Here is a 230,686-nt window from a genome sequence, read left to right as displayed (position 1 = left end):
GACGGCCCGACACCGGAGGCTGCCTCGCCCGCAGCCCCCCGTCGTCGGCGACGCCCCCGTACCGCCGACGGAGCCGAGGGTCGTCCCCGCACCTCCGGGACGGACGGCCGCCGATCCGGGACCGACGGATCCCGCCCGCGTACACCGGCACAGGGCACCGCACGCCCCGGCAGCACACGGCCGCGTACCTCTCGGAAGGCCGATTCGCGGCGCTACGACACCTGCCCGGAGGCACCCCAGCCGGGGAGCAACGGCATTGAGGGGGACGGGTGATCAAGGGTTGGGGGAGTGGCAGGCAACCCCGCCGGTCGAGTGGTCGGCCCGGTGTGTTCGGAGCCTGGTTCCACGCTTGGTTCCACCGGGGCGTCCGGTTGCCGACGGTGACTCCTCAAGCGGTCAGCGTCCCCAGCGCGCGGGCTGACCGCGAACTCGCTGCTGGACTTGCCGAGGTGCACGCGGCGCGAGAATCGGGCGCATGCGGCCGACGGGCCGTGCGCCGGTTCGGCGGCCACCGGGATCGGGTGACCGGCGCCGGCTGTCCGCCCCCTCCGCCGCGCCGCCATTCGGTCGGCTTCCCAGGCCGCAGGCGTGACCACGGGGAGTCCGGCTCCGTTCACCTGAGTGGCGGAACGCCTGAACGGGTCGTGTCGCCGGACAGCCCTTGTCCTCCCGGAACCGTCCATCCGGCGCCGCACACGTCTGAGGCGCACAGAGCGCAGAAGAAGCCGCCCATGCACCAGCCGACTCCGCCCTCCGCCGCCGGCGACCACCCTGCCTCCGGTGTCCCCGAGCCGGGCCCGAGCCGGGGTACCGACTCATCGCCGCCGTACGGGAGTACGAGCCCGTCACAGCCGTACCGCGGCACCAGTTCCGCACCGCCATACACAGGCACCGCCGATCCCGAGCATCCGCCGCAACCGTCCCATCCGCCGGCAGAAGGGTGGGCGCCCGGCCAGATCCGCCGCCCACCCCCACCCCCGCCCGCATCCCCACGCCAGTCTCCTCCCATCTCCCCACGCCGCTCGTCTTCCATCTCCCCGCCTCAAAGCCCTCCACCACACGCGTCACCCCCGTCCCGCCCGACGCCCCGCCGCTCCCTCGAACTGCCCCCCACCCACACCACCCTGATCTGCGTAGCCCTCCCGGGCCTTGTCGTCTCCACCGAGCAAGGGCAGCTGAACGGCCGGGGGTTGGAGGGGTTCTACCGCGCGGGGCGACGCGTGCTCTCCCGCTGTCAGCTGCGGGTGGCCGGACGGGAACCACTGGCGGTGCAGGCCAGGATGACGGCGGCCGACCGTGCCCGTTTCGTGGGGACCATGCGGGTCTCCCTGGACTGCGGCCCGGACCCGGACCTCGTCGTCGAGCGGACCCGGCACGCCGACGGCACGGAGCGCATCACCCTGCGCAGCGTCTCCTGGCGCCCGCTGCGCCTGCCGGTCGAGGTGGCGCTCGGCACCGACATGGCCGATCTGGGCGCGATCGCCGGAGGCAGCTCAGGACCCGAACTGCCCGCCAGCGTCCACGACTCGGGCCTGCGCTGGTCCGGCCCCACCGGCAACTCGGCGGTCACGGCCGACCCACCGCCCACCGACGCCCTGGCTTCCGCGGGGCTCCTGCGCTGGGAGTTCGAACTGCCACCGGGCGGCACGGTGAGCGTGGAACTCCGGGTACGGCCGGACGGCGCGGGACCGATCCGGGCGGTGGGCCACGGCGCGACGAGTCCCCTGGCCTCCGCACGGGCCACCGGCGACGACCCCCGAGTCCACGTACTCCTGCGGACCAGCGTCGAGGACCTTCAGGCACTCCTGCTGCGCGACCCCACCCACCCCTCCGACACCCATCTCGCGGCCGGGGCACCCTGGCGCTGCGGCCTGGCGCCGGCGGAGTCGCTCACGGCGGCACGGATGACGCTGCCTCTCGGTACGCGGCTCGCCGCGGGCACACTGCGGATCCTCGCGCGCAGCCAACGCCAGCGCGCCGGAGCGCAGTTGGGCCTGATTCCCGGACCGCGGCGGGACGCCGGCGCCCATCTGCCGCCGAGCTGCACGGGGACCGAGGCGACCCTGCTCTTCCCGGTGCTGCTCGCGGAGGCCCGCCGCTGGGGGCTCCCGGAACAGGAGACACGGGAGTTACTCCCGGCCGCCGAGCGCTGTCTGACCTGGCTGCGGACCACCGTGGGCGACGGCACGTACCTGCGCGACCCGCACCCGGGCGGCCCCGTCCGCTGCGAGACACAGGCCCACGCCCACCGGGCGGCGCTGCTCGGTGCCGATCTGCTCGACGCGTTCGGCAGACCCGGCGGCGCGGAACTGCGGCAGTGGGCCCAGGAGTTGCGCACCGCCTTCCGCGCGGACTTCTGGATCGGGGACCTGGGCGGCGGCCGCCCGGCAGCGGCCCGGTCTCCGGACGGACGTCTCGTACCGCACCTCGGCGCGACCGCGGCCCACCTCCTGGACACCGGTCTCTTGGGTGGCGGCGAGTACGCGCCCGGCCTGCTCGACAGAGTGCGGGCCGAACAACTCGCGCGGCTGCTCGGCGCCCCGGCCATGGACTCGGGCTGGGGACTGCGCGGCCTGGGCGTGAAGGAACCGGGATACAGCCCGTTCAGTCACCGGGGCGGAGCCGTGCGAGTGGCGGAGACGGCGATCGCGGTCGCAGGCCTGGCCGCCGCCGCGTACGAGCAGGAGGCGACCGCCCTGCTGAAGGGCGTCCTCGCCGCGGCCGAGGCGTTCGGGCACCGGCTCCCCGAGATGTATGCGGGCGAGCAGCGCATGGGCGGGAGCGCTCCCCTTCCGCACCCTGCGGCCTGCCGCCCGGCGGCCACGGCGGCGGCCGCCGGAGTACTGCTGCTGACCACCCTCGCGGGCATCCGCCCCGACGCCCCCGCCCGCACGGTCACCCTCCGCCCGGTCCGCAGCGCGCCCCTGGGCGAGATCGGCCTCACCGGGCTGCGGATCGCGGGCGCCCCCTTCTCCGTACGGGTCGGCCGTCTCGGCGTCGCCATGGTCGAAGAGGCGGCCGACGGCCTGCAATTGGGAGCGTGACCTCGGGGGAGGCCGTATCGAGGGACGGCCGGAGGCGGTGGGCGGGCCGCACATCGCACCGGAGTGGATCAGTCACGGCGGTACCGACGAAGGGAGTGTTTATCGTCAGGCAGACGACTATGATCGCCGCATGTCCTACGACCCGTCAGCGTATCCGCCCTTCGCCGTCACCGTGGACCTGGTCGTGCTGACCGTGCGCCGCCATGCTCTGTGCGGGCTGGCGGTACGCAGGGGCGAGCCGCCGTTCCAGGGGCGCTGGGCGCTGCCAGGCGGCTTCGTGCGGGCCGACGAGGATCTGTCGCAGGCCGCCGCACGCGAACTGGCCGAGGAGACGGGACTGCGCGCCCACGACCCCGGCGTTCCCGCCCAGGACAACGGAGCACATCTGGAGCAGCTCGCCACCTACGGCGACCCCAAGCGCGACCCGCGGATGCGCGTCGTCAGCGTCGCCCACCTCGCGCTCGCTCCCGACCTGCCCGCACCCCGCGCCGGTGGCGACGCCAGCAATGCGCGCTGGGCGCCCGTCGAAGAGCTGCTGCAGCAGGGCGGGTTCGGCCGCGACGGCGACCCGGTGGCACCGCTCGCCTTCGACCACACCCAGATCCTGTCCGACGGGGTGGAGCGCGCCCGTTCGAAGATCGAGTACTCGTCCCTGGCCACGGCGTTCTGCCCCACCGAGTTCACCGTCGGTGAGCTGCGCCGCGTCTACGAGGCGGTGTGGGGCGTGGCGCTCGACCCGCGCAACTTCCATCGCAAGGTGACCGGCACGCCCGGCTTCCTCGTCCCGACGGGCGGTACGACGACCCGTCAGGGCGGCCGCCCGGCGCAGTTGTTCCGGGCCGGCGGGGCCACGCTGCTCAACCCGCCGATGCTGCGCCCCGAGGTGTGACGCCGTAGCACTCCGACCGAGGCGATCAACCGTTGCCGAGCGGGCCGTTCGGTGCCCGGAAAAACGGACATAGCGCGCTATCTTGCTGTGGGTGATCCAGGCCTTCGGACTGACCAGCAACGCCCGCAAGGAGCATCCGCCCGCCGTCGACGACGTCTCCTTCGAGGCACGTGCGGGCCGTGTCACCGCACTCCTCGGAGCACCGGGCGCGGGAAAGACGGCCGCGCTCAGACTCATGCTCGAACTCCAACAGGGGCGTGGAATCACCTACTTCAGGGGCCGCCCCCTGCACCGCATCGCCCACCCGTCGCGCGAGGTCGGCGTGCTCCTGGGCGATGTGCCGGGTCATCCGGCCCGATCGGTCCGCGGCCACCTCCGGATGCTGTGCGCCGCGGCGGGCGTCCCAGCCCGGCGCGCCGACGAGGTCCTCGAAGTGGTCGGCATCGTCAGCCTGCGTGACGAACGCCTCGACAGCCTCGCGCGCGGCATGGACCGCCGCCTCGGCCTCGCCTGCGCCCTGCTGTCCGACCCGCACACACTCGTGCTGGACGAACCCGCGGACGCCCTCTCCGCCCGCGAAAGTCGTTGGCTGTACGGCATGCTGCGCGCGCACGCGGCCCAGGGCGGCACGGTCCTGTTCACCACCGCCGACCCCAAGGAGGCAGCCCGCAGCGCCGACCGGGTCGTCACCCTGGAGCAGGGCAGACTCGTCGCCGACCAGGAGGCCGGAGACTTCGCCCGCACCCGGCTGCGCCCCCGCGTCGCCGTCCGCAGCCCCCACGCCAACCGCCTCGCAGCCCTCCTCACCAAGGAGGCCCGCACCGCACACCGCTCCGTGGAAGTCGTACGGGAGGACGGCAACCGCCTTTCCGTGTACGGCAGTACATGCGCCGACGTCGGCGAGACGGCGTTCCGGCACGACATCCTCGTCCACCAACTCGCGGACGAGATCGGGGACATGGGACCGGGCGCCGGAACGACCCTCCGAGATGAGATGGATCCCGTCGGCGAGCCGCGCGTGTCGGACGGCCCGTCGACAGCCGAGATGCCATCGCCCCGCACGGACATGCCACTTGCCGAGCCGCCGACGCGACTCACAGATACGCCGCCCGCCGAACCGCCGACGCCTCCCACTGCCGTGCTGCCTGCCGATACCCCACAGCCCCGCACCGCCGCGCCGCTCGCTCACAGTCTCCAGCCGCCCACCGCTGAGCCGCCGGCCGTCGCCGAAGAACCGGAATCCGCCGCCGAACCCGACCCGCCGCACGTGGCCCCCGCAACCGCTGCAAGCACCCCCACCACAAACTCCCGCCTGGTCCCCCTCACCGACCCCGAGGAGTCGGCCGGCACCCGTCCACGCGCGCGTGCCCCACGCCCCTCCCAAGCACTCACGCCGGACGCCCTGTCCCCGCTCCCGCCCCCCATCTCCGTCCGCTCCGCCCCCAGCCCGCTGCGCCCGCTCCGCTACGAGCTGCGTCGGGCCGCCGGTATCGGCACCGGGTTCCTCACCGGAGCCGCCGTACTCGTCGTGTCCGCTCTCACCGCGCTGCTGTTGGCCCGCATCGGGCACACCCCGCAGCCGCGTCTCCTGGCCGCGTGGCCGCGGGAGTTGCCCCTGCCGCCCGCGGCGCTCGGTGCGGGGCTGCTCGGCGCGTTCGCGTTCGGTGACGAGTTCCGCCACCCCGCCCTGGCGGCGGACCGCGGCACCGTGCCCCGGCGGATGGGGCTGCTCCTCGCGAAGCTCCTCGTCTCCGCCGCCACCGCGCTGCTGCTGGCGTTCCTCACGGTGGGCTGCGACGCCGAAGTGCTCTATCTCGTCTACGGACGGGAGCTAGCGCAAGTTCCCGCTGACTGGCTTTCGACGGGCGCGAGTTGGATCGGCCTGGTCGTCGGCTGCGCCTGGGCCGGTGTGCTGGCCGCGGGCATCTTCCGGTCCACCACGGCCGGGCTCGCCGCGGTGGTCGCCGTACCGATCCTCGTCGTACCCCTCGTGCACAAGGCGTTGGAAGGGCCGGCCGTGCGGACCGCGGAAGGTTTCCCGATGCGGATGCGGAAGGTGTTGCTGCTGCAGTGGCCCTTCGGGGGAGAGCGTTACCTGTCCGCGGCGGCGCGGGTGATCGCCCAACCCGTGGGCGGGGCACTGGCGTTGTCGCTGACCGGTCTGCTCTGCGCGTATCTGCTCACGACTCTGCGGAGCAGGGTCCGATGACGACCGTCCTCAACCCTGAGGGTGCCGCTCTGCGCACAACTCCCCGTAGAAAGCCCATTTCTTTCCGATAAGGCGTCAATTGCGACGGTGTGAGCGATCACCCTTTCGTGTGCTTTTCACCAAAGACCTCAAGGGAGTTGGAGACAGCGCCGACAAAGGATCCGTGAGTACCCTTGCGCACACCATGATGACCGCCGCCCGCTCCGCAGACTCCGGTCTCGCCGGCCCGGGCGAACTCGACCGCTACCCCTATGCCGAGGCGCCCGTCACCGAGCGCCTCGGAGCCCCTTCCTGGGACGGTTCCGACCCCGAGCTGGGGCGCGTGGGCCGGCGTGCCGCGGGCAGCCGCGGACGCGGGCTGCACGGCCAACTCGTCCAGCAGCTGGGTCAGATGATCGTCTCCGGGGACCTGGGCGCCGACCGCCCGCTGGTGCCCGAGGAGATCGGCCAGCGTTTCGAGGTCTCCCGCACCGTCGTCCGCGAATCGCTCCGCGTCCTGGAGGCCAAGGGCCTGGTCAGTGCCCGCCCGAACGTCGGCACGCGCGTGCGTCCCGTCAGCGACTGGAACCTCCTCGACCCGGACATCATCGAATGGCGCGCCTTCGGCCCGCAGCGCGACAACCAGCGCCGTGAGCTGAGCGAGCTGCGCTGGACGATCGAGCCGCTCGCCGCGCGCCTCGCCGCCGGCCACGGGCGCGAGGATGTCCAGCAGCGCCTCTCCGACATGGTCGAGATCATGAGCCACGCCATGGGGCAGGGTGACGCGCTGACCTTCTCCCGCGCGGACGCCGAGTTCCACTCGCTGCTCATCCAGGTCGCGGGCAACCGGATGCTGGAGCACCTTTCCGGGATCGTCTCCTCGGCCCTCCAGGTCTCCGGCGGCCCGGTCACGGGCTGTGACCGCCCGACCGACGCATCCCTGGGGCACCACGCCCGGATCGTCGACGCCCTCGCCGCTGGCGACGGTGCGGCGGCCGAGGCGGCCATGCGGCAGCTGCTCATCGTGCACCCCGAGGTGGAGCGCGTGGTGCCCGCCCCGCGCGAACACTGACGCGCACGGGACGGTCCGTGCGGTCGAGGTGTGCCGCATTCTCGTGGCGGCGCCCGGCCGGGGCGCCCGTCTTCCGCCGGACCCCGCAGGATCCTCCAGGGAATCCGGCGGGGTCCGGCGGTGCGACGGGGTGTTGAATCTCCCTGAGGGGCGCCCGTCACGGCCGTGGGTGCCCTCCTCTGCCCGTGTCTGACCGTTTTTGAACGCTTACGGGGTGTGACTCGGGCCACGCAGATTGGGCGTAACGCTCGCGGGCACTGTGCGATGACCTAAGAGGTGACAGCCGCGGAAGGGAATACGGACGCCGTTCAAGGCGCTGTGTTTCTTCCCGGCCCCAGCCCGCGCCGTCGGCCCATCCCCAAGTCGGCGGTCGTCGGCTCCTGTCCGTACCGGACGGGGCCGGAAGCCGTTTTCCATCGTTCCGAGAGGTTGTTCGTGTCGGCCAGCACATCCCGTACGCTCCCGCCGGAGATCGCCGAGTCCGTCTCTGTCATGGCGCTCATCGAGCGGGGAAAGGCTGAGGGGCAGATCGCCGGCGATGACGTGCGTCGGGCCTTCGAAGCTGACCAGATTCCGGCCACTCAGTGGAAGAACGTACTGCGCAGCCTCAACCAGATCCTCGAGGAAGAGGGTGTGACGCTGATGGTCAGTGCCGCGGAGCCCAAGCGCACCCGAAAGAGCGTCGCAGCGAAGAGTCCGGCCAAGCGCACCGCCACCAAGACGGTCGCCGCGAAGACGGTGACCGCCAAGAAGGCCACTGCCACCGCCACTCCGGCGGCACCCGTCGCCGACGCTTCCGTCGAGGACGACGCCCAGAAGGTCGCTGCCAAGAAGACCGCGCCCGCCAAGAAGGCGGTCGCCAAGAAAGTCGCCGCCAAGAAGACGACGGCGGCGGCCAAGAAGACCAGTGCCAAGAAGGACGACGCCGAGGTAGTCGACGAAGAGGCGACCGAGGAGACCCCCGGCAAGACCGGGGACGAGCCCGAGGGCGCCGAGAGCGCCGGGTTCGTACTCTCCGACGAGGACGAGGACGACGCGCCCGCGCAGCAGGTCGCCGCCGCCGGTGCCACCGCCGACCCCGTCAAGGACTACCTCAAGCAGATCGGCAAGGTCCCCCTCCTCAACGCCGAGCAGGAGGTCGAGCTCGCCAAGCGCATCGAGGCCGGTCTGTTCGCCGAGGACAAGCTGGCCAACGCCGACAAGCTCGCCCCCAAGCTCAAGCGCGAGCTGGAGATCATCGCCGAGGACGGCCGCCGCGCCAAGAACCACCTCCTGGAGGCCAACCTCCGTCTGGTGGTCTCCCTGGCCAAGCGCTACACCGGCCGCGGCATGCTCTTCCTGGACCTCATCCAGGAGGGCAACCTCGGTCTCATCCGCGCGGTCGAGAAGTTCGACTACACCAAGGGCTACAAGTTCTCCACGTACGCCACCTGGTGGATCCGTCAGGCCATCACGCGCGCGATGGCCGACCAGGCCCGCACCATCCGTATCCCGGTGCACATGGTCGAGGTCATCAACAAGCTCGCGCGCGTGCAGCGCCAGATGCTCCAGGACCTGGGCCGCGAGCCCACCCCGGAGGAGCTGGCCAAGGAACTCGACATGACCCCCGAGAAGGTCATCGAGGTCCAGAAGTACGGCCGCGAGCCCATCTCGCTGCACACCCCCCTGGGTGAGGACGGCGACAGCGAGTTCGGTGACCTCATCGAGGACTCCGAAGCCGTCGTCCCGGCCGACGCGGTCAGCTTCACCCTCCTCCAGGAGCAGCTGCACTCCGTCCTGGACACCCTGTCCGAGCGCGAGGCCGGCGTGGTCTCGATGCGCTTCGGTCTCACCGACGGTCAGCCGAAGACCCTCGACGAGATCGGCAAGGTGTACGGGGTCACCCGTGAGCGCATCCGCCAGATCGAGTCCAAGACCATGTCGAAGCTGCGCCACCCATCGCGTTCGCAGGTGCTGCGCGACTACCTCGACTAGGTCGTAGTCGTACGACACGGAAGGCCCGGTTTCCCCTCAGGGGGCCGGGCCTTCGTGCTGGCCGCAGGTGCGGGGCGCGGCGCGCTGGATCACTGTGGGTCTTCAATGACCATCCCAGAGTGAGGAACGTGCATGCGTCGTCCCCTTGCCCGGGCGCTGACCCGGCCGCTGGTCCTGGCGGCTGCCGCGTCCGCCATACCGCTGGTCTCCGCGTCCCCCGTGGCCGCCGACAGCATCGTCGTAGGCGGGTTCCCGGTCGATGTCTCCGTGAGCCCGTGGACGGTGGCGCTGTCCAGTCGTGACCGATTCGGGGGTACCCGGGCGGGGCAGTTCTGCGGCGGTGTGGCCGTGGGCCGGACCACCGTGCTGACCGCTGCCCACTGCATGGGCGACGAGGTCCTGGGGGCGCCGCCGCACCGCGCGGCCGACCTCAAGGCCGTCGCGGGCCGTACGGACCTGCTGTCGGACCGGGGCCAGGAGATCGCCGTACGCGATGTGTGGGTCAATCCGGACTACGACCCCGTCAGCAACGCCGGCGACTTCGCCGTGCTCACGCTCGCCGATCCGCTGCCCCAGAGCTCGGTCATCACGATGGCGGCCGCGGGCGACACCGCCTACCGGGCGGGCACGGCGGCCACGGTCTACGGCTGGGGTGATCTCACCGGTAGCGGCGACTATGCGGGCAGCCTGCACGCGGCACGCCTGCACGTGCTGTCCGACGCGCAATGCGAGGAGGCCTATCCGGCCGGTGCCGACGGCACCTACCTCCCCGAGTCCATGCTCTGTGCCGGAGAGGCTCAGGGAGGCCGTGACGCCTGTCAGGGGGACAGCGGGGGGCCGCTGGTCGCCCAGGGTCGGCTGATCGGGCTCGTGTCGTGGGGCAGCGGGTGCGGGCGGGCGGGGAGCCCAGGCGTCTACACCAGGGTGTCGGACGTCCTGCGGACACTGGGCCGCCACCGCGGCTCGCCAGGGCCGCACAAGGGCGCCTGACGGCGCCTGGGAGGCATCCGCGAGTCTCCCGCGGGTACAAAGACGGGCGGCCCCGCTCCTGTGGTTCAGGAGCGGGGCCGCCCGTCGCCGGCCTGGGCCGGTGCTGGCTCGTCGTGGACGCGATGTGTCAGCGGTCTTCTTCAGGAACGCTTGCTGCTGGAGCGGAGGTCAGCCGCTCCGACTCGTCCTGTATCTCAGCGGCGATCTTCTTGAGTTCCGGCTCGAACTTGCGGCCGTGGTGGGCGCAGAAGAGCAGTTCTCCGCCGCTCAGCAGGACGACGCGCAGGTATGCCTGGGCGCCGCAGCGGTCGCAGCGATCGGCGGCCGTCAGTGGGCTCGCGGGGGTCAGAACAGTAGTCACGTCGCCTCTTCTCTAGCTCGACGAGCTGTCGTACCAGGGTCAACATCCAACCAGGCCGAAAACGTTCCCGCTCGTGGCCTTTTCTCGAAAAATTCTTCCGGGGCGGCTGTCTGCTGCCGGTTGGCGGCGAATGTGCCGTATTGCGTGTCTATGTGTCTGTACGGGTTCGCGCTGTGGGGTCAGGGTCGGGTCCACCCGGCTGGATTGCCGGTTGTTCATGAGGACGTGCCCGGAGCCTAAATGGTTCATGCCCCGAAGGGAACGTGATATGTACTTCACTCCATCGAGGGATCGAACAGGTATACGACCCTGGACTAGTGTGAGGAGGAGACGAGGGTGGCGTTACAACGGCTCTACCAGGCGTCGGTACCCTCTGAGCGGCAACCGAAGCCGGGCCCTTACCCAAAAGGGCCTCATCTGAAATTCAGCGAGGAGCGAACCGCGTGACCGCCGAAACGTCCGTGCCGTCGACAGCGCTGCTGGCAGGAGCAGACCGGGACGGTTCCAACTACACCGCGCGGCACCTGCTCGTCCTCGAGGGGCTCGAGGCCGTACGCAAGCGCCCGGGGATGTACATCGGGTCGACCGACAGCCGTGGCCTGATGCACTGTCTGTGGGAGATCATCGACAACTCCGTGGACGAGGCCCTCGGGGGCTACTGCGACCACATCGAGGTGATCCTGCACGACGACGCCTCGGTGGAGGTCCGGGACAACGGCCGGGGCATCCCGGTCGATGTCGAGCCCAAGACCGGCCTCTCCGGTGTCGAGGTCGTCATGACCAAACTGCACGCCGGCGGCAAGTTCGGCGGCGGCTCGTACGCCGCCTCCGGTGGTCTGCACGGCGTGGGCGCCTCCGTGGTGAACGCCCTGTCCGCGCGGCTGGACGTCGAGGTGGACCGCAGCGGCAACACCCACGCCATCAGCTTCCGGCGCGGCGTGCCGGGCTCCTTCACGACCGCCGGCCCGGACGCCGCGTTCGAGCCCGGTGGCCTGCGCAAGACCAAGCGGATTCCCAAGACCCGCACCGGCACGCGCGTGCGCTACTGGGCCGACCGCCAGATCTTCCTCAAGGACGCCAAACTCTCGCTGGACGGCCTGCACCAGCGGGCCCGGCAGACCGCGTTCCTGGTGCCCGGGCTGACCATCGTCGTCCGCGACGAGTACGGCCTAGGTGAGGGCGGCAGCAAGGGGGAGGAGTCCTTCCGCTTCGACGGCGGCATCAGCGAGTTCTGCGAGTACCTGGCGAGCGACAAGCCGGTCTGCGACGTCCTGCGCCTGTCGGGTCAGGGCACCTTCAAGGAGACGGTGCCCGTCCTGGACGACCACGGCCAGATGACGCCCACCGAGGTCACCCGCGAACTCGGCGTGGACATCGCGATGCGCTGGGGGACCGGTTACGACACGACGCTCAGGTCGTACGTGAACATCATCGCCACCCCCAAGGGCGGTACCCATGTCGCCGGTTTCGAGCAGGCCGTCGTCAAGACGATGAACGAGGTGGCGCGCGCCAAGAAGCTGCTGCGCGTCGCCGAGGACGACGTCGTCAAGGACGACGCCCTGGAGGGCCTCACCGCGGTCGTCACCGTCCGGCTCGCCGAGCCGCAGTTCGAGGGTCAGACCAAGGAGGTGCTCGGTACGTCGGCGGCCCGCCGCATCGTCGCCAACGTGGTCGCCAAGGAGCTCAAGGACTTCCTGACCTCGACGAAGCGTGACGCGGCGGCCCAGGCCCGCGTGGTCATGGAGAAGGCCGTCGCGGCCGCACGCACGCGTATCGCGGCCCGGCAGCACAAGGACGCGCAGCGCCGCAAGACGGCACTGGAGTCCTCCTCGCTGCCGGCCAAGCTCGCCGACTGCCGCAGCGACGACGTCGAGCGCAGCGAGCTGTTCATCGTCGAGGGAGACTCCGCGCTCGGTACGGCCAAGCTCGCCCGGAACTCCGAGTTCCAGGCGCTGCTGCCGATCCGCGGCAAGATCCTCAACGTCCAGAAGTCGTCCGTCACCGACATGCTGAAGAACGTCGAGTGCGGGGCGATCATCCAGGTCATAGGAGCGGGGTCGGGCCGTACCTTCGACATCGACGCGGCCCGCTACGGCAAGATCATCATGATGACCGACGCCGATGTGGACGGGTCCCACATCCGGTGTCTGCTCCTGACCCTGTTCCAGCGCTACATGCGGCCCATGGTGGAGGCCGGCCGGGTGTTCGCCGCGGTGCCGCCGCTGCACCGCATCGAGCTGGTCCAGCCCAAGAAGGGCCAGGACAAGTACGTCTACACGTACTCGGATCGTGAGCTGCGCGAGAAGATGCTGGAGTTCCAGAGCAAGGGGGTCCGGTTCAAGGACTCCATCCAGCGCTACAAGGGTCTCGGCGAGATGGACGCCGACCAGCTGGCCGAGACGACGATGGACCCCCGTCACCGCACCCTGCGCCGGATCAACCTCTCCGACCTGGACGCGGCCGAGCAGGTCTTCGATCTGCTCATGGGCAACGACGTGGCCCCGCGCAAGGAGTTCATCTCCAGCTCGGCCGCGACGCTGGACCGGTCGCGGATCGACGCCTGACCACCGAGTCCGGGCCCAGGTGTGACCTGGGCCCGGACTCGCGTCCGGCCTTGGCCCCGGCCGCCTCTCGGAGGCCTGGACCCGGCGTCGGCGTGATCGCTCCGTTCCTGACCCGACCTCGGCGTCACCACTCTGTTCCTGCCCCGGCGTGACCGCTCAGTTCTTGCCCCGGCTCCTCGTCACCCGGCTCGGCCTCGGAACGCCGCCGCCGGTCGGCTCCACCCGTGGGTGGAGGTCGGGGCGGTGCGGAGATCCACCCACGATCCACCCTGGCGCCGATCTGCCCACCTGCGGATTTCCGTAGCGTCGAAGGCGTCGGCAGCGCTCGCCGCCGGCATCCTCTTCCGCTCACGGAGGCTCTGATGTCCGGGCTGGTCAACGCGTTGGTGATCGTGGCCGTCGTCGCGGTGGTGATCGTGCGGCAGTTCCGCGCCCGTCAGATCGACACCGACCGGCGCTGGTGGCTCCTCCCCGTGATCCTCGCCGTCGTGGCGCTGCGCGACCCCGGCATACTCGACGCCCACCGCCACACCGGGTCGGCCCTCCTGCTCGCCGTCGAGCTGGTCATCGGGCTGGCCACCGGAGCCGGCTGGGCCTGGACCACGCGCCTGTGGGTCGAGACGGACGGTTCCGTGTGGAGCAAGAGCACCAAGGCGAGCGGTGGCGTCTGGATCGTCGGCATAGCCCTGCGCGTCGGCCTCGTCGCCCTGGGCGCGGTAGTGGGCGTGCACCAGAACAGCTCGGCCCTGATGCTCGGCCTCGCGGCGACGCTGCTGGTCCGCTCCGGGGTCCTGGCCTGGCGGGCCCAGTCCGTCACCGGGTCGGCGGGGTCGGCCTCGGCGTACGGTTTCGGCATGGCGAGGCCCGCCCGGAAGGAGCGCGTGTGACGGAGAACGCCTGGACGCGCTGGCCCTCGCGGGAGGCGCTGGGCCGAGAGGGAGTCTCACGGCCCCGGCGGGTGCTCGCCTGGGCCGTCCGGCTGCTGGTGGTCGGCGTGCTTCTGGGGGGCGCGCTCACCGGCAGTCACGTCCACGGCTGGGCCCTGGCCGGAGGCGCGGCCGGCATCGTGCTGGCAGCGGTCCTCGCCTGGACCTTCTGGCGTACGACTCTCGCCCACAGACTCTGGCCGTCGGTGGGACTCATCGCCGTGCTTCTCGGGATCGCGATCGTGGGACAGGCCGTCGGTTTCACGGTCCCGGCCCTCGTCATCTGGTGCGGTTGCGCGGTGAGTTCGCTGGAGCGGCTGCCCATCGCGGTCGCGATGCCGGTGACCTCGGTGTCCCTCGCGATCTTCGCCGCGGTCAACAACGACGTATGGCTGACCACCGCGGTCACGACGGCCGGGCTGGCCCTCGCCGGATACACGCTCCGCCTCGACGCCGAGGCGCGGGGCAGCGCCCAGCGGCTGCTCACCCAGGAACGCATGGCGAGAGCGGCCGAGGCGGAGTCCGCCGCGCTGGCGGAACGGGCCCGTATCGCCAGGGAGATCCACGACGTGCTGGCCCACAGCCTCTCCGCGCAGCTCGTGCACCTGGAGGCGGCCAGGCTGCTGATCGAGCGGGGCGCCGACCGGGAGACGATCCTGGAACGGGTCGTGGCAGCACGGGGGATGGCCCGCGACGGCCTGGTGGAGACCCGGCAGGCCCTGTCCGCGCTGCGGGGCGAGATGAGCCCGCTGGAGGACTTCCTGACCGAGATCGTCGGTACGACGGGCCGTGCCGAGGTCACCGTTACGGGTGACCGGAGACAGCTGCCCGCCGAGGCCTCGCAGGCCGTGCGCCGGGTCGCCCAGGAGGCCCTGACGAACGTCCGCAAGCACGCCCCGGGCGCCAAGGTGCTGCTCACGCTGGACTACGGCGAGCACGAAGTGACGCTGGACGTACGGGACTCGGGCGGTTCGCCGGGCGAACTCACCGGGGCGGGAGGTGGATACGGTCTGCTGGGCATGCGGGAACGCGCCGAGCTGCTGGGCGGTTCGCTGCGGGCCGGGCCGGACGAGGAGGGATTCGTGGTGACGCTGAAGGTGCCTGCATGACGGATGAGGCCGTGAGGAAACCCGCGCGGGTCGTGGTCGCGGACGACCAGACCGTCGTACGGGAAGGCATCGTGATGCTGCTGGGGCTGCTGCCCGGGATCGAGGTCGTCGGCGCCGCCGCCGACGGGGACGAGGCGGTGCGGCTCGTGGCCGAACTCGCCCCGGACGTCGTCCTGATGGACCTGCGCATGCCGCGCTGCGACGGCGTCGAGGCGACCCGGCGGATCCGTGCGGAGCATCCCGGGACGCAGGTCGTGGTGCTCACGACGTTCGCGGACGACGCGTCGCTGTTCCCGGCACTGCGCGCGGGGGCGCGTGGCTACCTCACCAAGGACGCGGGCGGCGACGAGATCGTACGGGCCGTGGAGAGCGTGCTGTCGGGGGACGCAGGGCTGTCGCCGAGCATCCAACGGCGGTTGCTGGAGCGCCTGTCGGAGCCCGACTCGCAGCCGTCGCCGGAGCCCGCCGAGCCGCCGGACGGGCTCACCGCGCGGGAGACCGAGGTGCTGCTGCTGATCGCCGAGGGTCTGAGCAATCAGGAGATCGCCCGCACGCTGCATGTCTCCACGGCGACCGTGAAGACCCACATCAACAACCTGTTCGCCAAGACGGGGCTCAAGGACCGTGCGCAGGCGGTGCGTTACGCCTACGGCAGGGGACTGGTGCGGCCACCAGCGGGTTGAGTCACCTGATGGGGTGAAGACAGCGGAGAAGAAGAGTCGGGGATCTTCCCGTTCTGTCCATCCTTGGGCATGCAGTCAAGCAACGGTCGTCCCCGCGGTGGCGGGAGCGGTCACGAGAGTCCCGCCGAGAACCATGAAGGTCATGACCTGACCCCCGCCGAGGCAACCGGAAAGGTGAGGTACCACGACCCTTGGTACGACGCGCTCGCGTCCGGCTGGGGTGAGATGGACGGCACGGGCGGGCCCGCGCCCGAGGTGCCCGCCGCGCGCCGGGAGGACGCGGACCACGCCGTCCGGGCGGGCGACGTGTATCGGGAGGTGCAGCGCAGCGCGGCCTTCCAGGAGGTGCGCGGCCGGTATCTGCGGTTCGTGGTGCCGGCCACCGTCGTCTTCTTCACCTGGTACGTGGCCTACGTGGTGACGGCGACGACGGCACCCGGATTCATGGCCCGGCCGGTGGCCGGCGCGGTGAACGTGGGGATGGTCGCGGGACTGGGGCAGTTCCTCACCACCTTCCTGCTCACCTGGGCCTACGCCCGGCACGCGCGGCTGCGCAGGGACCGGGCCGCGCTCGAACTGCGCTGGGACACACAGGAACTGACACGAGGCATTCGAGGCGGTACGTCGTGACCGGGAACCATCAGACGCTGGCGCTGCTGCTGTTCAGCGCGTTCATCGCGGTCACCCTCGGGATCACCACCTGGGTGAGCCGCAACCGGCACGGTTCGGAGGAGGAGTTCTACGCGGGCGGGCGGCTCTTCTCCCCGATGGAGAATGGTTTTGCCATCTCGGGTGATTATCTGTCCGCGGCCTCGTTCCTCGGGGTCACCGGGCTCATCGCGCTGTTCGGCTACGACGGCCTGCTGTACGTGGTGGGCTTCTTCGTCGCCTGGCTCATGGTGCTGTTCCTCGTCGCCGAACTGGTGCGCAACTGCGGGCGGTTCACGCTCGCCGACGTGGTCGCCGCCCGGATGAGCGAGCGGCCGGTGCGGATCGCGGCGGGAACTTCCTCGGTCACCGTGTCCGTTCTGTATCTGGTGGCGCAGATGGTGGGCGCGGGCAGCCTGGTGTCGCTGCTGCTGGGCGGGACGGGTGCGGCCGCGCGGGCGTGGACCGTCATCGGCGTCGGGGCGCTCATGGTGATCTATGTGTCGATGGGAGGGATGCGGGCCACCACCTGGATCCAGATCGTCAAGGCGGTCCTGATGATGAGCGGCACCATCGCGCTGACGGTGCTGACCCTGGTGCGCTTCCACGGGAACCTGAACCACCTGCTGCTCACGGCCGCCGCGCGCAGCGGTCACGGCGCCGCCTTCCTGGCGCCGGGGCTCAAGTACGGCGGTGACTGGACCGCGCGGTTCGATTTCATCAGCCTGGGTCTCGCGCTGGTGCTGGGTACGGCCGGATTGCCGCACATCCTGTCCCGCTTCTACACCGTGCCGACCGCACGGGCCGCGCGTCGTTCGGTGGTGTGGTCGATCGGGCTCATCGGAGCGTTCTACCTGATGACGATCATCCTCGGCTTCGCCGCCGCGGCCGTCGTGGGACCGGACACCCTTCGGAAGTCGAACGAGGCGGGGAACACGGCGGTCCCGCTGCTCGCCCTCGACCTCGGCGGAGGAGCCGATTCCACCGGAGGCACCGTCCTGTTCGCGATCGTCGCGGCCGTGGCCTTCGCCACGATCCTCGCGGTGGTCGCCGGGATCACCCTGGCCTCCTCGGCATCCGTGGCGCACGACCTGTACGCGTCGCTGCGGCGCCCGAACGCCAAGCCGCGCAGTGAGGTGGCTGTGGCGCGGGTCGCCGCGGTCGGCATCGGTGTCGCGGCGATCGGGCTCGGTCTCATCGCCAGGAACCTCAACGTCGCCTTCCTGGTGGGCCTCGCCTTCGCCGTCGCCGCCTCCGCGAACCTCCCGGTGCTGCTCTACTCGCTGTTCTGGCGCGGCTTCACGACCCGCGGCGCCGTGTGGGCCGTATACGGCGGACTGATCCCGGCACTGGTGCTCGTGCTGCTGTCGCCGGTCGTGTCCGGCAGCCCCGAATCGCTGTTCCCGGGCGTCGACTTCCAGTTCTTCCCGCTGCAGAACCCCGGCCTCGTCTCGATCCCACTCGGCTTCCTGGCCGGCTGGCTCGGCACGGTCACCTCGACGGAGGTCCCGGACGAGGCCAAGCACGCGGAGACCGAGGTACGGGCGCTGACGGGGGCGGGGGCCGTGTAGCGGCCCCTGTGGGCCGTAGCCACGCGCGAAGTTGTGCGGCTGTCGCGTGGCTACGGCGCCACCCAGGCGTAGCGGTGCTCCGGGCGGCCCGTGTCGCCGTACTTCAGAGAGAGGCGGAGGCGGCCGGCCTGTTCCAGGTGGCGGAGGTAGCGCTGGGCCGTGGAGCGGCTCAGGCCGGTCTCGGCGGCGACCTCGTGGGCCGAGAGCGGGTGGCCGGCGCTGTGCAGGACGCCGCAGATCAGGTCGGTGGTCGGTTCCGAGTGGCCGCTGGGCAGGCCGGGGGAGGCCGGCACGGTGGTCGTGCGCAGGGCGCCGAAGATGCGGTCGACCTGCTCCTGGCCGGCGATGCCGCGGCCGCCGACGCGGTCGACGGTGCGGCGCAGGGCGGCGTACGAGTCGAGGCGGGTGCGCAGCGCGGCGAAGGTGAACGGCTTGACCAGGTAGTGCAGGGCGCCCAGGCGCATCGCCCGCTGCACGGTCGTCACATCGCTGGCCGCCGTGATCATGATGACGTCGGTCGTGTGGCCCTGTTGCCGCATGCGGTGGACGAGTTCGAGACCCGTTTGGTCGGGCAGGTAGTGGTCGAGCAGCACCAGGTCGATCGTCCCGCGCTCGACGGTGGCCAGCGCCTGGGCGGCGCTGTGCGCGCGGGCGGCGACCCGGAAACCGGGAACCTTCCCCACGTACTTGGCGTTGATCTCGGCGACGCGGAAGTCGTCGTCCACGACCATGACGTCAATCATTGGGCCTCTTTCCTCAAGGCCAGGCGAGCGTTAAGCCCGTGTTTCGGCTCCGCAGTTGTAGCGCGAGCAAAACGAGCACAACAGGCTCTTGCGAGCAAAAGAACGGCTTGCGCCCAGAAGACTGCTGCTGTGGTCCGCGCCACATCTACGGTCCCGGCCATGAGCGCAGACACCAGCCCCGCCATCGAGCTGCGGGGCGCGAGCAAGACCTTCAGGACCCCGTCGGGGGGTCTGCACACGGCCGTCAAGGGGCTCGATCTCACCGTCGGACGTGGCGAGTTCGTGGCGGTCGTCGGGCCCACGGGCTGCGGCAAGTCGACCACGCTGACCCTCGTCAGTGGGCTGGTAGAGCCCTCCGAGGGCGATGTGCTGGTGGCCGGTACGCCGGTCTCCGGCGTCGGCGACAAGGTCGGCTTCGTCTTCCAGCAGGACGCCACCTTCCCCTGGCGCACGGTGCTGTCCAACGTCATGGCGGGCCCGCGCTTCCGCGGCGTACCGAAGGCGGAGGCCAAGGCGAAGGCGCGTGAGTGGCTGGCCCGGGTCGGGCTCTCCGCCTTCGAGGACCGCTATCCGCACCAGCTCTCCGGCGGGATGCGCAAGCGCGTCGCGCTCGCCGCGACCTTCGTCAACGACCCCGAGATCCTTCTGATGGACGAGCCGTTCTCGGCGCTCGACGTGCAGACCAGGGCCCTGATGTCGGACGAACTCCTGGAGCTGTGGGAGGGCACCGGTACCTCGGTCGTCTTCGTCACCCACGACCTGGAGGAGTCCATCGCGCTGGCCGACAGGGTCGTCGTGATGACTGCCGGGCCGGCCACCGTGAAGCAGGTCTTCGACATCGACCTGCCGCGCCCCCGCAAGGTCGAATCCGTGCGCCTGGAGCCGCGGTTCATCGAGATCTACCGCGAGATCTGGGAGTCGCTGGGCGAAGAGGTCCGCATCACGCGCGAGAGGGGTGCGGCCAATGTCGCCTGACGTCATGCCCGAGGACAAGATCGCGGCACCCACCACCGAACCCGGCACCAAGACGGACCGCGCCCATTCACGCGCGCGTGCCGCCCGTAAACGCAGAGTCGGCGTCGGGGCGGCCCGCGTGCTGCTCCTGGTCGCCGTGCTCGGCCTGTGGGAATGGCTCTCCCGGGCCAAGGTCATCGATCCGTTCAACTTCTCGATGCCCTCGAAGATCTGGGACCAGATCTACACCTGGGTGATGCACGGGACCGCGCTCGGGTCCCTGGGGGAGCAGATCTGGGCCACGCTGCAGGAAGCGCTGCTCGGCTGGGTGATCGGTGTGATCGCCGGTGTCGTGTTCGGTATTGCTCTGGGGCGGATCACCTTGCTCGCCGACATACTTGGTCCATACATCAAGGTGCTCAACTCCATACCGAGGATCGTCCTCGCGCCCATCTTCGTGATCTGGTTCGGACTCGGGCCGTCCTCCAAGGTCGCCTCGGCCGTCGTGCTCGTCTTCTTCCCGGTGTTCTTCAACGCCTTCCAGGGCGCCCGCGAGGTCGACCGCAACCTGGTCGCCAACGCCCGCATCCTCGGCGCCAGCGACCGCAGGGTGACTCTCCAGGTGGTCATCCCGTCCGCCACCTCCTGGATCTTCACCAGCCTCCATGTCAGCTTCGGCTTCGCCCTCATCGGTGCGATCGTCGGCGAGTACATCGGCGCGACCAAGGGCATCGGCCTGCTCGTCGCGCAGTCCCAGGGCACCTTCAACGCGGCCGGTGTGTACGCCGCGATGGTGATCCTCGCGGTCGTCGCCCTCGTCGCCGAAGGGCTCCTCACCTTCGCCGAGAACCGCATCTTCCGCTGGAAGCCGTCGGGCTCCGACAGCTGAACGGCCCCTCGCCGCAAGCCCGTTGAAGAGCCCCCTTCCTTCCCGTACCGCACCCTCACAAGGACGTGAACCGCCATGCGCAAGACCGCCAGATACGCCGCCCTGGCCGCCTCGGGCCTGCTCGCCCTCACCTCGCTCACCGCCTGCGCCAACGACGCGGCCAGCACCGCCTCCACCGGCTCCGGAGGCAAGGGCGACGGCAGGGGCGAGAAGGTCAAGATCATGGTCGGTGGCCTGGACAAGGTCATCTACCTGCCCGCGATGCTCACCCAGCGCCTCGGCTACTTCGACGCCGAGGGCCTCGATGTGGAACTGCTGAGCGAACCTGCCGGCGTCCAGGCCGAGACCGCGCTCGTCTCCGGGCAGGTCCAGGGAGCCGTCGGCTTCTACGACCACACGCTCGACCTGCAGGTCAAGGGCAAGTCGGTCGAGTCCGTGGTGCAGTTCTCGCAGGCGCCCGGCGAAGTGGAGGTCGTCTCCACCAAGGCGGAGGGGAAGGTCAGGTCGGCCAAGGACTTCAAGGGCAAGAAGCTCGGCGTGACCGGCCTCGGCTCCTCCACCGACTTCCTCACCAAGTACCTCGCCGTCAAGAACGGCGTCAACGTCAGCGAGTTCACCCCGGTCGCCGTGGGCGCGGGACCGACCTTCGTCGCGGCGCTCCAACAGGGCTCCATAGACGCCGGGATGACGACCGACCCGACCGTCGCCACGATCCTCGACAAGAAGGCCGGCAAGATCCTCGTCGACATGCGCACGCCCGAGGGATCGCAGGCGGCGCTGGGTGGACCGTATCCCTCGTCAAGTCTGTACATGCAGACGGACTGGGTGAACGGCCACAAATCAACTGTGCAGAAGATGGTCAATGCATTCGTCAAGACGCTCGCGTGGATGTCCACGCACAGCGCGACGGCGATCGCCGACAAGATGCCCGCCGACTACTCCCAGGGCGACAAGTCCCTCTACGCCGAGGCGATCAAGAGCACGCTGCCGATGTTCACCAAGGACGGCGTGATGCCGACGAACGGCCCGGAGACCGTCGAGAAGGTGCTCAAGGCGTTCAACCCCACCATCAAGAACGCCGATGTGGACCTCGACAAGACGTACACGACCGAGTTCGTCAAGAACGCGACAGGCTGACGGCCGTGCGGTCGGCATCCGTATAGGAGGAAGGGGTACGGCCCCTTCCCCCGCCCCCACAGGCCGTGCCCTCAGGCGCGGGTCGCCCACACGTAACGGTGTTCCGGGCGGCCCGCGTCGCCGTACTTGAGCGTCAGCCTGGCCCGTCCGGTGCGCTCCAGGAGCTTCAGATAGCGCTGGGCGGTCTGCCGGCTCACCCCTGTGCGGTCGGCGATCTCCTGGGCGGACAGGGGGCTTTGGGCGTTCATCAGGGACTGGCGCACGAGTTCCGCCGTGGTGGGGGAGTGCCCTTTGGGCAGCCCGGGCTCCGAAGGCGCCGACAGGGCACCGAAGATGCGGTCCACCTCGGCCTGTTCGGCCTCGCCGCCGCCGTCGAGCGTGCGGCGCAGTTCCGCGTACGCCTCCAACTTGGCCCGCAGGCCCGCGAACGCGAACGGCTTGACCAGGTACTGCAGCGCGCCCTGCCGCATCGCCGCCTGTACGGTCGTCACGTCCCGGGCCGCCGTCACCATGATCACGTCCGTCTGGAGGCCGCGTCGGCGCATCTCCTGGACGACCGCCAGGCCCGTCTCGTCGGGCAGGTAGTGGTCCAGGAGGACCAGGTCGAGGCGGGGCAACGTCTCCAACTGGCGCAGCGCCTCAGCCGCGTTGTGAGCCTCGCCGGCCACGTGGAAGCCCGGCACCTTCTCCACGTAGGCGGCGTTGACCTGGGCGACCCGGGTGTCGTCGTCCACGACCAGGACCTCGATCATCGCGACTCCTCCTCGACGGTCTCCCCGGGGGCGGTGAGAGCGGGTTCCAGACCCGGCTCGGTCAGCGCCTCGGGCAGGACGACCACGAACTCCGCGCCCCCGCCGAACGCCTCCGTCACCACCGCGCTGCCGCCCTGCCGTTCGGCGAGCCGACGTACCAAGGAGAGGCCGATCCCGCGCTTGCCGTGGGCCGGCGGCTTCTTCGTGGACCAGCCGTCGGTGAAGATCAACTCCCTTTGTTCCTCCGGGATTCCGGGGCCCGTGTCGCGCACCCGGAGTACGGCCGTACGCCCCTCCGTCCGCAATTCGACCTCCACGCGTGCGTGCGGTGTGCCCGCTACGGCGTCGAGCGCGTTGTCGACCAGGTTGCCGACGACCGTGACCAGCCCGCGCGGGTCGATCAACCGGTCGGGCAGCCAGGTCCGGTCGGAGATCCACAGGGCGACGCCCCGCTCGGCCGCGACGGTCGCCTTGCCCACCAACAGGGCGGCGAGCAGCGGGTCCTGGATCTTCTCGGTGACCTGTTCGGCGGTGGCCCGGTGATCACCGACCACCTCCCCGACGAAGTCCACGGCGTCGTCGTACATCTCCAGTTCGAGCAGCCCCAGGAGCGTGTGCATACGGTTGGCGTGCTCGTGGTCCTGGGCGCGCAGGGCGTCGATCAGACCGTGCGTCGAGTCCAACTCCCGGCCGAGCTGCTCCAGTTCGGTGCGGTCGCGCAGGGTGGCCACGGCGCCGCCGTCGTCGGTGGGCATCCGGTTGGTGACCAGGACCCGCTGGCCGCGCACGGCGAGCAGGTCGGTGCCGGTCACCCGGCCGGCCAGGACGTCGGTCGTGCGTCCCTCCCCGAGCGCCTCGTCCAGGGAGCGGCCGACCGCCTCGTCGCCGATGCCCAGTAGGCGTCGTGCCTCGTCGTTCAGGAGCCGTATGCGGCCGGTGCGGTCCAGGGCGACGACGCCCTCCCGGATGCCGTGCAGCATCGCCTCGCGCTCCGAGAGCAGTGCCGAGATGTCCGAGAAGGCCAGGTCCCGGGTCTGCCGCTGGACCCGCCGGGAGATCAGCCAGGCCGCCAGCGCACCGACGGCGAGAGCGCCCCCGGCGTACGCCAGCAGCCCCGGGATCGCGCTGATCAACTGCGCGCGGACGCTGTCGTACTTGATGCCCACCGAGACGGCCCCGACGACCGTGCCGTCGGCGTCCCGCAGGGGCACCTTGCCGCGCGCGGAGCGCCCCAGGGTGCCCTTGTCGATCTCCTTGACCTCCTGACCCGCCAGGGGCTGGCCGGGAGAGGTCGAGACGAAACGGCCGATCTCGCTCGGAGTCGTGTGCGACCACCGCATGCCCCGCCAGTCCATCACCACCACGTACTCGGCCTTGGTGGCCTTCCGGATCCGCTCCGCCTCCCGCTGCACGGGTCCGCCCACGGTCGGAGGAGTGTTCTGGATGTCCTTGACGATCTGCGGCTGCTGCGCGGTCGTCTGGGCGATGGCCAGGGCGCGGTTCATCGCCTCCTGGTCCAGCTGCTTGCTCAGCGGCGCGAGGAACAGCCCGGTCGCCAGGACCGCGACTCCCGCGGCGATCGCCAGCTGCATCAGCAGCACCTGAGAGAACACCCGCCGCGGCAGCCCGAGGCGACGGCGGCGTGCGGGGGGAGTGGGGCTCATACCCCTGACGGTACGTGGCGGGGCGGGGGCTGCCCCAGGGGTGTGGCGTGGATCTCTTGACCAGTTCTTGGGGAAAGCGGCCTCCAGTAGAGGGTGATTTCCCACGGAAGCCGGTCGGGCTCCCCGGTGCCGGGCGGGTCAGCCCGCCAGCGCCGTCGTCAGCTCGCGCACCGCCACCACGTCCATCCGCGCCGGTGCGCCGAGGACCGACGCCCCGCAGCTCTCCGGGCGGGGCGGAAGCGATGCTCCCTGGGCGACGATCACGCGCCAGTGGCGTCCGTCGGTGTGCGCGACGGTCACCTCCCAGCGTGGTGCGCCGCCGTCCGTCCGTACGACGCTCAGAGCGTCCATCGCGTACTCGCCCGCCGCCGTCCGCACGGCCAGCTCCGCCGCCTGTGCGGGCCGTTCCCAGGCCGAGGCACCCCGGCAGCCCTCGACGACCACACGGCCTTCCTGGACGCCCTGGAGGATCTCCTTGACGCCGTGCGCCTGGACCCGCCCGTACGCGTAGCCGTACGGCAGGACGAGCACCGTCGGCGAGAAGCGGTGACCGCCCAGATGGGTGACCTCCCAGGCGCCCTCGACCCCGGAGGCTGCCAGTTCGGCGGCGAGGGGGCGGCCCAGGAGCGCGCAGCAGCGGTCGCGCTTGCCGTTGGTGCAGACGAGCGCGAGCGGGTCACCGGTGTGGGCCCGCCCGCCGAGCGCCGTACCGAAGGAGCGCGGATCGCCCGCGCCGAGGGCGGCGAAGTCGAGGGCGAGCAGGTCCCGCGGTTCGGTGGTCATGGCGCTGTGCAGCCATGCGTTTCCGGGAACGGTGTGGGCCGCGTACACCTGGCGCACCCGTGACGGCGCGGGGTCGGCGTGCCGTCCGGGGCGCCGGATGAGGGCGATCCGTACGCCCGTGTCCGCGGCGGCCGCTTCCAGGGCACGCCCCAGCGCGGGGTCCAGGTGGCTCGAAGTGAGCGCTTTGGCACCCCAAGGGCCGGGCTGTTCCAGCAGCAGCCACGTCGTCGCTGTGGCCGCGGTTCCGGAAATGGGCTCGTCGAGGTCCCGAGAGACGGTCGCGCACGTACTCACAGAGGTGAGCCTAACCTGACTTGCCTGAGGGCGACTTCCGGCCCGCTCGTGTCCTACTCCGGTAGTGGTTGGGGCGGCCTCGGGCCTACGTAGTGACCGCTGGGCCGCATGCGCAGCGGGCGCTCCCCGTACTCCTCCAGGGCGTGCGCGATCCACCCCGCCGTACGGGCGACGGCGAAGACCGTCTCACCCGCCGTGGAGGGCATCCCGGAGGAGACGGTGAGCACGGCGAGCGCCAGGTCGACGTTGGCGTGCAGCGGGGTGTGGCGGGCGGTGGTGGCGACGATGTCGCGGGCCGCGGCGAGGGCCGGCGCGGCGCCCGGGATCTCCTTCAGGAGGGCGAAGAGGGCACGCGCGCGTGGATCTTCGCCCGGGTAGAGCCGGTGGCCGAGCCCGGGGATACGGCGGCCGGCGCGCAGTTCGTCCGCCACCACCGGGGCCGCGGTGCCCTGGTCGAGCACGTCGAGCAGCAGCCGGTGCGCCAGGCCGCTGGCGGCGCCGTGCAAGGGGCCTTCGAGGACTCCCAGGCCGGCGGAGACGGCCGCGTAGGGGTGCGCGCGGGCCGAGGCGGCTACGCGCACCGCGAGCGTCGACGCGGCCAGGTCGTGGTCGACGAGCAGCCCAAGTGCCGTGTCCAGGACGCGCAGTGACGCCTCGTCAGCCGGATGTCCGCTCAGCCGTGCCCACAGGCGGTGGGCCAGCGGTCCCCCGTCGCGATGGGCACGCCGTACCGGTGGGAGGGCCGCGACAAGGGTGGGGATGAGGATGCGCGCGGTGCCGAGCACGGCGTCCTCGGACAGGTCGAAGCGCAGCGGGTCGGCGGTCGCCGCCGCGATGGCCGCGACCCTCAACCGGTCGGTGGGGCCGGTGTGTTCGGGCAGCGCGTCCACGGCGCGGCGGGCGACGGCTACGGCCGCCTTGGGCGCGGTGAACGTGATCCCGGGGCGCAACTCCCCGGTCCACAGCCACTCCGCGATCTCCTCGTAGGAGTGGCGGGCGGCCAGCTCGGTCGCGTCGACGCCCCGGAAGTAGTACCGGTCCTTGTCGATGAGCGTGATCCGGGTCCGTACGGACAGCTCGCCCCCGGAACCCGAACTCCCGCTGCTCTCCCGTCTGTTGCGCCGGGCGAGCGCCTCCACCTCCTTGGCGTCGAAGGTGCTGCCCCGCCCGCCGGGCTCGCGCCTGCTGCTCAGCTGCCCGCGACTCACGTACGCGTACACGGTGTCGGGCTTCACGCCGAGCAGTTCGGCGGTCTCCTTGGTGCTCAGCCGTCGCTCGGGGTGGCCGGGAGCGGGTTCTTGATCGCGCATGGAGGCCACGGTATCCATTCCTTGCATGTATTGATTCAATCAATATTGACAGAGATTGAGTCAACCATGGACATTTGAATCAAGTCCAGGGAGGAAACATGTCCATCAACAGGGCCGCTGCCACGCGTATCGAGGTTCCGCGGGGACTCGCGGGCGTCGTTGTCACCGACACCCGAATCGGTGACGTCCGGGGGATCGAGGGCTTCTACCACTACCGCCAGTACTCCGCCGTCGAACTCGCGCAGACCCGCGGCTTCGAGGACGTCTGGCATCTCCTCGCTTACGGCGAACTGCCGGACGCGGACCGGAGCGCCGCCTTCGCCGCCGAGACCGCCGCGCTGCGCCGGCTGCCGGACGAGGTGCGGGCCGCGCTGCCCGCGGTGGCGGCGGCGAGCGGGACGTCCGGACCGCTGTCCGGGATGCGTACGGCGCTGTCGCTGCTCGGCGCCGCGAAGGGCTTCCGGCCGGTGTACGACATCGACGCGGACGCGCGCCGCCGGGACACCCTCGTGGCCTCCGCGGCCGTACCGACACTGCTGACCGCGCTGTACCGGCTGGGGCAGGGGCTCGAACCTGTGGAGCCGCGCGAGGATCTCTCCTATGCGGCCAACTACCTCTACATGCTGACGGGTTCGGAACCGGACAAGCAGCAGGCCAGGGCGATCGAGCAATACTTGATCTCAACCATTGACCACGGATTCAATGCGTCAACCTTCACCGCGCGGGTCATCGCGTCGACGGGGGCGGATGTGGCGGCCTGTCTGGTCGGGGCCGTAGGGGCGCTCTCGGGTCCGCTGCACGGCGGTGCGCCCAGCCGCGCCCTGGACACCCTGGACGCGATCGGGACCCCGGACCGTATCGACCCCTGGATCCGCGAACGCGTCCTCGCCGGCGACCGCATCATGGGCTTCGGCCACGCGATCTACCGCACGGAGGACCCCCGTTCACGGATGCTGCGCGAGGTCGCCCAGCAGTTCGGCGGGCCTCGGGTCGACTTCGCCGTCGAGGTGGAGCGCCAGGTCGAGAGGATCCTCGCGGAGCTGAAGCCGGGGCGCGAACTCCACACGAACGTCGAGTTCTACGCGGGGCTGGTCATGGAACTCTGCGGGCTGCCGCGGGAGATGTTCACGCCTACGTTCGCGGCCGCGCGGGTGGTGGGGTGGAGCGCGAACGTGGTGGAGCAGGCGGAGGACTCGAAGATCATTCGGCCTGTGGCTCGGTATGTGGGGGTGGAGGCGCCGGTGGCGGTGCCAAGGTGATGCGGAGGGGCGGGTTCAGCGCCACGGTCGGTGCCGAACCCGCCCCCTGTGCCGACCTGTGCCGGACGGCGGTCCGCGGCGTCAGGCGCGAGGAATGTCCATAGGGGCGCGGATCAGTGTCTCCCGGCTGACGCGTGCTGACTGAATGCTCAGGAGTGCGGAGTGAATCGTCCGCGTCGGCTACAAGTCAGGAATGTCGCCCTTGGCCTTGATGAGTGTGTCCCGAGTGATGACAACGATCCGTTCATAGGAGGCTCTCGACGCGTCGGGCGGCAGCTGACCGTCGAGCTTGTCCGTCTGGTCCGTGCCGATCACTGCGAAGTTTCCGTCGGCCAATTCGAAGATGTCAGGGCAGTTGCCCCCGCCCGCGCTCCCTCGGGCGCTGGGAGGTACACCGATCCGACGGATGATCTGACTCACTGTTGATTCCCTCTGGTTCTCACGTCTGAAGAATCTGCGCACAACGACTGCGGGGTGAAGGCGGTGCCCTGTGGGGTGCGCTCGTCATCCGGCGGCGTGAGCGACGTCTTGTGGAGTCGTTCTACGCGATCAGGCGTGAGTCAACCCCAGTGACGTCTGGGACAACTGGGGACTTGATCCGTTCGTTATGGCCCGAGGGTGTGATTCGGAGGGGCGCGCCCCTGAAGGTGAGCCGTCGCTCAGTCGCTCGGCGGATCTCCTACGACCCACCACTCGTCGCCGTCGGCCTCTTCGAGCTGTCGTAGCAGTTCGTCGACCATTCGTCCGAGTTCCGCCTCGTCCGAGCCCTCGGCGAGCGTCGCCCGCTGTCCTTGAGTCGCGTTCCAGTACTCCCTGACGACGGGATTCTGCACAAGACCGCGGATGAACCCGAAGAACTCGTCGCGGCTGATGTTGCCGATGCGGTAGTAGAACAGCAGATTTGTGTACAGCGCGTTCGCGAAGAGGTATTGGCGTCGTTTCTGCTGGGACGCGGGTACCTCGAAGATGTCCAGGACCTCGGCCAGTTCCGGGCTGTCGATCGCCTTGCTCAGCAGTTGCCAGTGCAGATGCTGCTGGGTGGCCAGATTGGCGTGGTGGTGGCTGTTGGCGACCTGTTTCTCCAGGTGGTCGAGCCGGATGCGCAGTGCGCGGAGCGTGCGGTGTTGCGCGGCCATGACGGCGAGAGCTCCCGTCACCAGGCCGAGACCGGCTGCCAGGGGCGTGGTGAACCCCCGTGTGCCGCGCTTCCGTGTGGCCATGTCAACCCCCGAATCAGGCGGCCGTCCGCCGGTCGTCGGGTGCGGGTCGACTGATGGGGACCGGCGAGCGATGGGCGGCGCTTGCCGTCTCCCAGAGTGCCGAGCGGCTCTGATCGGCAGGGAGGCGGAGAGGAGGCGCACGGAGGGAAGCGAGGGTCGCACGAACCGGCGCCTTCCCCAACGTCTGCCCCGCAAGTGCTGCTAACAATCGTTCACTTCGCGGCGATTCTTCCGGCTCGTATCCTGGGGCGGCATTCAACCTCCGTACGTGTGCCGGACCGCGAGCCGGTGCACGCGTCGGCGTGAAAGAGGTCGCACGTTGAGCCAGCAGAGCCCGAGCGCAAGCCCGAGCCCGAGCACCGATCCGGCGTCGGTTCCGAGTACGGATCCGAGCCTGCCCACGACCTCGGTTCCGAGCCGAAATCCACCCCTGGCTCCGGCCCTGGCCTCAACCCTGGCTCCGGCCCCAACCGCAACCCCGGCCCCGGCTCTGGCCCCCGTCCCTGCTCCGGCCCCAACCCCGACGCCGAACCCCCACCAGATCCCCGTCCTCGTCCTCGCCGGATTCCTCGGCTCCGGCAAGACCACCCTCCTCAACCACCTCCTGCACCGCAGCGGAGGCAGCCGTATCGGAGCGATCGTCAACGACTTCGGGGCGATCGAGATCGACGCGCTGGCCGTGGCCGGGGCGCTAGGTGACTCGACCGTGTCGCTCGGCAACGGGTGCCTGTGCTGTGCCGTCGACGCCAGCGAACTGGACACCTACCTGGAGCGACTCGCCCGGCCCTCCGCCGGCATCGACGTCATCGTCATCGAGGCCAGCGGACTCGCCGAACCGGAGGAACTGGTGCGCATGTTGCTGGCCAGCGAGCACCCGGCGATCGTCTACGGCGGGCTCGTCGAGGTTGTCGACGCCGCCGAGTTCGACGACACGCGCGCGAAGCACCCCGAGATCGACCGGCATCTCGCCCTCGCGGACCTCGTCGTCGTCAACAAGCTGGACCGGGCGGCCGACGCCCCGCGCGTCCTCGACCTCGTCCGCTCGCTCACCGACCGCGCCGCCGTCGTGCCCGCCACCTACGGCCGTGTCGACCCGGAGTTCCTCTTCGACTGTCGGCCGAACGAGGAGCGCGTCGGGCAGTTGACCTTCGACGACCTTCATGAACACACCGGTGACGGCCATGGCGGTGGTGACGCGCACGCCGACCACCTGCACGCCGCCTATGACAGCCTCTCCTTCGCCTCCGACGTGCCCATGGACCCGCGCAAGTCGATGGGGTTTCTGGACAGTCGGCCCGAGGGGCTCTACCGCATCAAGGGGTACGTCGATTTCGGTGCCCACGATTCACGTAATCGGTACGCCGTTCACGCCGTAGGACGGTTCCTGCGGTTCTATCCCGAGCCCTGGGGCAGCGGTGACGCCCGGCTGACCCAGCTCGTGCTCATCGGGACCGGCCTCGACATGCCCGCCCTCGGCAAGGAGTTGGAGGCGTGCAAGAACGAAGACGCCCCGCACGCCGACGAGCGCGGCATGTGGGGCGTCCTCCGTTACGTACAGGAAGCGGAGTCGGACCAGGAGATGGACCAACAACCCGGATCCGAGCCCGAGTTGGATCCGGATCCGGATCCGGAACTGGACGACTGACGGTCGGCGCTACACCGGGCCAGCCACCACCGACACCGTCTTCGCCAGCGACACGCCCGAGCCGTCACGCCGCGGGTCCATCTCCGGGAGCTCCGCCGGGGTGCCGTCCCGCTGTGCCGCCTTGGCCGGTACGGGGCCCGCCCAGGCCAGGGAGAGGCAGTCCTCGCCCTTCAGGAAGCGCTGGCAGCGGACGCCGCCGGTGGCGCGGCCCTTGCGGGGGTACTGGTCGAACGGGGTCAGCTTGGCCGTCGTCTGGACGGAGTCGTCGAGCGTGCCGCGCGAGCCGGCGACCGTGAAGACGACCGCGTCCACCGCCGGGTCGACCGCCGTGAAGGAGATGACCTTGGCGCCCTCGGTGAGCTTGATGCCCGCCATGCCGCCGGCCGCGCGGCCCTGGGGGCGCACCTGGGAGGCCTGGTAGCGCAGGAGTTGGGCGTCGTCCGCGATGAAGACCAGGTCCTCCTCGCCGGTGCGCAACTCGACGGCGCCGACGATCCGGTCGCCGTCCTTGAGCGTGATGACCTCCAACTCCTCCTTGTTCGTGGGGTAGTCGGGGACCACGCGCTTGACGACGCCCTGCTCCGTGCCGATGGCGAGGCCGGGGGACGACTCGTCGAGGGTCGTCAGGCAGATGACCGTCTCGCCCTCGTCCAGGGAGACGAACTCCGAGATCGGGGCGCCACCGGAGAGGTTCGGCGCGGCGGCCGTCTCCGGGAGCTGCGGGAGGTCCACGACGTTGATCCGCAGGAGGCGGCCGGCCGAGGTGACCGCGCCCAGCTCGCCGCGGGCCGTCGCCGGGACCGCCGAGACGATCACGTCGTGCTTGGTGCGCCGGGCCTCGGAGTCCTCCGGGAAGGGCTCGCCGTTCGCCGTACGGGCCAGCAGACCCGTCGAGGAGAGCAGCACCCGGCACGGGTCGTCGGCGACCTGGAGCGGCACGGTGGTGGCGGGGGCGCCCGCCGACTCCAGCAGGACCGTACGCCGGTCGGTGCCGAACTTCTTTGCCACCGCGGCCAGTTCGGTCGAGACCAGCTTGCGCAGCTCGGTGTCCGACTCCAGGATGCGGGTCAACTCCGCGATCTCCGCGTTGAGTCGCTCCATCTCCGACTCCAGCTCGATCCGGTCGAACCGGGTCAGGCGGCGCAGCGGCGTGTCCAGGATGTACTGCGTCTGGATGTCGCTCAGCGAGAAGCGGTCCATCAGGCTCTGCTTCGCCTGCGCGGAGTTGTCGCTGGAACGGATGATCCGGATGACCTCATCGATGTCGATGAGCGCGGTGAGCAGACCCTCCACCAGGTGGAGGCGGTCGCGTCGCTTGGTGCGGCGGAACTCGCTGCGTCGCCGTACGACGTCGAAGCGGTGGTCGAGATAGACCTCCAGGAGTTCCTTGAGGCCCAGCGTGAGGGGCTGGCCGTCGACCAGGGCAACGTTGTTGATGCCGAAGGACTCCTCCATCGGCGTCAGTTTGTAGAGCTGCTCCAGGACCGCTTCCGGTACGAAGCCGTTCTTGACCTCGATGACCAGGCGCAGGCCGTGCGCGCGGTCGGTGAGGTCCTTGACGTCGGCGATGCCCTGCAGCTTCTTCGCGCCGACCAGGTCCTTGATCTTGGCGATCACCTTCTCGGGGCCTACGGAGAAGGGCAGTTCGGTGACGACGATGCCCTTGCGGCGTGCCGTCACGTTGTCCACGGCGACCGTGGCGCGGATCTTGAAGGTGCCGCGGCCCGTCTCGTACGCGTCCCGGATGCCGGTGAGGCCGACGATCCGGCCGCCCGTCGGCAGGTCGGGGCCGGGGACGTGCCGCATCAGGGTGTCCAGGTCCGCGTTCGGATAGCGGATCAAGTGGCGGGCGGCGGCGATGACTTCGCCCAGGTTGTGCGGCGGCATGTTGGTGGCCATGCCGACGGCGATGCCCGACGAGCCGTTCACCAGGAGGTTGGGGAAGGCGGCGGGCAGGGCCACCGGCTCCCGCTCCTGGCCGTCGTAGTTCGGGGTGAAGTCGACCGTGTCCTCGTCGATCGACTCGGTCATCAGGTTGGCGGCCTCGGACGGCCGGCACTCGGTGTACCGCATGGCGGCCGGCGGGTCGTCGTTGCCCAGCGAGCCGAAGTTGCCGTGGCCGTCGGCCAGCGGCACGCGCATGGAGAAGGGCTGCGCCATGCGCACCAGGGCGTCGTAGATCGACGCGTCCCCGTGCGGGTGCAGCTTGCCCATGACCTCGCCGACGACACGCGCGCACTTCACGTAGCCGCGGTCGGGGCGCAGGCCCATCTCGTCCATCTGGTAGACGATCCTGCGGTGAACCGGCTTCAGGCCGTCCCGGGCGTCAGGCAGGGCTCGGGAGTAGATGACCGAGTACGCGTACTCAAGGTAGGAGCCCTGCATCTCGTCGACGACGTCGATGTCGAGGATCCGCTCCTCGAACGAGTCGTCGGGCGGCGGGGTCTTCGTGCTGCGGCGGGCCATCGCTGCCGGCTCCTCTTTTCTGGTCGCTCGCCTGGGGGTCGCTCCCCTTCGGCTCACTCTTGCTGAAGCGTGAACGGGGTCTTGACGTGAACCATTGTGGACCGCGGCACTGACAACGCGGACCAGGACCCGGCGTTGCCCGCTCGGGTCCGTCGCCGGCGGCTGCCGCGTGAGTCCACGTGTGCGACTGCCCGCAGGCTACGCGATCTCGCTCTCGGCGTACGTCCGCCGGGAACTTCGCCGACGGTCCGCACGCTTGCATACAGTGGCGGGACGAGCAGGATTTCTGCGGTTCCAGCCAGAGAATCCGCGATCGAAGGGACGTACATGCCCATGGGTCACACGGCCACCGCCGAGGCAGGGTCCGGCGGTCTGACAGCGACCGAACACCGCTTGGCCAACGGTCTGCGCGTGGTCCTCTCCGAGGACCACCTGACCCCGGTCGCGGCGGTGTGCCTCTGGTACGACGTCGGCTCCCGCCACGAGGTCAAGGGACGTACCGGCCTGGCTCACCTCTTCGAGCACCTGATGTTCCAGGGCTCCGGACAGGTGAAGGGCAACGGACACTTCGAACTGGTGCAGGGCGCGGGCGGTTCGCTCAACGGCACCACCAGCTTCGAGCGCACGAACTACTTCGAGACCATGCCCACCCACCAGTTGGAGCTCGCGCTCTGGCTGGAGGCCGACCGCATGGGCTCCTTGCTGGCCGCCCTGGACGAGGAGTCCATGGAGAACCAGCGGGACGTCGTCAAGAACGAACGCCGCCAGCGCTACGACAACGTGCCCTACGGGACAGCGTTCGAGAAGCTGACCGCCCTCGCCTACCCGGAGGGCCACCCCTACCACCACACGCCCATCGGCTCGATGGCGGACCTGGACGCGGCCACCCTGGAGGACGCGCGCGCGTTCTTCCGCACCTACTACGCGCCCAACAACGCGGTCCTGTCCGTGGTCGGCGACATCGACCCCGAGCAGACGCTCGCCTGGATCGAGAAGTACTTCGGGTCCATCGCGTCGCACGACGGCAAGCCGGCACCTCGTGACGGCGCGCTGCCCGACACGATGGGCGGGGAGCTGCGCGAGGTCGTCGTCGAGGAGGTCCCGGCCCGCGCCCTGATGTGCGCCTACCGGCTCCCGGAGGACGGCACGCGCGCGTCCGACGCGGCCGACCTCGCCCTCACCATCCTCGGCGGCGGCGAGTCCTCACTCCTCTACAACCGCCTTGTACGGCGCGACCGTACGGCGGTCGCGGCCGGCTTCGGCCTGCTGCGGCTCGCCGGAGCGCCCTCCCTGGGGTGGCTGGACGTCAAGACATCCGGTGACGTCGAGGTGCCGGTCATCGAGGCCGCCATCGACGAGGAGCTCGCCCGGTTCGCCGAGGAGGGCCCCACGGCCGAGGAAATGGAGCGCGCCCAGGCCCAGTTGGAGCGCGAGTGGCTCGACCGGCTGGGCACGGTCGCGGGCCGCGCCGACGAACTGTGCCGTTACGCCGTCCTGTTCGGCGACCCGCAGCTCGCCCTGACCGCCGTACAGCGCGTCCTGGACGTGACGGCGGAGGAGGTGCAGGAGGTCGCCAAGGCCCGCCTGCGCCCCGACAACCGCGCGGTGCTCGTCTACGAGCCCGTCGCGGACGAGGATGACGAAGCAGAGGCCGGCGACGAGAACGAGGAGGCGGCCAAGTGACCGAGCTCGCCACGATGGAATTCCACCCGCAGCCCCAGGCCGGCGAGGCCAGGCCGTGGGCCTTCCCGGCGCCGGAGCGCGGGACGCTCGGCAACGGCCTGACCGTGCTGCGCTGCCACCGCCCCGGCCAGCAGGTCGTCGCCGTCGAGGTGCTCCTGGACGCGCCCCTGGACGCCGAACCGGCCGGCCTGGACGGTGTCGCCACGATCACCGCGCGGGCCTTCTCCGAGGGCACCGACAAGCACTCCGCCGAGGAGTTCGCCGCCGAGCTGGAGCGCTCCGGCGCCACCCTCGACGCGCACGCCGACCACCCCGGGCTGCGCCTGAGCCTGGAGGTCCCGGCCTCGCGCCTGGCCAAGGGCCTCGGTCTGCTGTCGGACGCGCTCAGGGCACCCGCGTTCGCGGACAGCGAGGTCGAGCGGCTGGTCCGCAACCGCCTCGACGAGATCCCGCACGAGACGGCCAACCCGTCCCGCCGCGCAGCCAAGGAGCTCTCCAAGGAGCTGTTCCCGGCGACCTCGCGCATGTCGCGCCCGCGCCAGGGCACCGAGGAGACCGTCCAGAAGATCGACTCCGGGGCCGTACGCGCCTTCTACGACCGGCACGTCCGTCCCGCGACGGCCACCGTCGTGGTCGTCGGCGACCTCACCGGCATCGACCTGGACGCGCTCCTGGCCGAGACCCTGGGTTCGTGGACGGGTTCCACCGCGCAGCCGCGTCCCGTGCCGCCGGTGACCGCCGACGACACCGGGCGCGTCGTGATCGTGCACCGGCCCGGCGCCGTCCAGACGCAGCTGCTCATCGGCCGCGTCGGATCCGACCGGCACGACCGCGTGTGGCCCGCGCAGGTGCTCGGCACGTACTGCCTCGGCGGCACCCTCACCTCCCGCCTGGACCGTGTCCTGCGCGAGGAGAAGGGCTACACCTACGGTGTGCGGGCGTTCGGCCAGGTGCTGCGTTCGGCACCCGACGGCACGGGCGCCTCGATGCTCGCCATCAGCGGCTCCGTGGACACCCCGAACACCGGTCCCGCGCTGGACGACCTGTGGACGGTGCTCCGCAAGCTCGCCGAGGGCGGACTCACCGACGCCGAGCGGGACATCGCCGTACAGAACCTCGTCGGGGTGGCGCCGCTCAAGTACGAGACCGCCGCGGCCGTCGCGAGCACGCTGGCCGACCAGGTCGAGCAGCACCTGCCCGACGACTACCAGGCGACGCTGTACCAGCAGCTCGCCGCGACCGGCACCGTGGAGGCCACCGCGGCGGTCGTGAACGCCTTCCCGGTGGACCGTCTGGTGACGATCCTGGTCGGCGACGCGGAGCAGATCAAGGAGCCCGTCGAGGCGCTCGGCATCGGCGAAGTGACCGTCGTCGCGGCCGAGTAGACGACCCGTAGCGAGCCGACGAGCGGCACGCGCGCGTGGGGGCCCTGGTGACTGAAGCGTCACCAGGGCCCCCTAATGTCCGAATTGGGGGAGAGGTTGCCCGTCTGCCCTGTGGCATGTGCAACAAAACCCGTGATCCGTTTGGGGATTGAAAGTCGTCCCCCTTAGCGTCGGTCCGGCTGTCCGTCAGGCACCGCGCCGCACTCGCGGCACCGGACAGTCATCGCCGAGTCCCCGTACGGCGCGAGCCAGGGGAGCCGGGGACCCACGTCCCTGGGGTGAATCGGACGCCCGTCGAGGGGGTCCGTAGGAGACCTTCCTGCTCCGAACCCGTCAGCTAACCCGGTAGGCGAGAAGGAAGGAAAGGACCAGCCACTCCATGGCGTTCACCCGCGCCACCGGGAAGCACCGTCGCCCGAGCCGGACCCACCGCACCACCGTTCGTGTCGCGAGTGTCGCGGCCCTCACCACCACCGGCGTCGTAGGCACCCTGGCCGCCGCCCCGGCGTTCGCCGCGGAGCCCGCCCCTGAACAGACCGGCCTCACCCCCGTCATCGCCATGGGCGACGCCGTCGCCGAGAAGATCGACGCCCAGGCCGCCGCCCAGCAGCAGGCCGCGGACGAAACGCTGGCCAAGGAGGTCGCCCGCGCCAAGGCCGCCGCACTGGCCAAGGCGGAGCGCGAGGCCGAGGTGCGCGCCGCCCGCGCCGCCGAGCGCAAGAGGCTCAACACCTTCGTCGCGCCGGTCACCGGCTCGTACGTCTCCACCGGCTACAAGACCGGCGGTTCCCTCTGGTCCTCCGGTGCCCACACCGGCATCGACTTCCACGCCTCGACCGGCACCTCCGTGCACGCGGTCGGCTCCGGCACCGTCGTCGAGGCCGGCTGGGGCGGCTCGTACGGCAATCAAGTGGTGATCAAGATGGCCGACGGCATGTACACCATGTACGGGCACCTGTCGTCCATCGGTGTCTCCGTCGGCCAGACGGTCACTCCTGGCGAGCAGATCGGCCTCTCCGGGGCGACCGGCAACGTCACCGGACCGCACCTCCACTTCGAGGCCCGCACGACCGCCGAGTACGGCTCGGACGTCGACCCTGTCGCGTACCTCCGCAAGCACGGTGTGAACGTCTGACGACGTAGCGCCGCACTTCCCGAAGCCCTGGCCCGCCCGGCCGGGGCTTTCGGCGTTTCCGGAGCCCTCCTGTCCAAAAAATATCCATGGATTCCGGCCCGCCATCGGAAATTCCCGCTCATTGCAATAGAGTCACGGAACACACGTCAATCGTCGACGTTTCACGGGGATTAAGGCGGAGGTCGGACATGCGTATTCCGGCGCACTCGGTATGCACGGCGATCCGGGACGACATCGTCGCCGGTGTCTACGAGCGCGGCAGCCGGCTCACGGAGGAACTCCTCGCGCGCCGGTACGGGGTCTCGCGCGTCCCCGTCCGGGAGGCTCTGCGCACGCTGGAGGCCGAGGGGTTCGTGGTGACCCGGCGGCACGCGGGCGCGTGCGTCGCGGAACCGACCGAGCAGGAGGCCGCCGACCTGCTGGAGATGCGGATGCTGCTGGAGCCGCTCGGCGCCTCGCGGGCCGCCCAGCGCCGCACCGAGGCCCACCTCAAGGTGCTGCGCGGCCTCGTCAGACTGGGCCAGGAGCGCGCCAGGCGCGGCAACAGCGAGGATCTGCGCTCCCTGGGCAGCTGGTTCCACGAGACGCTGGCGCAGGCCTCCGGGAGCCCCGCGCTGACCTCGATGCTGACTCAGCTGCGGCACAAGATCGCCTGGATGTACGCGGTGGACGCACCGGCCAACCCCGTCGAGTCCTGGGCCGAACACGGGGCCATCGTGGACGCCGTGGCCCGCGGGGACAGCGAGCGCGCCCGGGCGATCACCGCCCTGCACACCGAGCGCGCGGGCACCGCGCACCGGCTGCGCTTTCCCGGCGGGGCGAACGGCGCGAACGGCACGGACCGTGTGAGGACTTCGCAACCTCCCGTAAACATGTCGGGTCTGCGGCATTAACACGGGCGCCGTATACAAAGAGAAGCTAATTCGCGGGGGATTATTTATGCTGCCCGCAAGTGGAATTGCGAAGGGCTCGCCCGGTAATTCGGACGAGCCCTTCGAGGTTGTGGTGCATCGGTTTTTGGGCGAAAAGCACCGCAACCCTCAATTGGGTGGTGCTCAGACAGTCTCGGGGAGTTCCTCAAGACCTTCCGCGACCAGCTTCGCCAGCCGGTCGAGGGCCGCGTCCGCGCCCTCGGCGTCCGACGCGAGGACGATCTCCTCGCCGCCCTGGGCGCCCAGGCCCAGGACCGCGAGCATGGAGGCCGCGTTGACGGGGTTGCCGTCGGCCTTGGCGATCGTCACGGGGATACCCGCGGCCGTGGTGGCCCGGACGAAGATGGAGGCGGGGCGGGCGTGAAGGCCCTCCGCCCAGCCGACGTTGACGCGGCGCTCAGCCATGTGATGCTGCCCTTCAGAGTCTCAGGGTTGTCTAGACCAGTTTCCCACACGTGAAGCGAGCCCGGACCGGTCCTGCGAACCGTCCGGAACGAGTGGTCGGACCGCGGCCTCGGCCCGACTTCCCGTGCTCTGTTGTTGCCCACAGACTGCCTCGCGCCGTTGTCGGACGCGAGCCGTACGCTGGGCCCCATGCAGACCTCGTCGGACCGGCACGAGTACCCCGCCCACTGGGAAGCCGACGTGGTGCTGCGCGACGGGGGTACCGCGCGCATCAGGCCCATCACCGTCGACGACGCCGATCGCCTGGTCAGCTTCTACGAGCAGGTCTCCGACGAGTCGAAGTACTACCGCTTCTTCGCGCCGTATCCGCGCCTGTCCGCCAAGGATGTCCACCGCTTCACGCACCACGACTTTGTGGACCGGGTGGGACTCGCGGCCACCGTCGGCGGCGAGTTCATCGCCACCGTACGCTATGACCGCATTAGTGCCGACGGGCGTGCCGCCTCCGCCCCGGCGGACGAGGCCGAGGTCGCCTTCCTGGTGCAGGACGCCCACCAGGGGAGGGGCGTCGCCTCCGCCCTCCTGGAGCACATCGCGGCCGTCGCCCGCGAGCGCGGCATCCGTCGCTTCGCCGCCGAGGTGCTGCCCGCCAACAACAAGATGATCAAGGTGTTCACGGACGCCGGCTACACCCAGAAGCGCAGCTTCGAGGACGGCGTCGTACGCCTGGAGTTCGACCTCGAACCCACGGACCGGTCCCTCGCCGTGCAGCGCGCGCGGGAGCAGCGCGCCGAAGCGCGGTCCGTACGGCGGCTGTTGGTGCCCGGCTCGGTCGCCGTCGTCGGTGTCGGCCGTTCCCCCGGAGGGGTGGGCCGCAGCGTTCTCGACAACATCAGGGACGCCGGTTTCACCGGCGGCCTGTACGCCGTGAACAAGGCCTTCCCCGAGGAGCAGAAGGACCTCGACGGAGTGCCGGCCTACCGTTCCGTGCGCGACATCGAAGGCCCCGTGGACCTCGCGGTCGTCGCCGTCCCGGTCGAGCACGTTCCCGAAGTCGTCACCGAGTGCGGCGAACACGGGGTGCAGGGGCTCGTCGTGGTCACCGCCGGATACGCCGAGAGCGGCCCCGAGGGACGCGAGCGTCAGCGCGAACTCGTGCGCCACGCGCGCACGTACGGCATGCGCATCATCGGACCGAACGCCTTCGGGGTCATCAACACCGCAGCCGACGTACGCCTGAACGCGTCCCTCGCGCCCGAGATGCCCCGCCCCGGACGCATCGGCCTCTTCGCCCAGTCCGGCGCCATCGGCATCGCCCTGCTCTCCCGCCTGCACCGGCGCGGCGGCGGGGTCACCGGAGTCACCGGCGTCTCCACCTTCGTGTCGTCCGGCAACCGCGCGGACGTCTCCGGCAACGACGTCCTTCAGTACTGGTACGACGACCCCGACACCGATGTCGCCCTCATGTACCTGGAGTCCATCGGCAACCCGCGCAAGTTCACCCGCCTCGCCCGGCGCACCGCGGCGGCGAAACCGCTGGTCGTCGTCCAGGGCGCCGGATCGGCCCCCCAGGGACACGCGGTACGGGCGACGCGGCTGCCGCACGCGACCGTGTCCGCGCTGCTCCGCCAGGCCGGCGTGATCCGCGTCGAGACGATCACCGAACTGGTCGACACGGGACTGCTCCTCGCGCGCCAGCCGTTGCCCGCCGGGCCGCGGGTGGCGATCGTCGGGAACTCCGAGTCGCTCGGGCTGCTGACCTACGACGCCTGCCTCTCCGAGGGGTTGCGGCCGTCGCCGCCGGTGGACCTGACGACCGCGGCGACGGCGACGGACTTCCACCGGGCGCTGTCGGGTGCGCTGGCCGACGACTCGTGCGACGCGGTGGTCGTGACCGCGATACCCGCGGTGGGGGAGGGGCCGGCGGAAGACGCGGCGTTGGCGGAGGCGCTGCGCTCCGCCGCGGCGGCCGTTCCCGGGAAGCCGGTGCTGGTGGTGCACGTGGAACTCGGCGGCCTGGCCGAAGCGTTGTCCGCCGCGATGAGCACGGCACCACAGGTCGCCTCCAAGGCGCCCGGCACCGAGGGCGGCGCCGACCGGTCCCGCCCCGCGGAGGGACCTCCCCGACGGAGCGCCGCGGAACCGGAGCAGGCCGTCCCCGCGATGCCGGCCCCCGAAGGGGGCGGCCTCATCCCCGCCTTCCCCGCCGCCGAGCGCGCCGTCCGCGCCCTCGCCGAAGCCGTGAAGTACGCCCAGTGGCGGCGCGAGGCCACCGATCCCGGCCGGGTCCCCGAGTTCGAGGACATCGACGAGAAGGGGTCCGCCGAGCTGATCGGCGGCCTCCTCGCGCGCGGGCAGGGCCTCACCCTCGGCGTCGACGACACCTGCGAGCTGCTCGGGAAGTACGGCGTCGACGTCCACCGCGCGCTCCCCGCGCCCACTCCCGACACCGCCGCCGAGGCCGCCCGCACCCTTGGCTACCCGGTCGCCCTCAAGGCCACCGCCCCGCACCTGCGGCACCGCGCGGACCTGGGCGGCGTACGGCTGGATCTCGCGGACGAGGACCAACTGCGGCGGGCGTACGCCGAGTTGGGCGAGTTGTTCGGGGCGCCGGAGGAGCTGCGACCGGTGGTGCAGCGGATGGCGCCGCGCGGGGTCGACACCGTCGTACGGGCCGTCATCGATCCGGCGGCGGGGGCCGTGCTGTCGTTCGGGCTCGCCGGAGCCGCCTCGCAGCTGCTCGGGGACACCGCGCACCGGCTGATTCCGGTCACGGACCGGGAGGCCGGTTCGCTGGTCAGGTCGATCCGGACGGCGCCGCTCCTGTTCGGCTGGCGCGGCTCCACACCGGTCGACACGCCTGCCCTGGAGGAGCTGATGCTGCGGGTGTCGCGGCTGGTCGACGATCACCCCGAGGTCGTCGCCGTGACCCTGGAGCCGGTCGTCGTGGCCGCGCACGGCCTGAGCGTGCTCGGTGCCTCCGTCCGCCTGGCCCCGCCGCCCGCCCGCGACGACCTCGGCCCGAGGACGCTTCCCGTGTACTGACGGACGTGCTGACGGAGGCTTCCCGCGCGCGGGTCACGCGTCCCCTCGTACCGGTCCCGTGTACTGAGACGGCTGTGACAAGACAGTGCTCGGCGGTGCCTCGCAGTCAGTGCGCCACCGTAGGATGGACGTCATGGCCAAGACCAGTACGACGACCCAGGGGCTGCGTGCGGCGATCGAGCGCAGCGGCTACTACCCGGCCCTCGTGGCCGAGGCGGTGGAGGCCGCCGTGGGCGGCGAGCCGATCCGGTCGTTCCTGGTCCACCAGGAGACCACGTTCGACCAGAACGAGGTGCGCCGGCACGTGACCGTGCTCGTCCTCACCGGCAACCGTTTCATCGTCAGCCACACCGACGAGCAGGCCGCCGACAGCACCTCCCCGACGCCGTACGCGACGACGTCCACGGAGTCCGTGAAGCTCGGCCGGATCTCGTCCGTGGTGCTCAGCCGCGTGGTCGCCAACCCGGAGTCGTACACGCCGGGCACGCTGCCCCGCGAGGTCGTGCTGACCATCGGCTGGGGTGCCGTCGCCCGGATCGACCTGGAGCCGGCCGCCTGCGGCGACCCCAACTGCGAGGCGGACCACGGCTACACGGGCAACTCGACGGCGGACGATCTGAGTCTGCGCGTCAGCGAGGCCGGCGACGGCCCGGAGACCGTGCAGCAGACCCTCGCCTTCGCGCAGGCCCTCTCCGAGGCGACCGCGGACGTCCCCCGCTGATGTCCCACCCGTCTCCCCCCGCCGCCCATGATCGAGGGCGCTCCGCGTCCACCCCTCCTGATTCCGCCACCTGGGACCACCCCGAACCCCTCGCCGTCGAGTCCGCACCCGTTCCCGAGTACGGCTCCGGCTCCCTCGCCGACCTGCTGCCCACGCTGGCCGCGGGCATGGGCGTACCCGGTACGACCGCGGCGATCCCGGAGCTGACCCCGGCCGACCGCAACTGCGTCTTCCTGATCGACGGCCTCGGCTGGGAGCAGATCAAGGACCACGCCGACGAGGCCCCGTACCTGCACGCGCTCCTCGGCAGTTCGCGCGGCGGCACCGGACGTCCGCTCACCGCCGGCTACCCGGCGACCACCGCGACCTCCCTCGCCTCCGTCGGCACCGGCCTGCCGCCCGGCGCCCACGGCCTGCCCGGCTACACCGTGCGCAACCCGGCCACCGGCGAGCTGATGAACCAGCTGCGCTGGCAGCCGTGGACCAAGCCGGGGGTCTGGCAGCCGTACCCCACGATCTTCCAACTGGCCCACGACGCGGGCGTGCACGCCGCGCAGGTCTCCTCGCCCACCTTCCAGAACACCCCGCTGACGAAGGTCGCGCTCAGCGGCGGGACGTTCCACGGACGGCTCACCGGCGAGGAGCGCATGGACCTCGCGGCCGAGCAACTCGCCGCCGGGGACCGCTCCTTGGTGTACACGTACTATGCCGAACTCGACGGCGCCGGCCACCGCCACGGCATCGCCTCCGACACCTGGCGCGGCCAACTCATGTACGTCGACCGGCTCGTCCAGCGCCTGGCCGAGCAACTCCCGCCGCGCAGCGCGCTGTACGTCACCGCCGACCACGGCATGATCGACGTGCCCTTCGACGAGGAGCACCGCATCGATTTCGACGCGGACTGGGAGCTGCGGGCCGGCGTCGCCCTCCTCGGCGGCGAGGGCCGCGCCCGCCACGTCTACGCGGTGCGGGGCGCCGAGAACGACGTACTGACCTGCTGGCGCGAGGTACTCGGCGAGCAGTTCTGGGTGGCCTCGCGGGACGAGGCGATCGCGGCGGGCTGGTTCGGCCCGCACATCGACGAGCGGGTGTACGACCGCCTCGGCGACGTGATCGCGGCGGCCCGGGACGACGTCCTGATCATCGCGTCCGAGCGGGAGCCGAAGGAGTCGGCGATGGTCGGCAACCACGGTTCGATGACCCCTGCCGAGCAGCTGGTCCCCCTGCTCGAAGTACGCTCCTGAAGTCCCTCCGTCCTCCGTCTTGCCGAAAGGTGCTCAACTTCCCATGCCCGAGCTGGTGTTCTTCTCCGGAACGATGGACTGCGGGAAGTCGACCCTGGCGCTCCAGATCGAGCACAACCGCTCCGCGCGCGGACTGGCGGGGATGATCTTCACCCGGGACGACCGCGCGGGCGAGGGAAAGCTTTCCTCACGCCTCGGCCTGGTCACCGACGCGGTGGAGGTCGAGGACGAGCGGGACCTCTACGCGTACGTCGTCGACCACCTCTCCCAGGGCGGCCGCGCGGACTACGTCATCGCCGACGAGGCACAGTTCCTGGCGCCGGTGCAGATCGACCAACTCGCGCGCGTGGTCGACGACCTGAGCCTCGACGTCTACGCCTTCGGCATCACGACCGACTTCCGCTCCAAGCTCTTCCCCGGCTCCCAGCGCCTGGTCGAACTCGCCGACCGCGTGGAGGTCCTCCAGGTGGAGGCCCTGTGCTGGTGCGGCGCCCGCGCCACCCACAACGCCCGCACGATAGGCGGCGAGATGGTCGTCGAGGGCGCCCAGGTCGTCGTGGGCGACGTCAACCAGGCGGAAGCGGTCGGCTACGAGGTCCTGTGCCGCCGCCACCACCGCCGCCGCATGACAGCGGCTACGGCTCGGGCGGCGGCCCTGTCACCGGACGTACTGCCGATGACGTCGGCCTAGCGCGGCCCCTCGATCACCGAGAACATCGCGCCCTCGGGGTCGGCCACCGTCGCCACGCGCCCGTGGGGGCTGTCGTGGGGCGGCTTGAGGGTGTGGCCGCCCAGGTCCGTGACGCGGCGGAGTGCCTCGTCCGTGTCGGCGACCTCGAAGTACGTCATCCAGTGCGGGCCCCGGTCGCGGGGCAGGGCGGTGCCGACACCGTGGATGCCGGCGACCGGGTGGCCGTCCAGGTGCAGGGTGACGTAGTCGAAGTCGGCGGAGACCACCGGGACTTCCTCGTAGCCGAAGACCGCCTCGTAGAACTTGGCGACGCTCGCGGTCTCGGAGGTCAGCAGTTCGTTCCAGGCGGGTGTGCCGGGGACGCCGGTGAGGATCGTGCCGAGGTGGTCGGAGGCCTGCCAGATGCCGAACACCGCCCCCGACGGGTCGGAGCCGATCGCCAGCCGGCCGGCCTCGGCCGCGTCCAGGGGACCCACCCCGACCGTGCCGCCGCACATCCGTACCGTCTCGGCCGTCTGGTCGACGTCGTCCGAGGCGAGATACGGCGTCCACGCGATGGGCAGATGCCGGTCGGGCGGCAGCTGCCCGATGCCGGCCACCTCCTGCCCGTCGAGCAGGGCCCGCGCGTAGGGGCCGAGCTGCTGCGGACCGGGCTGGAACTCCCAGCCGAACAGCTCTCCGTAGAACTCCTGAGTCGCGGCCATCCCGTGCACCATCAGACTCACCCAGCAGGGCGCGCCCTGCGTACGCCGAGTGTGCGTGTCGCCGTTCAGGCCGGCCGACCCCCGTGCCTCGGTCATCGTCACCTTCTCCTAGGCCCCTCGCGGTGGCCGTGTCGCTTCCGCTTCCGCGGATCCGCGTGCCGCAGCCGCGTGCACGCCCCGTGCCGATGCTCGCACCCCCCGTGACGCACCGCGCCCCGGCCGCGCCGTCGGCGGGCGGCTCACATGGAGAGGATGACCGATCTGCGGCCACTCGTCCGTTTCCGGATGATTGCCGAGGGGTGTCCATCGGCTGTACAGCATGTGCTCGTTCCCGTACGCCTCGTGATCGAGGCTGTCCGGCCGAGCAGATTAGTCGGCCCTGGACGTGACGGCCACCCCTTGCGCAAGGATGGTGGTCATGAACGCCATCATCTCCGCATCCGAACTGGCGAGCGATCTGGCCGGGACGAACCCGCCGGTCCTGCTCGACGTCCGCTGGCAGCTCAGTGTCGCGAAGGCCGCAGGTGAGCCGCCCTTCGACGGCCGCGCCGAGTACGCGGCCGGGCACATCCCAAGCGCCGTCTACGTAGACCTCGATCAGGAACTCGCCTCGGCCCCCGGAGCCCACGGCCGGCACCCCCTGCCCGACACCGCGCGCTTCGGCGCCGCGATGCGCCACGCGGGCGTGTCGGCCGGCCGGCCGGTCGTTGTGTACGACGGCGGCCAGGGCTGGGCAGCGGCACGCGCGTGGTGGCTGCTGCGCTGGACGGGTCACCCGGACGTGCGGGTCCTCGACGGCGGGCTTCCCTCCTGGGAGGGGTCTGTGGAGACGGCAGCCCCGACACCGGCCGAGGGCGATTTCACCCCGGAACCGGGCGCCGTGGAACTCCTGGACGCGGACGGAGCCGCCGCACTCGCCCGCACCGGCGTCCTGTTCGACGCCCGCGCGGGGGAGCGTTACCGGGGAGAGGTGGAACCGATCGACCGCGTCGGCGGCCACATCCCCGGCACCCTGTCCGCCCCGACCAACGAGAACGTGGGCCCGGACGGCCGCTTCCTCCCGGCGGAGCAACTGGCCGCCCGCTTCAAGTCCCTTGGCGCCACGGAGGGTTCGGGCGTCGGCGTGTACTGCGGTTCCGGCGTCTCGGGCGCCCACGAGGTACTGGCCCTGGCGGTCGCCGGGATCCCGGCCGCGCTCTACGTAGGCTCCTGGTCGGAGTGGTCCGCGGACCCGGAGCGCCCGGTCGCCGTGGGGCCCGATCCCCAGTAGCGCCTGCATGACGAGAGGGCCCGCAGCCGAACCGGCTGCGGGCCCTCTCGTACGAGCAACTGTCCTGCTACTCCTGCTTCTTCCTACGCGTCCCGAAGACGATCTCGTCCCAGCTCGGAACTGCCGCTCTACGGCCCGGACGGACGCCGTCCGCCTCGGCCTGGCGGTCGGTGGAGCCGATGAGCCGGTCGCGATGGGCTCCTACGGAGCGGGGCATCAGGACGTCCGCGTACGCCGAACCGGCCGAGGCCGCGGGAGCCGGGGGCTCCTCCTCTTCCGGCTCTACGGCGGGCTCCTCCGGGGGATCCGAGGGGCGCTCGGGGACCACCATGTCGCCGCGGAAGCTCGGTACCGCCTCCAGGAGGCTGGTCAGCGAGTCGCGCTCGCTCTCCTCGACCACCGGCTCGGGCGACGGCAGCGCGGGACGCTCCGGGCGCTCCAGGGCACGGTCCAGCGGGCGGTCCCGGGGCAGTCGGGCGATCCGTGGCACGAACGGGAAGCTGGGCTCGGGTGCGGCGGAGAGATCGTCGGACTCGCCGATCAGCGAGCGCGCCTCGTCGTCGACGGCCTGGACGAGCCGCCGGGGCGGGTCGTACGTCCAGCTCGCCGAGTGCGGTTCGCCCGCGACCCGGTAGACCAGCAGGACCTCCCAGGTGCCGTCGTCGCGGCGCCAGGAGTCCCACTGGACGGTGTCCTTCTCGGCACCGCGCAGCGTCAGTCGCTCCTGGACGGCCTCGCCGAGCTGGGGTCCCGCGTTCTCGCCGGGGCGGCGGACGGGGGTCTTCCGGGCGCGCTCGGCCATGAAGGCGCGCTCGGCGAGGACGGGGCCCTCGAAGCGGCGCACCCGGTCGACGGGGATACCGGCTAGTTGGGCGACTTCCTCCGCGGAGGCGCCGGCACGTATACGTGCCTGAATGTCTCGGGGGCGGAGATGGCTCTCCACCTCGATCTCGATCTGGCCGAGGCGGGGACGGTCGCCGCGTACAGCGGCGCGCAGACGCTCGTCAATCGGAAGCGTGTACTCCGTGCTGTCCGCAGCCTTCAGCACCAGCCGTGTGCCGTCGTTAGAGACGGCCACGACACGCAGTTCGGGCATGGGGACCTCCCGGGTGGTGCCTGCCGACGTCACGTGCGTCGCTGCTTCCGCTAGTCGAGTGTGGCCTGCCCGGGTGCAGCCTGCCACAACCTTGCCGAGTTGCCCGGCGTGTCGGGCACGGGCCCTGACTCGCCGTTATGGCACGGTTACCTATTCGCAACGCTAAGTGACCAACTACGTCACCCTGTGCAACTGGCCCCCTCTGGGCGGTCCATTGAGGCCGCGGACGCCCTGGCAGGAGACCGCACCCAGGGCTCGCAACAGTACTCCATTTGGACCACGTGCGTGGATTGGCACGCCGCCCAACTTCTTGTGGGGGGCGGGACTTGGCGGCCCGGGGCGGGGTTCGGGCGATCTTGAAAGTGGCGTACTTCACGCAATAGCCGGAAACGGAACTATTAGTTTCGGCCGTACGTCCCTTTGTCGTACAGATAGTTGATCAGGTACGAGAAAGTGCGAGAAAGCGAGGCAAGGTCCCGGAATGCGTGCAAGGCCCGATGTCAGCAAGAAGCGGATCGATCTGAGCGTCCCTCAAGTCGCGGGAAGTGCGGTGGCGGCGGTGGTGGCCGCCAAGCTCGCCTCCTACTTCGGGGTCTACGGCACGATCCTCGGCGCCGGCGTCGTGAGCGCGATAGCCACCTCCGGAGGCACCGTCTTCCAGCACTTCTTCAGCCGGACCGGCGCACAGCTCCGGGAGGCGACCGTCACCTCCAAGGTGGCGGAGCAGATCCCCGCGCGGCCGGGGGAGTTCACGGAGGGCACCGTCTACCGCGCGCGGGTGAGCAGTTGGAAGCGCCCGGTGCTCGCCGCGGCCCTCGTCTTCGGGGTCACGATGACCGGGATCACCGTCTACGAGCTGGTGTCCGGCGACAGCTTCAGCGGCGGCAAGGGCACCACGGTCAGCGCCGCCGTCACCGGCCACGACACGTCGTCGTCCCCGAAGTCCGGTGACGACGAGCCGAGTCCGGCCGATTCCCCGTCCGGCTCCTCTGACGGTTCGTCGGCCGCCCCGGAGGCGTCGTCCGGCGCGACCGACGACGGCACACCGTCCAACAGCGGTGGTACGACGTCGAGTCCGACGCCGACGCCCAGTGCTTCGGACGGCGGCGGTACGCCGACCCCCACGCCGAGTGCGTCGGCTACTGACCCAGCACCCTCCGCAAGTAGTCGTTCTGGAACCGGCGATCAGGATCCAGCCGATCCCGCAACGCCGTGAACTCGCCGAAGCGCGGATAGACCCCGGCGAAGTACTCGGCGTCCCGGGTGTGCACCTTGCCCCAGTGCGGCCGGCCCTCGTGCGCGGTGAGGATGCTCTCGGCGGCGGTGAAGTACGCCTGGTAGGGCGTGCCCTTGAACATGTGCACGGCGATGTAGGCGCTGTCCCGGCCGGAGGCGGTGGACAGGGCGATGTCGTCCGCGGGGGCGGTGCGGACCTCCACCGGGTAGCTGATCCTGAAGTCCGAACGGTCGACCATCGCCTTGAGTTCCCGCAGCGTGTCCACCAGGGCCGCGCGCGGAACGGCGTACTCCATCTCCACGAACCGCACCCGGCGGGGCGATGTGTAGACCTTGTAAGGGATGTCCGTGTAGGTCCGCGTGGACCAGGCCCGGGTGGAGATCTGGGCGATGGTCGGGATGGTCGCGGGCGCCGCGCGGCCGACCATGTTGGCCACCTGCCAGAGGCCGTTGGAGACGAACTCGTCCTCGAACCAGCCGGCCACCTTGCCCACCGGCTGCTCCGGGCCCGCACTGCGGTTGTTGCGCTTGGTGTTGGTGCTGGCGGTGTGCGGGAACCAGTAGAACTCGAAGTGCTCGTTCTCGGCCCAGAGTTCGTCGAAGCGTCCGGTGACCTCGTCGAAGGTCATCGGCTCCTCGCGGGCCGTGAGCAGGAAGACGGGCTCCACGGCGAAGGTGATCGCGGTGACGACGCCCAGGGCGCCGAGGCCTATGCGGGCGGCCGCGAAGACCTCGGGGTTCTCCTTCTCGGAGCAGGTGAGTACGGAGCCGTCCGCCGTGACCAGCTCAAGTCCCTTGATCTGGGCGGCTATCGAGGCCGACTCGCGGCCCGTGCCGTGCGTGCCGGTGCTGGTCGCCCCGGACACCGTCTGCTCCATGATGTCGCCCATGTTCGTGAGCGACAGACCCTCGCGCGCGAGAGCCATGTTGAGTCTCTTGAGCGGGGTGCCCGCCTCGACCGTGACCGTCAAGGCATCACGATCAATGTTGCGGATGCCGGTCAACAGTTGAGGGCGGATCAACACGCCGTCCGTGGCGGCGATCGACGTGAAGGAGTGCCCGCTGCCGACGGCCTTCACCGTCAGACCGTCCTCACCGGCCCTCCGTACGGCCGCGGCCAGTTCCTCGACGGAGGCGGGCGTGACCTCCCGCGCGGGCCGCGACGCGACCGTTCCGCCCCAGTTACGCCACGTGCCGTTCTTCGCGCTCGCTGTGGTGCTCAACGGTGCCTCCCCGACCCGGTGCCGGTCTGCTGAGCCGGCGGTACCCGAGGAAACCGACCGCGACCGCGACGGCACCGGCGACGACCGGAACCCCGTACCCGGCACGCGCGCCGGCTGCGTCTATCACCCAGCCGGCGACGGAGGAGCCGAGCGCGACCCCGACCGCCAGGCCGGTGCTCACCCAGGTCATGCCCTCGGTGAGCTTCGCGCGAGGTACGTGCTCTTCTATGAGGGACATCGTCGTGATCATCGTGGGTGCGATGGACAGACCCGCAAGGAACAGCGCCACGGCCAGAAGCGGCAAGTTTCCGACCAGTAGGAGGGGGATCATACTCACGGCCATCGTGCATATGCCCAGCAGCCATCGACGTTCCGGGGCTCCCTGGAAGCGCAGCAGCCCGAAGACGACGCCCGCCGCGCAGGAGCCCGCCGCGTACAGCGCGAGGACCACGCTGGCGCCGCCCTTGTGGCCCTGCTCGTCGGCGAACGCGACGGTGACCACGTCGACCGCCCCGAAGATCGCACCGGTCGCCACGAAGGTGGCCACCAGCACCTGGAGACCGGCCGCCCGCAGCGCCGAACCACCGCCCTTGTCGCCACGCGCGCGTGGATGCGGCGCGGGCTCGGTGGCGCGCTGAGAGGTCAGCCAGAAGACACCGACCGCCAGGAAGCAGGCGGCGAGCAGAGGACCGGCCTCCGGGAACCACGCCGTGGACAGCCCGATGGAGATGATCGGCCCGAAGATGAAGCACACCTCGTCGACCACGGACTCCAGGGAGTACGCGGTGTGGAGTTGCGGGGTGCCCCGGTAGACGGCCGCCCAGCGCGCGCGGACCATCGCGCCCAGGCTCGGCACCGATCCGATCCCGGCCGCGGACACGAAGAGCACCCAGTCCGGCCACTCGAAGCGGGCGGCGAGCAGCAACACGGCCGCCGCGGTCAGCGCGACGAGCGTCGCCGGACGCAGCACCCGCCGCTGCCCGTACTGGTCGACCCAGCGCGAGATCCGCGGCCCGATCGCGGCGGCGGCCAGCGCGATGGTGGCCGACAGGGCGCCCGCGAGCCCGTAGCGCCCGTTGATCTGCGAGATCATCGTGACCACGCCGATGCCCATCATCGACAAGGGCATACGGCCGAGGAACCCCGCGGCGGAGAAGCCCCTGGAGCCGGGTGCGGCGAACAGGGCGCGATAGGGGCTGGGCACGGTGTCTCCGGTCGGAAAGGAGCAGGGGCGGCTCGGTGGTGATGCGGTGGCGGCTCGGTAAGGTGCGAACGCGGCTGATACAGCTTACGAGCAGGTCGCCCCCGATGCACCCGCCCGTAAGGCGCCTGGATCTCCGTCCGGATTCCCATCGGGATCCCCGCCTCGACCCCCGTCCGGCACCCCGCCGTTTCCCGGCTGTCAGTGGCGGGTGGCAGGATCGGAGGCATGCCAGACGTGCTCGATGCCACCCCCTACGACGCCCTCCTCCTGCTCTCGTTCGGCGGCCCCGAAGGCCCGGACGACGTGGTTCCGTTCCTGGAGAACGTGACGCGTGGGCGAGGCATCCCCAAGGAACGCCTCAAGGAAGTGGGCCAGCACTACTTCCTGTTCGGCGGGGTCAGCCCGATCAACGACCAGAACCGCGCCCTCCTGGACGCCCTCCGCAAGGACTTCGCGGACCACGGCCTGGACCTGCCGGTCTACTGGGGCAACCGCAACTGGGCGCCGTACCTCACGGACACCCTGCGCGAGATGGTCGCCGACGGCCGCCGCCGCATCCTGGTCCTCGCCACCAGCGCCTACGCCTCGTACTCGGGCTGCCGGCAGTACCGCGAGAACCTCGCCGACTCCCTGGCCGCCCTTGAGGCCGAGGGCCTCGACCTCCCCGAGGTCGACAAGCTGCGCCACTACTTCAACCACCCCGGCTTCCTGGAGCCGATGATCGACGGGGTGATCGAGTCCCTCGCCGACCTCCCCGAGGACGTCCGGGACGGCGCGCACCTCGCCTTCTCGACCCACTCCATCCCGACCGCCGCCGCGGACAGCTCCGGCCCGGCCGAGGACCACGGGGACGGCGGGGCGTACGTCGAGGAGCATCTGGACGTGGCCCGGCTGGTCGCCGACGCCGTCCGCGAGCGCACCGGCGTCGACCACCCTTGGCAGCTCGTCTACCAGTCCCGCTCCGGCGCCCCCCACATCCCATGGCTGGAGCCCGACATCTGCGACCACCTGGAGGAGCGCCACGCGGCCGGCGTCCCCGCGGTCGTCATGGCACCCATCGGCTTCGTCTCCGACCACATGGAGGTCCTCTACGACCTCGACACGGAGGCCACGGCCAAGGCCGCCGAACTGGGCCTGCCCGTACGCCGGTCGGCCACCGTGGGCGCCGACCCGCGTTTCGCCGCCGCGATCCGCGAGCTGGTCCTGGAGCGCGCCGCCGTGGAGAGCGGGCAGCAGGTCACACCTTGCGCCCTGGGCGCGCTCGGCGCCGGCCACAACCTCTGCCCGGTGGGCTGCTGCCCGGCCCGCGCCCCCCGCCCCGCCGCCGCGGGCGCCGACAGCCCCTACGCCTGAGGAGTGCCGTGACCGACCCCCTGCACCAGGAACTGCTCGCACTCGCCCAGGAAGCCGCCCACAAGGCCGGCGCCCTGCTGCGGGACGGCCGCCCGGCCGACCTCGCGGTCGCCGCCACCAAGTCCAGCCCGATCGACGTCGTCACCGAGATGGACATCGCGGCCGAGAAGCTGATCACCGACCTGATCTCCGAACAGCGCCCCGACGACGGCTTCCTGGGCGAGGAGGGCGCCTCCGTCGAGGGCACCAGCGGCGTCCGCTGGGTCATCGACCCGCTCGACGGCACGGTCAACTACCTGTACGGACTGCCCACTTGGTCCGTCTCCATCGCCGCCGAGCTGCACGACGAGACCGTCGCCGGGGTCGTCGCGGCCCCGATGCGCGGCGAGACGTTCCACGCGGTGCTCGGCGGCGGGGCGTGGGCCACGGGCGCGTGGGAAGGCGAACGCAGGCTCGCCTGCCGCCCGGCGGCACCCCTGGAGCAGGCGCTGGTCTCGACCGGCTTCAACTACGTCACCGAGGTCCGCACCCACCAGGCCGACGTGGCCCAGAAGTTGATCCCGTTGCTGCGTGACATCCGGCGGGGCGGCTCGGCGGCGGTCGACCTGTGCGACGTGGCCGCGGGCCGGCTGGACGGTTACTACGAGCGGGGGTTGAACCCGTGGGACCTCGCGGCGGGTGACCTGATCGCCCGGGAGGCAGGCGCCCTGACCGGTGGACGCCCCGGAGAGCGCCCCGCACGCGATCTGGCGATCGCGGGCACCCCGGGCGTCTTCGAGCCCCTCCAGCGGCTGTTGGAGGAGTTCGGCGCCTGGCACGACTGACGTGAGTGGTCGGGAGGTTGAGCCGGTGTTGAGTTGGTGCCGCGATGCTGGGCCGGTGTTGGGTGGTGTCGCGTAGGTGGGCCTGTGTTTATCAGGCACCGTCGCGCGCACCTCTTTTGGTTCGGTCGCCTTCGGGGCGCTGGAAGCCGGTGTCGAGAGCCCCAGCGCGCGGAGGCGCGCAGCGCCGAGCACGGTGGGGCTCTCGACACCGGCGCGCCCCTACGGCTCCCTCTCGGCCGTCCACGTTGGCACAGTTGGACTTGGTGGGCCCTCACCGTTTGTTTTGGTGGGCGAAAAGCAGCAGGACCCCGGCGCTGGATTCGCCGGGGTCCCGCTGTCCTGCTGGCCGCACTGATCAGACGCTCGTCGCGCCGACCTCCACACCGTGGTCGGCGGCGAGGCGGCGCAGGTCGTCGAGCTCGGCCTGTTCCACCTCGACGAGGAAGTCGTCGCCCTCGTCACGAGCCCGCGTCAGGTCGGTCTCGGTCGCCCTTATGCGCTGCAGAAGTCCTGCGGTGAATGCGTCCATGCTGCGCCCCCTCGTCCTGGGTCGTGGGTCGTTTGGCACGGGGGTGTGCCGTCCGGAAGGGGCGATCACGTCTGCGGTATGGGGTGCCCAGCGCTGCCCTGGCTGGGCGGCGACGGTGCCGGACACCCACGCCCGCTCTGCGGAAGCGGTTGGACGTACCACAAGGTGGCTTGCCACGTGCAGAGCGTGATCGCGGGGTGTAAAGCCGTCCTCCCCCCGCTCCCTTCCGTGGAAACCTCAACCCACCGAGAAAATCCCGCATTCCCGGGCCTCACACCGGACCTTCATCTTGCGCCGAGCCGCCTTACAGCCGACTTATGGCCGAAAAGGGCAGGATGGAGGTCACACAGCCACGAAGACCCTGCCCGCGTGCGCCGAGGCGCGCTACGCGGGTGGACAGAGGAAGGACAAGCGACGTGCGCGTACTCGTCGTCGAGGACGAGCAGCTGCTCGCCGATGCGGTGGCCACCGGACTGCGCCGGGAGGCCATGGCCGTCGACGTCGTGTACGACGGTGCGGCCGCCCTGGAGCGCATCGGCGTCAACGACTACGACGTGGTCGTCCTCGACCGCGACCTCCCGCTCGTGCACGGCGACGACGTCTGCCGCAAGATCGTCGAGCTCGGCATGCCCACCCGCGTGCTGATGCTCACCGCGTCGGGCGACGTCAGCGACCGTGTCGAGGGCCTGGAGATCGGCGCCGACGACTATCTGCCCAAGCCCTTCGCGTTCAGCGAGCTGACGGCACGCGTGCGTGCCCTCGGCCGGCGCACCAGCGTGCCGCTGCCGCCGGTCCTGGAGCGCGCCGGCATCAAGCTCGACCCGAACCGCCGCGAGGTGTTCCGCGACGGCAAGGAAGTCCAGCTCGCGCCCAAGGAGTTCGCCGTCCTGGAGGTGCTGCTCCGCAGCGAGGGCGCCGTCGTCTCCGCGGAGCAGCTCCTGGAGAAGGCGTGGGACGAGAACACGGACCCGTTCACCAACGTCGTGCGCGTCACCGTGATGACCCTGCGCCGCAAGCTCGGCGAGCCCCCGGTCATCGTCACCGTCCCCGGCTCCGGATACCGGATCTGATCCACTGTGGCCACGACCCCCGCGCCTCCCCAGGCGCCCCCGAAGCCCACGTGGGACCCCAGAAGGCCCGAACCGCCGTTCCCCTGGCTGCGCCCCACCATCCGCATAAGGCTCACGCTGCTGTACGGCGGCATGTTCCTGATCGCCGGCATCCTGCTGCTGTCGATCATCTACCTGCTCGCCGCGCAGGCACTGAACACGGGCAACGAACCGCTGTTCAAGATCGTCGACGGCGATTCGATCAAGGTCACCAGCGACAGCTGCACCGCGGTGAACAACGCGAGCAACATCCCGCTGACCCAGTTCAACGCCGCGATCAGCGAGTGCATCGACCACCAGCGCCAGGCGGCCCTGGACAACCTCCTCAGCCGCTCCCTGCTGGCTCTGCTCGGCCTCGCGATCATCGCCTTCGCCTTCGGGTACGCGATGGCCGGCCGGGTGCTGTCCCCGCTCGGCCGGATCACCCGCACCGCCCGCGCGGTGGCCGGCTCGGACCTGTCCCGCCGGATCGAGCTGGACGGCCCGGACGACGAACTCAAGGAACTCGCGGACACCTTCGACGAGATGCTGGAGCGGCTGCAGAGAGCCTTCACCGCACAGCAGCGCTTCGTCGGGAACGCCTCGCACGAGCTGAGAACACCCCTCGCGATCAACCGCACGCTCCTGGAAGTGCATCTGTCCGATCCCGGCGCCCCCATGGAGCTGCAACAGCTGGGCAAGACGCTGCTCGCCACCAACGAGCGCAGCGAGCAGCTCGTCGAGGGCCTGCTGCTGCTCGCCCGCAGCGACAACCAGATCGTCGAGCGCAAACCCGTGGACCTCGCCGAGGTCGCCGAGCAGGCCGTCGACCAGGTGCACGGCGAGGCGGCGGCCAAGGGCGTGGTGATCCGTGGGGAACAGAAACCCGCGGTGGTCCAGGGCAACGGCGTCCTGCTGGAGCGCATCGCCCTGAACCTGGTGCAGAACGCGGTGCGCTACAACGTGCCGGAGGACGGCTGGGTCGAGGTCACCACCGAGGTGCAGCACGGCCATGCGGTGCTGGTCGTCTCGAACACGGGTCCGGTGGTCCCGGCGTACGAGATCGACAACCTCTTCGAGCCCTTCAGACGGCTGCGTACGGAGCGAACGGGGAGCGACAAGGGTGTGGGCCTCGGTCTGTCCATCGCGCGGTCCGTGGCGCGCGCACACGGCGGCCACATCGCGGCCCAGCCGCGTGAGGGGGGTGGGCTCGTGATGCGAGTCACCCTGCCCATCTGAGATCATGTCGCCGACACACGAGGATGTTCGCTTTGCGCGGAATTTTCTGGCCGCTCCTCCGTCAACCCCGTGTGTGATCGATCACAAGCGCGATTTTCAGGCCATCTACTCTCCGTGATCATGCACCCTGTCGGAAAGCCGGGAAAATCCGGGTTTTCGGGGGTCTTGATCACGGGAAGTACACGATGAGGTGCCTTTGAAGAGCGGCACGAGGACCGTGTACGGTCCCCTTCGCCATCCAAGCCGATCACTCTTGAGGGGTCCGGTTGGGTGTCGATTGAGTAACAGACCTTGATGTGAGGCAAAATCTCCGCCTCAGGTCGGGCACAAGTCCGGCCTCTCACGCGTTACGTGCGCTGGAGACACCGCAGACACCCAGAGGGGGAGAGCGCGACATGGCAACGGATTACGACACCCCACGCAAGACCGACGACGACGTCGACTCGGACAGCCTTGAAGAACTCAAGGCGCGTAGGAACGACAAGTCGACTTCCGCAGTGGACGTCGACGAATTCGAGGCCGCCGAGGGCCTCGAGCTGCCCGGAGCGGACCTCTCGAACGAAGAGCTGGCCGTCCGGGTGCTGCCCAAGCAGCAGGACGAGTTCACTTGCATGAGCTGCTTCCTGGTGCACCACCGCAGCCAGCTGGCCCGCGAGAAGAACGGCCAGCCGATCTGCCGCGACTGCGACTGAGGAGGGGTCGGCCGTGACTGGCTCGACCCCACCCTGGAAGCGCCGCTCCCCCCAGCCGGGAGCGGACGAAGGGCCGACAGACGGTCCTCATGGCGCGCGTGACGACGAGCGGGGCTCATCCGAACCTGGATCAGCCTCGCTCGAACCGGCGGCCGACCGGGCTGACCTCCCGGTGCCGGCGGACGTTCCCGCAGCCGCCCCCGTCGCCAAACGACGGGCGGCGGTGATCCGGGACAAGGCCAGGGAAGGCGTCCGTAAGGGCGGCAGCCGGGCCAGGGCCGGTCTGGCGTACCTCGCCGACCGGATCATCGACATAGCCCCGCGGATCCCCGTACGGGACCTTCAGGCGCTTCGACGGCAGTTCCCGGGCCTCGGCCCCGAACAGCTCGCCGACAAACTGGTGGCGGGCGCGGCCAACGCGACGTCCACCGTCGGCGCGGGCATCGGTGCCGCGGCGATGCTGCCGGTGCCGCCCGCCATGCCCACCGAACTGGCCGCCGAGATCACCGGCGTCGCCGCGATCGAGCTGAAGCTGATCGCCGAGCTCTACGAGGTCTACGGGGCCCGTCCGCCCGGCGACCTCCGGCAGCGCAGCACCACGTATCTGAACTCCTGGTCCGGGGAGCGCGGTATCGACGTGACCAAGCCGTCGACCATGAGCGCCGCGCTGAACGGCCACATGAAGCGCGAGCTGCGCCAGCAGATCATGAAACGCATGGTCCGCGACCTGCCGAACCTGATGCCCTTCATGGTCGGCGCCGCCGTCGGAGCGGTCATGAACCGCCGGGACACCAAGAAACTCGCCGAACGCATCCGCAAGGACCTGCGCAAGGCCCAGGTCCCGTGGGACGCGCTGCCCGAACTGCCGCCCCTGGAGACCCCACCGGACCCGCTCCGGATGGGTGAGATCCCGAAGGAACTCGGGCGGTGATCGGGCCCCGCGTATCCTCGCGGGGCCCGATGAGCGACCGTCAGCAGTCGGCTGTCGTGCCCCCGTCCCACGAGACGTCGTAGTTGTAGACCCAGCCCTTGGTCTGGGTGCCGTCGATGCGCCCGTAGATCCAGGTGTTGCCGTAGCTGTTCTCTACGGTGCACCAGTAGTAGAACTTCGTACCGGAGACGAAGGTGCCCACGGAGCCACATGCCGAGTACGGCCTGACCCGCATGGTGGTGGCGCCCTCGAAGCGGCCGTACCCGCTGGCCTTGTTGCTCACGATGTACGACACGTCGCACACACCGGCTGCGCCGGCGGCCGGGGCGCTCAGGCCGACGAAGGACGCTCCCAGGAGCCCTCCGACGCCGAGTAGCGATGCCACGCGTTTCTTGAGCCCCATGTAGTTTCCCCCTCAATCGAAAATGAACTGCGCATGACAGGCAACTACTTTGCCGCGCATGATCCATTTTCGTGGTAACTCGTTGGGGGCGTTATCAAGGCGAGATGTTGGACGCGATGGACTACGCCGAGGCCGCCCGTGCCGCTTTGATCGCCTCCGCAAGCCGCTCCGGCTCGCGGGTCGACAGATACAGGTACGGCGTCGGGTCGTCGGGGTCGGTGACCTCGACGCGCAGTGCCCTGGGGATGTACGAGCGCAGCAGCAGGAAGGCGCGGGTGTCGGCCTTGTAGGTCCGCCAGGCGCGGGCCTCCTCCGGGTCCAGGATCTCCGCCTCGCCCAGAGCCGTCACCGGGATCTTCGCCTCGCCCGCGACCAGCTGGTCGCCCACGATCCGGATGCGGAGCGAGCCGTAGGAACTGGCCATGACGGAGGCGACGGCGGTGCCGCCGACCAGGCCGCCGAGCAGCGGCAGGGTGCCGAAGGGCAGCAGGATCAGGGCGAAGGAGACGCCCACCAGGAACGAGATGAACCACCACGAACGGGGGGCGGTGAGGCGCTCGTCGTAGGGGGAGGCGGAAAGCTGCATGGAGCCAAGCTTGGCACGGTGTCCGGAACCTACCGACGCGCGGGTAAGGTCTGCGGCTGTGAGTGGTACTTCTCCAGCTCTTGAGCCTCCGTCCGACGCCGTGAAACCGGTGCGGCACCCTGATGCGCCCGCGCCGGGCGAGCTGCTCGGTGCGCACTACGAACAGTGTTTCGGGTGTGGCGGCGACCAGCCGCACGGGCTGCATCTGGAGGCGCGGGCCGGTGAGGGCGTCACCATCACCGCCGAGTTCACCGTGCGGGCCGCCCACCAGGGCGCCCCGGGCCTCGCGCACGGCGGGGTGCTCGCCAGCGCGCTGGACGAGACCCTCGGTTCGCTGAACTGGCTGCTGCGGACGATCGCGGTGACCGGCCGCCTGGAGACCGACTTCGTCCGGCCGGTGCCCGTGGACACCGTGCTGTACCTGGAGGCCGAGGTGACGGCCGTGGCCGGCCGGAAGATCTACTCGACCGCCACCGGACGCATCGGCGGCCCCGACGGGCCCCTCGCGGTGCGCGCCGACGCCCTCTTCGTCGAGGTGAAGGTCGACCACTTCATCGACAACGGCCGCCCGCAGGAGATCCGGGCCGCCATGGACGACCCGGACCAGGTCCGGCGTACCCGTGCCTTCGAGGTGAACCCGTGAGCCGTAGTTCTCTGGACGTGTCGATCCGCCGTGTCGACCCGGACGTACCGCTTCCGTCGTACGAGCATCCCGGCGACGCGGGAGCCGATCTGCGGACCACCGAGAGCCGGGAACTGAAGCCGGGTGAACGGGCCGTACTGCCCACGGGGGTGTCTATCGCTCTCCCGGAGGGGTACGCGGCCTTCGTACACCCTCGTTCGGGGCTCGCCGCCCGCTGCGGTGTTGCCCTGGTGAATGCCCCGGGGACGGTTGATGCCGGGTACCGTGGGGAGATCAAGGTGATCGTGGTGAATCTCGACCCGTACGAGTCGGTTCGGTTCGAGCGCTTCGACCGGATCGCCCAGCTGGTCGTCCAGCAGGTCGAGAGGGTCCGCTTCCAGGAGGTCGCGGAGCTTCCCGAATCGGCGCGGGCCGAGGGGGGCTTCGGGTCCACCGGCGGTCATGCCGCCGTGGGCGGCACCACGGGTGGGAATCGATACGCTTCGGTCGTATCCGACCGGGAAGGACAGTGACGTGTTCGGACGTCGCAAGAAGGGCACTGCCGCCGAGGACGCGGCGAGCGAGGCCGAGCAGGTCGTCGACGACGTCGACACTGAGGCGGACGAGTCGGTCGAGCGCGTGAAGCTCGAGCCGGAACCCCGCCCCGACGGACCCTGGGACGACTCGGAGATCGGCGACCCCGCCGAGGGCCGGGTGGACCTGGGCGGTCTGTTCGTGCCGGGAGTCGACGGCATGGAGCTGCGGGTCGAGGTCGCGGGTGACGCGATCGTCGCCGCCACCGTGGTCCTCAAGGACAGTGCCATCCAGTTGCAGGCCTTCGCCGCCCCCAAGCGCGAGGGCATCTGGGGTGAGGTCCGCGAGGAGATCGCCAGCGGCATCACCCAGCAGGGCGGCATCGTCGACGAGGTCGAGGGGCCGCTGGGCTGGGAGCTGCGCGCGCAGGTTCCGGTGCAGCTGCCGGACGGCACGGGCGGTTTCCAGGTCGTGCGGTTCGTCGGCGTGGACGGTTCGCGCTGGTTCCTGCGCGGGGTGATCTCCGGGCAGGGCGCGGTGCAGCCGCAGGCGGCCGGGCTGCTCGAGCAGATCTTCCGGGACACGGTCGTCGTGCGCGGCGAGGGCCCGATGGCGCCCCGCGACCCGATCGTCCTGAAGCTGCCGAACGACGCCCAGATGGTTCCCGAGGGCGTCCAGCAGGAGGAGGCGGGTTCCCGCTTCTCCGGCGGCATGGGCCAGCTTCAGCGCGGACCGGAGATCACCGAGGTCCGCTAGCCGGAACAGAACACCGGAACAGGCGAAAAAGGGCCGCACCCCGTCAGGGTGCGGCCCTTCGTCGTGCGCGCACTCTTGACGGCTCATTGGTCCGTACCTATGGTCTCGGCTCAACGCCCAAGTTCATGAGGGTGCTCTGTGTTCACATACGAGAACGGAGTCACCGTGCGCCGCGCTGCCCTGCTCTCCGTCGTCACCGCCCTGGTCCTGGGCTTCTTCGCCCAGCCCGGCACCGCCGCCCAGGCGGCCCCCGCCACCTTCGTCCACCCCGGAGTCGACGTCTCCCGGAGCCAGTTGGACTTCGCCCGCACCGAGGTCCTCGCCGGCGCCCAGCCCTGGAAGGGCGCCTACGACCAGATGATGGCCAGCTCCTACGCGAGTCTGACCCGGACCCCGAAGCCCAGGGCCGTCGTCGAGTGCGGCTCGTACTCCAACCCCAACTACGGCTGCACCGACGAGCGCGAGGACGCGATAGCGGCCTACACCGACGCGCTCGCCTGGTACATCACCAAGGACGCGCGCTACGCCCAGAAGGCCATCGAGATCATGGACGCCTGGTCGGCCACGATCACCAGCCACACCAACAGCAACGCGCCCCTGCAGACCGGCTGGGCCGGCGCCTCCTGGCCAAAGGCCGCCGAGATCATCAAGTACACGTACACCGGGACGTGGACCAACTCGGCCCGCTTCGCGACCATGCTGCGCAACGTGTACCTGCCCGAGATCATCAACGGCTCCAATTCCAACGGGAACTGGGAGCTGACGATGATGGACGCCGCCGTCGGCATCTCCGTCTTCCTGGAGGACAAGACGTCGTACGACAAGGCGATGGCGCTCTTCCGGACCCGTACCGCCGCGTACATCTACCTCGCCTCGGACGGTTCCGTGCCGAAGACTGTGCCGAGCCAGAACCTCAACACCACGGCGAAGATCGTCAGTTACTGGCAGGGCCAGTCGACCTTCGTCACCGGCCTCACCCAGGAGACGTGCCGCGACTTCACGCACACCGGGTACGGCCTCTCGTCGATCTCGCACGTCGCCGAGACCAGCCGCATCCAGGGCACCGACCTCTACGGCACCGACGTGGGGGAGCGGCTGCGGCAGGCGCTCGGGTTCCAGGCCAAGTACCAGCTGGGCACGGCCGTACCCAGCTGGCTGTGCGGCGGCTCGCTGACCCTCGGGCTCGGGCCGGTCACCGAGGTCGGCTACAACGCCCTGCACAACCGCCTGGGCATCGCCATGACCAACACCCAGACGCTCACCCTGAACAACCGCCCGGCCGGCAGCAACAACCTCTTCGTGGCCTGGGAGACCCTCACCCACGGCGACAACCCCAACTGAACAGCGCCGGACCCTGATGCCCGTACGGTGCCGTACGGGCATCAGGGTTGTGTCAAAGACGTCCCTGAGCGCACTCGTCACCCCATTTGTCGGACTTATTGGACGTAAAGTCGACGCTGCGTACAGAGCTGTGACGGGAAGACAATGGGGCCATGGGACGCGGCAAGCTTCGGATCTACCTCGGTGCGGCACCGGGCGTCGGCAAGACGTACGCCATGCTGTCCGAGGCCCACCGCAGGGTGGAGCGGGGCACCGACTGCGTGGTCGCCTTCGTGGAGCACCACGGGAGGGCCCGCACCGAGGTGATGCTCCACGGCCTGGAGCAGGTCCCGCGCGCGGAGCTGGCCTACCGGGGGACCGTCTTCACCGAGATGGACGTCGACGCCGTGCTGCGCCGGGCCCCCGCCGTCGCCCTGGTGGACGAACTCGCCCACACCAACATCCCGGGCTCCCGCAACACCAAGCGCTGGCAGGACATCGAGGAGCTGCTCGCGGCCGGCATCGACGTCGTGTCCACCGTCAACATCCAGCACCTGGAGTCCCTCGGCGACGTCGTCGAGTCGATCACCGGGGTGCGGCAGCAGGAGACCGTGCCGGACGAGGTCGTCCGCCGGGCCGACCAGATCGAACTCGTCGACATGTCGCCCCAGGCGCTCCGCCGCCGCATGGCGCACGGCAACATCTACAAACCCGACAAGGTCGACGCGGCCCTGTCGAACTACTTCCGGCCCGGAAACCTCACCGCCCTGCGGGAGTTGGCGCTGCTCTGGGTGGCCGACCGGGTCGACGAGTACCTCCAGGAGTACCGCAGCGAGCACCAGGTCTCGGCGATCTGGGGTTCCCGCGAGCGGATCGTCGTAGGACTGACCGGCGGCCCCGAAGGGCGGACGCTGATACGGCGGGCCGCGCGGCTCGCCGAGAAGGGGGCCGGCGGCGAGGTGCTGGCCGTCTACATCTCGCGCAGCGACGGGCTGACCTCGGCCTCCCCGAAGGAACTCGCCCTCCAGCGCACCCTCGCCGAGGACCTCGGCGGCACCTTCCACCACGTCGTCGGCGACGACATCCCGGCCGCGCTGCTCGACTTCGCGCGCGGGGTGAACGCCACGCAGATCGTCCTCGGGTCCTCGCGCCGCAAGACCTGGCAGTACGTCTTCGGGCCGGGGGTGGGGGCCACGGTCGCACGCGAGTCCGGGCCCGACCTGGACGTCCACATCGTCACCCACGAAGAGGTCGCCAAGGGGCGCGGGCTGCCCGTGTCCCGGGGCGCGCGGCTCGGGCGGGCCCGGATCGTCTCGGGGTGGCTGGTCGGGGTGGTCGGGCCGGTGGGGCTCGCGCTGCTGCTGAACGCCGTGCATCTCGGGCTCGCCAACGACATGCTGCTCTTCCTGTCGCTGACCGTGGCGGCGGCACTGCTCGGCGGGCTGCTGCCGGCGCTGGTCTCGGCGGCCGTCGGATCGTTCCTGCTGAACTACTACTACACGCCCCCGCTGCACCGGCTGACGATCGCCGACCCCAAGAACATCGTCGCCATCGCGATCTTCGTCGGCGTCGCCGTGTCCGTGGCCTCCGTGGTCGACCTTGCCGCGAGACGCACCCAGCAGGCCGCCAGACTGCGCGCCGAGTCGGAGATCCTGTCGTTCCTCGCGGGCAGCGTGCTGCGCGGCGAGACCAGCCTCGAGGCGCTCCTGGAGCGGGTCCGGGAGACCTTCGGCATGGAGTCGGTGGCCCTGCTGGAGCGCAAGAGCGACGTGGACCCCTGGACCTGTGCGGGCCGGGTCGGCGTGGGAGCGCCGCTGGAGCGGCCCGAGGACGGCGATGTGGACATGCCCGTCGGCGACCACATGGCCCTCGCGCTGACCGGCCGCGTGCTGCCCGCCTCCGACCGCCGGGTGCTGGCCGCCTTCGCCGCGCAGGCCGCCGTAGTCCTGGACCGCAGGCGTCTACGGGAGGAAGCCGACCAGGCCCGCGCGCTCGCCGAGGGCAACCGCATCCGTACGGCCCTCCTGGCGGCCGTGAGCCACGATCTGCGGACCCCGCTCGCCGGTATCAAGGCGGCCGTGTCCTCCCTGCGCTCCGACGACGTGGCGTGGTCCGAGGAGGACCAGGCCGAGCTCCTGGAGGGCATCGAGGACGGTGCCGACCGGCTCGACCACCTCGTGGGGAACCTGCTCGACATGTCCCGCCTGCAGACCGGCACGGTCACGCCGATCATCCGCGAAATCGACCTCGACGAGGTCGTGCCGATGGCCCTGGGAGGGGTCCCCGAAGGCAGCGCCGAACTCGACATCCCGGAGACGCTGCCCATGGTGGCCGTCGACCCCGGGCTGCTGGAGCGGGCGGTGGCCAACCTGGTGGAGAACGCGGTCAAGTACAGCCCGCCCGGCGAAACCGTCCTGGTGTCCGCCAGCGCCATCGCCGACCGCGTCGAGGTACGGGTGGTCGACCGGGGCCCGGGAGTCCCGGACGAGGCCAAGGACCGCATCTTCGAGCCCTTCCAGCGCTACGGCGACGCCCCGCGCGGCGCCGGAGTCGGACTCGGTCTCGCCGTGGCGCGCGGCTTCACCGAGGCGATGAACGGCACCCTCAACGCCGAGGACACGCCCGGCGGAGGCCTCACCATGGTGCTCACGCTCCGCGCGGCGGACGGCATCGTAGAAGACGCGCACGACGTGTTTGACGTACAACCGGAAAGGCAGGCCTCATGACCAGGGTCCTCGTGGTCGAGGATGAGCCGCAGATCGTGCGGGCCCTCGTGATCAACCTCAAGGCGCGGAAGTACGAGGTCGACGCGGCCGCCGACGGCAAGACCGCCCTCGATCTCGCCGCCTCCAAGCACCCGGACGTGGTCGTCCTCGACCTGGGGCTGCCCGACATGGACGGCGTCGAGGTGATCCGGGGGCTGCGCGGCTGGACCCGGGTGCCGATCCTGGTGCTGTCCGCGCGGCACTCCTCCGACGAGAAGGTCGAGGCGCTGGACGCGGGTGCCGACGACTACGTCACCAAGCCGTTCGGCATGGACGAGCTGCTGGCCCGGCTGCGGGCGGCCGTGCGCCGGGCCGAGCCCACCGGGGGCGGTGAGGACGACGTCCTGGTCGAGACCGAGGAGTTCACGGTCGACCTGGCCGCCAAGAAGGTCCAGCGGGACGGGCGGGACGTACGGCTCACCCCCACGGAGTGGCATCTGCTGGAGGTGCTCGTGCGCAACACCGGGCGGCTGGTCAGCCAGAAGCAGCTGCTCCAGGAGGTGTGGGGGCCGTCGTACGGGACCGAGACGAACTATCTGCGCGTGTACATGGCACAGCTGCGGCGGAAGCTGGAGACGGACCCCGCGCATCCCAAGCACTTCATCACGGAGCCCGGTATGGGCTACCGGTTCGAGCGCTAGGGCCGTGGGTACGTTGCTGTCAGTGGACCCCGGTACGCTTCAGATATGAGCGCTGTCCCTCGTTCCGAAAAGCCGGCCGGACGGTTCCGGCGCATGCTCGACCGGCTCTCCACCTCGCAGGAGGACCTGGAGTCGGAGGAGCTGCGTGAGGACGCCGAGACCGAGGGCTGTGTCCGGATCGGCGACTGCCACGACCGACAGATCGTGACGGTTACTGGTACGTTGCGCACGGTCACGCTGCGCCCCCGGGCGGGAGTTCCGGCCCTGGAGGCCGAGCTGTTCGACGGTTCGGCCGCCCTGGACGTCGTGTGGCTCGGCAGGCGCTCCATCGTGGGGATAGAACCGGGGCGCAAGCTGATCGCGTCCGGCCGGATCTCGATGAGCCGGGGCCGCCGGGTGCTCTTCAACCCCAAATACGAACTGAAACCCCTCGGACGGGAGTAGCCGGTGACGTCGCTCGACAAGCCGACCGCGGACACCGTGGACGCCGAAGACAGCGAGCAGGATGTCCGGGCGGTGACCGAGGCAGCCCTCTTCGAGGCGTTCGGCGGACTGCGCGGCATGATCGAAACGGTCCTGCCCGGCCTGCTCTTCGTCAGCATCTTCACCGTCAACAAGAACCTGCACTGGTCGGCGATCGCCGCCCTGGCCGTCGCGCTGGCCCTGGTCGTGGTCCGGCTGGCCACCCGGGACACCGTCAAGCACGCCTTCAGCGGTGTCTTCGGCGTCGCCTTCGGTGTGGTCTTCGCGATGATGACGGGCAACGCCAAGAACTTCTATCTCCCCGGCATGCTCTACACGCTGGGCCTGGCGCTCGCGTACATCATCACCACCCTCGCGGGCGTCCCGCTGATCGGCCTCATCCTCGGCCCGGTCTTCAAGGAGAACCTCTCCTGGCGGACCCGCAACCCCGGCCGCAAGAAGGCCTACGCGAAGGCCAGTTGGGCCTGGGGCCTGATCCTGCTCGCCAAGTGCGCGATCCTCTTCCCGCTCTACTGGTGGGCCAACACCGCCCAACTCGGCTGGGTCCTGGTCGCGTTGAAGATCCCGCCCTTCCTCCTCGCCGTCTGGCTCACCTGGGTCTTCCTCGCGAAGGCACCCGCGCCGATCGACGTGTTCGCGGAGATGGAGGCGGAGGAACAGGCCGAGAAGGAACGCAAGGCCGCGGCCGAGGCCTCGGGCGAGGCCCAGGACGCCACGGCGGGACGGCACCGTCGCGACGCATAGCGTCCGCTGCTTTCGCGACTTTCGCTACGACGAGGAGGGGCGCCCTGAGATCTCAGGGCGCCCCTCCTCGTCGTATCCCCGAAGGGGTCAGCTCGCCGCGTCCTCCCGGCGTACCGACAACAGGTCCTCCAACTGCTCCTCACGCGCCTGAGCCGCCACGAACAGCAGCTCGTCGCCCGCCTCCAGAGAGTCCTCGCGGGACGGGGTCAGCACGCGCGTGCCGCGGATGATCGTGACCAGGGACGTGTCCTCCGGCCACTCCACGTCGCCGACCTGGGTGCCCGCGAGGGCGGACTCCTCGGGGAGGGTCAGCTCGACGAGGTTGGCGTCGCCGTGGCTGAAGCGGAGGAGGCGGACGAGGTCGCCGACCGACACCGCCTCCTCGACCAGGGCCGACATCAGGCGGGGGGTGGAGACGGCCACGTCGACGCCCCAGGACTCGTTGAAGAGCCATTCGTTCTTGGGGTTGTTGACGCGGGCGACGACGCGCGGGACGCCGTACTCCGTCTTCGCGAGGAGGGAGACGACGAGGTTGACCTTGTCGTCGCCGGTCGCGGCGATCACGACGTTGCAGCGCTGCAGCGCCGCCTCGTCCAGGGACGTGATCTCGCAGGCGTCGGCCAGCAGCCACTCCGCCTGGGGGACCCGCTCGACCGAGATCGCGGTCGGGGCCTTGTCGATGAGAAGGATCTCGTGACCGTTCTCCAGCAGCTCTCCGGCGATCGAACGTCCGACCGCGCCGGCACCGGCAATGGCGACCCTCATCAGTGACCGCCCTCCTCTTCGGGACCCTTGGCGAACGCCGCCTCGACCTTGTCGACCTCGTCCGTACGCATCATCACGTGCACGAGGTCGCCCTCCTGCAACACGGTCTGCGAAGAGGGCAGCATCGCCTCGCCGAGCCGGGTGAGGAACGCCACGCGGACGCCCGTCTCCTCCTGCAGCTTGCTGATCCGCTGGCCGACCCAGGCGGCCGAGGCGTGCACCTCGGCGAGCTGGACACCGCCGGTGGGGTCCCGCCACAGCGGCTCCGCGCCCGAGGGCAGCAGCCGGCGCAGCATCTGGTCGGCAGTCCAGCGGACCGTCGCGACCGTGGGGATGCCCAGGCGCTGGTAGACCTCGGCACGGCGGGGGTCGTAGATACGGGCCGCGACGTTCTCGACGCCGAACATCTCGCGGGCGACGCGCGCGGAGATGATGTTCGAGTTGTCACCGCTGGAGACGGCCGCGAACGCGCCCGCCTCCTCGATGCCGGCCTCGCGCAGGGTGTCCTGGTCGAAGCCGACCCCGGTGACCCGGCGGCCGCCGAATCCGGGGCCCAGCCGACGGAAGGCGGTGGGGTCCTGGTCGATCACGGCGACCGTGTGCCCCTGTTGCTCCAGGGTCTGGGCGAGAGCGGAACCCACTCTGCCGCAGCCCATGATGACGATGTGCACGACCGTCCTTCCGGTGTCCTGAAATCAATGCTCAGCCCCATCAGGGTCTCAGACCGAGGCCCAAGCTACACACGCCCGGTCCCTCCACGGCACCCCTGTGCGTCAGCGGCGTCCGATGCTGCGCACGCTGGCCAGGGTGAGGATTCCGAGGCCGACGAGGGCGGCCAGGCCACCGATCAGCTCTGCGGTCGCGGGCATGGAACCTCCAGGAGGCGGCGGGAGCGGGGTTTTGTCATATAGACACGGTGTCGGCGATCTTGACGGAATCCGCAACTCCACTCGTCCCTTATTTCACTCGTGAGGCAGATGACAGGGGGTAAGACGGCGGAAAGTAGAGGATCGCCTGTTCGAAGGCCTACGATCCTCTGTTGTGTCCAAACTGACCGACGTGCCCAAGCGCATCCTCATCGGGCGCGCACTGCGCAGCGACCGGTTGGGCGAAACGCTCCTGCCGAAGCGCATCGCACTCCCCGTCTTCGCCTCCGACCCGCTGTCCTCCGTGGCGTACGCGCCCGGCGAGGTGCTGCTGGTCCTCTCCATCGCGGGCGTGTCGGCGTACCACTTCAGCCCCTGGATCGCGGTCGCGGTCGTGGTGCTGATGTTCACCGTGGTCGCCTCCTACCGGCAGAACGTGCACGCCTACCCCAGCGGTGGCGGCGACTACGAGGTGGCCACCACCAACCTCGGCCCCAAGGCCGGCCTCACCGTCGCCAGCGCCCTGCTCGTCGACTACGTCCTCACCGTCGCCGTCTCGATCGCCTCCGGCATCGAGAACCTCGGCTCCGCGATCCCGTTCGTGATCGAGCACAAGGTGATCTGCGCGGTCGCCGTCGTGGTGCTGCTCACGCTGATGAACCTGCGCGGGGTGAAGGAGTCCGGCTCGCTGTTCGCGATCCCGACGTACGTCTTCGTCGCGGGTGTCTTCGTCATGATCGCGTGGGGCGCCTTCCGCGGCCTGGTCCTCGGCGACACCATGCGCGCGCCGACCGCCGCCTACCACATCAGGGCCGAACACCAGGGCCTGGCGGGCTTCGCCCTGGTCTTCCTGCTCCTGCGCGCCTTCTCCTCCGGCTGTGCGGCGCTCACCGGTGTCGAGGCGATCTCCAACGGCGTCCCGGCCTTCCGCAAGCCCAAGTCGAAGAACGCGGCGACCACCCTCGCGGCGATGGGCATCCTGGCCGTCACGATGTTCTGCGGGATCATCGCGCTGGCCATGACGACCAAGGTCCGCATGGCCGAGAACCCGGGCACCGACCTGATCCACAACGGCGTCGCGATCGGCTCCGGCTATGTCCAGAACCCGGTGATCTCGCAGGTCGCCGAGGCCGTGTTCGGCAAGGGCAGCTTCCTGTTCATCGTGCTCGCCGCGGCCACCGCGCTGGTGCTGTTCCTGGCCGCCAACACGGCGTACAACGGCTTCCCCCTGCTGGGCTCGATCCTCGCCCAGGACCGCTACCTCCCGCGCCAGCTGCACACCCGCGGCGACCGCCTGGCCTTCTCCAACGGCATCGTGCTGCTCGCCGGCACGGCCGCCTTGCTGTTGGCGATCTACGGCGCGGATTCGACCCGCCTGATCCAGCTCTACATCGTGGGCGTGTTCGTGTCGTTCACCCTGAGCCAGACCGGCATGGTCCGGCACTGGAACCGTCACCTGGCCACCGAGAAGGACCTGGCCAAGCGCCGCCACATGGTCCGCTCGCGCGCGATCAACACCTTCGGCGCGTTCTTCACCGGCCTGGTGCTGGTCGTCGTCCTGGTCACGAAGTTCACCCACGGCGCCTGGGTGGCGCTGCTCGGCATGTGCATCTTCTACGCCACGATGACCGCGATCCGTAAGCACTACGACCGGGTCGCCGAGGAGATCGCGGCCCCCGAGGGCCCGAGCGACGACAGCCTCCGCCCGTCCCGCGTCCACTCCGTCGTCCTGATCTCCAAGATCCACCGCCCGGCTCTACGGGCCCTGGCCTACGCCAAGTTGATGCGCTCGGACACGCTGGAGGCGCTCAGCGTCAACGTGGACCCGGCGGAGACCAAGGCGCTGCGCGAGGAGTGGGAGCGGCGCGGGATCGACGTACCGCTGAAGGTGCTCGACTCGCCGTACCGGGAGATCACGCGGCCGATCATCGAGTACGTGAAGGGGCTGCGGAAGGAGTCGCCGCGGGACGCGGTGTCCGTGATCATCCCCGAGTACGTGGTCGGCCACTGGTACGAGCACCTCCTCCACAACCAGAGCGCGCTGCGGCTCAAGGGGCGGCTGCTGTTCACGCCGGGCGTGATGGTGACGTCGGTGCCGTACCAGCTGGAGTCCTCCGAGGCGGCGAAGATCCGGGCGCGGAAGCGGAGCGAGTGGAGTGCGCCGGGTGCGGTACGGCGGGGTCCTGCGGAGGAGCGGCACCGGGAGTCTTCGACCAAGCTTTAGGGTCGGCCGCTTTGTGGTGAGCGGCCGGGCGGGGTCCACGTAGACTGGTGGGCTGTTGTCCGGCCGTACCCCCTTTGACGTTGTGGAGTCACCCCGCCATGCAGGCAGAACCGAAGAAATCGCTGGTGGGGGAGGAGTACGAGGTCGAGGTGGGGCCCGTCGCCCATGGCGGGCACTGCATCGCCCGTACGTCCGAGGGGCAGGTGCTGTTCGTCCGGCACGCGCTGCCCGGTGAGCGGGTCGTCGCGCGGGTCACCGACGGCGAGGAGGGCGCGCGGTTCCTGCGTGCCGACGCGGTGACGATCCTGGACGAGTCCAAGGACCGGGTCGAAGCCCCTTGTCCGTACGCCGGCCCCGGCCGCTGCGGCGGCTGCGACTGGCAGCACGCCAAACCCGGCGCCCAGCGTCGCCTCAAGGGCGAGGTCATCACCGAGCAGCTGCAGCGGCTCGCGGGGCTCACGCCCGAGGAGGCCGGCTGGGACGGCACGGTGATGCCGGCCGAGGGCGACAAGCTGCCCGCGGGCCAGGTGCCGCGGTGGCGCACGCGCGTGCAGTACGCGGTCGACGTCGACGGCAACGCCGGTCTGCGCAAGCACCGTTCGCACGAGGTCGAGCCCGTCGAGCACTGCATGATCGCCGCGTCGGGCGTCAGCGAGTTGGGCATCGAGGAGCGCGACTGGTCCGGCATGGCCTCGGTCGAGGCGATCGCGGCGACGGGTTCCCAGGACCGCATGGTCATCCTGGAGCCCCGCCCCGGCGCGCGGCTCCCCCTGGTCGAGCTGGAACGCCCCGTCTCGGTCATGCGCGTCGAGGAGCACGACGGAGGCATCCACCGCGTGCACGGCCGCGCGTTCGTCCGCGAGCGCGCCGACGGCCGTACGTACCGGGTCGGCAGCGGCGGCTTCTGGCAGGTCCACCCGATGGCCGCGGACACCCTCGTCAAGGCGGTCATGCAGGGCCTGCTGCCGCGCAAGGGCGACATGGCCCTCGACCTGTACTGCGGCGTCGGCCTCTTCGCCGGCGCGCTGGCCGACCGCCTCGGCGACAAGGGCGCGGTGCTCGGCATCGAGTCGGGCAAGCGCGCGGTCGAGGACGCCCGGCACAACCTCGCGGGCTTCGAACGCGTCCGCATCGAGCAGGGCAAGGTCGAGAGCGTGCTGCCGCGGACCGGGATCAGCGAGGTCGACCTGATCGTCCTCGATCCGCCGCGGGCGGGGGCGGGCAAGAAGACCGTGGAACACCTGTCGTCCCTCGGGGCGCGGAAGATCGCCTATGTGGCTTGCGATCCTGCTGCGTTGGCTCGGGACATCGCTTATTTCCGGGACGGGGGGTATCGGGTGCGGACGTTGCGGGCGTTCGATCTGTTTCCGATGACCCACCACGTCGAGTGTGTCGCCATCCTCGAACCCGTGGAAAAGGGCAACTGACCCGCGGTTGCCCCAGCCCGCGCTACCTCTGCTGGCCCTGCTCGCCCAACGGCTTCGGCCAGCTGTCCAACAGTTGCTCGTCCGTCAACGCCGCCATACCGTCCGCCGCCGCTCCTTCCAGCCCGAACCCCACCATCAGCACCTCCGCGTACCGCCGCCAGGCATCCGGCGCGACCTCGTGCGTGCGGTCCGCGACCGCGCCGATCATGTTCAGGAAGGCGTACACGTCGGCGCTGGCGAAGTCCTTGCGGACGGCGCCGGCGGTCACCGCTCGTTCCGCGAGGCCGTCGACGAGGCGGCCCAGTTGGTCGCGGGTGCGGGCGACCGGGCCCGTGTCGACGCTCGCGTTGGCCAGGATGACCTCCAGGGCGCGGTCCTCGGAGCGCCACTGTGCCGCCGCCAGCAGGTAGTGCCGTAGGGACTGGGCCGGGTCCGGGAGTTGCGCGGCCCTGGTCGCCAGGTCCAGGAACATCGTGAAGCGTTCCGTGAACAGGGCGTCCACCAGGGACTGGAGGTCCGGGAAGCGGCGGTAGACCGTGCCTACGCCGATTCCGGCCTCGCGGGCGATCTCGTTCAGGGGGACCGTCGTCCCCCGCCGGGCGAACAGGCGGTCGGCCGTCGTCATGATCAGGCGGCGGTTGCGTTCCGCGTCCGCTCGCAGCGGGCGTTGGTGCGGGGTATCCGGGCTCACGCCGGGACATTCTCCGGCATCTTCGCCCCGGTGGTCCGGCGTGCCTGCCTGACCAGGAGCGATACGCCGGTCACGACGCTCCACAGCAGCCATGAGTAGACACCGCCCCGCTCGAAGATGCCGGCCGTGCTCGTCGAGACGCCCACACCCGCCTCGCTCAGCAGGCCCAGGACGCCGACCGCGATGCTGAACACACGGTACGCGCGCGGCAGTTGGAGGCTCTTCAGTGAGCCCGCCATGATCACGATCGTGTTCGCGCACAGGATGGCGACCGAGGCGCCCCCGACGTGCAGCCCCAGGCTGTAGCTCGCGCCGTTCGCGGAGCCGTGGAACAGGCCGACCAGCAGGAAGCCCACCGCGTGCGCGCCCGCCAGGGCGATGACCACGCGGCGTACGCGGCCCGTGAGCAGGGGCACCGCCAGCAGGATCACTCCGGCGGCGAACAGGATCCCCTGGACGATGAACGACGTGTTCATCAGCGCGTGATCCGGCGAACAGAGGGTGCGGTCCTGGAATTTGGTGCCGCAGTCCGTGACGCCCAGGTCGCTGATGTAGTTCGTGGCGTAGCTGTAGACCGGGGTGGTCCAGGCGGCCGCGGCGACCGCCTCGGACACCACCCACTGCACCGCGTTCAGCACCAGGACGGCGGCCCCCAAGGGAAGCCAGATCTTGCGTGACATCGGAACTCCCATCACGACTCCTCTCGACAGGTCATGCTCACCACCCTACATTAAGTGGATAGTTCTATCCGGTTAGCCGTCGTGCGTGCACGCAGTCATGTGACCGGCATCACATTGCAAGGTTCGAACTTCGAGGGCCGCCGTGCATCTAGTCGGCGTCCACTCCACTCCACCGAGGAAACAATCAATGTTGGCTTATCTGCCCGGATTCGCCCCCTGGATCGTCGCCGGCGTCCTCTCGTCCTTCGACTGGCGCTGGGGCGCGCTCGGCGGTCTCGTCACGGGGCTGCTCATGATGCTGAACGACCGTCGCCGCGGGGTCGGCTTCGACGCGCTCGTGCTGGAGATCAGCACCCTCGCCTACTTCGTCGTGATCGGCGCCGTCTCCGTCGTCAGGCCGGACTCGTCGCTGGCCGACCACACCGACGTCATCTCCTTCGTGTGGCTGGCCGGCACCGCCTGGGGGAGTCTCGTGGTGCGAAGCCCCTTCACGCTGGGCATCGCCAAGCGGCAGACCCCGCGTGAGTACTGGGACATGCCGGAGTTCGTCCAGGTCAACAACTACATCACCAGCGCCTGGGGAGCCGGCTTCACCTTCATCGCCGTCAGCCTGGCCATCGCAGGCGCGGTGGACGCCCCGGCCTGGGTCGGCATCACCGCCCACGTCGTCGGACTGGTCGCCCCCGCCGTCTTCACGAAGGTCTACCCCGCCCGCGCCCAGGCCCGCCTCATGGCGCTCGCCCAGGCGCCGGGGCAGACCCAGACGTCGGTGAGGGTCGTTCGGTAACGGCCGTCACCGTCCCGCGCCCTGTCTGACCTCTCAGCACCAAAGCTCAGCACCAAAGCTCAGCACCAAAGCCCAGCACCAAAGCCCAGCACCAAAGCCCAGCACCAAAGCCCAGCACCAAAACACTTACCCCACGAAGGAGTTGGCGCATCGTGAGCATCGCAAAGAACGTCGTCCTCGTGCACGGCGGATTCGTCGACGGATCGGGCTGGCGGGGCGTCTACGACGCGCTCCGCGCCGACGGTCACCACGTGAGCGTCGTCCAGCACCCCACGCTGTCCCTCGAGGGCGACGTCGCCACGACCAAACGGGTCCTCGACGCCCAGGACGGCCCGGCCGTACTCGTCGGACACTCCTACGGCGGCGCGGTGATCACCGAGGCCGGCACCCACGAGAAGGTCTCGGCGCTCGTCTACATCGCGGCGTTCGCGCCCGACAAGGGCGAGTCCGTGAACACCCTCATCGCCGACCCGCCGCCCGGTGCTCCCGTTCCGCCGATCCTGCCGCCCGTCGACGGGTTCCTCTTCCTCGACCGGGAGAAGTTCGCCGCGTCCTTCGCCGGGGACCTGCCCGCCGACGACGCCCGGTTCCTCGCGGACTCCCAAGTGCCGTGGGGTGTAGAGGCGTTGGCTGGCGCGGTCACCGAGCCCGCCTGGCGGACCAGGCCGAGCTACTACCTCGTCGCCACCGACGACCACATGATCCCGCCGGCCGCCCAGCGCCTCATGGCCGAGCGGGCCGGCGCGACCGTCACCGAGACCGGCGGCAGCCACGCCGTGTACGTGTCCAAGCCCGCCGAGGTCGCCGCGTTCATCAAGCAGGCGGCAACGGGCACCACAGCGTGAGCCTTCTCCACTGACAGCCGACAGCCGACAGCCGACAGCCGACAGCCGTGGCGGCCGCGGTGCTCAGCACGGCCGCCACCACCGCGGCGGCGGACGCGCGCCATCAGTGTCCGCCGCCGCGGCCAACTCCGGCCCGGGCAATGGCGGTTCGCCCGTACGGCGGACTCGCCGACCCGTCCGACTCCCCTGACCCCTATGACTTCTGACGTCTTGAAGGAAAGCAGCATGACGACCGAGAACGAGACACCCGCACCCCTCTACCTCCAGGGCCGCTTCGCGCCGGTCCCCGAGGAGTACACCGCTGCCGAGCTCACCGTACGAGGCACCCTGCCGCCCGACCTGGACGGCCGCTATCTGCGCAACGGCCCCAACCCGCTGCCCGGCGAGGACCGGGGCCACTGGTTCACCGGACCCGGCATGCTGCACGGCATCCGGCTGCGGGGCGGCCGCGCCGAGTGGTACCGCAACAGGTGGGTCAAGACACGGGAGTTGGAGGGCCACCCCTTCGTCCGCGAGGACTTCAGCGTCGACCTCGCCGCGGTGCCCGCCAACACGCACGTCATCCGGCACGCCGACACTGTCCTCGCCCTGTGCGAGGTGGGCCTGCCCTACTGGGTCACCCCGGAGCTGGAGACCGTCGGGCCGTACGACTTCGGCGGGAAGCTGACCACCGCGATGACCGCGCATCCCAAGGAGGACCCGGTCACCGGTGAACTGCACCTGTTCGGGACCGGGTTCGCGCCGCCCTACCTCACCTATCACCGGGTCACCCCGGAGGGCGAGTTGCTCGACAGCCGGCCGATCGACGTGCCCGGGCCGACGATGATGCACGACTTCGCGATCACCGAGAACCACATCGTGTGGATGGACCTGCCCGTCGTCTTCGACCACACCCTGGCCGGGCGCGGCGGTATGCCGTACCGGTGGGCCGAGGCGTACGGCGCGCGGATCGGGATCATGTCCCGCGAACACGGGTCCACCGATGTGCAGTGGTTCGACGTCGACCCCTGCTACGTCTTCCACGTGGGCAACGCCTACGAGGACGCGCAGGGCCGTGTGGTGCTGGACGCGGTGCGCTACGACGACGCCGGGTTCCGGAAGGTCTGGGGCGACATCGGCGGGCCCACCGGTCCGGGCACGCCGAGCGTCCCCGGTGTGGCGAACGGTCAGGTCGGGGTGCGGGAACCGGGGCACACCCAAGCCCCCTCCGTCCTGTACCGGTGGACCCTGGACCCGGTGGCCGGCCGGGTCACCGAGACCCAACTGGACGACCGCGAGGCCGAGTTCCCCACCCACAACGAGACCCTCACCGGGCGCCGGAACCGCTACCTCTACACGGTCAACGGCGACGGCATCGCCAAGCACGACCTGGAGCGCCAGACCGGCGACGTCCACAAGACGCCCGGCAGCCGCTACTCCGGCGAGGCCGTCTTCGTACCGGCGTCGGACGGCACCGACGAGGACGCGGGCTGGCTCATGTCGCTCGTCTCGGACGACAACGGGGCGGCCGGTGAACTCCTCGTCCTCGACGCCGGCGACCTCTCCGTGCAGGCGGTCGTGGAACTGCCGTACCCGGTCCCGTCCGGCTTCCACGGCAGCTGGCTGCCCGAGCCCGGGACGGCCGAACAGGCCTGACACGAGGGCGGGTTGACCAACAGGTCGACCGACCTGGGCGAGGGGGCCCGACGGGGAGCCGGAGCGGCGTATCTTCCTCGACAAGGGTCCCCTCGGTCCGACACGCGGGGTCCATCTCCTGTTCACCGGCGGGTGGGAGAAGTGGGGTCCCCGGAGCATGAGTCCAACTCGCCGCGCTGGCACAGGGCTTGTGATGTGTGCGCATGGAGGCTTCATGGTGCCCCTCGACCACCCCACGGACGAGGAACTCGCCCGCAGGGCCCAGGCAGGCGAGTCCGATGCCCTGGGTCTGTTGCTGACGCGTCATCAGGCGCCCATGCGTGCCGTCGCGTTGAGCCTGCTCGGCTACGGGCCCGACGCCGAGGACGCCGTACAGGATGCAGCGTTGACCGCGCTGCGGCGCATCGGTGACGTGCGCGAACCCGCCGCCGTAGGGGCGTGGTTGCGGGCGATCGTGCGGAACGCGGCCCGGATGCGGCTGCGGGCCGTGCGGGAGTTGCCCGGGCTCGACGCGCTGGAGCAGGTGTACGTGCGGGACGACGAGCCCTCGCACCCGGAGCGGGTCGTCGAGCAGCACGCGATGCGGGACTGGATCTGGGACGCGGTGGAGGAACTGCCGCAGCAGCAGCGGCTGGTGCTGATGCTGCGGCACTTCAGCGGGATCACCTCGTACCAGGAGATCGCCGAGGTCTGCGAGGTGCCGGTCGGCACCGTGCGCAGCCGGCTCAATCAGGCCCGGGCGAAGATGGCCAAGGTCCTGCTGTCGACCGCGGCCGGGGGCCACGACGACGCCTCCGCGCTCACCGAGGACAGCAGGCAGGAGGCCGAGGTCACGCTGGACGGCGCCATGCGCGGCCAACTGCCCCCGGAGATCCTGGAGTTGTGGCCCGAGGAGACCGAACTGGTCGGTGTCCTCAACAAGGACGGCGGACGCCTCCATCCCTTCCCGGCGATGCGGAGCACCCGGGACAAGGGCGTGACCCAGCATCTGCGCCATGTCGTGGCCAGCCGGGACATCGCCATCTGGGAGATGGAGGCCGTCAACCCCGCCGGGATCCCCAACCCCTGCCCGCCCACCCTGGCATGGCTGATGTTCCGCCAGGGCGGGCGGGTGCGGAAGCTCCGGGTGGTCTTCCCCGGGACGCCGCCCGGGACACCGGCGTGAGCGCCGTGTCAGACGGAGCGCAGCAGCTGTCGTAGATCCGTGGTGTCGATGACGTGGGCCCGGGACGGGAACACCTTCTCGACCAGCACCCGGTGGGTCTCGGCGTCGGGGTCGGCGACGCCGTCGGAGAGGACGAAGACGCGGTAGTCACGGTCGGCCGCGTCGATGACGGTGGACAGGACCACGCCGCTGGTGCTGATGCCGGCGAGGACCAGGGTGTCGATGCCGCGGTCGCTCAACTGCTCGTGGAGATCGGTGGTCGAGCCCGAGCCGTAGCGGATCTTGCGGACGACGATGTCGCCGTCCTCGGGCGTGATCCGCGCGTCGATCTGCGTGGCGTCGTCCTCGTGGTGCAGCATCTTCGCCGCGGCGACCGCGCTGAAGGACTTGTTGGTCTCGGGGACCGCCGACCAGTCGTCCTCGGTGAAGGCGACGCGGACGTAGCCGATGGCGCCGCCGACCGCGCGGACCTCGGCGATGGTGTCCTTGACCCGCTCGACGAGGGCGTCGGAGTCGGGGGCGATGGGGACGATCCCGTTCTGGAAGTCCATGACCAGCAGGGCCGTGCGCTCGGGGGTGATCGTGGGGAGGGAGGGGGTGCTCACGCGAGGTTCTCCTTGGTGGGGTTCTTACTGAGGTGCGGTCAGGTGGTCTTGGTGCGGCCCATCAGGCGGCGGTCCAGGACGGTCAGCAGGAGGACCGTGAGGCCCGCGCCGACCAGGACGAGGCCGAGGACGTGCAGGCCGTGGTCGGTCACGCCGGTGCGGAAGACGATGCCGCCGATCACGGCCGATGTGATCGTCCCGAGGTAGCCGAAGGTCCTGAACAGGCCGGAGGCGGTGCCGATCTGGTCCGGCGGCGCCTCCAGGTAGAGGGCGGTCTGGTTGCCGACGGTGGTGGTCGCCGAGGCGACGCCGAAGATCAGGGACACCAGCACGATCGCGATCGCCGGGCTGTGCGAGGTCAGCAGCATGATCGCGGCCGAGCCGATCAGCATGGACACCGCCGAGACGACCAGCGGGCCACGGATCAGGTTGCGGCTTGCGAGCGGGCGCGAGAGGAGCGCGGAGACGGCGCCCATCGGCAGCAGCAGGAGTCCCGCCGTCACGGTGGACAGCCCGTGCGCGGCCTCCATCCACTGCGTCACGCCGTACATCACGGTGTACGTGCCGAGCAGGGAGAGCGCCTGGCGCAGATAGGTGCGGGTGAGGGCGCCGTTGGCGGCCAGGCCGCGGAAGTCGAAGAACGGGCCCGGCTTGCGCAGCTCCCACCAGACCGTGGGCACGGCGGCCAGGACGAAGACGGCGAGCGCGGTCCACCCGAGGCGGGGGAGACCCGTCAGGAAGACGACCAGCGCGGTCATCGTCACGGCGAAACCGAGGATGCCGGGCAGGTCGATCCGGTCGGCGACCCTGCGGAAACCGTTGTCCGCGCGGTCGAGCGCCGGGTCCTTCGGCAGCCAGCGCACGGCCATCACCATCGCGGCCAGGGTCACCGGGATGTTGATCAGGAACGCCCAGCGCCAGCCCGCGGCGCCGACCAGCAGTCCGCCGATGGGCGGGCCGATGGCCGCGGTGGCCATGCCGGCGATCGCGATGCCGCCGAGGACTCCGCCCGGCGGGGCGTCGAGACCGGCGTCCTGGGCGCGGCGCCGGATCAGCACCATCGCGCAGGGGAACGCGGCCGAGGTGCCGATGCCGACCAGGACCCGGGCCACGGTCAGCATCGCGAGGTTCTGGCCGAGGCCGCCGACGACCCCGCCGAGCAGTACCAGGACGATGCCGACGAGGAAGATCCGGCGCGCCCCGAGCACCTCCGCCAGCTTGCCGGCGGTGGGCTGCGCCACGGCGCTGGCCAGATAGAGCGAGGAGACGAGGACGGCGGTGCTGCCGACCGCGACATGCAGTTCGGTGGCGATCGGCACCAGCGCGGTCGCGATGATGGAGCTGTTGACCGGGTTGAGCCCGGCGCCCACATAGAGCGGGGTGGTGAAGGTCCAGGCGAAGGGCTTGCGCACGAGGTCGCGCGCCGGTCCGGCTGCCTTGCCGGTGTCGGTGCTCATATCCCGCCGTTGTTCAGCTCTGTCGTGGCGAGGCGCTCCAGCAGCTCGATGGCCTTCTCCACGTCCTTGCGCTCGTCCGGGGCGACCAGCTGGTCGATGGCCCGCGCCAGGAAGGAGGCGCGGCCCGCGAGCAGCTTCTCGACCAGCTCGGTCGCGGACGGGTCGGCGCTCATCAGCTTCTTGCGGCCGTCCTGCGCGTCGGGCTCGCTGCGGACCAGCCCGGCGGCCTTGAGCACGGCCAGGCTCTGCGCGATGGACTGCGCGCTGACCCGCTCCAGCGTGGCCAGCCGCGCGGCGGTGACAGGCCCCTCTCGCACGACGCTCGCCAGCACACCGAGCTGCGTGAGGGTCAGGCCGGTCGAATGCTGCCCCGACTCCGTGCGCAGCCGCGCGCGCAGCCGGGTCATCGCGTCGTTGAGCCGCTGAGCGGTCACGACGGACTGCTGCGGCGGGGGGTTCGTGGTCATGGATCCAAGGTAAAACTACACAAGTAACTTTGCCAAGTTACTTGTGTAGTTTTCGCTGTCTGCTGGATCACACGACCGGATCCACACGGCAGGTTCAGGCGGCTGGATCACGCCGTCAGGTGGTCGGCGAAGAAGCCGCTCAGCCTCTCCACGGCGGGCGTCACGTACTCGTCCTTGTCATAGAGGTCGACGTGCGAAGCGCCTTCGATCCACGCCAACTGCTTCGGCCCGGAAGCCTTTTGGAACGCCTCCACGCTCATCCAGGACGTCACCGCGGCCCGTCCGACGATCAGCAGCAGCGGCCGCGGCGCGATCATGGCGACGGCTGCGAACGTGTCGAAGGCGGCGATGCGATCCACGCTCGTCCAGGTCAGCGCCTTGGCCGAGCGGGGGTGCTGGGCGCGCGGAGAGCAGTAGTACTCCCAGCCCTCGTAGACATGCGGGCCGCCCGCGCGCGCCTCCTCCTCGGTGGCGGGGAAGACCGGGAAACGCTGGACGTCCGCACCACCGGCTTCGGCGGTACGGGCCGCGGAGGCGGCGGCCAGCATGCCCGCTACGACGGCCGGGTCCTGGGCGCCGTCCGCGCCGAGCCGGAACTGACGTGACATGTCTACGGCGCTTACCGTGCCCACGGCCCGGATGCGCGGGTCGGTCGCGGTCGCCGCCAGGGCGTAGCCGCCGGAGGCGCAGATGCCCAGCGCCCCGATGCGGCCGGGGTCGACCGCGTCGAGGGTGCCGAGGAAGGAGACGGCGGCCTTGAGGTCCTCGACCCGCTGCCCAGGATCCTCCAGGCTGCGCGGCTCGCCCTCGCTCTCACCCTGGTAGGCGGCGTCGAAGGCGAGCGTGACGAACCCGCGCTCGGCCAGCAGGCGGGCGTACAGCCCGGAGGCCTGTTCCTTCACCCCGGTGCCGGGATGCCCGACCACGATCGCGGGACGCGGCACCCCCGGCGTCCCGTCGTCCGGGGTGTAGAGGTGACCGGCGAGCTTCAGGCCGGCGCTGAGGAAGGTGACATCGGTACGCATGAGGATGCACTCCAGTCGGAGGTGGGGGAGCCGGTGTACGGCCGTGCCCCCACCGTCACGCCATCCCGCCCCGCGCCACCAGGGACGGCTCTGCCTATGCGGTTCTGTACCAGGCACGCGCCCGCCGACCCGGGGACACTGGAGCCATGGCAGACCGTGACGCGCCGCCCCCCGCCGGCCCCGCCGGCCCCTCAGGCAACGAACTGGGCGACTTCCTGCGCGCCCGCCGGGCGGACCGCGACCCGCAGCAGGCGGGTTTCCCCGACGACGGCCGACTGCGGCGCGTGCCCGGGCTGCGCAGGGAGGAACTGGCGTACCTCGCGCACGTGAGCGTCGACTACATCGTCCGCCTGGAACAGGGCCGCACCCGCCGGGGCTCCCGAGCCGTCCTGGACGCCCTGGCCGACGCGCTCCACCTCGCCCCCGACGAGCGCACCTACCTCTTCACCCTGGCCGAGGTCGCGCCGGGAGCGTCCACCCGGCTGCCCGGACGCGCCGAAGTCGCCCCGCGGCTACGGCAGTTGCTGGACACCATGCACGACGTCCCCGCGATGGTGCTGCACCGCGGCATGGACGTCCTCGCCTGGAACCGCGCGGCCACGGCCCTGCTGACCGACTTCGGCGCGGTGCCCCCGGCGGAGCGCAATCTGATCCGGCTCACCTTCCTGGACGCCGACTTCCGTGCCCTGTACGGGGATTGGCCCCGGGCCGCCCGTGAGTGCGTCGCCGTGCTGCGCATGGAGGCGGGACGCACGCCGCACGACCCGGCACTTGACACCCTGATCGCCGAACTCACCGCCCGCGACCCGGACTTCCGCACCTGGTGGGCCGAGCACCAGGTGCGGGGACCGCGGCAGCTCACCAAGACGTACGTCCATCCGGTCGCCGGTGAACTCACCCTGGACGTCCAGCAGTTCACCGTCGACACGCACCCGGAGCAGTTCCTCGTCGCGTACACGGCCCCACCGGACTCGGCCTCGCAGGACGCGCTGCGGTTCCTGTTGCAGTGGGCCGGCCTCAGCAGCACGCAAGCGGGGTAGGTGTTCAGCTGCCGACGGGCGCGCCCGCCACCGCCGAACTGCCGGGCAGGGGCGTACGAGCGGGCCGTTCGGCCAGTACGTCGAGGATGTTGTCCACCGCCAGGTCGACCATCGCGGCCCGGGTCGCCTCGGTGGCCGACCCGATGTGCGGCAGCGTGATCACGTTCGGCTCGGCCACCAGCGGGGACAACTCCGTTCCCATCGGCTCCCGTTCGAAGACGTCGAGCCCGGCGGAGTGCAGCCGCCCCTCACGGACGGCGTCGAGCAGCGCCTCTTCGTCCACGACCCCGCCGCGCGAGGTGCTGACCAGCGTGGCCGTGGGCTTCATCGCGGTCAGTTCGCGGGCCGAGATCAGATGGCGGGTCTCGTCGGTGAGCGGCACGTGCAGCGACACGACGTCGGAGTCGGCCAGCAGCGCGGCCAGACCCACCGAGGTCGACAGGTCGTCGTCGGGCGCGTACGGGTCGTGGTGGATCACGCGCATCCCGAAACCGTGGGCGCGGCGGGCCACCGCGCGGCCGATCTGGCCGTAGCCGACCAGGCCGAGGGTGGCTCCGTGGACGTCCAGGCCGAGATAGTCGTGCATCCGGAACAGTCCCCACGAGCCGTCCGCGAGGCTCGCGGACGCCGCGCCGAGGCGGCGGCGGGCGGCGAGGATCAGCGCGAAGGTGAGGTCGGCGGTGGTCTCCGCGAGCACACGGGGCGTGTGCGTGACGACGATGCCGCGCTCGGCGGCCGCGGCGCGGTCGACGTTGTCGAAGCCCATGCTGGCCAGTGCGACGACGCGCAGCGAGGGGCCCGCCGCGTCCATCAGGGCGGCGTCCACGGGGTCGTTGCCGAGGGCCAGCACGCCGCTCACGCCGGGGGCGATGGCGGCGAGGTCGGCGGATCCGGGCTTGGCGGCACCGGGCCAGGCCACCAACTCCGTGTTCTCGGACAGGCGTTGCAGGCCTTCACCGGGCAGGTTTTCACGGGTGGCGAGGACACGATTCTTCATGTTCTTCTCCAGTGACGAGCCATGGACAGCCACGCATTACCGGCCGGGCGGATTATTCGAAAGACGCTAGCCGCGGCGGTCACCGGAGACAAATAGCGGATTCGTGTGACGCTATTGGTCGTCCTTATTCCTGTCGGTGTCGATCAGTTCCAGGAAGAGATCGTGCACGGCCAGCGCGGGCTCCGAGAGCGGCTGATTGTCCGAGGTCACCACGGAGAGTTTGACCGTGATGACGGGCTCCACGATCCGCCGTACGGACAGCTCGCGGACGTCGAGGATGGCGCGCGCCGCCGACCACGGCAGGACCGTCGCGCCGATGCCCGCGTCCACGGCGTTGACGAGGGTCAGCGCGGACTCGACCTCGCCCACCACGTTCAGCCGGAGCGAGGCCTGCTGGAAGGCTGCGTCCACGACCTGCCGGATCGTGTGGATCCGGCTGGGCAGCAACAGGGGCAGGCTCGCGAGCTCCTCCAGCCGGACCTCGCCCTTCCCCGACGGGGCCGTGTCGCCGGGCGCGCCGATCAGATAGAGGTCCTCGGTGCGGACGGGCTCGAACTGGACGCCCCGGAGCGGACCGGCGCCGTAGATGAAGGCCATGTCCATGCGGCCCGTCATGATCGCCTCGCTGATCACGCCGCCGAAGTTCTCGTTGATGTGCAGAAGGATGTCCGGGTAGCGCTCGCGGACGCTCTTCAGGAGGGGCAGCGCGAGGGCCGCGCCCAGGCTGTACGGGGCGAGGCCGACCGAGACGCTGCCGGCGGGGGCGCGGCCGGAGACGTCGACGGCGGCCTGGGCGAGGTCCACCTGGCGGAGGATGAGCTGGGCGTGCAGGTACAGGGCGCGGCCCGCCTCGGTCGGGGCGACCCCGCGTTTGCTGCGGATCAGCAGCTGCTGCCCGAACTGTGCCTCCAGGGCGGACAGTTGCTGGCTCAGCGCCGGCTGGGCGATGTGCAGGATGTCGGCCGCGCGCGTGATGCTCCCCGCGTCGATGATCTTGATGAACGAGTAGAGACGCCTGGTGTCCATTGCGCGGGGCCTTCCAGATGGAGCGAAGCCTCATCGTAGGGAGGGATCAGCCCGAAGCACAGCCCGGGTGAGCGGGGGCTGTGAGGGGAGTCATAGTCGTTCGCGATAACGCCAGACCGAACGCATATTGGCGATCACGCGACCGGCGGAATAAGTTGAGCGGAACATCCACACCGGAACGGCTCGGCGAATTCGCTGACGGCTCGACGAAATCATTGTCCGTGTCCGATGTGTGCGGATCATTTTCCGGATGTCACGAAGACGTGATGACTTCGCTTCCCCGGTCACTTCCTTCCCTGGTTCCGCCTTCCCCGGATTTCCCCCTTTCCGGCATTCCCTCCCGGAGGACGTCATGACTCCCATGGTTGATCTCGTCGCCGATCTCGGCGAGGGATTCGGCGCGTACACAATGGGCGACGACGCCGCCCTTCTGGAGTTGCTGACGTCCGCCAATGTGGCCTGCGGATTCCACGCCGGTGATCCCCGCATCATGGACGCCACCGTGCGGACCTGCGTGGAGAAGCAGGTCGCCGTGGGCGCCCACCCGAGCTTTCCCGACCTGGTCGGCTTCGGCCGGCGCGCGATGGACCTCACGCCGGAGGAGGTCCGCACGGACGTGCTCTACCAGATCGGCGCCCTCCAGGCCTTCGCCGTCGCCCACGGCACCCGCGTGCACCACGTCGCCCCGCACGGCCGCCTCGGCAACCTGGTCGCCGTCCGCGCCGACTACGCCCGCGCCGTCGTGGACGCCGTGGCCGCCCTCGACGAGTCGCTGATCGTCCTCGCGCAGGACGGCGAGCTGGCCGACGCGGCCCGTGCCCGTGGCCTGCGGGTGGGGATCGTCGGCATCGCCGACCGCGCCTACCGCGCCGACGGGACGCTCGTGCCCCGCTCCGAGCCCGGCGCGGTGATCCACGACCCGGACGAGGTCGCCCGGCGCACCCTGCGCATGGTCACCGAGGGCGTCATCCGCAGCGTCGACGGCACGGACGTCCAAGTCGCCTGCGACACCGTCCTGTTGCACGGGGACAGCCCCGGCGCGATCGCCCTGGCCGGCCGCATCCGCGAGCAACTCCTCACCGCCGGCGTCGAGATCACCTCCCTCGACAAAGTCCTGAGCGGCAAGGGGTGACCGACATGAACAGCCTCCTAGCGGACGGCCCGACCGTGAACGGCCCCACCACGAACGGCACTTACGCCAACGCCAACGTCACCATCGCCGACTGCGGCGACTCCGCCCTGGTAGCCAAGGCCGTAGGCCTCGCCACCGAACCGGCCTGGCAACTCGTCCACGCCCTCGCCGACGCCCTCAACGCGGTCCAACTCACCGGCGTCCACGACGTGGTGCCCACCTACGACGCCCTGCTCGTCGAGTTCGACTGCGCGGCCACCGACCACGACACCGTCCGCCGCGTCCTGGCCCACGAGGCGGCCCGCCTCGGCCCGCACCCCGCACCGACCACGCCCCCGCGCCGCTTCGTCGTCCCCGTCGTCTACGGCGGCGAGTACGGCCCCGACCTCCCCGAGGTCGCCGCCCAACTCGGCCTGACCGAGGGCGAGATCATCGCCCTGCACTCCGGTTCCGACCTCACCGTGCGCTGCCTCGGTGCCCCCGCCGGAGCACCGATGACGGACGGCCCGCCCTTCCCGAAGCCGGTACCGCGTCTCGCCTCGCCCCGCACCAAGGTCGCCCCCGGCTCGGTCGCGGTCGCCGGACGCCAGGCCGTCATCTGCCCGATGCCCTCACCCGGCGGCTGGCCGCTCCTGGGCCGCACCCCGGTACGCGTCCTCGACCTGCACAGCGACCCGATCACCGCGTACCGCCCCGGCGACACCTTCCGCTTCCGGCCCATCGATCCCCAACAGTGGGACGACTACACGGACTTGAGCCTGGCGGACTGTACGGACCCGGCGGACCCGGCGGACCCGGTGGACCCGGTGGGCCAGGGAGGCGGCCATGGCTGACACCCTCACCGTCCGCACCGCCGGCATCGTCACCGTCCAGGACCTCGGCCGCGTCGGCCGCTCCCGCTACGGCCTGCCCGCCAACGGAGCCGCCGACCAGCACTCGGCGCGCGTCGCCAACGTCCTGTGCGGCAACCACGACCGCGCCCCGCTGCTGGAGATCACCGCCCTGGACTTCGCGTGCGTCCCCTCAGGCGACATTCTCATCGCGGTGACCGGCGCCCCCGCCGAGGTCACCGTCGAAGGGGTCGTACGCCCGCAGTGGGAACCGGTCCCGGTCCGAGCCGGCGAAACCATCCGAGTCACCGGCATCCACCGAGGCCTCCGCGTCTACCTGGCAGTCCTCGGCTCGTTCGAGGCCGACTACCTCCAGGGCAGCTGCGCCCCCGACACGATCCTCGGCTTCGGCCCCACGTTGCGCGCCGGTGACGAACTCACCCTGCGCACGGCCTGCCCGCCGATCGACCACCCCTTCTCCCGCATCCCCCTGTTCCGCCTGAAGGCGCCGGTCCCCCCGTTCCCCACCAGCTGGACCATCGACGTCACCGACGGCCCCGACCGGGCCGAGTTCGGCGACACGGGCCGGCGCCTGTTCGACGCCCCCTTCACGGTCACCCCGCGAAGCAACCACATCGGCCTGCGCCTCCAGGGCGCGGTACCCCGCCGCGTCACCCAGGGCGAGGTCCTCTCCCGCGGCGTCCCCATCGGCGCCGTCGAAGTACCCGCGGGCGACGAACTCCTCGTCCTGCACCGCGGCCGCGGAGTCACGGCCGGCTACCCCGTCCTGGCCGTAGTCACCGCCACCGGCCTCTCCGCCCTCGGCCAGGTCCGCCCCGGCCAGACCATCCACTTCCGCCACCGAACCCTCGACCAGGCAGTAACCGCCCACCGCACCCAACGCCAAGCCATCGACGCCCTGAGAACCAGAGTCCACACAGCCTTCGAGGCCCTACGCATCCGGGCCCCTGCGGGGGCCTGACCGCCGACGCCTTTTCGGCACAGGCCCGCTTACGAAGGTGCGCGGGAACCTGACCCCCCGCACCTTTCCAACACAGGCCCGCTCAAGAAGGGGCGCGGGGAACTGCGCGCCCAGCCCCCACCGACCCGCACAAAACCCACAACCGCTCCCCACCCGCACACAGCCCACCCGCACACAGCCCACCCGCACACAAAACCCACCCGCACCCGCTCACCCCGCTCCCCGCCACCCCGCTGGAAGCACCCCGCACGGAGCCGTCGTAACGCCCCTCATCCCACGCCTGCTGCCCAGACAGGAGACGCCATGAGTACCGTGGCCGCTCAGCCAGTCCCCAACACGGTCGACCCCAGAACAGCCCGCAAGGTAACCCTCGCGGGATGCGTAGGGATCTTCGCCGAGCTCTACGACAACGGCATCTTCGGCTTCATGGCCGGATCACTCGCCGCCGTCTTCTTCCCCGGCTCCGACAACGCCGTCCAGCTCGTCTTCCTCGGCTACGCAGTCTCCTTCTTCTTCCGCCCCCTCGGCGCCGTCATCTGCGGCCACCTCGGCGACCGCATCGGCCGCCAGCGCATGCTCGTCTTCGTCATCCTGCTGATCAGCGCCGCCACCGCGGCCATCGGCGTACTGCCCAGCTACGCGAGCATCGGCATCGCCGCACCCGCCCTGCTGATCCTGCTCCGCGTCGCTCAGGGCTTCTCCGTCGGCGGCGAGGCCTCCGGCGCGATGAGCTTCCTCGCCGAGCACGCCCCGGAGGGCAAGCGCGGCCTGTACACGAGCTACGCGCAGATCGCCTCGTTCCTCGCGCTGCTCACCGGCACCCTGGTCGCCGCCGCGATGACCAGCGGTCTCGGCTCCGCGCGCATGGAGTCCTGGGGCTGGCGCATCCCGTTCCTGCTCGCCGTGCCGCTCGGCATCGCCGGCATCTACATCCGCAAGCGCATCAGCGACACCCCCAACTTCACGCGCCTGAAAGAAGAGGACGGCCTCTCCAAGAACCCGCTCAAGGAGGCGTTCGCCTCCGCCGAGCACCGGCGCGCGATGCTGCTGGCCCTCTTCATCCCCCTGATGAACGGCTCCGGTTACTACGTCCTGTTCAGCTACATGCCCACCTTCATGAGCAGCGAACTGCACTTCGGCAAGGTCCAGGGCCTCCTCGTCACCGCCTCCAGCCTGGTCGCGATCTGTATCGCCATTCCCTACATGGGCCGCCTCTCCGACCGCATCGGCCGCAAGAAGGTCCTCGCCGGATCCGCCGTCGCGATGGCCATCGTGGGCATCCCCTGTTACCTGCTGATCGGCACCGGCAACGTGGCCCTCGCGGTCATCGGCGCCTGCATCATGGCGGTGGTGTTCGCCGGCCACACAGGCGTCATCCACATCCTGCTCGTCGAACTCTTCCCGACCCGTGTGCGTTACTCCGCCTACGGCCTGGGCTACAACGTCTCCTCCGCCCTCTTCGGCGGCACCGCCCCCCTGCTGATGACGTACCTGATCGACCGCACGGGCAACGTCAACATGCCGGCCTTCTACGCCGTCATCACCGCACTCGGCACGCTCATCGCCGTCTCCCGGGTGACGGACCGCGCCCACCTGCCCCTGCGCGACGCCTGACCGCCCCACGCATCACGCAACTCCCGCACCCGCACGTCCGTACGCCCCCCACCCCCGCACAGCAAGGAGCCCTCAGCATGCCCATCTCCGACTACAGGACGGCCCTCGTCACCGGAGCGTCGACCGGCATCGGAGCCGTGGTCGTCGAACGGCTCGCCAAGCGCGGCCTCGAAGTCCACGCCGTGGCCCGCAACGCCGACCGGCTCAACACCCTTGCCGACGAGACCGGTTGCATCCCGCACGCCGTCGACGTCACCGACACCGCAGCCCTCACCGCCGCGCTCGACGGCCTGGAGATCGACGTCCTCGTCAACAACGCGGGCGTCTCCCGGACCGGCAACATCCTGACCGCCGACGAGTTCGCCGTCGACGAGCAGGTCGCCGTCAACATCCAGGCCGTCCTGCACCTGGTCCGCCTGCTGATGCCCGGCATGGTCGAGCGCGACCTCGGCCACATCGTCAACATCAGCTCCATCGCGGCCGTCTACAACTTCGGCGGCAACACGATCTACCACGCCACCAAGGCCGCCGTGCACACCCTCTCCCGCCAGCTCCGCGTCGACGGCTACGGCAAGCGCCTGCGCGTCACCGAGATCTGCCCCGGCCGCGTGGAGACCGAGATCTTCGGCCGCCTCCTCGGCGACATGGAGGCCGCCCAGCGCGAGTTCTACGACGGCTACGAGTCCCTGAAGCCCGAGGACATCGCCGACTCCATCGAGTTCGCCGTCGACTCGCCCCGGCACGTCAACATCGGCCACATCGAGATCCTGCCGACCTTCCAGGTGCCCGGCGGCCTCAACTTCGAGCGCAGGGAGGGCTGATCACCGTGAAGACGGCAGAGCGCCTGCGCCGTATCAAGCCCTCGCCGAGCACGGCGGCGGCCCAGCGCGTACGGGAGTTGAAGAGCCAGGGGCTGACCATCCTCGACCTGACCGTGGGCGAGCCCGACTTCGACACCCCCGACCACGTCAAGGCCGCCGCAGTCAAGGCGATCGAGGCGGGCGAGACCAAGTACACGCCGGTGAACGGCACTTCGGCCCTGCGCGCCGCGATCACCGGCAAACTCCGCGAGCGCCACGGACTCGACGTCACCGACGCGAACATCACCGTCGGCGGCGGCGCGAAGCAGGTCATCTTCCTTGCCCTGATGGCGACTTTGGACGAGGGCGACGAAGTCGTCGTCCCCGCCCCGTACTGGGTGTCGTACCCGGACATGGTCCGCGCCAACGACGGCACCCCGGTCATCGTCGACTGCCCCGAGGCGGACGGCTTCAAGCTGACCCCGGAAAGCCTCACGGCGGCCATCACCGAGCACACGCGCTGGGTCGTCCTCAACACCCCGGGAAACCCGACCGGATCGGCCTACACCACCGCCGAACTCCGCGCCCTGGCCGAGGTGTTGCTCGCCCACCCGCACGTCGGCGTCCTCACCGACGAGATCTACGACGAGATCTGGTACGGCGACGAGAGCGCCGGGTCCCTCGCGGCAGTCGAACCCCGCCTGGCCGACCGGGTGTTCCTCACCAACGGTGTCTCCAAGACGTACGCGATGACGGGCTGGCGTATCGGCTACGGGGTGGGCCCGGCGGACCTGGTCACCGCGATCAACACCCTCCAGTCCCAGACCTCTTCGTGCCCGTCCTCCGTGAGCCAGGCCGCCGCTGCCGCCGCGCTCACCGGACCGCAGGACTTCGTCCAGGACACCGTGCGCGTCTACCGCGCCCGACGCGACGAGACCGTGAAACTCGTCAACGACGTCCCGCAGCTCAGCTGCACGGTCCCGGACGGCGGCTTCTACCTCCTCGTCAACTGCCAGGCGGCCATGGGGCAGTTCACCCCTGCCGGTACCCGGATCGAGAACGACGAGGACTTCGCCCGTCACCTCCTCGACAGCCAGCAGGTGGCGGTGATCCACGGAGCCGCGTACGGCGCCCCCGGCTACTTCCGTATCTCGTTCGCCACGTCGACGGACGTCCTCACCGAGGCCTGCGAGCGCGTCGCGGCGGCGTGCGCCGAACTGACGTCCGCCGCCCCCTCCGTCTGAAAGGTCATCATGATCCGCGTCAGCACCAAGTTCGACCGGCCGGAGCCTTCCGTCGTCAAGCAGTTGAGCGAGTTCTCCTCGGCCACGATCCACGAGGCGCAGGGCCGTCTCGGGGCGCTGGACTCGGCCATCAAGCCGGTCGACCGCACCATGTCCCTGTGCGGCCCGGCGTTCACCGTGCAGTGCGCCCCGCGCGACAACCTGATGCTCCAGACCGCCATCGCCTACGCGCAGCCCGGTGACGTCGTGGTCGTGTCCGCCGGCAACTACGAGGAGGCGGGCTCCTTCGGCGACGTCCTCGCCAACGCCTGCCAGTCCAAGGGCCTCGCCGGTCTGATCACCGACACGGGCGTCCGCGACACCGAGGACCTGCGCGCGCTGGGCTTCCCGGTGTTCTCCCGCAGCGTCTGCATCAAGGGCACGGTCAAGGAGACCGTCGGCCCGATGTGCGAGCCGATCACCGTCGGCGGTGTGCTCGTCCGCCCCGGCGACATCATGCGCGCCGACGCCGACGGCGTGGTCGTCGTCCGCCGCGAGGACGCGGCCGAGGCCGCCGCCCTCTCGCAGGAACGGGTCGACGCCGAGGCCGGGTTCATCGCCGCGTACCGCGCGGGAAAGACGGTCGTCGAGATGTGCAACCTCGCGCCGGTGCTCGCCGCGAAGGGCCTCGTGATCGAGGAGTAGGACGGGCCCGCCGCGACCACCACCACTGAGCACCGGGCCCGGAAATACCGTACCCACGGCTGAGACCCAGGTTCGGATGCCAGGATGAGGCGCCATGACGGCAGGGTGGTGTGCGCGCACAGTGAGGGCCGCGATGTTCGCGGCCGTCTGTGTGCTGCTCGCAGCCCTGGCCCACGTCCTGATGTCCGGCCGCCACGTCCCCGCCTGGGCACTGGCCGCCGGACTCGCCGCGACCGGCGTCGCCGCCTGGTCCCTGGCGGGCCGTGAACGCGGCCTCCCGCTCATCGTGACCCTCGTGGTCGCCGTCCAGGCCGCCCTCCACTCGGCGTTCTCCCTGGCGCAGCCCGCGACGGCGGGGGAGTCGGCGGCCATGGACATGGGGTCGGCCGACATGGGCTCCATGCATATGAGTGCAACAGACTCCATGGATATGGGCCATATGTCGGCGACCACCACCGGCACCTCCTCGCCCGGGATGCTCACCGCCCACCTCCTCGCCGCCTTCCTCTGCGGTCTGTGGCTGGCGCACGGCGAGCGCGCCACGTTCCGCGTCCTGCGGGCCGTAGCAGGACGACTGACCGCTCCGCTACGACTACTGCTCGCGCTCCCCGCCCCGCCGCACCGTCCGCGGCTCCGCCCGCGCCGCGCCCGTTCCGAGCGGGCGCCGCGGCTTCTCCTTCTCGTCCACGCGATCACCTCTCGGGGTCCGCCCCTGGGGACCGCTGTCGCCTGACGACAGCCGGAGCCCCGGGGCCGCTCCTACGCGCCCCGGGCCTCGGCCGTACCCCCGCGCCCCGCCCCTTCCGGGCGCCGCGGGACGGCCGATCCCCTTTCACGGTGACCGAGAAGGACCTCAGGTGATCACTCCCACCCTGCCCGCCTCGCCCGACGTGACGGAGTCGAGCGACGAGTCACTGACCAACTGGGCGCTCGCCGCCCGCCACGGCGACCCCGCGGCCGTCGACCATCTCGTGCGCGCGCTGCACCGCGACGTCCTGCGCTACGTCTCCCACCTCTGCGCCGACCCGCAGGCCGTCGACGACCTCGCACAGGACACGTTCCTGCGGGCGCTCGGCAGCCTGCACCGCTTCGAGGGCCGCTCCTCGGCCCGCACCTGGCTGCTGTCCATCGCCCGCCGCGCGGTGATCGACAGCTACCGCCGAGCCGCCGTCCGCCCCCGCCTGTCCGACGTCCAGGACTGGCAACTCGCCGTGGAACTGGCCCAACCCCGGGGCCTGCCGGGCTTCGACGACGGTGTGGCGCTCCTCGACCTGCTGGCCCTGCTCCCGGACGAACGCCGTGAGGCGTTCCTCCTCACCCAACTCCTCGGCCTGCCCTACGAGGAGGCGGCGGAGTTCGCCGACTGCCCTGTGGGGACGGTCCGTTCGAGGGTGGCCCGCGCCCGGGCGACCCTCGTGGACCTGCTGGCCGACGAGGGAGCGCCCAACGTCCTTTAGAACGGCGTCAGTTGGCGGCTCGATCGGGGAACAGTGCGTTCAACGCCTCCTGTTGCTCGCGCCCCACGAACTGGGTGAGCCCGCGCCTGACCGTCTCGGCGAGTGACTCGGAGGCCTCGCGCAGGAGTTGGCTCGCCTTGTCGGTGAGGGCGACCTCGATGCCGCGCTTGTCGCCGCAGACGGACTTGCGGGTGACCAGGCCCGCGTGCTGGAGACACGCGATCTGATACGTCAGCCGGGTCTTGGGCCGGCCCAGCAGCTCCGCGATCCGGGTCATCCGCAGCCCCTCCTTGGGCTGCTCGGCCAGCAGGCACAGCACCAGGAACTCGTCGTGCGAGACGTCGAGGTTCCCCTTCACGACCGAGCGCAGCTCCTGCTCCACCGCACCCGTCGCCGCCAGCAGCAGCATCCACGCGCGGAGCTCGGGCGGGAGCAGCCCGTCGCCCCGCAGGGACGGACATTCGGGCTGGTCGGCGGGGCGCTCTACGGGGTCGGCCATGGGTCGAGTCTACCTGTTGTCCAATTTTGGAGGAGTGGTTGTCCAGATTTGGATAATGGGCTAGCGTGAGGCTCATAAGGCTCATTCAAATTTGGACTACCGGAACCAGTGGGAGAGATCATGACCGTCGCCGTCGAGACCGGGGTGTGGCAGCTCGACCAGGCCGCCTCCACCGTGGGCATCAGCCACAAGACCATGTGGGGCCTGGTCAATGTGAAGGGCACCTTCGGCACCGTCAACGGTCAGGGCGAGGTCCGGGGCGACGGCTCCGCGATCGGCACGCTGACCCTGGACGCCGCCTCCCTGGACACCAAGAACGCCAAGCGCGACAAGCATCTGCGCTCCGCCGACCTGTTCGACACCGACAAGTTCCCGGAGATCACCTTCGCGGTGCGCAGCGCGGAGTTGCGCGACGGCGACACCGTGCACGTCGTCGGTCAGCTGACCGTCCACGGCATCAGCCGCCCGCAGACCTTCACGGCCCGCCTCAAGGACATGACCGGCGACGCGCTCACGCTGGACGCCGAATTCACCGTGGACCGCGACCAGTTCGGCCTCGGCTGGAACCAACTGGGCATGCTGCGCGGCCTGACCACCGTCACCACCACGCTCCGCTTCCTGCGCACCGCTGCCTGAGGGACCGTCAAGCGGACGGTCAGTCCTTGGGTCGCAGCCGGATGTCCGAGCTGGACAGCGTCTGCGGGGTGGCGGTGAACGCGCGCACCCGGATACGGACCTTCTTGTGCGGCAGGGTGAACGTCCCGTTGGGCGGCCGGAGTTCGATGGTCTCCGTGCTGTGCGCGGGCAGCGTCGCCGGACCGCCCACCTGGGACCAGTACCTGCTCATGCCCTGACCCGTGGTGAGCGTGTAGTGGGGCGTCAGCGCGTCGCCGGACGAGTTGGTGACCCTGAGGGTCAGCCGGGTCACGACGGTGGGCAACGCCCGCCGCACACCGGTGAGTCGCATGTCCATCGGCGGTGCCCCCGTCGCCGCCACGGCCGCGCTCGCCAGTGCGGGCGTGACGAGCAGCACGGCCGCCGCGACCCGGGCCTGCCGGCGGTGCGGGCCGGACAGCAGCCGGGGGCGCGGCTGCCACGCGTCACGGAACTCGGCGATCGGCGCGGTCACCGCGGACGCCAGCCACAACGGCGTCATCAGCAGGTAGTAGCCGTCCTGCGAACGCGTCGCCAGATAGAACGCGCACCACGGCAGGACGGTCGTCGCCGGCCCCAACCGCCGTACGAACAGCACGAACACGGCGAGCAGACCCGCCGCCAGCAGCATGCTCGCGTGGGAGTACCAGTCGAGCCGGTCGCTGCCGTTCGTGAAGTACAGGGAGATGTCCACCAGGCCCTGGCCGTGCACCACCGCGCCCTGTGTCAGGGGCAGCGCGATGCCGCTCAGCCAGGTGCTCGGCTCGTGCACGATGAAGTACGTGTTGATCAGCAGCCATACGGTGACGGCGACCCCGATGACGCGCAGCAGCACCAACGCGGCCTGCCGGGCGCCCAGTTCGCCGCGTCGCACGGCGTAGATCCCGGCGAGCAGGAACGGCGTGAGGAACCAGGGGAGTTGCTGCGCCGCGCAGGCCGCACCCAGGCACGCGGCCTGGGCGATCCCGGCCGGGCCGAGCCGGCCGCCCCTGCCGATCCGGGGCCAGCGGATCACCACCGGCACCAGCAACGCCAGCGCGAGCACCGCGGGATAGCCCTGGCGGCCGTAGGTCGGAAGAAGGCCGAGGCCCAGGCACGCCATGGTGGCCGCCGACCGCCACTGCGTCGGCAGCAGGCGCCACATGAGGACCGCGGCCGCGATCAGTGCGCCGGTCGCGACGGCCGTCGCGGGGGCGCCGCCGTGTCCGATCCACAGGAGGGGCGCCGTGAGCAGCGTCTCCAGCGGGGGATAGCCGTAGGTGTAGTCGTAGCCGCCGGTCACCGTCGGGGTGAGGGCGACGCCCTGGCTGGGGTGGAAGAGCCAGGGCCAGGGCCGGCCGTAGATCGGGTGTCCGGCGACCAGTTCCTTGGCGGCCTGGGTGGTGAGGACCGCCTCGTCGCCGCCGGCGTGGAACACGGACCACGCGGACAGCGCCAGCAGGACCGCGGTCACCAGGACGACGAGGTCGATCCGGGCCAGCGAGCGCGCCCGGCGGACCACCAGGGTCAGCACCCCGCACACCAGGATCGAGGCGTAACAGAGGCAGACGACCGCCGCCACCACGAGCCGGTGGCTGGCGGCCTGCGTCCACACCGGCCGGACGCCGATGAACAGACTGATGTCGGCGAGCAGGGTGAGGATGCGGTGCCACTGCGCGGGAGGTTCCGGGGCGGACACCGCCGACTGTGTCCGCCGACCGGGTGTCACCTGTTGTGTTTCTGCCAAGTGCACGACACAGGACGCTAATCGCGGCCGGTGAGCCGGGTGTCCGGAGTCGTGAAGATTCGGGTGTGAGACCGGTAAGAAGGCCTCGTCATGGCCTAAATGGGACAAACTCGAACGGCTTTGTTCAACTGACCATGGCCATCAGTTCATTCAGTAAACATCGCGCACATACCGCTTCGCCGCCGCCAGTTGCTTCACATACGCACCCGCCTCGGCCTCGTCCATCCCGCCGTGCGCGACCGCGATGTCCCGCAGCGCGCGATCCACGTCCTTCGCCATCCGCGAGGCGTCCCCGCACACATAGAAATGGGCACCCTCCCGCAACCAGTGCCACAACTCCGGCCCGTGCTCCCGCATCCGGTCCTGCACATACACCTTCGCCCGCTGATCCCGGGAGAACGCCGTGTCGAGCCGGGCGAGGGCGCCCTCGCCCGACAACTCCGTCAACTCCTCCTCGTAGTAGAAGTCCGTCGCCCGATGCTGCTCCCCGAAGAACAGCCAGTTCGGCGCGGGATGCCCGAGCGCGCGCCGCTCCTGAAGAAACCCGACGAACGGCGCGACCCCGGTGCCGGGCCCGACCATCACCATCGGGGTCGCGGGATCGGCGGGCGGCCGGAAGTGCGGCGAGCGCTGCACGAACACCGGGACCTCGGTCCCCGCCTCGGCATCCGCCAGGAACGGCGAGCAAACCCCGCCACGCGGACGGCCGTTGAGACCCTCGTACCGCACCACCGACACCGTCAGCGAAACACTGTGCGGGTCGACGAGCGGACTGGACGAGATCGAATACAGCCGCGGCTGAAGCCTCTTGAGCACTCCGGCCCACTCCTGGGCCCTCGCCTTCACCGGATACTCGGCCAGCACATCCACCGCCTGCCGCCCCCAACTCCACTGCGCCAGCCGGTCCTTGTTGTCGGGCCGCAGCAGCCTGCGCAACTCCCGGTCGTCCCGGGCCCGTTCGGCCACGAACCGGAGCAGATCCGGGGTGATTCGGGTGATGTCCAACCGCCGATGGAGCGCCTCGGCGAAGGACAGCTCCCCAATGCCTTCCAGGTCTACGACCGTTGCGGCATCGGTGCCGGTGGCCGTGAGCCATTCGTCCACCAGGGAGGGGGAGTTGACCGGCCGGACGCCGAGTGCGTCACCGGTCTCGTACGTGAGGTCGGTGCCGCTGGTGTCGAAGGTGAAGCGGCGGACCTCCTTGCCGGCGCCAGGGCGGCTGAGCAGGCGGTTGCCGACGAGTCGGGCGGTGGTGGGAGTCGGGGTGAGCTTGGGGGTGCGGGGCGGTGACTTGGGGGCGCTTTCGGCGCCGAGTGCTGTGAGCACCTGCCCCAGCCACGCGTCCGCCGACGGCTCGAAGTCCGGTTCGCAGTCCGTGCGCGGAGCCAGTCGCACCCCGCCCAACTCGTCGAGCCGCGCGTCCAGTCGGCGTCCGTGCCCGCAGAAGTCGCCGTACGACGAGTCGCCCAGGGCGAGTACCGCGAACCGCACTCCGTCCAGCCGTGGCGCCTGTTCACCGGCGAGCGCGTCCCAGAAGCCGGAGCCGTTGTCGGGGGCGTCGCCGTCGCCGAACGTACTGGTGATGAAGAGGAGGTCGGTGTCGGGCGGGAGCGTGCCGACGTCGGCCTGGTCCATGCCGAGCAGGGAGGCTCGGTGCCCGGCCGAGCTCAGCCGTTCGGCGGTGGCCGCCGCCAACTCCTCGGCGTTGCCGGTCTGTGAGGCCCACAGGACGACTATCTGCCGGGCGGAGTGCGGTTGTTGGTGTGGTTCGTGTGGGGGAGCGGGGGTCGACCGCGAGTACATCCCGGCGAGAACGCCGTTGACCCACAGCGCGTGCTCGGCGCTGAAGGGTGCGTCCGGCGGAAGCGTCGGGACACCCGGGGCGCCGGACCCGATGCCCGCGAGGAAGCCGGTCAGGTAGAGGCGTTCCTGCGCGGTGAGGACGGGCGGTGGGGTCGGGTCGAGGCCGAAGGGGTTCGCTCCCGGGGTCACAGCGGTCGGGACGACGACCTCCGCGGGTGCCGGTGCCACGCTCGCCACCTTGGTCAGCGCCACCGCGCACACCTTGAACTCCGGCTGGAACGACACCGGATCCACCGCATCGTTCGTCACCGCGTTGACGCTCAGGTATTCGCCGAAGAGGTCGTTCCAGTGGAACGGCGCGAAACAGCCCCCGGGCCGCACCCGGTCGGTCACCACCGCGGGCAGCACCGCCCGCCCCCGCCGCGAAGCGACCTCCACCGAGTCGCCCTCCGCGATCCCCAACTCCCGTGCGTCCTGCGGGTGGAGCTCCACGAAGGGCCCGGGGTTCAGCTTGTTGAGCTTGGCGACCTTGCCCGTTTTCGTCAGCGTGTGCCACTGGTGCTGCAACCGCCCGGTGTTGAGGACGAACGGGTAGTCGTCGTCGGGCAGTTCGGCGGCCGGCATGTGCGGGCGGGCATGAAACACCGCACGCCCGCTGGCCGTTGGGAAGCGCAGCTCGCCCCCGCCCACGTACCGGATGGGGTTGCGGTCCGGCCCGTCCTCCTCCGCCGCAGGCCACTGCACCGGCGTGGACCGCAGCCGCTCGTACGTCACCCCGCGCAGGTCCCAGCCGGTCACCGGGTTCCAGAACTGCCGTAGCTCCTCGAAGACCTGCTCCGCGCTGTCGTAGGAGAAGCCCTTCTCGTAGCCCATCGCGCAGGCGACGGACGCGATGATCCGCCAGTCGGGCAGCGCCTCGCCGGGTGGGGCGACGACGGGTCGGGCCAGCGTGAGGGTGCGCTCGCTGTTGACGAGGACGCCCTCGGACTCGGTCCACATCGCGCCGGGGAGGACGACATCGGCGTAGGCGTTCGTCTCGGTGTCGGTGAAGGCGTCCTGGGTGATGACCAACTCGGCTGCTTCCAGGCCCTCGATGACGGTGCGTCGGTTGGCGACCGAGGCGACCGGGTTGGTGCAGATGATCCAGCAGGCCTTGATGTCGCCGTCGGCCATCTTCCGGAACATCTCGACCGTGCCCCGCCCGACACCGTCCGCGCGGATCGTGCCCGGCGGCAGGCCCCACAGCTCCTCGGTGAACTCCCGTTCCGCGTCGACCAGTACGGACCGCTGGCCCGGCAACCCCGGGCCCATGTAGCCCATTTCGCGGCCGCCCATCGCGTTCGGCTGGCCGGTGAGGGAGAACGGGCCGCTGCCGGGGCGGCAGATCGTGCCGGTCGCGAGATGCAGGTTGACCAGGGCGTTGGTGTTCCACGTCCCGTGCGTGGACTGGTTGAGGCCCATCGTCCAGCAGCTCATCCACTCGCCCGCCTCGCCGATCAGCCGGGCCGCCGTACGGATGTCGTCCTCGGCGAGACCGGTGAGGACGGCGACGGTGTCCGGTGCGTAGTCGGCGAGGAACTCCGGCAGCGCCTCCCAGCCCTCGGTGTGCGCTGCGATGAACTCCGGGTCGGTGTGGCCGTTCTCGTGCAGCAGCCTCAACAGGCCGTTGAGCAGGGCGAGATCGGTGCCCGGCGCGATCTGGAGGAAGAGGTCCGCCTTCGCCGCCGTGGCGGTCCGGCGTGGGTCGACGACGATCAACTTGGCGCCCGCCTTGACCCGTTCCATCATCCGCAGGAAGAGGATCGGGTGGCAGTCGGCCATGTTGGAGCCGATGACCAGGAACACGTCCGCCCGCTCGAAGTCCTCGTACGACCCCGGCGGCCCGTCCGCACCCAGCGACGACTTGTAACCGGCGCCCGCACTCGCCATGCACAGCCGGGAGTTGGACTCGATCTGGTTCGTCCGGACGAACCCCTTGGCCAGCTTGTTCGCCAAGTACTGGGCCTCCAGGCTCATCTGCCCGGAGACGTAGAGGGCGACCGCGTCCGGCCCGTGCTCGTCGACGATCTTCCGCAGCCGCCGCGCGGTCTCGGCGATCGCGTCGGCCACGGGCATGGGCACCGGCTCCCCGCCCCGCTCGTCCCGCACGAGCGCCCCGGTCAGCCGGCCCGGTGCGGCGAGCATCTCGGCCGTGGTGGCGCCCTTGGTGCAGAGGCGGCCGCCGTTCGCCGGGTGCGCCTTGTCGCCGGACGCCCTGAGGACCGTGGGCCTGCCGTCGGGGCCCGCGCCGACGTCGAGGAGCATGCCGCAGCCCACACCGCAGTACGAGCAGACCGTCCGTACCTGTCGTGTGGGGGGCTTCGTCATGCCGTAGACCGTACGAATTGCCCGTTACGCCGAGGTCACGCGGCCCGATCATGAGGGGTTACGCCCGGTGCACAACCGGCCCTGGGCCACTGTGAGATGCGGTCCGATCTTGTCGCGGAGTGTGTCGCAGTTGGGCCGAACGGGTGACAGTGCGCAACAATTGCCGGATGCAGACTGCCAGCGCGACCCAGGACGGAGCATGCCGGTGAACAGCCACGATGTCACCGACGAACAGTGGGAAGGGCTCGCCCAGGTAGTGCCGCTGCGGGGGCGCGACGCCTGGCCGTCCGCCGTGGGCCACCGGGCGATACCCGAGGCCGAGACCGAGCCGCGCCGCCGCTTCGTCGTCCTCCGCGTGAACGTGTTCGGGGACGCCCGCGAGGTCGCGGAGACCCTGATGGCGGGCATTCCGGTGCTGCTCGACCTCACCGGCGCGGAGACCGAAGTCGCCAAGCGGGTACTGGACTTCAGCACCGGCGTCGTCTTCGGCCTGGCGAGCGGGATGACCCGCGTCGACCGGAACGTGTTCCTGCTCACACCGCCGGGGACCGAGGTGCAGGGGTTGATGGAGGGGGCGGGGGTTCCGGGCGTGTGAGCCGTTCCGGTGGCGAGGGCGGTGGGGCGGTCCCCCGATCGTAGGAAGGTCCCCGGGGCGGAACGGTTCGCCTGCCGGCGGAGGCCTACGGTCCGGATATGACCGTGTCAGCACAGTCGCCCCAGTCGTCCGGCTCCTCCCGGTTCCCCAGGCCGCCCGCGTCCTCCCGGTCCGCCGAGTCCGTGCCACCGCAGGGGCGGTCGCCCGAAGCCGCCTCGCCCCGGGCCCGGCCCGCGCCGGAACCGTCGGCCGTCGTCGCCCCGCCGTCGTCGCGGACGCCCGGGCCGACCGACCCCGCGCGCATCGAGGTGCACCCCGACCGGCCGCACCTCACCGAACTGCGGCTGTCCGCGTTCGCCACGCACCGGGGCGCCGGATTCCCGCTCGGCTCGCTCACCCTCTTCGCCGGGCCCAGCGGGTGCGGCAAGACGAGTGCGCTGCGGGCGTACGAGGCACTCGCGCGGCTCGGCGCCGGGGGCGAGGTGGGCGAGGTGTTCCCGGACCCGGTCGCGTGTGTCCCGGAGCGGGCCCGGCCCGACGCCCAGCGCCGACGCGGGTTCCGCATCGGCTGCACGGCCGACGGGCCCGAGGGTCCGGTACGGCTCGACGTCGCCGTCCAGGCCGAGCCCGAACTGCGCATCGTGGGCGAGCGGTTGACGTCGGGCGGCCTTGTCCTGCTGGAGACCGCGCTGCGCGACCCGTCCCGCCGTTCCGTGCAGGCCGCCTGGCATACGGCGGGTTCGTCGCCGGTCACCCGCGCACCCCTGCCGGACGACCGGCTCGGCACCGCCCTGCTGCCGTTGCGCGTCGCCGGCAAGACCGACGGGCAGCGCCAAGTCCTCGCCGCCGCCGAGCAGATGGTGGTCGCCCTGCGCTCCGTCTTCGCCTGCGATCCGGCACCCGAGCGGATGCGCGCGGCGGTGCCGATCGGCGACGGGCGGCTGCTGCGGGACTGCGGCAACCTCGCCGACGTGCTGTGGCGCACCCGGTCCGAGTGCGGGCGACGGCACGGGCAGCTCGTCACGGCGGTGCGAACGGGGTGCGCCGGACCTGTGGTGGACGTGCTCGCGGAACCGTTGAGCGGCGGCTTGCTCCGCGCGGTGCTCGACCGGGGTGACGGTCTGCGCACCGGCTTCGAACGGCTCGGGGACGGCGAACTCCGTTACGCCGCACTCGCGTTGGTGCTCCTCACCGGCCCCGGCGTCCTGGAGGTCGACCCGCCCGGCGAGGTTCCGGCCGCGATGCAGACCCTGACCGTCCTCGCAGACGGCCTCGACCGCGGAGTGGACGTACGGCAGCGGGCCGAACTGCTGCGGCTCGCGGCGCGGATGTGCGAGCGCGGGCACATCCGGCTGGTCGGCGCGGTGAGCGACGCGTCCTGGGCCACTCGGATCGACGGCGTCACAGTGGTAGACCTGGACCCGTGACAGAACATCTCGACGTGGCGAAACTGCAGCGCAGACTGACCGAGTTCGCGGCCGCGCGGAACTGGCAGCAGTACCACACCCCCAAGAACCTCGTCTCCGCGCTCAGTGTGGAGGCCTCCGAACTCGTCGAGATCTTCCAGTGGTTGACCCCCGAGGAGTCGGCGCGGGTGATGGACGACCCGGACAGCGCGCACCGGGTGCGGGACGAAGTGGCCGACGTCCTCGCGTACTTGCTCCAGCTGTGCGAGGTGCTCGGCGTCGATCCGCTCGCCGCGCTGGACTCGAAGATCGACCGGAACGAGGGCAGGTTTCCTGCGTCGTAGCCGACAACTCCTCGCCGTAGCCGACCGTTTGTCGGAGCCGGAGCGTCCATTTTCACTCTCCGGAGTCATTCATCTGTCCGCAACCGATTTGTTGTCCACAGATTTCCGCCTTCCTCTGGCTTTTCGTCTCAGGGACTCTCACTCTGGGTAGTGGACAAGGGAGTTCGGGCGGACGTGCGACCAGCACGTCGGGATATGACGGGGGCAGCGCATGGACGCGATGCGGCTCATCGTGACGAGCAGGCGCGCCCTGGCCGGAAGCGGCGGCGTGCCGGAGACCATGACGGAGGTGTGGCAGGCGCAGGCCCTCGCCCAGGCGATAGGCAGCCGCCTCGCGGTCTTCGGCCCGCCCGAACTGCGGGGCGAGGCGCTGGGGTTGACCGAGTTGGCGGGCCGGGGCTGCGGAGTGCTCGACACCCCGGTCCTCGCGATCGAGGACTTACGCGCGGCCCAGCTCACGGAGTTGGGTGACGCGCGGCTTGCCCTGCTGTGTCTGGGTGGTCTGCTCGGCGAGGTCGGGATCGCCCTCGTGGGCATCGCCTGCGCGGCGGACGACGAGGGGACGTACTGGCAGTGCATGGAGGCGATCGACGCGGCGGACGAGTCCCGGGACCGGGTGCTGGAGATGCTGCGAAGACTGGCGGACCGGGAGCGGGCGGAGATACCGGAGCGGGAGGCGGGGTGACGGTGCGGGGGAGCGCCGTGGGGGTTGAGGTTTGTAGGGTCTGCGCGACGCCGTTGTGGCTGGTCGCGCAGTTCCCCGCGCCCCTTCAGGGGCGCTTCGCGTGGCCTGTGTTCAGGTCAGCTGGTTGTGCCGACGCCGCGGTTCCGGTCGACTGCAGGTCCGCGTCCAGGGCGGAGAGGTCGGCGTTCAGGGACGCCATCAGTTCCTCCATCTGCTGCAACAACCCTTTGGGTTGCGCAGGTCCACCCTGCTGCGGCACGGCTTCTTCGGACATGACGGCCTCCTCGGCCCGTGGCCTCCCCGGCGAGGAGGAGGCGGGAATCCGGGCGGTCCGGCTCCGCCCGAGCCAACGATCATCAACGGGGCCGGTCACTGGCGCGGGCGCCCCCCGTGTGCACGGTTGACGCAATTTCACCCGACCGGGCACGAGATGGGCCGCGGGGACCGATGGGGTTGACCGGGACCCGAGCGTGCAGGATGGAGCCATGGATCTGCGCATCTTCACCGAGCCCCAGCAGGGGGCGACCTACGACACCTTGCTCGCCGTGGCCAAGGCCACCGAAGACCTCGGCTTCGACGCCTTTTTCCGCTCCGACCACTATCTCGCCATGGGCTCCGGCGACGGGCTCCCCGGACCCACCGACGCCTGGGTCACGCTGGCCGGACTCGCCCGCGAGACCAAGCGCATCCGCCTGGGCACCCTGATGACGGCGGCCACCTTCCGCCTCCCCGGCGTCCTCGCCATCCAGGTCGCGCAGGTCGACCAGATGTCGGGCGGCCGGGTCGAACTCGGCCTGGGCGCGGGCTGGTTCGAGCAGGAGCACACGGCGTACGGCATCCCGTTCCCGAAGGAGAAGTTCGCGCGCCTGGAGGAGCAGCTCGCGATCGTCACCGGCCTGTGGGCGACCAAGCCCGGCGACACCTTCGACTTCCACGGCACGCACTACGACCTGACCGACTCGCCCGCGCTGCCCAAGCCGACGCAGGCGAAGATCCCCGTGTTGATCGGCGGCCACGGCGCGATCCGCACCCCGAAGCTGACCGCGCGGTTCGCCGACGAGTTCAACATGCCGTTCGCCTCGATCGAGGACAGCGCCCAGCAGTTCGGCCGGGTCCGCGCCGCCGCCGAGGCGGCCGGCCGCAAGGCCGACGACCTCACCTACTCCAACGCCCTCGTCGTCTGCGTCGGCAAGGACGACCAGGAGGTCGCCCGCCGCGCCGCCGTGATCGGCCGCGAGGTCGACGAACTCAAGGAGAACGGCCTGGCGGGCACCCCGGCCGAGGTCGTCGACAAGATCGGCCGCTACGCCGAGATCGGCGCCGAGCGCATCTACCTCCAGGTCCTCGACCTCGCCGACCTGGACCACCTGGAGCTGATCTCGGCCCAGGTGCAGGCTCAGTTGTCGTAGACGAGGTACGGGACGCGCGTGTCGTAGCACCGCGGGCGGGGTGTGGAGACCCTGCCCGCCGCACGGCCGCCGCCCCTACCCCTCTCTGAAAAAGTGTGACACTTTCGGCGAAACTGACACACTTTTCCAGGACACCTAGCTCCGCACCCCCGCCCCGGCGGAGGCCGCAGCGGGCACCCCCGTGTCCGCCGGGACCCGCCGTCCCGGCAGGAACGCGGCCAGGACCAGGGCCGTCAGGGACGCCGCCGAACCGATGCCCATGATCACGCGGAAGCCGTTGTGGGAGGGGACGGTGAGGGAGCCGAAGCTCGTCGTCATGTGGGCCAGGACGACTCCGGCGACGGCGCTGGAGGCGGACGTACCGATGGATCGCATCAGGCTGTTGAGGCTGTTCGCGGCGGCCGTCTCGGAGAGCGGCACGGCGCCCATGATGAGCGCGGGCATCGCGCCGTAGGCGAAACCGACACCCGCGGAGATCACACAGCACACCACCACGACCTGCCAGACCGCGGCCATCATGACGACCCCCAGGCCGTAACCGACGGCCACGATCAACGCGCCCAGCATCAGGGTGATCTTGGGTCCGGCTGCCGCCGAGATGCGGGCGGAGAGCGGTGCGGTCGCCATCATCACCAGGCCGGAGGGACCGAGCGCGAGGCCCGCAGCGAGCACGGTCTGGCCGAGGCCGTAGCCGGTGAGGGTGGGGAGTTGGAGCAGTTGCGGCACGGCCAGCGACATCGCGAACATGGCGAAGCCGAACACCACGGACGCGAGGTTGGTGAGGAGCACCTGGCGGCGCGCGCTGGTGCGCAGGTCGACCAGGGGCCGTACGGTACGCAGTTCCCACCAGCCCCACACCAGCAGCACCACAACCGCCGTGGCGAACAGGCCCGTTGTCGTGCCGCTGCCCCAACCCCAGTCCGCTCCCTTGGAGATGGCCAGCAGCAGACACACCAGGCCGATGGACATCCCGACCCCGCCGACCACGTCGAACCGGCCGCCGCTGCGCACCGCCGACTCCGGTACGAGCGTCACGACGAGCGCGGCCACGACGGCACCGAGCACCGCGGCCGTCCAGAACAGCACGTGCCAGTCCGCCTTCTCGGCGATGAACGCGGCCGTCGGCAGCCCGAGCGCACCGCCCACCCCGAGCGACGCACTCATCAGCGCGGTCGCCGATCCCAGCCGCTCGGGCGGGAGTTCGTCCCGCATGATGCTGATGCCGAGCGGGATGACGGCCATCGAGACGCCCTGGAAGGTCCGCCCGACGATCATCGGCACGAGCGAGTCGCTGAGCGCGCCGATCACCGACCCGACGATCAGCAGCACCAGGCTGAACAGCAGCATCCGCCGCTTGCCGTACATGTCCCCGAGCCGCCCCACGACCGGGTTGGCGACGGCACCGGCGAGCAGGGTCGCGGTGATCGCCCAAGTGGCGTCGGACGGCGAGGAGTTCAGCAGCTTGGGGAGTTCCGGCACGATCGGGATGATCAGCGTCTGCATCAGCGAGACGGTGATCCCGCCGAGGGCCAGGACCCAGACGACAGCGCCGGAGCGGGACGAACCGACCCCCTCGACGGGAACGGGTGGCGAGGGGGAGCTGGACGCGGACATGGCGAAGCCTCCGGCTGATGCGTGCTGGTGCGTGCGACACGGGGCTGGACGAAATGAGTCTGGCATGTTTTTCGTATGACGTACGCAAAATAGCCGGAGCCCGGATCGGGAACTGCCGGAGCGGTAGCCTTCCCCTGTCCGGGCACGGCTGTCGCGGACGGAGAGGCACAACGGATGACGCAGGTGGCGACGGGTTCCGGCCGCAGGGGCAGGGGGCGCCCGCCCCGGCTGTCGCGGGAGCGGATCATCGAGGGCGCGGTCGAGGTACTGCTCGCCGAACCGGCCGTCTCCCTCACCATCAAGCGCGTGGCCGACGTCGTCGGCGCAGCCCCCATGGCCCTCTACCGCTACTTCCCGGACCGCGACGCCCTTCTCCAGGCCACCGCCGACCACGTCCTGGAAGTCATGGAGCGCGCCCCCATCGCCGACGGCCCCTGGCCGGACCGGCTCCGCGCCTGGATGCGGGCGGCCCAGGCCAACCTCCGCCCCTACCCGCAGCTCTTGCCGTACATGATCACGACCCGGCACCCCGCCTGGATCCCCGGCCTGACCCGGCTGCGCGAGATCCTCACCCCGGTCGGCCTCTGTGACGAGGACCTCGCCCTCGCCGTGGCGCTGATCTCGTCCACGATGCTCGGCCACGCCGTCTACGAGGGCTACCGCAGACCGGACGAGGAGATGACGGCACTGCTCGACGACATCCCCCGCCCGGACCCCGCGGCGGACGCCCTGCGTCCCCTCCTCGCCGGGCTTCCCGCCGCCCACGCCCGCCTCTACGACACGATCCTCGACCAGACGGTCACGGCGGTGGAGCGGCTGGCGGGCAAGGCGTCGGTGTGAGACGGGTGGGGAGCCGTTCCGCCTTGCGGGAACCGGGACTTGGGCGGTCGGCATACCGTACGGTGCGGTTGCAGGACCGGGGTCGGGTGGGGGAGGGCGTGTGAGCGAGCAGTTCGGTGGGCGTGGCGCTGTCGCGGAGGCCGGGGCGGCGGCGGGCGGCGCGATGGTGGTGGTCGAGGATCTGCGCCGGACCTACGGCAGTGGCGATACGGCTGTTCATGCCTTGCGTGGTGTCTCCTTCAGCGTGCCGCGAGGTGAACTCGTCGCTCTCCGGGGGCGTTCCGGGTCCGGGAAGACCACCGTGCTCAATCTTGTCGGCGGGCTCGACACTCCGGACGGTGGCCGGATCACCCTGGACGGCACGGACCTGGCCGGGCTCGGCGACGACGAGTTGCTGGCGCTGCGCCGGGACCGTATCGGTTTCGTCTTCCAGTCCTTCGGGCTCATCCCGATCCTGACCGCCGCCGAGAACGTCGGGGTGCCGCTGCGCCTGCGGAAGGTTCCGGCACGTGAACGCGAGGCGCGCGTCGAGCTGTTGCTGTCCCTGGTCGGCCTCTCCGACCACGCGGACCAGCGTCCCGGTGAGCTGTCCGGCGGCCAGCAGCAGCGGGTCGCGATCGCCCGCGCGCTCGCCAACAACCCGGCCCTGATCATCGCCGACGAACCCACCGGCCAGCTCGACGCGGACACCGGTCTCACGGTGATGGATCTGCTGCGTGCCGTCGTGCGCAGTGAGTCGGTCACCGCACTCGTCGCCACGCACGACACCCAACTCCTCGCGCTGGCCGACCGGGTGCTCGAACTCCGTGACGGGCGGATCGTCGAGGGCGACTGACGGGATCGTCGGTCATCCGCACTACCCTGACCGCAGCTCCGACACCGCTGGTCCGACATCGTTATCCGCAGGCTTCATTCCATCTCCTCTCATCTCCTCGGGGGACCGTGTGGCAGTTCACCAACAGCCCACCGGGGCACCGGACTTGGACGAGCTGCGGCGGCGGGCCGTCGCGGCCGCAGCCCCGCGGCGCGAGGAGGGGCTGGTCGTCTGCGAGAACCTGGTGCGGATCTACCAGACCGAGGGCGTCGAGGTGCAGGCCCTCCAGGGGCTCGATCTGGCTGTCGCCCAGGGCGAGATGATCGCGGTGATCGGGGCGTCCGGTTCCGGCAAGTCCACCCTGCTGGGCATCCTCTCCGGCCAGGACGTGCCCACGGCGGGTACGGCCGAGGTCGCCGGACACGATCTGCTGGCGATGAAGCGCCGCGAACGGCTCAACTACCGTCGTGGCACGGTGGGTTTCGTCTGGCAGCAGACCTCCCGCAACCTGTTGCCGTACCTCTCGGCGGCCGAGAACGTGATGCTTCCGATGACGTACACCGGCATCAAGCGGTCCCAACGCCGGGCGCGAGCCGAGGAGTTGCTGGACCTGCTGTCCGTCGGCCACTGCCGGGACCGTACGCCCGACACCCTCTCCGGCGGTGAGCAGCAGCGGGTCGCGGTCGCCGTGGCCAACGCCAACGAGCCCCGGGTGCTGTTCGCCGACGAACCGACCGGTGAACTCGACACCGCCACCAGCGACGAGGTCTTCGCCGCGCTGCGCCGGGCCAACGAGGAGTTGGGTGTCACCGTGATCGTGGTGACCCACGACGCGTTGGTGTCCGAGCAGGTCCAGCGGACGGTACGGATCCGCAACGGCCGTACGTCCACCGAGGTGTTGCGCCGGGTCGCCACCGACGAGGACGGTGTCGAGGTGCTCACCGCCGAGGAGTACGCGGTACTGGACGCCAGCGGCCGGCTGCAACTGCCGAGCGAGTTCACCGAGCGGCTGCATCTGCGGAAGCGGGTGCGGCTGGCTCTGGAGAGCGATCACATCGGTGTGTGGCCCGATGAGGCGGCTCGGCGGGCGAAGTCCGAGGCGGACCGCGCTGACGGTACGGAGAGCGGGCAGTAACCGGCTCTCCCTCAGAGGGCGTTCAGGTCAGGCGGAGTACGGCTCCCAGGCGGCGTCTGCGGGCGAGGACCGTCTCGGTCGCCGCGGCGGCCAGGATCAGTGCGGTCACGCCCGCGACGAGGGCGAGGGTGAGCGAGTAGTCGGTGTGCAGGGCCGGTTGGGCCGGGCCGCCGGTGAACTGACGCAGGTCCAACGTCCCTGCCAGGAGCCGGGGTTCGAGGAGTCCGAGCAGCGTGCCGCCCACGGCTGAGGCCACCGCCAGCGGCAGTAGTTGCAGGAAGTGGATCGCCCCGGCCTCCTTGCCGCCGAGTCCGAGTGTGCGCAGGAACGAGGTGGTGCGGCCGCGTTCGTGGGAGGTGAGGGTCAACTCCAGGGCGAGCGCGAGCAGGCCGGACAGCGCGGCCAGGATCGAACCGGTCGTGTAGATCGTGCCTAGGCCCTGCGTGAGTCCGTCCGCGCGCAGGGTGCGCAGTGTCTCGGACCGGACGCGGATCTGGGCCAACGGGCCGAGCGCTTTGGCCGCCGCCGCCCGCAGTGCCGTGGGACCGCTGCCCTTGAGGAGCAAGACGGTGCTGCCGGAGGCTTGTTGGGGCAGCAGGTGGTCGGCGGCGGCCGTGGTGATCAGCATTGGTGTTCCGGCCGGGATCTGCGCTGTGATCGGGCCGAGGAGGGGGTCGCGCAGTTCCGCGGTGGTGAGGGCGCCGACCGGTTCGAGGGTCAGGTTCACCGGGGGTTGGCCCTGGGTCACGATGGTGGTGGTGAAGCCGCCGGTGCGTTCGCTTGCGCGGAGGCCGGGGGAGAGGAAGGACGGGAGCGGGGTGCTCGCGCTGGTGCGGGTTCCCGGCGGGGTGGTCAGCCCGGACCGCAGGGCGGCGGCCAGCGGTGACTTCGGGGCGATGGCGGCGAGTTGGCGGGGGTCCACGGTGATGACGGCGACCTGGGGGATCGCCGCGCCGTCGGTCTGTCCCGCGAGGTCCAGGGTGCGTAGGTGTTGGAGGGCGGTTCGTATTTCGGTGGGAGTTGCGGCCCCGCCCCCACCCTCCACCGAGCCGGCCGGCGTCACGATCCCCGCCACCGTCGCGCTCGCGTCCGCACCGGTGGTCCACGCCGCCCCCGTGGTCAGTCCGTCGTCGACCGTACGCTGCACAAGGCCCCCGAACACCGCCGTGCCCAGGGTCAACACCAGGACGAACAGGGCGAGTCCGGTCGCCGGGGCGTCGTGCGCGGCGCGGGCCGCGCCGACGAAGCCCACCACGCCCCGGCCGCGACGGGTCTGCCGTAGCACCAGGCGGAGCACGAGCGGGTAGACGCGCAGCAGGATCAGTACGACGGCCAGTGCCACCAGTACCGGTACCGCGCCCAGGATTCCGTCGGGGCCCTGTGAGCGGAGCGCGAGTACGCCTGCCGCCGTCGCGAGCAGCACCGTCAGTTCCAGGACCACGCGGCGGCCCACGGCGGTTCCGCGGCGCGTGCGGCGCAGGCGGCCGGGGCGGCGGGGTTCGCGGACCGCGAGCCAGGTCATCAGGGGGACCGTCAGCAGCACCACCGCGGTGACGAGGGCGGCGGGCAACGGTTGCGGCGAACCGGATGTGCCGGTGGGGGCGAGGGCCCGGCCGGTCGCCCAGCCGAGCAGCGCGGCGAGCAGCACCACCGGCCAGGCCACGGCGCAGCGCAGCAGCACCAGCCGCGCGGTGGACGCGCCCCGCGCGCGCTGCAACCGCAGGTGCGGCTGCCGCCGGCGCAGCAGCAGTCGTACGGCTACGGCCACGGTGGCCAGCGTGACCGCGGCGAGTGCGTCGACGGCGTACGTCGCGAGGGCTCTGGCCTGTCGGTCCTGGGCCGTGAACGTGGTGAGCAGCGGGGTCAGGGAGTCGGTCACCAGCAGGGACTGGGTGGACTGGCCGCCGACCTGGCAGCTGATGTCGCCGGTGACCCAGTCGCTGCCCTGGCACAGGGCGGCGCTCAGGTCGGCGTTGTAGTGGGACAGCGGTCCGGTGAGCGCGCGGGCCCGGTCGAGTGCCGCCCCGGACAGATCGGCGCGCAACTGCCAGGTCACCCGGGGGCCGCCCACCCCGGCACCGGCCAACAGGTCGGCCGCGTCACGGCCGACGAGGCCGCGGACGGCGAGCACGGTGCCGGTGGAGCGTTCCGCCGGGTAGCGCGAGGGCTGGTCCAGGGTCTCGCGGCCGGTCCAGAAGCCGTCGGTCGTGGCCGAGGTGCGGTAGACACCGCTCACCACCAACTCCGCGTGGGGCGCCGCGGTTTGTGCCCCCGGCGTCTTGGCGAACTCCAGCTTCAGCCGACTGCCGGTGCGGACACCCAGCGCCTGCGCGGTGGCCTGCGACAGGCCGATCTGGGGTGCGGTGACCAGCGGGGTGTGGTCGGCGGGCGCGCGACCGCTGACGTAGCGGAGATGGGTCCGCGCGGACGGCAGGTAGCTGACCGTGAGTTGGGTGCTGGCGCTCGCCGGGCCCGGCGGGCGGGGTGAGAGCAGGGACGCCGGGTCGTAGTCGTAGCTGCCGCCGCCCGCGAAGGACAGGTGCCGCGCGGCGGCGCCGCTGAGCGGCTGGGTGAGGGTGCGGCCGGCGGCGAGCAGAGTGGCCATGTCCACGGTGGGCGGTGAGGTGTTGAAGATCTCCGGTGTGGTGCTCAGGCTGATGAGCGGGGCCTGGGCCTGCGCGGCGTCGACGCGTTGCCGCAGCGCCCGGTCCTCCTGGCGGCCCGCGAGGGCGGGGGCCCACGCGCACAACGCCGTCAGCACGAGGACAAGTACCGCCAGGCAGACCAGCATCGGCAGGTCCCCGCAGGTCTCCTTGCGGATCAGCCGCCGGGTCACGGCAGGGCCGGGCTTCACGGGGTGCGTCACCGTCTCGCGCGTGTCCATGGTTCGGGTCACTGTCCGCCCTTTTCGGTCGCGCCCGGTTCCATGGCTTGCGTCAACTCCGCGTCCGCGCCTGCTGGTTGAGTCACCGTTCGGCCTCTCCGGTCGTGCCCGGCTCCACGCGTCGCCTCAACTCCACGCGTGTCCATGCGGGTTGGGCCGCTGTCCGCCCCTTCCGATCGGGCTCCCGCCTCACCGGTCCTCCCCCGCCCGCAGCACGCGCACCAGATCCACTCGGGCCAGCAGCCGCGCCAGCCCCAGCACAACCGCGCTGATGGCCAACGCGGTTGCCACCGCCGTAAGTGCCACAGTCCCCCAGGGAACGACCTGCGGCAGCGGCGGATACGGGGCCTCTCCGGTGTCGTCCACCGTGACCAGCGGCAGCACCGTCGACGCCAGCGCCATCCCCATCAACGCCCCCGGTACCACCGCGAACAGCGCCAACCCCACCTGCTCGGCGCCCAGGAGCGCGGACAGGCTGGTGGCGCGGACGCCGATCGCCCGGAGGAGGGCGAACTCCTTGCGGCGCTGGCGGGTGGAGACCACCGCGTGGACCGTGAAGGCGATGACCGCGAAACCGGGGGCCAGGTAGCGGACCAGTTCCAGCACCCGGCGCAGTCCGGCGCGGAACGGGTCGGCCTGCAAGGACGCGGCGGTGCGTGCCGTGGTGGTGACGCCGCCCAGCGCGGGCTGCGCCTCGGCGGCAGCGGCCGTACGCTCGCTGTCGGTGCTGTGCAGCCACCAGAACGCGGGGTCCTGCTGGTCGGCACCGGCCAGCGTGAGCGCGCCGGCGAGTTGGCGCTGGTCGGCGATCAAGTGCCCCTGGCCGCGCCCCAGTCCGGGCGGTGAGTCGACGCGGCCCACGATCCTGGCGGTGATCCGGCCGCCGCCCAGGTCGAGTGTGGTGGTGCTGCCCAGGTGCAGGCGGGTGGCGCTCAGCGTCGAGGCATCGGCGCGTACCGGAAGCGGTGCCGGGCCACCCGCCGGGCCCGCCACAAGGCGTATCTTGCTGCCGGGCCGCGTGGCGTAGTCGCTGTCGGACAGGCCACCGAACGCGTCCGAGACGGCGGGGGAGGGGTGGATGCCGGTGCTGACGGTCGTCCGGAGCACGGTCGAGCCGCCCTGCACGATCGCGCACACCCCGGGCATGCCGGGGTTGTAGCTGTCGGCCAACTTCCCTTTGCAGGCACCCTCGGTGGAGTCGGCGGCATGGTCCGTGCCGTCGAACCACGCCTGTCCGCCGGGCAGTTGGGAGACCCAGGTGTCCGCAGTGCCGCGCGCGCCGATCCGCACCAGGTCCAGGTCCAGCCGCGCGGGACGCACGTTCGGCTGCGGCAGGACGCCGATCGCGGTCACCGTCAGCGGATACGCCCGCGGGTGGCCCCCGCTCAGCGCCACCCCGAGCGGGACCGCGACCGTATGTCTGGCCCCGTCGGCGTCGGGCAGCCGCGCCGATACGACGCTGACCAGGCCGGACGCGTCCTGCACGGTCAGTTCGAGGCTCGGCGCCACGCGGTTGCCGTCGCTGCGCAGCCGCTCGTCCAGCAGCAGCGCGGTCGGCCGCCCGGGGAGCCGTATGCCGGGGACGACCGGTGACGGGGTACGGGGCGCCGGCCCGCCGATCGTGCCCACCAGGTCCTCCGTGGCGCCGCCGGGCAGGTTCACCGTCGACCGCGTCACCGGTGTCACGCCGGTCACCCCCGGCAGCGCGCGATAGGCGGAGGCCAGGACCGCGGAGGGGTAACCGTCGTCCGCCGACGGGTCGATCCGTACGTCCGCGCCGACGGTGAACGCGGCCTGCTCGGACGCCAGTCCGCCCAGACAGGCCAGCGCGGTGGTGGCGAAGGCACTCACCGAAACGGCCAGACACATCAGCACCACCGGCCCCGCGTTGCGCGCCGCCCGCCGGCTCAACTGCCAACCCGCCAGGGCGAGTACGAGCCCTCGGCTACGCCGCCCGAACGCGTCCAGCAGCAGCGACGTCAGCGGCAGCAGCCGTAGCAACAACAGCGCGGCGGCGCCCGCCACCAACGTCGGCACCAGGACCAGTACCGGGTCGGCGGACGCGCTGCCGGTGCCCACGTCGGCGATCAGCGAGTGGTGCCGTCGCAGCTCCAGGTACCCCAGGGCCGCCACGGCCGACAACGCCAGGTCGGCGCCCAGCCGTTGGGCGGCGGCGGCCCGCGCGCCGCGTGCCTGCCGCGCCCGCGCCGGCGGCAGCACGGGCAGCAGCACCGCCGCCGCGTGCACCAGCAGCGTCAGTCCTACGGCCGCCCACGCGTCGGCGCCCCGGGTGCCGGGGTGCAGCAGCCCGGCCAGGAAGGGCGCGGCCACGGCGGCCGGTACGCCGGTGAGCGCCCACTCGGCGGTGGCGCCGCGCAGCAACCTCAACGTGCCCGCGCCCCGGGCCTGTTGGAGGGCGAGCTCGTCGCGGCGGCGCTCGGTCAGCTGGCGGGCGGCCAGTACCAGGGTGGCCAGGGCGAGGACCGCGAGCAGCACGCTCGGCAGGTACAGCGAGGAGCGGGCCGCGACCGTCGGGACCGTCAAGTCGTCGATGGCGCCCGGCAGTCCGGAGGCCACGGTCAGGTCGTCCAACGACGGCTGCCGTCCGCCGAACACCGATGTTCCGCTCTGGCTGCCGGAGAAGGCGCGCAGCCGGTCGCGCAGTCCGGCGAGGCTGTCCGCGTCGAGCCGGGAGAGGTCGGGCTGCACGCTCCAGTGGGCGGTCAGGTGGCCGTTCAGGACGGCGCTGCCGTTGAGCGCCGACGCCGAGACCACCAGCAGGTCCTGGTCGGCGGTCTCGCCCTCGGTCAGGTCACCGGCCATCGCGGGCCAGAACCCGACGGCACCGGTCGCCCGGAACACCCCGGTGACCCGCAACGTCATCGGGCGGCTGAAGGCGTCCTGCACCCGAAGACTCGAACCGGGCCTGATACCAAGGCGTTCGGCCAGCGCGTCGGGCACCGCCGTGTCGACCGGGGCGGTGGATCCGGTGGCGACCGGCACATCGGGCAGCGAGGTGAAGGCACCGGCCGGGGCGTCCGCCGTACCGGCGGGCCATCGCCCGGACACCAACTCCCCGAACCTGCCCCCGTCTTGAACCGCGACCGGGTGCAACCCACTGCCGCCGGGACCACGCGGCGGCCCCACGACCCCGTCAACTCCCGTCACCGAGACTGGCGATGTGCCGAGCAGCCCCACATACGTCCGCTGCGGCACCCCGGCGAACACCCGGTCGGCAGCGGCCCGCACATCCCGGTCGGCGACGGCCATCCCCCCGGCCCGGTAGGCCGCGTTGACGTTGACCTGCGCGCCGAGATCCCCGGCCAACCGCCGTACGGCCCCGGCCTGCACCGAACTCCCCGCCAGCGCCGCGAGCGCGGCCAACGCCGTCGCACACAGCAGCACGGTCACCGAGACGGCGGCCAGCACCAGCCCGTGCTGAGCGGCCCGCCGGGCAACTGCCGGAATCCGCCGCCGAGTTGGGCGCGGTACATCCGGGCGCCGCCGCGGCGAGGAGGTGAAGGCCGTGGCGACCACATGAACCCCCGCAGAATCGAACATGTGACGGCGCGACAGCGCGCCACAGTCCTACCAGCCCTCCTGCGACGCCGCAAGAACCGCTGATCATCACGGCTGTTCGACGGGGCCGTGCCTCGCGGCACACGGGGTCGGGTGGCGGGACGCGTTGCCACTCCGCGACGAGTTCGACCGGGCGGGTCCGCGCTCAGCCGGTGGGCCACTGCACGGCGGTGGCCGCCGTCGCCAGCGTGACCGCGGCGAGCCGTTGGTAGTCCAGCGTCTCGGGGGTGTCGGTGGACCGGTGGTAGTGCGGGTTGCGGAAGTTCGCGGTGCTCGTGAGCATCAGCGCGGGGATCCGCTGGTTCCAGAACGAGGCGTGGTCGCTGCGCCCCAAGTGATTGGCCGGAGGCACCGCCATGCCGATGAGCATGCCCAGGGGGCCGTCCGGGCGTGGATCGCGCAGCGTGATAGCGGCCAGAGCGGGTGACGCCTGCGCGGCGGCACGCTGCCACAACCCGGCCGCCGCGGCCGAGGAACGGCGGTGCACCACGAGGGTGAAGTCGCCCCGGGATTCCGCGCCGCGGACGGCGTCGGTCGCGTCGCGGAACACGGTGGCGAAGCCGGGCGGGAGCTGCTGGCTGCCGGGCCGGTCGGAGAAGACGCCCACCGACTCCAGGCAGATCATGCCCGCGACCCGACGGGTGCGGCTCAGTTCCCGGGCCGCGACCCTGGAGCCGATCAGGCCCAGTTCCTCCATGTCGAACAAGGCCAGGGTGACCGCCGGCGGGTCGGGCAGCCGCCCCAGCAGCCGTGCCGTCTCCAGCACCACGGCGACCCCGGACGCGTTGTCGTCGGCGCCCGGACTGCCGTCGACGGTGTCGAGATGGGCACCGATCACGACGGTCGGGCGGTCGGACGCCCCGGCACCGGGAAGACCGGCGACGATGTTGGTACCCCGCAACCGCCGGTGCAGCCGCAGCTTCAGCGGCAGCGCCCGGCTTCCGTGCCGGTCGGTGGAACCGACCTGCCACCGTACGTCGAAGGGCCGGCGGTCGACCTCCCATCCGGCGTGCCGCAACTCGCCCACCACGTACTCCTGGGCCCGCCGCATGGCCTCCGGCGCGCGCAGACTGCTGCGCGGTGCCGAGGCGAGCGTCTCGACGTCCCGTCGCAGCCGCTCGGCATCCAGGCCCGCTGCCAGTCGCTGTATCACCGCGGCAACGCCCGTACCGGAATCCACCATCGTTCTCCTTGCGTGTGACGCCCCGGGACGCTTCCGACCCTCCGAAGCAGCGGCGACGGGAAACGGAGCGGAAGCCACCGCGCCAGTCCCGGACCCTACTGGTCGAAGATGTAGTGGTACTTGCTGCCGGCGGCCCCCATCGCGGCGACGTCCGCGTCATTGAGCGGCGGCACGGGTGGAGGTTCCCTCGTCCGAGCCCGTGCGGCGGAGGGAAAATGCCTGAGTACGTCAGGGATGTTCGCTGTACGTTGGGCGGGCGCCCCGAGTTCTGCGGTGGCGCGCTTCCCCAGTTCAGAGGCTCAGCAGACGTTTCGAGGCATACCCACCGTGTTCCTGACGATCAGCACCACCGGCACCCCAGAACGCCCCGCCACCGACCTCGGTTTCCTGCTGCACAAGCATCCCGACAAGGCGCAGGCGTTCTCCACGTCCTACGGCAAGGCGTACGTCCTCTACCCCGAGGCGGATCCCGCGCGGTGCACGGCGGCGCTGTTGCTTGAGGTCGACGCGGTGGCGCTGGTCCGGCGCGGCAAGGGCAAGGGACGCGGCGGCGCACCCGACGCGGCGCTCGCGCAGTACGTCAACGACCGCCCGTACGCGGCCTCTTCACTCCTCGCCGTGGCCCTGAGCGCGGTCTTCTCCAGCGCCATGCGGGGCGTGTGCAACGCCCGCCCCGAGCGCGCGGAGCAGCCACTGCCCCTGCGCATCGAGGTGCCCGCGCTGCCCGCGCGCGGCGGCCCCGATCTCGTACGCAACCTCTTCGCGCCGCTCGGCTGGACGGTCACCGTCGAACCGGTCGCCCTGGACACCGAGTTCCCCGAGTGGGGCGACTCGCGGTACGTCAGCCTCGTACTGGAAGCGGAGACGCTGACCCTCGCCGAGGCGCTGCGGCACCTGTACGTCCTGCTGCCCGTGCTCGACGACGCCAAGCACTACTGGGTCGCGCCCGACGAGGTCGACAAACTTCTGCGCGCGGGTGCGGGCTGGCTGCCCGCGCACCCGGAGCAGAAGCTCATCACCAGCCGCTATCTGTCCCGCCGTTGGTCTCTGACCCGGGAGGCGATGGAGCGGCTGGAACTGGTGCGGCTCGCCGAGGCCGACGACAGCGAGGTCGAGGAGATCGACAACGCCGTCGAGGCGGAGACCGAGACCGAGGAGAAGCCGACGCCGCTCGCCGTGCGGCGCCGGGACGCGATCGTCGAGGCGCTCAAGGCGTCCGGCGCCGGCCGCGTGCTCGATCTCGGGTGCGGGCAGGGCCAGTTGGTGCAGGCGCTGCTCAAGGACACCCGGTTCACGGAGGTCGTCGGCACCGACGTGTCGATGCGCGCGCTCACCATCGCGAGCCGCCGCCTCAAGCTCGACCGCATGGGGGAGCGGCAGGCCGCGCGCGTGCAGCTCTTCCAGAGCTCGCTCGCCTACACCGACAACCGCCTCAAGGGCTACGACGCCGCCGTGCTCAGCGAGGTCATCGAGCACCTGGACCTGCCCCGGCTGCCGGCCCTGGAGTACGCGGTGTTCGGCGCCGCCCGCCCGAGGACGGTCGTCGTCACGACCCCGAACGTCGAGTACAACGTCCGCTGGGAAACCCTCCCGGCGGGACACGTACGGCACGGCGACCACCGCTTCGAGTGGACGCGCGCGGAGTTCGGGGAGTGGGCGGCGAAGGTAGCCCAACGGCACGGCTACGACGTCGAGTTCGTACCGGTCGGGCCCGACGACCCCGAGGTGGGACCGCCCACCCAGATGGCCGTGTTCAGCGTACGTACCGTGAAGGAGGAGAAGGCAGCATGACCGAGACCCAGACCAAGGGGCGCGTCCTGCCCGTCACCGACCTCTCCCTCGTGGTGCTGATCGGCGCCTCCGGCTCCGGCAAGTCCACCTTCGCGCACCGGCACTTCAAGCCGACCGAGATCATCTCCTCGGACTTCTGCCGGGGCCTGGTCGCGGACGACGAGAACGACCAGAGCGCCAGCCGGGACGCCTTCGACGTCCTGCACTACATCGCCGGCAAGCGCCTCGCCGCGGGCCGCCGCACGGTCGTCGACGCGACCAGCGTGCAGCAGGACAGCCGACGTCAACTGATCGACCTGGCCAAGCAGTTCGACGTGCTGCCCATCGCCATCGTGCTCGACGTACCGGAGGAGGTGTGCGCCGAGCGCAACTCCTCCCGCGTCGACCGGGCCGACATGCCCCGCCGCGTCATCACCCGGCACACCCGTGAACTCCGGCGCTCCCTGCGGGGCTTGGAGCGCGAGGGCTTCCGCAAGGTGCACGTGCTGCGGGGCGTCGAGGAGATCGACCACGCCACGGTCGTCACCGAGAAGCGCTACAACGACCTGACCCACCTCACCGGCCCCTTCGACATCATCGGCGACATCCACGGCTGCGCCGCCGAACTGGAGACCCTGCTCGGCAAGTTGGGCTACGACGACGGTGTCCACCCGGCGGGCCGCACGGCCGTCTTCGTCGGCGACCTCGTCGACCGCGGCCCGGACTCGCCCGGCGTGCTGCGCCGCGTGATGTCCATGGTCGGCTCGGGCAATGCGCTGTGCGTACCGGGCAACCACGAGAACAAGTACGGCCGTTACCTGAAGGGCCGCAAGGTCCAGCACACGCACGGCCTGGCCGAGACGATCGAGCAGATGACGGAGGAGACCGAGGAATTCCACGCCCAGGTACGGGAGTTCATCGACGGACTCGTCAGCCACTACGTCCTCGACGGCGGCAAGCTCGTGGTCTGCCACGCCGGCCTGCCCGAGAAGTACCACGGCCGCACCTCCGGCCGGGTCCGCTCCCACGCGCTCTACGGCGACACCACCGGCGAGACCGACGAGTTCGGCCTGCCGGTGCGCTACCCGTGGGCCGAGGACTACCGAGGCCGCGCGGCCGTCGTCTACGGCCACACCCCGGTCCCCGAGGCCACCTGGCTCAACAACACCATCTGCCTCGACACGGGTGCCGTCTTCGGCGGCAAGCTGACCGCCCTGCGGTGGCCGGAACGGGAGTTGGTCGACGTACCGGCCGAGCAGGTCTGGTACGAGCCGACCCGCCCGCTGCTCACCGAGGCACCCGGCGGCCACGACGGCCGTCCGCTCGACCTGGCCGACGTGCACGGCCGCCGGGTGGTGGAGACCCGGCACGCCGGCCGGGTGTCGGTCCGCGAGGAGAACGCGGCGGCGGCCCTGGAGGTCATGAGCCGCTTCGCGGTCGACCCGCGCCTGCTGCCGTACCTGCCGCCGACGATGGCCCCGACGGCGACCTCGCACGTGGAGGGCTATCTGGAGCACCCGGCCGAGGCGTTCGCGCAGTACGCCGACGACGGGGTCGCGCGGGTCGTGTGCGAGGAGAAGCACATGGGTTCGCGGGCGGTGGCGCTGGTGTGCCGGGACGCGGAGGCGGCGGCGAAGCGGTTCGGTGTGGACGGCGGGCCCACCGGGTCCCTCTACACGCGTACGGGGCGTCCGTTCTTCGACGACGCGGCGGTCACGGAGCAGATCCTGGGCCGCCTGCGGACGGCGCTCGACGAGTCGGGCCTGTGGGCGGAACTCGCTGCATCCGACAGCGCCTCCGGCGCGGGCGACTGGGTGCTGCTGGACGCGGAGTTGATGCCGTGGTCGCTGAAGGCGTCCGGGCTGCTGCGCGGTCAGTACGCGGCGGTCGGCGCGGCTGCGGGGGCGGTGTTCCCGGGGGTGCTGGGCGCGCTGGATCGTGCCGCGGGGCGCGGTGTCGACGTGGACGCGCTGCTGTCCCGGCAGCGTGAACGCGCCGCGGACGCCTCGGCGTTCACCGACGCGTACCGTCGCTACTGCTGGACCACGTCCGGCCTCGACGGTGTCCGGATCGCCCCGTTCCAGATCCTCGCGGTCCAGGGCCGCAGCCTCGCCGGACTCCCGCACGACGACCAACTCGCCCTGCTGGACCGGCTGGTGGAGCACGACAGCACCGGCCTGCTGCAGACCACGCGTCGGCTGTACGTCGACACCGGTGACCCGGAGTCGGTGCAGGCCGGCGTCGACTGGTGGCTGGAGATGACGGGCCGTGGCGGCGAGGGCATGGTCGTCAAGCCGGTCGGTGCGGTCGTGCGCAGCGAGGCGGGTCGACTCGTCCAGCCCGGTATCAAGTGCCGGGGGCGGGAGTACCTGCGGATCATCTACGGTCCGGAGTACACGCGTCCTGACAACCTCGCCCGGCTGCGGGGGCGGTTCCTCAACCACAAGCGGTCACTGGCGATCCGGGAGTACGCGCTGGGTCTTGAGGCGCTTGACCGGTTGGCCGAGGGGGAGCCGCTGTGGCGGGTGCACGAGGCGGTGTTCGGGGTGCTGGCGCTGGAGTCGGAGCCGGTGGATCCGCGGTTGTGAGGTGCGGGTGGGTGGCTGACGGGTGGAGTGGTCGTCCTGGGGGCTCGGCCCCCAGCCCCCGTTTTCCACCCACCCATCAGCCCACCAACCGCAACCGTTCCTCACACACCCCCACCCGAACCCCCTGCCCCCACGTCAACTCCACCGCATCCCCCTCCATCCCGTCCCCGAACACAACCAACCCTTCGGACTCAACGGTGAGTTGAAGCCCGGCCGACCCCCTCAACTCACCCGCCACCAAGGACGTCCCGGTGACCGGCGAAGGCCACGCCTCCCGTACGAACCACACCAACCTGTCCTCCGAGGGGTGTGGCAGGGACAGCGCACTGCCCCGTTCCTGCCACACCGACCGGAGCCACCCCGTGGCCCCGGTGCCCGTTCCCACGAGCACCCCGGAGGACGCCTGGGCCTCGACGACACCCCCGTCGCCCTCCAGACCCAGGCGGTATCGGGCCGTCTGATGACCGACGGCACCCAGATAGATCTCGTTGAGCGCGACCAGTCGCTGCGTGTCGTCGGCGACGGCCTCGACCATGGTCAGTTCGTCCACCCCGGTACCGCCCACGTGCACCGACCGCAGCAGCGCGGCCACGGCCGCCGTCGACGGACGGTGCCGTACCAGGACGCCCGGATTGCGCCCGGGGTCCGTGTCGAAGCCCAACACCGGTTGCCCGGCGAGGTACTTGGCGACGTTCGCGACCAGCCCGTCCTGCCCGACGACCAGCACCACGTCCTCCGGCGCGAACAGGAACCGGTCCAAGTCGGCCCGTTCGACCTGGGTCTGACGCCAGGTCAGAGGAATCGCCGCCGACACCTCGGCCAGCGCCCGCCGGGTCCGGCGGTGCCGTTCGGCGACCTCCTCGATGTCCCCGCCCCGCGACTTCAGGAAGTACGCGGCCTGGCCGTGCGTCCCGTGCCGGGCGACCAACTCCTCGTACTCCGTGGTCCGATGGACGAGGACGGCCCGCGGTGCGAGACTCACGCACTCTCCCCGGCGCCGAGCTTGGCCAGCAGCCCCGTCAGCACGTCCGGCGAGATCGTCACGCTGTCGATGTTCGGCAGGTTCTCCGCGAGACGTGTCCCGGTGAGCGCGTTCAACGTCGCGACGTCGACGTCCGCGTGCACCCGCAGCCACGCCGCCTGGGCGTGCGCCCGTGCGTCACCCACCTCGCGCGCACCCTCGGCCTCGGCACGTGACAGCCGTACGGAACGCGCGGCCTCGGCGTCGGCGAGCCGTACCGTACGGGTCGCCTCCGCCTCGGCCCGTACGCCGTCCGCGGCCGCGTGCTCCTCGGCCTCGCGGCGCGTGTTCGTGCCGCGCTGGTCGACCAACTGCTCCTCGCGGCGGGCGAGTTCGATCTGGCTGTCGAGTTCGTTCTCGGCGATCGCGCGCTCCCGCTCGACGGCCACCGCCCGGCGTTCGTAGGTGGCCTTGTCCGCCTCCTGCTGGATCTGTTCGCGGGCCGGGGTGCGCAGTGCCCGTTCCACCTCGGGTTCGGGGCGGATGGCCATCACGCGGACGGCGACCACCTCGATGCCGGTGGCCGGGAGACGCGGTTCGGCGCCGAGGCCGGTCGCGATCCGCTCCCGTACCGCCGTCACCCCGTCGACCAGCGCGGATGCCAACGGTGTGCGGGCGAGCACGGCCAGCGCGTGCTGTTGAGCCGTCTCGGTGAGCAAGGTGCCCAACTGCTCAAGTGGCGCCCCTCGCCACACGCCCGTGTCCGGGTCGACCGAGAAGTCGAGGCGGGCGGAGGCCAGGGCCGGGTCGCTGATGCGGTAGGTGACGGTCGCCTGGACCGCCACGTCCTGGAAGTCGGACGTACGGGCATGGAAGGTCATGGCCAACTCGCGGTCGTCGACCGGCACTTCGGACAGTGCGGCGGTCAACGCGCGGAACCAGAAGCTGAGTCCGGGTCCGTCGTGCAGCAGCTTGCCCGAGCGGTGGTGCCGGATGTGCGCCGTAGGAGCTCCGCGCAGGTGGCGCCAGCCCAGGCGCCGGGTGATGTCGGCCATCAGAGTCCCTCAGATCCCGTCAGTTCCCGTGGGATCCGGTCAGATCCCGCATCGATCTCGTCAGTAAGACGATAATCGCGCGGCCCACTTGTCGTCAAGGGGACGAAAACAAATGGCGGTACGCGAAGCGGTGGCGGTATGTGAAGTAAGGGGGTGAACCCGGCCCCGGATGGTCAGGATGGAGACATGGCACTCCATGTCGACTCCGAGACCGGGCGGCTCCGCCGCGTCATCCTGCACCGGCCGGATCTGGAGCTCAAAAGGCTCACCCCCGGCAACAAGGACGCCCTCCTCTTCGACGACGTGCTCTGGGTGCGCCGGGCGCGCGCCGAGCACGACGGCTTCGCGGACGTGCTCCGCGACCGGGGCGTCGCCGTCCACCTCTTCGGCGACCTCCTCGCCGAGTCCCTGGCGATCCCGGCGGCCCGCGCGCTCGTCCTGGACCGCGTCTTCGACGAGAAGGAGTACGGCCCCCTCGCCACCGACCACCTCCGCGCCGCCTTCGAGGCGCTGCCCGCACCCGAACTGGCCGAGGCGCTCGTCGGCGGCATGACCAAGCGGGAGTTCCTGGAGGCACACGCGGAGCCGACCTCCGTCCGCTTCCACGTCATGGACCTCGACGACTTCCTCCTCGCCCCCCTGCCTAACCACCTCTTCACCCGCGACACCTCCGCCTGGATCTACGACGGCGTCTCCGTCAACGCCATGCGCTGGCCGGCCCGGCAGCGCGAGACCGTCCACTTCGAGGCGATCTACCGGCACCACCCGCTCTTCCGGTCCGAGAAGTTCCACGTCTGGTCCGAGGGGCAGGCCGACTACCCGTCCACCATCGAGGGCGGCGACGTACTCGTCATCGGGAACGGCGCGGTGCTCATCGGTATGAGCGAGCGGACCACCCCGCAGGCCGTCGAGATGCTCGCGCACAAGCTGTTCGCCGAGGGGTCCGCGCAGACGATCGTGGCGCTCGACATCCCCAAGCAGCGCGCCTTCATGCACCTCGACACGGTGATGACGATGGTCGACGGCGACACCTTCACCCAGTACGCCGGGCTCGGCATGCTCCGGTCGTACACCATCGAACCGGGCGTCGGCGACAAGGAGTTGAAGGTCACCGACCATCCGCCGGAGCACATGCACCGCGCGATCGCCGCCGCTCTCGGGCTGAGCGAGATCCGCGTCCTGACCGCCACGCAGGACGTGCACGCGGCGGCACGCGAGCAGTGGGACGACGGCTGCAACGTCCTCGCCGTCGAGCCCGGCGTCGTCGTCGCCTACGAGCGCAACGCCACCACCAACACGTTTCTGCGCAAGCAGGGCATCGAGGTGATCGAGATCCCGGGGAGCGAGCTGGGCCGGGGCCGGGGCGGGCCGCGCTGCATGAGCTGCCCGGTCGAGCGGGACGCCGTATAGCGAGACGGCGGGCGGGCTGCCGTATAGAAATTCGAGGTATCGTATAGAATTCCAAAAAGCATCTGTTCCTCTGTACCCGCATCTCTGGAGCGCCCCCATGGCGACAGTCCCGACCGCCCTCGCCGGCCGCCACTTCCTCAAGGAAGTGGACTTCTCCGAGGAGGAGTTCCGCGGTCTGATCGAGCTGGCCGCCGAGCTGAAGGCCGCCAAGAAGGCCGGGGGCGAGACGCGGTACCTGTCGGGGAAGAACATCGCGCTGATCTTCGAGAAGACCTCGACGCGCACGCGCTGCGCGTTCGAGGTCGCCGCGGCCGACCAGGGGGCCTCGACGACCTACCTCGACCCGTCGGGCTCGCAGATCGGGCACAAGGAGTCCGTGAAGGACACCGCGCGCGTGCTCGGCCGTATGTTCGACGGCATCGAGTATCGCGGGGACAGCCAGGCGGCCGTGGAGGAACTGGGTGCTTACGCGGGCGTGCCGGTCTACAACGGGCTCACCGACGACTGGCACCCCACCCAGATGCTCGCCGACGTGCTCACGATGACCGAGCACAGCGCCAAGCCCCTCAAGGAGATCGCCTTCGCCTACCTCGGCGACGCCCGCTTCAACATGGGCAACTCCTACCTGGTCACCGGCGCGCTGCTCGGTATGGACGTACGGATCGTCGCCCCGAAGTCGTACTGGCCCGCCGAGGAGATCGTCACCGCCGCCCGCGCGCTCGCCGAGCGGAGCGGAGCGCGCATCACGCTCACCGAGGGCATCGAGGAGGGGGTGGCGGGCGCCGACTTCGTCGTCACCGACGTCTGGGTCTCCATGGGCGAGCCCAAGCAGGTCTGGGACGAGCGGATCACGGCCCTCGCGCCGTACGCCGTGACCATGGACGTCCTACGGGCCACCGGCAACCCGGACGTCAAGTTCCTGCACTGCCTGCCGGCCTTCCACGACCTCGGCACCAAGGTCGGCCGCGAGATATACGAGACCCACGGCCTCGACTCGCTGGAGGTCACCGACGAGGTCTTCGAGTCCGCCCACTCGGTCGTCTTCGACCAGGCGGAGAACCGACTGCACACGATCAAGGCCATCCTGGTGGCCACACTGGCCTGACCAGGCCTTCTTGTCCTACAGAGGTTCTACGGCGGCTATCCCGCCGGGTGCCACTGCGGCGGTACGACGGGCAGCCTGAACCACACCGCCTTGCCGGACTCGGTCGGGCGGTGGCCGCACGACGAGCTGAGGGCGCGGATCAGCAGCAGGCCGCGCCCGTGCTCCTGCCAGGGGTCGGGGTCCTCGACGACGGGTTTCGTGAGACTTCCGGGCGGCTCCGGGTCGGGGTCGTGCACCTCGACCTGGCAGCCGGTGGGCAGCAGCTCGACCACGAGCTCTATGGGGGCGTCACCGGCGGTGTGCTCCACCGCGTTCGCGACCAGCTCCGCCGTCAGCAGCTCCGCGGTGTCGCTGTCGGCCGTGTACTTGACCTCGGACAGAGCCGTACGGACCAGTGCGCGGGCCACCGGCACGGCCGCGGCGGTGTGCGGCAGTGCGATGCGCCAGGAGGCGGAGGCGGAAGGGCGTTCTTGCAAGGCGGGTCCGTTCATGGAGCAGGCTGTCCTGCTTTCAACTATATGTATGGTACGGCGCCCTTTGTCAGAGTCTCTCGGCGGGCACCGGACGGGACCTTCGGCCCCGGTACCGAGCGGCATACCCCGTTCAACGGCCACTCCCGCACTGCTGCTCCCGTTGTTACCGCGCTATTGACGACTCGTGACGGATGCGACGGCCACAGGTCATTTCGACGCGCTGTCTCGGCAGGGCACAAGAACGCCCTCGGGCCCCGTCCGAAACGGGGCCCGAGGGCGTTCTGCGGTCGGGTATCAGGCCAGGTCGGCCATCCCCGCGGTGAGCGTCGCGCCGTCCGCCGGGTCGATCACCAGGAACGCGCCCGTGCGGCGGGAGACCGCGTAGTCGTCCAGCGCGAGCGGCTCGGCGGTGCGCAGGGTGATCCGGCCCAGGTCGTTCGCGGTCAGCTCGGCCGCACCGCTGAGGTCCTTGACGATCGCCTTGACCGTGCGGGTCGTGTGCCGCAGCAGCACCCGGTCGCCGACCCGCAGTGGCCGGTCGGCCAGATGGCATACGGCGGCCCGCACGTCCTGCGTGAGCGCCGGCGCGTCGGCCCCGGCGGTGATCATGTCGCCGCGCGACACGTCCCGTTGGTCCGCGAGGCGCAGGCTGACCGACTGGGGCGCGTACGCCACGTCGGCCTCGGTGCCGAGCACGGAGATCCCGGTGATCTCGGAGGTCTCCCCGGAGGGATGCACCGTCACCCGGTCACCGACGCGCAGCGAGCCGGACACCAACTGGCCCGCGTACCAACGGATTTCGCCGTCCCGGATGACGTACTGCACGGGGAAACGGGCCGGTGCGTCGGACGGGTCCGCGCCGACCGGCACGTCCTCCAGGAACTCCAGCAGCGCCGGGCCCTCGTACCAGTCCATGTGCGCCGAACGGTCCACCACGTTGTCGCCGACGAGCGCCGACACCGGGATCGGCGTGAAGGAGGGCAGCCCCAACTCGGCCGCGTGGCCCGCGAATTCCTCGACGATCCGCTCGAACACCGGCTGCTGGTACCCGACCAGGTCCATCTTGTTGACGGCCAGGACGACGTTCGGCACCCGCAGCAGTGCCGCCACGGCGGCGTGCCGCAGGGTCTGCTCCACGACACCGTTGCGCGCGTCGACCAGGATGATCGCCAGCTCGGCGGTGGAGGCGCCGGTGACCATGTTGCGGGTGTACTGCACATGGCCCGGGGTGTCGGCGAGGATGAACCGCCTGCGCGGGGTGGCGAAGTAGCGGTACGCCACGTCGATCGTGATGCCCTGCTCGCGCTCGGCGCGCAGCCCGTCGGTGAGGAGCGCGAGGTCGGGCGCGTCCTGCCCGCGATCGGCCGACACCCGCTCCACGGCCTCCAGTTGATCGGTCAGCACCGACTTGGAGTCGTGCAACAGCCGCCCGACCAGAGTGGACTTGCCGTCGTCGACCGAACCGGCCGTCGCGAACCGCAGCGTGTCGATGGTGATGGTGCTCATGGTTAGAAGTACCCCTCGCGCTTGCGGTCTTCCATCGCGGCCTCGGACAGCTTGTCGTCGGCACGGGTGGCGCCGCGCTCGGTGACCCGGGAGGCGGCGATCTCGGTGATGACCTGCTCCAGGGTCGCCGCGTCGGAGTCGACGGCACCTGTGCACGACATGTCACCGACGGTCCGGTACCGCACCTGGCGCTTCTCGACGGTCTCGTCCGCCTTCGGGCCGCCCCACTCACCGGCGGTCAGCCACATGCCGCCGCGGTTGAAGACCTCGCGGTAGTGGGCGAAGTAGATCTGCGGGAGTTCGATGCCTTCGCGGGCGATGTACTGCCAGACGTCCAGCTCGGTCCAGTTGGACAGGGGGAAGACGCGGACGTGTTCGCCGGGTGCGTGACGGCCGTTGTACAGATTCCACAGCTCGGGGCGTTGCCGGCGCGGATCCCACTGCGAGAACTCGTCCCGCAGCGAGAACACCCGCTCCTTGGCGCGCGCCTTCTCCTCGTCCCTACGACCCCCACCGAAGACCGCGTCGAAGCGCTCGCTCTGTATCCGCTCGGTCAACGGCACGGTCTGGAGCGGGTTCCGGGTCCCGTCGGGACGTTCGCGCAGCACACCGCGGTCGATGTAGTCCTGTACGGAGGCCACATGGAGGCGGAGCCCATGTGCGGCGACCACACGGTCGCGGTACTCAAGGACCTCGGGGAAGTTGTGTCCGGTGTCCACATGCAGCAGCGAGAACGGCACCGGCGCGGGCGCGAACGCCTTCAGTGCCAGATGCAGCATCACGATGGAGTCCTTGCCGCCGGAGAACAGAATCACCGGCCGCTCGAACTCACCCGCCACCTCACGGAAGATGTGCACCGCCTCGGACTCGAGGGCGTCCAGGTGCGAGAGGGCGAAGGTCTCTGTGGTCGTCACCGCGCTCACACCAACCCCCGCTCGGACAGCACCGCGTACACCGCGTCCGCCGACTCCTGCGGGCTCTGCACCTGCGTCGGCAGGGTGAGCGCCGGATCCGTGGGCGGCTCGTACGGGTCGTCGACGCCGGTCAGGCCGGTGAGGTGACCCGCGGCCTGGCGGGCGTAGAGGCCCTTCACGTCGCGCTCGCTGCACACCTCGACGGGGGTCGCGACATGCACCTCGATGTACGGCGTCCCGCTCGCCTCGTGGCGCTTGCGGACGGCCTCGCGGCTGTCGGCGTACGGGGCGATGACCGGGACGACGGAGAGGACGCCGTTGCGGGCGAGGACCTCGGAGACGAGGCCGATGCGCTGGACGTTGGTGTTGCGGTCCTCGCGGGAGAAGCCGAGGCCGGCCGAGAGGAAGCGGCGTATCTCGTCGCCGTCGAGGACCTCCACGCGATGTCCCTCGGCTCTCAGTCGCTCCCCGAGGTGCTGGGCGATCGTCGTCTTACCCGCACTCGGCAGTCCGGTGAGCCAGACGGTGGCTCCCTGAGCCCTTGCCGTGGTGGTCATGCGCAACAGTCCTCTTTCTTACCCGACGAGCGACGTCGTCGAAGGCTAGGTAAGAACTCTGAGAGGACCTGCTAAAGAAGCTGAGGTTTAGCTGAGTGACTGGTGGTGCGCAAGAGGTCACGGGCCCCTGCCATGAACTGTTCACAATCAGCGGCTACGGCCACTCCTGTCACACGCCCGCGAACACCGCCCCCGCGTCCCGCAGCCGCTCGTGCAGTGCCCGGAACACCTCCGCCGAGCGGGCGCCCGGCCAGTCCCGGGGGAGCAGGCCCGCGGGCAGTCCGGGGTCGGCGTAGGGGAGGTGGCGCCAGGAGTCCAGGGCGAGGAGGTAGTCGCGGTAGGCGTCCTCGGGCGGGGTGTCCGCGCGCTGCTCCCAGTCGTGCAGCACGCGCGCGTGGCGGTCGAGGAACGCCTGGTGCTGGGCGGCGATCGCGGGCAGGTCCCACCAGCGGGCGACGGCCTCCGCGGTCGCCGCGAAGCCGAGGTGCTCACCGCGGAAGAAGTCGACGTAGGGGTCGAGGTTCAGCCGTTGGAGGATGTGCCGCGTTTCCTCGTACAGGCGGGCGGGTGCGATCCACACGCCGGGGGCGGCGGTGCCGAAGCCGAGGGCGGACAGGCGGGAGCGCAGGACGTGCCGCTTCTGGCGCTCCGACTCGGGTACGGAGAACACCGCGAGCACCCAGCCCTCGTCCTCCGGGGGCGTGGTCGCGTAGACGCGCCGGTCGCCGTCGTCGAGCAACTGCCGTGCCTCGGGCGAGAGTTGGTACCCGGCGGCGCCTTCTGTCGTACGGGCGGGCAGGAGCAGCCCGCGCCGTTTGAGGCGGGACACCGACGAGCGCACGGAGGGCGCGTCGACGCCGGCCGCGGCCAGGAGCCGGATCAGTTCCGCGACGGGAACCGGGCCGGGCACGAAGCGGCCGTACGCGCCGTAGAGCGTGACGATGAGAGACCGTGGAGCATGCTGGTCGGACACGTTGATCATCTTAGGCCGACGGCATCGCTGCTGGTCACCTCGGGTGCGTAACCTGAACTTTCACGGTCCGCAGGTCACCGCGAGGGGCGGGAACGGTCAGGCGGCGACGGCTAGTTGATCCGCCGGTACCCGGTGCGGGGCGACGATCCGGCCGTCGGGGAGAACGGCGCCCAGGTCGTCGAAGACGATCGCGCCGTCGCACAGCAGCGTCCAGCCCTGCTCGGGGTGGGCGGAGACGATGTGCGGGGTCTCGGCGACGGTGTCGGTCACGGGGCACGAGGACTGGTGGGAACACATGGCGTACCTCCACGTCGGATGCGATCCGTTCCGGCGGCTCCGTCACCGCCCGCATCGCATATACAGACCATCCTCCCGGCGCGAACTCATCGGAACAGCCCGCTGTGAAGCGTGACAACACGCGGACAACACTCGGACGGTTCCACGACGCTCGGTGCGGAGCCGCCACCTAATGAGTGACGAGCGCAACGCTCTGTGCGGACTCGCCACCGAAGGAGTGAGGATCACGGGAGTCGGGGCCGCCGCCCGGTACCAGTGGAGGCCCCAACTCCAGGAGGTATCCCCATGTCCCTGCGTTCCGTCCTCGGTACGGCGGCCGGTGCCGCGCTGTTCCTGCTGGCCGCCGCCCCCGCCGCGACCGCGTCCGCCGCCCCGTACGAGACGGTGACGGTCGACCCCACGGGCACGATCGCCCCGGACGGCACCGTCACCCTCTCCGGCACCTACCGCTGTCTCGGCAACTCCGGTGCCGCCTTTGTCAGTTCCTCCGTCAGCCAGAGCGACCCCTCGGTCCGGCACGGCATCGGCGGCACCCGCGCGGTCTGCGACGGCAGGGAGCACACCTGGCAGAACTCGGGCAAGCCGTCCCACCCGGTCACCCCCGGCACGGCCCAGGTCGAGGCCACCGTGATGGAACTCGCCGCCTCCGGCGGCCTGCCCCTGCCGCGCTTCCACGCGGTGCAGCGCCAGGACGTCACCCTCACCGCGAGCTGACCTCCATGGCTCCGGCCCGGCCCCCAAGTGGGGCCGGGCCGGAGGGAGTTCAGGTCGTTCAGTGTTGGGTGTTGCTCGCCCAGATCGCGGTCGAGCCGCCGGAGTAGATCACCATGTTGCCGTCGCCCTGGAGGCGGAGGATCGAGCCGTCGTGGCCCTGGGTCTGGCTGGCCCAGACGGCGCGGTTGTCGGAGGTGTAGACGACGAGGTTGCCGTCCGCCTGGAACACCGCGTGGAAGTTCGAGCCGAAGGTCATGGTGGCCCAACGGGCCTTGTTGTTCTCGTCGTAGAGGACGAAGTTGCCGTCGGTCTGCATGCGCAGCCGGGCCTTCTTCGCGTTGATGGACTGGCCCGCCTTCAGCACCCGGGTGGCCGTGACGAGGACGTCCGACGGGTACGAGGACTTGGACGTCGTGGTGGTGGTGCTCGACTTCGTCCCGGACTTGGTCGTCGTGGACTTCTTCGTCGCCTTCGCCGCCGGCTTCTTCGTCTTCTTGACCGTCGTCGGCTCGCTCACCGGCTGTGCGACGGTCGTCCTGCCCGCCGAGGTCTTGTGCGGTGCGGCGGTCTTCGGTGTGGTGTGCCCGGTGGGGGCGGTCGGGGTGCCCGAGGCGTACGCCCCGGCGCCCGGCGTCGACGCGCCGTCGCCGAGGATCGTGCCCGCCTGGTCGGCGACCACCCGGTCGTGGGTCTCCGGCGTCCGGTCCCGGCTCATCAGCAGCCCCGGTACGGCGATCAGCAGCGCGCCGAGCACGGCCGCACCGGCCAGCAGCGGGCGGCCGGGGCGGCCGACGGACGCGGCCGCCGTGTCGCCGGGGGTGGGTCCGTCGCCCTCGGGCATGCTCGCGGCCAGCACCCCGGCGGGGGCCTCGGCCTCGGCCTCCTGCCGCGCCGACTTGGCGGCAGCGGATTCCGGGCCGCCCGGCCCCGAACGTTCTTCTGTTGTACGGCTGCCGGCGAGCGCTTCGGCCTCCGCCGCCGAGGTCGCGGGACGGCTCAGCTCCGCCGCGACGGATTCCGCCGAGAGTTCCGCCGCGACGGCCTCCGCGGAGAGGGCCCCGGGGGAACCGGCAGTTCCTGAACGGGACTTGGACGCCTCGCCCGCCGTGCTCCCTGCCGTGCCGGCCGCCGCTGATTCACCGGCCGCCGATGCCGCCGCCGTCGCTTCCCCGGCCGTGGCGCCCGTCACCGAGTTCTCTGCCGAGTTCTCTGCCGCCGTTTTCCGCGCGGCCGGTCCGGTTCGGTCTGTCATCCGCCCTGTCCGCTCTCATTCGCCCAGCAGTTCGTCGTACGTCTGTGTGCGCAATCCTATTCACGTCCTTTCACGCGCATGCGCCAACGGCGGTTCCTTTCACCGGAGTTAACAATCGTCACGCACAAGCCCCGGTGCTGGTACGGCCGTTGCGCAACAGCCCATAATTCGCCGTACGGCACTGTTGTGCCGCACCGCGCGCACCCGCCGCGAACGTTCCGCTTTCCGGACCGGAGTGGGAACGCGCGTGCGGGGACGGCATGATGGGGTTACCGCAACCGACAGGTGCCGACACGAGGAGGTCAGCTGAGTGCGCCAGGTACTGACGGTCTGTCCGGAGGGCACCGGGGACGCCCGGACGATCGGAGAGGCCCTGGCGAGGGCGCGCGGAGGCGCGGTGCTGAGTGTGCGCCCGGGGACGTACGAGGAGAACCTCGTCGTCACCACCCGGGTCACCATCGTCGCCGAACAGGCGCGCGGCACCGTCCGGTTGGCCCCGCGCAAGGGCACCGTGATCTCGCTGCGCGTCGACGCGGTGATGCTGACCGACCTGGTGGTCCAGGGCCACGACGAGGAACACCCGGCCGTGGACGCCTCGCACGGGCAGGTCGCGATGCAGGGCTGTGATCTGTCCGGCGCCTCGTGGACGACCGTACTGGCGCGCAACTCCGGCTCGTTGGCGATGCGTGAGTGCCGGGTGTCCAACCGCACCGGCGCCGGTGTCGTCGTCACCTCGCCGACCGAGAGCTCGCTGGAGTCCTGCACCCTCGAACACTTCGGCACCAGCGGGGTGGTGATCGGCGAGCGCGGCCGGGCCACCCTGCGCGGCTGCACCGTGCGGGACGCGCGCGGCAACGGCGTGCTCGCCAACGGCGACGCCCAGGGCTCCATTGAGGACTGCGACCTGGCGTCAACGGACAAGCCCTCGCTGGCACTTGAGGAGCGCAGCGCGATACGCGTGCTGCGGACCGTGGTCCGCGACACCTCGATCGGTGTGCACATCACCAGCACCGCCCGCTGCGAGCTGGAGGAGGTGCGGGTCACCGGCAGCAGCGGTCCCGGCATCATCGTCTCGCACGGCTCCGACCCGGTGCTGCGCCGCTGCCGCACCGCCCGCACCACGGGCAACGGCCTGCTGGTGACGGACCGTTCGCGCGGCACGTACGAGGACTGCTGGCTGACCGGCGCCCAGATGGCGGCGCTGCGCGTGGCCGGGGCCTCCTCGCCGACGCTGACCTCGCTGACCGTCCGCGACGGTGAGAGCGACGGCGTGCTGCTCGAAGAGGACGCGGCGGCCGAGCTGGAGCGCGTGGAGATCATCGACGTCAAGGGCGCCGGTGTGGTGATCCGCGGCAACGCCAACCCGCTGGTGCGGCGCGCCCGCATCACCGGCGCGGGCGGCTCCGGGGTCTCCGTGCGCGACGGCGGGCGCGGCCGCGTCGAGGACTGCACGGTCGAGGCACCGGGCGGCGCGGGCGCGGAGGTCGCGGCGGGCGGCAACGTCTATCTCGCGGGCTTCCGGGTCAACAACCCCGGCGGTGCCGGTCTGGAGATCGGCGGCGAGGGTACGGCGGCGTTGCGCGACGGCGAGCTGGTCTCGGCCGGTGGCTGCGGTGTACTCGTGGACACCGGCGGCGAGTTGACGGCGAACCGGGTACGGACCGCCGCGTCCGCCGAGCACGGTTTCCTGGTCCGCGACGGCGGCCGGGCCTCCCTGAACGGCTGCGAGGCCGCGGGCAACGACCGCGACGGCATCCGCGTCGAGTCGGAGGCACCGGTGTCGGTCGTGGGCTGCACGGTCCGCGACAACAAGGGCGGCGGCCTCGTCCAGGCCAAGGCCGGCGGCCGGCTCGCGGTGGAGAACCTCACCAGCACGGGCAACGAGTCCCGCGACGCGTGGGGCTTCGGCGAGGCCGAGGGCACCGACCCGGCGGGCACGGTCTCCGCCTCCGACGGCCCCGGACGTCCCGACGGACCGATGGCCGCGCTGGAGAGCCTGATCGGCCTCGACAACGTCAAGGAACAGGTCCGCACCCTCGTCAACCTCACCCAGCTCGCCGCCCGCCGCGCCCAACTCGGCATGTCCGCACCGCCGATGAGCCGCCACCTCGTCTTCGCCGGTCCGCCCGGTACGGGCAAGACCACCGTCGCCCGCCTCTACGGCACGATCCTCGCCGAGCTGGGCGCCCTGCGCTCCGGCCACCTCGTCGAGGTCTCCCGCGCCGACCTCGTCGCGCAGGTCATCGGCGGTACGGCCATCAAGACCACCGAGGCCTTCGAACGGGCCCTGGGCGGCGTCCTGTTCGTCGACGAGGCGTACACCCTCACCTCCGACTCCCGTGGTTCCGGGGCCGACTTCGGCCGCGAGGCCGTCGACACCCTGCTGAAGCTGATGGAGGACCACCGCGAGGACGTGGTCGTCGTCGCGGCCGGCTACTCCGACGAGATGCGCAGCTTCCTCGGCTCCAACCCCGGTCTGGCGTCCCGCTTCTCACGCACCGTCGAGTTCGAGAACTACTCGGTGCCGGAGCTGGTCGAGATCATGGAGAGCATGTGCGTGCGCCACCAGTACGCGCTCGCCGACGAGACCCGCCACGCCCTCGCCGTGCACTTCGAACGGATACCGAAGGACGCCGGGTTCGGCAACGGCCGTGCCGCACGGCAGGTGTTCGAGGAGATGGTGGACCGGCAGGCCGTACGGCTGTCCGCGCTCACCGACGTCACCGAGCAGGACCTCTCCCTGCTGCTGCCGCAGGACATCAGCGAGGAGGCGGCTCGCACCGCCGCCGACGGACCGAACGCCGTCGACCCCGGCGACGACGCGCTGAGCAGGCTGGACGCGCTGGTCGGACTGCACGCGGTGAAGCGGGACGTCACCGACCTCGTCAACCTGGTGTCGACGGCCAAGCAGCGCGAGGCCGCCGGACTCCCCGTGCCCCGGCTCAGCCACCACCTCGTCTTCACCGGCCCGCCCGGCACCGGCAAGACCACCGTGGCCCGCCTCTACGGCGAACTCCTCGCCTCCCTGGGCGTGTTGCCGCGCGGCCAGCTCGTCGAGGTGTCCCGCGCCGACCTCGTCGGCCGATACGTGGGCCACACCGCGCAGTTGACCCGCGAGGTCTTCGAACGCGCCCTGGGCGGTGTCCTGTTCGTCGACGAGGCGTACACCCTCACCCCGCGCGAGGCGTCCGGCTCCGACTTCGGCCGGGAAGCCGTGGACACCCTGCTGAAGCTGATGGAGGACCACCGCGACAAGGTGGTCGTCATCGTCGCCGGCTACACCCAGGAGATGGAGAACTTCCTGGCTTCCAACCCTGGCCTGTCCTCCCGCTTCTCGCGCCGGGTCGAGTTCGCCGACTACTCCTCGGACGAGCTGGTCACCATCGTCCGCGAGCACGCCGTACAACTCGGCTACGAGTGCGCGGCCGGGCTGGGACCGGTCCTCCGGCAGTACTTCGACTCGCTGCCCCGCGACCGGTCGTTCGGCAACGCGCGCACCGCCCGTCAGATCCTGGAGCGGATGATGACACGCCAGGCGGGTCGGCTCAGCAGACTGGCCGTCCCCAGCCTCGACGACCTGCGGCTGCTCCTCCCGGAGGACCTCGCCGACCCGACGGCCTCCTCCCAGACCTCCAGCGGGGCGGCCCGGGCATGACGACGACACACGGCAGGGCCGTCGCCGCCGGTCTGGCGCTGCTGCTGACGGCCGCCGCGAGCGCGGTCGGCGCCGGGTCCGCGTCGGCGGCGGGCGGCACGGTCCAACTCCCCGTCCTGGCCTCGCAGTTGGACGCCGACGCGGACTGCGCGGCGGGCTCGGACCAGCGCGCCACCGACGTGCCCTGGGAACAGGTCTCCCTCCAACTGAGCCGCACCTGGCCGTTCGCGTCGGGCACCGGAGTGACCGTCGGCGTGGTAGACACCGGGGTCTCGTCCTCCGCCCCCGCGCTGAAGGGCCGGGTCACGGCGGTCGGCGACGCCGGGACCGACTGCGTGGGACACGGCACCTTCGTGGCCGGGCTGGTCGGCGCGGCCGTAGCGGACGGGGTGCGGTTCGCGGGGGTGGCGCAGCAGGCGCGGATTCTCGCGGTGCGGGGGAGTGACGCGCGGGGGAAGGTCACCGCGGACCGGGTCGCGGACGGGATCCGGGCCGCCGTGGACGGCGGCGCCAAGGTGGTGACGGTGTCGGCAGCTCTGGCCGGTGACACCGCCGCGCTGCGGTCGGCGGTCGCGCTCGCCGCGAAGAAGGACGTCCTGGTGATCGCGGCGGCCGTACCGGACACCCCGGCGACAGCCACCTCGGCGACGGACAGTCCGCCCGCCCGCGACTACTACCCGGCCGCCGACGACGGCGTGCTCTCCGTCCTCGACGTCGACGTCTCCGGCAAGCGGCCGACCGGCGCGTACACGACGTCCAGTGCCGCAATTTCCGCGCCCGGAGACGGAGTTGTCGGCATCGGCCCGAAGAAGGCCGGCCACTACATCGGCTCGGGCGCGTCCCTGGCCGCCGGTTTCGTGGCGGGGGCGGCGGCGCTGGTCCGCTCCGTCCACCCGGACCTGACGGCCGCCCAGACCGCGACCCTGCTCCGCAGCTCCGCCTACCCGGCCGACGTCCCCCGCCTCGACCCGTACGCGGCGGTCACCTCGGTCCTGACCGGCACCGCCGCCGCACCGGCCCGGGGCGACGCCGGTACCCCGGTCCACCTGCCTGCCGACAAGGCGGCCGGGCCGTTGCGGCGGGCCCTGTGGCCCGCGTCGGCGGGGCTTGCCGTGATCATCGCGGTGGTGTGGCTGGGGCTGATCCTGCCCCGGGGGCGGCGACTGGGGTGGAAGCCGTCTGTCCGGACGGAGGGTGCGGGCACGTCGTTGGAAGGCTGAGGCCTTCGGCGGTGCCGGGTCGGGCAGTGGGCATCTGCGGGCCGGTGGGGGCTGGTCGCGCCCCGCGGCGGAGCCGCTGATAGATACAGCCCCGCGCCCCTAGGGGGTTGGAGCTGAGCGTGGCTTTGAAGCTCGGGGCGGATTCGCTGAAGAAGCCACCGGCGCTGGACGGGCCCAGGTCTGGCACCCAGCTCGACGTGCATGCGCATGCCCTACGCCCCGAGCACGCCCCGCCGACGCAGCCGCAGACCCTGCGCTCCACGGGCACCCGTGCCGACTCAGCCCCCTCCCGAAACACCAACCGCCGCCCCAACCCACTACGGCCCCCGGGACGAGTCACCCCGCCCCAGGAGCCGTACCGCAACGCCCAGTTGGCTACTCCTCCGCTGCTTCCGCCGCCAGTGCCGTCTGGATGAGGGACGGCTTGCGGCGGACGATGTGGAGGGCTCGGCCCGGGGGGAGGACGCGGGGTTTGACGTTGCCGAAGACGTAGCCCTCGGACGGGGAGCAGGACATCAGGATGCCCGGGGTGTTGACCTCGTCCATGCGGCGCAGGAGTTGGTCGTTCAGGCCGCGGCCGGCGCCGGTGGCGGAGCGGGCGACGACCACGTGGAGGCCCAACTCGTGTCCCAGGGCGAGGTGTTCGAAGAGCGGGGCGAAGGGGTGGTCCATGACCGTGCCGCCGCCGACCATGTCGTAGTCGTCGACGAGGACGAACAGACGGGGACCCGTCCACCAGTCGGCCTGGCGCATGCGGGCCGGGGTGATCTCCTGGCCTGGGACGCGGGTGCGCAGCGCCTTCGCCGAGCCGCCCACCAGCTGCTTCAGGGCTTCCAGCGCCACCGCGTGGCCCAGGCGGTACTCCTCGGGGACCGCGTCGACCAGGCCGCGGCGGTAGTCGACGACCAGGATGCGGGCCTCGGCCGGGGTGTAGCGGGCGACGACCGAGTCCGCGACCAGCCTCAGGAGGTTGGTCTTGCCGCTCTCCGTGTCGCCTACGGCCACCAGGTGCGGGGTGCGGGAGAAGTCGTGCCAGACCGTGCCGAGGGTCTCCTCGTCCTGGCCGAGCGCGATCTTGAGGCTGACGCCGTCGCCGAGCTCGGGCTCGGGGAGTTCGGCCGCGGGCAGCCGGTGCGGCAGCATCCGGACCTGCGGGGCGCGCGGCCCGTGCCAGGCCGAGGCGATCCGGTCGACCAGGTCCGCGACACCCTCGCTGAGGGTCTCGTGGTCGGTGGAACCGTCGCCGCGCGGCAGCGCCGAGAGGAAGTGGAGTTTCGTCTCGACGGTCAGACCCCGGCCGGGGATCTGCGGTACCGCGCTCGCCTTGCGGATGTCCACGACGGAGTCCATCGTGTCGCCGAGCCGGAGTTCGAGCCGGGTCGCGGACTGGTCGCGGACCGGGGCGGTGAGCTCCAGCCAGCGGGCGGTCGCGACGATCAGGTGGATGCCGTAGTTGAGACCGCTGGTGGCGATCTGGTTGAACGTCGGGATGAACTGGTCGAAGTTCTGCCGCACCGCCGACCAGCCGTCGATCACCAGGAAGACATCGCCGTGCGGTTCGTCGGGGAACTCCCCGGCCGCGCGGCGGCGCCGGTAGGTGGACATCGAGTCGATGCCGTTGTCGAGGAAGAACTGCTCGCGCTGGGTGAGGACGGCGGTGACCTCGGCGACCGTACGGCTGATCCGCTCGGTGTCGAGGCGGGCCGCGACCCCGCCGACATGCGGCAGACCGGTCAGCTGGGAGAGCGTGCCGCCGCCGAAGTCGAGGCAGTAGAACTGGACTTCGCGCGGGGTGTGGGTGAGCGCGAGCGCCATGATGAGGCTGCGCAGGACGGTGGATTTGCCGCTCTGCGAACCGCCCGCGACGGCGACATGGCCGCCGGCTCCGGCGAGGTCCACGACGAGCGGGTCACGGCGCTGGTCGAAGGGCTTGTCGACCAGGCCGACCGGCACCCGCAGCTTCCCGGTGCCGATCCAGCGGGACGCGTTCAGACCGCGGTCCGGGTCCTCGGCGAGACCGCCGAGCAGGACGTCCAGCGGGGACGCGGTGTCCAGCGGCGGCAGCCACACCCGGTGCGCGGGCGGCCCGGAGTCGCGCAGCCGGTCCAGCGCCACCGCCAGCAGGCTCTCGGCGCTCTCCTCCGCCTCGGGCTCCGGCACGACCGCGGCCGGCGCGGGAGCGCGCGGCACGATGTACCCGGTCGACCAGGGCACCACCTGCGTGGCGACCCGGGCCTGCGCGACGGCACCGCCGCGCCTGCGGTAGGGGCCGGAGACGTAGGCGGCGCGGAAGCGGGTGAGCGCCTCGATGCCGGACTTGAGGTAGCCGCTGCCGGGCTGCGAGGGCAGTTCGTACGCGTCGGGGACACCGAGGACGCCCCGCGACTCCATCGCGGAGAAGGTGCGCAGACCGATCCGGTACGACAGGTGCGACTCCAGCTGGTGCATCCGGCCCTCGTCCAGGCGCTGCGAGGCGAGCAGCAGGTGCACGCCGAGGGACCGGCCGAGGCGGCCGATCATCACGAACAGCTCCATGAACTCCCGGTGCGAGGCGAGGAGTTCGCTGAACTCGTCGACGACGACGAACAGGCTGGGCATCGGGGCGAGATCGGCGCCGCCGGCCCGCGCCTTCTCGTACTCCAGGGCCGAGGTGTAGTTGCCCGCGGACCTCAACAGCTCCTGGCGGCGGATGAGTTCACCGTGCAGCGCGTCCTGCATACGCTCCACCAGGGCTGCCTCGTCGGCGAGGTTGGTGATGACGGCGGAGGTGTGCGGGAGTTCGTCCAGGCCGAGGAAGGTCGCGCCGCCCTTGAAGTCCACGAGGACGAAGTTCAGGGTCTCGGAGGAGTTGGTGAGCGCGAGACCGAGGACCAGGGTGCGCAGCAGCTCGGACTTGCCGGAACCGGTCGCGCCGATCAGCATGCCGTGCGGTCCCATGCCGCCCTGCGCGGACTCCTTGATGTCCAGCTCCACGGGCCGCCCGTCCGCGCCGACGGCGACCGGGACGCGCAGCCGGCCGGAGCCGGTGTGCCGCCGCCAGATCGTGTCGGGGTCGAGCCGGTGCAGGTCCGCGATGCCCAGCAGGGTCGTCAACTCGGTGTCGTTCGAGAGCGGTTCGACCGCGTCGGAGGAGAGACTCATCCGGTACGGCGCGATCAGCCGGGCCAGTGCCTCGGCGGCGACGGGACCCATCCGGTCGGGGCGGCCCAGCACGGTGGCCTGTTCCTTGCGGCTGCGGTCGGTGCGGACCAGGGAGACCGAGTCCGGGGCGACGTCGAGACGCAGGGTGGTGCGGCCGGGCCGCCAGGTGAGGCTGTCGGAGAGGTCGAGGACGACGGCGTTGCGGTAACCGGGGCCGTCGAAGCGGTGTCCTGCCGGGATGCTCGCGCCGTCCACGATGACGACCACCAGTGGCTCGTCACGGCCGGGCACGGCGTCGGGGTCGAACGCGGGCCGCTCGGAGAACTCGCTGCCGAGCTGGTCCTCCAGATCGGTGAAGGCGGAGGCCACCATGCGCAACGGACCGGCGCCGTCGGTCTCTTGAGGGTGCTGGTTGTGCGGCAGCCACTTCACCCACTCCCACTCGGCACGCACCTCGTCACCGGCGCACACCGCGATCCACAGCTCCTCCGGCGGGTGGAACAGGGCCAGTTGGGACAGCGCGGCGCGCAGCATCCCGCGCGCGGAGTCGTGGTCACCGTGCACCAACACCCGTGACCAGGACCGCAGATACAGGGCGATGGGCTGGCCCGGAACGGTGCTGTAGGCGCGGATGAACCGGCGCAGAGCATGCGCGCACAGCGGTTCCAGGTCCTCAACGGGCTTGCTGGAGACCGGAGTCAGCCGCATCGCGAGCTGCTGGTCGCCGACCGCTATCCGCACCTCGCCGAAGTCGTCGTCCTTGACCCGGCGCTCCCACAGCCGCGTCGTGCGGACCATCGTGCGCAGCACCCGGGGCTCGGGATGCCGCCAGGCGAGCGCGAGCTGCTGCTCGACCACGGCCCGCTGCACCGTACGTCGACTTTGCGCCAAGTAGCGCAGATAGTCCCGGCGTTCACCGCGCAGCCGCTGCTTGCGGTCGCCGGCCTTGCGCATGACCTGGCCGATCATCATCGCGCCCGCGGCCATCACCATCATGCCGAGCGCGATGTACATGAAGACACCGCTGGACTGACCGCCCGAGCGCAGGAACAGCATCATCATCGAGACCGACATCATGGCCATCGGCAGATACGTCCACACCGCGGACGTGTCCGGGACGGTCTCCATGAGGGTCGGCGGTTCCTGGAGGACCAACTCGCCTGCGGGCATGTCGGGTCCGCGACGGCGGGCAGGACGACGGAACAGGACCACGCTCAACGCTTGGGGCTCCTAACGGACTTCGCGCACCGCGGCGGCATGTGGGGGCATGCACCGAAATCAGGCCTCGGCACTGGCACGGTGGAGGACGCTGTCAACACCGTTGGTGGGGGCTCCCGTTGACACGCGTCGTAGGGAGTGTCAGTAGTGTGCACCCCGTCAACTCTGTACGTCCATGTCACCCCCCGCTTCACCGGCACCCTGTTCCCCTCGTTCCCCCCACCCCGCACGCCGCGCCGCGTGCCCCCGTTTCGATGTCCAGGAGACGTGAGCCCCGGTATGACCGACACTTCCGTGACCGGCCTGTGCCATCTGACCGTGCGGGCCCCGGCCCGCACCATCGACCTCGCCGTGCCGTCCGACGTACCGGTCGCCGACCTGCTGCCCACCGTGCTGCGGTACGCGGGGGAGGAGGCCGAGGAGACCGGTCTCGAACACGACGGCTGGGTACTCCAGCGCCTCGGCGGCCGGCCGCTCGACGACGAGGCGACCCTTGCCTCCCTCGGGCTGACCGACGGCGAGGCGCTCCATCTCCGGCCGCGCACCGAGGCGTTGCCCGAGGTACGCCTCGACGACCTGGTCGACGGCATCGCCGCGGTCACCCGGGACCGCCTGCACGGCTGGAGCCCCGAGGCGGCCCGGCGCCTGCTGCGCGGCCTGCTCGCGGTGGCGGTGCTGGCCGGGCTTGTCCTGCTGGCGCTGCCGGGCGCCCCCGCGTCGCTGCGCGCGGCCACCGCCGTAGGAACCGGTCTGCTGCTGCTGGCCGGGTCCGCTTCTGCGAGCCGGGCCGTGGACGATCCGGCGACCGGCGTGATCCTGGGCCTGCTCGCGTCACCGGCGCTCGCGCTCGCGGGCTGGCTGGTGCCGGGCGGTGAGCTGAGCGGTCCGCAGGCCCACCAGGTGCTGGGGGCACGGCTGTTGGGGGCGGCGGCGGCCTGGGCGGGCGGCGCGGTCCTCGCCCTCGCGGCCTCCGCGGCCCGCACCCCGCTGTTCCTGGCGTCGGCGTTGGTGGCGCTCGCGGCGGCGGTGGGCGGGGTGCTGATGACGGTGTTCGACGTTCGGGTGGCCGGCGCGGCCGGTGTCGTCGCCGCGCTCACGGTGCTGCTCGGCGGTCTGGTGCCGTCGCTGTCGTTCAAGTTCGCCGGGATGCGCATGCCCGCGCTGCCCACCAACGCGGAACAGCTCCAGGAGGGCATCGAGCCCTACCGGGGCAACGACGTCGCCGTACGCACCGAGCTCGCCGGCGAGTGGATGACCGCGCTCTACGGCGCGACGGGCGTCCTCTCGTCCGCCTGCCTGGTGGCCCTGGCCCGCCGCCCGAGCCTCCCCGCGCTGCTGGTCGCGCTGGTCCTGTCGCTGCTGCTGCTCCTGCACGGCCGGGGTCTGGTGAACACCGCGCAGCGGCTCGTGCTGGTGCTGCCGGGCGCGTGGGGTCTGCTGCTGCTCGCGTTCGGCTGGGGCCTGCGGCTGTCCGGCACCGAGCGGACACTGCTGGTCGCGGGCCTGCTCGCGGTGGCGGCGGCGCTCACGGTCGCGGTGTGGACCGTACCGGGACGACGCCTGGTCCCTTACTGGGGACGCGCGGCGGAGATCCTGCACTCCCTGCTGGCGATCGCCCTGCTGCCGCTGACCCTGTGGCTGCTGGGCGTCTTCGGCACCCTCCGCGGCATCTTCGGCTGACCGCGTGTCGGCCCTGCGGACGAGAAGCGGGTGAACCGGCCCGCGCCGCGGGTCGGTCGGCAACCACCCGTCCGGACCGACCCGGGAGCCGCCGTTCCGCGACGAGGGCCGGGTGAACCGGCCGCCGTTCCGGGCCGGTTCGGGAACGGCCGGTCCGCGGACAGGGTCCGGCCCGTGGACCGGGACGGGAGCCGGAGGCGGAGCGCGGGTGGACTTGCCCGCCGTTCCGCGGCGAGGGCGGTGAACAGGCCGCCGTTCCGGGCCGGTTCGGGAACCGTCGGTCCGCGAGCGCGGGCCGGGCACGTCGAACGAGAGCGGGAACCGGACGCGGTGTCACGGGCCGACCGGCCCGTCGGTCCGCGAGCAGGGTCCGGGTACAGCCGGGCCAACCAGAAGCAGAACGACCGAGCCAGGAGGAAAGCGTGCGGTCGAAGCGCGACCAGGTGCAAGCGCACACGTTCATGATGGGCCGCCTGACCTCGGGCATGCTGCTCGCCGACCCGGACGCACCGGAGAGCCCGCTGGGCCGTACCAGCCGGGGCGCCCTCGTCGGCCTGATCGTCGGCGTGCTGTTCTGCGCCGGGGCGCTGGTGTTCGGGCTGCTCAGGCCCGGCGGCAACGACGCCTGGCGCAGCGGCGACACCCTGATCGTCAACAAGGACACCGGCGCCCGCTACCTGTACGCCGACGGCAGGCTGCGCCCGGTGCGCAACTACGCCTCGGCCGTGCTGATCGGCGGCGCCGACCTGAAGACCACGTCGGTCGGCTCGTCGTCCCTCGCGGGCACCCCCGTCGGCCGGCCGGTCGGGATCACCGGTGCCCCCGACTCCGTACCGGGCACCAGTGACCTGGAGTCCTCGCCGTGGGAGGTCTGCTCGACCGGCTCCGGCCTGCAGACGACCCTCGTGCCGGGCGCCCCGGTGGAGACCGACCCGGTCGGCGCGAAGTCGGCGCTGGTGGTCAAGGGCCCGGACAAACACACCTACTTGGTGTGGCAGGGCAGCCGCCTTGAGCTGGACGAGGACTCGGGCGCCGCGGAGTCCCTCGGCTACGCGCCCGTGACCCCCCGCCCGGTGTCGGCGGCCTTCCTCGACGCCCTGGTGACCGGCCCGGACCTGGCCACCCCGAAGGTCGACGGCCGCGGCACGACCGGCCCCGAACTCGGCGGCAGGGCCACCCGGATCGGCCAGGTGTTCCGCGTGGTGGCGGGCTCCGGCAACCAGGAGTACCTCCTCCAGAAGGACGGCCTGCACCCGGTGACGGACACCCAGTCGGCGCTGCTGCTGGGCGATCCGGACACCCGCAAGGAGGCCTACGACGGAGGGGCGCCGAACGTCGTCACGATCGACGTGTCCGACCTGCGCGCCCACCAGGCACCGGGCTCGGCGGGCACCGACCCGTCGGTCGCCGGGCTGCCGGACACCCCGCCGAGCGCGCTGGCCCTGGCGGCCGGGCAGTCGGTGTGCGCCCAGGTCGACCCGGCCGACGGACAGGTGCGGGTGACCTCGGTACGGGTCGCGGAGAGCGCGCTGTACCCCGAGGCCCAGGCGGACCCGACGGCGCTGACCGCGGCCTGCGTGAACGTCGACCGGGTGGTCGCGCGGCCCGGACACGGCACGCTGGTACGGGCGTTGGGCGCGGCCGGCGAGACCGTCGGCGACACCACGTTCCTGGTCGGCGACGACGGCGTGAAGTACCGCATCCCGGACGCCAACGCCCTCGCCGCTCTCGGCTACGGCGGGGCCACGCCGGTGAAGGTGCCGTCCACGCTGCTGTCGATGCTGCCGACCGGCCCCGAACTCAGCGCCCGGGCCGCGGCGTCGGACTCCGGCTCGGTGGGCGGTGGCACGGGCGGCGCGGCGGCGCAGTGCGGCACGGGGGCCGGCGCCGGTGCCGGCGGACGGTCCGGTATCGAGGCCGGTCTGCCCGCGGTACCCGGTCAGGCCCCGGCGGGCGGTTCCCTCAACTCGGCCTCGGAGGCCGGGAACTGACGGATTCACGCCGATGGAGATCGTGTTCACGCCAAACTGGATTCACTCCAGAACCGCCGACCGCGGAACCGCGTGTTCCGGTCAAGTTGCCTACCGGTAAAAGCATCTGAACGGAAGCCGTCGGCAACCTCAGATCTTCCTCAGTTCGTTGTCAGCGCAACTTCCGCCAATCTAGGCTCAGTTGTACTCGTACCTCAGATCGACTTACGAAAGGTGGGACGATGGCTGGAGATGGCCAGCAGTCAAGCGAAGGTTCGACCCGGAACGGAATCCAGGCCCTGGAGAGCGCTTTCAGCGGCATCGTGAAGATCCGTCAGGATGTCGACAGCACCCGTTCCACCCTGGGCAGCGGCTACCAGGGCAGCGACGGTGGTCAGTACGGCCAGCTGCTCACACAGTGGGACGACCAGTGCAACGTCATCCTCAAGAACCTCGAGGACGTCATCGACCGGCTGAACCAGAGCCTCGTGGAACACAACAAGACCCAGGGTTCCTCGAACGACTCCATCAACCAGGCGTACAACGCCGCGCAGTCGGCCTTCGACCAGCTCGCCGGCTGACCTCGCGTCACGTCCGATCCCCCCATCGCGCAAGACTCATCGCGTAAGAGAGGCAAGCTGTGGCAGACAACCTGTCCGACGGTGTCATCTACGTCAGCTACAACCACATGTCGAACGCCGCGGACGACATGGTGATGCAGACCAAGGCGATCGCGCAGACGCTGTCCAACCTCGAGGCGGAGCTCAGCGAGCTGTCCAAGACCTGGTACGGAAACGACGCCGACACCTACCGCCAGAAGCAGGCGGCCTGGGACGGCGCGGTGCAGAACATGGAGACGCTGCTCACCTCGCACTCGCAGCTCCTCAACGAGATCTCGAACGGCTACAAGTACAGCGAGAACTCGCTCAGCCAGATGTGGTCCGAGGTCACCATCGGCCGCTGAGCCGGCCGGCTCCACCGCACCGACCGGTCTCCTCGCGGTCGGTGCGGTCGTCCAGGCTCCTTCCCGTTCCGTCGCCGCGCCGTACGCCCAGGGTCGGCGCGTTCCGCCCGCGGAGGCACCCATGGCAGATCTGACCCACCTCGACTCGACCGCGCTGAAGAACTTCAAGAACACCGACGTCGCGGACTTCATCACCGATCTGGTGAACATCCGCAAGGACAACGCGGGCGTCCGGTCCCTGAAGAACCTGATCGCCGAGACCGGCGCCGGCTCCGCCCAGGGCCTCGCCAAGATCCTGCGCATCGGCCTGATGAACGGCGGCGACAGCTCGGACCCGGTCGGCGGGTCCACGCTCGTGGAGGCGCTCAAGACGCAGGCGACCGCGCTGGACAAGATCCTCACCGATCAGAAGACGCTCTTCGACGACATCGACGACGCCCTGGACGAGACGATCACCACGCTGCTGAAGACACAGGGCGACAGCCTCGACTCGATCGACGGCGAGAAGCTGCTGGACATCTTCGACACCGTCGACGGCGACATGAGCGGCAGCGACTCGAAGACCTCCTGAGGCCGGTGCGCGGCCCGCCGGCTCCTGCTGAGCCCGGGCCCGTACCCCGGAGCCCCCCACCCCGTCCCCCCTCCTCCTCCGCAGCGGAGTCCGCCCCATGGCCGAAACCACCACCGGAACCGCCAACTACGACCCGGACGACTACTTCGCCCAGGCCGTCACCGACTTCACCGGCTACACGATTCCGGCCCGGTCCAGCCTGTTCGACAAGCTCAGCAGCTCGAACAGCGACGACTTCGGCGACCTCAAGCTGTTCCGGATGGACATCCAGGGCATCGACATGAGGTCGGTGACCGCGGCGGACTACTCGGCGATCGGCGGCTGGCAGGTCAACAAGGGCGAGGACTACGACCTGGCCTTCTACGACGCCGGCGGGGACGGCGCCCACAACAGCGTGAAGATGAAGAAGGCCCGGATCGTGATGATCGGCGTCACCGTCGACGCGAACGGCCGCGCCACGCTCTGGAGCGGCGGCGAGGTCACCGGCGGCGGCGCGTTCGAGGGCTCGTACTCGCACGTCCAGTGGGACTCGGGGCCGATGGCCCAGTACATCTCGGGCAGCAAGCTGGTCCTCGACCACCTGCTGGCGTCGCCGTACTCGACACAGGGCTTCTCCTACAGCGGGCTGTCGGTCATCGACGCCAACGCCGTCGACATGCTCTCCTTCGAGAACACCGGGCAGTCCTTCGACCGGGTGGTGCAGTTCTTCAAGGACCACTCGGACATCGTCGACAAGTGGATGACCTCGCTCGGCGAGGACCAGGCCGCCTGGAAGGGCAAGGCGGCCAGCCTCTTCTGGCATCTCCTCGACGAGCTGAAGACCAACTACAACGGCTACGTCTCCCAGTTGGGCGGCACCGACTACACGCCGACCAACACCACCCTCGGCGGCTACGTCCCGAAGTCGAAGCTGAGCGACGCGCTGGCCGCCGCGCAGACGGCGCTGAAGCAGGCGGTCACCGATCTGCAGACCGCGTGGAACGACTGGGCGTCGGACGGTCAGCACGACCCGCACTACCACCTGAAGAAGATCCTCGACGAGATCAGCCAGTGGGTCATCAACAACAACATCAACCACGTGCTGTCGTCGCACCATTCCACCTACAGCCAGTACGGAGGCGGCGACTACACCTCCTACTCCACGGACGCCAACTTCAAGCAGTCCGTCCCCGAGTACGGCGACCTCACCCAGCACACCACCTGGCAGAAGGTCGCCGACGCCGCTGTCAAGAGCTGGTCGGACCACGCGGACTCCAAGCTCAAGCAGCCGTCCATCGACGCGCTCAGTAACGTGAAGAACGCCTGGGCCGACGTGCAGGACGCCTTCGACCAAGAGGTCAAGAACAAGAACAACGAGACGCTCTCCGAGGTCCTCCAGAAGGAGGAGAACGAGATCGCCGAGGACGAGGCGAAAGAGAACAACGACAATCTCAACGACAGCCTCAACAACCTCGACGACAATCTCAACAACCTCGGCGACAACCTCAACAACCTCGGCGACAACCTCAACAACCTCAACGACAACGTGAACGACAACCTCAACAACCTGGGGGACAACCTCAACAATCTCAACGACGGCCTGAACGACAACCTGAACAACCTCGGCGACGGCCTCAACAACCTCGGCACGAACCTCAACGACAACCTGAACGACAGCCTCAACAACATCGGCGACGGCCTGAACTCGAGCCTGAACAACCTGAACGACGATCTCGGCAACAGCCTGAACAACGTCGGCAGCGGGCTCGACGACCTCAACAACCTCGGCAGCGACAGCCTGCTGAACAACGACGGTTCGAACGGCAACGACCTGAGCAACCTCGCCGGCACCATGCTGAACGGTCCGTCGCTCCTGAACAACGGCAACGACTCCACCAAGGACGGCTCGACCACGCTCAACTCCCCGACCGGGGGCAGTACTCAGCTCAACGGCGACGGCAGCCTCACCACGACGTTCCCGGACGGTTCGACCCAGACCATCGACCCGTCGACGGGCCTGGTCACCACCACGAACCCGGACGGCACCACCTCGGTCTCCCAGCTCAACCCGGGCAGCACCATCACCAACCCGGACGGCTCGACGACCACGCTCAACGACGACGGCACGCTCACCACCAAGTTCCCGGACGGCACGAGCCAGACCCTCAACCCGGACACCGGCCAGGTCACCACCACGAACCCGGACGGCACCGTCAGCACGTCGACGCTCAACCCGACCGACGGCTCCTTCACCACCCCGGACGGCTCGACGGCCCAGCTCAACGCCGACGGCTCGCTGACCACGAAGTTCCCGGACGGCTCCACCGAGACGCTCAACCCGGACACGGGTCAGGTCACCGTCACCGACCCCTCGGGCAACGTCACCACCACGCATCTCGACCCGGGTGACTCGTTCACCAACCCGGACGGCTCGACCACCACGCTGAACGACAACGGCACGCTGACCACGAAGTTCCCGGACGGCTCCACCCAGACCCTCAACCCGGACACCGGCCAGCTCACCACCACCGACCCGTCGGGCCACACGACCACCACCGACATCGACGGCACCGACCTCCCCTCGTCCTCGATCGACACCAGCGGTCTCAACACCAGCGGTCTCGACACGAGCGGTCTGGACACGAGCGGGCTGAACAACGGCACCAGCCTCGACACCAGCGGCCTGAACACGACCGGGCTCAACAGCGGCGGCCTCAGCAGCGGCGGTCTCAACTCGTCCTCCGGCGGCCTGGATTCGAGCCTCGACGGCGGCTACGACGACTACGACAGCACCCCCTACACCGGCGGCCCGCTGCGCTCCGACTCCCTCGACACCGCCGCTCTCGACGCGTCCACCCCGGCCCAGGCGTCCAGCGGCACCCCGCTCAACCCGATGGGGATGGGCGGCATGGGAGGCATGGGCGGCGGCGGTATGGGCGGTGGCGGAGGCGGCGGTCAGGGCGGCACCAGCGAGCGCACCCGCGCCGTCCTCACCGACCCGAACAACGGCACCACCCGGCGCGGCCGGACCAACCGGGCGGCGAACGTGGACGAGGACGAGGACGTCGTGTACACCCGGCCCACCACGTCCAGCGCCCCGTACCCGGTGGGCGGCCCCGGCAGCAACGGCGCCGGACAGAACGGCCGTTCAACGGAGAGCGGCGACCGCGCCCGCGACGCGTGGCTCACCGAGGACGAGGACGTCTGGGGCACCGACGAGGGCGGTTCGCCGGCGGTGATCGGCCGATGAGCAGCGAGTCGATCGAGCAGCGGTTGGCCAAGGCGGTCGCCGAACTGGAGGCCACCGAGGCCGCGGTGGCGCGCGCGGAGGGTGAACTCGCCCACGCCGAGAGCACGGTGCGCTCCGTGGACCGCGCCGTCGAGGTGACCGTCTCCGCGCAGGGCGACCTGCGCGACCTGACCTTCCTGGACGACAAGTACCGCACGATGCCCGCCGGTCAGCTCGCCGCGAGCGTCCTGGAGGCGGTGCAGGAGGCCCGGGCCCGGATGGCCCGGCACGTCATGGCCACCTTCGAGCCCTTCACCAAGGCCAACCCCGAGGCACCCGAGATCACCGGTTTCGACGTCGACTGGAACAAGATCTTCGGGCCCGGTGTCCTGGAGGGCCCCAAGGGCGGCCGACGGCGCGGAGCCGGCCGGCTCCGCGACGAGATCAGCGAAGACCCGGAGGACTGAGAAGACGATGGCCTCGAACGCCTACTCCGCCGCCCCGCCCGCGCTCGTCGCCGGCACCCGGCAGATCGAGCAGATCAGCCGGCTGGCCAATGAGATGATCAACGAGTTCATCACGGACGTGTCGTCCACCTCCGGCTGGCCCGGACACGACGACAGCTACGCCCAGCAGATGCTGCCGCAGGAGAAGCAACAACGGGAGGGCTCCATCAAGACCGGCTCGTCCCTCTCCGAGGCGATCGTCAGCATCGGCGACGGCACCCTCACCAACCTCAAGAGCGTGCTGGGCACGCAGAGCGGCGCACTCGACGCCATCCACGACTCCGACATCAACACGGGCGACACCGACGGTGGTTCGCACGGCGGAAAGCACTGACGCAGCGGATCGCCCCTGATGACCATCCACGCGTCGCCCCAGCTGAACAACCTCATGTTCGTGCTCGTCGGCGAGAAGTTCCTCCAGGCCGACGAGGACATGGCATTCGCCAACGGCAAGCCGTACGAGCGGCTGGGCCGGCGTATGCGTGACCTCTCGGACCTGATCGAGCAGACCGCCGGTGGGGTCGGGCGCGCGCTGCCGCCGCAGGTCGGGAACAACTATGTGCGGGCGATGCACATGTTCCTCGACAGCGGCGGCGTCAACTACCTGAAGGATTTCGCCGACCAGCTCGACAGCATCGGGCAGTCCCGCACCAAGTCCTCCATGGACATCATGGAGTCGAAGTGGCAGATCATCGCCGAACTGGTGCGGCTGCTCATCGAGTTGCTGATCATCGCGGTGCTGTCCGCCTTCACCGGGGGTTCCGCCTCCAGCCAGGCCGCGGTGGCGAAGGCCCGCAGCCGGGTCGCCATTCTCACGCTGATGGAATGGCTGATGAAGAAGACGCACCTGATGCCCAGCATCACGGAGGCGATCGAAGAGGCGTTCACGACCTTCGCGGTACGGCTGGCCATGATGCTGGGCGCGCCCAAGGGCCGCCGCCCGCACGGGTTCGACTGGTCGCAGATCATCCAGGACGGTGTCTTCGGCGCGTTCACCGGCCTGTTCCACGGCCTGCTCTCGGACCTCGGCAAGGGCCTGAAGAACAACTTCAAGAACATCTTCAACACCCACAACCCGTTCAAGGACATCAGCGGCAACGGGAAGAAGTTCAACAACCACAAGTTCGACAACCCGGACGTCAACACCAAGCCGAACCCGAAGCCGACGCCGACCCCGAACCCGAAGACCACGCCGACCCCGACACCGACCCCGCACCTCACGCCGACTCCGACTCCGACGCCCACACCGAAGCCGAAGAGCTTCGGCGACAAGGTGAAGCACGAACTCGGCGAGGACTTCGAGCACTTCGTGACCGAGGGCGGCGCGGAGACGCTCGGCGAGATCGCCACGGCGTCCATCTTCGGCTTCCCCATCGACCCCCTGAACACTTTCCTCGGCAGCGGCCTCAGCGCGATGAGCGAACGCCATCTGGGCCAGGGCGCGGGCGCGATCGGCAACAAGTTCAACTTCACCACCCCGCCGCAGGTGAACACGCTGGGCACGGCGGACATCCCGGACGACGGGACCAACACCGACTCCAACACCAACTCCGGCTCCGACAACGATTCTTCGACCTCCTCGACGAACGGCCCGTCGTCCGATTCGTCGACCACGTCGGGCCCCGGCCCCATCAACACGACGTCGAACAACGGCAGTTCCTCGACGACGACCACCCCCCAACGCGCTTCGACGAACACCCCGCCGACGGAGTCCATCGACACCGACACCCACATCGACGACGTGAAGGTCGACGGGGGAGACCTCCAGACCAACGTCCCGCACGGCACGACGAGCACGTCCGGTGGGGGCAACTCGACGTCCAGTACGCCTACGAGTCATACGCCGACGAGCAGTACGCCGACGAGGTCGCCGGAACAGGCCGACGCGGGCGGCACCGACGAGACGCAGGGGGCCGGTCAGCAGAACGACACGTCGGACACGACCGTCGTGCCGCCGAGCACGACTACCAGCACGACCGGGTCCGGCTCGCCCTCGAACAGCGGCGGCAGCCCGCACAGCACCGACTCGGGAACTCCGGCGCCCGTGCGGACGGTTCAGCAACAGCCGCACAACACCGGTGAGGACACACAGAACACGCCGTCGGGCCAGGACACAGAGGCGCCCGCCGAGGGGACCGGTCAGCAGGACGACACCTCGACCTCCACGGATACCTCGTCCTCCGCGGACACCTCGAACACCTCAACTCCGTCCCCTTCAGCCGACGTTCCTGTCGCGAGCGGGTCCAACACCGGCGTCGTACCGCCGACTACGACCACCGGTACGGGCACAGGTGCGGGTACGGGCACGACCGGTTCCGGTGCCCCCACTTCGAGTGGGGCGGGGACGAACACGGGCAGTCCGACGTCCGGTTCCGGTACGTCGACGAACAGCGGTGGCAACCCGCGTGCTACGACAACGGGGCGCCCGGAGAACACGACTTCCGACAGCAGCACCGGCACGGACACCACGAGCACCACACAGACCACCGGCACGGAGGGCGTCGACACCTCCCACTCCGATTCCGGCACGGTCACCGACACCGACACCGACACCGACACCGACACGAACACCGGGACCGACAGCGACACCGGCACGAGCGCGGACACCCACACCGACCTGCCCGCCCCTGTCGCCACCACCAGCAACAGCGCGCCTCCTACGACCAGTTCGGCAGCGGAGTCCACTCCCGCGCCGGAGGCGACCCAGCCGTCCCACTCCGGTAGCGTCACCCCGGCTCCGGCTCCCGTCCACACCTCCTCGGACCTCTCGTCCGGCACCCCCACCCCCGATCCCGTCGTGCTCACCCCCTCCGTGACCCCCAACTCCACACCGGAACCCGGGAGTTACGAGGAGGCGCGAGGCGGGGCGACCCCCTCGGAGCGCAGTCACACCTGGGTCGATCCGGTGTCCCGGCCCCTCGGGGCGGACGGCACGCGTACCCAGTACGTGGTGCGGGCCGGTTTCGCCGTGCGGCGTTTCACCCACGACGGGGAGCCGGTCACCGATCTCACCGTCACCTACCGGCTCACCGGCAACCCGGGACTGGGGCCGCAGGTCGACGGCGTCCAGCAGCGGCTGACGGACGGTGTGCAGCGGGTGTTCAACACCCCGGGCCACCGGCTGGGGGACGGGAGCCGGCTGCACGTCACCGTCGTACCGGCCGCTCCCGGCGAGACACCGCACCTCGATGTCACTCTCACCGACCCGACGGACGGGATCCCGGCGACTCATCACTCGTGGCCGGCCGACATCTCCGACTCCGACCTGGCCCACGAGATCGGCCACCAGGTCGGCCTGCGCGACGAGAGCGGCTTCGACTCGGCCGCCCCGCACCGCGGCGGTACGAACAGCCTGATGGGTGACCCCACGCGGTTCACGCCCGCGTCGGACCCGGCGTACGCATCGGGTGGGCTGCGGCCCCGGCACCTCGCACTGATCGGCACCCTGGTCGGCGATCCCGCGGACGACCACCGCGGTGATGCCGGACGTCGGGGACCGGTCAAGGGTGCGCCCGGCGCGGACCCGCCCGCCCCGCTCACCTCCACCGTCGACGGGACCCACACGGCGCCGACCCCGGTGGCCACCACGTCCACGGACACGGTGGACATCCATCCGACGGATACGCACACCGACACACATACGGAGGCGGACACCGAGACCGAGGCCGTTCCCGCGGTCGTGCCGGTCCCGGACATCACCCTGACCTCCCCGGAGGGCGACACCACTTCGCCGACCGGGTCGGTGGTCGGCGGTGGACGTCGTCATACCTCCTACCTCGGTGGCTACGGGCGGCGCCACGACGGCCAGTTGGGGCTCGTGCACGTCGAGCCGTTCGCGCCGGACCTGGTCGACGGGCTGCACCGCCAGGTGCTCACCGCGCTCGGCCGGCCCGCTCCGGGTCCGGACGACCCCGTGCTCGCGCAGCTGAGGGACGTGCTGTCGGCGGAGCAGATGGCGCTGAACATGCCGTATCTGCGCAGCCTCGGCGGTCACCGCATCGTCCTGGACGTCGACGGTGTCGACCGCGACGTGGACGTACGGCTGACGCTCGACAACAGGCGGCCGTCCGTACGGCAGGGCACGCTCGACACGAGTGATCCCGACAAGCATGTGGAGCGGCGCGGGCAGGGCACCCGGGAGATCGTCTCGGCGCAGCCGTCCGGCACGTTCTCGACGATCCCGGTGCCGTGGACCGGGTCGGTACCGGTCGGCGCGGCGGGTCCGGTCCGCGGGGTGGACATCGCGCTGGGCGCGACCATCACCCACAACCAGGCGGACGGTTCGACCACCGTCACCCAGGTCGTGCAGACCACCAGCGCCCAGCGCAGCAACGAGCCGTCCCGCGCCTACGACTTCACCGACAACTGGCAGGTGCGCGTGGACGCGCCGGCCCCGGGCAGGGGCGACGAGAACGCGCCGGCCGCGATCACGGACGTAGGCAACGCAGACGTAGACACCACGGACGTCGCGCCTCCCGCCCCGGCGCGCGACTGGAGTCCGGCCGCGCAGCACGGGTCGGTCACCATCTGGTTCCCGCAGCACCTCGTGGACGCCGAGAACGATCCGGGCCAGGAGCTGCCCCACCCCGCCGACATCAGGACACTGCCGATCTACGGCGTGGACTCGGTGCTGCATCCGCGGCGGCTGTACGAGGGGGCCGTGGCGAACTTCCGCGACGACCTGGACGACACGGCGTCGGCCCAGCTCGCGGACTTCCTTGCTGAACCGATCCTGCGGGGCACCTTGCCGATGCAGGTCGAGGGCGGGCTGTACTCGCCGGTGCTCACCGACGCGCACGGACGCGCGGTCGGCATGATGCGGCTGGACGCGACGGTCCGGGGCACCACCCCGGTGGCCAAGAGCCTCGACAAGAAGATCAACCTCGAGAGCCATGTCGTCAACTCGGTGAAGAACGATCAGAACACGTCGTTCAACAGCGGGGTGACCTTCACCGGCAGCGTCGGTCCGACCTTCACGAACGACCACAGCGCGGGACACCCGAACGCCTCCCACGGCATCGGCGGCACCGTCAATGGCAAGGGCACCGCGAGCCTCGCGGCGCAGAACGTGTTCGGCACCAGCAACCTCGCCGGCACCATGCACGCGGTGCGCACCAACCGCAGCCACCTGCTGACCGAGGCGGACGTCGAGTACACCCTCACCCTGATCCGGCCCGACGGCTCCATCTCCACCTATGCGCCCGGGACTTGGACCCATGCTCTCGATCTGCGGGTGCTCAGCGCCGAGGACGCGGCGGGGCACGCACCGGAGCCGGACGAAGTGCGGGTGCTGCCGCCCGAGTTGGAGAACCTGGAGTCGATCGGCCAGTCCATCGCGCCGCTCGGGGTGGACGAGGGCGACGCGGATCCACTGTTCGACGACGCGGAGACCTGGCTGCGGGATCACGGCTTCCTGCCGCCGCCGGCGGACGCCCCGCACCGGGGCCGGCTGCCCGACGAGACGCTGGTGCAGGCGCAGTTGAACAATCTGCGGCGACTGCAGGAGCTGCGTTCCCCGCTCGGGCTGCGCGCGGCGACGGACTCCATGGTGGACGGCGGCCACTCGCTGTTCCTGGAGATCCCCTCGGTGACGGGACGGCGCCGGGTACGGCTGGAACTGGGCGCGCAGCGCGACCCGAACCGGCCGGTCGAGCACCGCACGGTGCTGCCCGACATTCAGGTCATGGGCCTGGCACAGGCAGCCGGAGGGGGCACCGCCCGGCTCGGCAACACCTACGGCCTGGGCGCCGGGTTCGGCGGCGGGCTCACCGTGCCCACCCCGCACGGCGGCGCGTGGACCCTGAACGCCACCGGCGACTACCAGTACGTCGGCCAGGCCACGCTCGGCAACACCACCGGCACCACGCTCGGCCACGACCAGTTCTTCATCGGGACCGGGCAGGACACCCACGAGTTCGGGGTACCGGCCCGCCTCACACTCGACCTGTACGAAGGCTCGGGCCAGGAGCCGGTCGTCCGGTTCGGCGAGGTGGCACCGCCCGACCAACACGCCCAGCCCGACCCGGAGTTGGGCCTTCAGGTCCCCCACGAGCGGGGTGTCGCGGGCACGATCCGGCTGGCCGTACCGCACGAGCGCACGCGGGCCGACGCCGAGCCCGCGCCGGACGGCGAGCCGTTCACCGTACGGCAGGTCACGCAGGAGGACCGGGACCGGCTGGCACTGACGGACCCGGCCACCGGCGATCCGCACCCGGATGTCGTCCGCGTCCCGGACGACGCGCTGATCGACGTGGTACGGGGTTCGGGGGCGCTTCAGGACGCGTTCCGGCGGATCGTCACGGGCGCTGGTGTCGACGCCAGTACTGATGCCGACACCGACGCCACCACCGACACCGACGCCGGTGCCGATCCGGCCGCCCCTCCCGGCCGTATCTCCCGGCTGGTGGACAACTTCACCGGGTTCCTGAGCAGTTCGCTGGTCGGGAGTCCGTTCGGCGACACCACCACGGTGAGCTCCGAGGCCCGGACGACCGCGCTCTCGCCCGGTTCGCTGGTCGGCCGGGGCCACCAGATCTTCAGCGGCACCTATGTGGTGGAGGGGCTGACGCTGCCCGGGCTCGGTGCCGACGGGCAGCTCGCGATCGAGATCGAGGCCGTCGCCCACACGCCCCGGCTGACGCAGAGCGTCAACCAGTACCTGGAGACCGGCATCTCCGCCGCCGACTCGGCCCAGCAGCTCAAGGGCCTGGGAAAAACCCACCAGTTCGGGGTGGGCGGCTCGGCGACCCAGAACAACCCGCCGACTCCTCCAGCGAGTTCACAGCCCGCCGGCTCTCCGGCGCCCACGCCGTCCACGCCGTCCCGCTTCAACCCGTCCGGGCGCTACCAGTACGACCGCAAGAGCGACAAGTCCGACACCCTCACCAGCGGCACCGGCACCAACCGGACGCCCACCCAGTCGGGCCTCCAGCACCGGATCACGGCCGACGTCACCTACCTGATCACCGTACGGTCCGGGCACCGCAACGTGGTCGCCAACTCCCTCGGTTACGGGCCCGGGGAGACCGTCACGCTCGCCGTGGACGTGCCGCGCGGGCTCCAGTTCCTCATGACGGAGAGTCAACTACGGCGCGACGGACGGTGGATGGGCGCCCTGCCCGAGCGCCCGGCCGACCCGTCGACGACCGGTCTGACGAGCCCGTCGCTGCCCAGCAGGTACGTCCACGACGGCACCCTCGGCCTGGCCGCGGTCAACTCGGTCACCGAGTTCTCCGACCCCGGCACGGGCCCGACGCCGACCCCGCCGATCGAGCAGCGCTCCCGATTCCACAACGACGTACGGCAGTTGGTGGACCGCTACGCCCCCGGCGCGACCACCCCCGGCCACGCCTCCTACCTGCCCGGTGTCGCCGCGCTGATCGCCGACAACACCGGGGTCGCCGGGAAGCGCGCGCTGATCGGGCGCGGCGGCGGACAGACCAGGTTCAGCTTCCGGCACCACCGGTTCGGCGGCTCGGCCCTGGTCGAGGTGACGTTCTCGGCCCGCCCCACGAGCACCGCCGCGCAGCGGGGCACCGTACGGGGTACCGCTGTTCCGGGCGAGAAGTCCGGTATAGAGCAGTGGGGTGCGCACACGGCGGAGGGCCGTTCGCTCTCCTCCTCGGAGAGCCGGACACACCGTTTCACCGGCAACCCGACGGCCCGGTTCCCCCGCCCCGACGCCGACGACCGTACGGACCGGCTCGGTCCCTCCGTCAACGTGGTCGCCTCGTCCAGCAAGGTCGACAAGAGCGGACGCACCGCCGAGGACCGGTTCTGGCTGCGTACCGACAGTGCCGCCGACTTCGACGGCCTGGACTACGAGTTGGTCGCCACCGTCCGCACCACCCTGGTCACCGACTGGCCGCCGAACGTGGTGGGCGCGCTGGTGCAGCGCGGGGTCATCGCCTGGGACGACGCCGACCCGCAGACCCGCTCCTGGCTGAGCCGCACCCTCTCCGGCGAACTCGGCGGCCAGGTCCGGGTACCGGCCCAGGTGAGCCTGCGCTTCACCGGCAGCGAGACCGACGGCACCCGGCCCCCGCTGCCGGCGCCCGCGCCGCCCGCGCTGTCCCGGGTCGACCCCCGCCAACTGCCCGGCGCCCAGCCCGCGTTGCGGGACGCCGACCTGTTCCACCCGACCGGCTCCGTCCCGGTCTACGGCTTCGACGCGTGGAGCCAGCTGTACACCGCCCTCGACCAGGTGGCCCCGGACACCGGGAGCGGCTGGCGTTCCGTGCCGGCCTCGACCTCCGACGAGAACGCGTCGGTACGGCTCGGCGAACTCATCCAGGCCGGCACGATCTCGCTGGACACGCCCCGGCAGACCGGCGGGATGCTGCCGGCGATGCCGGGTGCGTTCCCGTTGCAGAACGCACCCGACCAACGGCCCACCCTCACCGTCTCGTTGTACCGGCCGAGGGTGGTCACCGACGGCGGCGACGTGACCCTCGACCGGCTGCGGATCAGCACCCAGAGCAGCAGCACGGTCTCCGGCGCCGACACCACCGGCGGGCTGTCGCTGCCGTTCGTCCTGAGCGCCGACGACCCCGACCGCAACCTCCTCGGCGCGACCCCGCCTGTGCTCCAACGCCCGGTGGACGCAAGCAACTTCGGCAGCGGAGTCTCCGGCGGCCGCCGCGACTGGCTCAAGACCGGCAGCACCAGCCTGCCCGCCGACGGCCGCGGCACCCGCAGCTACGAGGTGCGGGCCGACGTCCACATCCAGGTCGCCGGGCCCGAGGGCGTCCGCCATGTCACCGGTACGGCCACGATCCGCGTCGAGGAACGCGACGCCCTCGGCCACGGCATCACCGAGCCCAACCCGATGCCCCAGGTCTACGACCTCCCGGCCCTGCTCACCGAGGGCACCGGCACCGCGCCGGAGGACTGGGCGACGATCCGGCCCGGGGACGTACGGAACAACGTGAACGCGGGCCTCGACCTCACGGACGACGGCTTCCAGCTCTGGGTGGCCACCGGCCCCGACGCGGACGGCTCTCGTCTGACCCTGGCCCTCTACGCCGCGTCGCGGGCGGCCCGGGACAACGGGCGCCCGGTGGAACTCGTCACCCGGGGCCCCGAGGGCCTGCGCGTCTGGCCCTTCGACCCGGACGGCACGCTGACCGGGCCGCAGGCGTCGGACTCCACCACCGGTGTCGCGTCCCTGGACCAGGCCTGGGCGGACTTCGAGCGCGAGGCCGCCGCGTTCGACCAGGCCGAGGCCGACCACACCGCGGCGCTCGACGACGAGTACGAGCAGCGGGGGCTGCGGCCCGACGCGGAGGACGCCCTCAACGACGCGACCACCGCGCTGACGGCCGCGGCGGACGAGGCGCACCGGACCGACACGGCCGCGACCACCGCCGAGCAGGAAGCGGACCAGGCCGAACAGAACCTCCAGAACCGCATCACCCGCGAGAAGACCCTGGTCGGCGGGATATCCGAGGCCCGCCGCACGATCGGCCCGCTCACCGACGCGGTCTCCGAGGGCGAGCGCCAGGAGCTGCGTCTCAGCGCCCGGATCAACACCGCCCGCCGCCAACTGGCCGACCTCACGGCCCGCGCGGCAGCGGCCTCGACGACGAGGGCCTCCGACCCCGCTTCCGGCTCCGGCGACACGGAGAACGTTCCGGTGCCGGGTCCGTCCGGCACGAACGGCGCCACGACGGTCGAGAGCGCGACGCCGGGTACGGTCACCCAGGACTCGACCACACCGGGCACGATCACGTCGGACACCGTCGCGCCGGACACGGTCGTGGATCCCGCGCCGGAAACGGTCGTAGCACCGCCGGTCGGGGACGACACCACCGGTCCCGTCCCCGCACCCACCCCCGCCGTAGACCCCCGCCTCACCCAGCAGATCACCGAAGTCACCGCGGAGATCGGCAAGTTGGACGCCGACCTCGCCGAGGTGCGGGCCGGTCTTGAGCGGGACGGTGCCGCGCTGCGGGACACCCAGGCCGGCCTGGACCGTGACGTGGCGGCCCTGAACGAGGCGCGGGCGCAGCTTCCGGGCGCCAAGGCCACGGCCGGCACCCGGCGTTCGGAGGCCGGCAAGGCGCGCGGGCTTGCCGAGGACGCGGCGCTGGTTCACGAGGACGCACGCGAGAACCATGAGCGGGCGGCGCAGACGCTCGGGGAGATCGACACCCGGATCGACAACGCCCTCGGCAGGCGCGACGCCGCCGCGGCCCGCCGGGCCGCGGCGGAGACCGCGCTGCCCGGCGCGACCGGCGCGGTGCTGGCCTCCGGACCCTCGACGCTGCCCACGTCACGCACGACGCTGGCCTCGGCCAGCCCGCGCTGGCCGGGCTCGGGCCGCCCCCGCACGGCGGGTCCCTCCACCGACAACACCCCGCTCCCCGGCGGCGACGACATCTCCGAGAGCGACAACTCGACCACCGGGGACGAGGATTCAGAGGACGAGGATGCGGGGGGAGACGACAGTTCGGACGCGGACACCGAACTGACCACTCCCGACCCGGTGTCCGTCATCCCGCCGAAGGACACCACCGGCGGGGACCAGGGCAGCACGTCCGGCGACCCCGGTACGACCTCCGCCCAGGACAGCGCGTTCGACGCCCTGGTCGGCAACACCACCACCACGTCCACCGACTTGCACAGCGCGCCGGTGGACACGTCGGACACGGACACCGACGCACCCAAGACCGAGGACAAGGGCAAGGGCAAGGCGCCTGCCCAGGACGACACCAACGGCACGTCGTCCGACCCCACTTCGTCCGACCCCGCGTCCTCCACCCCCACCGCCCCCCAGCCCGCCGCGTTCCAAGTGCGGGCGCCGCGAGGCAATCTGGTGCCGACCCGCGGTGACGGCCGGTGCATCCTCTACACGTTCATCGGCACCGACCCGGCGCGGGTCCGCGACCGGCTGACCGGACTGCGGACCCAGGCTCCGGAGACCTACGCCTGGCTGGGCGACCCGGGCCAAGTCCGGGCGGGGCTGGCCCAGTTCACCCAGTGGCGGCCGGGCACCCCGATGCCTCGGGCCCGCCACCATCTGATGCTCGTAGCCGACCAGCTGCGCATCCTCGCCGAGGACCGGCTGCTCACCGCGCGCAGTGAACGCCCGTTGCCGCACGAGGTGGTGGGCCAGGTACGGCAGACCCTCGCGGGGTGGTTCGAGGGGCGCACGGCGGCCATGAACCGTCCCGAACTCCTGGCGACCCTCGACGAGTACGGCATCACGGGGGTGACGGAGCCGGACCAGTTGGAGCGGGACGATCTCGACACGCTCTACATCGAGGCGCTGACCGGCAACAACGAGACCGGCCCGGCGGATCCCAGCGTCCGGGACATGTTCGCGTACCTGCGCGACACCGGCCGGCTGCCCACACCGGACCACCTCACCGACGACCAGCTCCGCAGGCTGCTCGGGCACGGATACACCGTCAGCGACGCCCAGTTCACCGACGCCGAACTGGCCCACGCGCTCGACGCCGTCCAGAACTGGTCCAAGGCGTACGAGAGCAACCAGGGCGAGTTGTTCCTCCCGCTGCTGGCGGACACCCTGGACGTGGCCGTGGAGGTGCTGCGGCCGGACCCGTCGACCGGCCGCGGCACCGTCACCCGCGTCGGCTCACCCACGGCCACCCGGGTCCTGGAGGTCCACTACACGGGCCTGAACCACTACAACGCCACCGACGCCGGGCCCCTCACCGTCGACCCGGCCACCATCACCCCGGCGCCGGCACCGAGGGGTCCCGGGGACGCCAACAGCGTTCAGCCGGACGGGCGTTACCGTCCCGCGCCGACCCGTGACGCCGATGACGAGCGTCCCGCGTCCCGTGTCGCCGACCCGGCGCCGAAGGACACCTGGCACGGCCTGCGTCCCCACGCCCGCCCGGCCGTTCACAGCACGGAGCGGTTCGATCCGCACGCGGACCAGTCCAACTCGCCCCGGCCTGGGGTCCTCAGCGGTGCCACGACGCTCGTCCGTACGCAGGTCCGTCGTATCCAGGCCCCCAACGGCCAGTGGATACGGGACTACACGCTCAACCTCCCGGTCACCACGACGAACCCGGACCTCGCTCAGCAGCTCAACGAGCGCATTACGGGTCTTCTGGACACACACCTCAACTCCGGTCTGGCGCTGCCCGGTTCGGGCGACCAGCTCCACATCAACCTGAACCTGATCGCGGACCCGGACCACCCCGAGACGATCACTCTCACCGACACCGAGAATCCGGGCCGCGCGGACCAACTCCACCTGGACGCCAACCACTCCGACGAGGACCTGCTCCACGAGGTCCTGCACTACCTCGGCCTGCCCGACGAACAGCGCGACAACGACTTCCTCTTGCGCAACCACCCGAACAGCACCACCGTCCACACCACCGGCGTCATGGCCACCACCCAGACGCCCGTCCACATTCCCCGCCGCTACCTCCGCACCATCGAGAACGTCACGTCCGCGGGGCCCCAACTCCACGACCACACAGGCCAGAACGACACCACCCCCGCTCTGGACCCCGACACGACCCCCATCCCCACCGAGGCCTCGCTCACCTGGCCCACCTCCCAGGCCCCGACCGCACAGCCGCCCGTACCCGGCCAACTCCCGTCGAGCTACGTGACGTCCTACGGGGCGCTCCCGGACGGCACGGTCGGGCTGGTGTACGCGGAGCCGTTCTCCGACGAGGTGATCGCGGGGCTGCACGGGCAGGTCCACGAGGCGCTCGGGCTGGACCCGGACGACGTGCCCGAGTCGGTGCGCGAGCAGGTGCAGGCGGCGTTGAGCCGGGAGAACCTCGCGCTTCAACTGCCGTATCTGCGCTCGAACGGCGGTCACCGGATCACCGTCACGGTCGACGGGCGCGACCACACCGTCGACGTACAGCTGACGCTGTCCGATGCGCGAACGTCGTTGCGGCAAGGGCGCTTTGACGAGCGTGACCCGGACAAGCACGTCGAGCGGCGCGGGTTCGGCACGCGGGAGAACTTCTCCGGGCAGCCGTCGGGGACGTATCGCACGGTCCAGGTGCCGTGGACCGGGTCGTGGCCGATCACCGCGCCTGTCGCGGTGCGGGCGGTCGACGGTTCGGTGACGGTGTCCCTCACGCACAACCAGGCCAGTGACGCTACGACCGTCACGCAGGCCGTGCAGACGACGTCCGCGCAGCGCTCCAACGAGCCGTCGGATCCAGTGGAGTTCACGACCCGCTGGCGTGTGCGCGTCGACGCACCCGCGGTCACCGCGCCGCCCGCCGCGCCCGCCACCGCCCCGGCTCCGGACACGTGGAGCCGGCCGGTGTCGCACGGGCCGACCACGATCTGGTTCCCCCGGCACCTCACCACCGCCGACCCCGCGCCGGGTTCGCTGCCGACGCCCGCCGCACCGGCGGACCTGCCGCTCTACGGCGTCGACACCGTGATCGACCCCCGGGCGCTGTACGAGCACGTCCACCAGACGTTCCACGCCGACCTCGACACCGCCGCCGCCGGGCAGGTCTCCGACTTCCTCTCCGAGCAGGTGCTGCGCGGCACGCTGCCGATGCAGATCGACGGCGGGATCCACTCGCCGGTGATCACCGACGCCGACGGCAACGCGGTCGGCATGCTGCACCTGGTCACCGTGCCGGGGACCAGCACCCCGCAACGGCAGAGCACCGCCGGGCAGATCAACCTGGAGAGCCACCTCGTCAACACCGCGAAGGTGGATCTCTCCTCGCGCTACACCAGCGGTATCGGCATCAGCGGCAGCGCCGCCGCCGCGCTCACCGGGGACCACGCGCGGGGGCACCCGGACGCGTCGAAGACCATCGGCGGCAGTCTCGGTCTGCGCGGGCAGGTGCAGGCGACCGTCACCAGCACGTACAGCGCGAGCAGTTCGGCCGGCACGATGCACGCGATCCGCACCAACCAGAGTCATCTGCTCGCCCGGGCCGCCGTCACCTACCACGCCACCCTGATCCGCCCGGACGGCACCGAGACGGCCGCGCCCCCGCTGACACGGACGCACGGCATGGATCTGCGCGTACTCAGCCGGGCGGCCGCCGCCGGTCGCCCGCCCGCCGCCACCGACGTGCGTGAACTCCCCGACTCCCTGGAGCGGTTGGACGGAATCGGGCTGAGTGCGGCACCTCTCGACGTCACGGGTACGGACGGTCTGTTCAATGAGGCGGAGACGTGGCTGCGGCGCGAGGGTTTCCTGCCGCCCGCCCCAACGGCCCCTGCTCCCACCGGAGTCGGCGCGCGGCTGAAGCAGGCGGTGCGCAACCATGAACCCGAGCACCAGATCCGGCTGCACGCCCAGCTCAACAACCTGCGGCGGCTGAACGAGGCCCGTTCGCGTACCGGGCTGCGCGCGGCGACCGACTCGATGGTCGACGGCGGACACGCCCTGCACTTCGAGGTGCCGAACAGCACCGACACCGGCGTCCGCCGGGTCCGCCTGATGCTCACCGCCGACCGGGACACCGGGCAGCCCAGCACCCACCGCCTGGTGCTGCCGGGTATCCAGGTCATGGGCCTGGCGCAGATGGCGGGCAGCGACGCCGAGCAGCGCGGCGAGTCGTACAGCGGCGCGCTCGGAGCGCTGGGCAGTGTCAGCGGGCCGTTGGGCAGGTGGGGGTCCATCGGGTTCGGGGGCGACTACCAGTACGGGCACCAGGTCACGCACGGCGACACCGTGGGCGGTGCGACCGGGCACGACCAGTTCTTCATCGCCACCGGCCAGGACAGCCACGCGTTCGACGTGCCGGTGCGGTTCGCCCTGGACCTGTACGCGGACGACGGGGACCAGCCGAGTGAGCGGTTCGGGCGGAACGTCAACCAGGCCCTCGCCCCGGCGCCGGCCGCCGTACCTGCTCCAACTGCCCCCGGTGCGCCGCCCGTTGCCCCCGCGCCACCCGTCGCGCCGACGGTCACCGGTTCGCTGCGGCTGGCGGTGCCGAACGGTCGTACGCACGCGCCCTCGACGGCCCCAGCCCCGCCCGCGCGTGCCGACGGGGCGCCGCGTCCGGCGAACGCGGTCGACCGGGCACGGCTCGACGGGACCGACGCGACCGGTACCCCGCGCCCTGAGCTGGTGCGGATACCTGACGACGCGCTGATCGACACCGTGCGCGGCTCCGCCGCCATCGAGTCCGTCTTCCGGCGGGCCGCGCGGGAGATCCGCCACCAGGCGCAGCAGGCGACGCCCCCTACCCCGGCCACCGGCCCGATCCTCCCGGTCACCGCCCCCGGTACGGCACCCGCACCCGCCCCCGCCGCGCCGCAGCGCGCGAGCGTCTTCCCGCTCGCCGGGCAGGGGCTGATGGACAACAGGACGCGCGCCGCCGAGACCCGGCACGCGGCGATCACCCCGGGCAGTCTTGTCGCGCACGGGCACGAACTGTTCAAGAACTCCTATGTGGTTGAGGGCCTGAGCCTGCCGGGGACCTTCGCGGACGGGCAGTACTCGCTGGAGATCCAGGCCGTCGCCCACCGGCCCCGGCTGCTGGACACGACCCGGCAGTACCTGGAGACGGGCGTCTCCGCCACGGACAACGCCCAGCAGGCCAAGTCCCTAGGAAAGTCGCACCAGTTCGGCGGAACCGGGTCCGCCACGCAGAGCGCGTCCACACCGGTGGCGCCGAGCAGCACCGGTACCGAGACGGGCGGTTCGGACTCCGCGGGGCAGAGCACCTCGAAGCCGAACAAGAACCAGCTCAACCCGGCCGTACGGGTCAACAAGGTGTCCCGCACCGACACCTCCGATACGCTCTCCGCCGGCACGGGCGTCAACCGCACCCCCACCGAGAGCGGTGACCTGCACCGGGTCGTCGCCGACGTCACCTACGTGGTCACGGTCCGGGCCGGTTCCCGCACGCTGCTCAACGGGGTCGGTGACCCCGGCACGATCGACCCCGTCACCTTCGCGGTGGACGTACCGGACGGCCTCCAGTTCCTCATGACGCAGGGCCAACTCAACCGTGACGCACGGTGGATGGGCTCGGTGAACGGCCTCACCCCGGCACTCGTGGCGGGCACGGCCCCGCTCCCGGCGGCGTACGCCCGCAACCGTCAACTGGGCCTCGGCGGCGTCCTCTCGGTCATCGAGTACGACCGTCCCGTCGCCGCCCCCGTTCCCGCCACCGGGCCCGCGGCGGGACAGGTCCCGCTGGGGCCGGTCAACCCGAGGGAGCGGCGCGGCCAGGTCCGGCGCGAGCTGATGGACCTGGTCGAGACCGAGGCGCCCGGAGTGTTCACCCCGGGGCACGCCGGCCACCAGCCCGGTGTGCACGGCCGGATCGCCCAGCTCACCTCCACCGCCGGACTGCGCTCACTGCCAGGCCGCGGCCCGGACGGTACCCCGCACCCGGCCACCACCCGCTTCCACTTCCGCCACCACGGCTACGGCGGCGAGCGGCTGGTCGAGGTCACCCTGCGGGCGAGGCCACGGGCGGCCCAGAACCTGGCCGGGATCCGGGGCACCTCCACCCCCGGCTCGGGTCTCGAACAGTGGCAGTCGCACACGGCCGCGGGCCGCACCACCACCCGCGCCTCGGTCCGGCAGACGCAGGTCCCGATCACGCCGACGGTCCGCTATCTCCGTCCCAACCAGGGGCCCGACCCCCTGACGACGGACCGCTCGGCGCCGGGGTTCACCCCGCAGTCCGCGAGCAGCATCTCGGTCCGGCGGGCGACCACGGCCGACAACCGGTTCTGGCTGCGCACGGACAACGGCGCCGACTTCGACGGTCTGCGGTACGACTACGAGCTGTCGGTCCGTTCCGCGCTGGTCGTCGACTGGCCGCCGAACGTCATCGGCGGTCTCATCCAGAACGGCGTCATCGCCTGGGCCGACGCGGACGGCGACGTACGCCAGTGGATCGACCGGCTGCTGGAGGGCGGCAACTCACGCACCAGCACCGTCCCGGTCAGTCTCGCGCTGCGCTTCACCGGCACCGAGACCAACGTGCCCGTACCGACGGCCACGGTGACCGCCCCGTCCGCCGAGTCCGGTGCCGACCCGCGCAACACCGTGCTGCCAGGACCCGCCCGCACGCCGTATCTCGCCGACCCGCAGATGTTCCACCCGGTCGGGCCCACCCCGGCGTTCTTCTTCGACGGCTGGGCGCATCTGGAGTCGGCGCTGAACCAGGTGGCGCCGCCCGGCGGCCACGGCTGGCACGCGCAGATCACGTCGGTCTCGGTGGAGGGACAGGCGGTCCGGCTCGGCCAGTTGATCCAGGCCGGGCGGGTCTCCCTCGACCGTCCCCGGCTGGTCGCCGACCTCACCCGCACCATGCCCGGCACCACCCCCTTCCAAGGGGCGCCGGAGCAGGCCCCGTCGATCGCGGTGACGCTGTACAACCCGCGCCGCTCGACCCACGCCGACGACGTCACCGTCGACCAGCTCCACAACACGACCGACACGGTGAGTACGGCAGCGGGCGCGGACCACTCCCTGGCGACCGCGTTCACGGAAATCCTCAGCGGCGACGACAACAACCGCCAGCTCGGCGGGATCAGCGTTCCGGTCGCCCAGCGGCAGACCCAGCCCTCGTCCTTCGGCGGCACCACCACCGGCAGTCGCCGTGACTGGCTCAAGTCCGGCAGCACCGCCGCGCCCGCCAACGGGGCGCGCGGGACGCGGAGTTACGTCGTCGACGCCGACGCCCATCTGCTCGTGGACGGACCGCAGGGGACCCGGCACGTCACCGGTACGGTCACCCTCCGCGTGGAGGAACGCGATCTCCTCGGGCACGGTCTGATCACCCCGGCCGAGGCCCCGCCGAACGTGCACGACCTGCCCGCGCTCGTCCCCGACTGGGCCACCGCAGAACCGCACACGCTGCCCGAGCGCCTCAACTCCGCGATCCCCGCGGGCAGTCACGGCGTCCAGTTCTGGGTCAACCTCGGCGCCGACCCGCAGGGCACCCGGCTCGGCCAGGCGCTCTACGGGGCCTCGCGTGCGGCCGTGCTCGGCAACCGCCCGCTGGAGCTGATGACCCGTGACCCGCGGGGCATCCGCCGCTGGGAGTTCACCCCCGACGGTGCCCTCGTCACCGCCGACCCCGACCTGACCGTCGCGTGGGACGCCTTCGACGCCCAGGCCGAACTCCTGTACACCGCCACGGACACGCTCGCCGACATCCCGCAGCTGCTCAACCTCCGCTTCGCTGCCCGCCGGGAGGCCAACGAGGCGTACACGGACGCCGTGGAAACCCACGAGGAGACGCAGCGCGCGGTCAGGGAATCGACCACCGCCCATACCGGGGCGAGGAAGGCGGCCGCCGACTCCGCCAAGGCCGCGCGCCGGGCGGAGGCACTGGTCGAGCGGCTCACGGACGAGCTCGCGGAGGCCCGGCGGACCGCCACGACACTGCCGCCGGTCATCGAGCGGCACGAACGGGACGAGACCAAGGGCCACCGCGATCTTCGGGCGGCCCTGGCCGCGCTGACGCAGGCCGAGAACGCCGCACGGGCCGCCGCTCAACAGGCCGCGAAGAACGGGCAGTCGGGTACGACCCCTGCCCCCGTACCGGCCCCTGCCGCATCCGGCGCCCCGCGTCTCCACACTCCCGCGGCCGATGTCGCCGCCGACCCCCGTGTCCGGGCCGTGCTCCCGGCGATCACCGCCGCCGAGAACGCGATCCGGCGGGCCACCGCCGGACTCGACGCGGCCCGGCCGGCACTGGCAGAGGCGCGGGCGGCCGTCGCCGACCGGCCGGCCGAGATCCGCAAGGCACAGGAGGACCACCGGAAGGCCGAGGAGAAGCAAAGGGAGGACGCGGAGGCCGAGTCCGTCGCGGCCGACGACCTCCGGGTTGCCACGGAGAACGAGACCGACGCCCGGCGCGACGTGGCCGAGGCCGCGGACGAAGTCGCCGACCGCGACGGGGAGATCGTCGCCGCCGTCACCGCGCAACTGCAGGCCGCCGCCGACCGGATGGCGGCCACCGCCGCGCTGCCGGGCCTGGCCGGCGACGTCCAGGACAACGCCCCGACGCCCGAACAGTCCCTGCGCACCACCTTCGCGACCACCCCGCCCCGCTGGCCGGCTCCCGACGGCCCGGCGGCACCCCTCCCGGCCGGCGGCCAGACCCACACTCCGCCTGCCGCCGTCACCGGTACCACGGGGACGAACCCGACGACTACGACGACGACGCCGAAGCCGGCGAAACAGCAGCCGAAGAAGAGCGGGACGCCCAAGTCCGGTACGAGCAACGCCAAGACGGACAAGGGCAAGGACACCAAGGGCAAGAAGCCGGCCACCGGCAAGAGCACGGGCCTCGACAAGGGCAAGGGTGTCGACAAGGGCAAGGCCAAGTCCCCGCTCGTGCAGTCGCCCCCGACCCACGGCACGACCCCGGCCGCCCCGCTGACTCCCTACGTGGCCCCCATCGGCAACGAGGTCGAGACCCCCGGCGACGGCAACTGCCTCCTGTACGCCGTGATCGGCAGCGCACCGCACCTGGTCCGCACCCGCCTCCAGCAGGCCGCCGCCACCGGCACCATCCCGGCCATCGCCGCGGCCACCGCCGCCTGGCTCGCCCGGCACGACGACGTACGGCGCACCCTGACGACACTCACGGGGCAGCCGCAGACCGCCAACCGGGGAACCGGCCATCTGCGGGCCGCGCAGCGGGGGCTGCAGAACCTGGTCCGGGCCCGGCTGGCGGCGGCGCAGGACGGCAGCCGCCCGCTCCCGCCGCAGGTGCTCGGCCAGCTCCGCGGCGTCCTCGCCGGTGAGTTCGCGAGCCGGGTGCGGACCGCGTCCGACGCCGCCGTCGGCAACCAACTGGGCGTGTACGGCATCCAGGGCGTCACCCGCACCGAGGACCTGGACCCGATCGACCTCCAGACCCGCTACGCACAAGCCATCACGGCACCCAACGCACCGCCCCCACTGACCGGCAACCCGCCGAGCAACCGGCGGATGTTCGCCTACCTGCGTTCGATGGGCGCGCTCCCGACGCCCGCCACCATGACACCGGCCGAACGCCGGTGGCTGCTGACCGCCGGCTACCACCGGAGCACCGTCCCCCTGACCCAGGGCGAGGCGCGCCTGCTCGACGGCGCGGTGGACACCTGGTCGGACTCGTGGGCGAACCCGGTCGGCGACACCTTCCTGCCGCTGCTCGCCGACACCCTCGACGCCCCGATCCACGTCTTCCAGCCGGTGACCAACACGCCCGCCGGTACCCGGGGCATCGTGCTGCGCTACGGCCCGACGACCACCAACACCCCCTCGCTGGAGGTCCATTACACGGGCCTGAACCACTACAGCGCGAGCGACGCGAACCCGGATGCCACCTCGGCGAACCTCACCACGTCGCAGGCACCCCGCGGTCCCGAGGACGCCAACAGCGTTCAGCCGGACGGGCGTTACCGTCCCGCGCCGACCCGTGACGCCGCCGACGACCGTCCCGCGTCCCGTGTCGCCGACCCGGCGCCGAAGGACTCCTGGCACGGTCTGCGTCCGTACGCCCGCCCGGCCGTTCACAGCACGGAGCGGTTCGATCCGCACGCGGACCAGTCCAACCCGCCCCGCCCCGGGGCTCTCAGCGGTGCTACGACTCTCATCCGTACGCAGGTCCGTCGTATCCAGGCGCCCAACGGCCAGTGGGTACGGGACTACACGCTCAACCTTCCGGTCACCGCCACGGACCCGGCGCTCACCACCCAACTCAACGAGCGCATCAGCGGTCTCCTGGACCAGCACCTCAACTCCGGCTTGGCGCTGCCCAGTTCAGGCGACCAGCTCCACATCGGCCTGAACCTGATCAGCGACCCCGAGCACCCGGAGTCGATCACTCTCACCAACTCCGAGAACCCGACCCGCGCCGACCAACTCCACCTGGACGCCAATCACTCGGACGAGGACCTGCTCCACGAGGTCCTGCACTACCTCGGTCTGCCGGACGAACAGCGCGACAACGACTTCCTGTTGCGCAACCACCCGAACAGCACCACCGTCCGCACGACCGGCCTCATGGCCACCACCCAGACCCCCGTCCACATCCCGCACCGCTACCTCCGCACCATCGAGAACGTCACCGCGTCCGGCCCCCAACTCCACGACCACACAGGCCAGGACGAGACGACCCCGGTCCGCGATCCCGACACCACCCCGATCCCCACGGACGCTCCTCTCACCTGGCCCACCTCCAACGCCCCGACCGCACAGCCACCCGCGCCGGTCCAACTCCCGTCCACCTACGTGAACTCCTACGGCGCGCTTCCCGACGGGACCGTCGGGCTGGTGTACGCGGAGCCGTTCTCCGACGAGGTGATCGCCGGGCTGCACGGGCAGGTCTACGAGGCGCTCGGGCTGGATGCGGACAACCCGCCCGAGTCGGTGCGTGAGCAGGTGCGGGGCGAGCTGACCCGGGAGAACCTGGCGCTCCAGCTGCCGTATCTGCGCTCGAACGGCGGTCTCCGCATCGCCGTCCGGGTCGGCGGCCGGGACCGTACGGTCGACGTCCAGTTGACGCTCTCCGACGCGCGGGCCTCGTTGCGGCAGGGCCGTTTCGACCCGCGTGACCCGGACAAGCATGTCGAGCGGCGCGGTTTCGGTACGCGGGAGAACTTCTCCAGCCAGCCGTCGGGGACGTACCGGACGGTCCAGGTGCCGTGGACCGGGTCGTGGCCGATCACCGCGCCGACAGCAGTGCGGGCCATAGACGGATCGCTGACCGCGGCGATCACCCACAACCAGGCCGGCGACGCGACCACCGTCACCCAGGCCGTCCAGACCACGTCCTCCCAGCGCTCCAACGAGCCTTCTGATCCAGTGGAGTTCAGCACCCGGTGGCGGGTGCGTGTCGACGCGCCCGCCGTCACCGCGCCCGTCACCGCGACCACCACCACGACCGTCCCGGCACCGGACGGGTGGGGCCCGGCGCAGTCCCACGGTCCGACCACGATCTGGTTCCCGCGGCATCTCACCACCGCCGATCCGGCGCCGGGTTCGCTGCCCGCGCCCGCCGCGATGGCCGATCTCCCGCTCTACGGCGTCGACTCGGTGATCGACCCGAGGGCGCTGTACGAGCACGTCCATCAGACGTTCCACGCCGATCTGGACGACACCGCGGCCGGGCAGGTCTCGGACTTCCTCTCCGAGCAGGTGCTGCGGGGCACGTTGCCCATGCAGGTGGACGGCGGGATCTACTCGCCGGTGATCACCGACGCCGACGGCAACGCGGTCGGCATGCTGCACCTGGTCACCACGCCCGCCGTCGGCACCCCGCTGCGGCAGAGCACCCCGGGCCAGATCAACCTGGAGAGCCATCTGGTCAACACCGCGAAGGTGGACCTCTCTTCGAAGTACACCAGCGGGATCGGGGTCAGCGGGAGTGGTGCCGCCGCTCTCACCGGTGACCACAGTCAGGGCCATCCGGACGCCTCCAGCACCATCGGCGGCAGTCTCGGCCTGCGCGGGCAGACCCAGGCGACCGTCACCAACACGTACAGCGCGAGCAGTTCCGTCGGCACGATGCACGCCATCCGCACGAACCGTGGTCACCTCCTCACCCCGTCCGGCGTCACCTACCGGGTCACCCTGATCCGGCCCGACGGCACCGAGACGGCGGCTCCGGCGCTCACCCAGACACACGGCATGGACCTACGGGTCCTGAGCAAGGCGGATGCCACGGGGCATACCCCGACGGCCGCCGAGACGCGTGAACTCCCCGACTCCCTGGAGCGGTTGGACGGCATCGGGCTGAGCGCGGCGCCGCTGGACGTCACGGGTACGGACGGTCTGTTCGACGAGGCCGAGACGTGGCTGCGGCGCGAGGGTTTCCTGCCGCCCGCCCCAACGGCCCCTGCTCCCACCGGAGTCGGCGCGCGGCTGAAGCAGGCCGTGCGCAACCATGAACCCGAGCACCAGATCCGGTTGCACGCGCAGCTCAACAACCTGCGCCGGCTGCGGGAGGCGCGCTCCCGTACGGGGCTGCGTGCCGCGACCGACTCGATGGTCGACGGCGGACACGCCCTGCACTTCGAGGTGCCGAACAGCACCGACACCGGCGTCCGCCGGGTGCGTCTGCTGCTCACCGCCGACCGTGAATCCGGACAGGCCAGCACTCATCACCTGGTCCTGCCGGGTATCCAGGTCATGGGTCTGGCGCAGATGGCCGGCAGCGACGCCGAGCAGCGGGGCGAGTCGTACGGCGGCGCGCTCGGGCCGATGGCCAGTGTCAGCGGTCCGCTGGGGAGTTGGGGGTCCATCGGGTTCGGGGCCGACTACCAGTACGGGCACCAGGTCACGCACGGCGACACCGTGGGCGGCGCGACCTCGCACGACCAGTTCTACATCGGCACCGGCCAGGACAGCCACGAGTTCAGGGTGCCGGTGCGGCTGGCCCTGGACCTGTACGCGGACGACAGCGACCAGCCGAGTGAGCAGTTCGGGCGGAACGTGAACCAGGCCGCCGCACCGGCCCCGGCCCCAACTGTCCCCGGTGCGCCGCCCGTTGCCCCCGCGCCACCCGTCGCGCCGACCGTCACCGGTTCGCTGCGGCTGGCCGTACCGCACGGCCGTACGCACGCGCCCTCGGCCACCGCCGCGCCGCGCGCCGCGCGTACCGACGGGGCGCCGCGTCCGGCCAACGCGCTCGACCGGGCCCGGCTCGACGGCACCGACGTCAACGGCGTCCAGCACCCGGACCTGGTGCGGATACCGGACGACGCGCTGATCGACACCGTGCGCGGCTCCGCCGCCATCGAGTCCGTCTTCCAGCGGGCCGCCACGGTCATCCGCAACCAGGCCCAGCCGACGCCCCCCGCCACCACCGGCACGGGCCCGATCCTCCCGGTCACCGCCCCCGCGACCACCGCAACCAACCCCGCCCCGCCCGCCCGTGACGGCATCTCCCCCCTCGCCGGACGCGGGCTCACGGACAGCAGGACGCGCGCCACGGAGACCCGGCACGCGGCGATCACGCCGGGCAGTCTCGTCGCGCACGGACACGAACTGTTCAAGAGCTCCTATGTGGTCGAGGGTCTGAGCCTGCCGGGGACGGTCGCGGACGGGCAGTACTCGCTGGAGATCCAGGCCGTCGCGCACCGGCCCCGCCTGCTCGACACGACCCGGCAGTACCTGGAGACGGGCGTCTCGGCCGCCGACAGTGCCCAGCAGCTCAAGTCCCTCGGAAAGTCGCACCAGTTCGGCGGCAGCGGGGTGGTCACCCAGAACCCGCCCCCGCAGCCGGCCGGACAGGGCAACACCGGTCCGGAGTCGGACGGTTCGGTCTCCACCAGCCAGACCAGCGGCAAGTCGTACAAGGGCCTCTTCAACCCCTCGGCACGGCTCGGCTACGTCGCCCGCACCGACACCGCCGACACGCTCTCCGCGAGCACGGGCGTCAACCGCACCCCCACCGAGAGCGGCACCCTGCACCGCGTGGCCGCCGACGTCACCTACTTCGTCACGGTCCGCGCGGGCTCCCGCACCCTGTTCAACGGCGTCGGCGAGCCCGGCACGATCGACCCCGTCACCTTCGCGGTGGACGTCCCGGACGGCCTCCAGTTCCTCATGACCCAGGGTCAACTCGCCCGCGACGCACGGTGGATGGGCTCGGTGCGGGGGCTCACCCCGGCGCCCGCACCGGCGTTGACGGCGGCCCTCCCGGCGCCGTACACCCGCAACCGCGAACTGGGCCTCGGCGGCGTCCTGTCCGTCATCGAGTACGACCGTCCCGCCCCCGTCCCCACGACCGGGCCCACCGCCGGTCAGGTACCGCTGGCGCCGGTCAACCCGAGGGAGCGGCGCGGGCTGATCGGGCGCGAGCTGCTGGCCCTGGTGGAGGCCGAGGCGCCCGGAGCGGTCACCCCGGGTCACTCGGGCTACCAGCAGGGCGTGCACAGTCGTGTGGCTCAGCTGACCTCGTCCGCCGGACTGCGGTCGCTGCCCGGGCGCGGTCCGGACGGTACCCCGCGCCGGGCCACCACCCGCTTCCACTTCCGCCACCACGGCCACGGGGGCGAGCGGCTCGTCGAGGTCACGCTGACGGCACGGCCGCGGCGGACTCAGAACCTGGCCGGTGTCCGGGGTTCCTCGACGCCCGGTTCGGGTCTCGAGCAGTGGCAGTCGCACACGGCCGCGGGCCGTACCACGACCCGCGCCTCGGTCCGGCAGAAGCAGCTCCCGGTCACGCTGACGACCCGTTACCTCCGCCCGAACCAGGGCCCGGACCCGGCCAAGACGGACCGCGCGGCGCCCGTGTTCACCCCGCAGGCGGCCACCAGCATCTCCGCGCGACGGGCGACCACCGCCGACAACCGCTTCTGGCTGCGTACCGACAACGGCGCCGACTTCGACGGCCTCCAGTACGACTACGAGCTGTCCGTCCGCTCGGCGCTGGTCGCCGACTGGCCGCCGAACGTCATCGGCGGTCTCATCCAGAACGGTGTCATCGCGTGGGCCGACGCGGACAGGGACGTACGCCGGTGGATGGACGAACTGATGGCCCGGGGCAACCCGCGCACCAGCACCGTCCCGGTCCGGCTGACCCTGCGCTTCACCGGCACCGAGACCGCCCTGCCCGGCGCGGGCGGCGCGGCTCCGGTGAACGCCCCGTCGGTCGTCTCCGGCGCCGACCCGCGCAACACCGTGCGGCCGGCCGGTCCAGCCGCCGGGCCGTATCTCGCCGACGCGCAGATGTTCCACCCGGTGGGGCCGACCCCGGCGTTCCACTTCGACGGCTGGGCGCATCTGGAGACGGCGCTCAACGACGTGGCGCCGCGCGGCGGACGAGGTTGGCATTCGCAGATCACCTCCGTGTCGGTGGAGGGACAGGCGGTCCGGCTGGGCCAGTTGATCCAGGCCGGGCGGGTCTCCCTCGACCGCCCACGCCTGGCCGCCGACCTCACCCGCAGGATGCCCGGCACCGCGCCCTTCGAAGGGGCACCCGACCAGGCCCCGTCGATCGCGGTCACGCTCTACAACCCGCGCCGTTCCAGCCACGCCGACGACGTCACCCTCGACCAACTCCACAACACCACCGACACGGTGAGTACGGCAGCGGGCGCCGACCACTCCCTCGCGACCTCGTTCACGGAACTCCTCAGCGGCGACGACGACAACCACGAGATCGCCGGCATCAGCGTCCCGCTCGCCCAACGGCAGACCCAGCCGTCCACTTTCGGTGGCACCACCACCGGCAGCCGCCGTGACTGGCTCAAGTCCGGCAGCACCGCCGCGCCCGCCAACGGGGCGCGCGGGACCCGGAGTCACGTTGTCGACGCCGATGCGCATCTGCTCGTCGAGGGGCCTGAAGGCACCCGTCACGTCACCGGCACCGTCACCCTCCGCATCGAGGAACGCGACCTCCTCGGCCACGGTCTGCTCACCCCGGCCGAGACCCCGCCGAACCTCCACGACCTGCCCGCGCTCGTGCCCGACTGGGCCACCGCCGAGCCGCACACCCTGCCCGAACGCCTCAACTCCGCGATCCCGGCAGGCAGTCATGGCGTTCAGGTCTGGGTGGCCCTCGGCGCCGACCCGCAGGGCGAGCACCTGGGCCAGGCCGTCTACGCCGCGTCCCGCACCGCCGTGCTCGGCAACCGCCCGCTGGAGCTGATGACCCGCGACCCGCAGGGCATCCGCCGCTGGGAGTTCACCCCCGAGGGCGCCCTCGTCACGTCGGACCCCGACCTGGCCACCGCGTGGGACGCCTTCGACGCGCAGGCCGAACTCCTGCACACCGCCACGGAGACCCTCGCCGACACCCCGCAGCGGCTGAACCGCCTCACTGCCTCCCTCCAGCAGGCCAACCGGGCGCACACCGCAGCCGTAGAAGCCCACGGGAAGGCGCAGCTCGCGGTCAAGAACGCGACCGACGCCCACATGGACGCGAAGAAGACGGCGGCTGACGCCGCCGAGGCCGCGCGCAGGGCCGAGGCGCTGGTCGCACGGCTGAAGCGGGACTACGCGGAGGCTCAAAAGACCGCCACCACTTTGCCGTCGGTCATCGAGCGGCACGAGCGGGACGAGACCAAGGGCCGCCACGACCTCCAGACGGCCCTGGCCGCGCTGACGCGGGCCGAGAACAACGTGCGCGAAGAGCGCGCCGCCGCAGCACGGGCCGCCGCCCAACAGGCCGCGAAGAACGGGCAGTCGAGCGCGACGCCCGCGCCCGCACCCGTCCCGGCTCCCGTCGCGCCCGGCGCCCCGCGCCTCCACACTCCCGCGGCCGATGTCGCCGCCGACCCCCGTGTCCAGGCCGTGCTCCCGGCGATCACCGCCGCCGACAACGCGATCCGGCAGGCCACCACCGCGCTCACCGCGGCCCGGCCGGTGCTGGCGCGGGCGGAGCACATCGTCGAGGTCGGCCCGGACCGCATCAGCGAGGAGGAGGAGAACCACGAGGAGGCCGTGGAGGAGGCGGAGGAGGCCGCGGCAGCCGAGGCCGAGGCGGCTGCCGACGTGCAGCTCGCCACGCGGGACGAGACCGTCGCCCGGGGCCGGGTGACCGCGGCCGAGACCGAGGTCGCCCGCCGCAACGGGCTGGTCGCCGCCGCCGTCACCGCGCAACTGCAGGCCGCCGCCGACCGGATGGCGGCCACCGCCGCGCTGCCCGACCTGGCCGGCGACGTCCAGGACAACGCCCCGACGCCCGAACAGTCCCTGCGCACCACCTTCGCCACCACCCCGCCCCGCTGGCCCGCCCCCGACGGCCGCACCGCGCCCCTCCCGGCGGGCGGTCAGACGCACATGCCGGCGCCCGCGACCACCAACGGCGCCACCACGAACGCAGGGACCACGGGGACGACAGGGCAGACCCCGACCACGTCCACGACGAAGCAGCAGCCGAAGAAGAGCGGGACGCCCAAGTCCGGTACGAGCAACGCCAAGACGGACAAGGCGGGCAAGAGCGATAAGACCGGCAAGGACAAGAAGCCGGCCACCGACAAGAACACGAGCACCGGCAAGACCACGGGTACGAGCAAAGACACCGGCAGGACCACGGGCGTCGACAAGGGCAAGGGCAAAGCCACGACCACGCCCCCCGCCACAACCCCCGCCGCCCCGGTGACCCCCTACGTCGACCCCACGGGCAACGCGGTCCTGACCCCCGGCGACGGCAACTGCCTCCTGTACGCGGTCATCGGCAGCGCACCCCACCTGGTCCGCACCCGCCTCCAGCAGGCCGCCGCCACCGTCACCACCCAGGCCCTCGCCCCGGCCACCGCCGCCTGGCTCGCCCGGCCCGACGACGTGCAACGGGCCCTCAGGACGATGGCCGGGAACCCGCAGGCCGACGACCGGGGATCCAATCAACTGCGGGCCGCGCAGCAGGGGTTGCAGAACCTGGTCCTGGCCCGGCTGGCGGCGGCGGGCAACGGCAGCCGCCCGCTCCCACCCCAGGTGCTCGGCCAGCTCCGGGGCGTCCTCGTCACCCCCTTCACGGCGGCTGTCCAGAACATGCCCGCCGCCCAGATCGACAACGAACTGGTCCGCTACGGCATCCAGGGCGTCACCCACGCCGAGGACCTGGACCCGGTCGACCTCCAGACCCGCTATCTGCAAGCGGTCTCCATGCCGGGCGCACCGCCCGCACTGACCGGCGCCGCGCCGAGCAACCGGCGGATGTTCGCCTATCTCCGTGCGGTGAACGGGCTGCCGACGCTCGCCACCATGACGACGGACGAGCGCCGGTCGCTGCTGATCGCCGGTTACCACCGCAGCACCGCCCCACTCAGCCAGGACGAGGCGAACATGCTCGGCGGCGCGGTGGGCAACTGGTCGGTCGCGTGGGCGAACCCGGTCGGCGACACCTTCCTGCCCCTCCTCGCCGACACCCTCGACGCCCCGATCCACGTCTTCCAGCCGATGCCCGCCCCCCTCGCCGGCACCACCGCGACCGGCGGCCCCCGCGGCATCGTGCTGCGCTACGGCCCGACCACCAACACCCCCGCCCTGGAGGTCCACTACACGGGCCTGAACCACTACAGCGCGAGTGCCGCGAACGCGAACATCACCCCGTCGAACGCGCCCCGGGGTCCGGAGGACGCCAACAGCGTTCAACTGGCCGGGCGTTACCGTCCCGCGCCTACCCGTGACGCCGACGACGACCGTCCCGCGTCCCGTGTCGCCGACCCCGCGCCCAAGGACACCTGGCACGGCTTGCGCCCGCAGGCCCGTCCGGCCGTGCACTCCACCGAACGGTTCGATCCGCACGCCGACCAGTCCAACTCGCCCCGGCCGGGGGCGCTCAGCGGTGCCACGACTCTCATCCGCACGCAGATCCGTCGTATCCAGGCACCCAACGGCCAGTGGATACGCGACTACACACTGAACCTCCCGGTCACCACCAACGACCCCTCCCTCACCGGTCAGTTGAAGGACCGCATCACCGGCCTCCTGGACACACACCTCAACTCCGGTCTCGCGCTGCCCAGTTCAGGCGACCAACTCCACATCAACCTCAACCTGATCGCAGACCCGGCCCACCCCGAGACGATCACCCTCACCGACACCGAGAATCCGGGCCGCGCCAACCAGCTCCACCTGGACATCAACCACTCCGACGAGGACCTCCTCCACGAAGTCCTCCACTACCTAGGCCTGCCGGACGAGCAACGCGACAACGACTTCCTCCTCCGCAACCACTCGAACAGCACCACGGTTCACACCACCGGCGTCATGGCCACGACCCAGACCCCGGTCCACATTCCGCACCGCTACCTCCGCACCATCGAGAACGTCACCGCGTCCGGCCCCCAACTCCACGACCACACAGGGCAGGACGACACCACCCCCGTCCTGGACCCCGACACCACGCCCATCCCCAGCGACACCTCCCTCACCTGGCCCACCTCCAACGCGCCGGTGGCGGCGCCTTCTTCGACGTACGTCCGCGACTACGGTCGCCACCAGGACGGCAACGTAGGCCTGGTGCTCCTCGAACCGCTGTCGGCGGACGTCGTGAACGGGTTGCACCAGCAGGTGATGACGGCGCTCGGGCTGGGGACCGCGCCGGACACGCACCCGGTGCGGAAGCAGCTGCGGACGGTGGCGAGCGCCGAGACGCTGGTGCTCAACCTGCCGTATCTGCGCGGGAGTCTGGGTTTCCGGATCAGGGTGACGGTGGACGGCCGGGAGCGGGACGTGGATCTGCGGATGCGGCTCTCGGACCCGAGGGCGGCGGCCCGGTACGGGCAGGCCGAGGGCGCCGTGCGGGACGTACGGGTGGAGCGGCGCGGTATCGGTTCGCAGGAGTCCGTGTCGTCGGAGGTGTCCGGCAACATCCGTACAGTGATGCTGCCGTGGACCGCGCTGTTCCCGGTGGGCAGGGCGATCCCGGTGCGCGGTGTCGATGCCGCGGTGACCCTCGCGCTGACCTTGAACCAGCTCTCCTCGAGCGCGTCGGTGGCGTCGGTGGTGACGTCGACGACGGCGCAGCGCAGCAACGAGCCTTCGGAGCCGTACGACTTCACCGCCTCGTGGGACGTGCGGGTCGACACCCCGGCGCTGGCCGCGCCCGTCACCTGGTCGCCGGAGCGGTCGCACGGGCCGGTGACCCTCTGGTTCCCGCAGCATCTGGCGGTGGACGAGGACGCGGAGCTGCCCGGGGCGGCGGACCTGGACGTGCTGCCGATCTGGGGCGTGGACACGGTGGCGGAGCCGGGGCGGCTGCTCGCGGAGACGCTGCGGGAATTCAGGACCCAGCTGCGGGAGTTGGGCAAGGACTCGCTGGCCGAGCTGGAGACGTTCCTGTCGGAGCCGTTGCTGCGGGGCACCCTGCCGATGCAGCGGGAGACGGGCGTCTTCTCGCCGGTGCTGCTCGACACGTCGGGGCGCGCGCTCGGCATGTTCGAGTTGCGGACCGACGTGGTGGTGGGCGATCCGCAGCGGCAGACCGTCGCCGGGAAGGTCAACCTGGAGAGCCACCTCACGCAGTCGGTGAAGATCGACGCCCAGTCGAAGTTCAGCAGCGGTGCGTCCCTGTCCGGGAGTGCCGGTCCGGCGCTCACCGGCGACCACAGCGAGGGCCACTCGGCGGCGACGCGGCGGGTCGGCGGTGGTGTGCTGGGGCGGGTCTCGGTCCAGGCGGGGACGAGCGACGCGCTGAACCAGAGCGCCGGCGCGGCGCTGATGCACGAGGTGCGCACCAAGCGCAGTCACCTGCTGGCGCCGGCCTCGGTGGAGCACAGGCTGGTGTTCCATCGGCCGGGCGGCGGGCGGGACACCTTCGAGCCGGGCGCGTGGCGGGCCGGGATGCATCTGCGGGTGATGACCGCCGAGGACGCCGCGGGCCATGTCCCGACGCCGGAGGAACTGCGGCGGCTCCCGGCCGAGTTGGAGCATCTGCGGTCGATCGGCGCCAGCGCGACACCGCTGGCCGTGACGGAAGCCCATCGCCTCTTCGTGCCCGCCGAGAACTGGCTGCGCCGCGAGGGCTTCCTGCCCGCCGACACCAACGCCCGCAACCGGGTGCTGCCCGACGAGGCGCTGGTGCAGGCCCAGTTGAACAACCTGCGCCGGTTCGAGCAGACCCGGTCGCAGCTCGGGCTGCGGGCCGCGGCGGACGCCATGCTGGACGGCGGCCACTCGCTCTTCCTGGAGATCCCGACCATGAGCGGCAGCCGCCGGGTGCGGCTGGTGCTCAGCGCGGAGCGCGGCGAGGGCGAGAGCATGCACACCAGGGTGCTGCCGCACGTGGAGACCATCGGCCTGGTCTCACTGTCGACGGTCGCCACCGACCAGAACGGCTCGCAGTACGGGGCGTCGTACGGCGTCGGCGGTTCGCTCGGCATACCGGTGCGCGACGGCGCGTGGACCCTCGGCGGTACCGCCGACCATGTGCGCTCCCACCAGGTGCAGCACGACAACAGTGTGCAGTTGTCCCTCGGGCACGACCAGCAGTTCCAGGGCACCGGGGCGGGACAGCGTACCGAGGTGTTCGAGGTGCCGGCCACCTTCGCGCTCGACCTGTACCAGGGGTCGGGGGAGGAGCCCCTGGTGCGGTTCGCGCCCCTGGCGGCCGAGGAGCCGTACGACCCGCCCGGCGCCCCGCCGCCCGGCCCGGACGACCCGCCGCCGCCTCCGCCGCCGGACCGGGTGGCGGGGACGCTGAAGCTGGCGGTGCCGACGCTCCGTACGCTGCCCGCCGCCGCCGAGCCCGTCCAGCCGGCGCCCGCCGGGCACACCGTGCGGGCCGCCGACGACGCCGACCGGAGGGCGCTCGACCTGACCGCCGCGGACGGCACCCTGCTGCCCGACGCGGTACCGCTGCCGGACGACTCGATGGTGGAGGTGTTCCGGGCGTCGGCCGCGCTCGACGACGCGTTCCGCGCGGTGCTCGGCAACACCTACCAGGGGCATCCCGCGCGCGGTCTGCTGGACGGCGTACGGGACACGGTCGGGGGCCTGACTCCCGCTCCGCTGACCCGAGTCGGACGTGCCGTCGGCGAGTCGCTGGCCGGCGCCGACGCCACCGATCCGACCACGGTGACCGCGGAGATGCTCAGCGCCGCCCGCAGCCCCGCCGCCCTGCTGGCCCGCGGCCACCAGGTGTTCAAGGGCGCCTATGTGATCGAGGGGCTCACCCTGCCGGGGCTCGCCTCGGACGAGGTGCTGTCGGTGGAGATCCGCGGCACCCTGCGCAGGCCGCGGGCGTCGGCCGAGATCACGCAGTACTTCGAGACCGGGCTGAACGCCGTCGACGGCGCCGGGCAGCAGCGCACGGTGGCCGGCGCCGTGCAGTGGGCGGGCGGTTTCACCGCGGTCCGCAACAACTCCTCGGCCCAGAGCCCGAGTTCCGACCAGGCCGCGGGCAACGACGGCGACGTCGGCGGCCTCGGCGACGGCGGAATGCAACGCCGCGCCGACGAACCGGCACAGCAAGAAGGCAGTTCCACGACCGGTTCCGCGTCCCGCGGCGCGACCTTCAACCCCTCGGGCCGCTACACCCGCACCACCCGCGGCGAGAAGGGGCGGGCGCTCGCCTCCTCGACGATGGTGCACCGCACGGCCACCGAGGGCGGCGCCCAGCACCGCGTCACGGCCGACGCGCTCCTGCTGGTCACGTTCCGCCGCGGCACCCGCAACGCCGTGGGCAACGCGTTCGGACAGGGCGAGGGCCGCGCCGTGACGGTGGCGGTCGAAGTCCCGGACGCCGTACGGTTCTTCGTCTCCCCGGCCCAGATCCAGCGCCACCCCGTCTGGTTCGCGACCGTGCCCGGTCTCACCGTGCCCGCGCCCCCGCAGCTCTCCGTGCCGCTGCCGCGCCGCTTCGTCGCCTCCCGCGAGGTGGGCCTCGGCAGCGTCCAGGCGATGGACCAGTACACCGACGCCCTGCGCACCGTGCAGCGCCCCGACCTCCTCCGGCGGCAACTCCTCGCCCTCATCGAGGAGGAGGCCCCCGGCACGACCCGCCCGGGCCACGCGTCGTACCTCTCCGGCGTCGGCACCCGCATCGCCGACCTCACCTCCACGGCCGGCCTGCGCACCCTGGCCGGCCGCGGCCCCCGCCGCGTCCAGCGCTTCCGCTTCCGCCACGTCGGCTACGGCGGCGCCCGCGTCGTCGAGGTCACGCTCACGGCCCAGCCGGACGCCGACGACCACGAGCTGCGACAGGTGCGCGGCCACGACGGGGCACCGGGCGCCGGCATGGAGCAGTACCTCGGCCACACCCCGTCCGCGGTGACCGACAGGACGTCCCACAGCACCCGGCACTCCGGGTTCGTCCAGTTCCAGACCCGGCTCCCCAGGCCCACCGGCGGCCCCCGCACCGACCGGGCGGCCGCACTGCTCAGCGCCGACACCGTGCGCGGCAACTCGGCGCGGGTGACCCGGGCCGCCGAGGACCGGCACTGGCTGCGCTCCGACAACGTCGCCGACTTCGCCGGCGTGCCGTACCGGATCGTCGCCACCGTACGGTCCTCCCTGACCGCCGACTGGCTGGTGGACCTGCCGGGCAGTGTGCTCCAGCACGGAGTGCTCAGCCTCACCGACGCGGACACCCCGCTCGCCCAGCGCATCGCCCACCTCTTCCTGGGGCGCCGGCCGCGCGACATCACCGTGTACACCGCCGCCGCGCTCCGCTTCACCGGCAGCGAGACCGGCGAACCCGCGCAGACCGAGACGCCGATGGCGGTGCGCCGGTCGCCGGACCGCCCGGCCACGACCGGAAGCCGCTTCAGGCCGGGCGGTCCCGCGCCGGTCTTCTCCTTCGACGCGGGCACCGAACTCGCCGGCGCGCTCGGCGAGGTGGCCCCCGCCCTCACCCGCTCCTGGCGCCGGCTCGCCGCCTCCGAGTCCGCGGACGCCACCGCCGTACGGGTCGCCGAACTCCTCCAGGCGGGCACGATCGAGCTCGACCACCCGCGCGGTCCCGCGGGCATCACCCCCGCGATGCCGGGCGCCTACCCGTTCCAGGGCGACCCCGACACCCCGCCCCGGCTCACCGTGGAGCTGTACCGGCCGCGCCGGCAGACCGACACCGGCGACGTGACGATCGACCGGGTCCGGCTCAGCACGGTCAGCGCGGGCTCCGCCTCGCACGCCGGTGTCAGCGGCAGCCTCGCGGCGCAGGGCGCCTTCAGCCTCCACGACTCCAACCGCCAACTCCTCGGCTTCACCGCGCCGGTCCTGGCCCGCCCGGCCCAGGACCCCGGCTCGGGCGGCGCCGTCGCGGGCACCCGCCGCGAGTGGCTCAAGCACGGCGACACCAAGCCCCCGGCGGCGGGCTCGCGCGGCACCCGCAGCCACGAGATCCTCGCCGACGCCGTCGTCACCGTCCACGGCCCGCACGGCACCCGGTACGTCTCCGGCACGGTCCGCCTGCGCCCCCTGGAGCGCGACCTCCTGGGCCACGGTGTCACCACGGGCCTCACGGACCCGGGCGTCTACGACGGCGCGTCCCTGATCCGTGAGGCGGCCGACGCGCAGACACCGGCCGCCGCCGCGGACGCGGCCCTCCGCGACTGGCGTCAGATCTCCTTCCGCGACCTCCCGATCCTGATGGCCGACGGCATCGAGGCGCACCCGGCCCCGCCCGCCGACACCGTGCTCCAGCTCTGGCTGGCCACCGACGGCAGCGCGAACCAGACGGCCCGCGCTCTGTACGCCGCTTCGGGTACGGCCGCGTTGCTACGGCGGCCCGTCGAACTCGCGTTGCGGGACGGCGAGGGCGTGCGGTTCCGGCGGTTCGACGCGAACGGGGACCCGGAGGGAACGCGGGGGGCGGACGAGCGGGGCGACGAGGAACTCGACGACAGGGGTCCGAGCAGTGCGGGCCCGAGCAGCGCGGTGCAGGGGAGTTCGGGTCGGGGCGGTATGCGTCGGCGCGACGGTGGCCGGGGAGGAGCGGGCCCGAGCGGCGTGGGCCGGAACGACACGGTCCACGACGCCGATTGGGCGGCCGTACGGACTCAGGTGCGCGCACTGGAGGAGGCCGCGCGGGCGGAGCACGCCGCGAACACGCAGGAGCGCCGCCTCCAGGACCAAGTGCCGGACGTCGAAGGCGTGTTGAACGAGGCCGAGCCGCCGGTGAGGCAGGCGCAGCTGGACCGGGACGAGGCCCGCGCCGCCGCGGACACCGCGGCCGCCGAACTCACCGCCGCCGAGCGGGCCGTTGCGACGGCCGAGCGCACCGACCGGGAACGGCGTGCCCGCGTAACGCAGTTGACCACGGATCTCCAGGACCAGAACGAGCGCGTGACGGCCGCGACCCGGGTGGCGGGGGAGTACCACGACGCGGTCCGCACGGCGGCGGACGAACTGGCGACGGCGGAGCAGGCCGTACGGGATGCGGAGGAGGCCGCCCGACAACGGCTCGCCAACTCGCCGACCCAGGCCGGGAGTTCGCGTCGCGACAACGGCAACTCCCGTCCGGGCGACCCCGGTTCCCTCGCCCGGCGCGAGGCGCGCCGGAACCGGGCCCGTGCCACGCTGGACCAGGCCCGGAACCAGGCCGCGGCAGCCGACCGCGCCGTCGACACCGCCCGGCACACCGCCAGTGACACCGGGCGCCGGCTCGGCCTGGCCGAGGACGTGGCACGCCACGCCGCCGGCGTTCTGACCGACGCCCGGAACAGGGTCGCGACGGCGACCACGGCGTCCCGCACGGCCCGGGCGGCGCTGATCGGAGCCGCCGCACGCCACGACCGGGCGATCGCCGTACGGGACGAGGCCCAGCGGGCGTTCGACACCCTCCGACGCGAGATCGCCGACACCCTCGCCGTGCAGGTCAGGCAGGCGGCCCGGCAGCGCCACGCGGAGCGGGACCTCGCCGACGTCGTCACAGTCCTGGAGACCCACAGAGCTGAAGCGGGCGACGGCACGGTCCCCTTGCCGACCGGCTCCCTGGCCGCCACCCCGGCCACGTGGCCGCGCCGCACTCCCCGCCCGACACCGGCCCGCCCCGAGGCGCGACCGGCGGCCGCCGAGCCGGTGGCGGACCCGCAGGAACAACCCGAGGGTGAGCCTCAAGCAGCGCCCCAGGAACCGGAGTTCCAGCAGGGCGGCCGACACGGGGACGACGTGGACGAAGACGGCCTGGAATACGCGAGCGAGTTCGACGAAGACGAGGGCGGCGACGAAGACGAAGACGGCGACGGTGATGGCGATGGTGACGGTGGTGGCGCGAACGGTCGGCGCGGAGCAGGCTCCGGTACCACCGACCCCGCCTGGACCCTCACCGACGACCCCCACGCCACCCTCCTCGCCTGGGCCCGAGCCGACGTAAGGGCCAACGGCGCCCCCGACGACGCGACGCTCTCCGCCCCGGACACCTTGGTCGGAACCGACGTACTGGCCGAAATCGGCGCTCTCACCGAGGAGTTGCGCGCCCAGGCGATCCTCCAGAACGGCATGGTGACCGTCGCGGAGGCCGGACTGGACGACTCCGCGCGCCTCGCCCTGGTGTTGGCCCGCCCCGACAACCCCTTCTACGTGGCCACCCTCGCGGCACTGGTCGTACGCGACACCGGGCGCCCGGTCCAGGTGATCAGCCCCGGCGACCGAGTCCACCGCTTCGGCCCGGCCGACGGCACCCCGCTGACCTTGTATTTTGACGGCAACCGGTTCTCGGTCAACCCGCCCGCCCCGGACGACGACTGACCGGTCGTCACCCGATCACCTTTCTGGAAGGACCAGCATGTCCGGCAAGAACAGCCCGCAGCACCAGGCAGCGACGGGCGGGGCGGAGCCCACTCCGGCCCCGGACACCACCGCGGGCGGCGCCCCCGAGACCGAAGCGGCGGCACTCCCGCCGACCAGCGGCGAGACGACGGCCGCCGGCACCGGCGCCCCGGAGACCGCGGCGAAGGCGGAAGCGGCACTCACGCCTCCCGCGCAGCCCGCCGCGGCGGCCCAACTCCCCACCGCGGAAGCCGCCGTGGGCGCCGACGAGGGCGCGACCGCCGGAGCCGCACCCGACACCCACGCCGACCCCGACCCGGGCCCCGACGCCCTGGCCGCATCCGCGACAGCCGAAGCCGCGAGCGGATCCGGCTCGGACACCGGCGAGGACACCGCCGCCGCGGCCCCCGCCTTCGGCCGCCCCTCCCGAGGCCTGCTCGCCGGAGCCGCGATAGCCGGCGCGCTGCTGATCGGCGTGCCGTTCCTGGTGTCCGGGCTGCTCGGCAGGTCGAGCTCGGACTCGAAGCCGTCGGACCAAGTGGCCGACGCGGGAACGGTGTTGAACGGGGCGACGACGGACAGCGGTGCCGGCGCCTACGGTTCGGCCAGCCCGGACCCGACCTCGCCGAAGGCGACCCCCTCGCACCCGAGCGGCGGCAAGAACAACAAGGTGAAGAACGGCGCGGGAGCGGCGGCCGCCGGTGCGGGATCCGGTGCCGGAGTGATCGCGGGCAGTTCCGCCGAGGCACCCAAGAAGGCGTCCTCCGGCGGGGGTTCGAAGAAGACCACCACGACCAAGGTCACCGCCACCAAGACGGTGGTCGCCGCGCCCGGCACCACCATCTACGGTCACGCCTCCAACAAGTGCATCGAGATGGTGGGTCACAAGGGCGCCGACGGTTCGCCGCTGCAGATCAACAGCTGCACCGGCAAGAACTGGCAGAAGTGGGACTTCCGTTCGGACGGCACGATCCGCTCGATGGGCCTGTGCATGGACGTCGCCTGGGGCTCGTCGGCGAACGGCGCGGTGATCCAGATCGCGGTGTGCAGCGGCAACCCGGCCCAGCAGTTCCGCCTCAACTCCAGCAACGACCTGGTTAATCCGCAGGCCAACAAGTGCGTGGACGTCAAGGACCAGGGAACCGCCAACGGCACCCGGCTCCAGCTCTGGGACTGCAACGGCCAGGACAACCAGAAGTGGAGCACCCGCTGAACACGGCGGTGCCGCCGCACCCGTGAGGCACGGCGGCACCCCGGACACCCTTGGACATCCAAGTCCCGCCCGGATGTCCCGTGTTGGGGCTAGATGTCGCGGAAGATCTCGATCTGTGCCCCGATCGAGTTGAGCCGCTCCGCCAGATCCTCGTACCCGCGGTTGATGACGTACACGTTGCGCAGCACGGACGTGCCCTCCGCGGCCATCATCGCCAGCAGGACGACCACGGCAGGCCGCAGCGCCGGCGGGCACATCATCTCGGCGGCGCGCCAGCGGGTCGGGCCCTCGACCAACACCCGGTGCGGGTCGAGGAGTTGGAGCCGGCCGCCGAGGCGGTTGAGGTCCGTGAGGTAGATCGCGCGGTTGTCGTAGACCCAGTCGTGGATGAGGGTCTGGCCCTGCGCGACCGCCGCGATCGCCGCGAAGAACGGCACGTTGTCGATGTTCAGGCCGGGGAACGGCATCGGGTGGATCTTGTCGATCGGCGCCTCCAGCTTGGAGGGCCGGACCGTCAGGTCCACCAGGCGCGTACGGCCGTTGTCCGCGACGTACTCGGGGGTGCGGTCGTGGTCGAGGCCCATCTCCTCCAGGACCGCGAGCTCGATCTCCAGGAACTCGATGGGCACCCGGCGGACCGTCAGCTCCGACTCGGTGACGACGGCGGCGGCCAGCAGGCTCATCGCCTCGACCGGGTCCTCGGAGGGGGAGTAGTCCACGTCGACGTCGATGGTCGGCACGCCGTGCACGGTGAGCGTGGTGGTGCCGATGCCCTCGACCTTGACGCCCAGCGCCTCCAGGAAGAAGCACAGGTCCTGGACCATGTAGTTGGAGGACGCGTTGCGGATGACCGTGACGCTCTCGTGGCGGGCGGCGGCCAGCAGCGCGTTCTCGGTGACGGTGTCGCCGCGCTCGGTCAGCACGATCGGCCGGTCGGGGGAGACGGCCCGGTCGACCTGCGCGTGGTACAGCCCCTCGGTCGCGGCGATGTCCAGGCCGAACCGGCGCAGTGCGATCATGTGCGGCTCGATCGTGCGCGTACCGAGGTCGCAACCGCCCGCGTACGGCAGCTTGAAGCTGTCCATGCGGTGCAGCAGCGGGCCGAGGAACATGATGATCGAGCGGGTCCGGCGCGCGGCCTCCGCGTCGATCGACTCCATCTCCAGCTCGGCCGGCGGCACGATCTCCAGGTCGACACCGTCGTTGATCCAGCGGGTGCGGACGCCGATCGAGCCGAGTACCTCCAGAAGGCGGTACACCTCCTCGATCCGCGCGACCCGGCGCAGCACTGTGCGCCCCTTGTTGAGGAGCGAGGCGCACAGCAGTGCCACGCACGCGTTCTTGCTGGTCTTCACATCGATCGCGCCGGACAGCCGGCGCCCGCCGACCACCCGCAGATGCATCGGACCGGCGTAGCCCAGAGAGACGATCTCGCTGTCCAGGGCTTCACCGATTCGAGCGATCATCTCAAGGCTGATGTTTTGGTTGCCGCGCTCGATGCGATTGACGGCGCTCTGACTGGTGCCGAGCGCCTCGGCGAGCTGCGTCTGTGTCCAGCCCCGATGTTGCCGGGCGTCACGGATGAGCTTGCCGATACGTACGAGGTAGTCGTCTGCCATGAGGCCGAGGTTATCTCAGATATGAGATGGCGCCTCCTGGGGGGTCCATTCGGGTGACGACGGGTCAGCGGCGCCGTCAGTCGCTGTCAGTCGTCCTTCTTGGTGCGCGTCTTGCGCCATCCGAAGGGCCCGGGCAGGTTCATCGATGTCGTACGGCGCCCCGAGGTGCTGCGCGTGTAGCGCGGGCCGCGCTTGCCACCTGTCGTGAACGACAAGGACCCCTTGTTGATGTTCAGCCGAAGCCAGGGAAGGATCCGGAAGCTCTTACGGAACGTGAGCGGCATACCCGCCCCCTTTCGTCTGGCACCGGGTACCCCGAAGTCGGCCAATCATCCGAGGACGAACGGGAGTTGCTCAGTCCTCCCCGCTGTCTCCGAGCTGGAAGTGCCAGACGACCGCGACCGGCGAGTCGTCCAGTGCGGCGGCGGACGCCTCGGGATCCCAGTGCAGGAGGTCCCAGGACATCCACGTGGGCAGCGGGTCAGGGGCGGCGCCGGGATCGAGGGAACGGCGCGGTCGGCGGGGTTCCTCGCAGTGCCGGACCTGGAAGCCGAGGGGGAGGGCGGCCGTGAGGTACGCGCTGAGCGGGCGGTGGTACTCGGTGAGCAGGGTCGGGCGGCCGTCCGGGCCGGGGCGCCGGGGGAGGGTGGGGCTGAGACAGGGCACGAGGTGGTGCGCGTCCGAGATCACGAGATGCCCGCCGGGCCGCAGTACTCGCGCGAACTCGGCCAGCACGACCGCCAGATCGGGGACGTGGGTCAACGCGAGCGCGCAGACGACCGTGTCGACCGCATCGTCGGGGAGCGGCAGTTGACGCAGATCGGCCTGGCGGAGGTCGACGTCCGGCAGCCGCTCCCGGGCCCGCGCGAGCATCTCCGGGGAGGCGTCGACGCCGGTCACGCGATGACCGAGCCGGTGCAGATGGGCGGTGTGCCGGCCGGTGCCGCAGGCGGCGTCCAGTGCGGTGCCGACCAGCAGGCCGTCCAGGATGCGCTGGACGACGGGCTGCTCGACGTCGATCATCGTGTTGCCGGCGTCGTCGTAGTACGGCGCCCAGCCCTGATAGACGTCGGCCGTGCTGATCGCGCCCGGGACCGCGGTGACGCCCTCCGCATCGGCGAGCTCCGGGGTGTCCAGCAGCCTGCGGATCCCGGCGATCCGGGCCTCGACGAAGGCCTGGTCGGCGCTTCGTTCCCGGAAGCCGCGCAGCAGGGCGGCACCCTCGAGTCCCAGCAGATAGCCGAGCGGGCTCAGATAGGTCACCCCGAGGACGGTACGGACGTACGACGCGTCGGCTCCACCGGTTTTCGCGCGCGGACGGGTCCGGGCATGACCATCCCGCCCCCATGTACTAGAGTTATCTCGACATCGAGATATCTGCCGAGGTGCACCGCAGCCGCACACTCCGCCGATCCAGCAGTAAGGCTTGCCTAACTTAGCCTTACCTTAGCGGATCGGCCAAGACGTCGTAGCGGCAGGATGCGGTGGGAACGCGCACATCAATGAAGGAGACTGTCGTGTCGGCGAACAGCTTCGACGCCCGCAGCACGCTGCAGGTGGGCGACGAGTCGTACGAGATCTTCCGCCTGGACAAGGTGGAGGGCTCGGCCCGGCTCCCCTACAGCCTTAAGGTCCTGCTGGAGAATCTGCTCCGCACCGAGGACGGCGCGAACATCACCGCCGACCACATCCGCGCCCTCGGCACCTGGGACTCGCAGGCCCAGCCGTCGCAGGAGATCCAGTTCACGCCGGCCCGTGTGATCATGCAGGACTTCACCGGCGTGCCCTGCGTGGTGGACCTCGCGACCATGCGTGAGGCCGTGAAGGAGCTGGGCGGCGACCCGGCGAAGATCAACCCCCTCGCGCCGGCCGAGCTGGTCATCGACCACTCCGTCATCGCGGACAAGTTCGGCACCCACGAGGCGTTCGCGCAGAACGTCGAGCTGGAGTACGGCCGCAACCGCGAGCGCTACCAGTTCCTGCGCTGGGGCCAGACCGCGTTCGACGAGTTCAAGGTCGTCCCGCCGGGCACCGGCATCGTCCACCAGGTCAACATCGAGCACCTGGCGCGCACGGTCATGGTGCGCAACGGCCAGGCGTACCCCGACACCCTGGTCGGCACCGACTCGCACACCACGATGGTCAACGGCCTCGGTGTGCTGGGCTGGGGCGTCGGCGGCATCGAGGCCGAGGCCGCGATGCTCGGCCAGCCGGTGTCGATGCTCATCCCGCGCGTCGTCGGCTTCAAGCTCACGGGCGAGCTGACCCCGGGCACCACCGCCACCGACCTGGTCCTCACGATCACCGAGATGCTCCGCAAGCACGGCGTCGTCGGCAAGTTCGTCGAGTTCTACGGCGAGGGCGTCGCCGCCACCTCCCTCGCGAACCGCGCCACCATCGGCAACATGTCGCCGGAGTTCGGTTCCACCGCCGCGATCTTCCCGATCGACGACGAGACCCTGAAGTACCTGCGCCTGACCGGCCGTGACGAGCAGCAGGTCGCGCTCGTCGAGTCGTACGCCAAGGAGCAGGGTCTCTGGCTGGACCCGGCCGCCGAGCCCGACTTCTCCGAGAAGCTGGAGCTGGACCTCGCGACGGTCGTCCCGTCGATCGCAGGGCCGAAGCGCCCGCAGGACCGCATCGTCCTCGCGAACGCCTCCGAGCAGTTCAAGTCGGACGTACGCAACTACGTCTCCGACGACGACGAGGCGGGCAAGGAGTCCTTCCCGGCCTCCGACTCCCCGGCCGCCAGCAACGGCGTCCCGTCGAACCCGGTCACGGTGACCGCCCCCGACGGCTCGACCTACGAGCTGGACCACGGCGCGGTGACGGTCGCGGCCATCACCTCCTGCACCAACACCTCGAACCCGTACGTCATGGTCGCCGCCGCGCTCGTCGCGAAGAAGGCCGTGGAGAAGGGCCTGACCCGCAAGCCGTGGGTCAAGACCACTCTCGCCCCGGGCTCCAAGGTCGTCACCGACTACTTCGACAAGGCGGGGCTCACCCCCTACCTCGACAAGGTCGGCTTCAACCTCGTCGGCTACGGCTGCACCACCTGCATCGGCAACTCCGGCCCGCTGCCGGAGGAGGTCTCCAAGGCCGTCAACGACCATGACCTGGCCGTCACTTCGGTGCTCTCCGGCAACCGCAACTTCGAGGGCCGGATCAACCCGGACGTCAAGATGAACTACCTGGCGTCCCCGCCGCTGGTCGTCGCGTACGCCCTCGCCGGCTCCATGAAGGTGGACATCACCAAGGACGCGCTCGGCGTCGACCAGGACGGCAAGCCGGTCTACCTCGAGGACATCTGGCCGACCGAGGCCGAGGTCAACGACGTCGTCGCCAACTCCATCGGCGAGGACATGTTCAACAAGTCCTACGCCGACGTCTTCGCGGGCGACGCCCAGTGGCAGGCGCTGCCCATCCCGGAGGGCAACACCTTCGAGTGGGACGCGCAGTCGACCTACGTGCGCAAGCCCCCGTACTTCGAGGGCATGACGATGGAGACCACCCCGGTCTCCGACATCGCCGGCGCCCGCGTCCTCGCCAAGCTCGGCGACTCGGTCACCACCGACCACATCTCGCCCGCCGGTGCCATCAAGGCCGACACCCCGGCCGGCAAGTACCTCACCGAGCACGGCATCGAGCGGCGTGACTTCAACTCCTACGGCTCCCGCCGAGGCAACCACGAGGTCATGATCCGCGGCACCTTCGCCAACATCCGCCTGCGCAACCAGGTCGCGCCGGGCACCGAGGGCGGCTTCACGCGTGACTTCACGCAGGCCGACGCCCCCGTCTCCTTCATCTACGACGCCTCGCGCAACTACATCGAGCAGGGCATCCCGCTGGTCATCCTGGCCGGCAAGGAGTACGGCTCCGGCTCGTCCCGCGACTGGGCCGCCAAGGGCACCGCGCTCCTCGGCGTCAAGGCCGTCATCGCCGAGTCCTACGAGCGCATCCACCGCTCGAACCTCATCGGCATGGGCGTCGTCCCGCTCCAGTACCCGGCGGGCCAGACCGCAGAGTCCCTCGGCCTCACCGGCGAGGAGTCCTTCTCCGTCGCCGGCATCACCGAGCTGAACGACGGCACCACCCCGAGCACGGTCAAGGTCACCACCGACACCGGCGTGGAGTTCGACGCGGTCGTCCGCATCGACACCCCCGGCGAGGCCGACTACTACCGCAACGGCGGCATCCTGCAGTACGTGCTGCGCAACCTGATCCGCAACTAGCGGCTCCGGTACGGCAGTTGAGGGCCGCATCCCCGGCGACGGGGGTGCGGCCCTCCGCCGTTGCGCTACAGCCAGCCCCGCTGAGCGGCCCGCAGCCCGAGCTGGAAGCGGCTCGACGCCCCGAGCCGTTCCTGAAGGTCGCTCACCCGCCGCCGCAGCGTGCGCAGACTGACCCCCAGATGGCGGGCGACCGCCTCGTCCTTCAGCCCGGCCGCCAGCAGCCGCGTCAACGCCTGCTCGTCCTCGGAGAGTTCACCGTTCCCGGCGGGCCGGCCGAGCGGAGTCGCCTGCTGCCAGGCCAGCTCGAAGAGCTTCTGCAGGGCCTCGGTCACCGCCGAGTGCCATACGACGACGGCGCAATAGCCGCCCGCCTCGGACGAGGTCAGCGGGAGCAGGGCCCGACGCCCGTCGACCACCAGCAGTTTGAGCGGCACGGACGGCAACACCCGGGCCTGTTCGCCTAGTTCGACCATGTTCCAGGCGCGGGACAGGGCGTTCGTATCCTCCAGGGCTGTCGCGGCGTAGATGCCGCGCGAGACGATCCCGCGCTTGAGCAGATCGGCCTGGAGGTCCACCTGCGGCGCGGGCGGGGCGAGATAGGGCGGGGTGTCGAAAAGACACACCTCGTGCTCCGCGCGGGCGTACATCTCCTCCAGGCGGGCCGCGATGGCGCCCTCGCCGGAGGCGACCTCGATCAGCCGGGACGGCTCCTCGCGCAGCAGCCCCGCCTCGTACGCGGTGGCCATCTCCTCGGCGGTGGCGGCGACCAGTTCGGACTCCGTCTCGCGCCGTCGGATCAGCGCACGGACCGCCACCCGCGGGTCGACCGCCCGTAACCCGCCCATGGAGTCCGGGGGTTGGAGCAGTCCCAGCGCGAGCAGCCGATTGCAGGCCTCGCGCAGTTCGGCCGGGGTCACCCCGCTCAGCAGCGCCCAGCCGACCGCGCCGGCGTCCGGCTGGTGGAGAATCGACCGGTACACCAACTCGTCGAAGGCGGAGACCCCCACCGCGGCCCAAGGGCTCGCGGCAGGGGACTGTCGTGCAGGATCCTGTGCCGTGTTCACCATGACTCGCCACGGTAGGGGTTCTTTGTTAAGAATCCTTACAGTGGCTCGGCCCATCCGTTCGCCGCAGGCTCACTTCAGGCCGAACGCCCGCAGTACGGTCTGGTCGATCCCGTTGCCGTCGCGGTCGGCGGCCCGCACGCGCAGCGACACCGACGCGGCGCCCTTCGCGGGCCTGAACCGCGCCTCGCCCTTCTCGACACGCACCGCCTTCCAGGACGTGCCGTCGTCATAGGAGACCCAGGCCTTGAGACTGCTCGCCCGGACGCTCCCCGACTGGTTGGCGACCGGCAGCCCCACCGTCAACTCCCGCTTGCCGTCGGCCCGGTTGAGGAGATCGAGGCCCTTCGGGGCGATGCCGACGGTGAGCAGGGGCAGGGCCGTCGCCGAGTCGGTGTGCGCCGAGGCGAAGGTCCACTCGGTGTGTGTGCTCGTGGAGTACGCGGCCCATGCCGCCTTGCGCTGCACGTCCAGATCGAAGCGGTACGAGGACGTGGCCGCCGGGACGTCGAAGACGCCGTACCCACCGAACGTCGAGTCGCCGACGAACTGCCCGTCCGCGTAGAGCCTGCCCTGCGCCGTGCTGTCGACGCCGTCGACAGATCCGTAGTGGCCCGGCGTGGAGTCGGTCAACTCCGGTATCGAGAAGGTGAGTTCGTCACCAGTGCGTTCGGAGAGCCCGTACTCCTCGCTGCTTCCGGGCCGGACGACCTGGCGCAGCCAGTCCTCGGTGGGTTCGGTGGCCGCCTCGGTGAAGGTCCGCAGCGGGCTCCACTCGCCCTTGTAGGCCTTCCAGTTGGGATAGACGACATGCCAGGTGCGGGTGTCCGGGTCGACGTAGTAGTACTCGTCGCGTTCCGTGCCCAGCTGTGTGGACACGCTGGTGTCGATGCCGAACAGCTGCCAGGGGCGGAAGGTGTACAGGGTGTCCGCTCCCATCTCGCCGGCCGTGGCTCCGTAGTAACGGGCCTTCCGCTTCACGGTGTTGGAGCTGTCCAGGCGGTAGGTCTGGTCCGCGCTGATGGCGCCGCTCTGTGCGGCGAGCAGGTTGTAGACGTACGGACTGACCGGCGTGCCGCTCAGCTTCAGCGTGACCTTCCGGCCGGTCTTCAGCAGGGCGGCCAGCCCGGCGCCCTGCTCGCCGGTGGCGATCATCAGCGGGACGGTGGTCGCCCGGTCCACGGCCTCGATCCAGAAACCGGGCGTCTTGCGGTAGGCGATGAGGTAACCCGCCCCGGCCTCGGTCGCGTTGTCCAGCGCGCTCTGCGCCCGCTCCGTGGCACCGAGCCCGACCACCGCCACCTTGCCCTTGACGTCGAGCCCCGCGAAGTCGGCCGCGGTACCGCCGCCCGCGTCCACCGCCTGCACTCTGTGGTCACCGCTGATCTTCAACGGGAAGTCGTTGTACGTCTGGGAGTAGTAGAGCGACGACAGCGAGGTCTTCTCCGGGCCGGTGACGCTCGCCGTCAACTCCTTCGCATACAGCCGGAACTTGGCGGAGAACTCCAGGGTCCCCACGGTCACCCGCGGGGTCGGCGCCACATAGACGTGATCGGTCCAGAAGCCCTGGCTGTAGGTGAGCCCCCACGCGCTGCCCGGCCCCTCCCGGTGCCAGTTGGTGCTGAAGCCCCGGAACTCGGAGTCCTGCTTGGTCTTCGGCTTGATCTCCACCGCCTTGCGGGCGTCGAGGACGACCGCGGTGTCCCCGTCGACCTTGATCTCCGGGTTGCCGACGACCGACGTGCCGACGGCCAGGCCGCCCCCGTCCCGGTCCGGGATCCAGGTCGCGATGGAGTAGGTGCCGGCCGGCACCCGCCAGGTCGCGCCGGTGCCGAGGAAGCCGTACTCGTCGGGGTAGGCGCCGTTCAGCTCCTGGAGCGTGTAGAGCGACGCCCCGGTGGACGGGTTGCCCTCGCGGTCCACGATCGAGACCTTGAGGCTGTACGTCTTCGGCGCCTTCTCGAAGCCGACGCCCGTGGTGACCTGGACACCGCCGTCGGCGGTCGCCGTGACATGGCCCGTGTACCGGCCCTCGGTCTCCTTCGCGGGGTCGACGCCGACGGAGACGGTGGCGGTGCCCCGCGCGGGCACGGTCACCGAGTCGGCGCTCAGGGCGAGGTCGGGCAGTGACGACGAGAGCTTCAACTCCACCGGACTGTCAGTGGTGTTGGTGTACGTGATGTCCTTGCCGACGACACCGTTGTCGCCGTCCTCGAACCTGCCGAAGCTCAGCGCCGAGGTCGCGAAGACGTCCTGCTCGACCGCCCGTACGGCGTCGACCCGGCCGTCGCCCTGCTCGAACACGGAGTCGTCGGCGTTCGTCTTCGCCGTACTGGCCAGCGCTTCCTTGATCTGCTCGCCGGTCCAGTCCGGGTGCGCCTGCACCACCAGCGCCGCGGCACCCGCCACATGCGGCGTCGCCATCGAAGTGCCGCTCGCCGTCGTGTAGTTGTCGTCGACCGGCGTGCCCATACTGGTGCCGGCGGCGCGGGCCGCGGTGATGTTCACGCCCGGCGCGGTGATCTCCGGCTTGACCGCGTAGTCGCCGGGGCGCGGACCCCGGCTGGAGAACGAGGCCAGCTTGTCCGACTTGTCGACCGCGCCCACCGTCAACGCCGAGTCGGCGATGCCCGGGGTGCCCACGGTCTGCTCGCCCGGCCCCGCGTTGCCGGCCGCGATCACGAACAACGCGCCGGTGGACGCGGACAGTTGGTCGACGGTCTCACTGAGCACGTCCGAGGGACCGTACGCCGTACCGCCCAACGACATCGAGACGATCTTCGCGCCGGAGTTCGCGGCCCACTCCATGCCCGCGATGATCCAGGAGGCCTGACCGCTGCCCGTGTTGTCGAGCACCTTGCCGACCAGCAGCCGCGCGCCCGGCGCCACCCCCTTGTACCGGCCGCCCGAGGCCGCGCCCGAGCCGACGATCGTGGACGCCACATGGGTGCCGTGGCCGAACCCGTCCTGAATCGTCTCGTCCGGTACGAAGCTCTCCGAGCCGGCGATCTTCCCGGCCAGGTCCGGGTGCCCGGTGTCCACGCCGGTGTCCAGGACCGCGACCTCGACGCCTGTGCCGTCGTAGCCCGCCTTCCACACCTCGGGCGCGCCGATCTGCGGCACGCTCACGTCGAGGGACGCCTTCACCTTGGCGTCCAGCCAGATCTTGTCGATGCCGTCGCCGAGCTGCTTCGCCGCCTTCGCGGTGGGTGCGGTGCCCAGGGCCGGGGCGATGTCCGACCAGAAGGCCGTGGACTTCCGCGCGCTGAGCGCGGCGCCGTCGATCCCGGGCAGCGCCAGCGTCCGACGCGTGCCCTCGGGGGTCTCGGTGCCCTTGCCGTACGTCGCGATGACCGGGGTGGAGCCGGTCTTCGCGTCCGTGTAGCCCTGCTTGACCAGTTGGGTGACGTTGAACAGGGCCGGGTCGAGGCGGCCCGCCTTGATGAGCGGGACGGCGTCCGCCGGCAGGACGCTGATCTCGCCGTTCTTCTCGCTGGACAGGAAGGTGGCGGCCTCGCGGCCCTTGCCGCGCCGTACGTCGACGGCGTTCCTGCCGTCCGGTCCGGCGGTGAGGGTCACGGTGTCGCCGGTGATGAGGGTGACGGTCTGCGGTGGGGCGGTGCTCGGGCCCGTGAGGTGGGTGGAGGCCGTGGAACCGGCGGCGGCTGTCGCGGGCGTGATGGCCCCCGCGAGCAGTCCGGCCGTTCCGGCCACGGCCCACAGGGCGTGGAGTCTTCGCATGGGTGGACGTCCTCCCCTGAACGCGGAAACGCTTCCGCCCGGTGAGCGGAAGCCAGTCATCAGAGTGAGCGCGGGGTCGACGGCGACTCAAGGGAATCAGGTGGCCTAAGAGTGCCAACGCCCGCTTCGGCCAAGGAAGTTGGAGAAACGGCTGGTCGACCGGCCCGGTCGGCGCAGGCCGCCTGCCCGTGCCCCCGCCCGTTCGCACGGCTCCAGCTCAGGTGGAACACAGGATTCCCTCAGCGGACGGGGACAGAATCGGGACATGACTGGCACATCGGGGTCCCGCGGCAGCCGAGTACGCGTGCTCATCGTCGACGACGAGCCCGCGCTCACCGAGCTGCTCTCCGTCGCGGTCACCGAGGCCGGCTGGCGGCCCTACCCCGCGCCGGACGGACACAGCGCGCTGCGGATCGCCCGCGCCTGCGCCCCGCACGCCGTCGTCCTCGACGGCATGCTGCCCGACCTCGACGGCATCCAGGTGCTGCGCAGACTCCGGTACGAGAACCCCCGGCTCCCCGTCCTCATGCTCACCGCCCGCGACGCGATCGAGCACCGCCTCGACGGCCTCGAAGCGGGCGCCGACGACTACGTCACCAAGCCCTTCTCCCTGGAGGAGGTCGTGCTGCGGCTGCGCGGACTGCTGCGCCGGGCGGGCGGTGAACGGACCCCGGCCGACGACTCCGTACGCGTCCTCGGCGATCTCGTCCTGACCGGCGAGACCCGCGAGGTCCGGCGCGCCGGTGAGCCGGTCCAGCTCACCGCCAAGGAGTTCGACCTGCTCACCCTGTTCCTCGACCACCCCCGCCAGGTGCTGAGCAAGGCCCAGATCCTCGACCAGGTGTGGAGCAGCTGCTTCGACGGCGGCGGCAACCTCGTCGAGGTCTACATCTCCAGCCTCCGCCGGAAGATAGACCGGGGCCGGGCCCCGATGATCCACACCGTGCGCGGCATGGGATACGCCCTACGGCCCGTGGAGGACGCCAGATGAACCTCCGAACCCGCAACCGGGGCCGCCTGCACGGCCGTTCACTCCGCACCCGCCTTCTGCTCTTCATCAGCGCCACCCTCGTCGTCGTGTGCGCCGCGATGGCCCTCACCACCGTGTTCGTCCAACGCGCCTATCTGCTCGGCAACTTGGACGACCGGGTCGGCAACGCCGCCGAACGCAGCCTGGGCGGGGCCCAGCACCACCCGGACTTCGACGGCGACCTCGGGTTCCTCATGGAGAACGGCCACGCTGTCGGCACGCTCGCCGCGCGGTTCGACGCCAAGGGCTCGATCATCGCCGCCGCCGTCGTCAGGCAGGACGCCCCGCCCCAGAACCTCACCGCCACCCAGCGCGCGGCCCTCGCGGGCGTCACCGCCGACAGCGCGATGCACACCCGGACCGTGCCAGGCCTCGGCACCTACCGGCTCACGGCCCTCGACAGCGATGGCGTCCGGGTCCTCACCGGCCTTCCGATGGACGACGTGCAGGGCATGATCAGCGGCATGGTGGCGGTCGAGGCGGGCGTCGCCCTCGCCGGACTGACCGCGGCGGGCTGCCTGTGCGCGGTCGTCATCCGACGGCAGCTACGGCCGCTGGGCCGGGTCGCCGCCACCGCCGTCGAGGTCTCCCGCTCGCAGCTCGGCCACGGCGAGGTCACCGCGCTCACCCGGGTGCCCGAGCGGGACACCGACCCCGGCAGCGAGGCCGGCCAGGTCGGAGCCGCGCTCAACCGGATGATCGACCACGTCGAGTCCTCGCTCGCCGAACGCCAGCGCAGCGAGGAGCAGATGCGCCGCAGCGAGGAACGCATGCGCCGCTTCCTCGCCGACGCCAGCCATGAACTCCGCACCCCGCTGGCCTCGATCGCGGGCTACGCCGAGCTGATGAACCGCGGCACCGACCGCATCGAACCGGGCCTCGCCTGGCGCCGGGTCACCGCCGAGTCGGCGCGCATGACGGGCCTGGTGGAGGACCTTCTGCTGCTCGCCCGGCTCGACGAGGGCCGGCCGCTGCAGTCCGCCGAGGTGGACCTCGCGGCGCTGCTCGCCGAGGCGGTGTGGGACGCGCGCGCGGCCGGCACCGGCCACGACTGGCAGCTCCAACTGTCCCTGGACGCACCGGCGTTGGTCATCGGTGACGAGGCCCGCCTGCACCAGGTGCTGGCCAATCTGTTGGCCAACGCGCGGATGCACACACCCGTCGGCACCACGGTCACGGCGAGCGTCGAGGCCACCGCCGACCGTACCGTCGTCATCCGGGTACGCGACGACGGCCCCGGCATCCCGCCGGCCCTCCTCCCCACGGTCTTCGAACGCTTCACCCGCGCCGACGCCTCCCGCGCCCGCGCCGGCGGCAAGGAGGGCGGCTCCGGCCTCGGCCTGGCCATCGCGACGGCGATCACCGGAGCCCACGGCGGCCGCATCGACGTGACCAGCGTCCCGGGCCGCACGGAGTTCACCATCGAACTCCCGGCGGCCGCCACCGAACTCCCGCCCGTCGAACCGACGATGCGCGCCCGCACGGCACCGGTCTAGAGAAGCACCGAGCACCGCACGGACGCGCATCGCCGTCGTAGCCGTAGACCTACGGCGTGGTCGTGAACGAGTCGAAGTCGGCCTCGCCTGTGGTGCCCGAGGCGTGTGACGTCTGGGTGAGGCCGACGTCCTGGGTGGCCGCGGCGGTCGGGACGTCGATGGTGCCGACCAGGTTCCAAGTGGCGTTGTCGGTCGAGTAGTAGCCGCTGTAGCTGGTGCCGTCACGGACGAGCTTCAGCCACGACGGGTAGGCGGCGGTCCCGGCGGAGTCCTGCGAGTCCAGCTTTCCGTCGCCGTCGCTGTCCCAGTCGAGGAGGTAGCCGTTGCCGGGGGTGGCGACGAGGGCCACGTACCCGGGGGACGTGTTCGGCTGGGTGATGTCGTTGCGGACCATGATCCCGGCCTTGGCCCAAACATCCGTGTCCGACTGCGAGTTGAGCTTCACCGTGGTGGTCGACCCGTCGTGCTCCGCACCCGGCAGATAGACAGAGCCGTACTCGTTGGTGCCGTTGTACAGGTCCGCACCCTGTGCCCGGATGCCGAGTTGGGTGCCGGACTCGCTGAAGCTCGCGGTGGTGGAGGCGAACGTCCGGTACGGGGCGGTGACTTGGTGGTTGACGGTGATCGTGTCACCGGCGGTGAGGCGGGTCTTCCCGTGCGACCGGAAGCGGTAACTCGCCGTCCCCTGGAAGGCGTTGGAGGCGAAGAGCTTCGTCGAGGGCGGGATGGACACGGAGTAGGTGACCTTGAGCGCGTGGCCGCCACGGATCGTCCGGGCCTTTGTCACGGAGCGCGTGCTGATCTTCGTGCCGGTCGGCCCGGTGAGGGTCAGGTCGGCATCCGTGATCGACCGCGACCCGTTGTCGGACAGGACCGCGGTCACGGTACGGGTGGTGCTGTCACTGGGCGCGGGCGCCCAGTTGAGCCCGAACGAGACGTCCGGAGCCGCGCCGGACACCGTGCGATGAGTGCCGTGCACCCGGTACAGAGCCACGCCGTGCGCGGGCACATTGGCGGCGATCCGGCCCGAGGACTCGGTCAGTCGGTGGCTCCACAGGTCCCGCAGGGCGTAGTCGTGCGCCCCGTGCAGCCCCAACGCGGCTGCGGATGTGGCGACTTCACGGGGAGCCGACCCGGTGTTGAACAGACCGACCACGACATCCCCGTCGGCCTCGGTCTTGGCGAACACCTGGGAGTCCATGTCCGAGGAGATCCGCTTGGCGTCGATGCCGTCCTGGTCGACCGCGAGGACCTCGGTGTTCTTGAGCAACGCGAGGTCGGCCGGGTCGAGATGGGTGAGGTCGGTGCCGAGGATGAGCGGAGAGGCGGCCAGCGACCACAGGCTCATCTGCGTCCTGCGCTCGTCCGGAGTGAGGCCGTTGTTCGCGCCGTTCCCGATCTCCAGGGAGTCGTAGTCGTTGTACCCGCCGGGACCGCCGTACGGTGCCCAGGCCGCGACCTGGTCGAAGCGGGAGGCGATGGAGGCCCAGGTGGTCAGGGGGTAACTGCTGTCGTCGGGACCGCAGTAGCACTCGATGTCGCCGCCGGTGCGCCAGCCGTTGGAGAGCTTCTTCCAGGTGGCCGCGTTGTTGATGTCGAGGTTGTTGGACAGCTCCAGATGGATCGGCCGGCCGGTGTGATGCAGGGCGTCCGACCAGGCCTGGACGTCCTGTTGGTCGGACGTGCCGACACCGTCGATCTTCAGGTAGTCGATGCCCCATCCGGCGAACTGCCCGGCCCACGAGTCGATGAACGTCTGCGCTCCGGGCTTGGTGTAGTCGATGCCGACCATGCCGCCGCAGTTGTAGTTGCTCTCCGTCGCCGTGGTGGCGATGTCCCGTGCGTGGTACGGGGTTCCCTTGATCTCGGTGTTCTTGGCGACCGCCTGCTGGGAGATGCCGGGCGTGACGTACAGGCCGAACTTCAGCCCCAGGGAGTGGACATAGTCGGCCACGACCTGGACGCCGTTCTCGCTGCCGCGCGGCGGGAACTTGACGGGGTCGGTGACCCAGCGGCCGTACTGGTCGACGTCCGGCCCCTGACTGCCCGGGCACTGGTACCAGAAGTCGTCGACGTTGGCGTAGACGAAGCCGTTTTTCGCCAGCCCGCTGGTCTTGAGCGCCTTCGCCTGCGCCTCGATGGTCTGCGCGGTCGGATTGCGCCGCACAAAGCTCCAACTGCTCCACCCCAGCACGGGTTTGAGCCCGACACCGTTGTCATCGGCCCGCGCGGCATGGCCACCGGACACGGTGATCCCCATGGTGAGCAGCAGCGCACCGGTGAACGCGGCCAGTGCGCCGCGGATCTGTCTTCTCATGAGCTGTTCCTCCATCGCAACGCCCACCAGACTCAGAAAGCCTCAAGAACCAACCCCGTGAACACCACAAGTGAACAGGCTCGAACGTCGGTCACCACATGACCCGTTTGGCCAAAACTGAGTCAAGAAACCGGGTCACGCCTGTGGACCCGCTGTGGCGCCGCCCGCACGCCCACCCAGCAACCGCGCCTGCTCCAGCTTCAGTTCACCAAAGCCCCGCCGCGCATACCCGGCCAGCTCCGCACTCGGGAACGCGACCAGCGACAGGTGCTCCGTGAAGTCGCCCCGCGCCCAGCGCGCCACGGTGATCTCGTAGCCCGCCGCGTGCGCGCACAACTCCAGCAGCAGCGGCGGCATTTCCGGCTCCCTGAGCAGATCCGCCCGCCCCACGACGAGCTCGCGCATCTCGCGCAGCACCGGCAGGAAGACGGTCGTCACCCACAGTCGCCACTCCGCGAGTTCCTCGTCCGTCGGCGGGGTCGCGTCGCTGAAGGGCGAGGTGCCCGCGGCGCGGCCGTGCCGCTCCACGAACGCGGCGAAGGTGCGGGCGTTGGCCTCCGTCAGCGCGAACAACGGCCCGTAGAAGTCGCTGAGTTGGCGATTGACCCGGGCGAGCCGCTCCTGCCGCTGCGTCAACCGCAGCCCGTTGAGATACGTGGCGGCATACCCGGCGAAGGCCAGCGCGACCGTGACGACGACTGCGATCATCCCGGGATCGTACGAGACGCAGTTCCAAGCGGACCCGGCCTCAGGCAAGCCAGCCCCGGACTGGCCCGACCCCAGGCAGCTCCGGCCCCGAACAAGCCCGGCCCCAAGTAGACCCGCCCCCGAACAACCCCACCCCCACCGCCACTTCGGCAGCCACCAGACGTTTACAGCCCCCCGAGTCCGCGCTACCTTCACGGACAAGTGGGGTGGGAGCGCTCCCACCCGCCCGGCGGTCCGGAACCCGCCGGGTGGCCGGGTCGCCCCACCCCACGCATGCACCACCGCACGTTCCTCGCACCCGCCGACCGAAGGGACGTAGAACTGTCATGCATACGACAACATCACCCCCAACTCCCCCCTCCGCACCGCGATTACCGCGCCCCACCCCCCACCGAGCCCTCTTCCTCGTCCTCCTCGCCCTGCTCACCACCGTCCCCGCCCTGGCCCTGATCCTCGCCACGGGTGGCCGGGCGGAGGCCCACGGCACCCCCATGAAACCCGGCAGCCGCACCTTCCTCTGCTGGCAGGACGCGCTCACCGACACCGGTGAGATCAAACCGGTCAACCAGGCGTGCAAGGCGGCCCAACAGGTCAGCGGGACAACGCCGTTCTACAACTGGTTCTCGGTCCTGCGCTCCGACGGCGCCGGCCGCACCCGGGGCTTCGTGCCGGACGGTGAGTTGTGCAGTGGCGGCAACCCGAACTTCACGGGCTTCAACCTCCCGCGCGACGACTGGCCGTTGACGCATCTCACCTCGGGCGCGACGGTCGACTTCTCGTACAACGCCTGGGCGGCGCACCCGGGTTGGTTCTACGTCTACGTCACCAAGGACGGCTTCGACCCGACGAAGACGCTCACCTGGGACGACATGGAGGACACCCCGTTCCTCACGGTCGACCATCCGCCGCTCAACGGCACCCCGGGCACGGTCGAGGCCAACTACTCCTGGACCGGGCAGCTTCCGGCGGACAAGTCCGGGCGCCACATCATCTACATGGTGTGGCAGCGCTCGGACAGCACGGAGACCTTCTACTCGTGCTCGGACGTCGTGTTCGACGGCGGCAACGGCGAAGTGACGGGTATTCACGACCCGGGCAACCCCACCGACCCGGTCCCCGGCGTCTGTTCGGCCACCCGGCACACGACCGGCACCTGGCCGGGCGGCTACCAGTCCGAGGTGACCGTCACCAACTCCGGTGACGTCCCGATGCTCGGCTGGATGGTCAACTGGGCACTCCCCGCAGGCCAGTCGGTCGCCAGCCTCTGGAACGGCAACGCGACCTACAGCGGCCAGGACGTGATGGTCCACAACGCCGACTGGAACGGCTCACTGAGTCCGGGGCAGAGCGCCACCTTCGGATACGTCGTGAACGGCGACGGCGGGGATACGGCAACTACCCTGCCCTGCCAGGTCGGTTGAGCCAGTGCTCGGGGCGGACCCGGTGGTCGGGGGCCACCGGGTCCGCGAGCCGGACAGGCAATGGGGGTTGAACCTGCCCGGGTGGTGCGTGGCTTGGGGCGACACTGTGGTGCGACAACGTTGTCGAATGGTCTGCATATGACTCTACCGCCCCAACGGACAACGATGTCAAGCCAGTTGGCCTGCGGGCGCCGTCCGAGTGGGTGCCCCGCGTGCCCCACCGGCGCACGCGCTCTTCCGTGGTACGGGTGGCGCACGTTACTGTCCCTGCGGCTTGTGCGACCTGTGGTGCGCGACCCGTCCGAAGGAGGAGGGGCCGCGTCATGCGTTTCCGTCCCATGTCCCTGTTGCTCGCCGCCGCGCTCGCGGTCGGCGGTGCCACCCCCGCCCTGGCGGCGACCGCCGCCGCCCCGCCACAACTCGTCAAGGACCCCAGCGCCTACGTCGATCCGCTGATCGGCACCAAGAACGGCGGCAACGTCTTCCCGGGCGCCGTCGTGCCCTTCGGCATGCTCTCCTGGAGCCCGGAGAACACCAGAGGCAGCGCAACGAGCACGGCCGCGCCCGGCGGTTACCAGTACGACGCCACCCGCGTCCGCGGCTTCAGCCTCACCCACATGTCGGGCACGGGCTGCGCGGGCGGCAGCGGTGACATCCCGTTCTACCCGTACGCCGGTGAGGTCACCTCGTCCCCGGCGAGCGACACCAAGGACGCGGTCTACGCCTCCGACTTCAGCCACACCGACGAGACCGCCGAGCCCGGCCACTACAAGGTCGGCCTCGCGTCCGGCGTCACCGCCGACCTCACGGCGACGGCCCGCACCGGCTCCGGCCGCTTCACCTACCCGGCCGACAAGCCCGCCTCGCTGCTGATCCGCACCGCCAACTCCGAGGTGGGCTCCACCGATTCGTCGGTCACCATCGACCCGAAGACCAACACGGTCTCCGGCTCGGTCACCTCCGGCAACTTCTGCGGCTACCTCGACCCCGAGGGCCAACGCGCCTACTACACCCTGTACTTCACCGCCCACTTCGACCGCGCCTTCAAGACCACCGGCACCTGGCAGGACGACAAGCTCACCCCGGGTTCGACGAGCGCGACCGGCGGCACGGGCGGGTTCAGCACCGGCGGCCGTCCCGTCGCGGGCAAGGGCGCGGGCGGCTACGTCGAGTTCGAGCCCGGCACCGGCCCGGTCGGCGTCAAGGTCGGTATCTCGTACGTCAGTCAGGCCGGCGCGAAGGCCAACCTCAAGGCGGAGAACCCGCCGAAGCGCACCTTCGACGCGGTCGAGGACGCGGCCCACCGCGCCTGGCGCGACCAGCTCGGCGCGATCAAGGTCGGCGGCGGCACCGACACCGAGCGCACCACCTTCTACACCGCGCTCTACCACTCCCTCCTGCACCCGAACGTCATCAGCGACGCCGACCGCAGATACACGGGCAGCGACGGCAAGGTCCACAAGGTCAGCCGGGGTCATCAAGCGCAGTACGGCACCTTCTCCGGCTGGGACATCTACCGGTCGCAGGTCCAACTGCTCACCCTCCTCAGCCCGCGCACGGGCTCGGACATCGCGCAGTCCCTCTACGAACTCGCCCAGCAGAACGGGGGAGTCTGGGACCGCTGGCTGCACGGAGCGAGCGGCACCCACGTCATGAACGGCGACCCCTCACCCACCGCCCTGGCCGGCATCCGCGCCTTCGGCGGCACCGACTTCGACCTGAAGGGGGCCCTGGCCTCCCTCGTCCAGGCGGCGACCGTCCCCACCGCACAGGACCTGTCCTCCTCGGGCAAGCCGGTGCTCTCGGTGGGTCAACGCCCCTCCCTGGACAAGTACTTGAACCTGCACTACATGCCCTCCGTCTCCAACGCCTGGGGCGGCGCCGCCGAGACGCTGGAGATGTCCACGGCGGACTTCGCGCTCTCCCAACTCGCCACGGCGGCAGGGAAGAAGAGTACGGCCTCCGACTTCGCCCAGCGCGCCCAGTGGTGGCAGAACAACTTCAACATCGCCGCCGACCCCACCGGCGGCTACATCGCCAACCGCAAGGTGGACGGCAGTTGGGTCACCGGCTTCACCCCGGGCACCGGCAACGGCTTCGTGGAGGGCACGGCCGCCCAGTACACGTGGATGGTCCAGCACAACCCCGCGGGCCTCTTCGCGGCGATGGGCGGCACCGACAAGGCCCTCGCCCGCCTCGACTCCTTCTTCCATGAGGCGGACGGGAGTTGGGCCTTCACGGGCAGCGGCGGCGACAAGTCGGAGCTGGACAACGAGCCGTCCGTCAACGTCCCCTACCTGTACGACTACGCGGGTGCGCCCTACAAGACCCAGGAGACGGTCAGGGCGGCCATGAAGCAGCTCTGGACGACCGACCCGGCCGGCATCCCCGGCAACAACGACCTCGGCGAGATGTCGTCCTGGTACGTCTTCTCGGCTCTCGGCATGTACCCCCAGGTCCCCTCGCGCGCCGAACTCACTCTCGCCTCACCGCTGTTCGAGCGCATCGAGATCAAGCGCCCGCAGGGCAACGACATCTCCATTCGTGCGAAGGGCGCCGCGACCGACGCCCCGTACATCCAGTCCCTGAAGGTCAACGGCCGTAGCACGCAACAGCCTTGGCTCTCGTCCTCCATCGTCCGCAACGGCGGCACCCTCGACTACACCCTCTCCACCACCCCGAACCGCACCTGGGGCAGCGCCCCTTCGGACGCCCCGCCGTCCTTCCGGACCGGCGAGCAGCCGTACCAGATCGGCGTCGGCCCGACCGCCGCGACCCTCGCCCCCGGCGAGACCACCAAGGTCAACATCAAGGCCCTGTCCCTGAGCGGCGGCACCGGACCCGAGGTCCGCTACACCGTCGAGACCCCTGCTGGGGTCACGGCAACTCCCGCGCAGGGCACGGTCGTCGACGGCTCCCAGGACATCACCCTCACCGCAGCCGAAGACGTCCGGCAGGGCTTCTACGACGTGAAGGTCACCGTCACCTCGGGCAGCACGTCGTACGAGCAGCCGGTGTCCCTGACGGTCGCCGCGCCCGGCACCCTCCTCGCCGCCTACAACAACACCGGTGTCTCCGACGACACCGGCGAGCACGACGAGGCGGACTACGACGGAGGCGGCTGGAGCTACTCCCTCCAGGCGCTGGAGGCGGCCGGGCTGACCCCGGGCGGTGAGGGCACCGTGGACGGGCTCGGCTTCACCTGGCCCGGCTCGCCGAACGGGCGCCCGGACAACGTCTCGGCGGCCGGCCAGACCGTCCAACTCCCGCAGCCCGCCGCCAACTTGTCCTTCGTGGGCAGTGCGGTCAACGGCAACCAGCAGACGAAGGCGACCGTCACCTACACCGACGGCAGCACCGATGCCGTCGACCTGTCCTTCACGGACTGGACGGTCGGCGGGGGCGGCGGCACCGTGCAGTACGGCAACGAGGTCGTCGCCAGGACCGCGTACCGCAATGTCGCGGGTGCGGACAAAGACCCGGTAGCCACCTATGTGTTCGCCACCAAGCCGTTCGCGGCGCCCACGGGCAAGACCATCAAGAGCGTGACACTTCCGGACGACCCGGATCTCCATGTGTTCACCCTTGCGGTGAACTGACGTCCACTCTGTGTGCCCTCGCCCGTTCCGGTGGCGGGGGCACATCGGCGCGTGCGAGCATCCGCAGATGGTGAAACGGCCGCAGCTGCCCGAGGAGTTCCGGGCCGAGGCGCGCACCGCCTTCGCGTTCCTGGTGGGGGACGAGGGCTTCGCGCCGCCGGAGGACATAGACGGGGGCCTGCGATATCTGCGCGCCGACCTCATGGTGCGGGTCTGGTTCCTGGGCGGCGCCGAATCGGAGGTCCTGACACGACTGGTCCCCCTGGCGCCGGACGGCACCAGGGGGAGCGGGGCGTGGCTCGACGACCTGTACACGGCCGCCGCGTGCGGCCCGGCCCAGGACGTCCCCGTCTTCGCGTCGACCAGGAGAGGCGTGCTCAGGCGGGTCCACCAACACGCGGAGGCGTTGCGGCGGTTGCTGCCCCGCCTCCCCGTGTCGTGACCGTGCCTCAGGCCAGCAGTTCCACCTCCGCGAGCGTCGAGGAGCTGTTCAGCACCAGGCGGTAATGCGCGTACGAACCAGGCGACTTGACCGAGAAGACGCGCGTCTGCTTGTCCCAGGTGAAGGACTCGCCGGAGCGTTTGTCGAGCGTCTTCCACGTGCTGCCGTCGGCCGAGCCCTGGAGAGTCCAGCCGGTCGGCGCCAGCGTGTGGTCCTTCGACGACGTCAGCGTGTACTGGATGCCCTTGGTGGCCTTGGCGACCGGCAGGTCCACCGAGGTCACCGTGGCGTCCGTGGCCGACGTGTTGTCGAACAGGGCGCCGACACCGGCGAGTTGGTCACTGCGGGGCGTCGGCACCTTGTCGTTCTTGGTGATCGACACCGGCGCCGCGTTCTTGCCGCTGCCCCAAGACGAGGGCTTGGAGCCCATGGAGAAGTCCAGCACTCCGCCCTTCTCCAGCAGCGAGTGGGGGAGTGAAGTCTTCGTCCAGTTCTGGCCGTTGACCTTCAGGCCCTGCACGTAGATGTTCTTCGTGCTGTTCTTCGGCGCCTTGACGACCAGGTCCTTGCCGTTCTCCAGGTGGACGGTCGCCTTGGTGAACAGCGGGGAGCCGATGGCGTATTCGCCGCTGCCCATCACCAGCGGGTAGAAGCCGAGCGCGGAGAAGAGGTACCAGGCCGACTGCTCGCCGTTGTCCTCGTCGCCGTGGTAGCCCTGCCCGATCTCGCTGCCGGTGTAGAGGCGCGACAGCACCTCGCGCACGTCCTTCTGGGCCTTCCAGGGTTCGCCGGCCGCGTCGTACATGTACGTGACGTGGTGGGCGACCTGGTTGGAGTGGCCGTACTGGCCCATGCGGACGTCCCGCGCCTCCGTCATCTCGTGGATGACACCGCCGTAGGAACCGGCGTTGGTGGGCGAGGCGGTCTCCGGGGTGGTGAAGTACTGGTCGAGCTTGTCGCCGAGGGCCTTCTGGCCGCCGTAGAGGTTGGCGAGGCCGCGGCTGTCCTGCGGGGCGGTGAAGGCGTAGCCCCAGCCGTCGGTCTCCGTGTAGTCGTAGCCCCAGATCTTCGGGTCGTAACTCGCCGAGTCCACACGCCAGTTGCCCTTGGCGTCCTTGCCCTGGAAGAACCCGGCCCGCTTGTCGAAGAGGTTCACGTAGTCCTGGGCGCGGTTGAGGAAGTACTCGGACTCCTCCTTGTAGTGCTTCTCGCCGGTCTTCTTGTAGAGGGCCTGGCCCATCTGCGCGATGCCGTAGTCGTTGACATAGCCCTCCATCGCCCAGGAGAAGCCCTCGCCGGTGTCGGTGCTGGTGTAGCCGAGGAAGGGCGAGGTGGTCATGCCCTTGCGGCCGACGCCGGAGGCGGGCGGGACGACGGTCGCGTTCTTCACGGCCGCGTCGTAGGCCGACTTGGCGTCGAACTTCACGCCCTTGACATACGCGTCCGCGAACGCGACGTCCGATGAGGTGCCCGTCATCAGGTCCGCGTAGCCGGGCGAGGACCAGCGCGAGGTCCAGCCGCCGTCCTTGTACTGCTGCACGAACCCGTCGACCATCTCACCCGCCTGACCGGGCGTCAGGAACGAGTAGGCCGGCCAGGTCGTCCGATACGTGTCCCAGAAGCCGTTGTTGACGTACACCTTGCCGTCGACGATCTTCGCGCCGGTGTGCGTCGGGGTGTCCTGGCTCGTCATCGGGGAGAACGGCGAGGCGTACTGGTACGTCGAACCGACCTTCTCGAAGCCGGAGTTGGGGTACAGGTACAGCCGGTACATGCTGGAGTACAGCGTGGTCAGCTGGTCCGGCGTGGCTCCCTCCACCTCGACCTTGCCGAGCAGCTTGTCCCACACCTTCTGGGCCTGCTTCTTGACCGTGTCGAAGGAGGTGCCGTCCGGGATCTCCTGGCGCAGGTTGTCCTTCGCCTGGTCGACGCTGATCAGCGAGGTGGCCAGGCGCAGGGTGACCGTGTGGTCGGCGCCCGGCTTGAACTTCAGATAGCCCTTGACTCCGCTGGAGGAGCCGTCCGTCACGGGCGCGTCGAACGTGCCGTAGACGAAGAGCCGCGTAGCGCCGGTGGACAGCCCGGACTTGACGTCCGAGTAGCCGGTGACGGTCCCGTTGGTCTTGTCGAGGGTCAGGCCCGCCTGCTCGGTGACGTTGTCGAAGATGACGCTCGCGTCGTCGCCGGGGTAGGTGAAGCGCAGCGAGGCCGCGTGGTCGGTCGGGGCCATCTCGGCCTTGAGACCGTTCTCGAACGTGACGCCGTAGTAGTACGGGCGCGCGGTCTCGTTCTCGTGCTTGAACGCCAACTCCCGTGCCGTCGGGTCGGTGTTGGGCGTCCCGGAGGCGGCCGACGGCATCACCTGGAAGGTCTGCCGGTCGCCCATCCAGGGGCTCGGCTCATGGCTCAGGCTGAGCGCCTGGAGCGTCGGCAGGTTGTCGTCGTTGTTCGCGCGTGCGTAGTCGTAGAGCCAGCTGAGCGACGACGAATTCGTCACCGGCGTCCAGAAGTTGAAGCCGTGCGGCAGCGCCGCGGCGGGGAAGTTGTTGCCCCGCGAGAAGCTGCCGCTGGAGTTGGTGCCGCGGGTGGTCAGCGCGTAGTCGGACAGATGCGCCTTCGGCTTCTCGGGCGCCACCGCCTTGAGGCTCACGTCGTCCAGCCAGCCGCGGAACTTCGCCGGCCCGCTGGGGGAGTCGTAGTCCAGCAGGATCCGGTCGACGGTCTTCCCGGCCGCGACCGAACCGATCCGCGAGAGGACGTTGTTCCACTGGTTGACGTAGAGGATCTTCGTCGCGCCCTGCCCCTGCGGAGTCAGCGCGAAGCCGTGCGAGTCGGTCGCGCCGAGGTCACTCAGATACGTGCCGTCGGTGAAGGCGAGGTCGACGGAGACGTTCGTGGCGTCGTAGTCGAGGTCGCCGTCGGACATCTGCGGGAAGAGCCGGTAGGAGAGCGCGGTGTCCCGGCCGACCGGCACGTTCACGTCGAAGACCTTGTTGTACGAGTAGGCCCGCCCCGTGGCCGTGTGACGGCCCGCGTAACGCAGTGCGCGCTTCCCGGTGAAGCCGGCGCCCGCCTTGGCGGTGGGGGAGCCGCTGGGGCCCCGGTCGACCAGCGAGAGCATGTCCTCGGGGATCGGGGCGGTGGTCCCGCCCGTCGAGAACTGGACGTCGGCGAGCTGCAGGATGCCGCTCGCGCCGTTGTTCTTCGTGATGTCGAGCCGGAAGTGCTGGTACTCGGCCGGCTCGGCGAGGTCGTAGGACTTCGTCTGGAACCGGTCGGCGAAGGTCTCGCCGGAGCGGGTGTCCAGGGTCTTCCAGTCCTTGCCGTCCGTCGAGCCCGACAGCGTCCAGTCCTTCGGATCGCGTTCGGCGAAGTCGTTCGCCGAAGTCAGGGCGTACGTCACGATCTTGGCCGGCTTGTCGAGGTCGAACTCGACCCAGCCCGTGGGCTCGAAGGTCAGCCACTTGGTGCCGGACTCGCCGTCGACGAGGTTCTCCTTCACCTCCCCGCCGCCCGTGTTCTCGGAGCTGGCCCGGACGTCGGTGACGTGGTCGGTCACATTGCCGGGGATCCCGGTGCTGTAGCCGCCGTCGACGCCCGAGGCCCGCTTGGAGCCGTCGGGTGCGGTGTCGACCGTGTTCAGCCAGTCCGGTGCCGGGTCTCCCGACTCGAACGAGGAGGCGAACTCCCCGCCGGCCGGGGCCTTTGCCGGAAGGGCGACCGCCGCCCCCTGCGAACCCACGAGCAAAGCCAGTGCGGCGGTCGACACGACCGCCGTACCCCACCATCTGTGATGCATACGAGGGCATCCTCCCTGCACGCTGGACAACGTTGTCAGCTTCGATGCGCAAGGAACAGTAGGGAGTCAAGTGGCCTGGTGTGTCAAGGGTGTTGAGTGAGGCATTCGAGGGCAATAACGAGGATTTCTCCGTCATCGAACACACAGGGCGTTCATATTTCCGCGAGGTCTCACTTCGGAAAAGACCGACAACCCACCCTGCATTCGATCTTGCTCTGTCGACCGGAAGTGGACTATACCTGTCGCGTTCGACACCGCTCTCGCAGCAGCACGCACGAAGTACTCCTGCACGACCAAGCTCGACCTGACCGCGGTGCCGGGGAGGATCCGGTTCACCGCCTGAGTCCTGTTGAAGGCGAGGACTTGAGCATGGGATCCACTTCAGCCGAGAACAACGGTTCCAATGGCGTCGGCCGCCGCGATTTGATCAAGAGGTCGGCCGCACTCGGTCTGATCTCCGTACCCACGATGAGTTTCCTTTCGGCCTGTGCGAGCAGCGACAGCGGCTCGGACAAGAAGGCCACGGCGGGCACGAAGACCGCGAAGAACCCCCTCGCGGTGAACGCCACCGCACCGATGGAGTTCGTGCTCTTCGACGGCGGCTTCGGAAAGGAGTACGCCGAGGACGCCGTCAAGATCTACGAGAAGGCCTTCCCCAAGGCGAAGGTCAAGTTCTCCGCCACGCAGAAGATCCAGTCGACGCTGCAGCCCCGCTTCAACCAGGGCACCCCGCCGGACCTGATCGACAACTCCGGTGCCGAGCAGATGGACATGGGCGTCCTGGCGAGCAAGAAGCAGCTCACCGACCTCACCCCGCTGCTGGACGCGCCCTCCTACGACGACCCGTCGAAGAAGGTCCGCGACACCCTCCGGCCCGGCATCGTCGAGATGGGCCAGCTCGACGGCGACCCGGTCTGGATCATGTACTACGCCTACACGGTGTACGGCGTCTGGTACTCGCAGAAGGCCCTGGACTCGCTCGACGAGAAGTACCCCGAGACCTGGGACCAGATGCTGGCGGTCTGCGAGAAGGCCAAGAAGAAGGGCATGGCGGGCTGGACGTATGCGGGCAAGTACCCGTACTACCTCCCCTTCTCGCTCTACCCGATGATCGGCAAGGTCGGCGGCCGCGAGGTCCTCGACGCGATCGACAACCTGGAGCCGAACGCCTGGAAGCACCCGGCCGTCAAGGCCTGTTTCGAGGCGTACTACGAGCTCTTCAAGAAGGGTTACATCCTCAAGGGCACGCCCGGCATCGACCACATCCAGTCGCAGACCGCGTGGGCCCAGGGCAAGGCGCTGTTCATCCCGAACGGCTCCTGGGTGGAGAACGAGTCGGCCAACGTCATCCCCAAGGACTTCAACCTCGCGGTCTCCGCGCCGACCGGCATCGACAGCTCCGACAAGCTGCCCTTCGGCACCATCTGGGCGTCCGGCGGTGAACCCTTCATCGTCCCGGCCAAGGGGGCGAACACGGCGGGCGGCATGGAGCAGCTGCGCATCATGCTCAGCGAGGCCTCCTCGAAGAACTTCACCAGCAAGGTGAAGTCGCTGACCGCGTACAACGGCGGCACCACCGGGATCACCCTCACCCCGGGCCTCACGTCCGGCGTGGCGGCCCTGAAGCTGGCCGGTGCCAACGTGCTGAACCCGCGGCTCCAGGACTGGTACGTGCAGCTGCAGAAGGAGCAGATCGGCGTGGCGGGCCTCGGCGAGATGATGGCGGGCCGGGCCACCCCGGCGGAGACCATCAAGAAGATCCAGGGCTACGCGGACGCGACCGCCAAGGACACGTCGATCAAGCACTACAAGCACCAGTGAGGATCCGTCACCAGCGGCGGCGCCCGCCCAGAGAACGGGGTCGGTAGCAATGCAGCACGGCAAGTACCGGTTCATCGTGGGGTTCCTGACGGTTCCCCTCGGGCTGTACGCGCTCTTCGTCGTATGGCCGTTCATCCAGTCCATCTACTATTCGTTCACGGACTGGACGGGGCTGAGCCCGGAATTCAAAATGGTCGGCTTCGACAACTACAAGAGAATGTTCCACGACGAGATCTTCTGGAAGTCGTTGCAGCACAGTCTCTTGTTCGCGTTGGTGCTGCCGCTGGTGACGATCAGTCTGGCGCTGTTCTTCGCGTTCATGATCAACGTGGGTGGACGGCGCCGGGCGGGCGGCCCGGTGATCTCGGGTGTCCGCGGCTCCTCGTTCTACAAGATCGTCTATTTCTTCCCGCAGGTTCTGTCGATCGCGATCGTCGCCCTGTTGTTCGCCTTCGCGTACAACCCGGACAGCGGCGCGATCAATTCCCTGCTGCGCGGCATCGGGCTCGGCAGCCTCCAGCCGCTGTGGCTGGGTGATCCGAGCCTCGCCCTGTGGTGTGTGATGGCGGTCCTCGTCTGGTCCTCCGTCGGCTTCTTCGTGGTCCTCTTCTCCGCCGGTATGGCGTCCATTCCCGCGGAGTTGTACGAGGCGGCGCTGCTCGACGGCGCCAACCGGATGACCACGTTCTTCCGCCTCACCCTGCCGCTGCTGTGGGACACGGTGATGTCCGGCTGGGTCTACATGGGCATCCTCGCGCTGGGCGCCGAGTCGTTCGCGGTCGTACAGATCATGACGACCGGTCCCGGCGGTCCCGACTACTCGACCACCGTCCTGGTCCTGTACGTGTACCAGAAGGCGTTCCGGGACGGACAGGCCGCCTACGCGACCACCATCGGCGTCGCCCTGCTCGTCGTCACGCTGGCGTTCGCCGCCATCGTGATGCGACTGGGCCGCCGTGAGCGGCTGGAGTTCTGATCACATGAAGACGACCGAGACCCCCGCCCCCGTGCCGGCCGAGTCCGGTGTCCCCGTCGCCAAGTCCGGTGCACCGGACGGGAATTCGCCGAAGCGGAAGAAGAAAGAGGGCTCCGTCCTCAACGCCTTCTCGCACGGCATGCTCATCCTGTGGGCGTTCATGGTCGTCCTGCCGCTCGCGTGGGCGGTGATGACGTCCTTCAAGAGCGACAGCGCGATCTTCAGCTCACCCTGGGCGCTGCCGGACAAACTGCACTTCGACAACTGGGCGCGGGCCTGGACCGACGCCAACATGAGCGACTACTTCTTCAACACCATTCTGGTGGTGGCGGGTTCACTCATCGGCACGCTGGTGCTCGGTTCGATGGCGGCGTACGTGCTCGCCCGGTTCGACTTCCCGGGCAACCGCTTCATCTACTTCCTGTTCATCGGCGGCATGAGCTTCCCGATCATGCTCGCCCTGGTCCCGCTGTTCTACGTCGTCAACAACATGGGACTGCTGAACACGATCCACGGTCTGATCCTGGTCTACATCGCGTACTCGCTGCCGTTCACGGTCTTCTTCCTGACCGCGTTCTTCCGCACGCTGCCCACCTCGGTGGCGGAGGCCGCGTTCGTGGACGGTGCCTCGCACACCCGGACGTTCTTCCAGATCATGCTGCCGATGGCCAAGCCCGGCCTGATCAGCGTGGGGATCTTCAACTTCCTGGGCCAGTGGAACCAGTACATGCTGCCGACGGTCCTGAACACCGACCCGGACAAGCGGGTCCTCACCCAGGGCCTGGTGCAGCTCGCCGCCAGCCAGGGCTACAAGGGCGACTGGTCCGGGCTCTTCGCCGGTCTGGTGATGGCCATGCTGCCGGTGCTGGCCGCCTACATCGTCTTCCAGCGTCAGGTGGTACAAGGCCTGACCGCGGGGGCGCTCAAGTAGCGGCCCGCCCCTGCCTCGTGTGTGCCGCTCCGGGCCTCCGGAGCGGCCTACACGCATGTGTGCAACTACCCGGATGCGGTTCAACCTCTTGACGGGAGGCGACCCGAACAGCTCAGCTTAGAGTTCACTAGTTGGACATAGACGGGGCCTCATCGATGCGGTCCCGCGCGCAGGAGGTCGTCGTGGAGACTCCGGGGTCGCAGTCGTCACTGCACCGAGCCAATCTCGAGCGGGTCGTGCGAGCGGTGCGGTTGGCCGGGTCGCTGACGCAGGCGGAGATCGCGAGGACGACGGGCCTGTCCGCCGCGACCGTCTCCAACATCGTGCGCGAACTCAAGGACGGCGGAACGGTCGAGGTCACACCGACCTCGGCGGGTGGCCGCAGGGCCCGGAGCGTCTCCCTGAGCGGGGACGCCGGCATCGTCATCGGTGTCGACTTCGGGCACACGCATTTGCGCGTCGCGGTCGGGAATCTCGCCCACCAGGTGCTGGCCGAGGAGTCCGAACCCGTCGATGTGGACGCCTCCTCGACGCAAGGGTTCGACCGGGCGGAAGAGCTGGTCAACCGGCTGATCACGGCGACCGGAGTGGACCGCTCCAAGATCGCCGGGGTGGGCCTCGGCGTGCCCGGACCGATCGACGTCGAGTCGGGCACCCTGGGCTCCACCGCGATCCTCCCGGGCTGGACCGGCACCAGACCCGCGGAGGAGCTGGGCAGCCGTTTGGGCGTACCGGTGCACGTGGACAACGACGCGAACCTCGGCGCCCTCGGTGAGCTGGTCTGGGGCAGTGGGCGGGGCGTCAGGGACCTGGCGTACATCAAGGTCGCGAGCGGGGTCGGGGCCGGACTGGTCATCAACGGCAAGATCTACCGGGGCCCGGGTGGCACAGCGGGAGAAATCGGGCATATTACTCTTGATGAGTCCGGCCCTGTCTGCCGCTGCGGAAACCGGGGCTGCCTGGAGACCTTCACGGCGGCGCGCTATGTGCTGCCGCTTCTCCAGTCCAGTCACGGAACCGACCTGACCATGGAGGGAGTCGTGCGGCTGGCGCGGGACGGAGACCCTGGTTGCCGTCGGGTGATCGCCGACGTCGGCCGCCACATCGGCAGTGGAGTTGCCAATCTCTGCAATTTGCTGAACCCGAGCCGAGTGGTCCTCGGTGGCGATCTCGCCGAGGCCGGTGAGCTGGTGCTCGGGCCGATCAGGGAGTCTGTCGGCCGCTACGCGATCCCCAGTGCGGCGCGTCAATTGTCCGTTCTCCCGGGGGCACTTGGAGGCCGTGCGGAAGTGCTCGGAGCGCTCGCTCTCGCACTCAGCGAGATGGGCGATTCGACCCTTTTGGACGGGTCGCTGACCGCGGCCACACCTGTCTTCACTTAGAGAACGCACGACGCCGTTGCCATCTCGTTAAGTATTTACTTCTTGACGCCGAACGCGCGGCCGAGTTGACTTCCAGCCACCTCGGCCGCAACGACGCGGCCTCGTCAGGGAGGTTTCAAAGTGAACACGCGTATGCGTCGTGCCGCCGTTGCCGTTATCGCCACCACGATGGCCGTTTCGATGGCTGCCTGTGGCAAGGCAGGCGACGACAAGAAGTCCGACAGCAGCTCCAGCTCCTCGGGCGGTACGAACGCCTCGATCGGCCTGCTCCTGCCCGACAGCGTCACCGCTCGGTACGAGAAGTTCGACAAGCCGTACTTCGAGGCGAAGGTCAAGGAGCTCTGCTCCGGCTGCACCGTCCAGTACAACAACGCGAACGCCAGCGCAGCGACGCAGGCCCAGCAGGTCAGCAGCATGATCACCAAGGGCGTCAAGGTCATCGTGATCAGCGCCCAGGACTCCGCCGCGATCAAGTCCTCGATCCAGCAGGCGGTCAACAAGGGCATCAAGGTCGTCGCGTACGACCGTCTGGCCCAGGGCCCGGTCTCCGCGTACGTCTCCTTCGACAACGTCCAGGTCGGCAAGCTCCAGGGCGAGGCGCTCCTCACCTCGCTGGGCTCCAAGGCGACCACCAAGTCGAAGATCGTCATGATCAACGGTGACGACGCCGACCCGAACGCCGCGCAGTTCAAGAAGGGCGCCCACGAGGCCCTCGACGGCAAGGTCGACATCGCCTACGAGCAGTCCGGCCTGTGGAAGGACACCGTCGCCGGGCAGAAGATGTCGGCGGCCATCACTCAGCTCGGTGCCAAGAACATCGCGGGTGTCTACTCCGCGAACGACGGCATGGCCGGCGGTATCGCCACCGTCCTCAAGGGCGCGAAGATCAGCGGCATCCCGCTGACGGGCCAGGACGCGGAGCTCGCCGGTATCCAGCGCATCGTCGCCGGTACCCAGTCCAGCACCGTCTACAAGGCCTTCAAGCCGGAGGCCGAGGCGGCCGCCACGCTCGCCGTCGACCTGGCGCAGAACAAGAGCATCTCCTCGCTCGCCACCACGACCCAGACCAGCGGCTCCGGCAACAAGGTGCCCTCGCAGCTGCTGACCCCGGTGTCGGTCACCAAGGCCAACATCAAGGACACGGTCATCAAGGACGGTCTCTACACCGTCGCGCAGATCTGCACCGCCGACTACGCCACGGCGTGCAAGGCGGCCGGTCTGGAGTAATCACCGCCCAGCGGTGACATAGCCCCTTCGGCGTCCGCCCCGCCTTCCAACCCCGCTGCGGGGCGGGCGCCGATCGGAACCCGTGCGAACGCAGCCGTTGCCAACTGGCACCGGCCGCGCGCATGTTCATCTTGTAAATCTGTGCCTAGGCACAACCCTCCGCGGCTTTTGACAAGCGCGGCATCCCCGCCGGTCAGGCGGCGAAGGAGATGGTTCACGTGTCCGCTACGCCCGTGCTGGCGTTGCGCGGAGTCTCCAAGCGATTCGGTGCGGTGCAGGCCCTCACCGAAGTAGAGCTGGAGGTCCACCCCGGAGAAGTCGTCGCACTGGTCGGCGACAACGGCGCAGGAAAGTCCACTCTGGTGAAGACCATCGCCGGAGTGCACCCCATCGATGAAGGAGTCATCGAGTGGGAGGGCAACCCGGTCAGCATCACCAAGCCGCACGACGCCCAGGGACTCGGCGTCGCGACGGTCTACCAGGACCTCGCGCTCTGCGACAACCTCGACGTCGTCGGCAACCTCTACCTCGGGCGTGAGCTGCTGCGCCACGGGGTCCTCGACGAGGTCACGATGGAGAAGAACTCCCGTGAGCTGCTGAGCACCCTCTCGATCCGCATCCCGAGCGTGCGCATCCCGATCGCCAGCCTCTCCGGTGGCCAGCGACAGGTCGTCGCGATCGCCCGCGCGCTGATCGGTGACCCGAAGGTCGTCATCCTCGACGAGCCCACCGCCGCCCTCGGCGTGGAGCAGACCGCGCAGGTCCTCGACCTGGTCGAGCGGCTGCGCGAGCGCAACCTCGGCGTCATCCTCATCAGCCACAACATGGCCGACGTCAAGGCGGTCGCCGACACCGTCAACGTGCTGCGCCTGGGCAAGAACAACGGCTCCTTCCCGGTGAAGGACACCAGTCAGGAAACGATCATCGCCGCGATCACCGGTGCCACGGACAACGCCGTGACCCGTCGTGCGGTGCGCAGCACGGAGGCGGCAAAGTGAGCGACACGTCAGGCACCGTGAAGAAGGACGCGGTCGAACCGACCACCGCGCCTCTCGCCGAGGACCCCACGGCGGCGGCCGGTGCCGCCACCGTCGTCGACCCGCGTCTGCTGGTCCGCGAAGAGGGCTTCCGGGGCTATATCACCGAGTTCAAGCGCAAGGTCAAGGGCGGTGAGCTCGGCTCGCTGCCGGTCGTCGCCGGCCTGATCGTCATCGGCATCATCTTCCAGTCGCAGAACAGCCGGTTCCTGAGCGCGGACAACCTGTCCAACATCAGCTACTACCTGTCGGCGACCGGCATGCTCGCCATCGGCCTGGTCTTCGTGCTGCTGCTCGGCGAGATCGACCTGTCCGTCGGCTCGGTCAGCGGTCTGGCGTCCACCCTGTTCGCCGTCTTCGTGGTCAACCACGGGATGAACGGCTGGCTGGCGCTGGTCCTGACGATCGTCACGGGCATCGGCATCGGCGCGCTGCACGGCTTCTTCTTCGCGAGGATCGGCGTACCGGCGTTCGTCGTCACCCTGGCCGGCTTCCTCGGCTGGAACGGTCTGATGCTGTGGCTGCTCGGTTCGAGCGGCACCATCAACATCCCGGACGAGGGGCCGGTGCACCTGCTCGGCCAGGGCTCGTTCTTCATGGACCAGTCGATCGCGGGCGCCTACATCCTGGCCGCCCTCGGCGTCGCGTCCCTGCTCTACGGCTCGCTCGTCGAGCAGCGCCGCCGCAAGGCCGCCGGGGTGCCGTTCCGGCCCACCAGCGAGATCGCGCTGCGGGTCGGCCTGCTCGCCGTGGCCGCGTTCGTCACCGCGTACGTGCTGAACTCCTCGGCCGGTGTCTCCAACGCGCTGGTGATCTTCCTCGCGTCCCTGGTGATCGTGGACTTCGTGCTCCGTCGTACCCCGTACGGCCGCAAGGTCTTCGCGGTCGGCGGCGGCATCGAGGCCGCGCGCCGTGCCGGTATCAACGTGTCCATGATCCGCATCACCGTGTTCGCCATCTCCGGCGGCTTCGCGGCGGTCGGCGGTATGTTCTTCGCCGGTCAGACCCAGAGCGCCACGCTCAACGCCGGCGGCGGCAACACCCTGATGCTGGCCATCGCGGCCGCGGTCATCGGCGGTACGAGCCTCTTCGGTGGTCGCGGCACCGTCTGGTCCGCCCTCCTGGGCATGCTCGTCATCCAGTCGATCCAGACCGGCCTCGACCTGCTCAACATGAACACGTCGATCCAGTACATGATCACGGGTGGCGTCCTGCTCGGCGCCGTCGTCATCGACTCGGTGTCCCGCAAGAGCCAGAAGGCGTCCGGTCGCGGCTGACCTGCCCTTCGCCCAGACTGTGCCCGGTACCGATGGCGGTACCGGGCACAGTCGTGTCGTAGGAAAGGCTGTTCGTGGGTACAGCCGATCGCGTGACGTATGACGCACAGCCCGGGCGCCGTCCGCAAAGGCGGAACATTAGACTCGACAAGCCCGGCAACAGCTCGATCAGCTCTACTCGCAAGGAGGCACGGGTGCCGCTGCTGACCCGCATCAGGGGACCGCGCGATCTGGACCGGCTCAGCCTGGAGCAGCTGGACCAGCTGGCCGGGGAGATCCGGACCTTCCTCGTCGACGCCGTCTCCAAGACCGGCGGCCACCTCGGCCCGAACCTCGGTGTGGTCGAGCTGACCATCGCCCTGCACCGCGTCTTCGAGTCGCCGAAGGACCGGGTGCTGTTCGACACCGGCCACCAGTCCTACGTCCACAAGCTGCTCACCGGCCGCCAGGACTTCTCGAAGCTGAAGATGAAGGGCGGCCTCTCCGGCTACCCCTCGCAGGCCGAGTCCGAGCACGACGTCATCGAGAACTCGCACGCCTCGACGGTCCTCGGCTGGGCCGACGGCCTCGCCAAGGCCAACCAGGTCCTGAAACGCGACGACCACGTGGTCGCGGTGATCGGTGACGGCGCGCTGACCGGCGGTATGGCCTGGGAGGCGCTGAACAACATCGCCGACGCCAAGGACCGCCCGCTCGTCATCGTCGTCAACGACAACGAGCGCTCCTACGCACCGACCATCGGCGGCCTCGCGAACCACCTGGCGACCCTGCGGACCACCGACGGCTACGAGCGCTTCCTGGCCCGCGGCAAGGACCTCCTGGAGCGCACTCCGGTCGTCGGCAGGCCCCTCTACGAGACGCTGCACGGCGCGAAGAAGGGCCTGAAGGACTTCATCGCCCCGCAGGGCATGTTCGAGGACCTGGGTCTGAAGTACGTCGGCCCGATCGACGGCCACGACATCGAGGCGACGGAGTCCGCGCTGGCCCGCGCCAAGCGGTTCGGCGGCCCGGTGATCGTCCACGTCCTCACCGAGAAGGGCCGCGGCTACCAGCCCGCCCTCCAGGACGAGGCCGACCGCTTCCACGGCATCGGCCCGATCCACCCCGACACCGGCCTGCCCATCAAGGCCTCCGGCGCCGACTGGACCTCCGTCTTCGGCGACGAGATGGTCGCGCTGGGCCAGGAGCGCGAGGACATCGTCGCGATCACCGCCGCGATGCTCCAGCCCGTCGGCCTGAAGAAGTTCGCCGACGCCTTCCCGAACCGCATCTACGACGTCGGCATCGCCGAGCAGCACGGCGCCGTCTCCGCGGCCGGCCTCGCCACCGGCGGACTCCACCCCGTCTTCGCCGTCTACGCCACCTTCCTCAACCGCGCCTTCGACCAGGTGCTGATGGACGTGGCTCTGCACAAGTGCGGGGTGACCTTCGTCCTGGACCGGGCCGGCGTCACCGGCACCGACGGCGCCTCCCACAACGGCATGTGGGACATGTCGATCCTCCAGGTCGTCCCGGGTCTCCGGCTCGCCGCGCCCCGCGACGCCGACCAGGTCCGCGCCCAACTGCGCGAGGCCGTCCAGGTCAAGGACGCCCCGACGGTCGTCCGCTTCTCCAAGGGCGCGGTCGGTCCCGCCGTACCCGCCGTGGGCCGCATCGGCGGCATGGACGTGCTGCGCGCGCCCGGCACCGACGCCCCGGACGTCCTGCTCGTCTCGGTCGGTGCCCTCGCGCCGATGTGCCTGGAGATCGCGGCCCTCCTCGACAAGCAGGGCATCTCCACCACGGTCGTCGACCCGCGCTGGGTCAAGCCCGTCGACGAGGCCATGGCCCCGCTCGCCGAGCAGCACCGGGTGGTCGTCACCGTCGAGGACAACTCCCGTGTCGGCGGCGTCGGTTCGTCGATCGCACAGGCGTTGCGCGACGCGGGCGTGGATGTTCCGCTGCGCGACTTCGGCATCCCGCCGCGCTTCCTCGACCACGCCTCGCGCGCCGAGGTGATGACGGAGATCGGCCTGACCGCTCCCGACATCGCCCGCCAGGTCACCGGCCTGGTCTCGAAGCTGGACGGCCGCTTCGAACGGCCCACCGCCGAGGTCGACTCGGTGGAGTCCGCGCGCGACTGAGGCACGGCCGCACCGCCGAACGGGCCGCTTTTACCACTCTTTGCAGTGGTGAAAGCGGCCCGTTCGCGTGAACCCGCCCGCGTCGGGGCATACGCACCACGCCCCCTCTCGATCATGTCGAGGACGCCAAGCGTGGGAGGTACACCCGTGAGCAGCACACTCTTCCGGACGAAGAGAGTCGAACAGTCCATCCAGGACACCGAGGAACCCGAGCACGCGCTCAGAAAATCCCTCTCGGCCCTGGATCTGACCGTGTTCGGCGTCGGCGTCGTCATCGGCACCGGCATCTTCGTCCTCACCGGCACGGCCGCCAAGAACACCGCCGGTCCCGCGGTCGCCCTGTCCTTCGTCGTGGCCGGCGTCGTCTGTGCCCTCGCGGCGCTCTGCTACGCCGAGTTCGCGTCCACGGTCCCGGTCGCGGGCTCCGCGTACACCTTCTCGTACGCCTCGCTCGGCGAGTTCCCCGCCTGGATCATCGGCTGGGACCTGGTCCTCGAACTCGCCCTGGGGACGGCGGTGGTGGCCGTCGGCTGGTCCGGCTACATCCACTCGCTGCTGGACAACGCGGGCTGGCATCTGCCCGAGGCGCTCAGCGGCCGGGACGGCGCCCACGGCTTCGGCTTCGACATCCTCGCCGCCGCGCTCGTCCTCGTCCTCACGGCGATCCTCGTCCTCGGCATGAAGCTCTCCGCGCGCGTCACGTCGGTCGTCGTCGCCATCAAGGTGGCCGTCGTCCTCGTGGTGATCGTCGCCGGCGCCTTCTTCATCAAGGGCGACAACTACAAGCCCTTCATCCCCAAGGCGCAGTCGGTCGAGGCGGGTGGCAACCTCAAGGCCCCCCTGATCCAGCTGATGTTCGGCTGGGCACCCTCCAACTTCGGCGTCATGGGCATCTTCACCGCCGCCTCCGTGGTCTTCTTCGCCTTCATCGGCTTCGACGTCGTCGCCACCGCCGCCGAGGAGACCCGCAATCCGAAGCGGGACGTGCCGCGCGGCATCCTCGGCTCGCTGGTCATCTGCACAACGCTGTACGTCGCCGTCGCGATCGTCGTGACCGGCATGCAGAAGTACAGCTCGCTGTCGATCGACGCACCCCTCGCCGACGCGTTCAAGGCCACCGGACACCCGTGGTTCGCGGGCCTGATCAGCTTCGGCGCGGCGATCGGCCTGACGACGGTCTGCATGATCCTGCTGCTCGGCCAGGCCCGCGTGTTCTTCGCGATGAGCCGTGACGGCCTCCTGCCCCGCTTCTTCTCCCACGTCCACCCGCGCTTCCGCACCCCGTACCGCCCGACCATCCTCCTCGGCGTGATCATCGCGATCGTCTCGGGCTTCACGAGCCTCAGCGAACTCGCCGAACTGGTCAACATCGGCACGCTGTTCGCGTTCATCGTGGTCGCGATCGGCGTCGTCATCCTCAGGAACAAGCGCCCGGACCTGCCCCGCTCCTTCCGCACCCCCCTGGTCCCGGCCCTCCCGATCGTCTCGGTCCTGGCCTCCCTCTGGCTGATGCTCAACCTCCCCGCCGAGACCTGGCTCCGCTTCGCCATCTGGATGGCGATCGGCTTCGCCGTGTACTTCTTCTACGGCCGCACGCACAGCCGCCTGGGCCTGCAACAGGCGGCAGAGGCGGGCAAGTCGGAGGCACCGCCGAGCGGAAACGCGTCGTAGTTCCTTCGTGATCGACCCAGTTGCTTGTCCGGCCCCGTAAGTCCCGCTCGGTGGAGGGGACTTACGGGGCCGTGTGCGTGGGTCAGCCGGGTGTGCTGCGGGGCCGTAGCGCGTATGTGTCAGCCGCGTACGCTGCGCGGCCCGCTGGTTCGCACGCTCAACTCGGTGACCCTGTGGGGGAGTTCGTGGGTGGCGGTGGCCCGTGGCGCCCTCAGGCCGTCGGCCGTCGGTCCTGGTAAGTCCCGCTCGGCGGGGGAGACTTGGGGCCCCATTGCCTGCGCGTCAGCCCCGTACGCTGCGCGGCCCGGTGACCTCCGCGCCCAACTCCGTGACCCTGCGCCGGAGTTCGCGGTCCGCGGTGACCACCAGGCAGGGGCGGCCGGCGGCCTCGGCGACGAGTTCGACCATGCGGTCGTCGCCGCTGCCGGGGGCCGAGTCCACCCGTACGCCCGGGACGGATGTCACGCCACGGGCCGCGCCCTCCACGACGAGGACGAGTTCCACAGGGTCCGCGCGGCCCGGCAGGCCGTCGCTCGCGAGCCGGTCGCGGAGGCGTTCGGCGGCACCCTTGCGGTCGCGCCACCAGCCGTCGGGGACCGACCCGACGACATTGGCGCCGTCGACGATCACGAGCAGGGGAGTGTCCTCGTCCATGGGGCAAGGGTCGCACGCGAGCGGGGGGTGCCCCGCGCGGAAGTACCCGCCCCAATTACAGTGAACCGGTGAACGGCGACTGGCTCCTACGCGGCCGCGACGGCCGGCTCAGTGTGTATCTGCCCTCGGGCGACGCCGTCCTGTGCCGGGCGGAACGCGGCCCCGGCGGCCTCTGGAACGCCCCGCGCACGGTCGGCGGCGACCAGAAGCTGCACCCCGGGCTGCTCGGCATCGGACAGGGCGCGGACCGCTACGCCCACCTCGTGTCCTGGCGTCCCACGGCCGCCGGCGAGTCCGGACTGGTCCACTCCACCCACTTCCGCGCCCGGCTCGCGGCCCTCGACTGGAGCCCGATCGGACACCCGAACAAGAAGGGCGACCGCACCGGCGTACCGGCGATCGCGGTCGACGCGGAGGGCCGGGCCCATGTCTTCGTACGCAACGCGGAGGCCGGTGTCAGCCTGCTGGCCCAACGGGAGAAGGGCGGTTGGGACCCGTGGCGCGACCTCAAGGGGAGCGACGTCCACGAGGACCTGGCGGCGGTGACGGGGGAGTCCGGCACGGTCGAGCTGTACGCGGCGGTACCGGGCGCGATCCTGCACTGGCGCCAGGAGGAGCCGGGCGAACAGCCCGTGCTGGAGGAGGCGATGGAGGCCGCCGTCCGCCCCGGCACACTCCGGGCCCTGGCCACCTCCCCGTCGAGCACCACCCTCTTCTACACGGACGACTCCGGCGACCTCTGCGTCTGGCGCCCCGGCGCCAAGCCGGTCACCCTTCTCCCCTCGGCCGGCCCCGGCCCGGTCTCCGTGATCCGCTGCGAACTCGACGGCCACGACTGCACGTTGCTCGCCCAGCGCTCGGCCAGCGGCCGGGTCGCCTTCGCCGCGTATCCCACGGAACAGGAGTCCGCGGGCGCCTGGTGGACGGAGTCGGGGCCCCAACTCCCGGTGGACGCCGAGGTATCGCTGACGCTGGACGAGGACGAGCGGGTGGCCGCGGCGACGGTGTCGCCGTCCACCGGCCAACTGCTCGTCACGCGGCGGAAGGAGGAGGCGGGGCTGGCGCTGGAGGCTTGGCGGGAGGTTTGAACGACCGCTCCCGACCCATCGATCAGCGGTGGTCCGGATCCGCCGATCAGCCGTGGACGAACGGCAGTTGACCCGTCCACGGGATCCGCTCCGGGCATCCGTTCCGTCCCGTCAGGCCGAAGTCCCGCCCGTAGCAGGTGACTTCTTCGCCGACTCGGGGATCGTCGAGTCGGTGCGGAGGGCCTTCCACAGCGTCGTCGCCTGCGGCTCCGCCGCGATCACCCGGTTCGGGTCGACCTTGTCGTAGGCCACCGGGAGCATGATCGTCTCCATGGTGGACGGGTCGACGCCGTTCAGGCTGCGGCCGAACTCCGCGAGCTTGGTGAGCGAGGCGAGTTCGGAGTCGGTGGTGAGCGCGGCGGTGAGCTGGTCGGCGATCTTGTACGCCTTGACGGGGCTGCCCAGCAGGTCCTGCTTCTGGATCTCGGTGAGCAGGGCCAGCATGAACTTCTGCTGGAGGCCGATGCGGCCGAGGTCGCTGCCGTCGCCGATGCCGTGCCGGGTACGGACGAACTCGAGGGACTGGGTGCCGTTCAGCCTGTGGGTGCCCGCGGTCAGGTCGAGGCCGCTGGAGGTGTCGTGGATGTCCTCGTCGACGGTGACGGTCACGCCGCCTATCGCGTCCACCAGGTCCTTGAAGCCGGCGAAGTCGACCTCGACGTAGTGGTCCATGCGGATCCCGGACATCTGCTCCACGGTCTTCACCACGCAGGCCGGACCGACCTGGGAGTAGATGGAGTTGAACATCACGCGCTTCGCCGACGCGACCGAGGAGCCGTTCGACCTGGTGCACTCCGGGCGGGTCACCAGGGTGTCGCGCGGGATGCTGATCGCGACGGCCTTCTTGCGGCCCTCGGGTATGTGCATCACCAGCGCGGTGTCCGAACGGGCGCCGGAGACCTTGCCGGTGTTCAGCTTCGCGTTGGCGCCGGCGCGTGAGTCGGAGCCCAGGATCAGGATGTTCTGCCCCGAGGTGGGCAGCTTCTCCGGCCGGTCGTCGCCGATCGCCCTGTCGATGTCGACGCCCTTGATGTTGCCGTCGATCCCGCTGTAGAGCCAGTACGCGGTACCGGCTCCGGCGAGGACCAGGACGGCCAGGGAGAGCAGGATCCAGCGGCCGGTGCGGCGCCGACGGCGGGGCGTGCCGCGCCGCGAGGGGCGCTGCGATCTGCTCGGGCTGTCGACGGCAGGGGTCGTCATTCGGGTGCTGTCCTCGTCTGGTGCGGACCGGGTGCGTACCGGGGCTGAAAAATGCTGGGCGATCGGACAGACCGGCGACAGACGACTTGCGTTGTACATCAGTGATCCACATCACGTTAACTTCGCCGATTCGAGGCGCCGTCAGGTGCTGTGGCCGTTCCCGCGCGGACAGCGGGCCCGCTGTCCGAGCCCGGGGAGTGTAGGACCCATGCATATGATGTGGCGAATTTCTGGTCCCCGCGTCGAGGTCGGGCACGTCTTCAGGGAGTCCGTCATGGTGATGCGGGGTCGTTCCGCACGGGTGGAACAGCACCGCCGTTCCGCCGAGCCCGTCGCCGCCCCGGCGTTCGAGGTGACGGGCACGGCCTCGGGTTCCTGGCTGGTGCGCGGCAAGGACGGCAGGCTCACCGCATACGCGCCGACCCGGGGCGGGCTGCTGCGCTGGACCGAGGCAGGCCGCGGCGGCTCCGGGTGGTCGGGGCCGGACTTCTTCGCGGTCGCGGACCTGACCCACCTCACCGTTGTGCAGGGAGCGGACGCGTACGTCCACTTCCTGGGGCGACGGGAGCGGCGCCGGGCCGACGGCTCCGCCGACGTGGACGTCGTGCACGCCATCCAGTACCAGCCCGGACGGCCCGTCACCGAGTGGCGTTCGCTCGGCAGTCCGCACCGGGAGCCCGAGCGGGCGCGTCGGCTGGGTGTGCCGGCCGGGGCCGTGGACACCCACGGTGACCTGCACGTCTTCGTGCGGAACGCCGGCGGCGGCCTGATGATGCGCAGGGAGGGCAAGGGCGGCAGGTGGGAGCCCTGGGCCGATCTGCGGGGCTCCGGCATCCAGGACGGGGTGACCGTCACCGCCGCGTCGGACGGGCGCGTCGAGGTGTTCGCCCCGGCCGGGGACAGCACGCTGCACTGGGTGCAGCCGGAACCCGGATCGGTGCCGCAGCGGTCGTACGACATACGTCCCGGGGCGCTGCCCGGCTCCGCGGTCGCGCTGGAGACCGGGCCCGGCCGGCTCACCCATGTGTGGACCGATCCGGCCGGGTCCGGCCTGCTGTGCCACCGGCCCGGCGGCTGGTCGGTCCCGCTCGGCGGCACGCCCGGGGACGGCGGCAACGCGGTGCTCCGCACCGTCCTCGACGGCTACGACTGCACGGTGATCGCGCACCGGGGCGCGTCCGGGGAGGTGCTGGTGGGTGTGTGCGGGACGGAGTCCGAGGCCTCGGGGCTGTGGTGGAACGGCACCGGGAGGTCCTGTCCGGGG

General features: G+C 70.8%; 156 protein-coding genes and 1 riboswitch (2 of these 157 only partly in view). Of the genes, 101 read left to right on the top strand and 55 right to left on the bottom strand.

Features of this window, described 5'->3' with window-relative positions; translation table 11 throughout:
* The 7 genes from OG504_RS15505 to OG504_RS15475 all read left to right on the top strand — a co-directional run.
* A protein-coding gene (locus OG504_RS15505; protein ID WP_405990369.1) for a DUF4192 domain-containing protein crosses the window boundary here: on the top strand, nucleotides 1-273 show its 3' portion. Its footprint begins 1,512 nt before the window's first position; only the last 273 of its 1,785 coding nucleotides appear in the window; its start codon lies off the left edge, out of view; it ends in the stop codon at nucleotides 271-273.
* Nucleotides 274-1,103: 830 nt separating this feature from the next.
* The gene (locus OG504_RS15500) at nucleotides 1,104-3,044 is read left to right on the top strand and encodes a glycogen debranching N-terminal domain-containing protein (RefSeq protein WP_405996341.1); all 1,941 of its coding nucleotides are present in this window, start codon (nucleotides 1,104-1,106) and stop codon (nucleotides 3,042-3,044) included.
* A gap of 130 nt (nucleotides 3,045-3,174) precedes the next feature.
* On the top strand, nucleotides 3,175-3,933 hold the full coding sequence (locus OG504_RS15495; RefSeq protein ID WP_405990368.1) for an NUDIX domain-containing protein: 759 nt from the start codon (nucleotides 3,175-3,177) through the stop codon (nucleotides 3,931-3,933).
* Between the two features lie 91 nt (nucleotides 3,934-4,024).
* A complete protein-coding gene (locus tag OG504_RS15490) occupies nucleotides 4,025-6,142 on the top strand; it encodes an ATP-binding cassette domain-containing protein (RefSeq protein ID WP_405990367.1) in 2,118 nt (705 codons plus the stop codon).
* A gap of 163 nt (nucleotides 6,143-6,305) precedes the next feature.
* A complete protein-coding gene (locus OG504_RS15485; RefSeq protein ID WP_405990366.1) occupies nucleotides 6,306-7,193 on the top strand; it encodes a FadR/GntR family transcriptional regulator in 888 nt (295 codons plus the stop codon).
* A gap of 435 nt (nucleotides 7,194-7,628) precedes the next feature.
* On the top strand, nucleotides 7,629-9,167 hold the full coding sequence (locus OG504_RS15480) for an RNA polymerase sigma factor (protein ID WP_033284005.1): 1,539 nt from the start codon (nucleotides 7,629-7,631) through the stop codon (nucleotides 9,165-9,167).
* 132 nt (nucleotides 9,168-9,299) lie between these two features.
* Nucleotides 9,300-10,157, top strand: coding sequence for a S1 family peptidase (locus OG504_RS15475; protein ID WP_405990365.1), 858 nt, complete (start codon nucleotides 9,300-9,302; stop codon nucleotides 10,155-10,157).
* A 127-nt stretch (nucleotides 10,158-10,284) separates the two neighbouring features.
* On the opposite strand, the gene OG504_RS15470 is transcribed toward OG504_RS15475, so the two are convergent.
* Nucleotides 10,285-10,518 (bottom strand): hypothetical protein, encoded by a 234-nt coding sequence (locus OG504_RS15470; protein ID WP_019061015.1) that lies wholly within the window; start codon nucleotides 10,516-10,518, stop codon nucleotides 10,285-10,287.
* A gap of 443 nt (nucleotides 10,519-10,961) precedes the next feature.
* On the opposite strand from OG504_RS15470, the gene OG504_RS15465 reads away from it, so the two are divergent.
* The 6 genes from OG504_RS15465 (at nucleotide 10,962) to OG504_RS15440 (ending at nucleotide 18,019) form a co-directional block, all read left to right on the top strand.
* Nucleotides 10,962-13,082, top strand: coding sequence for a DNA topoisomerase IV subunit B (locus tag OG504_RS15465; protein WP_318019252.1), 2,121 nt, complete (start codon nucleotides 10,962-10,964; stop codon nucleotides 13,080-13,082).
* A 362-nt stretch (nucleotides 13,083-13,444) separates the two neighbouring features.
* Entirely contained in the window at nucleotides 13,445-13,969 is a 525-nt protein-coding gene (locus OG504_RS15460; RefSeq protein WP_405990364.1) for a DUF1453 domain-containing protein, read from the top strand.
* Nucleotides 13,966-15,117, top strand: coding sequence for a sensor histidine kinase (locus tag OG504_RS15455; protein WP_405990363.1), 1,152 nt, complete (start codon nucleotides 13,966-13,968; stop codon nucleotides 15,115-15,117). Before OG504_RS15460 ends, OG504_RS15455 begins: the two co-directional genes overlap by 4 nt.
* Nucleotides 15,114-15,800 (top strand): response regulator, encoded by a 687-nt coding sequence (locus tag OG504_RS15450; protein ID WP_405990362.1) that lies wholly within the window; start codon nucleotides 15,114-15,116, stop codon nucleotides 15,798-15,800. The genes OG504_RS15455 and OG504_RS15450 overlap by 4 nt, the downstream gene beginning before the upstream one ends.
* Before the next feature lie 69 nt (nucleotides 15,801-15,869).
* Nucleotides 15,870-16,430 (top strand): DUF485 domain-containing protein, encoded by a 561-nt coding sequence (locus OG504_RS15445; RefSeq protein ID WP_405990361.1) that lies wholly within the window; start codon nucleotides 15,870-15,872, stop codon nucleotides 16,428-16,430.
* On the top strand, nucleotides 16,427-18,019 hold the full coding sequence (locus OG504_RS15440) for a cation acetate symporter (RefSeq protein ID WP_405990360.1): 1,593 nt from the start codon (nucleotides 16,427-16,429) through the stop codon (nucleotides 18,017-18,019). Before OG504_RS15445 ends, OG504_RS15440 begins: the two co-directional genes overlap by 4 nt.
* Before the next feature lie 50 nt (nucleotides 18,020-18,069).
* Here the strand turns inward: OG504_RS15440 and OG504_RS15435 are convergent, their stop codons facing one another.
* Nucleotides 18,070-18,762 carry a response regulator gene (locus tag OG504_RS15435; RefSeq protein ID WP_384166191.1) on the bottom strand — a complete coding sequence of 231 codons (693 nt, stop codon included), beginning with the start codon at nucleotides 18,760-18,762 and terminating at the stop codon, nucleotides 18,070-18,072.
* A gap of 159 nt (nucleotides 18,763-18,921) precedes the next feature.
* On the opposite strand from OG504_RS15435, the gene OG504_RS15430 reads away from it, so the two are divergent.
* The 3 genes from OG504_RS15430 to OG504_RS15420 all read left to right on the top strand — a co-directional run bounded on the left by OG504_RS15430 (nucleotide 18,922) and on the right by OG504_RS15420 (nucleotide 21,742).
* Nucleotides 18,922-19,737 (top strand): ABC transporter ATP-binding protein, encoded by an 816-nt coding sequence (locus OG504_RS15430; RefSeq protein ID WP_405990359.1) that lies wholly within the window; start codon nucleotides 18,922-18,924, stop codon nucleotides 19,735-19,737.
* Entirely contained in the window at nucleotides 19,727-20,605 is an 879-nt protein-coding gene (locus OG504_RS15425; RefSeq protein WP_405990358.1) for an ABC transporter permease, read from the top strand. Before OG504_RS15430 ends, OG504_RS15425 begins: the two co-directional genes overlap by 11 nt.
* A gap of 75 nt (nucleotides 20,606-20,680) precedes the next feature.
* A complete protein-coding gene (locus tag OG504_RS15420; RefSeq protein ID WP_405990357.1) occupies nucleotides 20,681-21,742 on the top strand; it encodes an ABC transporter substrate-binding protein in 1,062 nt (353 codons plus the stop codon).
* 71 nt (nucleotides 21,743-21,813) lie between these two features.
* On the opposite strand, the gene OG504_RS15415 is transcribed toward OG504_RS15420, so the two are convergent.
* From OG504_RS15415 to OG504_RS15400, 4 genes are all read right to left on the bottom strand, one after another.
* The gene (locus OG504_RS15415; RefSeq protein ID WP_318019261.1) at nucleotides 21,814-22,494 is read right to left on the bottom strand and encodes a response regulator; all 681 of its coding nucleotides are present in this window, start codon (nucleotides 22,492-22,494) and stop codon (nucleotides 21,814-21,816) included.
* On the bottom strand, nucleotides 22,491-24,158 hold the full coding sequence (locus OG504_RS15410; protein ID WP_405990356.1) for an ATP-binding protein: 1,668 nt from the start codon (nucleotides 24,156-24,158) through the stop codon (nucleotides 22,491-22,493). Before OG504_RS15410 ends, OG504_RS15415 begins: the two co-directional genes overlap by 4 nt.
* Nucleotides 24,159-24,296: 138 nt before the next feature.
* Nucleotides 24,297-25,235, bottom strand: coding sequence for a sucrase ferredoxin (locus OG504_RS15405; RefSeq protein WP_405990355.1), 939 nt, complete (start codon nucleotides 25,233-25,235; stop codon nucleotides 24,297-24,299).
* Nucleotides 25,236-25,288: 53 nt separating this feature from the next.
* The gene (locus OG504_RS15400; protein WP_405990354.1) at nucleotides 25,289-26,545 is read right to left on the bottom strand and encodes a citrate/2-methylcitrate synthase; all 1,257 of its coding nucleotides are present in this window, start codon (nucleotides 26,543-26,545) and stop codon (nucleotides 25,289-25,291) included.
* Between the two features lie 98 nt (nucleotides 26,546-26,643).
* Here OG504_RS15400 and OG504_RS15395 point away from each other — a divergent pair, with 98 nt between their 5' ends.
* Nucleotides 26,644-27,804: a citrate synthase/methylcitrate synthase gene (locus OG504_RS15395; protein ID WP_405990353.1), complete on the top strand. Its 1,161-nt coding sequence runs from the start codon at nucleotides 26,644-26,646 to the stop codon at nucleotides 27,802-27,804.
* A 180-nt stretch (nucleotides 27,805-27,984) separates the two neighbouring features.
* Here the strand turns inward: OG504_RS15395 and OG504_RS15390 are convergent, their stop codons facing one another.
* Together OG504_RS15390 and OG504_RS15385 are read right to left on the bottom strand one after the other, a co-directional pair.
* Nucleotides 27,985-28,224, bottom strand: coding sequence for a hypothetical protein (locus OG504_RS15390; RefSeq protein WP_405990352.1), 240 nt, complete (start codon nucleotides 28,222-28,224; stop codon nucleotides 27,985-27,987).
* A 239-nt stretch (nucleotides 28,225-28,463) separates the two neighbouring features.
* The gene (locus OG504_RS15385; protein ID WP_405990351.1) at nucleotides 28,464-29,024 is read right to left on the bottom strand and encodes a DUF6082 family protein; all 561 of its coding nucleotides are present in this window, start codon (nucleotides 29,022-29,024) and stop codon (nucleotides 28,464-28,466) included.
* A 490-nt stretch (nucleotides 29,025-29,514) separates the two neighbouring features.
* Here OG504_RS15385 and OG504_RS15380 point away from each other — a divergent pair, with 490 nt between their 5' ends.
* The gene (locus tag OG504_RS15380; RefSeq protein WP_405996340.1) at nucleotides 29,515-30,669 is read left to right on the top strand and encodes a CobW family GTP-binding protein; all 1,155 of its coding nucleotides are present in this window, start codon (nucleotides 29,515-29,517) and stop codon (nucleotides 30,667-30,669) included.
* A gap of 9 nt (nucleotides 30,670-30,678) precedes the next feature.
* Here the strand turns inward: OG504_RS15380 and OG504_RS15375 are convergent, their stop codons facing one another.
* Entirely contained in the window at nucleotides 30,679-33,135 is a 2,457-nt protein-coding gene (locus OG504_RS15375; RefSeq protein WP_405990350.1) for a DNA topoisomerase (ATP-hydrolyzing) subunit A, read from the bottom strand.
* A gap of 333 nt (nucleotides 33,136-33,468) precedes the next feature.
* On the opposite strand from OG504_RS15375, the gene OG504_RS15370 reads away from it, so the two are divergent.
* The 4 genes from OG504_RS15370 to OG504_RS15355 all read left to right on the top strand — a co-directional run bounded on the left by OG504_RS15370 (nucleotide 33,469) and on the right by OG504_RS15355 (nucleotide 38,231).
* Entirely contained in the window at nucleotides 33,469-34,818 is a 1,350-nt protein-coding gene (locus tag OG504_RS15370) for a M16 family metallopeptidase (RefSeq protein ID WP_405996339.1), read from the top strand.
* Entirely contained in the window at nucleotides 34,815-36,203 is a 1,389-nt protein-coding gene (locus OG504_RS15365; RefSeq protein WP_405990349.1) for a M16 family metallopeptidase, read from the top strand. Before OG504_RS15370 ends, OG504_RS15365 begins: the two co-directional genes overlap by 4 nt.
* 214 nt (nucleotides 36,204-36,417) lie before the next feature.
* Nucleotides 36,418-36,570, top strand: a riboswitch (cyclic di-AMP (ydaO/yuaA leader).
* A gap of 12 nt (nucleotides 36,571-36,582) precedes the next feature.
* Nucleotides 36,583-37,338, top strand: a complete 756-nt coding sequence (locus tag OG504_RS15360) for a M23 family metallopeptidase (protein ID WP_405990348.1) — start codon at nucleotides 36,583-36,585, stop codon at nucleotides 37,336-37,338.
* Between the two features lie 188 nt (nucleotides 37,339-37,526).
* Nucleotides 37,527-38,231 carry a GntR family transcriptional regulator gene (locus OG504_RS15355; RefSeq protein WP_033283971.1) on the top strand — a complete coding sequence of 235 codons (705 nt, stop codon included), beginning with the start codon at nucleotides 37,527-37,529 and terminating at the stop codon, nucleotides 38,229-38,231.
* A gap of 162 nt (nucleotides 38,232-38,393) precedes the next feature.
* Here the strand turns inward: OG504_RS15355 and OG504_RS15350 are convergent, their stop codons facing one another.
* Nucleotides 38,394-38,675, bottom strand: a complete 282-nt coding sequence (locus OG504_RS15350; RefSeq protein WP_019072943.1) for an HPr family phosphocarrier protein — start codon at nucleotides 38,673-38,675, stop codon at nucleotides 38,394-38,396.
* Nucleotides 38,676-38,864: 189 nt separating this feature from the next.
* On the opposite strand from OG504_RS15350, the gene OG504_RS15345 reads away from it, so the two are divergent.
* The 4 genes from OG504_RS15345 (at nucleotide 38,865) to OG504_RS15330 (ending at nucleotide 44,376) form a co-directional block, all read left to right on the top strand.
* Entirely contained in the window at nucleotides 38,865-41,720 is a 2,856-nt protein-coding gene (locus tag OG504_RS15345; RefSeq protein WP_405990347.1) for a GNAT family N-acetyltransferase, read from the top strand.
* 124 nt (nucleotides 41,721-41,844) lie between these two features.
* Nucleotides 41,845-42,441 carry a DUF5998 family protein gene (locus OG504_RS15340; RefSeq protein WP_366436387.1) on the top strand — a complete coding sequence of 199 codons (597 nt, stop codon included), beginning with the start codon at nucleotides 41,845-41,847 and terminating at the stop codon, nucleotides 42,439-42,441.
* Nucleotides 42,441-43,685, top strand: a complete 1,245-nt coding sequence (locus OG504_RS15335) for an alkaline phosphatase family protein (protein ID WP_405990346.1) — start codon at nucleotides 42,441-42,443, stop codon at nucleotides 43,683-43,685. Before OG504_RS15340 ends, OG504_RS15335 begins: the two co-directional genes overlap by 1 nt.
* Before the next feature lie 43 nt (nucleotides 43,686-43,728).
* Entirely contained in the window at nucleotides 43,729-44,376 is a 648-nt protein-coding gene (locus OG504_RS15330) for a thymidine kinase (protein ID WP_405990345.1), read from the top strand.
* On the opposite strand, the gene OG504_RS15325 is transcribed toward OG504_RS15330, so the two are convergent.
* Nucleotides 44,373-45,176, bottom strand: a complete 804-nt coding sequence (locus tag OG504_RS15325) for a VOC family protein (RefSeq protein WP_033283966.1) — start codon at nucleotides 45,174-45,176, stop codon at nucleotides 44,373-44,375. The genes OG504_RS15330 and OG504_RS15325 overlap by 4 nt on opposite strands.
* A 322-nt stretch (nucleotides 45,177-45,498) precedes the next feature.
* On the opposite strand from OG504_RS15325, the gene OG504_RS15320 reads away from it, so the two are divergent.
* Complete coding sequence (locus tag OG504_RS15320; RefSeq protein WP_405990344.1) at nucleotides 45,499-46,350, top strand: sulfurtransferase; 852 nt, start codon at nucleotides 45,499-45,501, stop codon at nucleotides 46,348-46,350.
* Nucleotides 46,351-46,417: 67 nt separating this feature from the next.
* Here the strand turns inward: OG504_RS15320 and sepH are convergent, their stop codons facing one another.
* Nucleotides 46,418-47,446 (bottom strand): septation protein SepH, encoded by a 1,029-nt coding sequence (sepH, locus tag OG504_RS15315; protein WP_405990343.1) that lies wholly within the window; start codon nucleotides 47,444-47,446, stop codon nucleotides 46,418-46,420.
* 481 nt (nucleotides 47,447-47,927) lie between these two features.
* On the opposite strand from sepH, the gene OG504_RS15310 reads away from it, so the two are divergent.
* Nucleotides 47,928-48,662 carry a hypothetical protein gene (locus OG504_RS15310; protein ID WP_405990342.1) on the top strand — a complete coding sequence of 245 codons (735 nt, stop codon included), beginning with the start codon at nucleotides 47,928-47,930 and terminating at the stop codon, nucleotides 48,660-48,662.
* Here OG504_RS15310 and OG504_RS15305 read toward each other — a convergent pair.
* Both OG504_RS15305 and OG504_RS15300 read right to left on the bottom strand, forming a co-directional pair.
* Entirely contained in the window at nucleotides 48,586-49,905 is a 1,320-nt protein-coding gene (locus OG504_RS15305; RefSeq protein WP_405990341.1) for a D-arabinono-1,4-lactone oxidase, read from the bottom strand. The genes OG504_RS15310 and OG504_RS15305 overlap by 77 nt on opposite strands.
* Complete coding sequence (locus OG504_RS15300) at nucleotides 49,865-51,109, bottom strand: MFS transporter (RefSeq protein ID WP_405990340.1); 1,245 nt, start codon at nucleotides 51,107-51,109, stop codon at nucleotides 49,865-49,867. Before OG504_RS15300 ends, OG504_RS15305 begins: the two co-directional genes overlap by 41 nt.
* 225 nt (nucleotides 51,110-51,334) lie before the next feature.
* Between OG504_RS15300 and OG504_RS15295 the strand changes: the two genes are divergently transcribed.
* Both OG504_RS15295 and OG504_RS15290 read left to right on the top strand, forming a co-directional pair.
* Nucleotides 51,335-52,462: a ferrochelatase gene (locus OG504_RS15295; protein WP_405990339.1), complete on the top strand. Its 1,128-nt coding sequence runs from the start codon at nucleotides 51,335-51,337 to the stop codon at nucleotides 52,460-52,462.
* Between the two features lie 8 nt (nucleotides 52,463-52,470).
* Nucleotides 52,471-53,286, top strand: a complete 816-nt coding sequence (locus OG504_RS15290) for an inositol monophosphatase family protein (protein WP_405990338.1) — start codon at nucleotides 52,471-52,473, stop codon at nucleotides 53,284-53,286.
* 355 nt (nucleotides 53,287-53,641) lie between these two features.
* Here OG504_RS15290 and OG504_RS15285 read toward each other — a convergent pair whose 3' ends face one another.
* On the bottom strand, nucleotides 53,642-53,815 hold the full coding sequence (locus tag OG504_RS15285) for a hypothetical protein (RefSeq protein ID WP_019061061.1): 174 nt from the start codon (nucleotides 53,813-53,815) through the stop codon (nucleotides 53,642-53,644).
* 416 nt (nucleotides 53,816-54,231) lie between these two features.
* Here OG504_RS15285 and OG504_RS15280 point away from each other — a divergent pair, with 416 nt between their 5' ends.
* The 4 genes from OG504_RS15280 (at nucleotide 54,232) to OG504_RS15265 (ending at nucleotide 57,765) form a co-directional block, all read left to right on the top strand.
* Nucleotides 54,232-54,885 carry a response regulator transcription factor gene (locus OG504_RS15280; RefSeq protein ID WP_010983842.1) on the top strand — a complete coding sequence of 218 codons (654 nt, stop codon included), beginning with the start codon at nucleotides 54,232-54,234 and terminating at the stop codon, nucleotides 54,883-54,885.
* Between the two features lie 6 nt (nucleotides 54,886-54,891).
* Nucleotides 54,892-56,142, top strand: coding sequence for a sensor histidine kinase (locus tag OG504_RS15275; RefSeq protein ID WP_405990337.1), 1,251 nt, complete (start codon nucleotides 54,892-54,894; stop codon nucleotides 56,140-56,142).
* 395 nt (nucleotides 56,143-56,537) lie between these two features.
* Nucleotides 56,538-56,834: a DUF4193 domain-containing protein gene (locus OG504_RS15270; protein WP_005481602.1), complete on the top strand. Its 297-nt coding sequence runs from the start codon at nucleotides 56,538-56,540 to the stop codon at nucleotides 56,832-56,834.
* A gap of 13 nt (nucleotides 56,835-56,847) precedes the next feature.
* A complete protein-coding gene (locus tag OG504_RS15265; RefSeq protein WP_405990336.1) occupies nucleotides 56,848-57,765 on the top strand; it encodes a hypothetical protein in 918 nt (305 codons plus the stop codon).
* Nucleotides 57,766-57,805: 40 nt separating this feature from the next.
* Here OG504_RS15265 and OG504_RS15260 read toward each other — a convergent pair whose 3' ends face one another.
* A complete protein-coding gene (locus tag OG504_RS15260; RefSeq protein WP_405990335.1) occupies nucleotides 57,806-58,168 on the bottom strand; it encodes a hypothetical protein in 363 nt (120 codons plus the stop codon).
* A 121-nt stretch (nucleotides 58,169-58,289) separates the two neighbouring features.
* Complete coding sequence (locus OG504_RS15255) at nucleotides 58,290-58,754, bottom strand: DUF3093 domain-containing protein (RefSeq protein WP_405990334.1); 465 nt, start codon at nucleotides 58,752-58,754, stop codon at nucleotides 58,290-58,292.
* Between the two features lie 58 nt (nucleotides 58,755-58,812).
* Between OG504_RS15255 and OG504_RS15250 the strand changes: the two genes are divergently transcribed.
* The 8 genes from OG504_RS15250 (at nucleotide 58,813) to OG504_RS15215 (ending at nucleotide 66,619) form a co-directional block, all read left to right on the top strand.
* A complete protein-coding gene (locus OG504_RS15250) occupies nucleotides 58,813-59,397 on the top strand; it encodes a PaaI family thioesterase (protein WP_405990333.1) in 585 nt (194 codons plus the stop codon).
* Nucleotides 59,394-59,909 (top strand): dUTP diphosphatase, encoded by a 516-nt coding sequence (gene dut, locus OG504_RS15245; RefSeq protein ID WP_033283954.1) that lies wholly within the window; start codon nucleotides 59,394-59,396, stop codon nucleotides 59,907-59,909. The genes OG504_RS15250 and dut overlap by 4 nt, the downstream gene beginning before the upstream one ends.
* A gap of 1 nt (nucleotide 59,910) precedes the next feature.
* Nucleotides 59,911-60,666: a DUF3710 domain-containing protein gene (locus tag OG504_RS15240; RefSeq protein ID WP_405990332.1), complete on the top strand. Its 756-nt coding sequence runs from the start codon at nucleotides 59,911-59,913 to the stop codon at nucleotides 60,664-60,666.
* A 165-nt stretch (nucleotides 60,667-60,831) separates the two neighbouring features.
* Nucleotides 60,832-62,007, top strand: coding sequence for an alginate lyase family protein (locus tag OG504_RS15235; protein WP_405990331.1), 1,176 nt, complete (start codon nucleotides 60,832-60,834; stop codon nucleotides 62,005-62,007).
* Nucleotides 62,008-62,159: 152 nt separating this feature from the next.
* On the top strand, nucleotides 62,160-64,712 hold the full coding sequence (locus OG504_RS15230; RefSeq protein WP_405990330.1) for an ATP-binding protein: 2,553 nt from the start codon (nucleotides 62,160-62,162) through the stop codon (nucleotides 64,710-64,712).
* On the top strand, nucleotides 64,709-65,392 hold the full coding sequence (locus OG504_RS15225; protein ID WP_033283951.1) for a response regulator: 684 nt from the start codon (nucleotides 64,709-64,711) through the stop codon (nucleotides 65,390-65,392). Before OG504_RS15230 ends, OG504_RS15225 begins: the two co-directional genes overlap by 4 nt.
* A gap of 45 nt (nucleotides 65,393-65,437) precedes the next feature.
* Nucleotides 65,438-65,836 (top strand): OB-fold nucleic acid binding domain-containing protein, encoded by a 399-nt coding sequence (locus OG504_RS15220; RefSeq protein ID WP_078652621.1) that lies wholly within the window; start codon nucleotides 65,438-65,440, stop codon nucleotides 65,834-65,836.
* Nucleotides 65,837-65,839: 3 nt separating this feature from the next.
* The gene (locus tag OG504_RS15215; RefSeq protein WP_405990329.1) at nucleotides 65,840-66,619 is read left to right on the top strand and encodes a DUF3159 domain-containing protein; all 780 of its coding nucleotides are present in this window, start codon (nucleotides 65,840-65,842) and stop codon (nucleotides 66,617-66,619) included.
* A gap of 87 nt (nucleotides 66,620-66,706) precedes the next feature.
* Here the strand turns inward: OG504_RS15215 and OG504_RS15210 are convergent, their stop codons facing one another.
* Together OG504_RS15210 and OG504_RS15205 are read right to left on the bottom strand one after the other, a co-directional pair.
* Nucleotides 66,707-67,384, bottom strand: a complete 678-nt coding sequence (locus OG504_RS15210; protein ID WP_019061074.1) for a TrkA family potassium uptake protein — start codon at nucleotides 67,382-67,384, stop codon at nucleotides 66,707-66,709.
* Nucleotides 67,384-68,055, bottom strand: coding sequence for a TrkA family potassium uptake protein (locus OG504_RS15205; RefSeq protein WP_033283949.1), 672 nt, complete (start codon nucleotides 68,053-68,055; stop codon nucleotides 67,384-67,386). The genes OG504_RS15210 and OG504_RS15205 overlap by 1 nt, the downstream gene beginning before the upstream one ends.
* A gap of 370 nt (nucleotides 68,056-68,425) precedes the next feature.
* Between OG504_RS15205 and OG504_RS15200 the strand changes: the two genes are divergently transcribed.
* Nucleotides 68,426-70,474 carry an APC family permease gene (locus OG504_RS15200; protein ID WP_405990328.1) on the top strand — a complete coding sequence of 683 codons (2,049 nt, stop codon included), beginning with the start codon at nucleotides 68,426-68,428 and terminating at the stop codon, nucleotides 70,472-70,474.
* Between the two features lie 98 nt (nucleotides 70,475-70,572).
* A complete protein-coding gene (locus OG504_RS15195) occupies nucleotides 70,573-71,901 on the top strand; it encodes a class I SAM-dependent RNA methyltransferase (RefSeq protein ID WP_405990327.1) in 1,329 nt (442 codons plus the stop codon).
* A 22-nt stretch (nucleotides 71,902-71,923) separates the two neighbouring features.
* Here OG504_RS15195 and OG504_RS15190 read toward each other — a convergent pair whose 3' ends face one another.
* Together OG504_RS15190 and OG504_RS15185 are read right to left on the bottom strand one after the other, a co-directional pair.
* The gene (locus OG504_RS15190) at nucleotides 71,924-72,592 is read right to left on the bottom strand and encodes a TetR/AcrR family transcriptional regulator (RefSeq protein WP_405990326.1); all 669 of its coding nucleotides are present in this window, start codon (nucleotides 72,590-72,592) and stop codon (nucleotides 71,924-71,926) included.
* Complete coding sequence (locus OG504_RS15185) at nucleotides 72,589-73,272, bottom strand: DUF998 domain-containing protein (RefSeq protein ID WP_405990325.1); 684 nt, start codon at nucleotides 73,270-73,272, stop codon at nucleotides 72,589-72,591. Before OG504_RS15185 ends, OG504_RS15190 begins: the two co-directional genes overlap by 4 nt.
* A gap of 187 nt (nucleotides 73,273-73,459) precedes the next feature.
* Between OG504_RS15185 and OG504_RS15180 the strand changes: the two genes are divergently transcribed.
* The 4 genes from OG504_RS15180 (at nucleotide 73,460) to OG504_RS15165 (ending at nucleotide 77,704) form a co-directional block, all read left to right on the top strand.
* Entirely contained in the window at nucleotides 73,460-74,059 is a 600-nt protein-coding gene (locus tag OG504_RS15180) for a hypothetical protein (protein ID WP_405990324.1), read from the top strand.
* Between the two features lie 152 nt (nucleotides 74,060-74,211).
* On the top strand, nucleotides 74,212-74,904 hold the full coding sequence (locus OG504_RS15175; RefSeq protein WP_405990323.1) for an alpha/beta fold hydrolase: 693 nt from the start codon (nucleotides 74,212-74,214) through the stop codon (nucleotides 74,902-74,904).
* A 225-nt stretch (nucleotides 74,905-75,129) separates the two neighbouring features.
* Nucleotides 75,130-76,539 carry a carotenoid oxygenase family protein gene (locus tag OG504_RS15170; protein ID WP_405990322.1) on the top strand — a complete coding sequence of 470 codons (1,410 nt, stop codon included), beginning with the start codon at nucleotides 75,130-75,132 and terminating at the stop codon, nucleotides 76,537-76,539.
* A gap of 214 nt (nucleotides 76,540-76,753) precedes the next feature.
* Nucleotides 76,754-77,704, top strand: a complete 951-nt coding sequence (locus tag OG504_RS15165; protein ID WP_405990321.1) for an RNA polymerase sigma factor — start codon at nucleotides 76,754-76,756, stop codon at nucleotides 77,702-77,704.
* An 8-nt stretch (nucleotides 77,705-77,712) separates the two neighbouring features.
* On the opposite strand, the gene OG504_RS15160 is transcribed toward OG504_RS15165, so the two are convergent.
* From OG504_RS15160 to OG504_RS15145, 4 genes are all read right to left on the bottom strand, one after another.
* Nucleotides 77,713-78,309, bottom strand: coding sequence for a cysteine hydrolase family protein (locus OG504_RS15160; RefSeq protein ID WP_405990320.1), 597 nt, complete (start codon nucleotides 78,307-78,309; stop codon nucleotides 77,713-77,715).
* A gap of 38 nt (nucleotides 78,310-78,347) precedes the next feature.
* The gene (locus OG504_RS15155; protein ID WP_405990319.1) at nucleotides 78,348-79,766 is read right to left on the bottom strand and encodes an MFS transporter; all 1,419 of its coding nucleotides are present in this window, start codon (nucleotides 79,764-79,766) and stop codon (nucleotides 78,348-78,350) included.
* Nucleotides 79,763-80,233 (bottom strand): MarR family winged helix-turn-helix transcriptional regulator, encoded by a 471-nt coding sequence (locus OG504_RS15150; protein WP_405990318.1) that lies wholly within the window; start codon nucleotides 80,231-80,233, stop codon nucleotides 79,763-79,765. The genes OG504_RS15155 and OG504_RS15150 overlap by 4 nt, the downstream gene beginning before the upstream one ends.
* A gap of 107 nt (nucleotides 80,234-80,340) precedes the next feature.
* Nucleotides 80,341-81,258, bottom strand: coding sequence for an alpha/beta hydrolase (locus OG504_RS15145; protein ID WP_405990317.1), 918 nt, complete (start codon nucleotides 81,256-81,258; stop codon nucleotides 80,341-80,343).
* A gap of 146 nt (nucleotides 81,259-81,404) precedes the next feature.
* On the opposite strand from OG504_RS15145, the gene OG504_RS15140 reads away from it, so the two are divergent.
* Nucleotides 81,405-82,298, top strand: coding sequence for a helix-turn-helix transcriptional regulator (locus OG504_RS15140; RefSeq protein ID WP_405990316.1), 894 nt, complete (start codon nucleotides 81,405-81,407; stop codon nucleotides 82,296-82,298).
* A 4-nt stretch (nucleotides 82,299-82,302) separates the two neighbouring features.
* Here the strand turns inward: OG504_RS15140 and OG504_RS15135 are convergent, their stop codons facing one another.
* Both OG504_RS15135 and nac read right to left on the bottom strand, forming a co-directional pair.
* Complete coding sequence (locus OG504_RS15135) at nucleotides 82,303-83,295, bottom strand: 2-hydroxyacid dehydrogenase (RefSeq protein ID WP_405990315.1); 993 nt, start codon at nucleotides 83,293-83,295, stop codon at nucleotides 82,303-82,305.
* Between the two features lie 111 nt (nucleotides 83,296-83,406).
* Nucleotides 83,407-84,321, bottom strand: coding sequence for a nitrogen assimilation transcriptional regulator NAC (gene nac / locus OG504_RS15130; protein ID WP_405845055.1), 915 nt, complete (start codon nucleotides 84,319-84,321; stop codon nucleotides 83,407-83,409).
* A gap of 352 nt (nucleotides 84,322-84,673) precedes the next feature.
* Between nac and OG504_RS15125 the strand changes: the two genes are divergently transcribed.
* The 9 genes from OG504_RS15125 (at nucleotide 84,674) to OG504_RS15085 (ending at nucleotide 93,064) form a co-directional block, all read left to right on the top strand.
* Complete coding sequence (locus OG504_RS15125; RefSeq protein WP_405990314.1) at nucleotides 84,674-85,453, top strand: LamB/YcsF family protein; 780 nt, start codon at nucleotides 84,674-84,676, stop codon at nucleotides 85,451-85,453.
* Between the two features lie 5 nt (nucleotides 85,454-85,458).
* Complete coding sequence (locus tag OG504_RS15120) at nucleotides 85,459-86,286, top strand: allophanate hydrolase subunit 1 (RefSeq protein WP_405990313.1); 828 nt, start codon at nucleotides 85,459-85,461, stop codon at nucleotides 86,284-86,286.
* Entirely contained in the window at nucleotides 86,279-87,265 is a 987-nt protein-coding gene (locus tag OG504_RS15115) for a biotin-dependent carboxyltransferase family protein (protein ID WP_405990312.1), read from the top strand. Before OG504_RS15120 ends, OG504_RS15115 begins: the two co-directional genes overlap by 8 nt.
* 303 nt (nucleotides 87,266-87,568) lie before the next feature.
* The gene (locus OG504_RS15110; RefSeq protein WP_405990311.1) at nucleotides 87,569-88,879 is read left to right on the top strand and encodes an MFS transporter; all 1,311 of its coding nucleotides are present in this window, start codon (nucleotides 87,569-87,571) and stop codon (nucleotides 88,877-88,879) included.
* A 77-nt stretch (nucleotides 88,880-88,956) separates the two neighbouring features.
* Nucleotides 88,957-89,700 (top strand): SDR family oxidoreductase, encoded by a 744-nt coding sequence (locus tag OG504_RS15105; RefSeq protein ID WP_393031753.1) that lies wholly within the window; start codon nucleotides 88,957-88,959, stop codon nucleotides 89,698-89,700.
* A 5-nt stretch (nucleotides 89,701-89,705) separates the two neighbouring features.
* Nucleotides 89,706-90,923 carry an aspartate transaminase gene (locus OG504_RS15100; protein ID WP_405990310.1) on the top strand — a complete coding sequence of 406 codons (1,218 nt, stop codon included), beginning with the start codon at nucleotides 89,706-89,708 and terminating at the stop codon, nucleotides 90,921-90,923.
* A 9-nt stretch (nucleotides 90,924-90,932) separates the two neighbouring features.
* Nucleotides 90,933-91,607 carry a 4-carboxy-4-hydroxy-2-oxoadipate aldolase/oxaloacetate decarboxylase gene (locus OG504_RS15095; RefSeq protein WP_405845064.1) on the top strand — a complete coding sequence of 225 codons (675 nt, stop codon included), beginning with the start codon at nucleotides 90,933-90,935 and terminating at the stop codon, nucleotides 91,605-91,607.
* A 94-nt stretch (nucleotides 91,608-91,701) separates the two neighbouring features.
* Nucleotides 91,702-92,340, top strand: coding sequence for a hypothetical protein (locus OG504_RS15090; protein WP_405990309.1), 639 nt, complete (start codon nucleotides 91,702-91,704; stop codon nucleotides 92,338-92,340).
* A gap of 124 nt (nucleotides 92,341-92,464) precedes the next feature.
* Complete coding sequence (locus OG504_RS15085; RefSeq protein WP_405990308.1) at nucleotides 92,465-93,064, top strand: sigma-70 family RNA polymerase sigma factor; 600 nt, start codon at nucleotides 92,465-92,467, stop codon at nucleotides 93,062-93,064.
* 7 nt (nucleotides 93,065-93,071) lie between these two features.
* Here OG504_RS15085 and OG504_RS15080 read toward each other — a convergent pair whose 3' ends face one another.
* The gene (locus OG504_RS15080) at nucleotides 93,072-93,563 is read right to left on the bottom strand and encodes a MarR family winged helix-turn-helix transcriptional regulator (protein WP_405990307.1); all 492 of its coding nucleotides are present in this window, start codon (nucleotides 93,561-93,563) and stop codon (nucleotides 93,072-93,074) included.
* A gap of 120 nt (nucleotides 93,564-93,683) precedes the next feature.
* Here OG504_RS15080 and OG504_RS15075 point away from each other — a divergent pair, with 120 nt between their 5' ends.
* Nucleotides 93,684-94,199 (top strand): YceI family protein, encoded by a 516-nt coding sequence (locus OG504_RS15075; protein WP_405990306.1) that lies wholly within the window; start codon nucleotides 93,684-93,686, stop codon nucleotides 94,197-94,199.
* 19 nt (nucleotides 94,200-94,218) lie between these two features.
* On the opposite strand, the gene OG504_RS15070 is transcribed toward OG504_RS15075, so the two are convergent.
* Both OG504_RS15070 and OG504_RS15065 read right to left on the bottom strand, forming a co-directional pair.
* Entirely contained in the window at nucleotides 94,219-95,895 is a 1,677-nt protein-coding gene (locus OG504_RS15070; RefSeq protein WP_405990305.1) for a hypothetical protein, read from the bottom strand.
* A gap of 198 nt (nucleotides 95,896-96,093) precedes the next feature.
* Nucleotides 96,094-100,113: a molybdopterin-dependent oxidoreductase gene (locus tag OG504_RS15065; RefSeq protein WP_405990304.1), complete on the bottom strand. Its 4,020-nt coding sequence runs from the start codon at nucleotides 100,111-100,113 to the stop codon at nucleotides 96,094-96,096.
* A 199-nt stretch (nucleotides 100,114-100,312) separates the two neighbouring features.
* Here OG504_RS15065 and OG504_RS15060 point away from each other — a divergent pair, with 199 nt between their 5' ends.
* The 4 genes from OG504_RS15060 to OG504_RS15045 all read left to right on the top strand — a co-directional run bounded on the left by OG504_RS15060 (nucleotide 100,313) and on the right by OG504_RS15045 (nucleotide 103,143).
* The gene (locus OG504_RS15060) at nucleotides 100,313-100,708 is read left to right on the top strand and encodes a cell division protein SepF (protein WP_033283917.1); all 396 of its coding nucleotides are present in this window, start codon (nucleotides 100,313-100,315) and stop codon (nucleotides 100,706-100,708) included.
* A gap of 98 nt (nucleotides 100,709-100,806) precedes the next feature.
* The gene (locus tag OG504_RS15055; RefSeq protein WP_405990303.1) at nucleotides 100,807-102,135 is read left to right on the top strand and encodes an ATP-binding protein; all 1,329 of its coding nucleotides are present in this window, start codon (nucleotides 100,807-100,809) and stop codon (nucleotides 102,133-102,135) included.
* Nucleotides 102,132-102,458 (top strand): nucleotide pyrophosphohydrolase, encoded by a 327-nt coding sequence (locus OG504_RS15050; protein ID WP_405990302.1) that lies wholly within the window; start codon nucleotides 102,132-102,134, stop codon nucleotides 102,456-102,458. The genes OG504_RS15055 and OG504_RS15050 overlap by 4 nt, the downstream gene beginning before the upstream one ends.
* Nucleotides 102,459-102,669: 211 nt before the next feature.
* Nucleotides 102,670-103,143 (top strand): DUF6099 family protein, encoded by a 474-nt coding sequence (locus tag OG504_RS15045; protein WP_405990301.1) that lies wholly within the window; start codon nucleotides 102,670-102,672, stop codon nucleotides 103,141-103,143.
* 85 nt (nucleotides 103,144-103,228) lie between these two features.
* On the opposite strand, the gene OG504_RS15040 is transcribed toward OG504_RS15045, so the two are convergent.
* Nucleotides 103,229-103,417: a hypothetical protein gene (locus tag OG504_RS15040; RefSeq protein WP_405990300.1), complete on the bottom strand. Its 189-nt coding sequence runs from the start codon at nucleotides 103,415-103,417 to the stop codon at nucleotides 103,229-103,231.
* A 211-nt stretch (nucleotides 103,418-103,628) separates the two neighbouring features.
* On the opposite strand from OG504_RS15040, the gene OG504_RS15035 reads away from it, so the two are divergent.
* Nucleotides 103,629-104,552 carry an LLM class F420-dependent oxidoreductase gene (locus OG504_RS15035; protein ID WP_405990299.1) on the top strand — a complete coding sequence of 308 codons (924 nt, stop codon included), beginning with the start codon at nucleotides 103,629-103,631 and terminating at the stop codon, nucleotides 104,550-104,552.
* Nucleotides 104,553-104,687: 135 nt separating this feature from the next.
* Here the strand turns inward: OG504_RS15035 and OG504_RS15030 are convergent, their stop codons facing one another.
* The gene (locus tag OG504_RS15030; protein ID WP_405990298.1) at nucleotides 104,688-106,166 is read right to left on the bottom strand and encodes an MFS transporter; all 1,479 of its coding nucleotides are present in this window, start codon (nucleotides 106,164-106,166) and stop codon (nucleotides 104,688-104,690) included.
* Nucleotides 106,167-106,340: 174 nt separating this feature from the next.
* On the opposite strand from OG504_RS15030, the gene OG504_RS15025 reads away from it, so the two are divergent.
* The 3 genes from OG504_RS15025 to OG504_RS15015 all read left to right on the top strand — a co-directional run bounded on the left by OG504_RS15025 (nucleotide 106,341) and on the right by OG504_RS15015 (nucleotide 108,955).
* Nucleotides 106,341-107,006: a TetR/AcrR family transcriptional regulator gene (locus OG504_RS15025; RefSeq protein WP_405990297.1), complete on the top strand. Its 666-nt coding sequence runs from the start codon at nucleotides 106,341-106,343 to the stop codon at nucleotides 107,004-107,006.
* 163 nt (nucleotides 107,007-107,169) lie between these two features.
* Nucleotides 107,170-107,841: an ABC transporter ATP-binding protein gene (locus tag OG504_RS15020; RefSeq protein ID WP_405996338.1), complete on the top strand. Its 672-nt coding sequence runs from the start codon at nucleotides 107,170-107,172 to the stop codon at nucleotides 107,839-107,841.
* A gap of 145 nt (nucleotides 107,842-107,986) precedes the next feature.
* Nucleotides 107,987-108,955, top strand: a complete 969-nt coding sequence (locus OG504_RS15015) for an ABC transporter ATP-binding protein (protein ID WP_405996337.1) — start codon at nucleotides 107,987-107,989, stop codon at nucleotides 108,953-108,955.
* Nucleotides 108,956-108,977: 22 nt separating this feature from the next.
* Here OG504_RS15015 and OG504_RS15010 read toward each other — a convergent pair whose 3' ends face one another.
* From OG504_RS15010 to OG504_RS15000, 3 genes are all read right to left on the bottom strand, one after another.
* Nucleotides 108,978-111,839: a hypothetical protein gene (locus OG504_RS15010; protein WP_405990296.1), complete on the bottom strand. Its 2,862-nt coding sequence runs from the start codon at nucleotides 111,837-111,839 to the stop codon at nucleotides 108,978-108,980.
* A gap of 189 nt (nucleotides 111,840-112,028) precedes the next feature.
* Complete coding sequence (locus OG504_RS15005) at nucleotides 112,029-115,400, bottom strand: FtsX-like permease family protein (RefSeq protein ID WP_405990295.1); 3,372 nt, start codon at nucleotides 115,398-115,400, stop codon at nucleotides 112,029-112,031.
* Nucleotides 115,401-115,563: 163 nt separating this feature from the next.
* Entirely contained in the window at nucleotides 115,564-116,601 is a 1,038-nt protein-coding gene (locus tag OG504_RS15000) for a M28 family peptidase (RefSeq protein WP_405990294.1), read from the bottom strand.
* Between the two features lie 327 nt (nucleotides 116,602-116,928).
* On the opposite strand from OG504_RS15000, the gene OG504_RS14995 reads away from it, so the two are divergent.
* Together OG504_RS14995 and OG504_RS14990 are read left to right on the top strand one after the other, a co-directional pair.
* Entirely contained in the window at nucleotides 116,929-118,392 is a 1,464-nt protein-coding gene (locus OG504_RS14995) for a 3' terminal RNA ribose 2'-O-methyltransferase Hen1 (protein ID WP_405990293.1), read from the top strand.
* The gene (locus OG504_RS14990) at nucleotides 118,389-120,959 is read left to right on the top strand and encodes a polynucleotide kinase-phosphatase (protein ID WP_405990292.1); all 2,571 of its coding nucleotides are present in this window, start codon (nucleotides 118,389-118,391) and stop codon (nucleotides 120,957-120,959) included. The genes OG504_RS14995 and OG504_RS14990 overlap by 4 nt, the downstream gene beginning before the upstream one ends.
* Before the next feature lie 76 nt (nucleotides 120,960-121,035).
* On the opposite strand, the gene OG504_RS14985 is transcribed toward OG504_RS14990, so the two are convergent.
* Entirely contained in the window at nucleotides 121,036-121,941 is a 906-nt protein-coding gene (locus OG504_RS14985; RefSeq protein WP_405990291.1) for a hypothetical protein, read from the bottom strand.
* Complete coding sequence (locus OG504_RS14980) at nucleotides 121,938-122,975, bottom strand: SPFH domain-containing protein (RefSeq protein WP_405990290.1); 1,038 nt, start codon at nucleotides 122,973-122,975, stop codon at nucleotides 121,938-121,940. Before OG504_RS14980 ends, OG504_RS14985 begins: the two co-directional genes overlap by 4 nt.
* Nucleotides 122,976-123,161: 186 nt before the next feature.
* Here OG504_RS14980 and OG504_RS14975 point away from each other — a divergent pair, with 186 nt between their 5' ends.
* A complete protein-coding gene (locus OG504_RS14975) occupies nucleotides 123,162-124,385 on the top strand; it encodes an arginine deiminase (RefSeq protein ID WP_405990289.1) in 1,224 nt (407 codons plus the stop codon).
* Nucleotides 124,386-124,482: 97 nt separating this feature from the next.
* On the top strand, nucleotides 124,483-125,490 hold the full coding sequence (argF, locus tag OG504_RS14970) for an ornithine carbamoyltransferase (RefSeq protein ID WP_405990288.1): 1,008 nt from the start codon (nucleotides 124,483-124,485) through the stop codon (nucleotides 125,488-125,490).
* 35 nt (nucleotides 125,491-125,525) lie between these two features.
* Here argF and OG504_RS14965 read toward each other — a convergent pair whose 3' ends face one another.
* The 6 genes from OG504_RS14965 to OG504_RS14940 form a co-directional block, all read right to left on the bottom strand.
* Nucleotides 125,526-125,981, bottom strand: coding sequence for an ATP-binding protein (locus OG504_RS14965; RefSeq protein WP_405990287.1), 456 nt, complete (start codon nucleotides 125,979-125,981; stop codon nucleotides 125,526-125,528).
* Nucleotides 125,982-126,257: 276 nt separating this feature from the next.
* Nucleotides 126,258-127,469 carry a sulfate adenylyltransferase subunit 1 gene (locus tag OG504_RS14960; RefSeq protein WP_405990286.1) on the bottom strand — a complete coding sequence of 404 codons (1,212 nt, stop codon included), beginning with the start codon at nucleotides 127,467-127,469 and terminating at the stop codon, nucleotides 126,258-126,260.
* 2 nt (nucleotides 127,470-127,471) lie between these two features.
* On the bottom strand, nucleotides 127,472-128,392 hold the full coding sequence (cysD, locus tag OG504_RS14955) for a sulfate adenylyltransferase subunit CysD (RefSeq protein ID WP_405990285.1): 921 nt from the start codon (nucleotides 128,390-128,392) through the stop codon (nucleotides 127,472-127,474).
* Nucleotides 128,389-128,940, bottom strand: coding sequence for an adenylyl-sulfate kinase (gene cysC / locus OG504_RS14950; protein ID WP_405990284.1), 552 nt, complete (start codon nucleotides 128,938-128,940; stop codon nucleotides 128,389-128,391). Before cysC ends, cysD begins: the two co-directional genes overlap by 4 nt.
* A gap of 169 nt (nucleotides 128,941-129,109) precedes the next feature.
* A complete protein-coding gene (locus OG504_RS14945; protein WP_405990283.1) occupies nucleotides 129,110-129,922 on the bottom strand; it encodes a PaaX family transcriptional regulator C-terminal domain-containing protein in 813 nt (270 codons plus the stop codon).
* Nucleotides 129,923-130,009: 87 nt separating this feature from the next.
* On the bottom strand, nucleotides 130,010-130,210 hold the full coding sequence (locus OG504_RS14940) for a DUF5999 family protein (protein ID WP_405990282.1): 201 nt from the start codon (nucleotides 130,208-130,210) through the stop codon (nucleotides 130,010-130,012).
* A gap of 285 nt (nucleotides 130,211-130,495) precedes the next feature.
* Here OG504_RS14940 and OG504_RS14935 point away from each other — a divergent pair, with 285 nt between their 5' ends.
* On the top strand, nucleotides 130,496-130,924 hold the full coding sequence (locus tag OG504_RS14935; protein WP_405990281.1) for a DUF6299 family protein: 429 nt from the start codon (nucleotides 130,496-130,498) through the stop codon (nucleotides 130,922-130,924).
* A gap of 58 nt (nucleotides 130,925-130,982) precedes the next feature.
* Here the strand turns inward: OG504_RS14935 and OG504_RS14930 are convergent, their stop codons facing one another.
* A complete protein-coding gene (locus OG504_RS14930; protein ID WP_405990280.1) occupies nucleotides 130,983-132,176 on the bottom strand; it encodes a hypothetical protein in 1,194 nt (397 codons plus the stop codon).
* A gap of 310 nt (nucleotides 132,177-132,486) precedes the next feature.
* On the opposite strand from OG504_RS14930, the gene OG504_RS14925 reads away from it, so the two are divergent.
* Complete coding sequence (locus OG504_RS14925) at nucleotides 132,487-135,831, top strand: right-handed parallel beta-helix repeat-containing protein (protein WP_405990279.1); 3,345 nt, start codon at nucleotides 132,487-132,489, stop codon at nucleotides 135,829-135,831.
* Nucleotides 135,828-137,051, top strand: coding sequence for a S8 family serine peptidase (locus OG504_RS14920; protein ID WP_405990278.1), 1,224 nt, complete (start codon nucleotides 135,828-135,830; stop codon nucleotides 137,049-137,051). Before OG504_RS14925 ends, OG504_RS14920 begins: the two co-directional genes overlap by 4 nt.
* Before the next feature lie 375 nt (nucleotides 137,052-137,426).
* Here the strand turns inward: OG504_RS14920 and eccCa are convergent, their stop codons facing one another.
* Nucleotides 137,427-141,362, bottom strand: a complete 3,936-nt coding sequence (gene eccCa / locus OG504_RS14915; RefSeq protein ID WP_405990277.1) for a type VII secretion protein EccCa — start codon at nucleotides 141,360-141,362, stop codon at nucleotides 137,427-137,429.
* A gap of 327 nt (nucleotides 141,363-141,689) precedes the next feature.
* Here eccCa and eccD point away from each other — a divergent pair, with 327 nt between their 5' ends.
* The 10 genes from eccD to OG504_RS14865 all read left to right on the top strand — a co-directional run bounded on the left by eccD (nucleotide 141,690) and on the right by OG504_RS14865 (nucleotide 188,567).
* Nucleotides 141,690-143,090: a type VII secretion integral membrane protein EccD gene (eccD, locus tag OG504_RS14910; protein WP_405990276.1), complete on the top strand. Its 1,401-nt coding sequence runs from the start codon at nucleotides 141,690-141,692 to the stop codon at nucleotides 143,088-143,090.
* 422 nt (nucleotides 143,091-143,512) lie between these two features.
* The gene (gene eccB / locus OG504_RS14905; protein ID WP_405990275.1) at nucleotides 143,513-145,081 is read left to right on the top strand and encodes a type VII secretion protein EccB; all 1,569 of its coding nucleotides are present in this window, start codon (nucleotides 143,513-143,515) and stop codon (nucleotides 145,079-145,081) included.
* Nucleotides 145,082-145,302: 221 nt separating this feature from the next.
* Nucleotides 145,303-145,641 (top strand): hypothetical protein, encoded by a 339-nt coding sequence (locus tag OG504_RS14900; protein ID WP_093629627.1) that lies wholly within the window; start codon nucleotides 145,303-145,305, stop codon nucleotides 145,639-145,641.
* A gap of 59 nt (nucleotides 145,642-145,700) precedes the next feature.
* Nucleotides 145,701-146,024, top strand: a complete 324-nt coding sequence (locus OG504_RS14895; protein ID WP_405990274.1) for a WXG100 family type VII secretion target — start codon at nucleotides 145,701-145,703, stop codon at nucleotides 146,022-146,024.
* A gap of 121 nt (nucleotides 146,025-146,145) precedes the next feature.
* Entirely contained in the window at nucleotides 146,146-146,595 is a 450-nt protein-coding gene (locus OG504_RS14890; RefSeq protein ID WP_019075404.1) for a type VII secretion system-associated protein, read from the top strand.
* Nucleotides 146,596-146,692: 97 nt separating this feature from the next.
* Nucleotides 146,693-149,824, top strand: coding sequence for an AAWKG family protein (locus tag OG504_RS14885; RefSeq protein ID WP_405990273.1), 3,132 nt, complete (start codon nucleotides 146,693-146,695; stop codon nucleotides 149,822-149,824).
* Nucleotides 149,821-150,270, top strand: coding sequence for a YbaB/EbfC family nucleoid-associated protein (locus OG504_RS14880; RefSeq protein WP_405990272.1), 450 nt, complete (start codon nucleotides 149,821-149,823; stop codon nucleotides 150,268-150,270). Before OG504_RS14885 ends, OG504_RS14880 begins: the two co-directional genes overlap by 4 nt.
* Before the next feature lie 7 nt (nucleotides 150,271-150,277).
* Nucleotides 150,278-150,643, top strand: coding sequence for a hypothetical protein (locus OG504_RS14875; RefSeq protein WP_405990271.1), 366 nt, complete (start codon nucleotides 150,278-150,280; stop codon nucleotides 150,641-150,643).
* Between the two features lie 18 nt (nucleotides 150,644-150,661).
* On the top strand, nucleotides 150,662-187,333 hold the full coding sequence (locus OG504_RS14870; protein ID WP_405990270.1) for a hypothetical protein: 36,672 nt from the start codon (nucleotides 150,662-150,664) through the stop codon (nucleotides 187,331-187,333).
* Between the two features lie 37 nt (nucleotides 187,334-187,370).
* Nucleotides 187,371-188,567: a ricin-type beta-trefoil lectin domain protein gene (locus OG504_RS14865; RefSeq protein ID WP_405990269.1), complete on the top strand. Its 1,197-nt coding sequence runs from the start codon at nucleotides 187,371-187,373 to the stop codon at nucleotides 188,565-188,567.
* Between the two features lie 89 nt (nucleotides 188,568-188,656).
* On the opposite strand, the gene OG504_RS14860 is transcribed toward OG504_RS14865, so the two are convergent.
* From OG504_RS14860 to OG504_RS14850, 3 genes are all read right to left on the bottom strand, one after another.
* Nucleotides 188,657-190,186, bottom strand: a complete 1,530-nt coding sequence (locus OG504_RS14860) for a UDP-N-acetylglucosamine 1-carboxyvinyltransferase (protein ID WP_033285059.1) — start codon at nucleotides 190,184-190,186, stop codon at nucleotides 188,657-188,659.
* Between the two features lie 86 nt (nucleotides 190,187-190,272).
* Nucleotides 190,273-190,470 carry a DUF4236 domain-containing protein gene (locus OG504_RS14855; RefSeq protein WP_266773474.1) on the bottom strand — a complete coding sequence of 66 codons (198 nt, stop codon included), beginning with the start codon at nucleotides 190,468-190,470 and terminating at the stop codon, nucleotides 190,273-190,275.
* Nucleotides 190,471-190,540: 70 nt separating this feature from the next.
* Nucleotides 190,541-191,449 (bottom strand): class I SAM-dependent methyltransferase, encoded by a 909-nt coding sequence (locus tag OG504_RS14850; RefSeq protein ID WP_405990268.1) that lies wholly within the window; start codon nucleotides 191,447-191,449, stop codon nucleotides 190,541-190,543.
* Between the two features lie 254 nt (nucleotides 191,450-191,703).
* Here OG504_RS14850 and acnA point away from each other — a divergent pair, with 254 nt between their 5' ends.
* The gene (acnA, locus tag OG504_RS14845; RefSeq protein WP_405990267.1) at nucleotides 191,704-194,418 is read left to right on the top strand and encodes an aconitate hydratase AcnA; all 2,715 of its coding nucleotides are present in this window, start codon (nucleotides 191,704-191,706) and stop codon (nucleotides 194,416-194,418) included.
* A gap of 65 nt (nucleotides 194,419-194,483) precedes the next feature.
* Here the strand turns inward: acnA and OG504_RS14840 are convergent, their stop codons facing one another.
* Complete coding sequence (locus tag OG504_RS14840) at nucleotides 194,484-195,485, bottom strand: response regulator transcription factor (protein ID WP_405990266.1); 1,002 nt, start codon at nucleotides 195,483-195,485, stop codon at nucleotides 194,484-194,486.
* Nucleotides 195,486-195,554: 69 nt separating this feature from the next.
* Nucleotides 195,555-199,223 carry a S8 family serine peptidase gene (locus OG504_RS14835; RefSeq protein ID WP_405990265.1) on the bottom strand — a complete coding sequence of 1,223 codons (3,669 nt, stop codon included), beginning with the start codon at nucleotides 199,221-199,223 and terminating at the stop codon, nucleotides 195,555-195,557.
* Between the two features lie 265 nt (nucleotides 199,224-199,488).
* Here OG504_RS14835 and OG504_RS14830 point away from each other — a divergent pair, with 265 nt between their 5' ends.
* Together OG504_RS14830 and OG504_RS14825 are read left to right on the top strand one after the other, a co-directional pair.
* On the top strand, nucleotides 199,489-200,214 hold the full coding sequence (locus tag OG504_RS14830) for a response regulator transcription factor (protein ID WP_405990264.1): 726 nt from the start codon (nucleotides 199,489-199,491) through the stop codon (nucleotides 200,212-200,214).
* The gene (locus tag OG504_RS14825) at nucleotides 200,211-201,749 is read left to right on the top strand and encodes a sensor histidine kinase (protein WP_405990263.1); all 1,539 of its coding nucleotides are present in this window, start codon (nucleotides 200,211-200,213) and stop codon (nucleotides 201,747-201,749) included. Before OG504_RS14830 ends, OG504_RS14825 begins: the two co-directional genes overlap by 4 nt.
* A 49-nt stretch (nucleotides 201,750-201,798) precedes the next feature.
* Here the strand turns inward: OG504_RS14825 and OG504_RS14820 are convergent, their stop codons facing one another.
* Together OG504_RS14820 and OG504_RS14815 are read right to left on the bottom strand one after the other, a co-directional pair.
* Nucleotides 201,799-204,066: an NEW3 domain-containing protein gene (locus OG504_RS14820; protein WP_405990262.1), complete on the bottom strand. Its 2,268-nt coding sequence runs from the start codon at nucleotides 204,064-204,066 to the stop codon at nucleotides 201,799-201,801.
* Between the two features lie 135 nt (nucleotides 204,067-204,201).
* Nucleotides 204,202-204,774, bottom strand: coding sequence for a hypothetical protein (locus OG504_RS14815; protein WP_405990261.1), 573 nt, complete (start codon nucleotides 204,772-204,774; stop codon nucleotides 204,202-204,204).
* A 326-nt stretch (nucleotides 204,775-205,100) separates the two neighbouring features.
* On the opposite strand from OG504_RS14815, the gene OG504_RS14810 reads away from it, so the two are divergent.
* The 3 genes from OG504_RS14810 to OG504_RS14800 all read left to right on the top strand — a co-directional run bounded on the left by OG504_RS14810 (nucleotide 205,101) and on the right by OG504_RS14800 (nucleotide 210,236).
* Entirely contained in the window at nucleotides 205,101-206,195 is a 1,095-nt protein-coding gene (locus OG504_RS14810; RefSeq protein ID WP_405990260.1) for a lytic polysaccharide monooxygenase, read from the top strand.
* A 323-nt stretch (nucleotides 206,196-206,518) separates the two neighbouring features.
* On the top strand, nucleotides 206,519-209,794 hold the full coding sequence (locus OG504_RS14805) for a GH92 family glycosyl hydrolase (RefSeq protein WP_405990259.1): 3,276 nt from the start codon (nucleotides 206,519-206,521) through the stop codon (nucleotides 209,792-209,794).
* Nucleotides 209,795-209,861: 67 nt separating this feature from the next.
* The gene (locus OG504_RS14800) at nucleotides 209,862-210,236 is read left to right on the top strand and encodes a hypothetical protein (protein ID WP_405990258.1); all 375 of its coding nucleotides are present in this window, start codon (nucleotides 209,862-209,864) and stop codon (nucleotides 210,234-210,236) included.
* Between the two features lie 7 nt (nucleotides 210,237-210,243).
* On the opposite strand, the gene OG504_RS14795 is transcribed toward OG504_RS14800, so the two are convergent.
* Nucleotides 210,244-214,035 carry a GH92 family glycosyl hydrolase gene (locus OG504_RS14795; protein ID WP_405990257.1) on the bottom strand — a complete coding sequence of 1,264 codons (3,792 nt, stop codon included), beginning with the start codon at nucleotides 214,033-214,035 and terminating at the stop codon, nucleotides 210,244-210,246.
* 369 nt (nucleotides 214,036-214,404) lie between these two features.
* On the opposite strand from OG504_RS14795, the gene ngcE reads away from it, so the two are divergent.
* From ngcE to OG504_RS14750, 9 genes are all read left to right on the top strand, one after another.
* Nucleotides 214,405-215,856: an N-acetylglucosamine/diacetylchitobiose ABC transporter substrate-binding protein gene (ngcE, locus tag OG504_RS14790; RefSeq protein ID WP_405990256.1), complete on the top strand. Its 1,452-nt coding sequence runs from the start codon at nucleotides 214,405-214,407 to the stop codon at nucleotides 215,854-215,856.
* A gap of 49 nt (nucleotides 215,857-215,905) precedes the next feature.
* Nucleotides 215,906-216,832 (top strand): sugar ABC transporter permease, encoded by a 927-nt coding sequence (locus OG504_RS14785; RefSeq protein ID WP_366493242.1) that lies wholly within the window; start codon nucleotides 215,906-215,908, stop codon nucleotides 216,830-216,832.
* A gap of 4 nt (nucleotides 216,833-216,836) precedes the next feature.
* Entirely contained in the window at nucleotides 216,837-217,763 is a 927-nt protein-coding gene (locus OG504_RS14780) for a carbohydrate ABC transporter permease (RefSeq protein ID WP_403584487.1), read from the top strand.
* 182 nt (nucleotides 217,764-217,945) lie between these two features.
* Nucleotides 217,946-219,145 carry an ROK family transcriptional regulator gene (locus OG504_RS14775; protein ID WP_019063292.1) on the top strand — a complete coding sequence of 400 codons (1,200 nt, stop codon included), beginning with the start codon at nucleotides 217,946-217,948 and terminating at the stop codon, nucleotides 219,143-219,145.
* Nucleotides 219,146-219,277: 132 nt separating this feature from the next.
* Nucleotides 219,278-220,372, top strand: a complete 1,095-nt coding sequence (locus tag OG504_RS14770) for a sugar ABC transporter substrate-binding protein (protein ID WP_405996336.1) — start codon at nucleotides 219,278-219,280, stop codon at nucleotides 220,370-220,372.
* Nucleotides 220,373-220,581: 209 nt separating this feature from the next.
* Nucleotides 220,582-221,370: an ATP-binding cassette domain-containing protein gene (locus OG504_RS14765; protein ID WP_365303929.1), complete on the top strand. Its 789-nt coding sequence runs from the start codon at nucleotides 220,582-220,584 to the stop codon at nucleotides 221,368-221,370.
* On the top strand, nucleotides 221,367-222,686 hold the full coding sequence (locus OG504_RS14760; protein ID WP_405990255.1) for a sugar ABC transporter permease: 1,320 nt from the start codon (nucleotides 221,367-221,369) through the stop codon (nucleotides 222,684-222,686). The genes OG504_RS14765 and OG504_RS14760 overlap by 4 nt, the downstream gene beginning before the upstream one ends.
* A 194-nt stretch (nucleotides 222,687-222,880) precedes the next feature.
* Nucleotides 222,881-224,809, top strand: a complete 1,929-nt coding sequence (dxs, locus tag OG504_RS14755) for a 1-deoxy-D-xylulose-5-phosphate synthase (protein ID WP_405990254.1) — start codon at nucleotides 222,881-222,883, stop codon at nucleotides 224,807-224,809.
* A 147-nt stretch (nucleotides 224,810-224,956) separates the two neighbouring features.
* Entirely contained in the window at nucleotides 224,957-226,480 is a 1,524-nt protein-coding gene (locus OG504_RS14750) for an amino acid permease (RefSeq protein WP_405990253.1), read from the top strand.
* 282 nt (nucleotides 226,481-226,762) lie between these two features.
* On the opposite strand, the gene OG504_RS14745 is transcribed toward OG504_RS14750, so the two are convergent.
* A complete protein-coding gene (locus OG504_RS14745; protein ID WP_405990252.1) occupies nucleotides 226,763-227,134 on the bottom strand; it encodes an NTP pyrophosphohydrolase in 372 nt (123 codons plus the stop codon).
* A gap of 68 nt (nucleotides 227,135-227,202) precedes the next feature.
* Here OG504_RS14745 and OG504_RS14740 point away from each other — a divergent pair, with 68 nt between their 5' ends.
* Nucleotides 227,203-228,222 carry a hypothetical protein gene (locus OG504_RS14740; RefSeq protein WP_405990251.1) on the top strand — a complete coding sequence of 340 codons (1,020 nt, stop codon included), beginning with the start codon at nucleotides 227,203-227,205 and terminating at the stop codon, nucleotides 228,220-228,222.
* A 111-nt stretch (nucleotides 228,223-228,333) separates the two neighbouring features.
* Here the strand turns inward: OG504_RS14740 and OG504_RS14735 are convergent, their stop codons facing one another.
* Nucleotides 228,334-229,422: an LCP family protein gene (locus tag OG504_RS14735; protein WP_405990250.1), complete on the bottom strand. Its 1,089-nt coding sequence runs from the start codon at nucleotides 229,420-229,422 to the stop codon at nucleotides 228,334-228,336.
* Between the two features lie 280 nt (nucleotides 229,423-229,702).
* On the opposite strand from OG504_RS14735, the gene OG504_RS14730 reads away from it, so the two are divergent.
* On the top strand, nucleotides 229,703-230,686 hold the 5' portion of the coding sequence (locus tag OG504_RS14730) for a hypothetical protein (RefSeq protein WP_405996335.1). It continues 129 nt past the right edge of the window; the window shows 984 of its 1,113 coding nt (coding positions 1-984); it begins with the start codon at nucleotides 229,703-229,705; its stop codon lies beyond the right edge, outside the window.

The organism is Streptomyces sp. NBC_00986 (assembly GCF_045162565.1).
Classification (GTDB): domain Bacteria; phylum Actinomycetota; class Actinomycetes; order Streptomycetales; family Streptomycetaceae; genus Streptomyces.
This window is presented reverse-complemented; position numbering and strand designations above follow the sequence as displayed.

Bases quoted from the DNA above. Each gene is read 5' to 3' on its own strand.
- OG504_RS15495 (WP_405990368.1), top strand. From the start codon at position 3,175: ATGTCCTACGACCCGTCAGCGTATCCGCCCTTCGCCGTCACCGTGGAC.
- OG504_RS15475 (WP_405990365.1), top strand. From the start codon at position 9,300: ATGCGTCGTCCCCTTGCCCGGGCGCTGACCCGGCCGCTGGTCCTGGCG.
- OG504_RS15460 (WP_405990364.1), top strand. From the start codon at position 13,445: ATGTCCGGGCTGGTCAACGCGTTGGTGATCGTGGCCGTCGTCGCGGTG.
- OG504_RS15450 (WP_405990362.1), top strand. From the start codon at position 15,114: ATGACGGATGAGGCCGTGAGGAAACCCGCGCGGGTCGTGGTCGCGGAC.
- OG504_RS15445 (WP_405990361.1), top strand. From the start codon at position 15,870: ATGCAGTCAAGCAACGGTCGTCCCCGCGGTGGCGGGAGCGGTCACGAG.
- OG504_RS15435 (WP_384166191.1), bottom strand. From the start codon at position 18,762: ATGATTGACGTCATGGTCGTGGACGACGACTTCCGCGTCGCCGAGATC.
- OG504_RS15430 (WP_405990359.1), top strand. From the start codon at position 18,922: ATGAGCGCAGACACCAGCCCCGCCATCGAGCTGCGGGGCGCGAGCAAG.
- OG504_RS15425 (WP_405990358.1), top strand. From the start codon at position 19,727: ATGTCGCCTGACGTCATGCCCGAGGACAAGATCGCGGCACCCACCACC.
- OG504_RS15420 (WP_405990357.1), top strand. From the start codon at position 20,681: ATGCGCAAGACCGCCAGATACGCCGCCCTGGCCGCCTCGGGCCTGCTC.
- OG504_RS15415 (WP_318019261.1), bottom strand. From the start codon at position 22,494: ATGATCGAGGTCCTGGTCGTGGACGACGACACCCGGGTCGCCCAGGTC.
- OG504_RS15410 (WP_405990356.1), bottom strand. From the start codon at position 24,158: ATGAGCCCCACTCCCCCCGCACGCCGCCGTCGCCTCGGGCTGCCGCGG.
- OG504_RS15400 (WP_405990354.1), bottom strand. From the start codon at position 26,545: ATGCGCGATCAAGAACCCGCTCCCGGCCACCCCGAGCGACGGCTGAGC.
- OG504_RS15395 (WP_405990353.1), top strand. From the start codon at position 26,644: ATGTCCATCAACAGGGCCGCTGCCACGCGTATCGAGGTTCCGCGGGGA.
- OG504_RS15385 (WP_405990351.1), bottom strand. From the start codon at position 29,024: ATGGCCACACGGAAGCGCGGCACACGGGGGTTCACCACGCCCCTGGCA.
- OG504_RS15375 (WP_405990350.1), bottom strand. From the start codon at position 33,135: ATGGCCCGCCGCAGCACGAAGACCCCGCCGCCCGACGACTCGTTCGAG.
- OG504_RS15370 (WP_405996339.1), top strand. From the start codon at position 33,469: ATGGGTCACACGGCCACCGCCGAGGCAGGGTCCGGCGGTCTGACAGCG.
- OG504_RS15360 (WP_405990348.1), top strand. From the start codon at position 36,583: ATGGCGTTCACCCGCGCCACCGGGAAGCACCGTCGCCCGAGCCGGACC.
- OG504_RS15355 (WP_033283971.1), top strand. From the start codon at position 37,527: ATGCGTATTCCGGCGCACTCGGTATGCACGGCGATCCGGGACGACATC.
- OG504_RS15350 (WP_019072943.1), bottom strand. From the start codon at position 38,675: ATGGCTGAGCGCCGCGTCAACGTCGGCTGGGCGGAGGGCCTTCACGCC.
- OG504_RS15345 (WP_405990347.1), top strand. From the start codon at position 38,865: ATGCAGACCTCGTCGGACCGGCACGAGTACCCCGCCCACTGGGAAGCC.
- OG504_RS15340 (WP_366436387.1), top strand. From the start codon at position 41,845: ATGGACGTCATGGCCAAGACCAGTACGACGACCCAGGGGCTGCGTGCG.
- OG504_RS15335 (WP_405990346.1), top strand. From the start codon at position 42,441: ATGTCCCACCCGTCTCCCCCCGCCGCCCATGATCGAGGGCGCTCCGCG.
- OG504_RS15330 (WP_405990345.1), top strand. From the start codon at position 43,729: ATGCCCGAGCTGGTGTTCTTCTCCGGAACGATGGACTGCGGGAAGTCG.
- OG504_RS15325 (WP_033283966.1), bottom strand. From the start codon at position 45,176: ATGACCGAGGCACGGGGGTCGGCCGGCCTGAACGGCGACACGCACACT.
- OG504_RS15320 (WP_405990344.1), top strand. From the start codon at position 45,499: ATGAACGCCATCATCTCCGCATCCGAACTGGCGAGCGATCTGGCCGGG.
- sepH (WP_405990343.1), bottom strand. From the start codon at position 47,446: ATGCCCGAACTGCGTGTCGTGGCCGTCTCTAACGACGGCACACGGCTG.
- OG504_RS15310 (WP_405990342.1), top strand. From the start codon at position 47,928: ATGCGTGCAAGGCCCGATGTCAGCAAGAAGCGGATCGATCTGAGCGTC.
- OG504_RS15295 (WP_405990339.1), top strand. From the start codon at position 51,335: ATGCCAGACGTGCTCGATGCCACCCCCTACGACGCCCTCCTCCTGCTC.
- OG504_RS15285 (WP_019061061.1), bottom strand. From the start codon at position 53,815: ATGGACGCATTCACCGCAGGACTTCTGCAGCGCATAAGGGCGACCGAG.
- OG504_RS15270 (WP_005481602.1), top strand. From the start codon at position 56,538: ATGGCAACGGATTACGACACCCCACGCAAGACCGACGACGACGTCGAC.
- OG504_RS15260 (WP_405990335.1), bottom strand. From the start codon at position 58,168: ATGGGGCTCAAGAAACGCGTGGCATCGCTACTCGGCGTCGGAGGGCTC.
- OG504_RS15255 (WP_405990334.1), bottom strand. From the start codon at position 58,754: ATGCAGCTTTCCGCCTCCCCCTACGACGAGCGCCTCACCGCCCCCCGT.
- OG504_RS15230 (WP_405990330.1), top strand. From the start codon at position 62,160: ATGGGACGCGGCAAGCTTCGGATCTACCTCGGTGCGGCACCGGGCGTC.
- OG504_RS15225 (WP_033283951.1), top strand. From the start codon at position 64,709: ATGACCAGGGTCCTCGTGGTCGAGGATGAGCCGCAGATCGTGCGGGCC.
- OG504_RS15220 (WP_078652621.1), top strand. From the start codon at position 65,438: ATGAGCGCTGTCCCTCGTTCCGAAAAGCCGGCCGGACGGTTCCGGCGC.
- OG504_RS15210 (WP_019061074.1), bottom strand. From the start codon at position 67,384: ATGAGGGTCGCCATTGCCGGTGCCGGCGCGGTCGGACGTTCGATCGCC.
- OG504_RS15195 (WP_405990327.1), top strand. From the start codon at position 70,573: ATGCAGGCAGAACCGAAGAAATCGCTGGTGGGGGAGGAGTACGAGGTC.
- OG504_RS15185 (WP_405990325.1), bottom strand. From the start codon at position 73,272: ATGTCACGCAAGATCTGGCTTCCCTTGGGGGCCGCCGTCCTGGTGCTG.
- OG504_RS15180 (WP_405990324.1), top strand. From the start codon at position 73,460: ATGTTGGCTTATCTGCCCGGATTCGCCCCCTGGATCGTCGCCGGCGTC.
- OG504_RS15170 (WP_405990322.1), top strand. From the start codon at position 75,130: ATGACGACCGAGAACGAGACACCCGCACCCCTCTACCTCCAGGGCCGC.
- OG504_RS15165 (WP_405990321.1), top strand. From the start codon at position 76,754: ATGGTGCCCCTCGACCACCCCACGGACGAGGAACTCGCCCGCAGGGCC.
- OG504_RS15155 (WP_405990319.1), bottom strand. From the start codon at position 79,766: ATGAGCACCGACACCGGCAAGGCAGCCGGACCGGCGCGCGACCTCGTG.
- OG504_RS15150 (WP_405990318.1), bottom strand. From the start codon at position 80,233: ATGACCACGAACCCCCCGCCGCAGCAGTCCGTCGTGACCGCTCAGCGG.
- OG504_RS15145 (WP_405990317.1), bottom strand. From the start codon at position 81,258: ATGCGTACCGATGTCACCTTCCTCAGCGCCGGCCTGAAGCTCGCCGGT.
- OG504_RS15140 (WP_405990316.1), top strand. From the start codon at position 81,405: ATGGCAGACCGTGACGCGCCGCCCCCCGCCGGCCCCGCCGGCCCCTCA.
- OG504_RS15135 (WP_405990315.1), bottom strand. From the start codon at position 83,295: ATGAAGAATCGTGTCCTCGCCACCCGTGAAAACCTGCCCGGTGAAGGC.
- nac (WP_405845055.1), bottom strand. From the start codon at position 84,321: ATGGACACCAGGCGTCTCTACTCGTTCATCAAGATCATCGACGCGGGG.
- OG504_RS15125 (WP_405990314.1), top strand. From the start codon at position 84,674: ATGACTCCCATGGTTGATCTCGTCGCCGATCTCGGCGAGGGATTCGGC.
- OG504_RS15120 (WP_405990313.1), top strand. From the start codon at position 85,459: ATGAACAGCCTCCTAGCGGACGGCCCGACCGTGAACGGCCCCACCACG.
- OG504_RS15115 (WP_405990312.1), top strand. From the start codon at position 86,279: ATGGCTGACACCCTCACCGTCCGCACCGCCGGCATCGTCACCGTCCAG.
- OG504_RS15110 (WP_405990311.1), top strand. From the start codon at position 87,569: ATGAGTACCGTGGCCGCTCAGCCAGTCCCCAACACGGTCGACCCCAGA.
- OG504_RS15105 (WP_393031753.1), top strand. From the start codon at position 88,957: ATGCCCATCTCCGACTACAGGACGGCCCTCGTCACCGGAGCGTCGACC.
- OG504_RS15095 (WP_405845064.1), top strand. From the start codon at position 90,933: ATGATCCGCGTCAGCACCAAGTTCGACCGGCCGGAGCCTTCCGTCGTC.
- OG504_RS15090 (WP_405990309.1), top strand. From the start codon at position 91,702: ATGACGGCAGGGTGGTGTGCGCGCACAGTGAGGGCCGCGATGTTCGCG.
- OG504_RS15080 (WP_405990307.1), bottom strand. From the start codon at position 93,563: ATGGCCGACCCCGTAGAGCGCCCCGCCGACCAGCCCGAATGTCCGTCC.
- OG504_RS15075 (WP_405990306.1), top strand. From the start codon at position 93,684: ATGACCGTCGCCGTCGAGACCGGGGTGTGGCAGCTCGACCAGGCCGCC.
- OG504_RS15065 (WP_405990304.1), bottom strand. From the start codon at position 100,113: ATGACGAAGCCCCCCACACGACAGGTACGGACGGTCTGCTCGTACTGC.
- OG504_RS15060 (WP_033283917.1), top strand. From the start codon at position 100,313: ATGCCGGTGAACAGCCACGATGTCACCGACGAACAGTGGGAAGGGCTC.
- OG504_RS15055 (WP_405990303.1), top strand. From the start codon at position 100,807: ATGACCGTGTCAGCACAGTCGCCCCAGTCGTCCGGCTCCTCCCGGTTC.
- OG504_RS15045 (WP_405990301.1), top strand. From the start codon at position 102,670: ATGGACGCGATGCGGCTCATCGTGACGAGCAGGCGCGCCCTGGCCGGA.
- OG504_RS15040 (WP_405990300.1), bottom strand. From the start codon at position 103,417: ATGTCCGAAGAAGCCGTGCCGCAGCAGGGTGGACCTGCGCAACCCAAA.
- OG504_RS15035 (WP_405990299.1), top strand. From the start codon at position 103,629: ATGGATCTGCGCATCTTCACCGAGCCCCAGCAGGGGGCGACCTACGAC.
- OG504_RS15030 (WP_405990298.1), bottom strand. From the start codon at position 106,166: ATGTCCGCGTCCAGCTCCCCCTCGCCACCCGTTCCCGTCGAGGGGGTC.
- OG504_RS15025 (WP_405990297.1), top strand. From the start codon at position 106,341: ATGACGCAGGTGGCGACGGGTTCCGGCCGCAGGGGCAGGGGGCGCCCG.
- OG504_RS15020 (WP_405996338.1), top strand. From the start codon at position 107,170: ATGGTGGTGGTCGAGGATCTGCGCCGGACCTACGGCAGTGGCGATACG.
- OG504_RS15010 (WP_405990296.1), bottom strand. From the start codon at position 111,839: ATGGACACGCGCGAGACGGTGACGCACCCCGTGAAGCCCGGCCCTGCC.
- OG504_RS15005 (WP_405990295.1), bottom strand. From the start codon at position 115,400: ATGTTCGATTCTGCGGGGGTTCATGTGGTCGCCACGGCCTTCACCTCC.
- OG504_RS15000 (WP_405990294.1), bottom strand. From the start codon at position 116,601: ATGGTGGATTCCGGTACGGGCGTTGCCGCGGTGATACAGCGACTGGCA.
- OG504_RS14990 (WP_405990292.1), top strand. From the start codon at position 118,389: ATGACCGAGACCCAGACCAAGGGGCGCGTCCTGCCCGTCACCGACCTC.
- OG504_RS14980 (WP_405990290.1), bottom strand. From the start codon at position 122,975: ATGGCCGACATCACCCGGCGCCTGGGCTGGCGCCACCTGCGCGGAGCT.
- OG504_RS14975 (WP_405990289.1), top strand. From the start codon at position 123,162: ATGGCACTCCATGTCGACTCCGAGACCGGGCGGCTCCGCCGCGTCATC.
- argF (WP_405990288.1), top strand. From the start codon at position 124,483: ATGGCGACAGTCCCGACCGCCCTCGCCGGCCGCCACTTCCTCAAGGAA.
- OG504_RS14965 (WP_405990287.1), bottom strand. From the start codon at position 125,981: ATGAACGGACCCGCCTTGCAAGAACGCCCTTCCGCCTCCGCCTCCTGG.
- OG504_RS14960 (WP_405990286.1), bottom strand. From the start codon at position 127,469: ATGAGCACCATCACCATCGACACGCTGCGGTTCGCGACGGCCGGTTCG.
- cysC (WP_405990284.1), bottom strand. From the start codon at position 128,940: ATGACCACCACGGCAAGGGCTCAGGGAGCCACCGTCTGGCTCACCGGA.
- OG504_RS14945 (WP_405990283.1), bottom strand. From the start codon at position 129,922: ATGATCAACGTGTCCGACCAGCATGCTCCACGGTCTCTCATCGTCACG.
- OG504_RS14940 (WP_405990282.1), bottom strand. From the start codon at position 130,210: ATGTGTTCCCACCAGTCCTCGTGCCCCGTGACCGACACCGTCGCCGAG.
- OG504_RS14935 (WP_405990281.1), top strand. From the start codon at position 130,496: ATGTCCCTGCGTTCCGTCCTCGGTACGGCGGCCGGTGCCGCGCTGTTC.
- OG504_RS14930 (WP_405990280.1), bottom strand. From the start codon at position 132,176: ATGACAGACCGAACCGGACCGGCCGCGCGGAAAACGGCGGCAGAGAAC.
- OG504_RS14920 (WP_405990278.1), top strand. From the start codon at position 135,828: ATGACGACGACACACGGCAGGGCCGTCGCCGCCGGTCTGGCGCTGCTG.
- eccCa (WP_405990277.1), bottom strand. From the start codon at position 141,362: ATGCCCGCAGGCGAGTTGGTCCTCCAGGAACCGCCGACCCTCATGGAG.
- eccD (WP_405990276.1), top strand. From the start codon at position 141,690: ATGACCGACACTTCCGTGACCGGCCTGTGCCATCTGACCGTGCGGGCC.
- OG504_RS14900 (WP_093629627.1), top strand. From the start codon at position 145,303: ATGGCTGGAGATGGCCAGCAGTCAAGCGAAGGTTCGACCCGGAACGGA.
- OG504_RS14890 (WP_019075404.1), top strand. From the start codon at position 146,146: ATGGCAGATCTGACCCACCTCGACTCGACCGCGCTGAAGAACTTCAAG.
- OG504_RS14885 (WP_405990273.1), top strand. From the start codon at position 146,693: ATGGCCGAAACCACCACCGGAACCGCCAACTACGACCCGGACGACTAC.
- OG504_RS14880 (WP_405990272.1), top strand. From the start codon at position 149,821: ATGAGCAGCGAGTCGATCGAGCAGCGGTTGGCCAAGGCGGTCGCCGAA.
- OG504_RS14875 (WP_405990271.1), top strand. From the start codon at position 150,278: ATGGCCTCGAACGCCTACTCCGCCGCCCCGCCCGCGCTCGTCGCCGGC.
- OG504_RS14870 (WP_405990270.1), top strand. From the start codon at position 150,662: ATGACCATCCACGCGTCGCCCCAGCTGAACAACCTCATGTTCGTGCTC.
- OG504_RS14865 (WP_405990269.1), top strand. From the start codon at position 187,371: ATGTCCGGCAAGAACAGCCCGCAGCACCAGGCAGCGACGGGCGGGGCG.
- OG504_RS14860 (WP_033285059.1), bottom strand. From the start codon at position 190,186: ATGGCAGACGACTACCTCGTACGTATCGGCAAGCTCATCCGTGACGCC.
- OG504_RS14855 (WP_266773474.1), bottom strand. From the start codon at position 190,470: ATGCCGCTCACGTTCCGTAAGAGCTTCCGGATCCTTCCCTGGCTTCGG.
- OG504_RS14840 (WP_405990266.1), bottom strand. From the start codon at position 195,485: ATGGTGAACACGGCACAGGATCCTGCACGACAGTCCCCTGCCGCGAGC.
- OG504_RS14835 (WP_405990265.1), bottom strand. From the start codon at position 199,223: ATGCGAAGACTCCACGCCCTGTGGGCCGTGGCCGGAACGGCCGGACTG.
- OG504_RS14830 (WP_405990264.1), top strand. From the start codon at position 199,489: ATGACTGGCACATCGGGGTCCCGCGGCAGCCGAGTACGCGTGCTCATC.
- OG504_RS14825 (WP_405990263.1), top strand. From the start codon at position 200,211: ATGAACCTCCGAACCCGCAACCGGGGCCGCCTGCACGGCCGTTCACTC.
- OG504_RS14820 (WP_405990262.1), bottom strand. From the start codon at position 204,066: ATGAGAAGACAGATCCGCGGCGCACTGGCCGCGTTCACCGGTGCGCTG.
- OG504_RS14815 (WP_405990261.1), bottom strand. From the start codon at position 204,774: ATGATCGCAGTCGTCGTCACGGTCGCGCTGGCCTTCGCCGGGTATGCC.
- OG504_RS14810 (WP_405990260.1), top strand. From the start codon at position 205,101: ATGCATACGACAACATCACCCCCAACTCCCCCCTCCGCACCGCGATTA.
- OG504_RS14805 (WP_405990259.1), top strand. From the start codon at position 206,519: ATGCGTTTCCGTCCCATGTCCCTGTTGCTCGCCGCCGCGCTCGCGGTC.
- OG504_RS14800 (WP_405990258.1), top strand. From the start codon at position 209,862: ATGGTGAAACGGCCGCAGCTGCCCGAGGAGTTCCGGGCCGAGGCGCGC.
- OG504_RS14795 (WP_405990257.1), bottom strand. From the start codon at position 214,035: ATGCATCACAGATGGTGGGGTACGGCGGTCGTGTCGACCGCCGCACTG.
- ngcE (WP_405990256.1), top strand. From the start codon at position 214,405: ATGGGATCCACTTCAGCCGAGAACAACGGTTCCAATGGCGTCGGCCGC.
- OG504_RS14785 (WP_366493242.1), top strand. From the start codon at position 215,906: ATGCAGCACGGCAAGTACCGGTTCATCGTGGGGTTCCTGACGGTTCCC.
- OG504_RS14780 (WP_403584487.1), top strand. From the start codon at position 216,837: ATGAAGACGACCGAGACCCCCGCCCCCGTGCCGGCCGAGTCCGGTGTC.
- OG504_RS14770 (WP_405996336.1), top strand. From the start codon at position 219,278: ATGCGTCGTGCCGCCGTTGCCGTTATCGCCACCACGATGGCCGTTTCG.
- OG504_RS14765 (WP_365303929.1), top strand. From the start codon at position 220,582: ATGGTTCACGTGTCCGCTACGCCCGTGCTGGCGTTGCGCGGAGTCTCC.
- OG504_RS14745 (WP_405990252.1), bottom strand. From the start codon at position 227,134: ATGGACGAGGACACTCCCCTGCTCGTGATCGTCGACGGCGCCAATGTC.
- OG504_RS14735 (WP_405990250.1), bottom strand. From the start codon at position 229,422: ATGACGACCCCTGCCGTCGACAGCCCGAGCAGATCGCAGCGCCCCTCG.